Annotated in this window: 174 protein-coding genes, 1 tRNA gene and 3 pseudogenes (1 of these 178 cut by a window edge); 65 read left to right on the top strand and 113 right to left on the bottom strand. The window is 34.2% G+C overall.

The window, feature by feature from the left end; genetic code table 11:
- Positions 1-197: 197 nt before the first annotated feature.
- Together E0F91_RS18160 and E0F91_RS17935 are read right to left on the bottom strand one after the other, a co-directional pair.
- Positions 198-538, bottom strand: a pseudogene (locus E0F91_RS18160) (ISAon1 family transposase N-terminal region protein).
- A 613-nt stretch (positions 539-1,151) separates the two neighbouring features.
- A pseudogene (locus E0F91_RS17935) lies at positions 1,152-1,582 on the bottom strand (6-pyruvoyl trahydropterin synthase family protein).
- 442 nt (positions 1,583-2,024) lie between these two features.
- On the opposite strand from E0F91_RS17935, the gene E0F91_RS04435 reads away from it, so the two are divergent.
- The 5 genes from E0F91_RS04435 to pafA all read left to right on the top strand — a co-directional run bounded on the left by E0F91_RS04435 (position 2,025) and on the right by pafA (position 9,562).
- The gene (locus tag E0F91_RS04435; protein ID WP_132065141.1) at positions 2,025-4,847 is read left to right on the top strand and encodes a TonB-dependent receptor; all 2,823 of its coding nucleotides are present in this window, start codon (positions 2,025-2,027) and stop codon (positions 4,845-4,847) included.
- Positions 4,848-4,921: 74 nt separating this feature from the next.
- Entirely contained in the window at positions 4,922-5,908 is a 987-nt protein-coding gene (locus E0F91_RS04430; RefSeq protein WP_132065140.1) for a purple acid phosphatase family protein, read from the top strand.
- A 2-nt stretch (positions 5,909-5,910) separates the two neighbouring features.
- Positions 5,911-6,963 (top strand): phytase, encoded by a 1,053-nt coding sequence (locus tag E0F91_RS04425; RefSeq protein WP_132065139.1) that lies wholly within the window; start codon positions 5,911-5,913, stop codon positions 6,961-6,963.
- Positions 6,964-7,492: 529 nt separating this feature from the next.
- A tRNA-Leu gene (locus tag E0F91_RS04420) sits at positions 7,493-7,578 on the top strand.
- Positions 7,579-7,945: 367 nt separating this feature from the next.
- Positions 7,946-9,562, top strand: coding sequence for an alkaline phosphatase PafA (pafA, locus tag E0F91_RS04415; RefSeq protein WP_132065138.1), 1,617 nt, complete (start codon positions 7,946-7,948; stop codon positions 9,560-9,562).
- A 77-nt stretch (positions 9,563-9,639) separates the two neighbouring features.
- Here pafA and E0F91_RS04410 read toward each other — a convergent pair whose 3' ends face one another.
- The 4 genes from E0F91_RS04410 to gltB form a co-directional block, all read right to left on the bottom strand.
- Entirely contained in the window at positions 9,640-11,055 is a 1,416-nt protein-coding gene (locus E0F91_RS04410; RefSeq protein ID WP_132065137.1) for an alkaline phosphatase, read from the bottom strand.
- Positions 11,056-11,216: 161 nt separating this feature from the next.
- Positions 11,217-12,437, bottom strand: coding sequence for a diaminopimelate decarboxylase (lysA, locus tag E0F91_RS04405; RefSeq protein ID WP_132065136.1), 1,221 nt, complete (start codon positions 12,435-12,437; stop codon positions 11,217-11,219).
- A 172-nt stretch (positions 12,438-12,609) separates the two neighbouring features.
- Positions 12,610-14,064: a glutamate synthase subunit beta gene (locus E0F91_RS04400; protein ID WP_132065135.1), complete on the bottom strand. Its 1,455-nt coding sequence runs from the start codon at positions 14,062-14,064 to the stop codon at positions 12,610-12,612.
- A 2-nt stretch (positions 14,065-14,066) separates the two neighbouring features.
- On the bottom strand, positions 14,067-18,584 hold the full coding sequence (gene gltB / locus E0F91_RS04395; protein WP_132065134.1) for a glutamate synthase large subunit: 4,518 nt from the start codon (positions 18,582-18,584) through the stop codon (positions 14,067-14,069).
- 427 nt (positions 18,585-19,011) lie between these two features.
- Between gltB and sucC the strand changes: the two genes are divergently transcribed.
- Together sucC and E0F91_RS04385 are read left to right on the top strand one after the other, a co-directional pair.
- On the top strand, positions 19,012-20,205 hold the full coding sequence (gene sucC / locus E0F91_RS04390) for an ADP-forming succinate--CoA ligase subunit beta (protein WP_132065133.1): 1,194 nt from the start codon (positions 19,012-19,014) through the stop codon (positions 20,203-20,205).
- A 170-nt stretch (positions 20,206-20,375) separates the two neighbouring features.
- A complete protein-coding gene (locus E0F91_RS04385; protein WP_132065132.1) occupies positions 20,376-21,941 on the top strand; it encodes a protein adenylyltransferase SelO in 1,566 nt (521 codons plus the stop codon).
- 41 nt (positions 21,942-21,982) lie between these two features.
- Here the strand turns inward: E0F91_RS04385 and E0F91_RS04380 are convergent, their stop codons facing one another.
- From E0F91_RS04380 to E0F91_RS04355, 6 genes are all read right to left on the bottom strand, one after another.
- Positions 21,983-22,504, bottom strand: a complete 522-nt coding sequence (locus E0F91_RS04380) for a hypothetical protein (RefSeq protein WP_132065131.1) — start codon at positions 22,502-22,504, stop codon at positions 21,983-21,985.
- Positions 22,505-22,576: 72 nt separating this feature from the next.
- Positions 22,577-23,233, bottom strand: coding sequence for a Rossmann-fold NAD(P)-binding domain-containing protein (locus E0F91_RS04375; RefSeq protein ID WP_132065130.1), 657 nt, complete (start codon positions 23,231-23,233; stop codon positions 22,577-22,579).
- A gap of 2 nt (positions 23,234-23,235) precedes the next feature.
- Entirely contained in the window at positions 23,236-23,703 is a 468-nt protein-coding gene (locus E0F91_RS04370; protein ID WP_073207685.1) for a DUF1456 family protein, read from the bottom strand.
- A 58-nt stretch (positions 23,704-23,761) separates the two neighbouring features.
- Positions 23,762-24,793 carry an aminotransferase class I/II-fold pyridoxal phosphate-dependent enzyme gene (locus tag E0F91_RS04365; protein WP_132065129.1) on the bottom strand — a complete coding sequence of 344 codons (1,032 nt, stop codon included), beginning with the start codon at positions 24,791-24,793 and terminating at the stop codon, positions 23,762-23,764.
- Entirely contained in the window at positions 24,794-25,810 is a 1,017-nt protein-coding gene (locus E0F91_RS04360) for a dipeptide epimerase (protein WP_132065128.1), read from the bottom strand.
- Positions 25,811-25,858: 48 nt separating this feature from the next.
- A complete protein-coding gene (locus E0F91_RS04355) occupies positions 25,859-26,677 on the bottom strand; it encodes an alpha/beta hydrolase (RefSeq protein WP_132065127.1) in 819 nt (272 codons plus the stop codon).
- 56 nt (positions 26,678-26,733) lie between these two features.
- On the opposite strand from E0F91_RS04355, the gene E0F91_RS04350 reads away from it, so the two are divergent.
- Positions 26,734-27,135 (top strand): excinuclease ABC subunit B, encoded by a 402-nt coding sequence (locus E0F91_RS04350; RefSeq protein WP_132065126.1) that lies wholly within the window; start codon positions 26,734-26,736, stop codon positions 27,133-27,135.
- A 50-nt stretch (positions 27,136-27,185) separates the two neighbouring features.
- Here the strand turns inward: E0F91_RS04350 and E0F91_RS04345 are convergent, their stop codons facing one another.
- The 14 genes from E0F91_RS04345 to E0F91_RS04280 all read right to left on the bottom strand — a co-directional run bounded on the left by E0F91_RS04345 (position 27,186) and on the right by E0F91_RS04280 (position 49,268).
- Positions 27,186-28,334 carry a hypothetical protein gene (locus tag E0F91_RS04345; RefSeq protein ID WP_243698838.1) on the bottom strand — a complete coding sequence of 383 codons (1,149 nt, stop codon included), beginning with the start codon at positions 28,332-28,334 and terminating at the stop codon, positions 27,186-27,188.
- A 241-nt stretch (positions 28,335-28,575) separates the two neighbouring features.
- Entirely contained in the window at positions 28,576-30,567 is a 1,992-nt protein-coding gene (uvrB, locus tag E0F91_RS04340) for an excinuclease ABC subunit UvrB (protein ID WP_132065124.1), read from the bottom strand.
- 124 nt (positions 30,568-30,691) lie between these two features.
- Positions 30,692-33,727, bottom strand: coding sequence for a TonB-dependent receptor (locus E0F91_RS04335; protein ID WP_132065148.1), 3,036 nt, complete (start codon positions 33,725-33,727; stop codon positions 30,692-30,694).
- Positions 33,728-34,263: 536 nt separating this feature from the next.
- Positions 34,264-35,409: a FecR family protein gene (locus E0F91_RS04330; protein ID WP_243698836.1), complete on the bottom strand. Its 1,146-nt coding sequence runs from the start codon at positions 35,407-35,409 to the stop codon at positions 34,264-34,266.
- A 55-nt stretch (positions 35,410-35,464) separates the two neighbouring features.
- Complete coding sequence (locus tag E0F91_RS04325) at positions 35,465-36,076, bottom strand: RNA polymerase sigma factor (protein ID WP_132065123.1); 612 nt, start codon at positions 36,074-36,076, stop codon at positions 35,465-35,467.
- A gap of 404 nt (positions 36,077-36,480) precedes the next feature.
- Positions 36,481-37,470, bottom strand: coding sequence for a 23S rRNA (adenine(1618)-N(6))-methyltransferase RlmF (gene rlmF, locus E0F91_RS04320; RefSeq protein WP_132065122.1), 990 nt, complete (start codon positions 37,468-37,470; stop codon positions 36,481-36,483).
- Between the two features lie 97 nt (positions 37,471-37,567).
- On the bottom strand, positions 37,568-38,230 hold the full coding sequence (locus E0F91_RS04315; protein ID WP_132065121.1) for a thiamine diphosphokinase: 663 nt from the start codon (positions 38,228-38,230) through the stop codon (positions 37,568-37,570).
- A gap of 266 nt (positions 38,231-38,496) precedes the next feature.
- A complete protein-coding gene (locus tag E0F91_RS04310) occupies positions 38,497-39,318 on the bottom strand; it encodes a DUF4249 domain-containing protein (RefSeq protein ID WP_132065120.1) in 822 nt (273 codons plus the stop codon).
- A 41-nt stretch (positions 39,319-39,359) separates the two neighbouring features.
- The gene (locus tag E0F91_RS04305) at positions 39,360-41,741 is read right to left on the bottom strand and encodes a TonB-dependent receptor (RefSeq protein WP_132065119.1); all 2,382 of its coding nucleotides are present in this window, start codon (positions 41,739-41,741) and stop codon (positions 39,360-39,362) included.
- A 151-nt stretch (positions 41,742-41,892) separates the two neighbouring features.
- Positions 41,893-44,115: an NADP-dependent isocitrate dehydrogenase gene (locus tag E0F91_RS04300; RefSeq protein ID WP_132065118.1), complete on the bottom strand. Its 2,223-nt coding sequence runs from the start codon at positions 44,113-44,115 to the stop codon at positions 41,893-41,895.
- Between the two features lie 266 nt (positions 44,116-44,381).
- Positions 44,382-44,732 carry a 50S ribosomal protein L19 gene (rplS, locus tag E0F91_RS04295; protein WP_091257111.1) on the bottom strand — a complete coding sequence of 117 codons (351 nt, stop codon included), beginning with the start codon at positions 44,730-44,732 and terminating at the stop codon, positions 44,382-44,384.
- A gap of 170 nt (positions 44,733-44,902) precedes the next feature.
- Positions 44,903-45,271 carry a four helix bundle protein gene (locus E0F91_RS04290; protein WP_132065117.1) on the bottom strand — a complete coding sequence of 123 codons (369 nt, stop codon included), beginning with the start codon at positions 45,269-45,271 and terminating at the stop codon, positions 44,903-44,905.
- Between the two features lie 150 nt (positions 45,272-45,421).
- Positions 45,422-46,099, bottom strand: a complete 678-nt coding sequence (trmD, locus tag E0F91_RS04285) for a tRNA (guanosine(37)-N1)-methyltransferase TrmD (protein ID WP_074723946.1) — start codon at positions 46,097-46,099, stop codon at positions 45,422-45,424.
- A 649-nt stretch (positions 46,100-46,748) separates the two neighbouring features.
- Positions 46,749-49,268, bottom strand: a complete 2,520-nt coding sequence (locus E0F91_RS04280) for a M14 family zinc carboxypeptidase (RefSeq protein ID WP_132065116.1) — start codon at positions 49,266-49,268, stop codon at positions 46,749-46,751.
- A gap of 221 nt (positions 49,269-49,489) precedes the next feature.
- Between E0F91_RS04280 and E0F91_RS04275 the strand changes: the two genes are divergently transcribed.
- Positions 49,490-50,422, top strand: coding sequence for a peptidylprolyl isomerase (locus tag E0F91_RS04275; protein ID WP_132065115.1), 933 nt, complete (start codon positions 49,490-49,492; stop codon positions 50,420-50,422).
- Between the two features lie 108 nt (positions 50,423-50,530).
- Here the strand turns inward: E0F91_RS04275 and E0F91_RS04270 are convergent, their stop codons facing one another.
- A complete protein-coding gene (locus E0F91_RS04270) occupies positions 50,531-51,424 on the bottom strand; it encodes an alpha/beta fold hydrolase (RefSeq protein ID WP_132065114.1) in 894 nt (297 codons plus the stop codon).
- A gap of 142 nt (positions 51,425-51,566) precedes the next feature.
- Here E0F91_RS04270 and E0F91_RS04265 point away from each other — a divergent pair, with 142 nt between their 5' ends.
- Positions 51,567-51,905, top strand: coding sequence for a tRNA-binding protein (locus E0F91_RS04265; protein WP_132065113.1), 339 nt, complete (start codon positions 51,567-51,569; stop codon positions 51,903-51,905).
- Position 51,906: 1 nt separating this feature from the next.
- Here the strand turns inward: E0F91_RS04265 and E0F91_RS04260 are convergent, their stop codons facing one another.
- The 3 genes from E0F91_RS04260 to E0F91_RS04250 form a co-directional block, all read right to left on the bottom strand.
- Positions 51,907-52,827 carry a hypothetical protein gene (locus tag E0F91_RS04260; RefSeq protein ID WP_132065112.1) on the bottom strand — a complete coding sequence of 307 codons (921 nt, stop codon included), beginning with the start codon at positions 52,825-52,827 and terminating at the stop codon, positions 51,907-51,909.
- 91 nt (positions 52,828-52,918) lie between these two features.
- Positions 52,919-53,299 carry a PUR family DNA/RNA-binding protein gene (locus tag E0F91_RS04255; protein ID WP_073351593.1) on the bottom strand — a complete coding sequence of 127 codons (381 nt, stop codon included), beginning with the start codon at positions 53,297-53,299 and terminating at the stop codon, positions 52,919-52,921.
- A gap of 71 nt (positions 53,300-53,370) precedes the next feature.
- A complete protein-coding gene (locus tag E0F91_RS04250; protein WP_132065111.1) occupies positions 53,371-55,131 on the bottom strand; it encodes an ABC transporter ATP-binding protein in 1,761 nt (586 codons plus the stop codon).
- 200 nt (positions 55,132-55,331) lie between these two features.
- Between E0F91_RS04250 and E0F91_RS04245 the strand changes: the two genes are divergently transcribed.
- The 3 genes from E0F91_RS04245 to yajC all read left to right on the top strand — a co-directional run bounded on the left by E0F91_RS04245 (position 55,332) and on the right by yajC (position 57,838).
- Positions 55,332-56,438 carry a Glu/Leu/Phe/Val family dehydrogenase gene (locus E0F91_RS04245; RefSeq protein ID WP_132065110.1) on the top strand — a complete coding sequence of 369 codons (1,107 nt, stop codon included), beginning with the start codon at positions 55,332-55,334 and terminating at the stop codon, positions 56,436-56,438.
- A 185-nt stretch (positions 56,439-56,623) separates the two neighbouring features.
- Positions 56,624-57,535: a transcription antitermination factor NusB gene (gene nusB / locus E0F91_RS04240; RefSeq protein WP_132065146.1), complete on the top strand. Its 912-nt coding sequence runs from the start codon at positions 56,624-56,626 to the stop codon at positions 57,533-57,535.
- A gap of 30 nt (positions 57,536-57,565) precedes the next feature.
- Positions 57,566-57,838, top strand: coding sequence for a preprotein translocase subunit YajC (gene yajC, locus E0F91_RS04235; RefSeq protein ID WP_132065109.1), 273 nt, complete (start codon positions 57,566-57,568; stop codon positions 57,836-57,838).
- A gap of 77 nt (positions 57,839-57,915) precedes the next feature.
- Here yajC and E0F91_RS04230 read toward each other — a convergent pair whose 3' ends face one another.
- The 3 genes from E0F91_RS04230 to E0F91_RS04220 form a co-directional block, all read right to left on the bottom strand.
- Positions 57,916-58,359, bottom strand: a complete 444-nt coding sequence (locus E0F91_RS04230; RefSeq protein WP_132065108.1) for a hypothetical protein — start codon at positions 58,357-58,359, stop codon at positions 57,916-57,918.
- A 594-nt stretch (positions 58,360-58,953) separates the two neighbouring features.
- Positions 58,954-60,207, bottom strand: a complete 1,254-nt coding sequence (pepT, locus tag E0F91_RS04225) for a peptidase T (RefSeq protein WP_132065107.1) — start codon at positions 60,205-60,207, stop codon at positions 58,954-58,956.
- Between the two features lie 74 nt (positions 60,208-60,281).
- The gene (locus E0F91_RS04220) at positions 60,282-60,758 is read right to left on the bottom strand and encodes a hypothetical protein (protein ID WP_132065106.1); all 477 of its coding nucleotides are present in this window, start codon (positions 60,756-60,758) and stop codon (positions 60,282-60,284) included.
- A gap of 115 nt (positions 60,759-60,873) precedes the next feature.
- Here E0F91_RS04220 and E0F91_RS04215 point away from each other — a divergent pair, with 115 nt between their 5' ends.
- The 4 genes from E0F91_RS04215 (at position 60,874) to E0F91_RS04200 (ending at position 64,902) form a co-directional block, all read left to right on the top strand.
- Complete coding sequence (locus E0F91_RS04215; RefSeq protein WP_132065105.1) at positions 60,874-61,893, top strand: quinone-dependent dihydroorotate dehydrogenase; 1,020 nt, start codon at positions 60,874-60,876, stop codon at positions 61,891-61,893.
- Between the two features lie 97 nt (positions 61,894-61,990).
- Positions 61,991-62,854: a hydroxymethylglutaryl-CoA lyase gene (locus E0F91_RS04210; RefSeq protein ID WP_132065104.1), complete on the top strand. Its 864-nt coding sequence runs from the start codon at positions 61,991-61,993 to the stop codon at positions 62,852-62,854.
- A gap of 108 nt (positions 62,855-62,962) precedes the next feature.
- Complete coding sequence (locus tag E0F91_RS04205; protein ID WP_132065103.1) at positions 62,963-63,511, top strand: hypothetical protein; 549 nt, start codon at positions 62,963-62,965, stop codon at positions 63,509-63,511.
- Complete coding sequence (locus E0F91_RS04200; protein WP_132065102.1) at positions 63,508-64,902, top strand: DUF5723 family protein; 1,395 nt, start codon at positions 63,508-63,510, stop codon at positions 64,900-64,902. The genes E0F91_RS04205 and E0F91_RS04200 overlap by 4 nt, the downstream gene beginning before the upstream one ends.
- A gap of 3 nt (positions 64,903-64,905) precedes the next feature.
- Here the strand turns inward: E0F91_RS04200 and E0F91_RS04195 are convergent, their stop codons facing one another.
- Positions 64,906-67,407: a cation-translocating P-type ATPase gene (locus tag E0F91_RS04195; protein WP_132065101.1), complete on the bottom strand. Its 2,502-nt coding sequence runs from the start codon at positions 67,405-67,407 to the stop codon at positions 64,906-64,908.
- Positions 67,408-67,571: 164 nt separating this feature from the next.
- Here E0F91_RS04195 and guaB point away from each other — a divergent pair, with 164 nt between their 5' ends.
- A complete protein-coding gene (guaB, locus tag E0F91_RS04190; RefSeq protein WP_132065100.1) occupies positions 67,572-69,044 on the top strand; it encodes an IMP dehydrogenase in 1,473 nt (490 codons plus the stop codon).
- A gap of 474 nt (positions 69,045-69,518) precedes the next feature.
- On the opposite strand, the gene E0F91_RS04180 is transcribed toward guaB, so the two are convergent.
- The 3 genes from E0F91_RS04180 to E0F91_RS04170 form a co-directional block, all read right to left on the bottom strand.
- Complete coding sequence (locus E0F91_RS04180) at positions 69,519-70,286, bottom strand: carboxypeptidase-like regulatory domain-containing protein (protein ID WP_132065099.1); 768 nt, start codon at positions 70,284-70,286, stop codon at positions 69,519-69,521.
- An 88-nt stretch (positions 70,287-70,374) separates the two neighbouring features.
- Positions 70,375-72,318: a DEAD/DEAH box helicase gene (locus tag E0F91_RS04175; protein ID WP_132065098.1), complete on the bottom strand. Its 1,944-nt coding sequence runs from the start codon at positions 72,316-72,318 to the stop codon at positions 70,375-70,377.
- 202 nt (positions 72,319-72,520) lie between these two features.
- On the bottom strand, positions 72,521-73,099 hold the full coding sequence (locus E0F91_RS04170) for a non-canonical purine NTP diphosphatase (RefSeq protein WP_132065097.1): 579 nt from the start codon (positions 73,097-73,099) through the stop codon (positions 72,521-72,523).
- 2,071 nt (positions 73,100-75,170) lie between these two features.
- Here E0F91_RS04170 and E0F91_RS04165 point away from each other — a divergent pair.
- A complete protein-coding gene (locus E0F91_RS04165) occupies positions 75,171-77,552 on the top strand; it encodes a hybrid sensor histidine kinase/response regulator (protein ID WP_132065096.1) in 2,382 nt (793 codons plus the stop codon).
- On the opposite strand, the gene E0F91_RS04160 is transcribed toward E0F91_RS04165, so the two are convergent.
- Positions 77,549-78,346: an NYN domain-containing protein gene (locus tag E0F91_RS04160; protein ID WP_132065095.1), complete on the bottom strand. Its 798-nt coding sequence runs from the start codon at positions 78,344-78,346 to the stop codon at positions 77,549-77,551. The two genes, E0F91_RS04165 and E0F91_RS04160, sit on opposite strands and share 4 nt — an antisense overlap.
- Positions 78,347-79,310: 964 nt before the next feature.
- Between E0F91_RS04160 and capB the strand changes: the two genes are divergently transcribed.
- A complete protein-coding gene (gene capB, locus E0F91_RS04155; RefSeq protein ID WP_132065094.1) occupies positions 79,311-80,573 on the top strand; it encodes a cysteate-C-fatty acyltransferase in 1,263 nt (420 codons plus the stop codon).
- A gap of 639 nt (positions 80,574-81,212) precedes the next feature.
- On the opposite strand, the gene E0F91_RS04150 is transcribed toward capB, so the two are convergent.
- The gene (locus tag E0F91_RS04150) at positions 81,213-82,334 is read right to left on the bottom strand and encodes a GTP cyclohydrolase (protein WP_132065093.1); all 1,122 of its coding nucleotides are present in this window, start codon (positions 82,332-82,334) and stop codon (positions 81,213-81,215) included.
- A gap of 21 nt (positions 82,335-82,355) precedes the next feature.
- The gene (locus E0F91_RS04145; RefSeq protein ID WP_132065092.1) at positions 82,356-83,291 is read right to left on the bottom strand and encodes a transporter; all 936 of its coding nucleotides are present in this window, start codon (positions 83,289-83,291) and stop codon (positions 82,356-82,358) included.
- 122 nt (positions 83,292-83,413) lie between these two features.
- Here E0F91_RS04145 and E0F91_RS04140 point away from each other — a divergent pair, with 122 nt between their 5' ends.
- From E0F91_RS04140 to E0F91_RS04110, 8 genes are all read left to right on the top strand, one after another.
- Complete coding sequence (locus E0F91_RS04140) at positions 83,414-83,683, top strand: DUF4834 family protein (protein WP_132065091.1); 270 nt, start codon at positions 83,414-83,416, stop codon at positions 83,681-83,683.
- A gap of 47 nt (positions 83,684-83,730) precedes the next feature.
- Complete coding sequence (locus tag E0F91_RS04135) at positions 83,731-86,151, top strand: YfhO family protein (protein ID WP_132065090.1); 2,421 nt, start codon at positions 83,731-83,733, stop codon at positions 86,149-86,151.
- Positions 86,152-86,245: 94 nt separating this feature from the next.
- Positions 86,246-86,413: a hypothetical protein gene (locus E0F91_RS17665; protein ID WP_165930083.1), complete on the top strand. Its 168-nt coding sequence runs from the start codon at positions 86,246-86,248 to the stop codon at positions 86,411-86,413.
- Positions 86,413-86,880 carry a nucleotidyltransferase gene (locus E0F91_RS04130; protein WP_132065089.1) on the top strand — a complete coding sequence of 156 codons (468 nt, stop codon included), beginning with the start codon at positions 86,413-86,415 and terminating at the stop codon, positions 86,878-86,880. Before E0F91_RS17665 ends, E0F91_RS04130 begins: the two co-directional genes overlap by 1 nt.
- 3 nt (positions 86,881-86,883) lie before the next feature.
- Positions 86,884-87,105, top strand: a complete 222-nt coding sequence (locus E0F91_RS04125; RefSeq protein WP_132065088.1) for a hypothetical protein — start codon at positions 86,884-86,886, stop codon at positions 87,103-87,105.
- Positions 87,106-87,207: 102 nt separating this feature from the next.
- Positions 87,208-88,497, top strand: a complete 1,290-nt coding sequence (locus E0F91_RS04120; RefSeq protein ID WP_132065087.1) for a glycosyltransferase family 4 protein — start codon at positions 87,208-87,210, stop codon at positions 88,495-88,497.
- A gap of 42 nt (positions 88,498-88,539) precedes the next feature.
- Positions 88,540-90,000: a lipopolysaccharide biosynthesis protein gene (locus tag E0F91_RS04115; protein WP_132065086.1), complete on the top strand. Its 1,461-nt coding sequence runs from the start codon at positions 88,540-88,542 to the stop codon at positions 89,998-90,000.
- 153 nt (positions 90,001-90,153) lie between these two features.
- Positions 90,154-90,453, top strand: a complete 300-nt coding sequence (locus E0F91_RS04110) for a hypothetical protein (RefSeq protein WP_132065085.1) — start codon at positions 90,154-90,156, stop codon at positions 90,451-90,453.
- A gap of 5 nt (positions 90,454-90,458) precedes the next feature.
- Here the strand turns inward: E0F91_RS04110 and uvrA are convergent, their stop codons facing one another.
- A complete protein-coding gene (uvrA, locus tag E0F91_RS04105; RefSeq protein WP_132065084.1) occupies positions 90,459-93,242 on the bottom strand; it encodes an excinuclease ABC subunit UvrA in 2,784 nt (927 codons plus the stop codon).
- 187 nt (positions 93,243-93,429) lie between these two features.
- Between uvrA and E0F91_RS04100 the strand changes: the two genes are divergently transcribed.
- The 9 genes from E0F91_RS04100 (at position 93,430) to E0F91_RS17660 (ending at position 108,610) form a co-directional block, all read left to right on the top strand.
- Positions 93,430-96,231 (top strand): helix-turn-helix and ligand-binding sensor domain-containing protein, encoded by a 2,802-nt coding sequence (locus E0F91_RS04100; RefSeq protein WP_243698835.1) that lies wholly within the window; start codon positions 93,430-93,432, stop codon positions 96,229-96,231.
- 236 nt (positions 96,232-96,467) lie between these two features.
- Positions 96,468-99,515, top strand: coding sequence for a SusC/RagA family TonB-linked outer membrane protein (locus E0F91_RS04095; RefSeq protein WP_132065083.1), 3,048 nt, complete (start codon positions 96,468-96,470; stop codon positions 99,513-99,515).
- A gap of 11 nt (positions 99,516-99,526) precedes the next feature.
- On the top strand, positions 99,527-101,005 hold the full coding sequence (locus tag E0F91_RS04090) for a RagB/SusD family nutrient uptake outer membrane protein (protein WP_132065082.1): 1,479 nt from the start codon (positions 99,527-99,529) through the stop codon (positions 101,003-101,005).
- A 19-nt stretch (positions 101,006-101,024) separates the two neighbouring features.
- Positions 101,025-102,620 carry a PKD domain-containing protein gene (locus tag E0F91_RS04085; protein WP_132065081.1) on the top strand — a complete coding sequence of 532 codons (1,596 nt, stop codon included), beginning with the start codon at positions 101,025-101,027 and terminating at the stop codon, positions 102,618-102,620.
- A gap of 89 nt (positions 102,621-102,709) precedes the next feature.
- Complete coding sequence (locus tag E0F91_RS04080) at positions 102,710-104,353, top strand: family 16 glycosylhydrolase (protein ID WP_132065080.1); 1,644 nt, start codon at positions 102,710-102,712, stop codon at positions 104,351-104,353.
- A gap of 69 nt (positions 104,354-104,422) precedes the next feature.
- Positions 104,423-106,723 (top strand): beta-glucosidase BglX, encoded by a 2,301-nt coding sequence (bglX, locus tag E0F91_RS04075; RefSeq protein WP_132065079.1) that lies wholly within the window; start codon positions 104,423-104,425, stop codon positions 106,721-106,723.
- 6 nt (positions 106,724-106,729) lie between these two features.
- On the top strand, positions 106,730-107,485 hold the full coding sequence (locus E0F91_RS04070) for a glycoside hydrolase family 16 protein (RefSeq protein ID WP_132065078.1): 756 nt from the start codon (positions 106,730-106,732) through the stop codon (positions 107,483-107,485).
- A 344-nt stretch (positions 107,486-107,829) separates the two neighbouring features.
- A complete protein-coding gene (locus tag E0F91_RS04065) occupies positions 107,830-108,414 on the top strand; it encodes an RNA polymerase sigma factor (RefSeq protein ID WP_132065077.1) in 585 nt (194 codons plus the stop codon).
- A gap of 52 nt (positions 108,415-108,466) precedes the next feature.
- Positions 108,467-108,610, top strand: coding sequence for a hypothetical protein (locus E0F91_RS17660; protein WP_165930086.1), 144 nt, complete (start codon positions 108,467-108,469; stop codon positions 108,608-108,610).
- Positions 108,611-108,697: 87 nt separating this feature from the next.
- Here the strand turns inward: E0F91_RS17660 and E0F91_RS04060 are convergent, their stop codons facing one another.
- Entirely contained in the window at positions 108,698-109,363 is a 666-nt protein-coding gene (locus tag E0F91_RS04060) for an endonuclease III domain-containing protein (RefSeq protein ID WP_132065076.1), read from the bottom strand.
- Between the two features lie 326 nt (positions 109,364-109,689).
- Here E0F91_RS04060 and bcp point away from each other — a divergent pair, with 326 nt between their 5' ends.
- Positions 109,690-110,142, top strand: a complete 453-nt coding sequence (bcp, locus tag E0F91_RS04055) for a thioredoxin-dependent thiol peroxidase (RefSeq protein ID WP_132065075.1) — start codon at positions 109,690-109,692, stop codon at positions 110,140-110,142.
- Between the two features lie 185 nt (positions 110,143-110,327).
- On the opposite strand, the gene E0F91_RS04050 is transcribed toward bcp, so the two are convergent.
- Positions 110,328-111,788, bottom strand: a complete 1,461-nt coding sequence (locus E0F91_RS04050; protein WP_132065074.1) for a TonB-dependent receptor — start codon at positions 111,786-111,788, stop codon at positions 110,328-110,330.
- Between the two features lie 94 nt (positions 111,789-111,882).
- Between E0F91_RS04050 and E0F91_RS04045 the strand changes: the two genes are divergently transcribed.
- Together E0F91_RS04045 and E0F91_RS04040 are read left to right on the top strand one after the other, a co-directional pair.
- Entirely contained in the window at positions 111,883-112,647 is a 765-nt protein-coding gene (locus E0F91_RS04045) for an MBL fold metallo-hydrolase (protein ID WP_132065073.1), read from the top strand.
- An 11-nt stretch (positions 112,648-112,658) separates the two neighbouring features.
- Entirely contained in the window at positions 112,659-113,165 is a 507-nt protein-coding gene (locus E0F91_RS04040; RefSeq protein WP_132065072.1) for a hypothetical protein, read from the top strand.
- Between the two features lie 143 nt (positions 113,166-113,308).
- On the opposite strand, the gene E0F91_RS04035 is transcribed toward E0F91_RS04040, so the two are convergent.
- From E0F91_RS04035 to E0F91_RS04020, 4 genes are all read right to left on the bottom strand, one after another.
- Positions 113,309-113,959 carry an alpha/beta hydrolase gene (locus E0F91_RS04035; RefSeq protein WP_132065071.1) on the bottom strand — a complete coding sequence of 217 codons (651 nt, stop codon included), beginning with the start codon at positions 113,957-113,959 and terminating at the stop codon, positions 113,309-113,311.
- 74 nt (positions 113,960-114,033) lie between these two features.
- The gene (locus E0F91_RS04030) at positions 114,034-114,366 is read right to left on the bottom strand and encodes a hypothetical protein (protein ID WP_132065070.1); all 333 of its coding nucleotides are present in this window, start codon (positions 114,364-114,366) and stop codon (positions 114,034-114,036) included.
- A gap of 2 nt (positions 114,367-114,368) precedes the next feature.
- Complete coding sequence (locus E0F91_RS04025) at positions 114,369-115,622, bottom strand: dihydroorotase (RefSeq protein ID WP_132065069.1); 1,254 nt, start codon at positions 115,620-115,622, stop codon at positions 114,369-114,371.
- 31 nt (positions 115,623-115,653) lie between these two features.
- Positions 115,654-117,582, bottom strand: coding sequence for a BatA domain-containing protein (locus E0F91_RS04020; protein WP_132065068.1), 1,929 nt, complete (start codon positions 117,580-117,582; stop codon positions 115,654-115,656).
- A 182-nt stretch (positions 117,583-117,764) separates the two neighbouring features.
- Here E0F91_RS04020 and E0F91_RS04015 point away from each other — a divergent pair, with 182 nt between their 5' ends.
- A complete protein-coding gene (locus E0F91_RS04015; RefSeq protein ID WP_132065067.1) occupies positions 117,765-118,877 on the top strand; it encodes a lactonase family protein in 1,113 nt (370 codons plus the stop codon).
- A 132-nt stretch (positions 118,878-119,009) separates the two neighbouring features.
- Here E0F91_RS04015 and E0F91_RS04010 read toward each other — a convergent pair whose 3' ends face one another.
- The 14 genes and pseudogenes from E0F91_RS04010 to E0F91_RS03945 all read right to left on the bottom strand — a co-directional run bounded on the left by E0F91_RS04010 (position 119,010) and on the right by E0F91_RS03945 (position 139,324).
- Positions 119,010-120,362, bottom strand: a complete 1,353-nt coding sequence (locus E0F91_RS04010; RefSeq protein WP_132065066.1) for a DEAD/DEAH box helicase — start codon at positions 120,360-120,362, stop codon at positions 119,010-119,012.
- An 87-nt stretch (positions 120,363-120,449) separates the two neighbouring features.
- Entirely contained in the window at positions 120,450-120,821 is a 372-nt protein-coding gene (locus tag E0F91_RS04005; protein WP_132065065.1) for a response regulator transcription factor, read from the bottom strand.
- A gap of 10 nt (positions 120,822-120,831) precedes the next feature.
- Positions 120,832-123,003: a DUF4838 domain-containing protein gene (locus E0F91_RS04000; protein WP_132065064.1), complete on the bottom strand. Its 2,172-nt coding sequence runs from the start codon at positions 123,001-123,003 to the stop codon at positions 120,832-120,834.
- A 69-nt stretch (positions 123,004-123,072) separates the two neighbouring features.
- Positions 123,073-124,344 (bottom strand): YaiO family outer membrane beta-barrel protein, encoded by a 1,272-nt coding sequence (locus E0F91_RS03995; RefSeq protein ID WP_132065063.1) that lies wholly within the window; start codon positions 124,342-124,344, stop codon positions 123,073-123,075.
- Positions 124,341-125,783 carry a glycosyltransferase family 2 protein gene (locus E0F91_RS03990; protein WP_132065062.1) on the bottom strand — a complete coding sequence of 481 codons (1,443 nt, stop codon included), beginning with the start codon at positions 125,781-125,783 and terminating at the stop codon, positions 124,341-124,343. Before E0F91_RS03990 ends, E0F91_RS03995 begins: the two co-directional genes overlap by 4 nt.
- On the bottom strand, positions 125,783-126,856 hold the full coding sequence (locus tag E0F91_RS03985) for a HEAT repeat domain-containing protein (RefSeq protein ID WP_165930085.1): 1,074 nt from the start codon (positions 126,854-126,856) through the stop codon (positions 125,783-125,785). The genes E0F91_RS03990 and E0F91_RS03985 overlap by 1 nt, the downstream gene beginning before the upstream one ends.
- Positions 126,857-127,618: 762 nt before the next feature.
- A complete protein-coding gene (locus tag E0F91_RS03980; protein WP_132065060.1) occupies positions 127,619-130,171 on the bottom strand; it encodes a T9SS type A sorting domain-containing protein in 2,553 nt (850 codons plus the stop codon).
- Between the two features lie 420 nt (positions 130,172-130,591).
- Positions 130,592-132,022: a glycosyltransferase family 2 protein gene (locus tag E0F91_RS03975; RefSeq protein WP_132065059.1), complete on the bottom strand. Its 1,431-nt coding sequence runs from the start codon at positions 132,020-132,022 to the stop codon at positions 130,592-130,594.
- Positions 132,023-132,024: 2 nt separating this feature from the next.
- Positions 132,025-133,128, bottom strand: a complete 1,104-nt coding sequence (locus E0F91_RS03970) for a HEAT repeat domain-containing protein (RefSeq protein WP_132065058.1) — start codon at positions 133,126-133,128, stop codon at positions 132,025-132,027.
- 31 nt (positions 133,129-133,159) lie between these two features.
- Positions 133,160-133,528 (bottom strand): response regulator transcription factor, encoded by a 369-nt coding sequence (locus E0F91_RS03965; protein ID WP_132065057.1) that lies wholly within the window; start codon positions 133,526-133,528, stop codon positions 133,160-133,162.
- Between the two features lie 751 nt (positions 133,529-134,279).
- On the bottom strand, positions 134,280-135,044 hold the full coding sequence (locus E0F91_RS03960) for a TIGR02757 family protein (RefSeq protein ID WP_132065056.1): 765 nt from the start codon (positions 135,042-135,044) through the stop codon (positions 134,280-134,282).
- A gap of 257 nt (positions 135,045-135,301) precedes the next feature.
- Positions 135,302-137,854, bottom strand: a complete 2,553-nt coding sequence (locus E0F91_RS03955; protein WP_132065055.1) for a pectate lyase family protein — start codon at positions 137,852-137,854, stop codon at positions 135,302-135,304.
- 553 nt (positions 137,855-138,407) lie between these two features.
- Positions 138,408-138,593: pseudogene (locus tag E0F91_RS03950) on the bottom strand (DUF2400 family protein); the annotation flags it as partial.
- 68 nt (positions 138,594-138,661) lie between these two features.
- Positions 138,662-139,324, bottom strand: a complete 663-nt coding sequence (locus E0F91_RS03945) for an ABC transporter ATP-binding protein (protein ID WP_132065054.1) — start codon at positions 139,322-139,324, stop codon at positions 138,662-138,664.
- A gap of 245 nt (positions 139,325-139,569) precedes the next feature.
- On the opposite strand from E0F91_RS03945, the gene msrA reads away from it, so the two are divergent.
- On the top strand, positions 139,570-140,118 hold the full coding sequence (msrA, locus tag E0F91_RS03940) for a peptide-methionine (S)-S-oxide reductase MsrA (protein WP_132065144.1): 549 nt from the start codon (positions 139,570-139,572) through the stop codon (positions 140,116-140,118).
- 47 nt (positions 140,119-140,165) lie between these two features.
- Positions 140,166-140,465, top strand: a complete 300-nt coding sequence (locus E0F91_RS03935; protein WP_132065053.1) for a hypothetical protein — start codon at positions 140,166-140,168, stop codon at positions 140,463-140,465.
- A 16-nt stretch (positions 140,466-140,481) separates the two neighbouring features.
- On the opposite strand, the gene E0F91_RS03930 is transcribed toward E0F91_RS03935, so the two are convergent.
- The 5 genes from E0F91_RS03930 to E0F91_RS03910 all read right to left on the bottom strand — a co-directional run bounded on the left by E0F91_RS03930 (position 140,482) and on the right by E0F91_RS03910 (position 144,664).
- Complete coding sequence (locus tag E0F91_RS03930) at positions 140,482-140,784, bottom strand: DUF6787 family protein (RefSeq protein ID WP_132065052.1); 303 nt, start codon at positions 140,782-140,784, stop codon at positions 140,482-140,484.
- Positions 140,785-140,816: 32 nt separating this feature from the next.
- Positions 140,817-141,251, bottom strand: coding sequence for a DUF6146 family protein (locus E0F91_RS03925; RefSeq protein WP_132065051.1), 435 nt, complete (start codon positions 141,249-141,251; stop codon positions 140,817-140,819).
- 117 nt (positions 141,252-141,368) lie between these two features.
- Complete coding sequence (locus E0F91_RS03920; RefSeq protein WP_132065050.1) at positions 141,369-142,319, bottom strand: D-2-hydroxyacid dehydrogenase; 951 nt, start codon at positions 142,317-142,319, stop codon at positions 141,369-141,371.
- Between the two features lie 122 nt (positions 142,320-142,441).
- Positions 142,442-143,512 carry a 3-phosphoserine/phosphohydroxythreonine transaminase gene (gene serC, locus E0F91_RS03915; protein ID WP_132065049.1) on the bottom strand — a complete coding sequence of 357 codons (1,071 nt, stop codon included), beginning with the start codon at positions 143,510-143,512 and terminating at the stop codon, positions 142,442-142,444.
- Between the two features lie 93 nt (positions 143,513-143,605).
- A complete protein-coding gene (locus tag E0F91_RS03910) occupies positions 143,606-144,664 on the bottom strand; it encodes an acyl-CoA reductase (protein WP_132065048.1) in 1,059 nt (352 codons plus the stop codon).
- Positions 144,665-144,798: 134 nt separating this feature from the next.
- On the opposite strand from E0F91_RS03910, the gene E0F91_RS03905 reads away from it, so the two are divergent.
- A complete protein-coding gene (locus E0F91_RS03905; protein ID WP_132065047.1) occupies positions 144,799-145,149 on the top strand; it encodes a 4Fe-4S dicluster domain-containing protein in 351 nt (116 codons plus the stop codon).
- A gap of 57 nt (positions 145,150-145,206) precedes the next feature.
- On the opposite strand, the gene E0F91_RS03900 is transcribed toward E0F91_RS03905, so the two are convergent.
- Positions 145,207-145,947 carry a class I SAM-dependent DNA methyltransferase gene (locus tag E0F91_RS03900; RefSeq protein ID WP_132065046.1) on the bottom strand — a complete coding sequence of 247 codons (741 nt, stop codon included), beginning with the start codon at positions 145,945-145,947 and terminating at the stop codon, positions 145,207-145,209.
- Positions 145,948-146,046: 99 nt separating this feature from the next.
- Complete coding sequence (locus tag E0F91_RS03895) at positions 146,047-148,752, bottom strand: TonB-dependent receptor (protein ID WP_132065045.1); 2,706 nt, start codon at positions 148,750-148,752, stop codon at positions 146,047-146,049.
- A 304-nt stretch (positions 148,753-149,056) separates the two neighbouring features.
- Here E0F91_RS03895 and ychF point away from each other — a divergent pair, with 304 nt between their 5' ends.
- The 5 genes from ychF (at position 149,057) to E0F91_RS03870 (ending at position 156,017) form a co-directional block, all read left to right on the top strand.
- Positions 149,057-150,151: a redox-regulated ATPase YchF gene (gene ychF, locus E0F91_RS03890; protein WP_132065044.1), complete on the top strand. Its 1,095-nt coding sequence runs from the start codon at positions 149,057-149,059 to the stop codon at positions 150,149-150,151.
- A gap of 396 nt (positions 150,152-150,547) precedes the next feature.
- Positions 150,548-151,069, top strand: a complete 522-nt coding sequence (locus E0F91_RS03885) for an NADPH-dependent FMN reductase (RefSeq protein WP_132065043.1) — start codon at positions 150,548-150,550, stop codon at positions 151,067-151,069.
- A gap of 129 nt (positions 151,070-151,198) precedes the next feature.
- Positions 151,199-153,061, top strand: a complete 1,863-nt coding sequence (locus tag E0F91_RS03880; RefSeq protein WP_132065042.1) for a DNA topoisomerase IV subunit B — start codon at positions 151,199-151,201, stop codon at positions 153,059-153,061.
- 11 nt (positions 153,062-153,072) lie between these two features.
- On the top strand, positions 153,073-153,258 hold the full coding sequence (locus tag E0F91_RS03875) for a hypothetical protein (RefSeq protein ID WP_132065041.1): 186 nt from the start codon (positions 153,073-153,075) through the stop codon (positions 153,256-153,258).
- A gap of 47 nt (positions 153,259-153,305) precedes the next feature.
- A complete protein-coding gene (locus E0F91_RS03870) occupies positions 153,306-156,017 on the top strand; it encodes a DNA gyrase/topoisomerase IV subunit A (RefSeq protein ID WP_132065040.1) in 2,712 nt (903 codons plus the stop codon).
- Between the two features lie 37 nt (positions 156,018-156,054).
- Here the strand turns inward: E0F91_RS03870 and E0F91_RS03865 are convergent, their stop codons facing one another.
- The 7 genes from E0F91_RS03865 to E0F91_RS03835 form a co-directional block, all read right to left on the bottom strand.
- Positions 156,055-156,828: a TerC family protein gene (locus tag E0F91_RS03865; protein ID WP_132065039.1), complete on the bottom strand. Its 774-nt coding sequence runs from the start codon at positions 156,826-156,828 to the stop codon at positions 156,055-156,057.
- Positions 156,829-156,854: 26 nt separating this feature from the next.
- On the bottom strand, positions 156,855-157,229 hold the full coding sequence (locus tag E0F91_RS03860) for a DNA topoisomerase IV (protein ID WP_132065038.1): 375 nt from the start codon (positions 157,227-157,229) through the stop codon (positions 156,855-156,857).
- A gap of 168 nt (positions 157,230-157,397) precedes the next feature.
- Complete coding sequence (locus E0F91_RS03855; RefSeq protein WP_132065037.1) at positions 157,398-157,970, bottom strand: pentapeptide repeat-containing protein; 573 nt, start codon at positions 157,968-157,970, stop codon at positions 157,398-157,400.
- Positions 157,970-158,191 (bottom strand): DUF6095 family protein, encoded by a 222-nt coding sequence (locus tag E0F91_RS03850; protein WP_132065036.1) that lies wholly within the window; start codon positions 158,189-158,191, stop codon positions 157,970-157,972. The genes E0F91_RS03855 and E0F91_RS03850 overlap by 1 nt, the downstream gene beginning before the upstream one ends.
- A gap of 81 nt (positions 158,192-158,272) precedes the next feature.
- A complete protein-coding gene (gene murQ, locus E0F91_RS03845; RefSeq protein ID WP_132065035.1) occupies positions 158,273-159,088 on the bottom strand; it encodes an N-acetylmuramic acid 6-phosphate etherase in 816 nt (271 codons plus the stop codon).
- A gap of 158 nt (positions 159,089-159,246) precedes the next feature.
- Positions 159,247-159,918 (bottom strand): ZIP family metal transporter, encoded by a 672-nt coding sequence (locus E0F91_RS03840; protein WP_132065034.1) that lies wholly within the window; start codon positions 159,916-159,918, stop codon positions 159,247-159,249.
- Positions 159,919-160,683, bottom strand: coding sequence for a class I SAM-dependent methyltransferase (locus E0F91_RS03835; RefSeq protein ID WP_132065033.1), 765 nt, complete (start codon positions 160,681-160,683; stop codon positions 159,919-159,921). It abuts the gene before it with no gap.
- Positions 160,684-160,975: 292 nt separating this feature from the next.
- On the opposite strand from E0F91_RS03835, the gene E0F91_RS03830 reads away from it, so the two are divergent.
- Positions 160,976-162,151, top strand: coding sequence for a THUMP domain-containing class I SAM-dependent RNA methyltransferase (locus E0F91_RS03830; RefSeq protein ID WP_132065032.1), 1,176 nt, complete (start codon positions 160,976-160,978; stop codon positions 162,149-162,151).
- 56 nt (positions 162,152-162,207) lie between these two features.
- On the top strand, positions 162,208-162,444 hold the full coding sequence (locus E0F91_RS03825; RefSeq protein WP_132065031.1) for a hypothetical protein: 237 nt from the start codon (positions 162,208-162,210) through the stop codon (positions 162,442-162,444).
- Positions 162,445-162,531: 87 nt separating this feature from the next.
- Here the strand turns inward: E0F91_RS03825 and E0F91_RS03820 are convergent, their stop codons facing one another.
- The 5 genes from E0F91_RS03820 to E0F91_RS03800 form a co-directional block, all read right to left on the bottom strand.
- Positions 162,532-163,383 carry a DUF6048 family protein gene (locus E0F91_RS03820; RefSeq protein ID WP_132065030.1) on the bottom strand — a complete coding sequence of 284 codons (852 nt, stop codon included), beginning with the start codon at positions 163,381-163,383 and terminating at the stop codon, positions 162,532-162,534.
- On the bottom strand, positions 163,355-163,876 hold the full coding sequence (locus E0F91_RS03815) for a DUF6452 family protein (protein WP_132065029.1): 522 nt from the start codon (positions 163,874-163,876) through the stop codon (positions 163,355-163,357). Before E0F91_RS03815 ends, E0F91_RS03820 begins: the two co-directional genes overlap by 29 nt.
- Positions 163,877-163,998: 122 nt before the next feature.
- On the bottom strand, positions 163,999-165,411 hold the full coding sequence (gene rlmD, locus E0F91_RS03810; protein ID WP_132065028.1) for a 23S rRNA (uracil(1939)-C(5))-methyltransferase RlmD: 1,413 nt from the start codon (positions 165,409-165,411) through the stop codon (positions 163,999-164,001).
- Positions 165,412-165,814: 403 nt separating this feature from the next.
- A complete protein-coding gene (locus tag E0F91_RS03805; protein ID WP_243698833.1) occupies positions 165,815-167,152 on the bottom strand; it encodes a mechanosensitive ion channel family protein in 1,338 nt (445 codons plus the stop codon).
- Positions 167,153-167,517: 365 nt separating this feature from the next.
- On the bottom strand, positions 167,518-168,807 hold the full coding sequence (locus E0F91_RS03800; RefSeq protein WP_132065027.1) for a CPBP family glutamic-type intramembrane protease: 1,290 nt from the start codon (positions 168,805-168,807) through the stop codon (positions 167,518-167,520).
- Positions 168,808-169,129: 322 nt separating this feature from the next.
- Here E0F91_RS03800 and E0F91_RS03795 point away from each other — a divergent pair, with 322 nt between their 5' ends.
- Positions 169,130-169,540 (top strand): OsmC family protein, encoded by a 411-nt coding sequence (locus E0F91_RS03795; RefSeq protein WP_132065026.1) that lies wholly within the window; start codon positions 169,130-169,132, stop codon positions 169,538-169,540.
- A 67-nt stretch (positions 169,541-169,607) separates the two neighbouring features.
- Here the strand turns inward: E0F91_RS03795 and E0F91_RS03790 are convergent, their stop codons facing one another.
- On the bottom strand, positions 169,608-170,300 hold the full coding sequence (locus E0F91_RS03790; protein ID WP_243698832.1) for an SGNH/GDSL hydrolase family protein: 693 nt from the start codon (positions 170,298-170,300) through the stop codon (positions 169,608-169,610).
- A gap of 116 nt (positions 170,301-170,416) precedes the next feature.
- Positions 170,417-171,304, bottom strand: coding sequence for a cysteine synthase CysM (gene cysM, locus E0F91_RS03785; RefSeq protein ID WP_132065025.1), 888 nt, complete (start codon positions 171,302-171,304; stop codon positions 170,417-170,419).
- A gap of 360 nt (positions 171,305-171,664) precedes the next feature.
- Here cysM and E0F91_RS03780 point away from each other — a divergent pair, with 360 nt between their 5' ends.
- A complete protein-coding gene (locus E0F91_RS03780) occupies positions 171,665-172,363 on the top strand; it encodes a DUF1003 domain-containing protein (RefSeq protein WP_132065024.1) in 699 nt (232 codons plus the stop codon).
- Between the two features lie 18 nt (positions 172,364-172,381).
- Here E0F91_RS03780 and E0F91_RS03775 read toward each other — a convergent pair whose 3' ends face one another.
- On the bottom strand, positions 172,382-172,657 hold the full coding sequence (locus E0F91_RS03775; RefSeq protein ID WP_341825439.1) for a DUF2752 domain-containing protein: 276 nt from the start codon (positions 172,655-172,657) through the stop codon (positions 172,382-172,384).
- A 118-nt stretch (positions 172,658-172,775) separates the two neighbouring features.
- On the opposite strand from E0F91_RS03775, the gene E0F91_RS03770 reads away from it, so the two are divergent.
- Both E0F91_RS03770 and E0F91_RS03765 read left to right on the top strand, forming a co-directional pair.
- Complete coding sequence (locus E0F91_RS03770) at positions 172,776-172,958, top strand: hypothetical protein (RefSeq protein ID WP_132065022.1); 183 nt, start codon at positions 172,776-172,778, stop codon at positions 172,956-172,958.
- Positions 172,951-173,502 (top strand): Smr/MutS family protein, encoded by a 552-nt coding sequence (locus tag E0F91_RS03765; protein WP_132065021.1) that lies wholly within the window; start codon positions 172,951-172,953, stop codon positions 173,500-173,502. The genes E0F91_RS03770 and E0F91_RS03765 overlap by 8 nt, the downstream gene beginning before the upstream one ends.
- A gap of 139 nt (positions 173,503-173,641) precedes the next feature.
- Here the strand turns inward: E0F91_RS03765 and E0F91_RS03760 are convergent, their stop codons facing one another.
- Positions 173,642-174,586, bottom strand: a complete 945-nt coding sequence (locus tag E0F91_RS03760) for a hypothetical protein (protein ID WP_132065020.1) — start codon at positions 174,584-174,586, stop codon at positions 173,642-173,644.
- A 207-nt stretch (positions 174,587-174,793) separates the two neighbouring features.
- Here E0F91_RS03760 and E0F91_RS03755 point away from each other — a divergent pair, with 207 nt between their 5' ends.
- Positions 174,794-175,711, top strand: coding sequence for an EamA family transporter (locus tag E0F91_RS03755; protein ID WP_132065019.1), 918 nt, complete (start codon positions 174,794-174,796; stop codon positions 175,709-175,711).
- Between the two features lie 19 nt (positions 175,712-175,730).
- Positions 175,731-176,855, top strand: a complete 1,125-nt coding sequence (locus tag E0F91_RS03750) for a cysteine desulfurase family protein (RefSeq protein ID WP_132065018.1) — start codon at positions 175,731-175,733, stop codon at positions 176,853-176,855.
- A gap of 36 nt (positions 176,856-176,891) precedes the next feature.
- Here the strand turns inward: E0F91_RS03750 and E0F91_RS03745 are convergent, their stop codons facing one another.
- From E0F91_RS03745 to ppsA, 17 genes are all read right to left on the bottom strand, one after another.
- The gene (locus E0F91_RS03745; protein WP_132065017.1) at positions 176,892-179,159 is read right to left on the bottom strand and encodes a glycosyltransferase; all 2,268 of its coding nucleotides are present in this window, start codon (positions 179,157-179,159) and stop codon (positions 176,892-176,894) included.
- Positions 179,160-179,170: 11 nt separating this feature from the next.
- The gene (locus E0F91_RS03740; RefSeq protein ID WP_132065016.1) at positions 179,171-180,208 is read right to left on the bottom strand and encodes a glycoside hydrolase family 130 protein; all 1,038 of its coding nucleotides are present in this window, start codon (positions 180,206-180,208) and stop codon (positions 179,171-179,173) included.
- Between the two features lie 56 nt (positions 180,209-180,264).
- Complete coding sequence (locus tag E0F91_RS03735) at positions 180,265-181,248, bottom strand: MlaD family protein (protein WP_132065015.1); 984 nt, start codon at positions 181,246-181,248, stop codon at positions 180,265-180,267.
- Between the two features lie 7 nt (positions 181,249-181,255).
- The gene (locus E0F91_RS03730; RefSeq protein ID WP_132065014.1) at positions 181,256-182,008 is read right to left on the bottom strand and encodes an ABC transporter ATP-binding protein; all 753 of its coding nucleotides are present in this window, start codon (positions 182,006-182,008) and stop codon (positions 181,256-181,258) included.
- A 5-nt stretch (positions 182,009-182,013) separates the two neighbouring features.
- On the bottom strand, positions 182,014-182,796 hold the full coding sequence (locus E0F91_RS03725) for an MlaE family ABC transporter permease (RefSeq protein ID WP_132065013.1): 783 nt from the start codon (positions 182,794-182,796) through the stop codon (positions 182,014-182,016).
- Between the two features lie 430 nt (positions 182,797-183,226).
- Positions 183,227-185,800: a cation-translocating P-type ATPase gene (locus tag E0F91_RS03720; RefSeq protein WP_132065012.1), complete on the bottom strand. Its 2,574-nt coding sequence runs from the start codon at positions 185,798-185,800 to the stop codon at positions 183,227-183,229.
- An 11-nt stretch (positions 185,801-185,811) separates the two neighbouring features.
- Complete coding sequence (locus tag E0F91_RS03715) at positions 185,812-186,810, bottom strand: sodium:calcium antiporter (RefSeq protein WP_132065011.1); 999 nt, start codon at positions 186,808-186,810, stop codon at positions 185,812-185,814.
- Positions 186,811-186,960: 150 nt separating this feature from the next.
- The gene (locus E0F91_RS03710) at positions 186,961-187,794 is read right to left on the bottom strand and encodes a universal stress protein (RefSeq protein WP_132065010.1); all 834 of its coding nucleotides are present in this window, start codon (positions 187,792-187,794) and stop codon (positions 186,961-186,963) included.
- A gap of 186 nt (positions 187,795-187,980) precedes the next feature.
- Positions 187,981-188,268 carry a chaperone modulator CbpM gene (locus tag E0F91_RS03705; protein ID WP_243698831.1) on the bottom strand — a complete coding sequence of 96 codons (288 nt, stop codon included), beginning with the start codon at positions 188,266-188,268 and terminating at the stop codon, positions 187,981-187,983.
- 2 nt (positions 188,269-188,270) lie between these two features.
- Positions 188,271-189,176 carry a J domain-containing protein gene (locus E0F91_RS03700; RefSeq protein ID WP_132065008.1) on the bottom strand — a complete coding sequence of 302 codons (906 nt, stop codon included), beginning with the start codon at positions 189,174-189,176 and terminating at the stop codon, positions 188,271-188,273.
- Between the two features lie 172 nt (positions 189,177-189,348).
- A complete protein-coding gene (locus E0F91_RS03695; RefSeq protein WP_132065007.1) occupies positions 189,349-190,410 on the bottom strand; it encodes a reverse transcriptase domain-containing protein in 1,062 nt (353 codons plus the stop codon).
- Positions 190,411-190,894: 484 nt separating this feature from the next.
- Positions 190,895-192,049, bottom strand: coding sequence for a phospholipase D-like domain-containing protein (locus E0F91_RS03690; RefSeq protein ID WP_132065006.1), 1,155 nt, complete (start codon positions 192,047-192,049; stop codon positions 190,895-190,897).
- Positions 192,030-193,139: a site-2 protease family protein gene (locus E0F91_RS03685; RefSeq protein ID WP_132065005.1), complete on the bottom strand. Its 1,110-nt coding sequence runs from the start codon at positions 193,137-193,139 to the stop codon at positions 192,030-192,032. The genes E0F91_RS03690 and E0F91_RS03685 overlap by 20 nt, the downstream gene beginning before the upstream one ends.
- Positions 193,140-193,232: 93 nt before the next feature.
- Positions 193,233-194,222 carry an NAD(P)-dependent oxidoreductase gene (locus E0F91_RS03680; protein ID WP_132065004.1) on the bottom strand — a complete coding sequence of 330 codons (990 nt, stop codon included), beginning with the start codon at positions 194,220-194,222 and terminating at the stop codon, positions 193,233-193,235.
- A 70-nt stretch (positions 194,223-194,292) separates the two neighbouring features.
- The gene (locus tag E0F91_RS03675; protein ID WP_132065003.1) at positions 194,293-194,565 is read right to left on the bottom strand and encodes a zinc ribbon domain-containing protein; all 273 of its coding nucleotides are present in this window, start codon (positions 194,563-194,565) and stop codon (positions 194,293-194,295) included.
- A 294-nt stretch (positions 194,566-194,859) separates the two neighbouring features.
- Positions 194,860-195,615: an SDR family oxidoreductase gene (locus tag E0F91_RS03670; protein ID WP_132065002.1), complete on the bottom strand. Its 756-nt coding sequence runs from the start codon at positions 195,613-195,615 to the stop codon at positions 194,860-194,862.
- 11 nt (positions 195,616-195,626) lie between these two features.
- A complete protein-coding gene (gene ppsA / locus E0F91_RS03665) occupies positions 195,627-198,047 on the bottom strand; it encodes a phosphoenolpyruvate synthase (protein ID WP_132065001.1) in 2,421 nt (806 codons plus the stop codon).
- Positions 198,048-198,742: 695 nt separating this feature from the next.
- Here ppsA and E0F91_RS03660 point away from each other — a divergent pair.
- From E0F91_RS03660 to E0F91_RS03635, 6 genes are all read left to right on the top strand, one after another.
- Entirely contained in the window at positions 198,743-201,061 is a 2,319-nt protein-coding gene (locus E0F91_RS03660; protein WP_132065000.1) for a PAS domain-containing protein, read from the top strand.
- A gap of 6 nt (positions 201,062-201,067) precedes the next feature.
- Positions 201,068-201,796: a sensor histidine kinase gene (locus E0F91_RS03655; RefSeq protein WP_132064999.1), complete on the top strand. Its 729-nt coding sequence runs from the start codon at positions 201,068-201,070 to the stop codon at positions 201,794-201,796.
- A 4-nt stretch (positions 201,797-201,800) separates the two neighbouring features.
- Entirely contained in the window at positions 201,801-202,211 is a 411-nt protein-coding gene (locus E0F91_RS03650) for a response regulator (RefSeq protein WP_132064998.1), read from the top strand.
- A gap of 21 nt (positions 202,212-202,232) precedes the next feature.
- Positions 202,233-202,655, top strand: a complete 423-nt coding sequence (locus E0F91_RS03645) for a response regulator (RefSeq protein WP_132064997.1) — start codon at positions 202,233-202,235, stop codon at positions 202,653-202,655.
- A gap of 11 nt (positions 202,656-202,666) precedes the next feature.
- A complete protein-coding gene (locus tag E0F91_RS03640) occupies positions 202,667-205,018 on the top strand; it encodes a response regulator (RefSeq protein WP_132064996.1) in 2,352 nt (783 codons plus the stop codon).
- Positions 205,019-205,172: 154 nt separating this feature from the next.
- A complete protein-coding gene (locus tag E0F91_RS03635) occupies positions 205,173-205,538 on the top strand; it encodes a response regulator transcription factor (protein ID WP_066081531.1) in 366 nt (121 codons plus the stop codon).
- 264 nt (positions 205,539-205,802) lie between these two features.
- Here E0F91_RS03635 and E0F91_RS03630 read toward each other — a convergent pair whose 3' ends face one another.
- The 3 genes from E0F91_RS03630 to E0F91_RS03620 form a co-directional block, all read right to left on the bottom strand.
- Complete coding sequence (locus E0F91_RS03630) at positions 205,803-206,675, bottom strand: HAEPLYID family protein (RefSeq protein WP_132064995.1); 873 nt, start codon at positions 206,673-206,675, stop codon at positions 205,803-205,805.
- A gap of 195 nt (positions 206,676-206,870) precedes the next feature.
- A complete protein-coding gene (locus tag E0F91_RS03625) occupies positions 206,871-207,260 on the bottom strand; it encodes a hypothetical protein (RefSeq protein WP_132064994.1) in 390 nt (129 codons plus the stop codon).
- A gap of 88 nt (positions 207,261-207,348) precedes the next feature.
- Positions 207,349-207,798: an endo-arabinase gene (locus E0F91_RS03620; RefSeq protein ID WP_132064993.1), complete on the bottom strand. Its 450-nt coding sequence runs from the start codon at positions 207,796-207,798 to the stop codon at positions 207,349-207,351.
- Positions 207,799-208,978: 1,180 nt separating this feature from the next.
- Between E0F91_RS03620 and E0F91_RS03615 the strand changes: the two genes are divergently transcribed.
- Complete coding sequence (locus E0F91_RS03615; RefSeq protein ID WP_132064992.1) at positions 208,979-211,447, top strand: zinc-dependent metalloprotease; 2,469 nt, start codon at positions 208,979-208,981, stop codon at positions 211,445-211,447.
- Between the two features lie 1,445 nt (positions 211,448-212,892).
- On the opposite strand, the gene E0F91_RS03610 is transcribed toward E0F91_RS03615, so the two are convergent.
- Positions 212,893-213,420: a superoxide dismutase family protein gene (locus E0F91_RS03610; RefSeq protein WP_132064991.1), complete on the bottom strand. Its 528-nt coding sequence runs from the start codon at positions 213,418-213,420 to the stop codon at positions 212,893-212,895.
- Between the two features lie 224 nt (positions 213,421-213,644).
- On the opposite strand from E0F91_RS03610, the gene E0F91_RS03605 reads away from it, so the two are divergent.
- Positions 213,645-214,595, top strand: coding sequence for a YihY/virulence factor BrkB family protein (locus E0F91_RS03605; RefSeq protein ID WP_132064990.1), 951 nt, complete (start codon positions 213,645-213,647; stop codon positions 214,593-214,595).
- Positions 214,596-214,692: 97 nt separating this feature from the next.
- On the opposite strand, the gene E0F91_RS03600 is transcribed toward E0F91_RS03605, so the two are convergent.
- The 8 genes from E0F91_RS03600 to E0F91_RS03565 all read right to left on the bottom strand — a co-directional run.
- Complete coding sequence (locus tag E0F91_RS03600; protein WP_132064989.1) at positions 214,693-216,483, bottom strand: acyl-CoA dehydrogenase family protein; 1,791 nt, start codon at positions 216,481-216,483, stop codon at positions 214,693-214,695.
- A gap of 38 nt (positions 216,484-216,521) precedes the next feature.
- Positions 216,522-216,881, bottom strand: a complete 360-nt coding sequence (locus tag E0F91_RS03595) for a four helix bundle protein (protein ID WP_424955332.1) — start codon at positions 216,879-216,881, stop codon at positions 216,522-216,524.
- A gap of 14 nt (positions 216,882-216,895) precedes the next feature.
- Entirely contained in the window at positions 216,896-218,077 is a 1,182-nt protein-coding gene (locus tag E0F91_RS03590; RefSeq protein WP_132064987.1) for an acetyl-CoA C-acyltransferase, read from the bottom strand.
- Between the two features lie 56 nt (positions 218,078-218,133).
- Positions 218,134-218,490 carry a four helix bundle protein gene (locus E0F91_RS03585; RefSeq protein WP_132064986.1) on the bottom strand — a complete coding sequence of 119 codons (357 nt, stop codon included), beginning with the start codon at positions 218,488-218,490 and terminating at the stop codon, positions 218,134-218,136.
- A 63-nt stretch (positions 218,491-218,553) separates the two neighbouring features.
- A complete protein-coding gene (locus E0F91_RS03580; RefSeq protein ID WP_132064985.1) occupies positions 218,554-220,944 on the bottom strand; it encodes a 3-hydroxyacyl-CoA dehydrogenase/enoyl-CoA hydratase family protein in 2,391 nt (796 codons plus the stop codon).
- Positions 220,945-220,988: 44 nt separating this feature from the next.
- The gene (locus E0F91_RS03575) at positions 220,989-221,498 is read right to left on the bottom strand and encodes a MarR family winged helix-turn-helix transcriptional regulator (protein WP_132064984.1); all 510 of its coding nucleotides are present in this window, start codon (positions 221,496-221,498) and stop codon (positions 220,989-220,991) included.
- Between the two features lie 452 nt (positions 221,499-221,950).
- Entirely contained in the window at positions 221,951-223,006 is a 1,056-nt protein-coding gene (locus E0F91_RS03570; RefSeq protein WP_132064983.1) for a proline iminopeptidase-family hydrolase, read from the bottom strand.
- 21 nt (positions 223,007-223,027) lie between these two features.
- Positions 223,028-223,650: the 3' end of an AMP-dependent synthetase/ligase gene (locus E0F91_RS03565; protein WP_132064982.1), read on the bottom strand. 1,153 nt of this gene lie beyond the right edge of the window; the window shows 623 of its 1,776 coding nt (coding positions 1,154-1,776); its start codon lies beyond the right edge, outside the window — the gene reads right to left on this strand; it ends in the stop codon at positions 223,028-223,030.

Below are 223,650 nucleotides of genomic sequence, written 5' to 3'. Positions count from 1 at the left end.
TCACAATAGTATAGAGTTCGCCATTGGAGAGGGATGTCTCATCTATTGATAAACGTTTCCCAATGTTTTCAGGAAAAACAAGCCATTGTTTAGCATGCGACTTTTGTTTCCATGCTTTAAAATCACTTAAGTAATCTTTGTACTGATATTGCAAATTCCTTCCAGAAACCCCATAGAAAGAGGCGATAGCACTACAGTCATTTGGGCTGGAATCTATTGATCTCTTTTAAAAAAGACGCAAACTCCTGTGTTACACGAGTTCCGTCCGCTACTAAATTCCAATCTCTAAAAACCACTTTTCCTGTGTCTTCGTTTAGCCATCTTCTTCGAGTAATATGAAGATATACTTGATGTCCACCAATAGGAAAATCTTGAACGCTGTCTCATCAAAGAAGCCTTTTGAACTTAATTTAAACGCTCTGTATTCTTTAGGAATGGAATTAATCTCCTGCAAATACAAATGCAGTATCTCTTCTTCCTTTTTATAAGAAGTTAATTTAAAATAGTCAACAATGATTTCAGGTAATAATAACTTGATTAGTTCGCTGTAGGACTATTGTATTTGATAGAATTTGGAAAGACAAATATCTATTTTTTAATATTTCCCCACAATAATATGTATTGATCCGTTTTTTCTTCAAAAAATAGATGCATTTTTTCTTGCTCAATTTTAGTATTTACCAAATCAAAGTGCTCTACAAGTAATTCAGGAAGTATAAGTTTTACGAGTTTTATTTAATTGTCCAAAGCTTGTTATTTTGATAGCTAGATTAAGAAATCTTCGATATTTCCCCAATTTTTAGGAATGTTTCTTAATCTCCTTTAAATAAATATGAGGTATTTCTTGTGCTTTTTCAAAGGATGTTAATTCTTAATATTCAACAATAATCTTAGGTAATAAAACTTCAGTAAGTCGATATAGGAATCTTGCGTTTGTAGAGAATTTGGAAATAGAAGAGATTTTCTAATAGATTATAAGTTTGCAAGACTATAAACATTTCAAAAGCTAGGGTTCCACTTCCTAGGATCATTTAATCGACAAAATAAAACCTTTTTCTTTGTTTCCAAAAACTTAAATGTATGCGGAATGAATTTGGTTAAAAATAATAATTTTTAGGTTTAATGGGAAGTATTTAGTTATCGGAAGTAAATCATTCCGCAAATGAAGTTTCCCTTTCTTGTAGTTTTAACGAAAACAAATTAAATTTTTGTGGAAAACAAGCTTTGATTTTTTATCAAAATCCACTAGCATATTCTCGCTATTAGGTTGGGAATATTTTAAAAATAACGTTATGGTTTCTACTTTTAATTCATTTGCCAATTCGATTTTTGGGGTATTTTGATTTAATTGATAGCGTGATCAAATTGATCGAAAACTTCTTCTTTTATAATTTTTTCAAATCACCAAAATCAATCACCATTCTAAATTTTATACTTGTTTGTTATTCAATTGGAGTTCCAATGACGGTTACCGATAGTTTTTAACTACGACCATGTATATTTTGCACTTGCTACCGTATTCGTTAAAAACATGACCGGTTTCAAAGCTAAACTTTTTGTTAATTCTATTATTTTGAGTGATAAATATTTAAGCATATAGGTATCAATTGACACTAATTTTTACTTTTTTTGGGCTGCTTAAGATCTAATAAGTAATTCCCACAACTACCACAATAGGTAGAAAAGAACCGATGATTAAACCAATTTGATTGCCCTTATCCAGATCTTTTTATAGTTTTTCTTCAATTGCGAATTTTTGAAAGAGGAGGAATAAGCACATGAAACAATTTGTTTACAATTGGTTGCTAAAATGTTTATTTGTTAATACATTTCATTAACACATTCTTAACTTTTGGAGGTGTAAAATTAATGAATTTGAGTAATAATTTGATTTTAATTTTACTTTCAGCTAAGTACTATTGTAATAATTTAATATTTCTAATAGGTAAATTGACCTTGTAGTAACTTTTGTTTTTTTATTTCCAAATAGTTTTGCAAGAACTTTTTAAAACAGAAAACTAACTATGAAAAAATTAGTACTATTAACAATTATTTTACTTTTTTCGAGTGCCCTATATGCACAAGGATCGGGGATACTATCAGGAAAAGTCAAGGAAAGTGAGCAAGGATTCTCGCTTCCAGGAGCAACTCTAAAATTAAACGTTGGAAATATATACACTACTTCCGATCAAAATGGAGTATTTGAATTTTTAAACGTACCTACAGGAATCTATGAAATTGAGATTACTTACATAGGGTATCAAACACAAAAGCAGACCGTAACTGTTGAAAGCAACAAAAATGTCTCTGTAAAATTTATTTTGATTCCTGGGAATGATCAATTAAAGGAAGTGGTAGTTATTGGTGATCGTTTGAGAGGACAAGCCAAAGCTCTCAACCAACAAAAAACCAATAAAAACATTACTAATGTAATTTCTTCCGATCAAGTGGGTCGTTTTCCCGATGCGAATATTGGAGATGCGTTGAAAAGAGTGCCTGGTATTACGATGCAAAATGACCAAGGAGAAGCAAGAAATATTATTATAAGAGGTCTAGCACCGAATTTGAACTCAGTAACATTAAACGGAGATAGAATACCTTCAGCAGAAGGCGATAACAGAAATGTTCAAATGGACTTGATTCCAGCAGATATGATTTCTACTATTGAAGTGAACAAAACGCTTACTTCCGATATGGATGCAGATGCTATTGGGGGTTCTGTTAATTTAATTACTCGTGCAACACCAAACGGACAGCGAATTTCAGCAACTCTTGCGGGTGGATACAGTCCAATAAGAGATAAAGGAAATTACACCGCTGGTTTTGTATATGGAAACCGATTTTTAGAGAAAAAATTAGGGGTGGTTTTTAGTACCTCGTATAACAATAATAATTTTGGATCTGATAATGTAGAAGGCGTTTGGGTAGAGGGTGAAAAAAACCAGGCGTATATGGAAGAATACGATGTAAGAAAATATGATGTACAACGTATTCGTAATTCATTTGCACTTGCAACAGATTACAAGTTTAATGAAAGCAATTCCATTTATGTGAATGCGATGTACAATTTTAGGGATGATTTTGAAAATCGTTACCGCACAAGATTTAGAGGTATTGATCCAGTTTATGATGCAAATGATGACATCATTGGTTTTGAAGGTGATGTTAGAAGACAAACAAAAGGAGGTATTGAAGACAATAAAAATGCTCGTTTAGAACGACAAGTTGTACAAAACTATGCAATAGGAGGAGAACACCTTTTAAGTTCAAAACTAGATATGGATTGGGCAGTAAATTATGCACAAGCCAGCGAAGACAGACCAGGAGAGCGTTATATTGAATACCAGAATAGAGGTTTAGATATTAACCAAGATTTGTCTGACACCCGTTTTCCTTTGCTTACGTCTCCCGGTGCTGATGCAGCTGAAGATTTCAGGTTTAGAACGCTTTCAGAAAACGACAATTACACGGAAGAATCTGAATTAGGAGCAAAATTAAACTTCAGATTGCCTTTTTCACTAATAAATGAACAAAAAGGACGAATTCGATTTGGGGTACGTGCCAGAATTAAAGACAAAAAAAGAGACAACACTTTTTTTGAATATGCGCCTATCACAGCGTTCGGAAATTTGAATGAAATTCCAACTAGCTTTTATGGTGGAGAAGATTGGCAAGCAGGTTCACAGTATATACCTGGAACGTTTGCAAGCAATACTTCTCTAGGTGGTTTAAATTTAAATAATGCAGCACTATTTGATAAAGAAGATATTCCTAGTGAATATTTAGCATTGAATTACAAAGCAAAAGAAGATATTTATGCAACTTACATTCGGTGGGATCAAGATTTTAATGCAAACTTATCCATGATTGTTGGCGTACGTCTGGAAAATACAAACATTGACTATACGGCAAATTATGTGGAAGACGAAGAAGATTTAGTTGGCGAAGTAAACAACACGAATTCCTACACAAATGTATTGCCAAGTTTGGCATTCAAGTACAATGGCAAAAATGATTGGATATATAGAGCAGCTTTTACAACTTCGTTAGCAAGACCAAATTATTATGACTTATCACCATTTATTAGTGTTATTCCAGATGATGATTCTGAAATCGTTGCTGGAAATCCGAATTTAAAAGCAACTTATGCGTATAATTTTGATTTAATGATTGAAAAATATTATAAATCAGTAGGTTTATTATCTGGAGGCATTTTTCATAAAAACTTAAATGACTTCATTTATACGTATCGTGATAATCAATATACTAATGCTGAATTTGCACAAGATTTTCCAGGTCAACTAAATCCTATTCCTACAACAAATCCGGGTAATTGGGGATTAACACAACAAAGAAATGGTGAAAGTGTGGGAGTTTATGGCTTTGAGATAGCTTTACAAAGACAATTAGACTTTATTCCAGGCACGTTTTTCAAGGGGTTAGGAATATATTTAAATTATACATTTACCGAGTCAGATGCTAAAGGAATAACAAATTCTGATGGGGAGGAAAGAACCAACGTAACTTTGCCAGGCAGTGCTCCTCACATGTTTAACGGGTCATTATCTTGGGAAAATAAAAGATTCTCTGCACGTGTTTCTCTTAATTATACAGCAAATTATTTAGATGAATTGGGCGGTAATGCTTTTGAAGACCGATATTACGGCGAACAGTTGTTCTTAGATGCCAATGCTTCTTATAAAATAACTGACAAAATACGTATTTTCGCCGAAGCAAATAATTTAACCAACCAGCCATTACGTTACTATCAAGGCATAGCCTCACGAACCATGCAAATGGAATATTATCAAGCTAGATATAACTTCGGTTTAAAATTTGACTTGTAAAAAAATGTAGATTATCAATTTTAAATGTTTGACAGGGTTCCAAACTTGTCAAACATTTTTTAATTTTAATTTTTATGAAAAAGAAATTATCAATTGTACTTCTTTTTTTGTGCGCACAAGTAATTGTGGCACAAGATTATCTTAAGGAAGAAAAATCAGGTTATAAAGGGGGCTTTATCCCCGAATTAAAGGTAGTAGAAAAGAGCGTCAATTTTTTAGTGATTGGAGATTTTGGTAGAAATGGTGATTATCATCAAAAAGATGTTGCCGTTCAAATGTCAAAAGCTGCAGCCACTATTGATACTGATTTTGTAATTTCTGTAGGCGATAATTTTTATCCCAATGGCGTGCAAAGCACGCAAGATCCACAGTGGAAAGCTTCGTTTGAAGACATTTATTTCAATTATAATTTACAAACCGATTGGTTTGTTGCTTTAGGAAATCACGACTATAATGGCAATATTCAGGCTCAAATTGACTACTCAAAAATTAGTAGACGTTGGAACATGCCAAGTACTTATTTTAAGGAAATAGTTGAATTGGAAGATGGAACAAAAGCCTTGTTAATTTTTATTGACACCAATCCATTTGTGAAAAGCTACTACGCCAAAGGAGAAGAAATGAAAGAAAACGTTAAAATGCAAGATACAATTGCACAAAAAAAGTGGCTGATAGAGACTTTACAAACAAACGATGCTTTAATTAAATGGAAAATTATAGTGGGGCATCATCCCATGTATTCCGGTGGGAAACGAAAAAATAGTCAGGATACCAAAGATATTGAATCTGTTTTTGCACCTATTTTCGATCAATACAAAGTAGATGCCTATTTATGTGGACACGAACATGATTTGCAAGTAATCAAACCCAAAGGACGTTTTACCACCCAATTTTTATCAGGAGCCGGTTGCGAAGTTCGCCCAACAGGAACCAGAGAAGGCACATTGTTTGCCTTGTCGGAACCCGGATTTATGACCTTTTCTTTAACTTCAAAATTGCTACTTGTGCAATTGGTCAATGCACAAGGAAAAATTATTTATACACAAGAATTAAAAAAATAATCATGAAGAATCATATAATTGGCTTACTTGTTTTAGGAATTTTCACCATTTCCTGTAGCGACAAACTAGCACCGCTACAAAAAGATGCGTTGCCTGCAACGGTGGTTACGCAACCACTTCCGCATGATACCGATGATCCTGCGATTTGGATTCATCCCACAGATGCAACAAAAAGTGTGATTATCGGAACTGATAAAGATACCGATGGCGGACTCTACATGTACGATTTAGAAGGAACCATTTTAAAGAAATCAATTTCTTTGAAACGACCTAATAATGTAGATATTGCATATGGACTTAAAATTGGAAAGTCAACTATAGATGTTGCGGTAACTACAGAAAGAGAAACCAACAAAATTAGAATTTTTTCAATGCCCGATTTAGAGCCTATTGATATGGGTGGGATTGATGTTTTTGTGGGCGAAACTGAAAGAGACCCAATGGGAATTGCTTTGTATACACGTTCATCTGATGGAGCTATTTTTGCAATTGTAGGTAGAAAATTCGGTCCGTCGGGAACCTATTTATGGCAATACCAATTAAAAGGCACTGAAAATGGAACGGTTGGTGCTGAACTCGTTCGCAAATTTGGAAACTTTAGCGGTAAAAAAGAAATTGAAGCCATTGCCGTAGATAATGAGTTGGGTTTTATTTATTGTTCCGATGAAAATGTTGGAATACGAAAATATTACGCCGATCCGGCAAAAAATGACAACACTGAATTGGCACTTTTTGGACAAAAAGATTTCAAATCCGATCATGAAGGAATTGCAATTTATAAAAAGACTCCAACCACCGGCTATATTTTAGTCTCCAATCAGCAAGCCAATACATTTGTTGTTTTTGCACGTGAAGGAACTGCAGAAAATCCGAACTTACATTTGAAACTTGCGGAAGTTTCTACTTCTACTATTGAATGTGATGGCGCAGATGCTACGGCTGTAAATCTAGGACCACAATTTCCCAAAGGCATGTTTGTTGCCATGAGCAACGGTATGACTTTTCATTACTACAATTGGGAAGATATTCAAAAACGAATAGACAGCGGCAAGTAAGTTTTAAAATTAAAATATAAACAAATTTTTTTCTTTTGAAACTACCTTCATTTTTAGCAGGCTTGAATTTTGATTTTTGTAATTGATTTTCAAGCTTGAATTTTAAAATTGTAATTTATTTATTCTATATTTCCTGTATTTGGTGATGTAGTTAAGTTGAATAGAGCGTTTGGCTGTCAGCCAAAAGATCGTGGGTTTGAGCCCACTCTTCTCCACTTTAACAGTTATAATTATCAATAAATTAGATAAATATTTTTTTTATTATAGGTTTTAACCCACATTTAGTCAATGTTTTTTAAGTGTGTATTTTAAAATATTTACTAAAGAATAAAGACCTTACGAATTGATTTTAGCTTGTAAACTCCATTCTTGATTCGAAGGTGAAATTTCATAAAACACCGAATTATATATTTTAACTAAAAAGTTGCATTTATAACTTGAATCCAGCCTTTATAAAAAATAAGTGTTACAAATTCGGTGTGTTGAAATTGCTTTTTTGGGTGATAATGGTACTAGAGTTACCACTTTAGCTCGGATGGTGAAATTGGTTGACAAGCTGGACTTAAAATCCAGCGAACAGTAATTTTCGTGCGGGTTCAAGTCCCGCTCTGAGTACTAAAAACTTCAGTTGGCTAACCCTAGCGGAAGTTATTTCGTTTTTAAAATATAGAATGCTCGTCATCATGAATTTGATCAGGAAATCAATATTAGTAAATCAAGTTCAAAAGTTGGAGATTATCCTAAAGATGTTTAACAATCTGAACAATTAAAATTAATTTTGCGTATCCCTCTAAATTGAAATTTGTCCTTTTCAATCTGCTCTCTTTTTAAGTAGCTATACAGCTATCTAAACTTGGCTAACTAATTTTTCCATAACTATTTTAATGAAGTTAAGAATAGATTAATTTATCATCCATATGTGTTTCTTCGGAGTTTGATTAAACTTTAAGTTGTATTTTTGTTTTAACTATAAAAATGTAATATGAAAAGAATTATTTTGTTTTTGACATTCATAATGTCTTTAAACTCACAAGCGCAACAACGCCCCAAATTAGTGGTTGGTATAGTGGTAGATCAAATGAAAATGGAATATTTATATCGTTTTTCAGATGATTTTTCTAATAATGGATTTAAACGGTTGATGAATGATGGATATACGTTTCATAATATGCATTACAATTTTGTGCCAACCTACACAGCTCCAGGTCATGCGAGTATTTATACAGGAACAACTCCGTCAACACATGGAATAGTTGGAAATGATTGGTTCAATAAAGCTATTGGAAAAGATATGTATTGTACGGATGACGCTTCTGTAAAAACAGTAGGTGATGGGACTGAAAAAGAAGGAGCAATGTCTCCTAAAAATTTGTTAAGTACAACTGTTACTGATGAGTTGCGTATGGCAACAAACTTTAAAGGGAAAGTAATCGGTTTGAGTATTAAAGATCGTGGTGCAATTTTACCGGCGGGTCATTTTGCTAATTGGGCATTTTGGTATAGCAAAACTGGTGCTTTCATTTCAAGTACTTTTTATGGTTCAGCATTGCCTAATTGGGTAACGGAATTCAACCAAGAAAAACGGTACATGAATTACATTAATAAAGGTTGGGATTTATTGAAGCCAATTGCTACTTATAATGAAAGTCTTGCTGACGATAATCCGTACGAAGGGAAGTTAGATAAAGCCAATGCGCCAGTTTTTCCATATGATTTGAGTAAAATTTATAAAGAAAAAGGGGCAGATGTTTTAAGAACTACACCTTTTGGCAATGATATTTTAGCGGAATTAGCTATGAAAGCTATAGAAAAAGAAGAATTAGGGAAAGATGAAATCACAGATTTTTTGACTGTTAGTTTTTCTTCTACAGATTATGTAGGACATACTTTTGGACCTCGTTCTATGGAGTTACAAGACACTTATTTGCGTTTGGATCAAACGATTGCTCAGTTTTTAAACTATTTAGATAAAACCGTTGGAAAGGACAATTATTTACTTTTTCTAACTGCTGATCACGCTGGAGCTGAGAATCCAAATTATTTAAAAGACAACAAATACAATGTTAAAAATATTCCTTCTAAAGACATTGTTGCGGCATTAAAAAAGCATTCAAACGAAACCTTTGGTTCTGATTTGATATTGGATTATTCTAACTTTAATCTTTTCTTTAATAAGGAAACTATTAAACAAAAAGGTTTAGAATTGGCGAAAGTTAAACAGAGTTTTAAGGACTTTTTGATGACACAAGAACAAGTTAAACGAGTATATACTGAAGAAGAAATTTTAGCTTCGTCAGGAGATGATTATTTCTTAAGTTTTATTTCAAAAGGTTATGATCCTAAACAAAATGGCGATATTGTAATACTTGACAAAACGGGTTATTTGCAATATCAAGCTACAGGAACTACCCATGGTTCACCTAATAGTTATGATACACATGTGCCATTACTTTTTTATGGATGGCAAGTTCCAAAAGGAGAATTGCACACTAAAAAATACATTACTCAAATAGCGCCTACACTTTCACAAATGTTGAAAATTCCATTTCCCAATGGAACTGAATCTGAAGTTTTGGAAACGCTTTTGGAAAAAAAATAATTTATTTTAAGTTTTTTTGAAAATAGAAAACTCCCGTCTTTGAATAAGACAGGAGTTTTTTAATTTAAAGTTAGACTCTAAAATTTATTTTCTACTTCAGCAGCCTCTAGCATTAAATAATGTAGGTCGGTGTTTTTTATGAAAGGTTTCAGTAAATCACTTCCGGGTCCATACATTGCTAATTCACTATAATCAGCAGAATGATCCATACTGATCCAACCTACTGAATTGTGTTTCTTTTGAATGTCAGCCAGTACTTTGAAAGGTAAATGTTTTGGATTATAAAGTCCTTCCTCTAGTTTTATATTAGAATAAAAATTCAAAATTTCCTTGGCTTCATCTTCTTTTAAAACTGTTTTATTAGCATATTCAATTCTTTCAATTACTTGTGATACAGATGTTTCTTGACCAATTCCATTCAAAATCCAATCGTTGGTTTGTTTGTAATTTTGGATACTATCAAAATTAGCATCTGCATCTTTTCCGTAGATAATTCCCGGATTAGCATTCCCATGATCTGTGGTGATAATAACCAACGTATTTTTATCTTTTTCAGCAAAATCAATAGCAACTTTTACAGCTTCATCATGAGCTACTTGATCATAAAGTAATCCAGTAATGTCATTTCCATGTGCTGCCCAGTCTACTTTTCCTGCTTCAACTTGCAGTACAAAGCCGTTAGGATGGTTCTTCATTTTATCTATGGCACGTTCCGTCATTTCTGCTAAAGTTGGAATAGTTCCAGTTAGTTCTTTACTGCTTTCTCTGTCTTTTGAATATGGAAGCCCATCATTGTGAAAAACTCCAAGTATTGGTTTGGTGTTATCACAAGCTAACATTTCACTTTTATTTTTTACCACAGAAAATCCATTTTTTGAAAATTCTTGGTACAGATCACGTTTATCTTTGCGGCTTTCGAAGGAGAAATAGTTATTTCCGCCACCCATCATGATATCAAATTTTAAGTCAAGATACATTTCGGCAATACTTTCCTGACTGTTTCTACTTTTTGAGGCAATACAAAAACCCGCAGGTGTGGCATGTGTGATTGGAACAGTAGTGACACATCCCGCCATTTTTCCTGCTTTTTTGAATTTTTGCCATATTGGAAGGTATTCTTCTCCGCTTATGCCAACATTTACTGAGCCATTTTTGACACGAAAACCACTTCCCCAAGAAGAACTTGCTGCAGCAGAATCGGTGACAATTGATGATGCTGAAGCCATATCCATCAATGCTCGAGTTACTTTATTGTCTTTATATAGTTGAATCCAATTGCTGCCTTTTCCCGTTTTTCTATTCAGGTATAAGTCAGCCATGTTTAATGTACCAATACTCATTCCATCGCTAACAATCACGATGATATTTTTAGCTTTTGAATTCTTTTTTAAAGTGTCAAAATCAAGTTCGTTCGCATTTCCTTCAAATGGATTTAAGAATGTAGCACCAATTGCAAATAAAGAGCCATTCTTGAAAAATTTCCGTCTATTCATTGTTTGTGAATTTTTTTGTAAGTTTTCAAAAGTAAAGAAACTCCTGTATTGATTGTGTTAAGGATAGATTATTTTTTTGAATGAAAGAAGGTTTAAGAAAGCTATTGGTTTTGGAACAAATAAAATAATCCCATTCACGATGGTGAATGGGATCATTTACTTTATGAGGTTGTTACTGCAACGGGTAACGGAATTTGATTTTTAAGTAAGTCTTCAAAGGTTTCATGAGCTCTGATTAAATGTCCTTCGCCGTTCATCCACAAAACTTCGGCGGGCTTGTATCTCGAGTTATAATTGGAAGCCATGGAAAAACAATATGCTCCAGCGTTTCTAAAAGCTAAGATATCGCCTTCTTTAATTTCAGCAATTCTTCTGTTGTTTGCAAAAGTATCGGTTTCGCAAATATATCCTACTACGGAGTAGAAACGCTCTTTTCCTTTTGGGTGTGATATGTTTTCAATATGATGTTGTGAACCATAAAACATTGGTCTAATTAAATGATTAAAACCACTGTCTATTCCTGCGAAAACTGTCGAAGTAGTTTGTTTTACGACATTCACTTTCGCCAAAAAGTAACCAGCTTCACTTACTAAAAATTTCCCTGGTTCAAATATTAAGGTTAACTCTTTTCCGTATTCAGTACAAAAGGCATTGAATCTTTTAGATAATTTTTTACCTAATTCTTCGATGTCAGTTTCGATATCGTCTTTTTTATAAGGCACTTTAAATCCACTTCCGAAGTCCAAAAACTCAAGGTTTTTAAAGTTTTTTGCTGCATCGAATAATATTTCAGCTGCATACAAGAATACTTCGATGTCCAAAATATCAGAACCAGTATGCATGTGTATCCCTACAATGTTCATTTTTGTATTCTCAACAATACGAACTAAATGAGGCAATTGGTGAACCGAAATACCAAATTTACTGTCAATATGACCCACAGATATATTTGCATTTCCTCCGGCCATTACGTGCGGATTTATACGGATACATACTGGAACATTTGGGTATTTTGTTCCAAATTGCTCCAAAATGGATAAATTGTCTATATTTATTTGAACACCCATGGCATTGACTTCTTCAATCTCTTCTAAAGAAACACCATTTGGAGTATAAAATATTTTATCCGGCTCATATCCTGCATGAAGTCCTAGTAATACTTCTTGAATAGAAACAGTATCTAATCCTGATCCCATTTCTCTTAATAATTGAAGTATAGCTACATTTGATAAAGCCTTCATTGCATAATTGATACGCAACTTATTTACCTTTGAAAAAGCTTTTGATAATCTATTGTACTGAGATTGTATTTTTTCGGCATCATAAACGTATAATGGACTGCCAAATTGTTCTGCTAATTGTACTAAGTCTTTTGATTGCATGATTATTAATTTTGAGCAAATTTATTACTCTTTATTTAGTCCCACAAGCTAATAAATGAATTCTAACAAATTCTAACAAAAAGTTATAAATTAAACATTTGTTTGAAATTTTATAAAAAAAAATAACCCTTGACAATTTTTTTTATCAAGGGTTATAATATTTTATTTAGTACTACAAGTTTGGTAAATCACCATTTCCTTTGGTTGGTAAATTCGTATAACCCATTAAGTATTTGTCGACTTCTCTGGCAGCTTCACGACCTTCAGATATGGCCCATACAATTAATGATTGTCCTCTTCGCATGTCCCCTGCAGTAAAAACATGAGGAACATTCGTTTGATAATTCGTTGCTTTATAATTGCTTCTCATATCAATTTCTAATCCTAATTGATCACTTAGTGTTCTCTCTGGCCCTGTAAATCCAAGTGCCAATAAAGCTAAATCACAAGGCCATATTTTTTCTGAACCTTCTTTTTCTATCAATTCAGGTCTTTGTCCCGGTGTCATTTTCCAAGCCACTTCAACGGTTTTTAAACCTACAAGTTGGCCGCTTTCATTAGAAATGAATTCTTTGGTGTTGATTAACCAGTTTCTATTACAACCTTCTTCATGTGAAGAAGATGTTTTTAATTGCAATGGCCAAAATGGCCAAGGAGTAGTTTCACTTCTTCCAACGGGTGGTTTTGGTAAAATTTCAAAATTAGTAACCGATTTGGCTCCATGTCTGTTTGAAGTTCCCACACAATCAGAACCGGTATCACCACCACCAATAACGATGACATCTTTACCGGTCGCCATTATTTGGTCAGAAACTACCTCGCCATATAGTGATTTCGTTTGTTGTGTCAAGAAAGTCATTGCCTGAACCACACCTTTGCTTTCTATTCCTTTTGTTGGTAAACTTCTTCTTTCGGTTGCGCCACCACATAATATGATAGAATCAAAAGCGTTTAATTCTTCAATACTATAGTTTACGCCAACATTTACATTCGTTTTAAAGGTAATTCCTTCTGCTTCAAGTACTGTAACACGTCTGTCGATAATTCCTTTTTCTAATTTAAAATTGGGAATTCCGTAACGTAATAATCCACCAATGGCATTGTCTCTTTCAAAAACGGTAACGGTATGTCCAGCACGATTTAATTGTTGTGCAGCCGCTAAACCAGCTGGACCAGATCCTATTACAGCTACTGTTTTTCCTGTTCTAACTTCTGGTGGTTGTGGTTTTATCCAACCTTCAGCAAAGCCTCTTTCGATAATGTTTTTTTCAATATTTTCGATTGCTACTGGTTCGCTGATAATTCCTAATACACATGATTTTTCACATGGAGCGGGGCATAAACGACCAGTGAATTCAGGAAAATTATTGGTTGATTGCAATATTTTTAAAGCACTTTCCCATTCTTCCTGATGCACCATGTCATTAAAATCAGGAATCAAATTCCCTAATGGACAAGCACTGTGACAAAAAGGAATCCCACAATCCATGCATCTGGATCCTTGTTCTTTGATTTTATCTTTGGGTAATGTAATTGTGAATTCATTGTAATTTGAAACACGCTCTTCAATAACTATATTACTTTCGTCAGTTCTATTGTATTCTTTAAATCCTCCTATCTTTCCCATAACTATAGTGCTAGTAGTTCTTCAATTTGTTTTTCTTCGGCTAAACGTTGTAATGCTTTTTTGTAATCTGTTGGCATTACTTTGACAAAATGTCCATATTCGTTTTCCCAATCTTCTAGAATCCTTTTTGCCAAAGGGCTGTTGGTGTACATAGAATGATTTTTTATCAAACGTCTCAGTTTTGTAAAATCTTCTTCTTCCAATGTTTCAAAAGCGACCATTTCCATATTACATAATGTAGCGTCGAATTTTTTATTTGGATCAAAAACATAAGCAATACCACCGCTCATTCCAGCTGCAAAATTTCTTCCCGTTTTACCTAAAACTACGACAGTTCCTCCGGTCATATATTCGCATCCATGATCTCCAATTCCTTCTACAACGGCTGTTGCTCCAGAATTTCTAACACAAAAACGTTCTCCAGCCATACCATTTATATACGCTTCACCAGTAATTGCTCCATAAAGTGCTACGTTACCAATGATGATATTTTCTTCTGGTTTGAAAGTTGCAGTAGGAGGAACTTTGATGATCAATTTACCACCTGAAAGCCCTTTTCCTAAATAATCATTACAGTTTCCATGTATCTTAAAGGATAAACCATTTGTTGCAAAGGCACCAAAACTTTGTCCTGCGGATCCTGTAAAATCCACTAATATAGTGTCTTCCGGTAAACCTTGGGCACCATATATTTTTGAAATTTCATTACTCAATATAGCACCAACGGAACGATCCGTGTTTTTAATATCAAATGTAACTCTAGTTTTTTCTTTTCTATAAATAGAAGGAATAGCAGCTTTTATAATTTCAAAATCAAGTACATGTTCTAAGGCATGGTCTTGTGTAGTCGTGTTGTGATTTGGAACTTCTTTGGCTTTTTCTGGTTTGTATAAAATAGTAGACAAATCTAATCCACTTGCTTTATAATGCTTGATGGCTTTATTGACATTCAGTTTTTGAGATTGCCCAACCATTTCTTTTAATGTTCTAAACCCAAGTTGTGCCATGATCTCTCTCAACTCCTCAGCAATAAAATACATGAAGTTGATGATGTGTTCCGGTGTTCCTTTGAAATTTTTTCTCAATTCCGGATCTTGTGTTGCAATACCAACTGGACAAGTATTCAAATGACAGGCTCTCATCATAATACATCCTGATGCTACTAAAGGCGCTGTTGCAAAACCAAATTCTTCAGCTCCAAGTAATGCAGCAATAGCGACATCACGACCCGTTTTTAATTGTCCATCACATTCTAAAACTACGCGACTTCTCAAATCATTTAAGATTAAGGTTTGCTGGGCTTCGGCAAGTCCAAGTTCCCAAGGAATTCCGGTGTGTTGTAGTGAAGTTAATGGTGCTGCTCCGGTTCCTCCATCGTATCCTGAAATCAAAATCACATCGGCTTTTGCTTTAGCAACACCGGCAGCGATTGTTCCAACACCCACTTCAGAAACTAATTTCACATTGATTCTAGCTTCCCGATTGGCATTTTTTAAATCAAAAATTAGCTGTGATAAATCTTCAATAGAATAAATATCATGGTGTGGCGGCGGTGAAATTAATCCAACATAAGGCGTTGAATTTCTCACTTCGGCAATCCAAGGAACTACTTTTTCACCGGGTAATTGACCACCTTCTCCAGGTTTTGCTCCTTGAGCCATTTTTATCTGAATCTCTTTGGCATTGGTTAAATAGTTGATAGAAACCCCAAATCTTCCTGAAGCAACTTGCTTAATTGCACTATTTCTAGAATCTCCATTTAAGTCTTTTTGGAAACGTTTTGGATCTTCTCCACCTTCGCCAGAATTACTTTTTCCGCCAATTCTGTTCATTGCAATCGCCAGATTTTCATGGGCTTCTTGGCTGATAGATCCGTAAGACATGGCACCAGTTTTGAATTTTTTTACAATCTCAGTCCAAGGTTCCACTTCGTCAATAGAAATAGGATCTAAGTTGTTGAATTCAAATAAACCTCTAATAGTCATTAAATTTTCGCTTTGGTCATTAACCATTTTAGCGTATTCCTTATAACTCTCTGGGCTGTTTAAACGTACAGCTTGTTGTAATTTAGAAATCGTCGTTGGATTAAACATGTGTTTTTCACCTGATCTTCTCCATCTGTAAATTCCTCCAATTTCTAAAGGCAATAAATTGCTGACTTTTGAATTTGGAAATGCTTTTTGGTATCGTTTCTTGATTTCTTTTTCGACTTCCATAAGACCAATACCTTCAATTCTGGAAGGAGTGTAAGGGAAATATTTAGAAGTGAATGTTTTGTTTAATCCTAAAATTTCAAAAATTTGTGCCGCTCTGTACGAATGTAAAGTAGAGATGCCAATTTTATTCATGATTTTCAGAATCCCTTTTGCGATAGCTTTATTATAATTTTTAATAGCATAATCCGCTTTTACACCAGTGATAAAACCTTCGTTTACTTGGTTATGAATAATTTCATTCACCATGTAAGGATTAATTGCACTTGCTCCGTAACCAAATAATAAGGCAAAATGGTGTGGCTCACGAGGTTCTGCAGATTCTATAATGATTCCAAATTTAGAACGAGATTTTAAAATATTCATAGAGTGATGAATATAAGAACAGGCCAAAAGCATTGGTATTGGAGCCATTTTTTCACTCACGCCTCTATCAGAAATGATAACAATATTGCACCCTTCTGAAACTGCTTTAAAAGTGGCTTGAACTGCTCTTTCCAAAGCACGTTCTAATCCGTTTACTCCTTTTTCGATGTCATATAAAGTAGAGATCGTTACTGATTTGAAATCAGCATGATCAATGTTTTTTACTTTATCTAAATCCTCGTTTGATATTACCGGATTTTGAATTTTTAGTTTTTTACAATGCTTTGGAACAATATCAAAAATATTATAATCGCCACCAATCGCTAAACTAATATCAGTAATTATTTCTTCACGAATACCATCCAATGGTGGATTGGTCACCTGAGCAAACAGTTGTTTGAAATAGTTGTATAAAAGCTGTGGCTGATCTGACAAAACTGCCAACGGAGTATCATTTCCCATAGAACTTAATGCTTCTGCACCTTGAGTTCCCATTGGGTTTATGATTGTTTTTAAATCCTCTAATGTGTATCCAAAAAGTCTTTGTCTTGTTTCAAAATCAATATTTTCTACAGGAATTGGATTGTCAGTGTATGGTATTTGAGCCAATTGTACTAAATTTTCATCCAACCATTGTTGGTAAGGACGTTTGGTAACAATCGCATTTTTGATTTCGTCATCTTCAATAATTCGGCCTTCGTTCATGTCCACCAAAAACATTTTTCCTGGTTCTAAACGACCGTGCTGAATCACATCTTCTGGCTTGATGTCAAGAACACCAATCTCTGAAGACATAATTACGAAACCACTTTTAGTCAATGTATATCGTGAAGGACGCAATCCATTTCTATCTAATAACGCACCAATAACGTTTCCGTCAGTAAAAGGAATAGAAGCCGGGCCATCCCAAGGTTCCATGATGCAAGCGTTGTATTCATAAAAGGCCTTTTTGTCGGCAGACATCGTTTGGTGCTTTTCCCAAGCCTCAGGAACAACCATCATCATTGCTTCCGGAAGAGAACGACCGGTCATCAATAATAGTTCAATTACCATATCCATTGAAGCCGAATCTGATTTTCCTTCTAAAATAATTGGGAATAATTTTTTGATATCGTCCCCAAAAACATCACTTTTCATCAATTCCTCGCGAGCACGCATGCGACTAATATTACCACGAAGTGTATTGATTTCACCATTATGGCACATGTAACGGAACGGCTGTGCTAATTCCCAAGAGGGGAAGGTATTGGTAGAAAAACGTTGGTGTACCAAAGCTAATCGGGTCACTAAGTCATCATCTAATAGATCAGTATAATACCTGCTGATGTCTTCCGGCATCAACAAACCTTTGTATATTATAGTAGTAGTGGAGAAACTAGAAAAATAAAACATGTGGCTTTCTGAAATTCTTGAATTTCGAATCGCATGTTCTGCTATTTTTCTCGCGGCAAATAATTTAGCGTTAAACTGTTGTTCTGTAAGGTCTAAACCATTTTTACCAACAAATACTTGTTTTACTGTTGGTTCTTTCTCGCCGGCTATTCGTCCTAAATTTGATGCGTCAACCGGCACGTCTCTCCATCCTAGTATTTCAAGATTTTGATCGCGTATCGAAGTTTCAAAAGTAGTTTTACAAAAAACAACTTGGTTGGAACTTTTTGGCATAAAAACCATTCCTACAGCGTACTCTTTAGTTTCCGGAATATCAAATTCGCAAACTTTCTTAAAAAAATCATGTGGGATATCAAATAATATTCCTGCTCCATCTCCAGTTCTGCCATCTGAACTCACTGCGCCCCGGTGTTCTAATTTGATCAGGATATCTAGTGCTTTGTGGATAATATCATTTGACTTAATTCCATTTAAATTACAAATGAATCCTGCTCCGCAATTGTCGTGTTCAAATTCGGGCAAATAAAGGCCTTGTTCTTTAACTCTCATGCTTACTATTTTTTTTATACAAAAATAAAGATTTCGTTGAATATAATTCATTGTTTGCGGGTTAACGATTCTATTTTTACAATAAAATTAGAAAAACGTTTGGTAAATGATAATAAAGTAAATTAAATAGATTGTATACGACAAATCAATAATTTAAATTCTTTTTAATGTAACAAATAGTGTTATTACAATGAAATTAAAGGGCTAAGCAAGAATAATTCAATCGATGTAGTACCTTTTTACACTTAAAACGAAAACTATTTTCCTTTTTAAAAATGGATTAAAACTTAAAAATCAATTTTGAATTGTAACTTGATTTTTATTATCAGTTTTAAACATAAAAAGATTTCTGTATTAAGATGAATTTTGCTATTTTTGTCACACTTTTATTCTGAAAGAAATTCAGAAGCCAGACAAATTCTATATTATGAACATACACGAATATCAAGGAAAAGAGATTTTAGCTAGCTACGGAGTTCGCATTCAACGCGGAATCGTTGCTAATAGCCCTGTAGAAGCGGTTGCTGCTGCAAAACAATTAACTACCGAAACGGGTACAAGTTGGTATGTTGTAAAAGCCCAAGTTCATGCAGGTGGACGTGGAAAAGGCGGTGGAGTGAAACTTGCCAAAAATTTACAACAAGTTGAAGAGATTTCAGAGCAAATCATCGGAATGCAATTGATTACACCTCAAACTTCTGCTGAAGGTAAAAGAGTACACAAAGTTTTAATTGCTGAAGATGTTTATTATCCTGGCGAAAGTGAAACTTCTGAGTTTTATGTTTCTGTTTTATTGAATAGAGCTACAGGTCGTAACATGATTATGTATTCTACTGAAGGTGGAATGGATATTGAAGAAGTTGCTGAACATACTCCTCATTTAATTTTTACTGAAGAAGTAGATCCTTCTGTTGGATTACAAGGTTTTCAAGCAAGAAGAATTGCTTTTAACTTAGGTCTTTCTGGAAATGCTTTCAAAGAAATGGTGAAATTCATCGATTCTTTATATAATGCTTACATAGGATCTGATGCTTCGATGTTTGAAATCAACCCGGTTTTAAAAACATCTGACAATAAAATTATGGCTGTTGATGCTAAAGTAAATATCGATGATAATGCTTTATACAGACAAAAGAAATATGCTGACATGCGTGACATTCGTGAGGAGAACCCAATCGAAGTGGAAGCTAAAGAAGTAGGATTAAATTATGTAGATCTTGACGGTACTGTTGGATGTATGGTGAACGGAGCTGGTTTAGCGATGGCAACTATGGATTTAATCAAGTATGCTGGTTTTGAGCCTGCTAACTTCCTTGACGTAGGTGGAACTGCTGATGCAAAACGTGTTGAAACTGCTTTCCGTATTATCTTAAAAGATCCAAACGTAAAAGCTATTTTGATTAATATTTTTGGTGGAATCGTTCGTTGTGACCGTGTGGCACAAGGTGTTGTTGACGCTTACAAAAATATGGGTGATGCAATTAAAGTGCCAATCATTGTTCGTTTACAAGGTACAAATGCAGCTATTGCAAAAGAATTAATTGATAATTCAGGAATGCCAATTTTATCAGCAGTTGAATTTCAAGAAGCTGCGGATCAAGTAAAAGCAGCACTTTCTTAATTAGAAAATAACGTTATATATTTTTTGAAAATCCTGTTTGCTTCGGCGAACAGGATTTTTTTTTTGCTGAAAGTAATTTTTTTAGATAGAACAAATCATAATAATAATTGAAAGTGTTAAGTTTTCTGGTTTACAACAATTATCTTTGTTTTTAACGTTTTTTAGTACTTATGAAACTTCAGATACAAAATAATTTCACTACCGAACTGCCTGCTGATCGCAATCAAACCAATGTTCCAAGACAGGTTCATCAATCTGCATTTTCGTTTGTAGTACCCAAAAAGCCATCCAATCCTTCGCTGATTCATGCTTCAACTAACGTAGCAAATGCAATTGGTCTTTCTCAAGAAGATATCCTTTCTACTGATTTTTTGAATACTTTTTCTGGAAGTACCATTTATCCAGGTACGAAACCGTATGCTATGCCTTATGCAGGACATCAATTTGGAAATTGGGCCGGACAATTAGGAGATGGTCGTGCTATTAATTTAACTGAAGTTGTTCATGAAAATAAATCGTACACGTTGCAACTGAAAGGAGCAGGACCAACACCATATTCGCGAACAGCAGATGGGTTTGCCGTTTTACGTTCTTCCATACGAGAGCATTTATGTGCTGAAGCAATGCATTATCTGGGTGTTCCTACTACGCGTTCACTTTCGCTAATGCTTTCTGGCGATCAAGTATTGCGTGATGTTTTGTATAATGGAAATCCTGCCTATGAAAAAGGCGCCATTGTTTGTAGAGTCGCTCCTTCATTTATTCGTTTTGGTAGTTTCGAATTATTCGCCTCTCGAGAAGATCACGTTAATCTCAAATTACTGACAGATTTTACCATAAAACATCATTTTCCTCATATCCAAAAAGAAGGTGTCGAAAAATATTTGGCCTTTTTTCACGAAGTAACCCAAACGACACTCGACATGATTGTGCATTGGCAACGTGTTGGTTTTGTTCATGGCGTTATGAATACCGATAATATGTCCATTCACGGCATCACCATAGATTATGGACCCTACGGTTGGTTGGAAGACTATAATACTGGCTGGACACCAAATACAACCGATAACCAACATAAAAGATACCGTTTTGGCAATCAACCAGAAATTGCGCTGTGGAATTTGTACCAATTAGCAAATGCGTTGTATCCTTTGATAAACGATGCAAAGCCACTCGAAGCTATTTTAGAGGCGTATAGTACAAATTACGAAAAGGAGTATTTGAATATGATGCGAGATAAACTCGGGTTTCAAATCAAAAAAGAACAAGATGTAGTTTTGATTCAGAGTTTGACTCAATTGCTTGAAAAAGTAGAAACGGACATGACTATTTTCTTTAGAAATCTAAGTAATGTAACCAAAGATGATGCTGTAATAATTGCTTTCAACACCATAAAAGACGCTTTTTATAATGAAAAGGATTTAGATGAAACGATCTTGAAAGATTGGCACGTTTGGTTTGAGAAGTACAGCATTCGAATCAATGAAGAAACACTTTCGGATTCCGAAAGAAAAAACCAAATGAATACAGTAAATCCAAAATATGTATTGCGAAATTACATGGCGCAATTGTCTATCGATGATGCCGATAAAGGCGATTATTCTTTACTAAACGAATTATTCGAAATGCTAAAAAATCCGTATGACGAACAACCGAATTTTCAAAAATGGTTTGCCAAAAGACCGGATTGGGCCAGAGATAAAGTAGGATGTTCTATGTTAAGTTGTAGTTCTTAAAATAGGATTTGAAAAGTAATAAATAAGATGAAGAATAGGGTTTATTTTACACCAATTCCCTCTTGACCTCTTAGTAAAATCTTGTTTTTATTATCCAAATTCTCGTTAGTTTTTCCCAAGATGTTAATGATGTCAAATTTTGTATCACTTTTTCTAAAGTTGTAAAAAGCCTCTGAATTGGTAACTTCAACTTCTAAAATATAGTTTCGGTCTAATTTAAAAGTGTCAATATTGTCTTTTATAAATGCTCCATTTACCATATAAATGACATCGTTACTTTTGATTTTGGTAAATTGAGATTTAATTTGTTCCAAGCTTATGAAATCATATTTCTTAGGGTTTTTAGAAGTAATGTTAATCTGGCCACGATACAAAACACCATTTATAATTGAGTCTTTTTTGACAACATGTATAGATTCAATTTCATTTGGGTCGACGTATTCAATTGTATTGCTTGGAACTAAGTTTAAATCAATAAACACCGCGGGTTCTACAGTTTTATTGTTTTGTCCAAAAAATAGGGTTGTGAAAAGTAGTATGGAGCAGGTTAGAATAAATTTCATATTTGAAGGTGTAAATTTTTTTAGATAAACTAAATATACAAAAAATCCTGAGCTTTCACTCAGGATTTTGTATTAATTTCCAATTTCTTGAATCGCATCTGATTCGTATATTTTGAAACCTGTATCGTTTTTTTGCGCAATTTTCAAAAGTGCTTTGGCTACAGTTTCACCTTCAATTGGTTTGTATTTTTTTAAATTTCCAAGGAATAGAAAGGATAGTGTTTTCATGAAAAATGCACCTACTTTTTCGCCCAATCTAAATTCAGTTCGGTTTCCTAAAAGGAGTGAAGGTTGCAATACAGCAACGCTTTCAAAATTACAATCCTTAAGAAAATCTTGAATTTCTCCTTTTGTTTTCAAATAGAAGTTTCCAGATTTCGCATCGGCACTAAGAGATGAAATAATTAGGAATTGTTTGACTTTATGTAGCAATGCAAAAGCGGCAAACTGACGCGGATATTCAAAATCTACTTTTCTAAAAGCTTCTTTACTACCTGCTTTTTTGATTGTTGTGCCAATGGTACAAAAGAAATCATCACCTACAACTAATTCTTTATAGGTTTCTGGCTTGTCAAAATCAATAATGTGTTGTGTTAATTTAGGATGCTTTATTCCTGTATCTCTTTTTACGAAAGTGATTACTTTAGCGTAATGTGGACTTTCTAAAAGTAAATTCAATAATTCGGAACCTATTAAACCGGTACTGCCAATAATCAAAGCCGTTTTCACAGTTATGATTTTTTATTCTTACCGAAATTAAATTTCACTTTCTCCACTACTTGAACTTTTGAATTTCCTTTTGGATATTGTTTTTTAGAAGTGTTTTTTGTCGCAGGTCTTGATTTTGAGGGTGCTTCGTCACCTCTTGATTTTTCTTCGTCTCTTGGTTTTGCCTTAAACTCGGGTCTGTCTTTGGATCCTTCTTTTGCAGGAATTTGAGCTTTGTGTTTTGCTAAAACATCATTTGGGTTTTTTGGATTTTCTTTCGTTCCACGCAAATGAATTACCAATGCGTTTAGAAAGTTACGCAACACTTGGTCGCCACATTCCATGTAATTTTCGTGTTTTTCGTCACGGAAAAAAGCACCTAATTCTGATTTAGTAATTCTGAAATCTACTAATTCTAATATTTCAACTATTTGATCGTCACGTAACATTAAGGCTACACGAAGTTTTTTAAAGATATCGTTATTTGTCATCATATTCTAATTTTTTACAAAGGTACGGTTTAAAAGCAATTGGACCACAATTTTAGATTCAGAATTGGTTTTGGTTCAGAAGGTGAATTATAGTATCCAAATCTTCTTTTGTATGATTGGCAGTAATTACAATTCTGTTTAAATCCTTGGTGTCTGTTGGGTATTTAAAATTGGTTATAATAATTTTATTTTCAGTAAAAACATCATTTATTCCTTCGATCTCCGGATAAATGAGTGGATAATTAGCATCAAAAAGAATGGCTTCATTTTCACTTAAATGAGTATTAATATAGTTTAAATTGTCTTTTAATTTTTGGTGCTGTTGCAAATAAATATTCTCCGCATCTGCCATTGTCTGTACAAATGCAGCATTCATTCCGGCACTGCAAACAAAAGTATCGTGAGTTGCTATTAAATTAATAAATTCAGAATCACTAGCAATTACGCCTCCTGTCAATCCAAATGCTTTGCCCAAAGAGGACACCATGATTTTCCTTTTAACGTTGGGAAGATTAATGTTCGAATAAATCCCGCAACCATTCATACCTAAAATTCCAAGTGAATGTGATTCGTCAATAACTAAAGTGATTTCTTTATTGGACGGAATCAAATTCAGAATAGAAAGATCGATTGGTTGTACATGAAAGGAGGGAACCGAATCCGTCAAAACAGTAATTTTTTCAATTTCAGAATCGAGCAACCGAGGATTTGTCTTTTCTCCAATAAAAAAAGGAAGACTGTTTTGCGATTTGATGGCAGTGTGCGTATCCGGAAAATGAAAAAAGCAATCGGTTTCAGGAGTTAATGCTTCAATAACTAATTTTCCTGCTAACATTCCAGAGGAAAGGGTGAGAGCAGCTTCTGCTTTGATGAAATTGGCTAAAAACCGTTCCCCATTTTCGTAGGCGGTCAGTTGAATGTTTGCACTTCGAGAACTTCCATACGCCGTTCCCCATTGCATAATGTTTTTAATGAGCAGTTTCTTGAATTCAGGATGCGTTGGCAAACCCAAATAAGCCGTTCCTCCAAAATAAAGATATTCTTTATTTTCGATTTCAATTATTCGATCTGGAAATTGGTTGACTTTCATTTAAAACGACATTAAAGTTACACCAGTTCCGTTTAAGTTAGAATAGTTTATTTTTCCAAAATCGATTGTCACTCCTGTGGCAATATCTTCTGCCAAAAGTAATGCGCCATCCATATCTACATAATCCAATTGTGGCAATAAATGCGCAATCGCAGAAATTCCAACCGTCGATTCGGTCATACAACCAACCATCGTTTTTAATCCTAATTTCTTAGCTTCCTGAATCATTCGTCTTCCGGGAGTTAAACCTCCACATTTTACCAACTTCACATTCACACCATGAAAATGGTTATGACATTTTGCTACATCTTCTTCGATAATACAACTTTCGTCGGCTATAATCGGTAAAACGGAGTGTGTAAAAACTTCCTTGTGTCCTTCCCAATTATCTGCTTTCAAGGGTTGTTCTAAGAATTCCACACCCAATTTTTTTAGTGCAACAGCATTGTTTATGGTTTCGTCCACACTCCAACCACAATTGGCATCGATTCTGAAAATAGCATCGGTATGTTTCCGAAGTTCAGTAACAATGGCAATATCTTCTTTGGTTCCTAACTTGATTTTATAAATGGGCCAAGGCAGTTCTTTCATTTTAGCCACCATTTTTTCGATGGAAGCTATTCCAATTGTGTAATCTGTTAACGGATTTTTGTCAATGGTATAATTCCACAATTCGTACAGTTTCTTTCCTTTTTTGCGTGCAAATAAATCATTGTATGCCATATCCAAAGCGCATAAAGCAAACATATCGTGTTTTAGAAAAGGATGGATTTTTGCCCAAAATGTTTCGGGTGTTTCCTCTGTAGTATTTTCGATTATGGTTCTAATTTTATCTAAATCCTGCATCATCACCGGAACGGTTGTTTTATAATAGGGATTAGACGTCGCTTCGCCAAAACCAGAAAAACCATCACGTTGCAACTCCACAATCAAAGAGGGTTGAATATCAATCGATTCTCTTGAAATCGTGAACGTATGTTTTAATTTGAGTTCGTATTCTCTTAATATTAGTTCCATTTGGGATTTGATTTTACTATTTTTTGTGTTTATTTAAAGCAGAATTTTTTAGAAACCGAGCCATAAAATGGCATCGACAAAACCGTCGCGCCATAGTTTTTCATTGTGTTTTCCGTCTTTTACAATTGTTTTTTTATTTAAATTGAGGCAGTAACACCGATTAGAATTTAATAAATATTCCATTTTGTTCAAATCCGAAACCATGTCGTCACTTTCAGCATCGCCACACAGAAAATAAAATTTCGACTTAATTTTTTTTGATTTTTCAGTCAGCGTATAAATGTCTTTGGTAAACCAAAACGAAGGCGAGAAAACACCTGCTTTTCCAAAAATTTCAGGGTATTTTAAAACGGCATAATAGGAAGTCAAACCGCCAAGAGAACTTCCCATGATGATTGTATTTTTCTTTTTAGTTTTGGTTCGATACGTTTTGTCGATTTGTGGCTTCAATGTTTTCACGATAAATTCTAAATAGTTATCTGCTTTTCCACCACCGTATTTTTCGTTTTTAAAAGGCGTTAATTCCTCCATTCGTTTCTCATTTCCATGTTCGATTCCTATCACAATAACCGGAGCTTTTAGGCTGTCCAGTTTTTCATCTACATTCCATTCCCCGGAATAAGAAGTTTTAGCATCAAACAAGTTTTGAGCATCATGCATATAAATTACGGAGAAATTCTTTTTTGAGGTCGCATAATTTTCGGGTAAATACACCCAAATTTTCTTTGTGGTTTGAAGTTGTGGCGCTTCAATAGTAAAAGTAGAAACTTGTTTAGAAACCGTTGTTTTCTTTATTTCTTCGCCTTGAGCAGTAATTTTTGCTATCGTAAAAAAGAAAAGTAGGAGTAGGAACTTTAGTCGATTCATTATTAGTTTTTGTGTTTTGATTTAAAAACAATATTTTAGCTAAAAATAATAATTTGATGAATACATTCGAACAAAAGAGGAGTTTACTTTTAGAGATGATTGCTTTTTCTACTGTTGATGGGCATTTGCATAAAAAAGAATATGAATTTTTGGTAATTGTTGCCAAAGAATTGAGTTTTGATCTGGATGTTTTTAATGATTTTTTCCATCAGGAATTACCTTTATTGCCTATTAAATCTGAATTTCAGCGAGTGCAGCAATTTTACAGATTGGCGCTATTAATGTATTGTGACGGCATTTTGCATGAAAAAGAAGCTGTTGCAATTCAACAAATAGCAATTGAAATGGGACTTAATCCGATAGCTACAAAACGCATTCTTAAGTTGATGAATGAAGCGCCAAATGCAATTATTGATGCTGAAATTTTAGTAAACGTTTTTCAGGAACAACATAATTAATAGATTTTTTGAGGTATTTATTCTCTAATTTTTTACTTTTATTAGTGTTGCTATCTTTTAAAAGACATTTTTACGCCAAATGCGGTCTGTAAATCGGGCGCATTATCCAGTCTCAGATCTTCTCTTAATGATACAAAATAAGAAAATTGCTTAACAGAGTAGGTACAAATAAAATTCCATCCTTCTAGATTTTTATACAAATGTGAGAAGGTTTGTTGCCAATGGGTGTTAATGCGTTCGCCAGTCAAAATAATATGGTTAAAATCTTTCTTGTTGTTGTAGGACGTTTGAAAAGCATAATTGATTCCGTACGAAATCCAGTTGTTGTTTCGAAGTTTTCTTTTGTAATCAATAAGCCCTTCAAAACTGTACAGAAAAGTTTGATTGCTTATGTTTACTCTGTCTCCAAACTGAATCAATCGTTGTTGCAAAGCTCCTGCACTTAAACCAATACTTAAAATATTCTTGTCTTTCACAACGATTTTTTTAATTATCGAAGAAGAAATTCCGAGGTCGGCAACTGGATTATATCTCGAAATATTGATCCCGAAATGAGTTCCGAAATTCAAGTATATTTTATGCTTTTTATTCATTTCTAATAGCGGATAGTAAAAATAATTTATCTCAATTCCCGGTATTCTGAAGTCGCCGTTATTCATTGTGATGAAATTATTATTTTCATCTCGATAAGAAATTTTGGCTTGGTTAAATCCATAGTATCGTCTTGAAAAAGGATCTTCACCTCCGGCAATAGTGCTATGAAACCATTCTATAGATTCATCCGAAGTAAATACTGAAAAAGGATATTTTCCTTTATCTAAGGAGAATGCTCGCAAGCCGAAATTAAGTTCATGATGAGTTGATAACGGTAAGGAAAATGTGAATTTGTAAGATCGGATAACTCCATCTGCGATGAATTCTTTGGTTTGGGCAGGAACAGTAATCAGGTCAAATTTAAATTCTCGGTCATGCCAAGGAAAATTTGCAGCGAATTCCCGATCCGTTTGATTTGTTAACTCATAGGATTTTACATAAGGCAACATTACATTTCCACTTGAAACGTCTACTGAAAAGGAGTATTTTTCAGGAGAGCGAACTTTGAAATTATGGTTTATTCGCGAGATGTACATTCCCAATGGGTGATTGGAAAGTAAATTTGGTTTTATAATATCCGAAGTGTTTTCTATTTCAAAAGTCATGAGATCCACTTTTGTGGATTGTGCTGAAGCAAATGAAATTAGTCCGAATAATACAAAAATGAGTAAGCGATATTTCATTTGAATGCGTGAATTTTCAGGGAACAATCAGAAAACAATTACATTCAAATTTAAAGAACTTTACTGATTATAAAAGGTTTTAGATCAAATAAATGGAGTCTAAGGTGATTTAAAATCAAAAAATATTTAGTGTTGATTTGAAAACTTGTATTTGAAAAAAAAATTATGTCAGTTGTCCCTGTAATCTTTTAATATCATCACGTAATTTTGCCGCCTGCATAAAATCCAATTCTTTTGCTGCTTTCTCCATAGATTTTCTTTTCTCTCGAATAAGTTTCTCAATTTCTGGTTTTGGCAAATACAGATTTTCTGGTTCTGCAGCAGTATCTAAAGTTAAGCCTAACTCATAATCTACCAAAGGATTTTTGGTAAAGGCACTCTCAATCTTTTTATTCAAGGCTTGCGGTACCAAATTATTGGCAGTATTGTAATTAATTTGTTTGGTTCTGCGATAATTGGTTTCGTCGATGGTTTTTTGCATGCTTGCCGTAATTTTATCGGCATACATGATTGCTTTTCCATTCAGGTTTCTCGCTGCACGACCAATTGTTTGCGTAAGTGAACGATGGCTTCGTAAAAAACCTTCTTTGTCAGCATCTAAAATGGCCACCAAAGAAACTTCTGGTAAATCCAAACCTTCACGAAGTAGATTTACACCAATTAACACATCAAAAATTCCTTTTCGTAAATCTTGCATGATTTCGATTCGTTCCAAAGTATCTACTTCAGAGTGAATGTAACGGCAACGAATATTAACTTTTGTTAAATATTTAGCTAATTCTTCCGCCATTCTTTTGGTTAAAGTAGTCACCAAAACGCGTTCGTCAATTTCGGCCCGTACCTGAATTTCTTCAATTAAATCATCAATTTGGTTTAAACTTGGTCGGATTTCGATAATTGGATCTAGTAAACTTGTCGGACGAATTACCTGTTCCACAACAACGCCTTCCGTTTTTTGTAATTCGTAATCCGCTGGTGTTGCCGAAACATAAATTACTTGGTTTTGCATCGCTTCAAATTCTTCAAATTTCAAAGGACGGTTGTCCATCGCAGCGGGAAGTCTAAAACCGTATTCCACTAAATTTTCTTTTCGGCTTCTGTCTCCGCCATACATCGCGCTAACTTGTGAAAGCGTCACGTGACTTTCATCAACAACCATCAAGTAATCTTTTGGGAAATAATCCAATAAACAGAAGGGTCTTGTTCCCGGTAAACGACCATCAAGATAACGGGAGTAATTCTCGATTCCAGAGCAATACCCTAATTCGCGAATCATTTCCAAATCAAAATTGGTGCGTTCTTCCAATCGTTTTGCTTCTAAAGGTTTGCCAATTTCCTTGAAATAATCAACTTGTTTTACCAAATCTTGTTGTATTTCCCAAATGGCGCCTTGCAGCACATCTGGTGAAGTCACAAACATATTAGCCGGATAAATAGTCAGTTTGTCAAATTTTTCAAGAACCTGAGAATTCTTGGTGTCAAAACTTTCAATTTCCTCAATTTCATCCCCAAAAAAATGAACTCTGTAGGCTTCATCAGCATAACTTGGATAAACATCAACGGTGTCGCCTTTTATCCTGAAACTTCCGGGATTAAAATCGGCTTCGGTTCTGGAATATAGACTTTGCACCAATTGATGCAATAATTTGGTACGAGAAATGATTTGGCCTTTCTCTATTGGAATTAAATTTTTCTGAAATTCTATCGGATTTCCAATACCGTACAAACAAGAAACCGATGCCACTACCAAAATATCTCTTCGTCCGGAAAGTAATGAAGCAGTGGTTGACATTCGCATTTTTTCCAGTTCTTCATTGATGGATAAATCCTTTTCGATAAAAACGCCGGTTACGGGCATAAAAGCTTCAGGCTGGTAGTAATCGTAATAGGAAACAAAATATTCCACGGCATTATTCGGGAAGAATTGCTTGAATTCCGAATACAATTGTGCCGCCAACGTTTTGTTGTGTGCCAAAACCAAAGTGGGTCTTTGTACTTCCTGAATGACATTAGCTACCGTAAAGGTTTTTCCAGATCCGGTAACCCCTAAAAGTGTTTGAAATTTATCACCCTCAATAATTCCCTGAACTAATTTTTCAATTGCTTGGGGTTGGTCGCCTTTGGGCTGGTAATCGGATACTACTTGGAAATTCATTGAATTAAGGGGCAAAGTTTTAGAGTTGCAAAGATACAAAGTTTGGATTCTTTTATTACCTAAGATTAAGCCAAAAAAAAACCATTCGCACAAACGAATGGTTTTCAGTATAAAATAGGGTGTTCTAGAAACTCAAGCTTAACCTAGCAAAAAGGAATCTTCCGTTTTGACCAAATTGAGAGGTGTTTCTTGAATATGCAAATTGATTTGCATTTGATAAGTCAATTGTGGATGGTGCAGCGTTGTAATCAATAGCTCCAGATACTAATCTAGGTCTAATTGCAGTTTGTGTACCAAGATTTGCATCAGGATAGATATCAAAAATATTGTTAGCTCCAATTACAACTTTTGCAGTTTCTGTAATTTTGAAACCAACAGATAAGTCAGTTATTATTTTTGCGCCCCAGATTGGATGCTCAACTTCGACTGCTTGACCATTTATTATGGCTCCTTCCACTCTTCCATCTCCATTTACGTCAGCCGTATTTGGATCAGTTACCTGTCCGAAGTAAACATTTCTCAAAAAGAAATCGAATTTTTTATAAGTAAAAGAGTTGGTTAAATTTCCTTTAACTCTAGGGATTGCTTCTTCTAAATAGATTCTGCTCATTTCAGAAAAATAGCGGTTTATTTGACCATTAGCAACCAAGGTAGGCGATCCTTGTATAGCACCCACTTGTCTTGTTTGAGAAAAAGTAGTAGCTAAATCTGATTTAATCACTATTGCTCCTAAATTTAGTTTATGTGTTATAATGATATCAATACCTTTAGACTCGGTACTAATAGCATTGGCAAAAAAGGTAGCCGCATTTGCTCCAGCTAGATCAAATTGTAATTGAAGCTCTCTCTGTGGTGTTCCTGCAGCAAACGTTCCCGATGGACGAGAAAATTGATCCGTCAAAGTTACTCTGTCATCTATTCTAACAATATAAGCATCGGCAGTTAAAGTTAAATTTGCTGCTGGAATTTTAGCGGTAAAACCAATACTAGCACTTTTAGATTCTTCTTGTTTCAATTGTGGAATTCCAAGGGCTTTAGCTGCTGGAGAGTCATTACTAAATGTACTTACTTCAAATGGTACGCCACCAACAAATTGCGTAGCGGTAGCGTTAAAATTGATTTGGTGTAAAGAAGGAGCGCGGAAACCTGTGGAAACGGCACCACGCAAATTAATGTTGTCTGTTAGTTTATAACGACTGGCAACTTTAAAATTAGTAGTGTTTCCAAAATCAGAATAGTTTTCAAAACGAACGGCTCCGTTCAATAACCATTTTTCTGTAACATCGTATTCAAGATCTCCATAAATAGCGGTACTGTTACGTCCTTTTTCAACAGCATTTGCTGGTCTGAAACCTGGAAATACTTGGGAACCATTTCCTCTAATAGATCCAAAGAAATCAGTTACGATCAGATTAGCAGGGGTTACTCCTGGTAAAGCAACATCACCGTTTATATCATATAAATTATATGATTCAGGTTGTCCTGCACTAATACTATAGTTTTCATTGCGATATTCAGCTCCAAAAGCAACGTTCAAATCACCAAACTTTTGATTCATGTCAAAATTGGTTGTGTTTTGGCTAAATGCCAATCCACCTGCATCAAAAGTAGTTGGAGAATTTTCTCTCATGGAAGAATTGACGGTGTTTTCAACACCATAATCAAAACTGTTTCTACCAAAAGTATTACTCAAGTCAAAATTCCAATTACCAAAAATAATACCTCTCAATCCTGCTGCTGCTGAAATATCGTTAATTGTCGAATGGATTTCAGGTAAAAAACCATTTGGATACAAACCAGTATACGATCTAGATTGATTAGGTCTTCTGTAAAATCCAGCAGCTTCACCAGTTCTGTGGCTGTTCCCTCCAAAAGCATACAACTCTAATTTATCAGTTAAAGGATAGGCAGCATTTACAAAGAATTGTGAGCTTTGAAGTGATGATTGACCAACTTTCATATTAAAATCGTTTCGTACTAAGCCTCTAGCAGCAAGTTCGTCCGAAGTTACATCAGCTCCTAACAAAGTTCTCATCCCAGATAAATTTCCTGTCGATGCGGCAGTTTGAATAGCAGTTTTTGTTGTTGCATCAAAATAACTTACTTGTTGTGCATACGTATTAATTGTGTTCAACAAACCATTGTAAAAACCAGGGGTAGTGTTTAACGTATTCGCATATAAACTATTGATGTTAATACCTGCTATTCTAGCTCTTTCTTCAACAGCATTGTATCGGTTGAATAAACTTCCGGTAACTTCTTTAGCACGACTTGTTTGGCCTCTCAATTGAGCGCTTGCCGTAACATTAATGAAACTTTTTTCCTTTCCTAAATTTGTTCCGTAGTTCAAGTCAATTTGAATGTTGTTTCCATCATTTCCGCCGGTATGGTCGTTAGCATTTTTAGAAAAATGACTTCCACCAAAAAGGTTTACTTCTAATTTTTTAGTGTCTTTTTTCATGTTGATGTTGATTACACCAGCAATAGCATCTGAGCCATATTGAGCTGAAGCCCCATCTCTTAATACTTCAATTTTTTCGATAGCAAAAGCGGGAATGGAATTTAAGTCGGTACCTACAGCTCCTCTACCAGGTGATCCATTGATGTTTACTAAAGAGGACGTATGACGTCGTTTTCCATTTAATAAAACTAAAACTTGGTCTGGTCCTAAACCTCTTAATTGAGCAGGGTCAATGTGATCTGTTCCATCAGCTACAGTGGTTGTATTTGATGTAAATGATGGCGCAACCATATTTAAAATCTGATTCAAATTCGTTTGAGCCCCTTGTGAAGCGATCTCTTTCATAGAAATCACATCAATAGGTACTGCAGATTCAGTGACTGTTCTGGTTGGATTTCTGGATCCGATTACAACAACATCTTGAAGTGTTTCGCCACTTCCCATTAAAGTAACGTTTAATGTAGTTCCGGTTACCTTCAACGATTTAGTTTCTAATCCCACATAAGAAAATTGTAAAACGTCTCCAATTTCAGCGCTGATGGTATACGTTCCATCGATATCTGTTGTTGTTCCTTTTGTTGTTCCTTTTACGATAATTGTCACGCCAGGTAACGATTCTCCTTTTTCATCCACTACACGACCTTTGATAATCTCGGCAGTTGTATTTTGATTTAAAGAAGAGAAAAATTCACCATTCATTCCGGTGTTAGCAATACCTTCTTTTTGTAAAATAATTTGATTACTTACTTCGGTATAGTTCATTTTTAATGGTTTCAAAATGCGAGTCAATACACTAGATAAAGCTTCGTTGTTAGCATAAACACTCACTTTTTGATTCAATTGTGACATTCTCGAATTATACGAAAATTTTACATGTGCCAATTTTTCAAGTTTAGACAAAGCAGTATCTAAGTTCAAATCGGTCACGGTAATAGTTACTTTTGTGTCTAGTTTTTTTTGACCTCTGATATTATTCGCAAATGTTATACTTGAAAAGACAAGGGCTAAAACAAATTGAAATAAGGTTATTTTCATAATTCGAATTAGTAGTCGTTGTTTGAAGACGGTTTTTTTCATAATTTTGGTCTGTTTTTATTAATATTCGTTAGTTAGGTTATTGGTAGAACAAAGCAATTACTCTTTACAGAGAGTGAATTGATTTTAGTCAAGGCGTCGAGAATGTTACAGCATTTTCGGCGCTTTTTTATTGTAATTTTTAGTTCATAGGCAAGTTATTATTCGTTACATCCATTTGATATAATTATAATTTGGTTTCCATTCATTTCATAACTCGTATTGTTTCCAAGGCTTTTGCAAATAATTTTAAGCTTTTCAGGTAAAGGTTGATCGCTTAAAGAAGTGGTAAGGTAACAGTCTTTTAATTTGGATTGAGGAAAATCAATTTTTACCAAATACGCCTGTTCAATAGTTTTGAAAATTTGTGCCACAGGAATATCGGTGAATTCAAATCCTAATTGTTCTATATTACTTGTGGAACGACTCAAAGACTCATCTTGTGTGATATCAGTAATCTTTTTAAAACTTAAGTTTTTCCGAACGAATCGCAACGCTTGATTGGGTAATAAAACAATCAACTCGTCTTCTGAATTTGAGATTAATTCATTCGATCTTACTTTTACTTTTCCAGTCCGAACCACAACTTCTACATTTGGTTGATTAGCGTATGCTTTTATTTTGAAACTGGTTCCGACTACTTTTGTAACGATTTCATTCGCAAATACAAAAAATGGCTTTTTAGGGTCTTTGCTAATTTCGAAAAAGCCTTCGCCGGATAAGTACACTTTTCGTTCATTACCCGCAAATATTTTAGGATAACTTAATTTGCTGTTGGGTTGCAATAAAACTGAACTTCCGTCGGATAATGTTATGATTTGTGGTTTGTCTGAATTATTCGTTTGTTCCACCAAGCCTTCTTCGTTTTCATTGATAAGTTCACTATACGTTAGTGCGGAATCATTATCACTGTTGGTTTGATTGTACAACCATCCGGTTAAAAGGCTTAAAATCAAAACAGCCGCAACTCCGTTAAACCATCTTTTTCTCAAAAGCTTAAGAACTGGTTTTTCCTTTTTATCTTCTTCTACTCTTTCAATTTTTTTCCAAGTATTTTCCAATGCATTTTGCACTTCATCTGAAGATAGATCATCAGTAGGTGCTTTCATTGCTAACAACCATAATCTGGCTTCTTCAACTAATTTAGCACGATTGGAATTTTCTAAAGTCCATTCTTCCCATTGGTGTTGATCATCATTGAAATACACCCATAATCGGAATGATTCATCAGCTAAAAAGTGTTCTATTTCGGTATAATTAGTACGGTGTTGCATCAAAAAAAGGGTTACAATTATAGAGAGGACCATCTTTTTAATTGATACTCACTAAATAGTGTTTTTTTTTAAATTATTTTTCCGAAGATTAAAATGTGAGCGAAACAAGCATTAAAATGCAGCAGATGTTTCCTTTCCAATCTTTGCGTAAGCTCAACAAAGCACGGTGCAAAAGATTGTTTGCCGATTGATAATTAATGTCCAATGTATCGGCAATTTGGTCTACGGTAAGTTCTTGGGTGTAACGAAGATATAAGGCTTCTTTTTGTCGAGAAGGCAAACCATTTATCAAATGATTGAGATGTGACACTTTAGAAGCTGTCGTTTCCTCTGAGATACGATCATGTTCAATTGAAAAATCAAATAAAAATTCAACCGTATCTATAGAGCTGCTCAGGCGAAAAATACGATCCCGTTCTTGTGATCTAGTTATACGCTTGCGAACACAGGCTAATAAATAGGCTTTTACAACCACTTTATCACTCAATTTTTCTCTGTAAATCCAAATGTCAGTAAAAACATCTTGAACGCAGTCTTGCACTTTTTCAGGAAAAGGAAGAAATGAATTTCCATAACGGACTAAATGTGCATAATGTCTTTTGAAAAGTATAGAAAAAGCATTTTCATTCCCTTCTTTTAGACTGTTCCATAGTATGGAATCATCAAGTATTTCGGTGTGTGACAGTTGCTTTTTTACCATTTAGTTTAAATTAGAACATTGACTTTAAACACAAAAAATAATCTGAAAAAGAATAATTAATTTGGCTTTTTTAGTTTAAAAAGTTCAGTTTTCAGTTGCCTTTTTAATGCGTTATAAAAGAAATTTCTTTATAATTAATTAAAGATTTCTTTACCAAATCTACGTAAAATTATGTTAAAATGATCTTTTACTCTTGAAAGTAGCAAGAAATACAACTATTTATGAATAACAGTATTTTTTTTTCGGTAAAGTAAATTTAGAGAAGTTTAATTATGGATTTAATTATGGAAGTTTTTAAGGACTTTATTTTAAATGCATAATAGTAAGAAATATAGGTGCAGGTTGATTTTCCCGACTATCAAGAATGATTGTTGGGATTGATTGCTTAAACTAAATAGGAGTTTTTATTCGAACTTCCAGGCTTTTTGTTGTGCTTCACTCAGGAAAGTCCAAGCTATTATTCGGCTTGTTTTTTGGCCTTGAGCCATATCAATCGTTTTAATTTCGACTGCACTTACTTTGTTTAGTGTTTTGTAAAGACTGGAAAGATTTTCTTTTTTGGATACCAAAGTAGTAAACCATAAACACTGCATTGGATATTTAGCACTTTCGTAAATCATTTGGGTCACGAAACCTAGCTCACCGCCTTCACACCACAATTCAGCATTATGACCTCCAAAATTTAAAACGGGTTTAGCTTCGCTCCGTTCGGCTATGCGTCGGGTTGTTGCTTTGCTCTCGGAGCCTCGGGATTCTAAATTATTGATTTTTCGAACCGTGCTTTTCGTAGCTTCCTCTTGTGAGGCATGAAAAGGAGGATTGCAAATGGTAAACGTAAATCGGTCTTCGGGAGTGATTATGTTTTTAAAAATATAACGCGATTCCGTTTGCTGTTGTAAACTAATGGCATCAATCAGTTTTGGATTTTCTTCAATGATGGCGCTACAATTTTCAATAGCTTTCAAATCGATATCGGTTCCTACAAAACTCCATCCGTAGGCTGAATTACCAATTATTGGATAAATGCAATTGGCACCTACACCAATGTCTAAACCTTGAACAGTTTCTCCTTCAGGAATGATTCCGTTGTTGCTGGAAGCTAATAAATCTGCTATATAATGAATGTAATCCGCTCTTCCGGGAATCGGTGGACAAAGATAATTTGCTGGAATGTCCCAGTTTTGAATGTCGTAATGAGATAACAATAATGCTTTGTTAAGCGACTTTACTGCATCAGGATTACTAAAATCAATAGTTTCTATATTATGCTCATTTATTGAAACAAAATGCTGTAATTCAGGAGATTTTTCTATTAATTGCTCAAAATTATATCCAAATCTATCCAGATTTCTAGGATGTAAATTAGTTTTTTCGGTAATCGTTTTTGCTTTCATTTTCTATATTTCGGTGCAAAGATAGTCATTCTCTTTTTGGCAAAATATAGGATGTGTTTAATTGATTACAGGTGAGTGTATATTTGTATTTCTAGTATCAATCCATACATTCCATCATCAATAAATCACCTTCATTATGTTCTATTGTCACGATGCCGTCTTTGATTACATGATTGCTGCTTCCGGTTCTGTAACCAATGGTTAAACTGTCATCTTTTAAGGGATAATATAAATTATCCGAATGGATTCCAGTAACGTGACCGATAGGAATTAATGAAATAGGAGTGTTCGCCGTATACCATTTTTCGAATTTTTTAGGCAATAAAAAGACTTTTGAGTGATCGTCCAGAATGACAATTTTTATTAGATTTCTGTATCTCGTAATATTGGTCAGATTTGTAATCGTGTGATCTGCTCTTCGTCCGGTGGCCCAAACGACGTTTACGGCAGGTATTTTTCGTTCGATTAAATAGTCAAAAGCCTTCTCTAAATCGGTTTTGTTTTGATCTGGAGTATGAATAATTTCGATTGGATATTGAGTTGTCTTATAAATTTCAGGATCAAAACCTCTATCAAAATCGCCTAAAAGCACATCGACTTTAATGTCTAATTCCATTACGCGAACCATAGCCGAATCTAATACCACCACAAGCGGTGACCATTCCAGTAATTGACCCAATAGTTCCGGATTACAGGAAGCGCCGTTGGCAATGATTAAAGCGGGTTCTTGGTCGTCGCGAACGATATGGTGTGAAGACATGAGGATTGTAGATTTAAGAACTGTGAATTAAGATTTTAGATTTTGGCAATCGATAACAGAATGGATTGTAGGTTGTAAAGTTAGTTAAAATATGCAAACTGGAAAATGCAAATGTACTCTAGCCCAGATGGCAATGAAAACCTAAACAGGTTGTAAACTTTAGTTTTCTGGCTGTAGAAGAGCGACCGGAGGAAGCTCCTTATACGGACTGGAAAACTGTTTAGAACCTGTTTTTGGTTGTAATGAACAGCTGGATTAGCTCCTAATTATTCAATCGTAAAATTTCTTACGTCGACTTCACTAAGGGAGAAATAGCCCAGTGGATAGTTAGCCGAATCAGTGGTGTTGATAATGTTTCCTCTAACAGTTGCAGGTGGAGATTGAAAGGGTCCGCCACCATTATTTCCTGCTATACTTACCAAAACACTCATGTAATTGTAGTAGGCTTTTGAAATTCCAAAGTGGCTAACCTCAATTTTATCGTCTTTTTTTAATTCATCATTTTGCGAAATACTAAAGAATTCGTTTCCGTTGAAGAACTCATCCTGATCCACATAAAAATTTGATTTTACCTGATTGGAATATATATATTTGTAAAGATAATAATTAGGTTCGCCGGCTGGGTCTTGGTAAAATGTTTTAATTTCTTTTTCATTGCCTGTAAAACCACCTTGGTTGTTTTGAACAATTTTAGTGATGGCTGTAACAGGTTTCAACATTTCGGTTGCAGTGTACGTATTACCATTGCTGATAACCGTCAGCGTATAGGTTTCGTTGATTACTGGTATAAAAGTAGCGCACGTATATTCACCTGTATTTGCAATTTCTGAAAAAGGAAAAACTACATTAGTGCTATTTTTTATGGAAACTGTAGCTCCAGAAACTTTTGGAATTTCAGTGTTGTAAAATCCAGTTGTTGTGGTTAGTTTTATTTTTTGTTGATTTCCTACAGTTCCTTTTTTCCAATTAATAGCTGCTTCAATAACCAGTTTTGGTGGCGCATTGTCCAAATCTACTTCGATTACCTCTTCGCAACTGGTTGAAAAAACCGCTATTAAAAGTATGAGATATAGTGTTATTTTTTTCATGATTTCATGTTTTTATTTTGTTCTCTTTTGAAAGGCTATCCTTAGAATTTAAAGTTGTAACTCACTGCTGGAACTATACCAAAAATAGAAGTTTTTATGGCTTCATTGCTACCCGTATCAGCGTTTTGTCTGAAATTGATGGAAGCGGCATTTTTTCGATTGTACAAATTGTAAATGCTAAAAACCCATTCGCCTTTCCATTCTCTATTTTTATTTTTGGTTGGTGTTAAAGTGGCAGCAATGTCAAGGTGGTGGTACGCCGGAAGCCGATTTTCATTTCTTAGACCGTAACTAGGGACATTAATTCCTAGGTATTCATATTGTCCAATAGGATACGTTACCGGTTGTCCCGTTTGCAAAGCGAAATTAGCTCCAAAAGACCATTTTTCGTTTAAATTATACGATGTAGTTACCGCAACATTATGCAGTTTGTCATACACTGAATTGTACCATTGCCCGTTGTTGATTCCAGTTTCTATTGGGGTTCTTCCAGGAGTTTGTTGCTCGGATTTAGATAAGGTATAGGAAATCCAGCCATTAAATTTTCCTTCGTTTTTTCGGAACATGATTTCTAAACCATACGATCTTAATTGACCATTTAGGATTATTTGCTCAATCGCTTTGTTGGCAATTAAATTAGCACCATCAATGTAATCCAATCGGTTTTGAACTTCTTTATAATAGGTTTCTACTTCAAGGGAGTACATGTCGTTGTTGAAGTTTTTGAAATAACCCAAGGCGACTTGATCCGCAATTTGTGGTTTAATAAAACGATCACTTGGCGTCCAGACATCAAGCGGAGTAGGCGATGAGGTATTTGAAATTAGTTGTAAATATTGTACCATTCTATTGTAACTTGCTTTGATCGATTGGTCGTCATTGATTTGATACGCCAGTGAAAAACGAGGTTCCAGATAATTAAAGCTTTTCATCACTTTGTTACGGTCGTAGAATTTGGTGCCAATTGGAGTTGCTTTTTCATAAATCTGTAATTCCGAATTAAAGAGCACTGGATTGTCATTTTCATAAATATTCACGGTAGATTGTCCTAAACGGTAAAACATACTGTAACGTAATCCGTAAGATAATGCTATTCTATCGGAGATTTCGTGGTCCGCATTGATGTAAACTGCAGGTTCAAAAGCATATTTTTTATCCAATTGGTCAAAGTTAATTCCGGAGTCCGCATCTGATGGTCTGATGGTTCCGGGATTGAACTCGTAATAGATTCCGTTTAGCCCGTAATTCAATTTGAATTTATCCGAAATATAATTCTTAAAATCGTATTTGATATTATAGTTCTTGATTCCTGAATCCCATTTGAAACCAACAAAATCCAAATCTAAACCGTAATAATAATCGCTGTAAATAAGCGATAAATTCGAAAATAATTTTTCAGAAAACAAGTGGTTCCATCTCAGATTGACCGTTGTATTGCCATAAATGTTCGCAAAACTATCTTTTAAACTAAAAACATCTCTGCCAAAATAACCGGATAAAAACAAACTATTATTTGGGTCTAGTTTATAACTCAACTTGGTGTTTAAATCGTAAAAATAAGCTGAGTTGTCTTTTTGTTCTTCAGAAAGCTTCAGGAATAAATGCGCATAGGAACTACGGCCGCCAATAAGGAACGAACCTTTGTCTTTAACCAATGGTCCTTCGGCCAAAATACGACTAGAAATTAATCCGATTCCACCATTGACATGAAATTCTTTGCTATTACCGTCTTTTTGATAAATATCCAAAACAGAAGACGCTCTTCCGCCATAACGTGCTGGAATTCCGCCTTTGTATAACTTTAAATCTTTGATAGCATCTGGATTAAAAACAGAGAAAAAACCAAAAACATGTGATGAATTAAAGATGGTTGCTTCGTCTAATAAAATCAAATTTTGGTCGGCTCCACCACCACGAACATTGAAACCAGAGGCGCCTTCCCCTGCATTAGTAACTCCAGGAAGTAATAAAATTGATTTTAAAACATCGACTTCTCCCAAAACGACAGGCATTTTTTTAATAGCAGAAATAGAGAGTTTGTTGACACTCATTTCGGGTTTCTTGATGTCAATTTTTGTTTTATTGTCCGTAATGATTACTTCTTGTAAAGCCGTTTCATTGCTAAATAAATTGAAGTTGTTTTTTATATTTTGGTTCAAAGCGATTGATTCTTCAATGGTTTGATAGCCCAAATAGCTTATTTGAACGGTATAGTTTCCTTTTGGTATCGTAATGGAGAAAAATCCGTATTCGTTTGTTGTTACGCCAGTTTTTAGCGCTGGAATCACAACATTGACCCCTATTAAAGTTTCATTGCTACTGGCGTCAATAATAGTTCCGCTTAGCGTGAATTTTTCTTGAGCGAAACCCGAGAGTGCGGACAGTAATACAACTAAAAAGGTAATAATTTTCTTTGGAGTCATTGTTTAAATTTTATCGAAATGAAAAAGTGCAAATTACACTAAATTGAATAGCAATTGTTATATAACAACTGTTAAGGTATTGCTAATATAAAAAAAAAGACAACTGCAAACAGTTGTCTTTTCATTGTAATGTTCTATTTTAAGCAGTTCATTAAGCGATTTTTGCCAATATAGTATTGAAAGTTTCGCTTGGACGCATGGCGCTACTGATTGCTTCAGGATTTGGTTGGTAATGACCACCAATGTCTTGAGGTTTTCCTTGAGCTGCAATTAATTCGGCGTTAATTTTCACTTCGTTTGCTGCAAATTCGGCTGCAATAGGAGTAAAGATCGCTTTTAAAGCGGGTTCTTTATCTTGTGCTGCCAATGCTTCTGCCCAATACATTGCTAAGTAAAAATGAGAACCTCGGTTGTCAATTCCACCTAATTTACGTGCAGGAGATTTATCATTTGCTAAGAATTTCTCTGTTGCAACATCAAGAGTTTCGGCTAAAACAATTGCTTTTGAATTGTTTAAAGTTTGTCCTAAATGTTCTAATGAAGCACCTAATGCCAAGAATTCACCAAGAGAATCCCAACGTAAATATCCTTCTTCACTAAATTGTTCTACGTGTTTTGGAGCTGATCCACCAGCACCAGTTTCAAACAAACCACCACCATTCATTAATGGAACGATAGATAGCATTTTTGCTGATGTTCCCACTTCTAAAATTGGGAATAAGTCAGTTAAATAATCACGTAATACGTTTCCTGTTACAGAAATAGTATCTAGCCCTTTGATGATTCTTTCTAATGTGAAGTTTGTAGCATCTATTGGGTTCAAGATTTGGATATCTAAACCAGTTGTATCGTGATCTTTTAAATATTTAGTCACTTTTTCAATAAGTTCTCTATCGTGTGCTCTATTATTATCCAACCAGAAAATAGCGGGAGTATTAGATAGACGTGCTCTGTTTACGGCTAATTTGACCCAGTCTTGAATTGGAGCATCTTTTGCCTGACACATTCTGAAAATATCTTTGGCTTCAACGGCTTGTTCCATCAAAACGTTCCCGTTTGTATCTACTACACGAACTACTCCGTCAGCAGCTATTTGGAATGTTTTATCATGAGAACCATATTCTTCTGCCTTTTGAGCCATCAAACCTACGTTTGGAACACTTCCCATTGTAGTTGGGTCAAAAGCGCCATGTTTTTTACAAAAATCAATAGTAGCAGTGTAAACACCAGCATAACATCTGTCCGGAATCATGGCTACAGTATCTTGTAGTTTGCCTTCTTTATTGTACATCTGTCCTGAGGTACGAATCATAGCTGGCATAGAAGCATCTACAATAACATCTGAAGGAACGTGAAGATTTGTAATTCCTTTTTCAGAATTTACCATTGCCAATGCTGGACCGTTTTCGATAGCTTGGTTTAATGCCGCTTCGACTTCAGCTTGCATCGGATGTCCTGCGATTTTTGCATATACATCACCCAAACCATTTCTGGTATCAATGTTCAATTCATTAAATAAGGAAGCGTATTTTTCGAAAACAGAGGCGAAATATACTTCTACGATTGCTCCAAAAATAATTGGATCAGAAACTTTCATCATTGTCGCTTTCAAGTGAACTGAAAGTAATACGTTTAATTTTTTTGCCTCAGCAATTGTTTTGGCAACAAACGTTTTTAAGGCGTTCAAGTTCATTACTGAACTATCAATTATTTCACCAACTTTTAGTGGAGTACTTGCTTTCAAAACGGTAGTGGAACCATCCGCAGCAACGAATTCGATTTTTACATCGGTAGCGTCTGCAACAGTAATCGATTTTTCACTTCCGTAAAAGTCACCATTTTCCATAGAAGCTACCTGTGTTTTTGAGTCTGCGCTCCAATCTCCCATTGAATGAGGGTTTGCTTTAGCGTAGTTTTTTACTGCTTTTGGTGCTCTACGGTCAGAGTTTCCTTCACGTAAAACAGGATTTACTGCTGAACCTAATATTTTAGAGTATTTAGCTTTGATGGCTGTCTCCGCTTCGTTTTGTGGTTCTGCTGGGAAGTTTGGTAAATTATAGCCATGAGATTGCAATTCAGCAATAGCAGTTTTTAATTGAGGAACAGATGCCGAAACATTTGGTAATTTTATAATATTAGCTTCTGGAGTGGTTGCTAATTCTCCAAGTTCTAGTAATGCATCCCCTGTTTTTTGATCTTCCGACAAGAACTCTGGGAAATTTGCTAAAATTCTTCCAGCCAAAGAAATGTCTCTAGTTTCAATTTCAATGTCAGAAGTTGATGTAAATGCTTGTACAATAGGTAAAAATGAATACGTTGCCAATAAAGGCGCTTCATCAGTAAGAGTGTAAAAAATTTTTGATTTCTGTGTCATTTTTTTATTTTTATAATCCAATCACGTTAAATGTAGCTTATTTAAGGTATTTCACTTAAAATAAGGCGCACAAATATATGAAAATCAGCTGTAATAGAAGGTGGGTTTTATGTAGAAAAATACGAAAATTAAGATTACTAACTTGTTATTCCTATATTGTTAGTTTTAGAGGTTCAATAATACTAAATTAGGAATTTATAAGGAAAATAGAAACTAAAAAAAAGGTCCCAACAGTGTTGGGACCTTTATAGTAAAGAGATATTTGACTATCTTCTTTTGTCTTTAATCTTAGCTTTTTTACCAGTAAGTTCTCTGAAGTAGAAAATTCTAGCTCTACGAACTGCACCTTTTTTGTTGATTTCAATTTTCTGTAAAGCTGGCAAGTTTACTGGGAAGATACGCTCTACTCCAATTGCACCTGACATTTTACGAATTGTGAAAGTTTCTGTATTAGCAGAACCTCTTCTTTGGATTACAACTCCTTTAAAAAACTGTGTTCTAGTTTTTTCACCCTCTCTAATTTCGTAGAAAACTGTGATAGTATCTCCAGCTGCAAAAACTGGGAATTCTTTTCTTGTTACAAATTCGTCTTGAACGAATTTCATTAAATCTGCCATGATATTTTTTAATTATGGGTTGCATTAAATCAACATTCACGGATCTCGCCAGAGGTTAAACTAATGTGGGCGCAAAAGTACAACTTTTGTTTTAATTTACAACTTTTATTTTAAGTGTTCAGTCTCAGTCTCAGTTTTCAGTAACAATAGACTTCGATTAGAGTAATAGATTAGATTTTACATCCAAATTTATCAGGATTATTGATCATGAAATTTATTAATCGACCAATTTCAATAGTTTTGTTATTCAAATCATTATAAGTTTCAATATCTATATATTCACATTTCAGAGAAAATTCTAGCCAGACATTTGTTTCTGAATTTTCAGCATCACTATCGGTTAATTTACTGATGAAATGATTAATATAGCGTCTTTTCCTATATGCTTCCGCGATGTTAGCAGAAACGCTTCTTGAAGAACGTCGGATTTGATCTGTGAGAGAATACTTTTCTCCTTTTGGAAATGACTTCGATAATTTAAAGATATCCATTGCTAACTGAAACGACTTCTTTAATGCTAATAATTCTTTGAAATCCATTATTGACTTTATTTAGGTTTTTTAGTCTCCGTCTCAATTTTCAGTCTCCGTCTCGGTTTCCAGCCAAAGGTTCAGTCTCAGTTAATAGGGAATGCAGACTACAGTTTTTTATTCGATTTCAAACTGAAAACTGAAAACTGCGACTGAAAACTATTCCTCCAATAAATCGGGTCTTCTGTTCTTCGTGTGCTCGTAGGCCATATCCTCACGCCATTTGTCTATTTTAGCAAAATTCCCTGATGTTAAAACTTCTGGAACTTTCCAGCCGTTGTAATCTGCCGGACGGGTGTATATAGGTCCTGACAATAATCCGTCTTGAAAACTATCCGTCAAAGCTGAGGTTTCGTCACTCAAAACTCCTGGAATCAATCGGATTAATGCATCTGATAATACCAAAGCTCCTAATTCGCCGCCACTCAATACATAATCACCAATTGATATTTCTTTGGTGATAAAATGATCACGTACGCGTTGATCTACACCTTTGTAATGTCCGCAAAGGATAATAATATTTTCATACATCGACATGGTGTTGGCCATTTTTTGGTTCAAGGTTTCCCCATCTGGCGACATATAAATAATTTCATCGTAGGTTCTTTCGCTTTTCAAATGCGTAATGCAAGCGTCAATTGGTTGCACCGTCATCACCATTCCGGCACCACCGCCATAGGGATAATCATCTACACTTTTTTGTCTATTGGTAGTGTAATCGCGCAAGTTATGAAAATGAACTTCTACTAAACCTTTGTCAATAGCACGTTTCATAATCGAAGCTTCAAAAGGACTTCGCAATAATTCAGGGAGAACGGTAACAATATCGATGCGCATAATTTTTCTTAATAAGGTTCTAGGTCGCAAAGGTACAAAGATGCTGCCGTTTTCAAATAACCAAATACCCAATTCAACGATTAAACTTTTCTTTCAGAGCTTTTTGCTTCACACCTTTATTTGTAATCTTTTATGCATTTAAAAACCTAATATTTCCATATTTTCCAGATAAAGTCAACCGCATTGGGGTGATAGGTTTGGTTTTGTCAGACCCATGTAAATTAGTTGAGCACAATTACGATCAAAAATCTACAAAATAAAAAAAATATGGAAATAGTGAGTAAAATTTGAGATTGGCCAGTTGTAGTACAAGCTGTTGACGGTTGCTTTCTGTTTTGGTTAATATTTATAAATGGTTAAAAAATATTTCATAGATGAAAAAATTCAAATTTTTGAAAAGCATTTAGAAGCTAAAAATAGATAAGTAACTGCATACCCCAGCGATTTATAATAAGATTGATTTAAGATGGTTTTGTACTTGTAAAACAGTAATTAACCGAAAATTAAATCTTAATTTAGTCTCCTACCTCGCCAAGCCGTAGGGTATTAGATTAATATTAAAACCAAAGAAAGCGCAACGTATTTCTACGCTGGGCTTTCTTTTTTTAATATGCTGATATGCTATTTCACTTTAGGATTCTCGTTTTTTCTACATGAGCTTACTAAAGAAAACCGCATTCCAAAATAATTTTTCGGTTCCCAACCAGAAAGCTCTGAAATTTGTGTTGTCCGTAAAAATTAAGATATTCCCTTCTCCTTTTCGTATCGCTTGAAACGGTACGGTTTCTTTTAATAATTCCAGTTTTGGTTTCGAAATGTAACCGCTTAGTAATGGACTCTTAGTGTATTGTATCGGGTTACTAAAGCTATTTTTATTGGGTTCAATAAAGATCGATGTATTCCTGAAAATAGGCATTGTATTTCTTGGCATTCCATAATTAATAGGGTGTGACAAATCTAATTTAGTTTCAAATATGGCTCCACCAATCTCTTGTGCCCCTTTGAAATCGCTAGTTTGTTCATAGGTAATCGCTTTGGCTTCGCTTTTACTAGTTTTTAAATTCAACTCAATTAATTTGGCATCATTCAGCCATTTAATGGCATCCTGATAAGCAATTAAAGTTCCTCCATTTTGTATCCATTGTTCTATTTTAGTTAATGTGGCCGCTGAAAGTCCAGCATAATTTCCATTCACCATGATTAAAGTAGTGTAGGCGCTAAGATTTACTTTTTGCAGTTGTTCTACATCTATTTTAGTTAACGGAATCTCTACTTTTTGATCAAATAAATGCCATAATTCTCCTGCATCTGATGGATCAACATTACGTCCCACAACCATGGCTACTTTTGGCATAGTGAGATTGACTAAATTAGGATTTCCTAAATTGGCACCATCGGTAAAGCCTGTTTCTACTGCGGTAACAGCAATAGCATAGTTTGGAATAATTTGGTTGAGGTAAGCATAAATTTCATCCGAACTCAGCGTTTGATTTTGAATAGGCACTAATAAGCTTCCATAAGAAAAAGTTTTCCCGTTGTGTACAAATGGTTTTTTGGTTGTTTTTACGCGCAATCCTTTGGCAAGTAATTGGTATAAAAGTTTAGGAGAATTGTAATCGGTCCATTCAATTAAATAACCCACATCACTTTTTTGATTTACTATTCCGGATTTTAACGAGTTTTCGTAACGCGTTCCAGCCTGTGACAGGGAATTCATCCCTTCGAAATTTAAATTGAAAGCCAAATCAAAATTCCATGCTGAAATGTCATAAAACAAGCTGTCTTTAAACTTGGTTTGTCTATCGAAAATAGCGTGAATCAGCTTTGAATTTTTTTGTTCCATTGGAATAATAACACTCAAGTCTTTACTGAATTTCTTTTTGTTAATCGTGATGTCTTCTTTCAAATGAAGCATTTCAATCTTGTGTTGGCTAAGAATTTTAGTCAGTTCTTTTACTTTAGTGGCATCTTTTTCGTCTCCAAAAACGTAGCCTTTTATTTTATTATTTTTACTTTCGATACTGGAATTAGCAAAAAAATCCTTTTGGTATTTCAACAACTCTTTTCGCATTTCATACGCAGCCTGCAACGTTGATAGGCTGGTAGTAAATTGATTTCTGATGGTAAATGGAAAAGTGATTACTCCGTTTACGCTTTGTTGGGCATGGCCTCTTGAACTCGCTTGTTCGAATAAAATACCTATACCGCCATTAATGTCTGGATAAGTAGATCCTTTACCGTAATAAAAGTCATCAAAACCGTCTTCGACAAAATAAAAACTTCCAATTTTATCCAATGCTTTGGCATGGTAGCCAGCAATTTTTGAAGTAAGTTTTTGGTTTAATTCAGGAGTAAGTGGATTCGTGCGACTTTGAACTCCTGGTTGAAAAAAATAGGTCGAATTAGTCCCCATTTCGTGGAAATCACACAATACGTTAGGCATCCATTTTCTATAAGTTCTAATGCGTGCCTGACTTTCAGGAAGTTGAACAGGAAGCCAGTCTCTGTTCATGTCAAACCAATAATGGTTAAATCGACCACCCGGCCATGCTTCATTGAATTCTCTGTCATTTGGATCGGATACTAAATTTTTACTTTTATGGCTATTTACCCAAGTAGAAAAACGATGCAATCCATCTGGATTTAAACTAGGATCTAATAAAATGACCGTATTGTCTAGTATTTTTTCAAGTTCAGGACTTTCAGATGCTGCAAGATAATAGGCCAAAGCAATTGCAGCACCTGTTCCGCTCGATTCATTGCCATGTATGGAATATCCTAAATAAACTATAATCGGTAAGTCAGATACGTCCTGAACACCTGCATTTGAGTCCGTTAGTGCTAGATGTCTTTTATGTATTTCATCAATTTTTGCTAAATTTTCAGGGCTCGAAATAGTAAGTAACTGAAGCGGACGGTTTTCATAGGTGTAACCGGTTGTTTCTATTTGTACTCTATCTGAGGCTTTTGCAATTGCATTCATAAATTGAACCACTTGGTTGTGATCCGTGTGCATTTCTCCTAATTCAAAATTAAATATGCTTTTTGGAGTTGGAATTTTTTCATTGTATATAGAATTTTTTGGTAAAAAATACTCTAATGTCACCAGCTGCTGTTGCGCATTACAAATGAAGCTAATAAAGAATAAAATGTAATAGATAGATTTCATGAAAAATAAGTTTTTAATGGTGATGGTATTAAAAGTATTAATTGAATCCAAGTTGAATTATCATTTATTCAAAGGTTAAATTTTAAATTACTTTAAATAAGATTTTTTAAAGGCAATAAATGGGACAAAACATCATGGTAATTTATCAAATGTAACATTTTAGCGAATAGGTTCAAATAAATTAATTTCGTAAATTTGCCCTTCAATAAAAATTAAACACAATGGAAAACGGAATATACGCTAAATTCAACACTACAAAAGGTGCTATTTTAGTAAAACTAACACACGATTTGACTCCAGGAACTGTTGGAAACTTCGTAGGATTGGCTGAAGGAAAATTAGAAAATAAAGTTAAACCACAAGGGGTTAAATTTTATGATGGATTAAAATTTCACAGAGTAATTCCTAACTTTATGATTCAAGGAGGTTGTCCTCAAGGAACAGGGACTGGAGATCCAGGGTACAAATTTGATGATGAATTTCACCCAAGTTTAAAACACAACCGTCCGGGAGTTTTAGCAATGGCTAACTCAGGACCTGGAACAAACGGTTCTCAGTTCTACATCACGCACATTCCAACGGACTGGTTGGATAACAAGCATACTGTTTTTGGTCATGTGGTGGAAGGACAAGATATTGTGGATGCTGTTGAACAAGGAGATGTCTTAGAATCTTTAGAAATTATCAGAGAAGGTGAAGACGCTAAAAATTGGAATGCAATTGAAGCATTTATCACATTCAAAGGATCTCGTAACAAACGTGATGCCGCTCTAAAAGCAGAAGTGGAAGCAGCTATGGAAAAATTAGCAGCTGGTTTTGAGAAAACAGAAAGCGGTTTGCGTTACCAATTCATCCAAAGAGGTGAAGGTAAAAAAGCAGAAAGCGGAAAAACAGTGGCTGTTCATTATGAAGGTTCATTAGAGAATGGGAAAGTTTTTGATTCATCATATCCAAGAAAAAAACCAATTGAATTCAGATTGGGTCAAGGTCAGGTTATCGAAGGTTGGGATGAAGGAATTGCCTTGTTGCGAGTAGGCGATAAAGCCCGCTTTGTGATCCCATCTGATTTAGGATATGGATCTCGTGGTGCTGGAGGAGCAATTCCACCTAATGCTACTTTGATTTTTGATGTAGAATTAATGGAAGTAAAATAGTCTAAACTATTCACGGTCTTTATAAAATTAGGAAATCCCAAAACGTGAGTTTTGGGATTTTTTGTTGATTATAGTAAAGCTTTAGCCATTTGAAAGTTTAATACCTATTTATGAATTTAAAAATTCAATTAAATCTTTATTTAATTTGTCTTTTTCGGTGTAAAATAGTCCGTGTGGCGCTCCTTGATAAATAATGAATTTATTGTTCGGAATTAATTTTGCTGCTACTTCAGACGTAATTTCAATATTGACTGTTTTGTCTTCATCCCCATGAATAATCATGGTGGGGACATTTACAGAGGCCATTTCTGAGCGAAAATCAGTAGATGAAAATGACTTGGCACATTCTAAAGTCGCACGAGGCGAAGCAAAGGAACATAACATTCTATAGTAATCTAATAAAGGCGTGCTGATAGGTTTACTGATAGAACTTACCCCAAAAAATGTTTTTCCAAAACTGTCCAGAAAACCAATTCGGTCGGCTTTAATTTGTTCTGCCATTCCATCGTATTTCTCTTGTGGAACTCCGTTAGGATTGGAGTCCGTTTGCAATTGAAAAGGGGTTATTGATGCTATTAGTACTGCTTTTGAAACCCCTTTTCCAGCATGACGGCTGAAATAGCGCACAACTTCTCCACCACCCATTGAAAATCCAACAAGTGCAGCTTGCTCCAAGTCTAAATGTTTGATAATAGTTGCTAAATCATCAGCTAAGGTATCATAATCATAACCGTCCCAAGGTTGAGAAGATTTACCAAAGCCACGACGGTCATACGCAATAACTCTAAAGTTATTTTGAACTAAAGTATCAATTTGGTATTCCCACATTTCATTGGATAAAGGCCATCCATGTATAAGTATGACGGGCTTACCTTGTCCATAATCTTTCACATATAATTTTACATTTGGTGCTGTCTCAATATACATATCTATTCCAGTTCTTGTTTCGTCCTGAATATTTTTTTTATGCAATTGGTCTGTGTTCATCGTATTCGGTTCCATAATCGATAGTATTTACTAGAGTAAATTAATATTAGTTTTGTAAAAATAAACGGATATTATGAAAATAGTTTTATAGAATTAGTGTGAATAGTTGTAAAATTTATAGGTTTGTTATAATGTCCTAATATTTAATAAATTAATTATGGAAAACATCAGCTGGCCGGAATTTGAGAAAGTAGAAATGCGTGTAGGAACGATATTGGAAGTGCATGATTTTCCCGAGGCCAGAAATCCAGCTTATCAGCTTACTATCGATTTTGGTTCTGATCTTGGAATTAGAAAAACATCTGCGCAAATTACGAAAAGATATCAAAAAGAAGATCTACTAAATCGTCAAATCGTAGCCGTGGTTAATTTTCCTAAAAAGCAAATTGGGAAATTCATGAGTGAATGTCTTGTCCTTGGAGCTGTAGGTGTAAACGGAGATGTGATTTTGTTGGCACCTGATTTTAAAATCGAGAACGGATTGCAAATTGGGTAAGTTAAGGCACCAAAGCGCTTTCTTTTTTTACTTCCAATGTTTCATATTTATTATTAATTGCTAAAACAATAACACCAAATAATACGGCAGTTACAATAAGAATGGTGTTCATAATCCCTTCTGTTTCGAACGAAAGTTTGATTAAGATGGTTGAAATTATGAATCCTGAGTTTCGAATAACTCTATTGAATTTATCGGATAGAAAGAAAGAGAATAATAGTAAAAGTACTTCGGTTAGAATTAAAATTGTAAAAAACTTTTCGAAGAAAATCTTGTTGATATCCTTAATGTTGTAGACTATTTCCCGGAGCGAAAAAAAACTTTCATATATCCAGTGTCCTAAACTGTATATTGATAACACGAGAAATATTGGAATGAGTGCAATTGCAAAAATGTTTTTTAGATTGATGAATTTTGTTAATTCTATATTTTTTTGAGTAATGGCTTGATTTATTTCATTTTGTCTGTTGAGCTTATAAAAAAGATAAATAAGGTAAAATAAAATTACAGTTGCTATTATATCTAACGTAAAATTGATATTGGTTTTAACTTCAAACCAATTCGAGTTAATTTCTAATTTAGTTAAGTCTTTGAATATTCTACGAATAATAATTAATGTTATAATTTCATATTGTTTGCCTATGTAGATTGTTGTTGATTTAGGTAAATAATAGACTAAAAGATACACTTCGTATATCAATATAAAGGAAAAAGGAGTATAAATGGCAGAGATTGGATTACTCAACAATTTCGAATAATCATTGACCAAAATAATTTCAAGATCAACCAATGCTATAACAAGCAAATGAAGTAAATAGCTAATTATAGCTACAGATATAAAAAACTTTTCGGTTATTTTCTTTGTCTTTTCAGATAACAGTTTGTCGTAAACAATACCGGTTAATGATTTAGTTTCTGTCATTTGAGTTATATAGATAGTAAACGTAATAAAAAAAGCCTGAAACTCATTTGAATTTCAGGCTTTTAACTTTCGTTTAAGCGTCTTTTAGCTATTAAATATCATCAAAATCGATATCTGTAAAACTAGATGTTTGCGGTAGGATCTCATCATCTGATTTTTCAGAGGCATATTCTTTTTTGAAATCTTTTTGGTGTCTTTCTGATATTACCTCTTCGCCTTTATGGTTCAAAACATAAGAAGTCATATCTCCTAAGATCTCAGCAAAAGCAGCAAAATCCTCCTTGTATAAATAGATTTTATGTTTTTTGAAGTGGAATGAACCATCTTCTTCAGTAAATTTTTTGCTTTCGGTAATGGTAATGTAATAATCATCTGCTTTTGTAGCTCTCACATCAAAGAAATAGGTTCTTCGTCCAGCTCGTAAAACTTTAGAAAATATCTCTTCTTTTTCTAACATGTCATGTTCTCTCATAATCCTTTCTGTCAATTTATGGTTGTTAACTAGTTTCCAAAAATCTACAAAAAATATGTATTACACAACAATTAAAGCATTTCTTTTTCTGAAAGTTGTTTCAAGTATAAAGCGGCGTAATATCCTTCCTGATTTATCAATTGATTATGAGAACCTTGTTGTATAATTTGGCCTTTATCAATGATAATAATTCGGTCTGCGTTTTTAGCCGAAGAAACACGATGACTAACAATAATAGTTGTTTTGTCTTTGCATATTTCGTGTAAGTTGTTTAGTATCTCTTCTTCAGTTTGGGTGTCCACAGCGGATAAGCAATCGTCAAATAGCAAAATGGGAGGATTCTTAATGATAGCTCTCGCGATAGAAACTCTCTGCTTTTGACCACCTGAAAGGGTAATTCCTCTTTCGCCCAAAACTGTTTCATATTGTTTACTGAAGCCCATTATATTATCATGAACAACAGCACTTTTAGCAGCAGATTTTACTTCTTCTTCTGTAGCATTTTCTTTTCCGAACATAATATTGTTCTTGATACTGTCTGAAAATAAAAAGGCATCTTGCGGTACAATTCCAATACTGTTGCGTAAATCAAAAAGATTGATGGTGCTTATTTCATTTTTATCAATATTTATTTTTCCTTCTGAAACATCGTACATTCTTGAAATTAGGGATAAAATGGTAGATTTTCCAGACCCTGTTTTGCCTAGGATAGCTAAAGTTTCTCCCTTTTGTACGGTGAAAGATATGTTTTGAAGTGCTTTGATATTGGTGTCTTCATAGGTGTAACTTACATTTTCAAAAGAAATAGTTCCTTCAATCACCGATTTGTTTTCATTTTTATTTTTTATTTCTGGTTCTATTTTTAGAAATTCATTAAGCCTTTTCTGCGACGCTTCTGCTTCTTGAACCATAGACGAAACCCAACCTAAGGACGCTACTGGCCAAGTAAGCATATTGACATACAAGATAAATTCAGCAATGGTTCCAATGCTTTTAATGGTGCCATCGATATACATTAAACCACCAAAATAAATGACCACTAAGTTACTGATTCCTATTAGAGCCAACATTAATGGACCAAATAAAGACTGTACTTTGGCCAAATTCAAGCTTTTACTTTTGCTTTCATTCGCTAAATTAACCATGTTATTTTGATGTTGATCCTCCAAAGAATATGCTTTTATCACGCGGATTCCAGAGAATATTTCTTGTGAAAAACTGGATACTTTGGATAAATATTGTTGAAAAATGGTGCTTCTAACATTGATTTCTGAGCTTAGCTTGAAAATAGCATACGATAAAAGCGGTAAGGGCAAGAGTGTGTACAATGTTAATGTAGGCGATACATTATACATGTAAACAATAACAATAGCAAAACGGATAACCGTGTTTATGGTATACATTACTGCTGGACCAACGTACATTCTCACTTTTGAAACGTCTTCGCTGATTCGGTTCATTAAATCTCCTGTGCGGTTTTGCTTGTAGAAGTTCTGAGAAAGATTTTCATATTGGCGGAATACTTCATTTTTTAGGTCAAATTCAATATGGCGCGACATTACAATTAGAGTTTGTCGCATCAAAAAAGTAAGGAAACCCGCAATGATCGTTGTGGCAATAATTAGTAAAATATTCGAAATTAATTCTTCATGAATCACGGATTTGGCCACGGTTTTATCTTTGGCGAAAGCTTCAATAACCTTAAAAGACTTGCTGATCAATTTAGGAGTGAACAACATAAAGATTTGAGCTATAATCGTAAAAATAATTCCGAGTAAAAAACTGTATTTGTATTTGACAAAGTATTTATTTAAATAACGTAATTCTTTCATTTTTTAATATATTCTGTGTTGAAATGATTTTATTTTCCGGTTAAAATTTTATTTTTAATAATTTAAAGGCTTAACTTTTAGTTGTAAATCTTGCTAATTTGGTGATTTTTTGACAAAGCATTCGTATATGTTTATATTTTGTGTAAATTTGGATTGTCTTTTTGACAAATTCATAATTTATCACTATTAAAACTTACACTATGAATGCAGCTTTCACAACTGGCAAGGAACTTCAAAAAATGGATCCCGTTTTTGGCCAATTATCATTTGATGATCACGAACAAATTGTATTTTGCAACGACAAAGATACAGGTTTAAAAGCAATTATTGGTATTCATAATTCGGTTATGGGTCCTGCTTTAGGAGGAACACGAATGTATAATTACGCAAACGAATGGGAAGCATTAAATGATGTTTTGCGTCTGTCACGGGGAATGACTTTTAAGGCAGCAATCACAGGATTGAATATTGGTGGAGGTAAAGCAGTTATAATTGGTGATGCCAAAACACAGAAAACACCAGAGCTGATGCGTAAGTTTGGTGAATTTGTACATTCTTTAAGCGGAAGATATATTACTGCTGAAGATGTAGGAATGGAAACCGCAGATATGGATATCGTTAGAGATGTAACGCCGTATGTTACAGGAATTTCTGAATCTAGAGGTGGTTCTGGAAATCCATCTCCAATTACGGCTTATGGAGTGTATTTAGGAATGAAAGCAGCTGCTAAACAACAATTTGGTTCGGATGTTTTAAGCGGTAAGAAAGTATTGGTTCAAGGAATTGGTCACGTTGGTGAAACTTTAGTTGATTATTTAACCAAAGAAGGAGCAATCGTTACTATTGCGGATATCAATGAAGAAAAATTGAATGAAGTAGGAACGAAGTACAATGCAGCAATTTTCAGAGGAGAAGATTTATATACTGCAGACGTAGATATTTATGCGCCTTGTGCCATGGGAGCCACGTTAAATGACGCTACTGTTTATAAAATTAAAGCAAAAGTTATTGCTGGAGCCGCTAACAATCAGTTGGCAGATGAAAATGTGCATGGAGCAATCCTACAAGAAAGAGGCATTTTATATGCTCCTGATTTCTTAATTAATGCGGGTGGAATTATTAATGTTTATGCAGAATTAGCACATTATGACAAAGCTGAAATTATGCGTAAGACGGAAAATATTTATAACACAACTTTAGAGATATTTAATTTTGCTCTTGCTAATAAGCTCACACCGCACCACGCTGCTTTGACGATTGCTCAAAACCGAATCAATCAAAGAAAAGTGGAGAATAGCAAAAAGTAATTTTAACAGTTCCATAATCCGTATTCAGTGGTCATTTTGTCTTGATCGATGCATGCGGATTATGGAATACTTTTAAAATAAGCGATTATATATTTTATTTTAAAAAAGTAAAGACTTATTTTTGCAGGCTAATTAATAAAAGTTCTTACAAGGTGGTAAATAGAAGACACATTCGCGTTAAAGTCATGCAATCCATTTATGCGATGCATCAAAGCGGTTCAGATAATTTAGAAAAAGAAGAGAAATTTCTTTTTTACAGTATCGACAATATTCAAGATTTATACCTAATCATGCTTTCTTCGCTGATTGAGATTTGTAAAACAGAAACGATCTTTTTGCATAAATCAAGTCTGAAGCATCTTGCAACTGCTGAGGAACGTAAGCCCAACGAAAAATTCATCAAAAACAGGATTTTTCAAATTCTTTCCGAAAATAACTCATTAAGTATTGCACTGGAAAACCGTAAAATTAATAATTGGACTTTAAACGACGATTATATTTTATTGCTTTTGAATGCTATAAAAGCAAGTAGTTTGTATGCCGATTACATGAGTAATGCAGTAAATACCTTTGAAGAAGACCGACAATTTATTGTTGATTTGTTTATGGAGGTTATTGTTCCTAATGAAAAATTATACGACTATTTAGAAGATGATAAGTTGACTTGGGTTGATGATATTCCATTAGTAAATACGCACATCATCAAGCAATTGAAAGCGATTAAACCAGGTGAAGATGACAATTTCAGAGTTCCAAAATTGTATAAAGACAATGAAGACAAGGATTTTGTAAAAGACTTGTTCCGAAAAACGGTTTTAAATGAAACTGCATTGGCAAAGGAGTATCTGGATAAAACGCCCAACTGGGACAGCGATAGAATTGCTGAAATTGATACGATTATTCTTAAAATGGCTATTTGTGAATTCTTGAAATTCCCGTCAATTCCCGTCAAAGTTACACTTAATGAATATTTAGAAGTCGCTAAGGAATATTCTACACCAAAAAGTAGTATTTTTATCAATGGAATTTTAGATAATTTAGTAAAAGAGCTGCAAACCAACAAGAGAATCATCAAAGCTGGTCGTGGTTTAATGTAATAATTAACAAATAAAAAGAGAATTAAAATTATGGAACAATTAACTCAATTTGCACCGTTTATATTAATGTTTGTGGTGATCTACTTCTTTATGATCAGACCACAACAAAAAAGAGCTAAAAACGAAAAAGAATTTGAAAGTGCGTTAAAAGTAGGTGACAAAATCATTACTAAAAGCGGTCTTCACGGAAAAGTTTCGGAATTAGCGGATACAACTGTTGTTGTAGAAACGATGTCAGGAAAATTAAAAATGGAGCGCTCTGCAATCTCTATGGAAATGAGTGCTGCATTGAACAAAAAATAATTCACTCCTTCTTATCAGTATAAAAGTCCCAACCCGATTTTCGGTTTGGGACTTTTTTTATGTAAAAAACAATCCTATTATTTCTTATTCTTTTTATTCTTTTTCGCTTTTTTAGATTTTGCCTTGGCTTTTTTTGCTTTTATCTTGGCTTTAACTTTTGCTTTCTTCGCTTTGTCTTTTTTAGCTTTTTTTGCCTTTTTAGCTTTCGCTTTCGCTTTTTCTTTTGCATCGGCTTTTTTAGCCTTTTTCTTGTCTTTATCTTTCATTTTGACTGTCTTTTTAGTGGTTTTTTTCTTGTCTTTTTTTTCTGCTACAACAGGAGTACTAGTGTCGCTTTCAACCGCGATAGTTATCGTTTCTTCAATGATTTCTGTTGTGATGGTCTCGTCTGCAGGTTCCGTAATCGCTACAGGCTCGTCTTTAACTTTGATTACGGGTGTTCTTTTGGCTCTAACCGGCTTTTTAATCTCCGGTTTTGATTCAGATGGTTTTGTTTTTTCCTCTTCGTTTTGTTGTATCATAGTTTATATTGTTAGTTTAACACTTTGTTTAAGTATGTTAGATATTCTTAATAATGTTATTAAATTGTTGTGTTATTGTAAGTAAATATAGTGATTTAAAACATAATGCAATGTTAAGCTTTTCATAGAATAGCTTTTTTTGTTTAAGTAAATCAATTATTTTGGAAACCATGGCATCTGAATTAAAAGTGTAAAACAAGGTTTTAATTTTGTTTTTTTAAATAAAATTCAATGAAACTGATGCTTGCACGTTGGCTTATTAAAACAATAAAGCCCCACTCTGAATTTCAGAAATGGGGCTTTGTTTTACAGTAACAATCGTTTAAACTTATGTTTTAAAGTAATACAGGTACGGCATTAAAGTAATAATTTTATCCTATCAACAGGTTAACTAAGTACTAAGAATAAAACAATGACGTATTTTTTTTTACCATATAAGTCATTGAAGTTTCATTTGTGTAAGACTGATAGCTTAAGCAATAATAAGGTCATTTAAGGTTTAATGCTTACATGACTTTTTATGTTAAATAGTATTTCACTCCTTTTATAGTACAGCAATAAATAAGTCCAACTACTTAGTACTATTCCAATATTTTATTTTCTTGCACTATTTTCTATAGCGGTTAATTCAGCTATTTTAACGATTACTTCTACTGCTTTTTGCATGCTTTCTGCAGGAACATATTCGTATTTTCCGTGAAAATTATGGCCACCTGCAAAAATATTTGGGCAAGGCAATCCTTTGTAGGATAATTGAGAACCGTCTGTTCCACCACGAATAGGTTTAATTAATGGTTTTATTCCAATTTCTTTCATTGCTTTCTCAGCAATATCTACAATATGTTTCACAGGTAAAACCTTTTCTTTCATGTTGTAATATTGATCTTTTATTTCGGCTGTAACGATATCTTCACCAAACTGTTTAGCAAATTTCTTATTTATTTTTCTAGTTATTTTTTCTATTAGCTCTTTGCGTTTTTCAAATTTTTTCTTGTTGTGATCGCGAATGATTAATTCCAAAACGGTTTCTTCAATACTTCCTGTTAAGTGATGAACGTGAAAAAAACCTTCATATCCTTTTGTTTCTTGTGGAGTCTCTCCATGAGGAAGTTCATTGATGAAATCATTAGCGATCAGCATGGAATTGATCATTTTACCTTTGGCATAGCCAGGATGCACGCTTTTTCCTTTGAAAGTTACTTTGGCGCCAGCTGCATTAAAATTTTCGTATTCTAGTTCTCCTACTTGGCTACCATCCATAGTATAGGCCCAATCAGCTCCAAATTTAGCTACATCAAAATGATGGGCACCACGGCCAATTTCTTCATCTGGTGTAAAGCCAACTCTGATTTTTCCGTGTTTGATTTCTGGATTATTAATAAGAAATTCCATTGCCGTAACAATTTCTGTAATACCGGCTTTGTCATCGGCACCTAATAATGTAGTTCCGTCAGTGGTAATCAACGTTTGTCCTTTGTAAAGCAATAAATCTTTGAAATAACTAGGCGATAAAACAATATTTTTATCGGCATTTAATACGATGTCTTTACCATCGTAATTTGGTACAATTTGTGGTTTTATATTTGCTCCGCAAAAATCAGGTGACGTGTCAAAATGAGAAATAAATCCAATCGTTGGTACCTCGTGCTCCACATTACTTGGTAGTGTAGCCATGATATAAGATTTATCATCTATTGTAACATCCTGCATTCCAATATTCTTCAATTCCTCAACTAGTTTATGAGCTAAATCCCATTGTTTTGTGGTACTTGGAGTTGTTTCTGAATTCGCATCGGATTCCGTATCTATAATTACGTAACTGATGAAACGATCGATGATATGTTGCATGGATTTTTATATGTTTAATTCAAGCAAATATATAAAAATGGAAAGGATAAGAATGTTTATAAAAGTATAATTTATTAATTGTTTCCAAACATATTATAGGGATCGTAGGGAGAGGCGCTCACTTCTATAGTATCGATCGTGCCATTTTGATCGATGTCATTTTTAAAGGAAAAAGTAAAATTAGCGGCTGTTAATGCGATCACTTTGTAAGTCAAAACAACTTGATTTCCGATATAGAAATAGAGTGTATCCTTTTTTATTTTCCAGTCCAATGTAGCACTGTTGTTCGTGCAATAATCATTTGTAAAAGTGGTTTCAATAAATTGATAAGCTTGTCCAGGTCTATTTAGAAAACCAAAAAAATCATTATTACAATTTGGATTATGCTCGTAATTATAATAGGTTCCGTTTATTTTCAAAACGTCATACCGCCACCCTTTTAATAGTAAATTGACATTGAATGTAGGTTGGTCAATTGATCCTATTTCTTCATCGTCATTTGAGCAAGAAATAGTTAACAGAATTAGCGCAAGCACAATTATTTTTTTCAAGTGATTTATTTTTGTGGTGATTGTACAAAAATAGCTTTTATTGTAAGTAATTGTTAAAATGTATGTAGCAAAACAGCAACTATTTTCTATTTTTGCACCACACAACTAACTACTCATGTATAAATTACTGATTCGCCCCATACTTTTTAGCTTTGATCCTGAAAAAGTACACTATTTTACTTTTTCATTGATTCGCTTTGTATCAAAAATACCAGGTTTTCCGGCACTTTTTAAATCCCTTTATGAAGTAAAGGATTCTCGACTAGAGACGGAAGTTTTTGGATTAAAATTTAAAAATCCAGTAGGATTAGCGGCAGGTTTTGATAAAGATGCAAAATTGTATAAAGAACTATCGAATTTTGGTTTTGGTTTTATCGAAATAGGAACACTCACGCCAAAAGGGCAGGATGGAAATCCTAAGAAACGCTTGTTCCGCCTAAGGGAGGACAATGCAATAATCAATAGAATGGGCTTTAATAATGGAGGTGTTCATGAAGCGGTGGCACTTTTAAAGAAAAACACAAACGTTTTAATAGGGGGTAATATTGGAAAAAACAAACTGACGCCAAATGAGGAAGCCACGTCAGATTATGAAATCTGTTTTGAGGCGTTATATGATTATGTTGATTATTTTGTGGTTAATGTGAGTTCGCCTAATACACCTAATCTTCGTGCTTTGCAGGATAAAGAACCGCTGACACAGTTGCTGCAAACACTGCAAAATAAGAATTTGGCAAAGCCAAAACAAAAGCCAATTTTACTGAAAATCGCACCTGATTTAACGGATGAGCAGTTACTAGATATTATTGATATCGTAAACGAAACTAAAATAGCAGGCGTTATCGCTACCAATACTACTATTTCCAGAGAAGGTTTACAGTCCGAAAATAAAGTTGAAATGGGCGGATTGTCAGGGAAGCCGTTAGCAAAACGTTCTACTGAAGTGATTCGGTTTTTATCCCAAAAAAGCAATCGATCTTTTCCAATCATTGGAGTAGGAGGAATTCATTCTGCGGCTGATGCCCTAGAGAAATTAGATGCTGGAGCAAGTTTGGTACAATTGTACACTGGTTTTATTTACGAAGGACCTGCTTTGGTAAAAGCCATAAATAAAGAAATTTTAAAAAGATTGTAGTTTTTAAATCGTACTAAAATACAGCACAACATCAATTTTTCTGAAATTTGAAACCATAATTTTAAATTCCTAATTGTTTTTCTATCTTTGGCTGTCTATGGAAGCAATAAAAATTATAGAATGTCCACGTGATGCCATGCAAGGTATAAAACCATTTATTCCTACGAAAAAAAAAGTGGCTTATATTCAGTCTTTGTTGCGTGTAGGTTTTGACAGTATTGATTTTGGGAGTTTTGTTTCGCCTAAAGCGATTCCGCAAATGCAAGATACAGCCGAAGTTTTGGCACAACTTGATCTGTCTCAAACCCAAAGCAAATTACTAGCAATTATTGCTAATACACAAGGCGCGACTCTAGCCTCTGTTCATCCCGAAATACAATATCTAGGTTTTCCATTTTCGATTTCTGAAAATTTCCAAATGCGGAATACGCACAAAACTATAGCCGAATCCTTAATCACGCTTCAGGAGATCCTTGAAATTGCAGATAAAAGCAATAAAGAGGTAGTGGCTTATCTATCTATGGGGTTTGGTAATCCGTATGGAGATCCATGGAGCATGGAAATTGTTGGGGAGTGGACCCGGAAATTAGCAACGATGGGTGTTAAGATTCTGTCGCTCTCGGATACAGTGGGAAGTTCAACTCCTGAGGTAATTTCGTATTTGTTTTCCAATTTAATTCCCAAGTATCCTGAAATAGAATTTGGAGCTCATTTACATACCACTCCAGATAAATGGTTTGAGAAAATTGATGCAGCTTATAAAGCGGGATGCCGTCGTTTTGATGGCGCTATCCAGGGTTTTGGTGGCTGTCCAATGGCGACTGATAATCTCACAGGTAATATGCCTACGGAGAAATTGTTATCCTATTTTACTGCACAAAAGGAGTTTACTAATTTGAGTCCAATGAGTTTTGAAAGTGCTTACAATGAAGCTTCTAAATTGTTTGGAGAATATCATTAAAAATAACATCCTGTTATTTACAAACATCAATTACTTCAGAAATAATAAATTTAGGATTGGTTCGTTAGTAATACTGTTCTCTAAATTTCACCATTAAATTACCTTATTATGAAATTTCGGACTTTCAATAAAGTTTTAGGAATGCTACTGTTGTTTCTTTCATTTTCCTGCGCAAGTGATTTAGATTTTAATCAGGTGAATGATGTAAAAATAGAACCGGTAGTGGTGACTAATTTAGCTTATTTTAATGTACTTGCAAATCAATTTGTCACCAATGGAGTAGAGCAAAATGTAATTTTTGATGCGCCAACGGTTGATATATTCAACGGCTCTTTCTTTAGACAGCGATTAAAAAAAGTGGAACTTTTCTTTGAAATGGAAAACACAATAAATAGAGGGTATTCAGTAGATTTAGTATTTTTAGATAGAAACAATCAATCGGTTCACGCTATTAATTTGTTTATTCCGCCGTATTCAGGTGTAGAAAATAAAGTAACCAAAACAGAAGTGTTTGAAAATACCCAACTTGATCTATTAAAAAGAACTACACGAATTGCGTTCACAATGACCATGCTACCGGGTGCAGCATTAAGCGAAAGTAGTACCGGTAGTTTAAAATTGCGTTCAGGTGTAACCGCTTATTTAGTAATAGAATGAAAAAAATAGTGTGGGTTTTAGTTCTAATGCTAACGATAAATTGCTTTTCACAAAACAAACAAATATTATATAATTTCACTTCGGTTCCGCAGTCATTACTGACTAATCCTGGTGCTGATTTTAAATATAATTTTTATTTTGGGATTCCTCTCTTGTCTGGAATTTCTGCAAATGTAGGTTCCAGTGGGTTTTCAGCTTATGATTTATTTGCGGATAATGGTATCGATTTTAATGTAAAATTGCGAAATGTTGTGTTTTCTACTACAAGAAAAGACAGGTTGGCGATAAACGAGCAAATAGAAGTTTTTAACGGTGGTTTTAAAATTGCTGGGGAAGAAAGTGATTCCTTTATTTCGTTTGGTATGTATCAGGAATTTGATGCATTGAGTTATGTTCCTAAAGATTTAGCCATTTTAGCTTTAGACGGGAACAGAGACTATTTGGGTAAAGTTTTTGATTTAGGAGATTTAAATGTAAAAGCTGAAATGCTATCCGTTTTTCATGTAGGATTCCATAAGAACATTAATAAAAACTTTATTTTAGGTGTACGGGGAAAGATTTATTCAAGTATTTATAATGTTAATTCTACAAATAACTCTGGTTATATTTACACTAATCCATCCTCAACCGGAGTCTACGAACAGATGATTTATTCTCAATTGCAACTCAATACATCTGGCATTGCAAAATATGACGACGATAATTATGAACCTAATATAGTGAAAGACATCATCAAAAGGGCTTTTCTGGGTGGTAATTTAGGTTTGGGATTTGATGCTGGTTTTACCTATTATCCAAAGAAAAATGTACAGCTTACAGCAAGTATCATAGATGTTGGTTTTATTAAGCACAGCAAAGAAGTGGAAAGTTTAACTTATAAAGGAACGTATGAATACAAGGGTGTAATTCCGAAATTCGGTTCTGGTGAATCTGTTGAGAACGGTTTTCAAGATTTTAAAGACGCTATTCCTTTGGACACTTTATATGCAGATTATACCACTTGGCGCCCGGCCAAATTCAATTCTTCCGTTCAGTTTTCATTTGATGAAGAGAGACCAGAGGACTGTAATTGTTTGGATTATAATCCCGAAACGATATATAAAAGTGCGGTTGGAGCTCAGTTATTTGTGATGTCTACCCCAAGAACACCATTGGTTGCCTTTACTACTTTTTACCGAAGAAAGATTTTCAAGTCATTGCAAATGAAGGCAACATATACTTTAGATTCGTATTCCTACAAGAACATAGGTTTGGGATTATCTAGCAATTTTGGACCCGTAAATTTCTATGTTCTTGCTGACAATCTTTTGGAATACAGAGATGTTACCAAGGCGAACAGTCTTTCTTTTCAACTGGGACTAAATATCATCTTTAAGAATAGAAAAAAATAAACGTTATTCTAAATCGGAGGCTTTCCGTCGTTTAAATCCTTTGTAAATTTCTATCCAAAGTACGGACACAATCCCTACTAAAATACTCAATCCCATTTGGATTCCAGAAACCCTTTCAAACTGGAAAAAAGAAGCAAATAATGGGATAAACAGCAAGGAAGCCGTGACCAAAATGGTGGCACTTATAATCAATAAAACTAAATTGTTTTTATATTGTAATGTTGTAAAAATGGAGTAATAAAAGGAACGATTGGTGAGTGTTAGAAAAATATTGGACGAAATTAACGTTAGGAATACTAGGGTCCTTGTAGTACTTTCAGAACAATTTGTAGCTATGCAATACTGGTACATGAATAACAGTCCTATTGTAATGACTAGTCCCTGAATGATACTGATTGTTATTTCTTTAAGTTTAAAAAATGTACTCGTAAAAGGTCTGGGTTGTAATAGCATTAAGTTGCGTTCCATAGGTTCATTCTCATATATTATTGAGCAAGTTGGCCCCATTATTATTTCTAGAAAAATAACGTGAACTGGGGAGAAAATATTAGGATAAATCCATCCTAATGCCAAAGGGATAAAGACAATCAAGATGATAGGGATGTGTATTGAAATGATATATTGGATGGCTTTTTTTAGATTATTGTATATTTTCCTACCCATGGCAACCGCATCAATCATTTTGGAGAAATCATCCTCAATCAGGATCAGATTGGCAGCTTGTTTAGCAATTTCTGTTCCCTTTTTTCCCATCGCAATTCCTATGTGGGCTGATTTTAACGCGGGTCCATCGTTTACGCCATCACCAGTCATGGCTACAATTAGATTGTTGTCTTTTAGTGCTTTTATAATTTTGAGTTTTGCTTCGGGAAACATTCTTGTAAAAATGGCAGTTTCCATAACCTTTTCTCTAAGTGTTGCGTCGTCCATCGCCATTAATTCATCTCCATTTATTGTTTTATCGGCATTTTTAAAACCAATTTGTTTTGCGATTGTTGCTGTTGTTTCCGCATTGTCGCCTGTAACTATTTTTACTTGGATTCCAGCGTTGTATAGTGTTTCCAGTACTGCTTTGATATTTGCTTTTGGAGGATCGTAAAAGGCAACTAATCCTTTAAATTTAAAAGAAAAATCTTGCTGCTTTTCAGGATAGTCAGAGCCTGAAAATGCTGCAAGTCCAACACCTAAAACCCGGTAACCTTCTAAAGCCATTTTGCTCATTGCGGCTATAATTTTTTGTTTTTCATTATCGGATAAATTAGAGGTTGCTATCAATGCTTCCGTAGCACCTTTGGCAGCGATAATTCTGTTCCCATTTTGATTTTCGAAAACATGAGTCATCATGGGTGGTTTCCCCTCTAATGGATATTCATGTACGAGTTTAAAATTAGGCCGTTCATCTGCTATTTTTAATTTTGAATAGGCATCATGCAACGCGATTTCCATTGGGTCAAAAGGAATGGGTTCGCTGGCCCACATCGCTATAGTTAATAATTCAGTATTATTATCCGAACAAGGTTCGTTTATACTATCATTCGACAGCGTATAGCATTGCGCCAGACTCATCTTGTTTTCTGTAATCGTTCCTGTTTTATCTGTACAAATTACGTTTGCACTTCCTAAAGTTTCTACGGTTTTTGTTTGTTTAACGATAATCCCCATTTTCATCAAGCGCCAAGAACCAAGGGCCATAAAGGTGGTGAAAGCAACTGGAATCTCCTCTGGAATAATACTCATTGCCAAAGTAAGGGCTTTCAGTAGGCTGTCCAGAACCTGTTTAGAATTATAATAATTTATAAACCAGACAAAGCCAAAAATCACCAAACCAACAAGAGACATCTTTTTGACAAAGTTTCCGATTTGAATTTGCAAAGGTGTTTTTTCTTCCACAATAGATTCTAGACTTTTGCCTATTATTCCCAATTGAGTTTTGTTCCCTATCGCGGTTACTTCGCAAATTGCCAAACCACTAGTAACAATTGTTCCAAGAAATACAGTGTTATTTTTTGTCCTTTCCTTTTTAAAAACGGCCAGCGATTCTCCAGTAAGAATGGATTCATTAACAGAGAAATCATTGGATTGAAGGATGATGCCGTCCGCGGAAATAAAAGTACCTTCTTCCGCTTGGAGTAGATCACCTATGACGATTTCCTCGCTTGGGATTTCTATTATTTCATTGTTGCGAATGACTTTGCTTTTGGGTTGGGATAATTTTTTTAAAGCTTCAATTGCTGTTCTGCTTTTTGATTCCTGATAAAGTGAAATAGTAGAAACTAATAGTATTGCTGCGCTCATGAAAATTCCATTTCCAAAATCACCTGTAATGAAATAAATACTGGTTGCAGTGAGTAAAAGCAGGAACATGGGTTCTTTGACCATTTCAAATATCGAATTCAGAAAAAGATTTTTTTTCTGTTGAACTATAGCGTTTGATCCAAACTTTGTTCTCGAAAGTACTACTTCTTCATTTGAAAGTCCTTTCAGCGGTTGTTGGGTTTCTGTCATAACAAAATAAATTTATCGGATTTAATAGATTGGAAACCATAGCTTAAATGAGGAACAAAGAATTGACTTCGAAATGCAATTTAATTATTTATTGTATAAATAAGCTGTTTTTTTGCTTAAAATTGTCTATATTTGCACGCAATTAAACTCCAACTACAATTGCAATGATCGCACACAACTCTAAGATTATCGGTGAAGGATTAACTTACGATGATGTCCTATTAGTACCCAACTACTCAAATGTGCTTCCTCGCGAAGTGAGTATTCAATCTAAATTTTCAAGAAATATAACACTAAATGTTCCAATTGTATCCGCTGCAATGGATACTGTTACTGAAAGTGCAATGGCAATTGCTATGGCACAAGAGGGCGGAATTGGCGTTTTACATAAAAATATGACAATCGAGCAGCAAGCTGCCAAAGTACGAAAAGTGAAGCGTGCAGAGTCTGGGATGATTATCGATCCGGTTACTTTGCCTTTAACTTCTACTGTGGCTGATGCTAAAAATGCGATGAAAGAATATGGAATTGGAGGAATTCCAATTGTAGACGATAATCAAATTTTAAAAGGAATCGTCACTAACAGAGATTTGCGTTTTGAAAAAAATAGCGCCAGACCTATTATTGAGGTAATGACCAGCGAAAATTTAGTTACTGTTGCTGAAGGTACTTCACTAGAACAAGCAGAAGTAGTTTTACAGGGACACAAAATCGAAAAATTACCAGTTGTTAACAAAGACTACAAATTAGTAGGCTTGATTACCTTTAGAGATATCACTAAATTAACCCAAAAACCAATTGCTAACAAAGATGTTTATGGTCGTTTGCGTGTTGCTGCAGCGATTGGTGTTACTGGTGATGCGGTGCAAAGAGCTGAAGCATTAGTAAATGCTGGAGTTGATGCCATTATTATTGATACCGCTCATGGACACACACAAGGTGTGGTTAATGTTCTTAAAGAAGTAAAAAGGAAATTTCCTCAAATTGATGTTATTGTAGGTAACATTGCTACACCGGAAGCAGCTAAGTTCTTAGTTGAAAATGGAGCTGATGGTGTAAAAGTAGGAATTGGACCTGGTTCAATTTGTACCACGCGTATTGTTGCGGGTGTTGGTTTTCCTCAATTTTCTGCTGTTCTTGAAGTGGCTGCGGCTATCAAAGGAACTGGAGTTCCAGTTATTGCTGATGGTGGAATTCGGTATACAGGTGATATTCCTAAGGCTATTGCTGCAGGTGCTGACTGTGTGATGTTGGGTTCCTTATTGGCCGGTACCATGGAATCTCCTGGTGAAACTATTATTTTTGAAGGAAGAAAATTCAAATCGTACCGCGGAATGGGTTCTGTTGAAGCGATGCAGGAAGGTTCAAAAGACCGTTATTTTCAAGATGTTGAAGATGATGTAAAGAAATTAGTTCCAGAAGGAATTGTGGGGCGTGTACCTTACAAAGGAGAACTGAATGAAAGTATGCAACAGTTTATTGGTGGTCTTAGAGCAGGTATGGGATATTGCGGTTCAAAAGATATTCCTACGCTACAAGAAACTGGTCGTTTTGTTCGCATTACAGCTAGTGGAATCAATGAGAGTCATCCTCATAATGTAACTATTACAAAAGAAGCTCCAAATTATTCAAGATAAATTTTAAGCTTAAAGTATAAAAAAAAGGCTGCCTAGAGTTGAAAACTTTTGGCAGCCTTTTTAAGTACTTAATCTCTTTTTGGAGTGTTTTTCTTGTCTCTCTTTTCTTCTTTCTTTTCTTTAGCCGTTTTCAACGGCTCTTTTTTAGCTGTTTTCTTTGCGTCTTGACTTTTTGCCATGATATAGATTTTTAAAATTAGTTTTTTATGATGTAAGTAAATGTATATAATTTTTTTGATTTGGAATCAAAAAATATTTTAAAAACATTCCTTCGATGATTAATCACTATACTCTTTTAGCATAGAAAGAGTAGGACACAAGCCATATTAAAAATTAAGGAGTCTATTTTCTTAAATAAGAAGTTCTGTTCTCTATTAATTTTGTTTTAGGTGTATTTACTGCTAATTCCTTAATCGCTACTGAAATCTAGGAATTGTAGAATTAGAAATGAAACTAGCTGGATTTTCATTGTAATTATTTCTTCTTTAAAACCTTATATTCCTCATAACAACCACTTATAGCATCCATGATTTGTAAGTCATTTGCGGATTGTATAAAAGATTCGGAATAGTTGCAACGCTGGAGAATTTCAGCTATTTCATTTTTTTCAACGCCTAAGAGAACAGAAATCATTTCTCTGTCAAATTTAGATTCTAGTAGATTTCGAACCGTGTCATCTTTTTTCATCTCTTTTAGTTTCTTAAGCTCTTTCGGTTTTTTACCAAAAAAATTATAGAGCACATCTGCTGGATTAAAGATGGATCCAAGTACTCTTCCAAAGGCATTTGGAGAATAAGCGCCGGCTTCATATCCTTGGGTTAGTCCTGAAATGCTGTACCTGTAGTTTTCTTTTACGGGAATAATTTTCGTGTCTACTTCTAGGTATCCAGTTAAATTAAAGGGACGTATAACTATTTCTTCAAGTGCGATGGCTTTTTCAGTAAGTTGTATCTTTGTGCTTTTATTTTTGATCCAGTCATTAGTAACGCGCACGCGGAGCGATTGAAAACCTAAACTAGTAATGTGAAGTGTGTCGTTAAGCTGCACATCGATTTCAAAATATCCTCTTGAGTCAGTAGTTGCACCTCTTACTTTATTGATATTTATGATATTCACATTAGGTAAAGACTGTCTAGTTGTGTTACTGATGATGATACCATCAACTTTTTGGGAAGGTTCTTTAACTTGTGCAACAGCAATCGCAGAGAGGATTGTAAACAAAAAAACTACAAAATATTTCATACACTGATTTAAGACTTTAAAAGTAATAAATCAGGATTAAATATTTTGTAGTTCCAGTATATAATTACAAGAAAATTAACAATGAATGTTAGTCTCTTCTTGGTCTTCTTGGTCTTGGTGCATCACCAAAGCTTTCAGAGCGTCTAGGTGCTCTATCAGATGAACCTTCAGTTCTAGGTCTGTCAGATGAAAAACCACCTTCTCTTCTTGGAGCAGCACTTCTAGAATCACTTCTTCCGCCAAAACCACCTTCTCTTGGAGCTGAATTTCTATCGCTTCTAAAACCACCACCGCCTGAGCCTTCTCTTCTTGGTGCAAAACTACCTTCTCTTCTTGGAGCTGAACTTCTTCCGCCGCCAAAACTTCCACCAGAGCTTCTTCCGTTATGGTCACGTCTTCCGCCACCGTCGTTTTTAGAAATCTCAACATTGATTCTACGTCCTTCTAATTGTACGTTGTTCAATATTTCCATTACTTTATCTGTGTGTTCTGGATCAGTATTAAAGAAAGAGAAACCTTCTTTAACATCTACTTTGAAAACGTCATCACGACCTAAGTCTAATGTTTCTTTCAAGTAATCTTTCAATGACATCCAATCAAAGTTATCTCTAGAACCTATATTCACGAAATATCTTGTTGCACCGCCATTGTTATTTTCTCTTGGAGCACCATCTCTATCATCACGTTCACGTCTTTCAGAACCTGAAGCTTGATTAGAAAGATCTCTCGTTTTCTTGTAGTAATTGATAAAACGATTAAATTCAACTGATACCATTTTCTTGATTAATTCCTCTTTCGATAAACCTTCAAGAACGCTATTAATTGCAGGAAGATAGTTGTCAATTTCGTGATCAACTTCTGTATCTTTAATTTTAGTAGCTAAGTGTAACAATTGGATTTCGCAGATTTCGATTCCAGATGGAATAGTTTTTTCTTCGAATTTTTGTTTAATGATTCTTTCGATAGAAGAAATCTTACGCAATTCACTTTTAGTAACAATTACAATAGAAGTTCCTAATTTTCCAGCACGACCTGTACGTCCAGAACGGTGGTTGTAGGTTTCAATTTCGTCAGGTAATTGATAATTTACTACGTGAGTAATATTGTCAACATCAATTCCACGAGCAGCAACATCAGTAGCTACAAGCATTTGGATTTGGCGACCTCTAAAAGATTTCATAACACCATCACGTTGCGCTTGAGATAAATCTCCGTGCAATGCAGCAGCACTGTATCCATCTTCTACTAATTTTTCAGCAACAGCTTGCGTATCTCTTTTAGTACGACAAAAAACTACTGAGAAGATGTCTGGATTAGCATCAGCTAAACGTTTCAAAGCTTCGTAACGGTCACGTGCATTTACAAGATAAAATTCGTGAGAAACGGTAGCTGAGCCTGAGTTTTTAGCTCCAACCGTAATTTCGATTGGATCTTTCATGAATTGTTTTCCAATACGTGCTACTTCAGCAGGCATTGTTGCAGAGAATAACCATGTGTTTTTTTCGTCTGGCGTAGTAGAAAGGATGTTTACGATATCTTCGTAGAAACCCATGTTCAACATTTCGTCAGCTTCGTCAAGAATACAATAGTTGATTTGAGAGATGTTTACTAAACCTCTATTAATCATGTCTTGCATTCTTCCTGGAGTTGCCACAATGATTTGTGCGCCTCTCTTTATGTCTCTCGCTTGTTCTGTAATGCTAGCTCCACCGTAAACTGCTACCACATTAATACCTTTTTCGTATTTAGAGTAGTTTTTAATTTCGTTGGTAATCTGCAAACAAAGTTCGCGTGTTGGAGATAAAATTAATGCTTGTGTGTTTCTGTTGTCGGCATCAATTTTCTGAATAACTGGAAATCCAAATGCTGCCGTTTTCCCTGTCCCTGTCTGAGCCAACGCAACCATATCTGTGTCTTTTTCCAATAATAGGGGAATCGCTTTCTCCTGTACTTCGGTCGGATTCTCAAATCCTAGATCTAAAATCGCCTTCAGTAACGATTCACTCAATCCTAATTGTTCAAATTTATTCATATGTATTTTTAAAATAGGGTGCAAAATTACTGTTTATAATTCATATAAACTAATGCTATTTTAAGAATTAATGATTTATTATAATTTGATTATCAGAAAGTTATATTTTTATTTGCAAATTTCCCGTTTCACTTTAGGCAATTGAGTGTGAAATTATGACTTAATTTTTATTTTTTTGTTGTAAAAATGTTGTATTACCGAGTCATTTAGCCTCTGTCAAAAAACAGATCAATTGATGTGTTGCTTTTCCTCTATGACTAATCTTATTTTTTACATTTAATGATAGTTGAGCGAATGTTTCAGAAAATCCTTCTGGCTGAAAAATTGGATCATAGCCAAAACCTTCATTTCCAGTTTTTTCTAAAGTAATCTTACCTTTTGCAATTCCTGTAAAAAGGTGTTGTTCTCCGTTTATATTTAGTGCAATCACGGTTTTAAATTGTGCTGCTCTATTATTTTTATCGGATAGATTTACCAATAATTTATTCATATTATCTTCTGAATTGCGTTGTTCGCCTGCATAACGTGCGGAGAAAACTCCTGGTTCGCCACTCAAAGCGTCCACTTCGAGTCCGGTGTCATCGGCAAAACAATCAAATCCGTATTTTTCAGTGACATAATTGGCTTTTTGAATCGCATTACCTTCAATAGTTTCCGCTGTTTCAGGGATATCCTCTAGACAACCAATACTCTCTAAACTCACAATGGTTATAGATTTTGGAAGCATGCTTTGTAATTCGTAGATTTTATTCTTGTTGTTAGAAGCGAAAACGAGTTGCATTTTTTTAGTTTTAGAGCCAAATATACATTTTATAGCAATTAGGTTTAGTGCAAAACAGTTTTTTGTTTATTTGCCTTTAAATCTGGATCCTGTCACAGGAATAATTTTTTCAAAGTATAAGGAATAATTTCATCAATGTTATGTATTAAATATTAGTTAAAGTATTGATTTAAAGCAATTTAAATATATTTAATTGTATATTTGAGTGTGATTTTGATTGATCACTTGAGTAATTTACCAGTCATGGTGATACTATTCGAATAGTCAATTGTACTGAACGGTAGAGTTGATAATGGTAAATCGAAATTAACAATTGGAGGTCTTTCACGAGACCTCCTTTTTGTTTATAAAATCTTGTTGAGCTTCTAAAAAATTTAATTCAGTGAGTGAAGTTTTAAATTAAAACAGAAACAGGTTAAATATTAGTTAAACAATTGATAGTTAGTTGTTTGTTTTTTAAATAGCCTTATCTTTGAATATGGTTTTGGTTTATTGTTGAATATATCCATCTGGGAGGAGAAGAGTATTTAATAGTTTAGCAGTGTCGAAAGATATTAGCAGATAACAACAAACCAAAGTCCATATTAGGAAGCCCCTTAAAAAGGCTTCCTTTTTTTATGTGTTAACTATTAAATTTCAGTTTTCGATATTCTTCAAGTAGTTTTACTATAATTTTCGGTTTTATAAATCAAATGATACACCTACCGGTATTTATGGGTAGTAATCAACTTATAGTATACAAGCTAAATGTTTATTTAAGGTTTTTTTGAGTTTGGTGTAATTAGTCTTATTCTTTATATATGATTTTGCTTTGATCTTGAGTGTGGTTGTTTGTAAAGGGCAGCTTATCTGATAGTTAGTTGTATCGAAAGGTTAAAGCTGATAATAACGAACCTACATATACATTTGGAGTTCCTCACAAAGACCTTTTTTTCGCGGTATATCTTAAAATCTTAATGCGAGATTTTAGGAGCTTGCTGCATCAATTTTGAAAAACAAATCAACTACTGCAGTAAGGAAATGTCAATTTCTTTTTAAAATTAAAATTTCATGACTATAAACAAATCAACTTAGTTATAGAAATCTGATTTTTAGATTTTTTTATTGTGGTGCACACCTTCGATTTTAACAATTTGTTCTGTATCTCTTGTAGCAGGTAAAATACCTTAATTTATGGGTTTTGTTCCTTGTCATGGTTTTATTTCAATCATTTCCACTAATAGTAAATTTGCTTGTTGAGCAAATCCTTTTATACCAAAATCACCTCTAGCCAAGCGAAATCCTATAATAACCCTTACCTATTCTCAACTAACATCACCTACTTGTATAGGAAAATGAGTCGCTCTGTCTTCGCCTGTTTTGTGATAAAAGCTTCTTTTATTACTCCGTTGAAGAACCATAATAGCGTCCTTGCTTAAAGAACTGAAACGCCATGCAAAAATATTTAGCGATGAAGTGGAATATACTTGTTTGCAGTCAGCTCCGTGAATTGTTACCCAAATATTTTTTTATTGATTATCGTCAGTAATATAGAAGGCGTAATACTTTCCTAATCAAAGTAGCTAAGATTCAGTTGGGTTCCAAATGGGATCGTCAAATCGATATATTTAGATCTTTGATATAGGTGGCAACGGTCATTTCTTGAAAAAGATAGTAGATCAGTGGAGCGCTCTATAAAATATTGTTGCACTACTGGCATAATTATTTTGAACAAATATTTTACTTAATCCAAAAACGGAAAACTTTTCAGAAGACATATTCGTGTAAGATGCTTTTAGTCAAATCAATTAAAAATAGCATTGCCAAGCGTAAATAAAGGATAGGCCTAAAACGAAATTTAAATAAGTAACAGCGGTGCTACTCCCTTTTGATGGTAATAAAACGAAATGTTTTTGTCTTATTCTTAAAGTAGTTTATTTCCGTTCAATATCAGACTAGTGAAATTTTTGTACTTTTAATGCTTTCATTTAAATGAATCATTTTAATTGATATTTCTTATTAAGGACATCGTTTGAAAACTATAAGATTCTTTTTAACGTATCTATTTTTAATTATTAATAATTCACAAACTATGAGTCTAAAAATAGGCAAACGGTTTTTTGCTGTTTCAAGATTTTTATTTTTCGTCTTGTTTTTTTCAAATGCGTATTCACAGTATGTCTTTAAAAGCGATGCAATTCCTCAAAAAATTTCTTTACACAAATACACTACGATTACTGATGTAGGACAAAGAGATTTAGATATCAAATTTGTTATTGCTAATTATATTGCCCTGAAACCGGTACAACTTCAAACAGAAAATGATGATTTAGGTTTTACCCAAAATAATTTCTGGTCAAGAACAGTATTAAAAAACCCAACTAATTCTACTCTGAATTACTATTTAGAAACTGCCAGACCCATTACCGATTTGGTCGAATTGTATATTGTTGAAGGTGTTACTGGGGAAATCACGAAAAAAATAAGTGGTGATGCTATTCCGTACTCGGAACGAAGTTTTGAAAATCGTAAAACTATTTTCAAAATTGAAATTCCACCAGGGTCTACTCAGCAGTTGTATTTACATTTAAAGAGTGATGGTGAAGCTATTAAAATCCCAATCATTTTGTATTCAGCAGAAAGTTTTATGACAATGATATCAAATGAACAATTGTTCTTTGGTATGTTTTACGGAATTTTAGTAATTGCTGCAATTATCTATTTCTTCTTCTTTTTTGCTTTAAGCGATAAAATATTTTTATACTATAGTTTGTATGTTTTTTTTGTGGGTTTGTTACAATTTGCTTTAGATGGATTTTTCTTTAAATTTGTTACTCCAAATGCAGGTTGGTTTTCTAATCATGCCCTATTGTTTATAGCGATTATTGCTGTTTTTTTATCGGGTAAATACAGTGAGTTATTTTTGAAAATTAAAAAGAATAGTCGGAAAATCTATATTCTATTCAATATAGCCTATGCCTTATTGTTTTCCTTATTGTTCTGCGTTATTTTTATTCCGTCCATTTTGTTGTTTTCATACATTTTAGTAAATGTGCTTACACTCGTATTTTTAATCTTAATTGTTTATTCCATAGCCTATCTTTATTATAAAAGAAAGCCCGTAGATTCTTTTTTTACTGCTGGTATTTTATTTTTAATAACGGGTTTTGGAATCTTTATTTTGTACAATTTTGGTTTATTACCCAATACCTTTTTTACTCAAAACAGTTCTAAAATAGGAACAGGTTTAGAGGTTATTTTCCTTTCCCTTTCGATGTCCAAGTTAATTAGAAATTTGAAAAACGAAAAAAATGAACTCAATCGGATAGCCTTGGTTCGTTCTGAAGAAATGAACGATTTGAAATCCTATTTCTTGTCAAACATCAGTCATGAATTACGAACGCCACTAAATGCTATCGTAAACTTAATTGATTCCATTTCCAGCGAAGTTCAGGACGATAAAATTAGACAAAACTGTCAGGTCATAAAATATTCATCTCATAGTTTATTGAGTTCTGTTAATGATATTTTAGATTTTTCCAAAATTGAAAAAGGGGAATTGAAGTTAGAAATGATTCCATTTGATCCCTTACAGGTTTTGCAGCATTTAAAAGACAATGCCAATAGAATTGCGACAGAGAAAGGACTTAAGTTTGAGTTTTCTGCCTCAAAAATCATTCCTGATTTATTATTTGGGGATGCAACACGTTTACAGCAAATTGTTCATAATGTGCTGAATAATGCCATAAAATTTACAGCCACAGGTTTTATCAAGTTTACTATTGATAGTGAACTAAAAGCGAACAATAGAGCCCGTTTAATTTTGACTATTTCTGACTCGGGTGTAGGATTTCCAAAAGAAAAAATGGATAGAATTTTTGATTCCTTCTCTCAAAATAACAGTAATAATACGCGAAAATTTGGGGGGCTTGGATTGGGACTTTATATTGTGAAAACATTGGTCAATATGCAAAATGGAACTATTGAAATGAATAGTAAAGTCAACGAAGGAACTACGTGCAAAATAGAATTGGATTTTGATATACTGATACAGGAAAAAAAGGAAGTAATTAGTTTTGAGCCTTTGGTTTGCGATTTAGAAGGGAAAACTATTTTGGTAGTGGAAGACAACCCCATCAATCAAATGGTAATTAAAATGATTACTAAAAAATGGTTGAACACCAGCGTTATTTATGCTAGTAATGGACAAGAAGCACTAGAGGCATTCAAAACAAATCAATTTGATATTGTCTTAATGGATCTTCAAATGCCAGTCATGGATGGATATGAAGCCACAATTGCAATTAGAAACGGGGAAGCAGGAGCAGAGAATGTAAATATACCGATTATTGCTATAACCGCTGATGTGATGGAAACTACAAAGCAGCGGGTTAAGGACATTGGGATGAATCATTATTTATCTAAACCTATAAAGAAAGAAACCTTATATGAAACAGTAAAAAAATTAGTTTAGCTGAAGCGCAATCGAACATAAACATGTTTGATTCCTTTTTTTTCAGATTCTCGTTCGTCTATTTCTAAGATATCAGTTAATGATTTTAGCATTGGAGTTAATTTTATAAAACCATAATTTCTAGGATCAAATTCGGGTTTTCTCTTAACGATGAGGTTTCCGACATCACCAAGAAATGCCCATCCATCATCATCGCAAATATCTTCTATGGTGGTTTCAATCAATTCAATGGTTTCAGTATCTATTTTACTCAATGATTTTTCTATCGGTTTTTCAACTGTTTTCCCAGCCGGTTTTCCAGCGGGTTTTATAGTGTCTGCAGAACGTTTTTTTGCTTTTTTCTGAATAGCGCCGTCTAAAACTTCGATGTAAATAAATCGGTCACAAGCAACTATAAAAGAATTAGGTGTTTTTTTCTCTCCAATTCCAATAACTTTCATTCCTGATTCTCTCAAACGAATGGCTAGTCGCGTAAAATCAGAATCACTAGAAACAATACAAAAACCGTCTACTTTATCTGAATATAACAAGTCCATAGCGTCAATAATCATCGCTGAATCCGACGAGTTTTTACCCACGGTATAGCTGTATTGTTGAATAGGTGTAATGGCGTGTTCTAATAATACACTTTTCCAGCCACCTGCATTTGGTTTGGTCCAATCGGCATAGATGCGCTTAGTGGTTGGTGTTCCAAATTTAGCAATTTCTTCCATCATTCCTTTTACATTGCTGTACGGAACATTATCAGCATCAATGAGAACGGCTAATTTTAATTCTTTTGTATCTTGTGACATGAGTTCAAGTATTGAAATAGAAGTCAAAGATAATAGAATATTTTTAAAGCTTATTTGTTTTTTATGTTGCTATATTGTCGATTATATCGTTACTACAAGAAGCTCACCGTGAATGCGAGTCAATAAGCTGTTAATCCTGATACAGGCTAACTTTTAAAAGTGCTGTAAAGGTTTTGTGAGCTATTTTGTTTTTTAAAATCACTTGCTAAATGTAAAGCTTGTTTGAAATTCTGAAACTTTTAAAAAATTGGATTAAGCTTTATCTTTTTTTTAAATCATCTAGAAAATGGTTCATCACAGAGCTGTAAATGTTAATAGAAGTTTTTATCGGATATTATTAACTCCAAATTTGCTTTTCAGAAGTCTTGAGTAGAATTTGGTTTGATTCTTTTTGGGAGGTGCAACTTGTAACTAATACTCCGTTCAACTAATTAACTTCTGTTATAAACTCTGAACCGTGTATGCATGCGAATCTAATTAAAGGAAAGAAATTAATTTGATGTCGATGAGGTCAAAGAGATCTTTGCAGTTTATAATTTTCAAAACACCAGTGCTGATTCGTAAATATATTTAATTTTTGTCTAAAAAATAGTTTTATAAGATGTTCTGTAATTGTTGCCACAATTGTATGCATGAGAAAACTTAAAATTTGATGATCCGCGGTAAAGAAAGGATTATAGTCGACTTTTTAGTACAAACAATTTGTAAATTCTACTCAAGACCGAAAATCGATTATTTTCAATTAGATAGAAATTTCTTATTGATTTTTAATTCTTCCTAAGATGCAATTTTTTTTATTTTTGTAGTGTTTTTTTTGTTCATTTGACGATTAGAGTGCAACAAGGTTTATTGTGAATTAGAGATTCGTAAACAGCTGAAAAATAAATTTACTTTCAAGTCCTTTATAAAATTTAAATAATTATTTTTGCAACTTCTTAAAATTAAAATTATTACTTGATATATTATGGTAAAAGATTTATTCGAAAGGATTCAAAACAATAAAGGACCATTAGGAAAATGGGCTTCACAAGCTGAAGGTTATTTTGTTTTTCCTAAATTAGAAGGTGAGTTGGGTCCAAGAATGCAGTTTGGTGGAAAAGATATTTTAAATTGGAGTTTGAATGACTATTTAGGGCTTGCTAATCACCCTGAAGTACGTAAAGCAGATACGGAAGCAGCAGCACAATACGGCGCAGCTTACCCAATGGGAGCCCGTATGATGAGTGGTCACACTAAATACCATGAGCAATTAGAAAATGAATTGGCGGCTTTTGTAATGAAAGAATCAGCCTATTTGTTGAATTTTGGATACCAAGGAATTATGTCTACAATTGATGCTTTGGCAACAAAAAATGATGTAATTGTATACGATGTTGATGCGCATGCTTGTATTATTGACGGAGTTCGTTTGCACATGGGTAAACGTTTTACATACCGACACAATGACCTTGCTAGTATGGAAAAAAACTTGCAACGTGCTACAAAATTAGCTGAAGTAACTGGAGGAGGAATTCTTTTTATTACAGAAGGTGTTTTTGGAATGCGCGGACAACAAGGGAAATTGAAAGAAATTGTTGCCATGAAGGAAAAATATAATTTCCGTTTATTGGTTGATGATGCACACGGTTTTGGGACACTTGGAAAAACGGGAGCTGGAGCAGGTGAGGAGCAAGGTTGTCAAGATGGAATAGATGTTTATTTCTCTACTTTTGCAAAATCGATGGCTAACATTGGTGCTTTTATTGCTGCTGATAAAGACATTATTGACTATTTGAAATACAATTTGCGTTCCCAAATGTTTGCTAAGGCATTACCAATGATTCAAACAATTGGTTCGTTGAAGCGTTTAGAATTGTTGCGCAATCACCCAGAATTAAAAGATAAATTGTGGGAAAATGTGAATGCATTGCAAAACGGATTGAGAGAACGTAACTTTAATATTGGAGATACAAATACGTGTGTGACTCCTGTATATCTTGAGGGAAGTGTGCCAGAAGCAATGATTATGGTAAACGATTTGAGAGAGAATTATGGTATTTTCTTATCTATTGTAATCTATCCAGTGATTCCAAAAGGAATTATCTTGTTGAGAATGATTCCTACCACCTCTCATACGTTATCAGATGTAGAGGAAACTCTTACTGCCTTTGAAGCGATTCGTGAAAAATTAGAAAATGGTACTTACAAAGAAATTGCATCTCGAACTACAGTTGATTTAGACGCATAGTCCAACAAATACTCTTTTCGTCCTAGGAATACGGGGCATTAATAGGAAGAATTATAATTCAAAAAAATCTCATTCGTCACGGCGACTGAGATTTTTTTTGGTTTTAATCTAATGGAAACAATCTATTTTTATTAGAATTTTAAATACTAACATTAGAAAAGTAATTTTTTTTTCAGTTTTCGCTTTGGTGAGTGTTCCCATTTCTTAGACTTAAGAAAAAGGAACTGAAATAACTCCAGAAAAAATAGATATTGAAGAGCCTGTTGCTGAGCAATTTTATAGTAGTAACTAAAAAGATACCATTTTGATGAATCTGACGATTGAGGGAAATCAGGTAGTATCTGGAAAATTAAAAGCCCGTACGCTTCTTGCCGACTACGCCTTTATGTTTGAAGTTATTTCATCCGTTTGACAGGTTTTTTTCTTGAAAGACGGGAATACGTATTTAGAGGGTAATGGATACATTATTGAAGAGGCTATGGGAAATGGAATTTTCAAAGACACAAACAATTAAAATTCGATGTAAAAAGTATTTTGTCAAGAGTGAATTTTCACTCGAAACCTTTTTAGGCTAGAGCAAGCCAAAATAGAAAATAGAATCAAAAAATCCCATCGGCAAATGGGATTTTATCTCTAGTTCTACAATAATTCTTTCCGAAAAGTACATCTTCGTTTGTGAATCACTGGAGCAAAATGCTTCCATAAGTTGATACTAGCTGCATTGTCAGCTAGTTCAGGCGTTCTGAAACAGTTTATAATTCCCTTTTCAGTGAAGGTTTCGTAATATTCATTGAAAATGATTGCGGTAACCGCCTTGTTTTGATAGTCAGGATGAACACCAATTAAATAAAAAATCACACTTTTACTTTGCTTTTTAGCCCTTAGCAAATGCAAAAATCCAAAAGGAAATAATTTTCCTTTCGATTTTTTTAAAGCTTCCGCAAAATCAGGCATTACGATACTGAAAGCTACAATATTATGGTCTTTGTCCTCTACGAATTTGACATATTCGGGGTTGATAAAGCTGATGTAGTTTTTCTTGAAATATTCTTTTTGGGTATCTGATATGGCTACAAAAGAGGATAACGAAGCATAAGATTCATTGAATAAATCAAACATTTTATCCACATGCGGCATTATTTCTTTAGTGGTTTTAAAATTTAATGGCGCTAATTGATATCTTTTCTTCACTAGATCATTGGCTTTCTTGAAGAATTCCGGTTTTACATTGGCAAAAGGAAATTTACTTTCAATATATTCTTTCTCTTTGATGTAACCCAGTTTTTCAAAATGATCTGCATAATACGAATGATTATACCAAGTGATCATGGTTCCAATTTCTTCAAAACCTTCAGTTAGCACACCAACTTTGTCTAAGTTTGAAAACCCCATTGGGCCTTCAACATATTCTAATTTGTTTTTTCGTCCCAATTCGTACACTTTTTCAAGTAATGCTTTTGTTACCTCAATATCGTCAATGGTATCAAACCAACCAAAACGAACTTTCATTTTTTGTTGATTTTTAACTTCTTTCCAATTTATTATTGCTGCAATTCGCCCTACAATTAAATTGTCTTTGTAGGCTAGGAAAAAATAAGCTTCGGCATCTTCAAAAGCAGGATTTTTTGTTTTATCAAAGGTTTCTAATTCGTCAGCAATAATAGGTGGAACCCAATATTTGTTGTCTTTATATAATGAAAAAGGAAATTTTATGTACGCTGTTAATTCACTTTTCGTAATCGCTTCTTTTATTGTAATCATGGTATTTCTTGAAATTCTATATTATCCTTTTTTTGTCTTTTTGGCTCTTTTCTCAGCTTTTTCTCCTGAATCACCTGAGTCAATATTTACGCGGACTTCTTTATAATTAGCATCATAGCGCCAAGAAAAACCAATTCCTCCATAAACGATAGAGGGTGTGTCCTTCAGGCTTGTGCTTATAGACGCATCAATTTGCAGATCTTTGTTTATTAAATAAGCAGCGCCTCCACGAACGATGGCATCGCTATAAAAATCACTTTTAAATCCTTGGTTTTCCACAAATCCAGACCATTTGTCATTAAATCCTCGTGTTAATGTTACTACGTAGCCATAACTTGGAAAATCGGTCGTTACATAGTCTGCAATGATGTTAGTCACAAAAACCCATTTGCCATCGCCAAAGTGATTTTGGGTGATCAACATGATTTTTGGCGATATGCTGGCTTCTGGAGAAAACGCGTAAGGGTTATCTGCCATTGTAAAATTAGCTCCAGCAAATAAAGAAACTGCAGGAAGTAATTGGCGCCAATTGAATTTTCTATTGGCTTTCCAGCTATAAATATTGACTTTTTTCTCATAGTTTTTAAAAGGGTCGTAAAGTAAAAACTTGGCTCCTAAAACAGTCTGTTTGAAGTCCGCAATATTCGAGTTGTTAAATAACGCATTGTATTTCTCGTTTTGGTATTGTATGTCTGCTATCAATTCGAGCCTTTCCATGAATAATCCCCAGCGTAGTGTAGCATCAATTCCAAAACCATTAGCATCATAATTTAGTAGACTATGTTTTTGTTTGATTGCATAAAGGCCTGTTTCTATTTGAATGACTGACTTTCCAACGGAATAAGCAGACATAGTTTCGCCGGGTCTATTAGAGTTGATTTGATCAGTATGTTGTCCATAATGAATGCTTGGAATTGTTAATAGAATTGTGGCAAGTACCATTTTTATTTTTTGCATAGTAGTATTTTAATTAAAAAGTGACAACGCTTTTCAAATGTACTATATTTTATTATTTATTTAAGAATGATATTTTAATTTTGAGCGTTGGATTTATTAATTTTGAAAAAAATTATACATTTATGCAAACAGCTTCCTTTACTGGTTTTATAAAAGCACTATTTTATATGATCGCTTTCTATTATATTTTTAGGTTTTTGGCAAAATTATTTCTGCCATTAATCGTAAAAAAAGTTGTAGAAAAAGCAGGGCAAAAGATGCAACAGCAACAACAAAATACATGGAATAATTCCCAAAGTAAAGATGAAATAATATACAATTCGGAGAATGTCAAAAAACCGCGCGAAACCAAAAAAGTGGGAGATTACGTTGATTATGAAGAAATAGATTAAATTTGTCGTTATTTGCAGGTTTTTATTCTAATCCAAACTTTTTTAAATTGAAAATAATAAATAAGTTCTATCCGCACGCCCTTGCCATACTTGGTTTTGTACTCGTTTCTGTTATTTATTTTTATCCTGTTTTGCAGGGCAAACAAATTTTCCAATCGGATATTGTGCAATATACTGGAATGGCCAAAGAGCAAAATGACTTTAGAGCCACGGATCACATAGAACCTTATTGGACTAATTCAGCTTTTGGTGGAATGCCAACCTACCAATTGGGCGCAAAATACCCACATGATTATATTGGAGCTTTAGATGATGCATTGCGATTTTTACCGCGTCCTGCAGATTACTTATTTTTGTATTTTCTTGGATTTTATGGATTGATGCTCGTTTTAAAAGTGGATCCTTTGAAAGCCTTCTTCGGTGCATTAGCCTTTGGACTATCAACTTATTTAATTATCATTCTCGGGGTTGGTCATAATGCCAAAGCGCATGCTATTGCTTATATGCCGCTTGTTATTGCTGGATTTATTCTGGTTTTTCAAAAAAAATATATTTTAGGAGGTTTGATTACACTTTTTGCAACAGCATTAGAAATCAATGCGAATCACTTCCAAATGACGTATTACCTACTGATTTTCTTGCTGATACTTTCTGCTTATTTTATTTATAAACAAGTTAAAGAAAAGGAGTATAAATCGTTGTTGTATTCTTTTGTGACTTTAGCGGTTGGAGGAATTTTTGCGCTGGGTGCAAATGCAACGAACTTATTGGCTACAGCGGAATATGCAGATTTTAGTACTCGTGGAAAAAGCGAATTGAGTTTTAATCCTGATGGTTCAAAGAATACGAATAGCAGTGCGCTGACACATGATTATATCACAGAGTACAGTTATGGAATCGCCGAAAGTTTCAATTTGATTGCGCCACGACTTTTTGGTGGTTCTAATAATGAAGCTGTAGGGAGAAATAGCAATATGTTCGAATTTATGATTGGTAAGGGTGTTCCAGAAGACCAAGCTGTTGACTTTGTTTCAGGAATGCCAACCTATTGGGGCGACCAGCCTATTGTTGCAGCTCCGGCATATATTGGAGTGGTGGTTTTCTTTTTAGGAATCTTGGCTTTATTTATCGATAAGCGCAAAATTAAATATGTATTTCTTTCGGGAGCTGTCGTTGCATTACTACTTTCCTGGGGAAAGAACTTCCCTTTATTGACAGACTTTTTCATCGATTATGTTCCTATGTACAATAAGTTCAGAGCGGTATCTTCGATCCAAGTTATTCTTGAATTGTGTTTTCCAGTTTTGGCCATTATGGGATTGCAATCGTTCTTTCTACTAGATAAAAAATTACAATGGAAAGCCTTGTATGAAACAGCTATTTTAGGTTTTGGAATTATTGTAATCTTGTTCTTTAGCAAAAGCTTATTTAGTTTTTCAGGCGGAAATGATGCTTATTTTCAAGAAAGTTATGGTCCTGAGTTTGTAAATGCACTTAAGCTAGACCGAATGAGTTTATACAGTGCTGATTTATTGCGTTCTGCTTTCTTTATCTTACTAACTGCGGGAGTTTTGTGGTTGTCTATTAAGGACAGATTTGCTCAAAGGACTGCTATTATAATCGTAGGATTATTGATGGTTTCTGACTTGTTTTTTGTTGACAAGAACTATGTTTCAGGTAAAGATTTTGTTAGCGGAAGTCAAGTTGAAGTGCCTTTTCAGGAATCTCCTTCAGATGTTGAGATTCTAAAAGACACTTCCCATTATCGCGTTTTTGAGGTTTCAGGGAATTTATCTAGTGCTAGAGCTTCCTATTTTCATAAATCTATTGGTGGTTATAGCGCCGTAAAACCAAGAAGAATGCAGCAATTGTTCGATTACCAAATTGCTAATAACAATATGGAAATCCTCAATATGCTGGATGTTAAATATGTGATTCAAACCAATAAAGAAGGAAAAGAATTCCCAACGTCAAATCCAAATGCCAATGGAAATGCTTGGTTTGTAAGTCAAGTAATATTGGTTAACTCTGCTGATGAAGAGATGAAAGCGTTAGATAGTTTGGATTCTAAAAATGTGGCGGTTGTAAATAGTAAGGATTTTGAGCTTAAAAATACGGCCTTCGCCAAAGACAGTGCAGCGTCCATAATTTTAGAAAATTACAAACCTAATTATTTGAAATATGCATCGGAAAATGCAAAGGAAGGTTTAGCCGTTTTCTCTGAAATGTATTACGGAAAAGGTTGGAATGCTTATATCGATGGTAAAAAATTAGATCATATAAGAGTGAATTACGTTTTAAGAGGCTTACAAATTCCTGCAGGAAAACACACGATTGAATTTAAGTTTGAACCAGAAGTCGTAAAAACTGGAAGTACAATTACGTTAATTAGCTCCATAGTAATGTTGATACTTTTGATTGGTGGGATTTATTTTGAAAGGAAGAATAGATTTAAGATTGTTGATTAATGATCTAAGAACTTTACAAGTAGTCGTCATGATTTATTCATCTTATTAGTTCAATATTCATTTAGTATCTTTGTTGTTATATAAAAAAAAAGCAATGATGAAAAAGGTATTTCTTAATTGTGGAGCTCCAGAGGAGTTAGAAGCGAAAAGAATTGTCGAAATCAAATCGCTTTCTTATCTAGAAAGATTAGAAAGATTAATGGCGATTTTAGAGGTTTCTTATTTGATTAAAACAGCCAAAAAAATACAATCTAAAAAATAATGAATGAGCAAATAGTTGCCATTTGGAATAGTTTTTTTCAAAACAAAGTTAGATATATAACTATTGGTGGTTTTGCCGTAAATATTTATGGTTATAATCGTAATACAGGAGATATTGACATTTATTTAGAAGACACTCTTGAGAATCGAATTAATTTAAGAAAAGCATTAAAGTCTGTTGATTTAGGAGATTTTGAAACCATAGAAACCATGCAATTTATTCCTGGTTGGACAGATTTTACATTGAGTTATGGTTTGCGATTGGATATTATGACCGCCGTTAAAGGTTTGGAAGATAAATCATTTGATTTGCTTTTAAATGACGCTACTGTTGTAATGATAAATGAAACTCCTGTTTATTTTATTGATTATGAAAGTTTGATTATTGCCAAAAAAGCAGCTAACAGACTTAAAGATCAACTAGATATTGAAGAGTTGGAGAAAATAAATAACAAAAATATGTATTAAATTATGAAAGAATTATTCGGTTTAGAATCCTTTCGTCGAATGTTATTGAACCTCTTTTTTTTAGGGTTGTCTTTTGGAGTTATCTTTGGTATTTATCTGTTTAGTCCTGAGAATTTTAGGTTTTATTTTTTAATACCAATTATTCCAGCTTTGTTTTTAATTTCAAGAGGTTTATATAGTAATGTCCCTTTATTTATGGTAGATTTAAAATCCATTACGAAATAGAAATTCCTCAAAAATTAAGTCATTCTTGCAAAGGGACAATCCCAAATACTATTTATGGTGATTCTTCCTTCGTCAGAATGACAAAATAATAAACAACTTATTTTGTCTCAAAAAAAAATCCTTATAATCACCTATTATTGGCCGCCAGCTGGAGGGCCAGGCGTGCAACGATGGCTTAAATTTGTTAAGTACTTGCCAGACTTTGGCGTTCAGCCTATTGTCTATATCCCCGAGAATCCTACGTATCCCATTGTTGATGAAAATTTGGTCAAAGAAGTTTCGGACAAAGCGATTATTCTGAAACAGACCATTTTTGAACCCTATCAACTAGCATCTTTTCTTTCAAAGAATAAAACTAAAAAGATGAATTCTGGAATTATTCCAAATCAGAAAAAGCAATCTTTTCTAGATAAAACGTTTCTTTGGATTCGAGGCAATCTTTTTATTCCAGATGCGCGTGTTTTTTGGGTGAAACCCTCGGTTGATTATCTGGAGAAATACATTAAAGAGAATAATATTGACACCATAATAACATCTGGACCGCCGCACAGTTTGCATCTTATTGGATTAGAATTAAAACAAAAATTAAATCTGAAATGGTTTGCTGATTTCAGAGATCCGTGGACCACTATTGGCTATCACAAATCCTTGCGATTGTCTAGATTTGCAGCCAAAAAACACAAAGCACTGGAACATCAGGTTTTGAATACAGCCGATACCATTATCGTAACGAGTAAAACGACCAAAACTGAATTTGAGACGATTACCAGTATGCCAATTGCGGTAATAACGAATGGTTATGATACGGAGCAAGTCGAAAAACAAACTTTAGATACTAAATTTAGCTTAGCACATATTGGTTCCTTTCTATCTGAGAGAAATCCTCTGATTTTATGGGAAAGTTTGGTTGAATTGACACAAGAGATTCCAGATTTTAAATCACATTTAGAAATAAAACTAATCGGAGCAGTTAGTCAGGAAGTTTTAGAAACCATTTCTCTATTCGGATTAAAACCCTATTTGAATAATTTGGGGTATGTTTCGCATACAGAAGCGATTGCGCATCAGAGGAAATCTCAGGTTTTACTACTCATCGAAATTAATTCTGAAGACACAAAGAGTATTATTCCAGGAAAATTATTTGAATATATGGTTTCAAATCGACCCATTATTGCTATTGGACCAAAGGAATCTGACTTTGCAGAAATTATTACGAATACTAACACAGGCGTATTTTTTGATTATTCAGAGAAAATGAAACTTAAAAGTGTAATTTTGGACTTTTATAATCAGTTTTTAGAAGGGAAATTACAATCGAATGGAGTTGGATTACAAAATTATTCCAGAAGAAATCTAACTAAAGAATTGGTGGAATTGCTTAATAAAGTTTAAATTTAAAAGTGAGGTTTCTTAGTGCCTTGTAAGGATAAAATAATGGGAATAGTATTAAATCAATCTTTAAAGAATACGATAATTACCTATTTGGGTTTTGGAATTGGCGCAATAAATACACTTTATTTATACCCTATTTTTTTAGGTGCTACGTATTATGCTTTAACAAATTACATACTTTCTGTTGCTAATGTAATCATGCCTTTGTTTGCAATAGGAATGCAAAATACATTAGTTAAATTCTATTCTCAGTATAACACTGACGAAGAACGATCTCAGTTTTTGTCTTTTACTGTTTTGTTTCCTTTACTGCTATCCATTCCATTAATTTTTATAGGATTTGTTTTTTTTGATGATATTTTAATTTTTGTATCCAAGAAAAATCCAGTCGTCAAGGATTTTATTTGGCTCATTCCATTTATAGGACTGTGCATGGCCTATTTCGAAATTTTTTACGCTTGGGCCAGAGTTCACATGCACTCGGTTTTTGGTAATTTTATCAAAGAAGTAGGTTTGAGATTGTTTTCCTTAGTTGCGTTGATTGGGGTGTACTATAATTGGATTACTGTAGTAGATTTTGTCTACATCACCGCTGGGATTTATTTTTTGGCGCTGTTGATCACCATGGCTTATGCATTTTATATTAAAAAACCCAGTTTTCAGATCGCTGTTCCAAAAAATGCGAAAGGTTTATTAGAATATACCTTCTATATTATTTTATCAGGGAGTGTGGCTAATTTGCTTTTGGATGGTGACAAAATTATGCTGAATCAATATATGGTCATTGAAAACATTGCCTATTATTCGATAGCAACTTTTATTGCTTTAGTAATATCAGTTCCAAGTCGCGCGATGCATCAAATTGTATATCCAATTACCGCTAAACTGATGCACGACGATAAATTTAGCGAATTGAATGTGTTATATAAAAAGACATCAATCAATTTACAAGTGGTAGGTGGTTTTGTAATGCTAGGAATTTTTGTTAATATTAATCAGCTCTATGAAATTGTACCAAAAGAATACAGCGGTGGAATATTAGTTGTTTTTATGATTGGATTATCAAAATATTTTGATTTGATTTTAGGAAATAATAATGCAATCATTTTTAATACAAAGTATTACCGTGCTGTTTTATTTCTAGGCGTTTTTCTAGTAGTTGTAGCGATTGGTTTGAATGCAATATTTATTCCTCTGTACGGTATTATGGGGTCCGCATTTGCTACTTTAGTATCAATTACTCTTTACAGTATAGCTAAATTACTTTTTGTGGTCAAAAGATTGCATTTGTATCCATTTACAAACCAAACACTATATTCTCTTGGAATCACATTTATACTATTTCTTTTATTCTATTTTTGGGAATTTCCTTTTAATCCGATAATATCTATAGCCTTAAAGTCAGTTTTAGTTACCGTTACTTACATTTATATTAATTACAAATTTGTAATTTCTTTGGAAATCAATCAAGCGATTGATGTTGTTATAAAAAAAATGAGATAACGGATTAGTAGTTTGATTTTGTTGCTTTTGTATTATAAAAATTAAAATATCACTAAAAGTGGGTATTGTAAGATTCTAAATTTGCTATTATTTTTGTCCTTGTTGTTTTTAGAAATAACAATTTAAAAATGCGGATTAATTATCTTAAGGAATATGAAAACAAACAATACTATCTTTGACGAGAATCTAATAAAATTTTCTTCCGTTCTTGCCAGTAAAACTAGTAACGGATTTGTAGTTTTGGAACGAAATGATAAGTTGCCATATGCCGTTTTATTAAAAAAGAAAAAAAAAGTAGACCATTTTTTTAATTTTGTAATTTTTTGTGTGACTCTTGGCCTTTGGTCCATTGCTTGGATTTACATCACACAAGTTTCTTCAAAAGCTAAAAAAATCCTAATCGCAATTGATGAAGACGGCAATCCTTTTGAAGAAAAATGTTATATGGGGTAATGCTCTTATAATTTATCTATCAAATAGTGTCCCGTAACTGATGTTTTGATTTTCGCTACCTGTTCTGGAGTTCCCACTGCTAATAGTTTTCCACCGTTTTCTCCGCCTTCTGGGCCTAAATCAATAATCCAATCCGCACATTTTATCAGATCCAGATTGTGTTCTATCACAATTATCGAATGTCCTTTTTCTATTAAGGCATCAAAGGAAGTTAATAGTTTTTTGATGTCGTGAAAATGCAATCCTGTTGTAGGTTCGTCAAAGACAAAAAGTGCTTTGTCCTTTGTAGCTCCTTTTACTAAGAAGGAGGCTAACTTGATCCGTTGCGCCTCGCCACCTGAAAGCGTAGACGACGATTGTCCTAATTGTACATATCCTAATCCAACATCTTGTAGCGGTTGTAATTTTTGGATGATTTTAGCCTGTTTGTTTGCTGTAAAGAAAGCAATAGCATCGTCAACAGTCATAGTGAGAATATCATGGATATTTTTGCCTTCAACGGCTACTTCCAGAACTTCTTTCTTAAATCTTTTTCCATTGCAGGTTTCGCAAGGCAATTGCACATCGGCCATGAAGACCATTTCCACATTTATAGAACCTTCTCCTTTGCAGGTTTCACATCTTCCACCATCAACATTAAAAGAAAAATGTTTGGCCTGATATCCTCTTATTTTTGATAATTTTTCTTTAGCGTATAATTCTCTAATGTCATCATACGCTTTGATGTAAGTAACTGGATTAGAACGAGAACTTCGGCCTATTGGATTCTGATCGACATATTCAATGTGTTTTATTTGTGAAAATGATCCAGACATTTCACTGAATTGTCCCGCTTTTTCGCCCACATTTTTCAGTTTTTTCTGCATCGCTGGGAACAATATTTTCTTGACAAGCGTACTTTTTCCACTACCTGAAACTCCTGTGATCACAGTTAAAACATCTAGAGGAAAAGTGACATCTATATTTTGAAGATTATTTTCTCTGGCGCCTTTTATTTCGATATAATTCTTAAATGGTCTTCGTTTTTTAGGAACTGAAATCTCTAAATCACCGTTCAAATATTTAGCAGTAAGCGATGTTGATTTAAGGATTTCATCAAATGTTCCTTGCGCTACTAAATGACCGCCTAATGTACCCGCTTCTGGACCAATATCGATGATCATGTCCGCTGCCTTCATGATATCCTCATCATGTTCCACTACAATAACTGTGTTCCCTAAATCTCGAAGTGAAAGCAATACTTTTATTAAACGTTCTGTGTCTTTTGGGTGTAAACCAATACTCGGTTCATCCAGAATATACATCGATCCCACCAAGCTGCTCCCTAACGAAGTCGCTAAGTTGATGCGTTGCGATTCTCCACCAGAAAGGGTTGATGAATTTCTGTTTAATGTAAGATAATCCAAACCAACTTCAGTTAAAAATGCCAGTCGATTGTTGATTTCAAGTAATAAACGTTTGGCGATTTGCTTTTCATAAACATCTAACTCAATGCTATCAAAGAAACGAACTAAATGTTTAATTGGTAAATCAACTAAATCAGAGACTGTCTTAGAATTAATTTTCACATAAGAGGCCTCGATTCGCAAGCGTTTTCCTTTACAGGAATAACATTTGGTTTTCCCGCGATAGCGAGAAAGCATCACCCGATTTTGTATTTTATAATTCTTTTCTTCTAATTCTTTGAAAAAAGTATTCAGACCTTGAAAATATTCATTTCCGTTCCAAATCAATTCTTTTTGCTCTTCGGATAATTGAAAGAACGGTTTGTGAATGGGAAAATCAAACTTGTAAGCGTTATTTACCAATTCATCTCGAAACCAACTCATACTATCACCACGCCAAGGGAAAATAGCGTTTTCAAAAACGGATAAAGTAGTATTGGGGACTACTAATTCGGCATCAATTCCTATAATATTTCCGTAGCCTTCACATACAGGACAGGCGCCATATGGATTGTTAAAACTGAACAAATGAACATTTGGTTCCAAGAAAGTAATACCGTCTAATTCAAAATTATTAGAATAAGAAAACTTTTTATCGGAGTTTAATTCTTGTAAATGGCAAATTCCTTTTCCTTCAAAAAAAGCGGTTTGCACTGCATCGGCTAATCTATTGTAGAACTCTTCTTCTTCTTTGACTACAATTCGATCGATAATTAGAAAAATATTTTTTTTGGTGAGTGAATCTGGTAAATCATCCAAACGAACCATTTCATTATTAACTAAAATTCGAGCAAAACCTTGTTGCAAAAGCACTTTTAATTTGTCTTCCAGTTTTCTTCCTTCTTCTAAATGAATGGGAGCGAGGAGAAGCCATTTACTTTCTAAATCAAAAGTTTTTACATCAGTAACCACGTCAGATACTGTATTTTTTTTGACTTCTCGTCCTGAAACCGGGGAATAGGTTCGTCCTATCCTAGCAAACAATAATTTTATATAATCATAGATTTCTGTTGAAGTTCCTACAGTCGATCTGGCATTAGTCGTGTTTACCTTTTGTTCGATAGCAATTGCGGGGGCGATTCCCTTAATGTATTCTACTTTTGGTTTATCTAATCTTCCAAGAAATTGTCGGGCGTAAGAAGACAAACTTTCTACATAACGTCTCTGTCCTTCGGCATACAGTGTATCAAATGCCAAACTTGATTTTCCAGAACCTGAAAGTCCGGTAATAACCACTAACTTATTTCGGGGAATGGCGACATCTACATTCTTTAAGTTATGTACTTGCGCACCTTTTATAATGATATTTTTCTTTGGATCTAATTTTGAAAGGTCAACTTGCATAAAAACGATAATTTTTACAAAAGTAATCAATTTTGAACGGACTAAAAGAATTGAACAACTCACAAATAATCATTAAAAGTGAGGCAGGAATAAACTTTTTCCTTGTTGTATAGTTTTTATGTTTTCTATCCAATAAATAAATACTATTTTTAAGATTATTTTTGAAATAATTAACATCGATATACCATTGAAAACAAAACTTTACATTTTTATTTTTTTTCTGTCTTTTACTGCTTTTTCTCAAGAATTGCCACCAATTATTAAATACTCCTCTTCTACGTATGGAGCGGGAAACCAAAATTGGATGATTTCTCAGGATCAAAGCCATTATGTTTTCTTTGCTAATAATGAAGGACTTTTAGAATTTAATGGCGCGGTGTGGGAGTTATATCCATCGCCAAACGAAACCATTATCCGTTCAGTGAAAGTGATTGGTAACAAGGTTTTCACGGGTTGTTATATGGAATTTGGTTTCTGGACACGAAAGGCAAATGGCAAGCTCAAATACGTTTCACTCAGCAAAACAATAAAAAATAAAATTCTTGACGATGAACAATTTTGGAACATCTTAAATTATGATCAATGGGTGATTTTTCAATCCTTGAATCGCATTTATATTTATGATTCTAAAACGGGTGGGTTTCAAATTATTGCTCCTAAAAACAATATAATTAAATCGTTTCGAACAAAAAATGCGCTCTTTTTTCAAACAATTAATGAAGGACTTTTTGAAATTGAAAGTGGAAAAGGACGATTGGTTTCTGACAATGCAATTTTGAAAACCAATAAAATTGTCAATATTTTTGCAATCGATGAAGGCCTTTTAATCCAAACCCAGAGCAACGGATTTTACAAACTCATAGGGACTGTATTGACTAAATTTTCTACAGAGGTTGACTCAGAGTTGGCGGCAAGCAGCGTGTACAGTAGTCAGTTACTGTCAGACGGAAGCTTTGCTTTAGGAACGGTTTCAAATGGGATTTTTATCCTAAAAAATGATGGAAAAATCAAATACCACATCACTCAAAATAAAGGTTTGAGTAATAATACGGTACTTTCTTTATTTGAAGATGCCGATAAAAATCTTTGGGCAGGTTTAGACAATGGAATCAATTGTATTAATCTGCAATCTCCAATACAAAGTTTTGTGGATGATACAGGAATTTTAGGAACTGTATACACGTCCAAGTTGCACAATGGCAAACTGTATGTAGGAACCAATCAAGGTTTGTTTTATAAAAACTATCAGACAAATGATGAATTCAAGTTTGTAAATGGTACCAAAGGGCAGGTTTGGTCTTTGTTTGAATACGACGGAACACTTTTTTGTGGTCATGATTCGGGAACCTTTGTAATTGAAAATACGATTGCAAAAAACATATTTTCAGCATCAGGAACTTGGAAGTTTGAAACAGTCCCTAATCAAAAAGGTATTTTACTTCAAGGAAATTATTACGGAATATCAGTCCTTACTAAAATTAATAATCAGTGGAGTTTTAGAAATAAAGTAGCTGGATTTGATTATTCCTCTAAATATTTTGAAGTCACTAATACTTTGGAAGTTTTTGTTAGTCATGAATACAAAGGAGTCTTTAGGTTACAGTTGGATCCTAAACTACTGAAAACAAATCCTTTTAAAACTTATAAAACACCTACAAAAGGGAAAAATGCCAGTTTGACTAAATTCAATAACACCATTTATTATGCAAATAAGGAAGGGATCTTCAAATTGAATGACAAGACAAAACAGTTCAATAAAGACAACTTGTTGAGTTCTATTTTTGAAAAGGAGGAATACACATCAGGAAAATTAATTGTGGATAATTCCAATAAAATATGGCTTTTCTCGAAAAATTACATTCATTATTTTTCATTAAGTAAATTAAGTAACCAGCTGAAACAAAATGTAATTCCTATTCCGGCTTCATTGACTAATTCCATGTTAGGTTATGAAAATATTACCCAAATTTCGAATTCTAACTATTTGATTGGAACTACTGATGGGTATTATATTCTAAATCTTAATGAATTAAGTTTTAAAAACCATACGGTTTTAATAACTGATGTTATAACAAATCGGCAAAATGAAATTTTTAAAAATCAATCTATCTTAAATGAAGGTCTTTTTACCTACGATGAAAATAACATCACTATTAATTATACTGTTCCAGAGTACAATAAGTACATAAATGCTGAATTTCAGTATTTATTAGATGGTTTTCAAGCAGATTGGAGTGAGTGGAATGCAAAAACATCCGTAAGTTTTAAAAATTTGCCACCAGGTGATTATACTTTTAAAGTGCGTGCAAAATTTGCTAATTCTAGTTTGAATGATGCCGTTGTATATTCTTTTAAAGTAGAAAAACCTTGGTATTTATCCAATCTTGCACTCTTTGTCTATTTTATTTTCTTTTTGATAATGGCTCGACTTATTCACAAAACTTACAAAAACTACTATCAAAAACAAAAAGAAAAACTGATAGAAGAGAACAATCTTTTATTAGAAATTAAGGAGCTTGAAAACGAGCAGGAAGTAATGCGAGTTAGAAACGAACAGCTTTCTCAAGATGTAGATACTAAAAACAGAGAGTTAGCTGTTTCTACGATGAGTTTGAATAGTAAAAATGAATTGCTAGCTTTTATCAAAGATGACTTAAAGAAAACAACAGATGATGGAAATAGAAGTATCAAATCGGTTATTTCTACTATTAATAAGAATATTTCAGAAGGAGATAGCTGGAGTGTTTTTAAGGAAGCTTTTGATAATGCGGATAAAGATTTTTTGAAAAAAGTAAAGCTAGCTCATCCTTCCTTAACTCCAAACGATCTGCGATTGTGTGCCTACTTAAGATTAAATCTTTCATCTAAAGAAGTGGCTCCTTTGTTAAACATTTCAGTTCGAAGTGTTGAAATAAAAAGATATCGTTTGCGTAAAAAAATGGAATTATCGCATGAACAGGGGCTTGTTGAGTACATTTTAGCTGTATAGTTTTCTTCAATTCATAAAAATTCAACTATACATTACCACAACATTAACGTTATTGTTGTGTTTTTTTTATTTTATATGAAAAGCAACTATCATAATTTCTTCTTAATATTCAATACTTTTTTCAGTATTATAAATTAAATACCAAAATTTTTGCATTGTATGTTTTTTGTTGAGGTTCTTTTTGATTTATTATTAATGGTTCCGATTAATTTTATGATTCACAAAAAACATAAATTATGAAGTCAAACTATCTACTAATCCTTTTTCTATTTCTATCCTCTTTTGGTTTCGCCCAAGGATATGATGTTGGAGGAGTTGTTAAGGAAGCAGGTTCTGGTTTACCTATTCCAGGAGTAAATATTCAAGTTAAAAATTCAACAATTGGTACATCGACAGATATGGATGGTCGTTTCTCTCTAAAAGGAGTTGCCGCAGACGCCACACTTGTCTTTACTTATATAGGATTTAAAAATAGGGAATATAAAGTTGTAGCTAGCAATAGTGCGCTTTCAATTTCGTTGGAAGAAGATTCGAAAGTACTAGATGAAGTAGTGGTGATTGGATACGGAACTCAGAAAAGAAGAGAAGTAACAGGAGCAGTATCTGTAGTTGACAGTAAAACTTTAGAGGATTTAAAACCTGTAAGAATTGAACAAGCTTTACAAGGAACTGTCTCTGGGGTGAACGTGACTACTACCTCAGGTGCACCTGGTGCCGCTTTGGATATTCGTATTAGAGGTATTGCCACCAATGGGGAGAACAGGCCTACCACTATAATTGATGGATATGTGGGAGAGTTGGGATTGTTAAATCCAAATGATGTAGAATCTATCACGGTTTTAAAAGATGCTCAAGCAGCTATTTATGGTACTATTGGCGCTAATGGGATCATTCTTATTACCACTAAGTCGGGTAAAAAAAATTCAAAAGCTAGAATTAACTATAATACCTATACCGGTTTTCAGGAAACGTCACGAACATTACCGACATTGAATGCTACCGAATATGCATTATTATTAAACGAAAGCTATGCTAATGGAGGCAACCCGGTTCCTTTTCCTAATGTTTCTGGTCTAGGTAAAGGGACAAACTGGCAAAAAGAGGTTTTTAGTACGAGTGTTCCTATCATCAACCATGACATTTCCTTTTCTGGAGGTTCTGATAAAATTACGTACGCCGTAAGTGGTTCTCATCTGGATCAAGAAGGTATTATTGGCGAAAGTAAATCTGGGTTTTTAAGAAATACTGCCAGAGTCTCTTTGGGAGCAGATGTTACTGACAAATTGAAATTGAAAACGAACGTAATCTATACTTATTTTAATAGAAAATCATTAAATGAAAGTGGTTTAGGTTCTGTTTTGTTTAATGCTTTGAACACACCTTCTACATTTTCACCTTTTGATGCCAATGGGGATTTTACTTTAGTGCCCAGCAATACTGGTTTAGGAATCGAAATTATAAATCCATTGGCTCAAATAGCGAATACCTATAACGACTACAACTTCAAAAAATTGAATGGTAATTTTGGGTTGGATTACAAGGTTTTCAAGGATTTTACGATTTCGAGTTCCATTGGTTTTAATACGTCTAATAGTGAGTCTAAATCTTTTGCTCAGCAAATTAGTTATGGTGGAAAAGTTTTTGATGTGCCAAGAAGTTCTGTTTCTCAAAGTGCCATCAATGATAATGATTATTCTTTTGATTTATTTGGAACGTACACTAAGAAAGTTGCTGAGGATCACAATATAACGGCTACAATAGGAAATACTATTTTTAAGCAGTTTGGAAACGGATTGTTTGCAACTGGGTTTGATGTACCTTATAATTCTTGGGAATTTGCTGATATAGCTTTGACTAGAGGAATCCCTGAAGTACTGTCTAATAGTTCATATGTTTTTGACGAGCGTAGACTTTCTTATTTTGCAAGAGGGCAATACGATTATAAAGGGAAATACCTTTTCTCAGCAATGATCCGTCGTGATGCCTCTACTAAATTTGGTCCCGGAAATAAAGTAGGTTATTTCCCGTCATTTACCGCAGGTTGGGTAATTTCAGATGAAGGATTTTTTGGAGAAGACAAAATAGTCAACTTCATGAAGTTGAGAGGGAGTTATGGTACTTTAGGAAATGATCAAATTCCAAATAACGGCTATATTTCGCAGTTAAATGGAGAAGCTACTTATGTTTTTGATGATGTTTTAGTAAATGGTTTAGCAACGGGCCAAACTCCAAATGCAAATTTGAAATGGGAAGAGGCTAGAAAATTTGATGTTGGTTTAGATTTTAAACTACTACAAAATAAAGTATCTGTCGTTGCAGATTATTTTATTGATACACGAGCTGATTTATTAATCCCTTTTATTCCTGTTTCTGGAATTAATGGAACTGCAGCTCCAGGGGCAGGTTCACCAACAATCAATGCGGGAACGGTGCGAAATTCAGGTTTGGAGTTCTCCGTCGATTACAAAAATAAATTCTCGGATAATTTTTCGATGAGTGTTGGGTACAATGTTACTTTCCTTAAAAATGAAGTCTTAGAAGTAAACAACGGAATAGGTTTTATTGAAGGTGGAGCATTTGGCGTAGGACAGCAAGCACCTTCAAGAATGGAAGTGGGCAAGCCAATAGGATATTTCTATGGATATCAAACGGATGGTATTTTTCAAAACCAAGCCGAAGTTGCTGCCCATCCCTCTCAACTCTCTTTAGGTGCAGAGGCTAGTCCTGGGGATCTTCGTTTTGTGGATGTCAACGGCGATGGAATCATTGATCCTAACGATAGAACTAACATTGGCGATCCAATTCCAAATGCTACAATGGGATTCAATTTGCAAATGAATTATAAGAACTTTGACTTTGCAGTCTATACTTTTGCCTCTGTGGGGAATGATATGGTTAGAAATTACGAAAGAAATCTTACGGATGTCAATCGTCTTAATTATGTTTTGGACAGATGGACTGGCGAAGGAAGTACTAATTCTAATCCAAGAGTCACTACAAGTGCTTCAGGAAATTCTACTTTCTCCAGTTATTTTGTTGAAGATGCCTCTTATCTAAGAATCCAAAACATGCAGTTAGGCTATTCTTTAGATCCTACATTTTCTGAAAAAGTTGGAATCACTAAATTAAGGTTGTATGCAGGTGTAAATAATTTGTACACGTTTACAAAATATAGAGGTTTTGACCCTAGTGCGTCAAATGGATCTCCTATTGGCGGTGGAATTGACTATGGTTTTTATCCAATTCCAAGAACCTATTTGTTAGGTTTAAACATTAATTTTTAATTCGTATAAAAATGAAAAAGTATCTATTTATTACCCTCATAACAACAATTGTACTCTCCACTGTAACCATTTCTTGTAGTGATGATTTTGTTGACCGACCTGTTGAATATTCGATTGATTCTGAGAATTATTTTAACTCAAAATCCGATTATGACAATGCTTTAATTGCTTCTTATGATTTGTTGCAATCTACTTATCTTAATGCTTTATTAGGTGAAATCGCTTCAGACAATACCTTGGCCGGTGGCGAAAGTCAATCTGATACGCCCGGTTTTCAGCAGATTGACAAAATGATTCATACTCCCGTGAACAGTAATCTTAAAAATTTATGGGATTGGATGTTTGCTGGTGTTCAAAGAACGAATTTTATTTTAGAATTTAAAGATAAAACTGATTTTGAAGGCAAAAATCAAGTACTCGCAGAAACACGTTTTCTTAGGGCTTATTATCATTTTGAATTAGTAAAATGGTTTGGTGGAATTCCTATGAAAGGGGATGCACGCTTCAATCCTGGTGACGAAAAAGTAATTCCTCGCTCTTCTATTTCAGAGGTATATGCTTCAATTGAAGCCGATTTAATTTTTGCTTCTAATAATTTATCTGCAACAGCAGCACAAAAAGGAAGAGCAACTAAAGGCGCTGCTTTAGCATTACTAGGGAAAGCTTATTTATATCAAAATAAATATCCCCAAGCAGCAACCACTCTTGAAAGTTTAATTACGGCATCACCTTATTCTCTAGTTTCAGACTACAATACTATATTTGAAAACGCAGGAGAGAATGGTTTAGAATCGGTTTTTGAAGTGCAGTATACTGATGTGGAAGGTGCTGGTTTTGGTTGTCTCCAATGCAGTGAAGGAAATGTAGCAGTAGGTTTTAGTGGACCAAGAAATTATTCAGGGGATTTATTTACGTCTGGTTTTAGTTTTAATGTACCAACTCAGAAAGTGGTAAACGCTTTTGAAGCTGGAGACAGAAGAAAAGCAGTGGCAATTTTAGACATCGAAGCTTGGGCTACTGCAACAGGCGCTACTTTTGGAAAAGGATACGAACATACTGGTTTTTTTAATAGAAAATACATTCCAAGAAAAAGACGTTCTGATGCCCAAGGGGATTTAAATCTAACCAATCCAAATAATTACAGAGCGATTCGATACGCAGATGTTCTTTTGATGGCTGCGGAGGCCTTCAATCGTGGTGGAATTGATGATGCAAAAGCAAGAGGGTATTTGAACCAAGTTCGAAGACGTGCTTTTGGAGATTTAAATCATGATATCTCCTCTTCTGGAGCTGCGTTGACTGACTTTATTTTAGCTGAAAGAAGAGTGGAATTGGTAGGTGAAGGACACCGTTTCTTCGATTTAGTTCGTACAGGAAAAGCAGCACAGGAAATTACTGGATTTACCGCTAACAAAAATGAATTGTTTCCTATTCCTATCGAGGAGATTCAATTTGCAAATGGAAATTGGACACAAAATCCAGGATATTAAAAACTAATATTATCTAAATATGAAAAAGTTAAAATTAATACTAAGTGTTTTTGCTGTAACCTTCTTTCTAGGATGTTCAGACGAAAATAATGATGTGGATTTGGATGGAGTTAACGCTCCTTCCAATATCTCTGCACTTACGACAATTACGCAGGATAATTCTGGAAATGTTACTTTTTTACCAAGAGGCGAAGGAGTTACTCAATTCGAAATTTATTTTGGTGATGCAACTACAACACCTGTCTATGTAAATCCGGGTGGGGCTATTACGCACAAATATACTGAGGGTAAATTTCAGGCTAAAATTGTTGGTGTAACTATTAACGGAAAAAAAACAGAAGCGATTCAAGAAGTAACGGTTTCTTTTTTAGCACCAACCAATTTTGAACCTACCATAACTTTAGGCAGTAACCTTTCGATTAATGTAACTGCTAAAGCAGAATTAGAAACTTTCTTTCAGGTGTATTTTGGTGATGTTGCAAATGAAGTTCCGGTTGATTTTATGGAAGATGAAGTGATTACACACACCTACTTAAATCCAGGAACGTATCAAGTAAGAGTGGTTGCCTTAAGTGGCGGACTTGCAACAACAGAAAAAACACAGGCAATTACCGTAACTAATTTATTTGCAGCACCTATTCCTACGATTCCTGCGGCAAATGTAATTTCTATGTTTAGCGATAGTTATACAAATGTTGCTGTTGATACTTGGAGAACTTCATGGTCTCAGGCAAATTTGGAGGATATTGATATCAGTGGCAATAAAACTAAAAAATATAGTGCCTTGAATTTTGTAGGTATTGAAGCGACTACAACTCCTATAAATGCATCAGCAATGACTTTCTTCCATACCGATATTTGGTCATCAGAATTGACTGAATTTAAAGTTAAATTGGTTGATTTTGGTGCCAATGGAGTTTTTGGTGGAGGTGATGATAAAGAACATGAAATCACAATCTCAAATCCCGAAAAGGAAAAATGGGTTAGTTTAGATATACCTTTGAGTGACTTCACGGGATTGACTACTCGTTCTCATATAGCACAATTAATTTTTGTAGCAGCGCCTTCAGGAAATACTACGGTTTATGTAGATAATGTTTTCTTTTACAATCAAGCAGGTTCAATAACAGCAGCGCCAACGCCAACTTTAGCAGCTTCTAAAGTGATTTCTATGTTCAGTGATGCTTATACAAATGTAGCCGTAGACACGTGGAGAACTTCTTGGTCAAGTGCCACATTAACTGATTTAAGTATCAATGGAAATGCAACTAAAAAATACAGTGCTTTGGATTTTGTTGGTATAGAAGCAACAACGACTCCTATAAATGCAACAGCTATGACCCATTTTCATACTGACGTTTGGTCTTCAGATTTCACACAAATCAAAATAAAATTAGTTGATTTTGGTGCGAATGGAGCTTTTGGTGGTGGTGATGACAAAGAGCATGAAATAACAATTAATGCACCTGCAAAAGGAACTTGGGTGAGTTTAGATATTCCCTTAAGTGATTTTACAGGATTGACTACTCGTGCTCATATCGCTCAGTTAATCTATGTTGGAGCGCCATCTGGAAACAACACTGTTTATATCGACAATGTTTATTTTCATAATTAATAATAAAGAGATAGTAGCAACTAATTATGAATGTAAAATAAATTGATATACGACAAGTATCACAATTATATTTTTAAAAATAGTAAAAAATGAAAAAAATAATAACAAACTTAGTATCCGTTTTTGTCCTTCTTTTGATGGTCAATTGTCAGGAAGATAATTTAGGTTTTGGAGCGTTAGATACACCAACCAATCTTCAGGTAACGGCAGAAGTAATAGGTAAAACAGCAGCTTTTCCAAACGGAGATGGTTCTGGAAAAGTTAAATTTACCAGTACGGCAGAAAATGCAATTTCGTATAAATATATTTTCAGCGATGGCACTACTCAGAATTCACCTAGTGGGATTTTGGAAAACACTTTTGCTACACCAGGTACAAATACATACACAGTTACTGTAATCGCTTCTGGAGCCGGAGGAGTAGCAACTAATATGACTATGGAAGTAACTGTTTTTAGTGATTTTAAAGATGAACAAGCGGTACAATTTTTAACAGCTGGAACGTCCAGAAAATGGTATTGGGCGCAAACTGAGCCAGGACATTTAGGAGTAGGTCCAAATGTTGCTTGGTCAGATCCAACTTTTGGTACACAGAATTATTATCCTTCATTTTACAGTGCTGTGGCAAATGAAAAATCAGCTACCTGTTTATACAATAGTGTAATGACTTTTTCTATAGTTGGTCAACAAATGAAATTTGAATTGGATAACAAAGGACAAACGTATTATAACGGTGCTTTCAAAGGCGGTGGTGAGGATGCTTGTTATGACTTAAACACTAGCGGGTTAAAAACAGTCACGTTGAGCAAATCCGAATCTTTCGTAACTAAGAATCCAGATAGTGCAACGCAAACCAGAGGAACTGTAATTAATATCGCAGATGGTGGTTTTATGGGGTACTTTGTTGGAACTAGTTCTTACGAAATCTTATCAATTACTGATAATAGAATGGTAGTACGCGTGATTCAATCTGGAAATCCATTTTTAGTTTGGTATCATACTTTTACCACTTCGCCTCCAGGTGCAGCTGTAACACCAACTCCTACAGTTGATTATACTGTTTTGAAATTTTCTGATGAATTCAATACTGACGGTGCTCCAGATCCTACAAAATGGGGTTATGATCTTGGTGCTGGCGGTTGGGGGAATGGTGAAGCACAAACGTATACTAGTGCTGCTGATAATGTAATTGTTCAAGGCGGAAGTTTAAAAATTACTGCTAAAAAGGTAGGAACAGGTTACACTTCTACAAGATTAAAGACAGAGGATAAATATGAATTTACCTATGGTAAAATTGAAGTAAGAGCTAAATTGCCAGTAGGTGGAGGAACTTGGCCTGCAATTTGGTCTTTGGGACAAGATTACAAAACAAATGCCTGGCCAAATTGTGGTGAAATTGATTTCATGGAGCACAGAGGAAATGATCAAAATGTAATACATGGTTCACTACATTATCCGGGGAATTTTGGTGGAAATGCAAACACGGCAAAAACTACAATAGCAAATGCATCTTCAGAATTTCATGTTTATAAAACAATTTGGAGCCCTACGTCGATTCAGTTTTTTGTAGATGATAAGTTATTCCATTCGTTTACCAACAGTAGTTCAGTACCTTTTAATAGTGATTTTTTCATGATTTTGAATGTGGCAATGGGAGGAACTTTTGGTGGAGCTATTGATCCTGCTTTCACACAATCTTCAATGGAGATTGATTATGTAAGGATTTATCAATAAAACAAGGAATTAATATAAAAAAGGGTCGGAATTTATTTCGGCCTTTTAAATATAACAAAATGGATAAAGATGAAAAATAAATCCCTGTTAGCATCATTTGCTATAGCAGCTCTACTAGTTGCAGGTTGCAGTAATAAAATCTTGAAATCGCCTGTTGCTTTTTCCAAAGAAAATGTTTTAGAGACTAAAGTGGATTCTGTGCTTCAACTGATGACTTTGGAAGAAAAAGTGGGGCAACTCAATCAGTACAATGGTTTTTGGGATATCACAGGTCCGACACCAAAAGAAGGTCAAGCAGCAAAAAAATACGAGGACTTAAAAAAAGGTTTGGTTGGATCGATGCTGAATGTTAAAGGAGTTAAAGATGTAAAAGCGTTGCAAAAAATAGCGGTAGAACAAACCCGCTTAGGGATTCCACTGATTTTTGGATTTGATGTGATTCACGGATACAAAACAATCAGCCCAATTCCGCTAGCCGAGGCGGCAAGTTGGGATTTAGAAGCGATGAAAATGTCCGCTGCAATAGCTGCTGAAGAAGCAGCTGCAGTGGGATTAAACTGGACTTTTGCTCCTATGATTGATATAGCAAGAGATGCCCGCTGGGGACGCGTTATGGAAGGCGCCGGCGAGGATCCTTTCCTAGGAAGTAAAATTGCCGTAGCTCGTGTACAAGGTTTTCAAGGCGAAGATTTAGCAGCGACGAATACTATTTTGGCTTGTGCCAAACATTTTGCAGGTTATGCTTTTGCAGAATCCGGGAAAGATTATAATACCGTTGATATAAGTGAAACTGTATTGCAAAATACTATTTTTCCTCCCTTCAAAGCAGCGGTTGATGCTGGTGTTCGAACATTTATGAATTCTTTTAATGAGTTAAATGGTATTCCTGCTACAGGAAATGCCTACTTGCAAAGAGAAGTTTTAAAAAGAGATTGGAAATTTGATGGTTTTGTAGTTTCGGATTGGGGTTCTATCAACGAAATGATTCCACATGGTTATGCGAAAGACAGTAAGCAGGCAGCTGAAATAGCGATTAATGCGGGTTCCGACATGGATATGGAATCCAGTGCGTATGTGGAACATTTAGTAGCATTGGTTAAAGAAGGCAAAGTCAAAGAAAGTGTTATTGATGATGCGGCAAGACGTATTTTGAAAGTAAAATTCGAATTGGGTTTATTTGACGATCCTTATAAATACTGTGATGAAAATCGCGAATTGGCAACCGTTGGAAAAGCAGATTTTCAAGAAGGAGTTCTGGATATGGCCAAAAAGTCAATTGTACTCTTGAAAAATGAGAACGAATTATTGCCTCTTAAAAAATCAGGTCAAAAAATTGCATTAATTGGTGCTTTGGCAAATGATAAAACGAGTCCGCTGGGAAGTTGGAGAATCGCAGCTGATGATAATTCGGCGGTTTCTGTTCTGGAAGGATTACAAAAGTACACAGGAAATCAACTCAAGTATGTAAAAGGAGCTGATGTAACCGAGGGAAGAACGCAATTCATTTGGGAAACTAAAATCAATACGACGGATAAGAGTGGATTTGCAGAAGCTATTTCAGCTGCAAAACAAGCGGATGTAGTAGTTATGGTTTTGGGAGAACACGGTTTGCAGTCCGGCGAGGGTAGAAGCAGAACCGATATTGGTTTGCCAGGTGTGCAACAAGAATTATTAGAAGCAATTTACAAAGTCAATCCTAATGTGATTTTGGTTTTAAATAATGGTCGTCCATTAGCAATTCCTTGGGCTGATGAAAATATTCCTGCTATTGTTGAAGGTTGGCATTTAGGGACACAAAGTGGAAATGCCATAGCACAAGTTTTATACGGGGATTACAATCCAAGCGGAAAATTACCAATGACTTTCCCAAGAAATGTAGGTCAGATTCCTATTTATTACAATTATAAAAACACAGGAAGACCAGTAATGAATGAGCCAGAAAGTGTATTTTGGTCACATTATATTGATGAAAAGAACACGCCTTTGTACCCTTTTGGACATGGATTAAGTTATTCGAAATTTGAATATTCGGATTTACAATTATCATCTAATAAATTTGCTAAAAATGGTAAAATTGAAGTTTCAGTAAATTTGAAAAATACGGGAAAAGTTGCCGGAAAAGAGGTCGTTCAATTATATATTAGGGATTTGATAGGAAGTATCACGCGTCCAGTAAAAGAGTTGAAAGGATTTGAGATGATTGAATTACAGCCTAATGAAACTAAAAAAGTAGTATTTACAATCGATGAAAAAACAATTGAATATTTCACTGCCAACAGGAAATGGGAAGCAGAAGTTGGAGATTTTAAAGTATTCATCGGAGGTAGTTCTGTAACTAAATTGGAAGGCGATTTCCAATATTCTAATTAAACTAAAATGAAAAAAATAATAGTATTATTATTTGTGGTCAATTTTTCCTATGCACAGCAAACCAATAGCAAACTGGTTTGGGAAGAAAATTTCAGTGGTAAAGCCTTAAACGAAAAGAATTGGAATTTTGAACTTGGTGATGGGTGCCCTAACTGTGGTTGGGGAAATAACGAGAGACAGTTGTACACGAATCAAAACCACAAGATTACTAAAGATCAGTTAGTCATTACCGCCAAAAAAGAAGGAGAGAAATATACATCGACACGCATCACTACCAAAGGCAAAAAAGAGTTTCAATACGGTCGTTTTGAAGCCAGAGCAAAGTTGCCTGTCGGTCAAGGGGTGTGGCCTGCTTTGTGGATGTTAGGTTCCAATATCAGTGAAGTCGGTTGGCCAAAATGCGGTGAAATAGATATTTTAGAATATGTTGGAAAAGAACCCAACATGGTTTTTACTTCTTTGCATACACAAGACAGCCACGGAAATACCATTAATACTAAGAAAACAAGATTTGATGATATTGAGGAAGGTTTTCATGTCTATGCGATGGAATGGACCAAAGACAAGATTGATTTTTTTGTTGATGAGACTTTAGTTTACACGTTTGCGCCTGAAAATAAGACAGAGGCAGTGTGGCCTTTCAATCAGCCGTTCTACATTATTGTGAATATGGCCATCGGAGGGAATTTTGGTGGTCCTGAAGTGGACGATACAATTCTTCCGCAGGATTTCACAGTGGATTATATTAGAGTCTATCAATAACTGATAAAAATCATCTAAAAAGAGTATAACTAAAATGAGGTTTGATTCTAATCAGTTAACAATCAGGTCTTATTTTAGTTCTTTTATTTTTAAGAATTCCTTGACATAAAATTTACTGTTTTAAGTAAAGGCATACTATTTGTACTGTTAATGTGAAAAAAAGAAGAAAAATTTTAACAAATTTTATTTTTGATATGTTAATTTTTATTAATTTTACTTGCATGTTAAAATAATAATTGGTTAAATTTGAAAACTTAACAACCTAAACACTTTTTAGCCTATAATAGAAAACTACTTTTTAGAGAAAAATCTCCAATTTTAATTAACAACTAAAAAGTATTATTATGGTTAATATACAACTCCCAGACGCGTCGTTAATTAAGGAATATGTCGCCGGTAACGAGGATGCCTTAGCTAAACTAATAAAAAGGCACGAATCAAAAATCTACGGATTTATTTATTCTAAAATCCCAGATAGAGATATAACTAATGATATTTTTCAAGATACCTTTATCAAGGTTATAAAAACGTTGAAATCAAATTCTTATAATGAAGAGGGTAAATTCTTACCGTGGGTAATGCGCATTTCTCATAATCTAGTAGTGGATCATTATAGAAAAACGAAAAAAATGCCGATGTTTAGAGAAACAGAGGAATTTTCTATTTTTTCAATCATGTCTGATGATTCGTTGACTATAGAAAATAAAATTATAGCGGATCAAGTCCAAATGGATTTACAAAAACTAATAGAAGAACTTCCAGCGGATCAAAAAGAAGTATTGGTCATGCGTATGTATCAAGATATGAGTTTTAAGGAAATATCAGAGTCTACTGGAGTGAGCATTAATACTGCCTTAGGGAGAATGCGGTACGCTTTAATGAATTTGAGAAAAGTAATTGATAAACACCAAATTGTTTTAACCAATTAACAATATCTTGAAAGTTGCTGCGTTGTAATAGAAAACAAATAGGTATTACTTTATGGCAAAAACTTACTCAAAAAAATCATTAGTTTCCCAAACGATGAAACCAAGTAAAGAAACAATTTCTTTTTTATTAGGCTATTCAAAAGCATTAAGCATAATAAAAATAGACAATAAAAGTTTCGAAATTATATCGAATTAGGACTCACTTGATTGAAAAAAAATCATTTTTCAATTGTAACTAACTTATAAATCCCACCGTATTCCAAATGGAACCTGTGGGATTTTTTTATTTTTTGCTACTTTGCTTTTTGAGATAAGTATCAAGGACGGTTTTGCGACCAATAGTTTTGGTAATCACATCTTTTTCCATATCCCAGCCACGAGCTGGAGAATATTCTCTCCCGTACCAAATAATCTGTAGGTGCAGGTCATTCCATATTTCTTTAGGAAAAATACGTTTCGCATCTTTCTCCGTTTGCATAACATTTTTTCCATTGGTTAAATTCCAGCGGTACATCAATCTATGAATGTGTGTGTCAACAGGAAATGCAGGAACTCCAAACGCCTGAGACATTACCACACTCGCTGTTTTATGTCCCACAGCCGGCAATTCTTCCAAAAATTCAAAACTTTGAGGCACTTCACCACCATGTTTGTCAATTAGAATATGAGATAAACCATGAATTCCTTTCGATTTCATTGGCGATAGACCACAAGGCCGAATGATTGCTTTAATTTCCTCCACTGACATTTTTATCATATCGTATGGATTATCTGCCTTGGCAAAAAGCAAAGGGGTAACTTGGTTTACTCGCACATCCGTGCACTGTGCCGATAGCAAAACGGCAATTAATAAGGTATAAGGATCTTTGTGATCCAGCGGAATAGGGATCGTTGGATATAATTCTTTTAACGTATTTATAACAAAAGTTACACGTTCTTGCTTATTCATTTTTGTATTTTTATACGTGTAAAAATAGTATAATTTTTAGTATGTGCCTAATCCAGCTGTACATTGCAAGTCCTCCTTCAAAAAACCTTTTTTCTAAGGTCATAAAGGAGCTTCCTACCGGTCGCTCTTTATTACCAAGAAAAAATAGTTTTTTTAGTCCGGGCTTTTCATTCCCATCTGGGGCAGTAAATAGTGTATAGAGGTGGAATTCGATACATTTGAGAGTGTTACTTTCAATGAATAGAAATAGCATTAGTAAAAATAGCTAAGTCTTAAAAAAGCAATAGCAACGTTGCGAACGTTGCGTTTAAAAAATAAATAAAATTATGACAACATTAAAAAAAGGAGATAAAGCTCCTCATTTCTCTGCCTTGGATCAAGACGGACAAGCACATCAATTAGCTGATTACGCTGGAAAAAAACTAGTAGTTTTCTTTTACCCGAAAGCAAGTACTCCCGGATGTACTGCAGAAGCTTGTGATTTAAGAGATAATTTTGAGCGTTTTGAAGCTAATAATTATGCTTTGTTAGGCGTAAGCGCTGATTCAGCCAAAGCACAAGCCAAGTTTAAGGACAAGTATGAATTTCCTTTTCCCTTACTTGCGGATGAAGATAAATCCGTAATTCAGGCTTTTGGGGTTTGGGGTCCCAAAAAATTTATGGGTAAGGAATACGATGGCATCCATAGAACCACTTTTGTAATAGACGAAAACGGAATTATTGATGAGGTTATCGAAAAAGTAAAAACCAAAGAACACGCCGCACAAATATTAAAGTAAATCTATAGTAGTATAAGTATACAATCTGTTTTAAAATCTAATTCTTAAATATTTCAAGATTTAGATCGACAGTAACAAGCATAAATCTTTGTTACTGTTGATCTAAGTTAGCAAATACATTTAAATACAAAATCCTTGACTGTTTGCACAATCAAGGATTTTGTATTTAAATTATAATAGAAGTATTAATTACTTTCTTTCAAAACTTTATTTGGATCATAGCCAAAGAGTTGGTGTTCTTTTATTATTTCGGCAATACCAGACGGCAACATTGTTTCCCAGCCTATTTTTCCCTGGTTTATCATGTTCAAAACTTCACGGGAAAAGACTTCTAAAATAGAGGGGTCAAAATCATTTATATCAACTACTTTTCCATTGAATTTAAAGAATTTATATAGTTCTTTCATTCTTGGATGTACCTTCAAGTTTTCGGACGTAATTATTTCACCGTTTTCGCCAATCATTGGATACAAGAATACTTTCATATCGCGGTAAAATAATTTACCAAAAGCTTCAAGTATTCCACCACTTAAATGGCGGTAATATTTTTCGTCAAAGATATCTATTAAATTATTCACACCCATGGCTAATCCCATTCTGGCCTTAGTATAATTAGCAAAATATTCAACCACTTTATAGTATTCTTGGAAGTTCGAAATCATTACTGTTTGTCCAAGTGAACAAAGTAACTCCGCTCGATCCATAAAATCTCTTTCGTCGATTTCTCCATCGGAACGCAGGTTTGAAAGCGTAATTTCAAAAATTACAAGTGTATTTTCTTTGTTTACCTTATTTTCATTCAAGAACATTTTCAATGATTTCTCATACATGTCCATGTTCACTTTTGTAACTGGACGAAAACTACCTCTGAAAGCAAGAATATTTTTTTTGTACAAGATAGCTGCAGGAAGAATGTTCTTTCCATCTGGATTAAACATTACGGCATCAGTCATGCCATTTTTAACAAGTTGTAAACTCATCAAGCGATTATCAACATCGGCAAATCGAGGCCCTGAGAAGTTGATCGTATCTATTTCTAGTTGATCTTTGTCTAAATGATCGTATAAATAACGCAACAAACGTTTTGGATCATTGTATTTGTAATACGCTCCATAAATTAAGTTTACACCAAGAATTCCAAGTGTTTCTTGTTGTAAACGGACATCGGTTTCTTTAAAGCGAATGTGAAGAATAATTTCGTTATAGTCTTCGTCCGGCTCAATTTGATAACTTATACCTACCCAACCATGTCCTTTGAATTGTTTAGCAAAGTCGATTGTGGCAACAGTATTGGCATAACTAAAAAACATTTTATTAGGATGTTTTTCTCGACTCAATCGTTTTTCTATTAAATTGACTTCATGCGATAGCATTTTTTTGAGTCGGCTTTCAGTAACATAACGCCCATCTTCCTCAATTCCATAAACGGCATCACTAAAGTCTTTGTCATAAGCTGACATTGCTTTTGCAATTGTTCCAGACGATCCACCAGATCTAAAAAAATGTCTTACAGTTTCCTGTCCAGCTCCAATCTCTGCAAAAGTACCGTAGATATTTTCATTTAAATTGATACGTAGTGCTTTATCTTTTATTGAAGGGATTTGTTCGATGATTCGATCACCTTTTAATTTTATTTCTGTATCCATTTTCTTTTAATATGGCTAATAATTTGCAAAGTTAATGAAATAGGTTTCTAATGAAAGATAATTAACCCTATTTTTGTAAATAAAATCAAGAAAGTTGAAGGTATATTTTTTAGGAACTGGTACATCACAAGGGATTCCTGTTATTGGGAGTAACCATCCCGTATGCAAAAGTACTGATAGTAAAGACAAAAGACTCCGTGTTTCTGTTTGGATTTCCTGGGATAATTATTCCTATGTAATCGATTGCGGACCTGATTTTAGACAACAAATGCTTTCCTCTAATTGCCAGAAGCTCGATGGAATTCTTTTTACCCATGAACATTCAGATCACACGGCAGGAATTGATGATATTCGCCCATTTAATTTTAAACAAGGGGAAATGCCAATTTATGCACATCAAAGAGTCATTGATAATCTAAAAAAACGCTTTGAATATGTTTTTGAAACTGTCAATAAGTATCCTGGAGCTCCGTCTATAAAAACTATCGAAGTGATCAATGGTAATACTTTTTCAATTGGAAATAAAACCGCAATTCCCGTGAATGTAATGCATGGAAATCTTCAAGTTTTTGGTTTCAGAATTGACGATTTTGCTTATTTGACGGATGTAAAAACGATTGAAAAGAGTGAAATTCTTAAGCTAAAAAACATAAAAGTATTGGTTATAAATGCTTTACGAGAAGAGCCGCATGATATGCATTTCAATTTGAAAGAAGCATTAGATTTTATAACTTTGGTACAGCCAGAAAAGGCCTATCTCACACACATTAGTCATATTATGGGATTTCATGAAGAAGTGCAAAAAAATCTGCCGAAAAATGTTTTCCTAGCCTATGATAATTTAGAAATCACATTATAATACTATTACAAATGAAAAAATCATTGTTTCTCTATCTATCTATTCTTGCAGTACTTTTTGCTGTTTTTACTTATTCTTTCTTAGGTAGCGAGGTCAAATTTGAACAAGAAAGGTACAAAAAAACAACTACCAAGTTACGGGACAGTATTAATTTACTGACCACTAAATTGGCAGATGCCAACTATTTTTCTTTAGAAAAAAATGAAAATGCTCAAAATTATTTTGATTCGGGAAGCTCAGAAAAGAGGATTCAATACGAGAAATTAATTCCTGTTGTTACTGAAAAATTATTGGATTTAAACGCTAACCCAAAAGGAAATCCTTTTACAGGACAAGATCAGATTGGTGCGAATAAATTTATCATCAATAAAGTAAAAGTCTTGAATCACCGATGGATTATTGCGGACTTTAGTGATGGGGATATTTGGGGTGAAGTTTTATTGAAATACTTTGTCAATGAGGATGAAAGTATTTCTTTTGAAGTGAACCAGTCTTTATTATATCAGAAACAAAAATAGTCCATAGATTAAACGAGAAAAAATCTTTTATTTTAAGCTTTGATACAATTTTTTCTTTGACGCGGAATCTAAGCAGGTTTTATTTACTCTTTTGATTTTCAATCGCAGTTAGTTCACTGAGTGAAACTGCGATTGAAAATTATCTACTTCTGATTGATAAGCCAATTTTTAAAATCATAAAAATTTTGTGGCGCCACTCCATGACCTATTGGATACTCCTTGTACGTAATGTCAATTCCTAAATTTTCTAATATTGCGGGTGTTTTTCTGGCCCATGCTATAGGGATAACTTGGTCTGAAGTTCCGTGTGAAGCAAATATTTTTAAATTATTAAATGTGTTTTTAAGGTAATCATCGCTAACAATTTCTAAATTCAAATAGCCGCTCATAGCCACTACTTTCTGTACCTTTTCTGGATAGGAGAGCGCCACAGCATAACTTAAAATCGATCCTTGGCTAAAGCCAATTAAAGTTACTTTTTCAGGGTCAATTGGATAGGTTTGAATCAATTCATCAATAAATACCGCAATTAAATCTCTCGAAACTTTAGCTTGATCATGATCGGAAAATTTGTTTTGGTCTGCATCAAAATTGATTGCATACCACGCATAGCTACCATATTGCATGTCGTATGGTGCACGGGCAGAAATAATATAATATTCATCAGGAAGCTCAGTTGCAAATGAAAACAAATCAGCTTCATTGCTACCGTATCCATGAAGTAAAAGCAAAAGGGGGTTTTTCTCTAATTTTACTTTGGGTTCACGTATTTTATATTCTAAAGATAAATTCATTTTTATTTATTGTTTTAAGAATCTTTATCACAGTTTGAAATAGTGATAAAGGTAAAGATCTTTGAAATTAAAATTTAGGATATGTTTGACAACCATTTTTGAAAATAAGCCCCTAACAAAGGAACAGGTTTTGTTTCGCCTTTAATGGCGCTTGTAATCCCGTAAGACCATAAAACAAATACGAAAATCCACATGGGTGCTGAAATCATTAAGCTGTCAAAATTGCTGATGATTAATCCTAGTGATATGAATGTTAATGTGAGTCCGAGTCCTTGTCTAATGTGGAAGGAAGCAAACGTATTTTTGTCCTCGGAATTCATAGACATGGCTATAAACACGCCAATTCCTAAAATATAGCTGGTTATAGCAGCTGTTTTTCCTGAGTCTGAATTTTTATTATTGTCCATTTTTATGCTAAAATTAATTTTGCCTGATTCACAATTCCATATACTTTTCCTTTCATTTCTGTTCCTAGAAAAGCGGAGTTTTTAGATTTAGATAAAATAGATGATTTTGTAAAAATGCTTTTAGGTTCAGGATTGAATAAAGTGATATTTGCTTTCGAACCTTCATTAATTGATTCTATTTCAATACCAAAAGTTGTTTTTCCAGACGTCAATTTTTCAATTACAATTTCTAATGGCAATACAGTCATCAAAGCGCCAAAAGCACTTTCCATTCCAATGGTTCCATTTTTAGCACCATCAAATTCCATTTTTTTATGCTCAATGTCCATTGGGTTATGATCGGAGGTAATCACGTCAATCGTTCCATCTTTTATCCCCTTTAACAATGCTTTTCTATCCGTCTCCGTTCTAAGCGGCGGTGAAACTTTATATCTGGTATCAAAACCTTCTAATTTTTCATCGGTTAAAACTAAATGATGTACAGCAACGCTGCAGGTTACATTTAGTCCATTAGCTTTAGCTTCTTTGATTAATTGAACTGATTTTTTAGTCGAAATTGTAGGAATGTGAAGTTTTCCTCCAGTATATTCTAACAGAAATAAATTTCTAGCAATTTGTAATTCTTCGGCGAGATTTGGAATCCCTTTCAAGCCTAATCGGGTAGAAACAATACCTTCATTTGCCACTCCGTTTCCTTTTATATTTTCGTCTTGAGAAAAAGCCAGAATCAATCCATCAAAATCCTGAACGTATTGTAAGGCTATTTTTAGCAAATTAGCATTATCCAAACTTTTATTATAATCTCCAAAAGCTACTGCTCCCGCTTTTTTCATGTCATACAATTCAGCCATGTCTTTACCAGCACTTTCTTTGCTCAATGCGCCAATAGGATAGAGTTGGGTTGCACATCCTAAAGCTTTATTTAACACAAAATTTACTTGGGACTGATTGTCAATAATCGGGAAGGAGTTGGGTTGTAATGCGATTGCCGTAAAACCACTTTTGGCAGCTACAGTAAGTCCATTTGCTATGGTTTCTCGGTCTTCAAAACCAGGTTCCCCCAGAGAAACGCTACTGTCAAACCAGCCTTGTGAAACATGTAAATTATCAAGTTGTATCTCTTCTGCTTTATCTGGATTTGGAAGTGATGTTCCAATTTTTTTTATAAAACCATCAACAATTAAAATATCTACAGTCTTATTGTGAAAAGGACTTTTCGAATCGATAATTTTGGCGCTTCGTAGGATTAAGTTCATATTGATTTTTTAAGTATTGGATCCTCGTTATTTACTTTACGAATCGTATAATTGCCATTTCGGTTAAAATAAATAACAGTGCAAAGATAACAAACCATTTCCAAATTTGATTATCACTTCTGTCAGTTTGTAGTGTATCAAAAAACGATTGTATGGATTCAATTTTTTTATAGTCTGAAAAAATACTTTGGTTGGCTTTAGCCAAATCACTCTCGGTTCTATTGTAATTGAAACTTATGTTTTCGATCCATTTTTTTTTATTGTAAATACTAAAATTTCCGGCTTGTTCCGGATAATCATCGAAAGTCATTTTGACTTTATTATTCAGGATTTGTTGGATAGGAATAAATTCTTGATTTAATCCTTTTACCGTTAAAATAGCGTCTTTATTTAGCGAGGCTTCCGTCAAATGCGGAGTGTTATTTCCAATTATTAGAGCATTCACGCCGTTATTTTGATAGTTCATCGCCATTTTGTAAAAGGTAGGTACTATTAATGGAGATTGCTGAAAATTTGAATTTTCGATGTTTATAGGAGCTGCAAAAATGGCAACTGCTGAAACTGAATTGGCGATAGAAGTCAAGAAAACACTTTGATCTTCATACGATAAAGCAGCAGGACTGGAACTGGTTAAAGTAAAAGAACTTTTTGTTTTTGGATATTGAAAATTAGTCACTTTATTTTCAAAAACGTTATTGAATATAGGATGATTGAAGTTGATTTTCGTAATCATCTTTTCTCTATTTTCTAAAGAATTGAATCTCAGGTTTCCAAAAATTGACACAAATGAATTCATATTGGTACTGGAACTTATTGCCGAAGGAATCAGAATTACATTGCCGCCTTTTTCTACAAAAGATTTCAAAGTGGTTGCCAAAGCCTGCGGAATTTCATCTAATTCATTGAGAACAATTGCATCTTGTTCTTCCAGTTTATTGTAATCTAATGCGCTTAAAGTATAATTGTTAAAATTAAATTCTTTACTGGTGTAAATTCTTGAAAGGAAGTTGCTTTTTGCCGGTTCTCCAATACTGATGATATTAGTTTTCTTGGTTTTTGAAATACTAAAATACAACGTGTTATCATAAGCTAAACCATTGTCAACTATCGAAAAATAGCCATGAAAAGCTTGTTTTGGAATGGTGAAATTGAGCGTTTTTTTCTTACTGTCTAAAGTTACTATTGTTTTGGCAATAAGCTTATTTTCATTGTATAAAGAAATTGGAATCGGGTTGAAGTCATCTCCATAACCGGATATTTGGACACTAATTTCATAGAAATTTTCTACTGTTTTACTGATAAAAACGCTGTCAATAGAAACATTGTTTTTCTGTTCTGCTTTTGGAATTATAAATAAAGGAGAATCAGTTGCGTCACTATTTTTTAATTGTTTTTGATCAAGACCTACGGCATCGGTAATGACAACGATATCTTTTTTAAAAGCTGATTTATGTGCTTTTATTTTGGCCATTATATTGTCTAATTGGAACGGAGTGGCGCTGTATTTTAGATTTTGTAATGTAGAGCGAATCGTCTTTATATCAGTATTCCAATAGTTTTCAGAATTGGTAATCAACGAAAAATTTACATTCTCAGGAGTTTCTTCAAGTAATTCTTGAATAGCTCTCTTTAGCAATTCCCCTTTTTTACCTTTGGCTTGCATACTAAAAGAATTATCTAAAATAATATACAATTCATTGTTGGCATTTTTGCTGTCTTTTGACTCAAAAAAAGGTTGCGCAAATGCTAAAATAATACAAGTTAATAGCAATAAACGACAGCCGAGTAGCAACCATTTCTTGATTTTGGAGCTTTTTCTGGTTTGGATTGAAAGTGCTTTTAAGAAACGAACATTGGTAAAATATTCTTTTTTGAAACGGCGTAATTGAAATAAATGAACCAAAACTGGAACAATCAACAAGAACAGAAAGTATAAAATTTCGGGATGTTTAAAATGCATTCTGAGGTTGAGTTTACTTCACTAGATTTTATTTTCAACGGGATTCATTGAATTTTCTGATTCAAAAATACAAATTTGTTGACAGTTTTAGATGAAGTTGTCCTAATTTTTCAAAGGAATAAACAATTGACATTCATTATGAATATAATATGTATTTTAGCTTTTAAATAAAATCTAAAAATATGAAAAATCCGTTTGCTGTAGTTCTTTTAATTTTTATTTTTTCGAGTGCTCAAGCACAAAAAAATAAATTTAATTTGCTGATAGGAACTTACACTCAAAGTTGCGACAGTAAAGGAATTTATGTGTATGATTTTGATTCAAACACAGGAAATTTCAGTTTTAAAAGTACTACTGAAAAGGTTATAAATCCAAGTTATTTGTCGGTTTCAAAAGATAATAATTTTGTGTATTCCGTAAATGAATTTGGAAATGAAAGTACAGTAAGCGCTTTTAGTTTTAATCCATCAAGCGGAAAATTAGACTTTATCAACAAGCAAAGCTCTAAGGGTGCTGATCCTTGTTATATTATAAATGATAATAAAAATGTAATTGTTGCCAATTATTCTGGCGGAAATATTTCTGTTTTTAGTAAAAATAATGATGGAAGTCTTGGGGCAGCCAAGCAAGTAATTCAGCATTATGGAAAAGGAAGTAATTCGCAAAGACAAGAAGGTCCTCATGTGCATATGGTACATTTTTCCCCGGATAAAAAGTTTGTTTTGTCCAATGATTTAGGGAATGACAAAGTCTATTCCTATGCCTATAATCCTAATGATGAACAAACTGTTTTAGAATTAAAAGATAGTGTTTCAGTACAATCGGGTAGTGGACCCAGGCATTTGACATTCAGTAAAGACGGTAAATTTGTCTATTTATTGCAAGAACTCGATGGTGCCTTAACGGTATTTAGTTACTCCAATGGAATATTAACAAAGATTGATGAAACCACTATTTTAGCTAAAGATTTTAAAGGAACATTTAGTTCTGCGGATATTCATATTTCGCCTGACGGGAAGTTTTTATATGCTTCTAATCGTGGTGAAGCCAATAGCATTACAATTTTTAAAATTCTAAAAAACGGAAAGTTACTATTGAAAGGACAAACCAGTACTTTAGGAATAGGACCTAGAAATTTTGCAATAGATCCAACCGGGAATTTTCTTCTGGTAGCACATCAATATACCAATGATGTAGTAATTTTTAAAAGAAATAAAACGACGGGAGCACTAACAGATACTGGTAAAAAGATTGCTTTATGTTCGCCGGTTTGCTTGGTTTTTACTAAAAGTTAAGCTTATAATTCAAGAAAAAAGGGTTGAAAAATAATTTCTATTTTTCAACCCTTTTATACTATTTATTCTTCTTTTTATTTTTGTTTCCAATGGTCACAAAGAATGCAGCATGAAGAAACGGAATACCAATCTCTATTTATTCTTGTCTTTTCTCTTTTTATCTCTTGTTTTCAGCATGTTTCTATTTACAGAACCGTGCGTTTTTTTCTTGGTTACACCAGGTCCACCCAAATTGACTTTTTTATTCTTTTTACTTTTTTCCTGAAAAGCGCCATCTCCGTCTAGTTTCTGTTTTTTCATCATAAATTTAATCGGCTGTCTGTCTTTTTCAGGTTCGATTAATTTTGAAGAAATTTCAACTGTTTCTGGAAAGGATTCGATGGCTAATTCCATATTCATTAGCACTTCGATTTCTACTTTATATTCCTCCTCGCGAGGAGCAATCATGTTTATTGCGGTTCCTTTTGCATCGGCACGACCCGTTCTACCTATTCGGTGCATATACAATTCAGGTAATTCGGGCATTTCAAAGTTAACAACATGAGTAATATTGGAAATGTCCAAACCTCTTGCCATAATATCCGTTGTAATTAGACCACGCAAGTTTCCTTCTTGGAACGAAGCCATGGTACTCAAACGATAATTTTGAGATTTATTGGAGTGGATTACTCCAAATTGATCCTCGAAATCTTCCTCGATGCGTTCATGAACCATATCTGAAATCTTCTTATTATTCACAAATACTAAAACACGACTCATGTCCTCGTTGTTTTGCAATAGGTGTTTTAGAAGATTTATTTTGGTATTAAAATTAGGAACTTGATAGGCTGTTTGTTTGATATTCTCTAATGGTGTACCTGAGGCAGAAAGTGTAACTTCTTGAGGGTAATCAAAATAGTCGTTCAAAATAGCATCTACTTCATCTGTCATCGTTGCCGAAAACAGAATGTTTTGACGTTTTTTCGGCATCATGGCTAAAATTGATGTAAGCTGAGTACGGAAACCTAAATTTAGCATTTCATCAAACTCATCGATTACCAGCTTTTGCATTTCTTCAAAACGAATCACATTATCCAATGTTAAATCCATTATTCTTCCTGGAGTACCTACAAGAATATCGCAACCTTTGTAAACGGCTGTCTTTTGGGTGTTGATATTAACACCTCCAAAAATTCCAATCGTTCGAACCGACATGTATTTTGTCAATTTCTCTACTTCTTCTGCGACTTGAACTACGAGCTCCCGTGTAGGAACCAGAATCACTATTTTGGGAGTATGTCCCGGAGTAAATTTATATAGTTTTAGCAAAGGCAATAGGTAAGCAAATGTTTTACCGGTACCCGTTTGAGCGATTCCCATCATATCTCTTCCTGACATTATCACAGAAAAAGTTTTTTCCTGAATAGGAGTAGGTGTTGTAAATCCTAGATCGTCTATCGCTTTTTGTACGGATTTAGGAAGATTGAATTGCTCAAAAGTAGTCATTTGCTTAAATTTTTTGCAAAGATAGTCTTTTTGAAAGTAATGCTCAAAATCAAAATTGCTCAGGGGTTTTATAGTATTTCATTTCAATTAGTGCGGTAATAATCGCTTTACTCGTAATACTAATTCGTTAGGATTAAAAGGCTTTGCAATGAAATCATCAGCACCAAGCTTAAATGCTTCGCTCACAGAATGTTCTTCTTCGCCCAACGCCGATAAAACAATTATTGGTATTGCTTCAAAATTTTCTTTAACATGACTAATTACTTCAAGTCCAGACTTGTAGGGCAGAAGTAGGTCAGTGATTACCATGTTGGGATGAATCGTACCTAATTGTTCGGTAGCACTAAGACCATCTCTAATAACGATCAACTGATATCCTTCCTTATTTAAGATGAATGTGAGGATTTTAATCATTAACTCATCATCTTCAATAATTAGAATTTTTTTATCACTGTTCATTGGAGCTATTTTATTTGTTGTAAAGTTCTATTTCATCAATCATTACCATTGGTTTTTTATTTTTTCGTTTTCGCCAACTCGGTAAGTTTTCTTGATTTTGTATTATTAATTTTATTTTTTCAAACCTTCTAAAACTATCATCTGTGATAGTAATTTCATTGCTTTGTACTTCGGAAATATCAGCTAAAGCTACTAATTTTTTTTCAGTTATCAAGTTCCATTGTTTATTTTTATATCCTAGTAGTGTAATTTTTTGGGGGAGAAAAATCCAATTTCTTTGATTATCTAAAAAATGAATTTTTATTTGATTAAAATCTAAATTATTTGTAATTATTTCAATTTCAGGATCGTTTCCGTACCAACCAATCCAATTAATATTGTAATCTCTATGGCCATTTATTCCATCAACTAGTCCAGCACTTCCTTTCCCTGAATATTCTGTTGATGGTGGTGTAAGTAAATTAACTGCAAGATTTTCTCCAATATGTGTAGCGGTGTTTTTCGTGATTTCGAGCCAGTTTTTATAATATTGGTCGGGAGTTAATCCTTCTTCGCTCAGTTCATAAATTCCGAATTCATTACATGCTTCAGCAAAATTAGATACTCTTTCATTGAGTCTAGGTTTGACTTCTTTATCGCCATTTTCATTGACGTTAAACATACCGTGTTGTTCTTTGCCGTAAAATTTAGATTGCTCAAAAAATGCATATTCTAATGTAAGGCGTAATTTTTTTATTCGGGAATATAAAATGGGATCTTCGTTTACTGCCATTGAAGCCTCATCTAATAGTTGGTCGTAACGATCCATCGCTTCTGGAGTTAGAAAAGTATTCCTACTTTGGATTGGTCCGGAGTAAATCTCTAATGCGCGATTTGAATTTTCTTGGTTTGTGGACAATAGATTTAAATATTCTTTAATAGAAGTAGCTGCATTTCCATAAAAGCCTCTTAAAAAATCATCGGTATTAGCTTCAATATCTAGTTCAGTATTCCATAATAATTTGGCTAAAAGATATTGCCTTAATTCCGAAAAATCTCCAGGCACATCTGCATAACCTTGTGCAAATAATCCTTTGACATTGTTTTTTTTGAATAGTTTGTAATTATCAGAAAAAGTATGAATGTTTGGAAATGGGGATAAGTAATTCGAAAATTGAACGGTATAATCCCATAAATACAAATGAGAAGCCGTTTTGCTCCAGTCTTGCATTATTTTGACAAAGGATTTGCTGGTTGGATCTTTTACGATTGACTTTCCTCGATTCAATTCTATCGGGCAAAATAAAGTGTAAATGTTAGGCTCTATTTTTAAATTTATCGGTGCTTTGTAAGTGTGCTGGTATGCTAATGTTACAATTTTAGTTTTAGGAAAATGTTTTGCAATTTTATTCATAAAGAAATAGAGCGAGCCTTGTGGTCCTCCATGATTTTCATTGAGTGATTTGCATTTGCTACATTCACAATAAACCGCATCGTCATTTTGACTGACTGAAATGAATGATGCTTTGGGATTATCCAAAATAATTTGGTTTATTTTTTTTATGACATTTTTTACTGCAGTTTCATTAGTCATACATATTGATTCGGGTCTTCTTATCCCTTCATATAAAGCAAAAAATTCAGGATTTGTTTTAAAATATTCTTTTGGTGGCAAAATGGTATGAAAGGAATGTCCCCATGTGCTGAAATCGTCCAAATGCCAGTCTAATTTATGCCAATCGCGAAAATCTTCATCAAAAGCATCTGGATAGAGTATCACTCGATATTCAAATGAAGGAGTATGTAGTTGGGTTGTGTTTTTTGGAAAAACTATTCTTTTTAATTTGGGGATATACAGGTCTGTTGCAGTGAATTTTCTAAAACCCCAATTTTCAAGTAAAGTATAAACGGCATAACGAAGTAGTTTTTCATTGGTTGCAGCCAAAAAGATAGTGTTGTTATCGCTTTTTATGCTAAAACTATTTTCATCTTTTATATTTTTTGAATTTGTAACTTCTAGATGTATTTGCGCAATTTTTTTGGCTGAATGATCTGCATAACTTTGAATGACAAAAGGATTAGAAAAGCTTTTATCTAAATATTTTTTTAAAATTATAGCAGCTGGTTTTGCGTTGTCATTAAAGAATTGGATCGTATTTACTACCTCCGAGTTATTATCGATGATGATTTCAGACTGAGCCATAGTTTTATAGTTACCAAGAACCAAAAAAAACAAAATGTAAATTAAGGTCAAGCGCTGATTGGACATATTTTAAAATTTATATTGGAACATTAATGATAATTCCAATTCATTTTGTGTCAAGTTAGGGACATATTCTTGATCATTGTAGTTGACCTGAAGTCCCATGAGATAATGGTTGTTAAACATTCTGAAATAGCCGGCACCTAGTCGATAGGAATCTAATGAAACTCTTTCTTTGAACTGTCCTAAAGTTGTTCGGTCTTCTGGGGAAGATCCATATCCTGAAGTCAAACTTATGTAATCAAATCGTGTTTCAAAATAATACCGCATGGTCAAGGTTATTGCCGGGTAAAAATTCTCTTTATCTGCTTGAATGAAAGTTCGTAAATTTATCCAAGAGGATCCAATGTATTTGCCTATTCCAACAACAATTGTATTAAATTCTGTCCCATCCTGTGTCTTTAAATAGCGCAACCCTAAGTCTCCTTCCCAGCCCTTTTTAAAATTTTGATAAAATGAATAGCCCAATCTTATTTTTGGAAAAACAAGATCATTACTGAATGCAGCACTTACTAACGAATAATTGTTTTTTCCGGTGAAAAAATAGGATTCGGCTTCATATTGAATCCCATCAGCAATGCTTTGTCCAGATGATAATCGATCCGCATAATTAATACTTCCAATCAATGAACCCCATTGTCGCTCCCTTATATACTGAAAACCCATTAAATGCCATGGTCCATAACCTTTTCGGTCAAATGTAGTGTAGCTATAATTGAGCCCCAATCGATCTGATTTACGTTTTGATTCTAGTTGCAGAATGAGTTGCGTATTGGCATTATCATTTGGGTATTTTGCTTGTAATATTTTTAAATATTCATATTCTTTTTTGCTATCCTTCTGTAATTGGTACAAAGAGAGTTTCTTTTGTTCAAAGTTTTTATTATTGGGGTAAGCTGTAAGGGCTTTGTCTATTATATTTTCGGCATCGTTAAATTTTTTATCCTCTAGTTCAAGATTAATTAAGTAGTTGAATGTATCCTCGTTATCTGGATTTTTTTGGATGTAGTAGTTGTAGTAATACCGGGCACTATCTTTTTTTTGCAAAAAATCATAGTTTCTTCCAAGGATTAAATAATAATCCAAATAATTAGGAGCAATTTTCTTTCCTAACAAAGCTCTTTCAATATTTTTTTGATAGTTTTTATTGGTTTGCATGTCTTTTATTATGACCGTGAGGAGACTATCAGTATTAATTTTTTGAGCTGTTGCGTCAGCATTGCATAGAAATAATAGATAGATGAAAATACTACCGATTTTTATAATTTTGTTTAGAATCATGATGTTACTTTTTCAGTTGTTGCAAATCCTTTTCGAATCATTACGCCCCATTTTTGTTCTGTTTGTCTAATAAAAAACCAATATCCCTTTAAAGACGCATATACGTTTAGAGGATGATATACAAATGGTTCAATGATGGCCATAAAAATTAATATTAATAGTTCTTTGTAATTAGCGTAGCTTTTGTACAATAAATCGTCTATTAAAATAGATATTAGCGTAATTAAAAAATAAAATAAATACACAAACAAAGCTACAGTTAGTAAAAATTCAACATTGATGGAATGATTAAAAAAACCTATAGTTAGTATTACAACTCCAATTAATTCTATTATTGGTACTAGGAATTCAAACACAAAGAAAAAGGGTAGAATCAAAAATGCTGTTTTACCATATTTTGGGTTTAAAAACATCTTTCGATGTAAGAAAAGCGTTTGTACTAGTCCACGTGCCCATCTAGTTCTTTGTCTGATTAATATTTCTCTAGTATCAGGTACTTCTGTCCAGCAAAGAGATTCAGGAATATATTTAATTAAAAATTTCTGTTTATTTTCATGCATGTATTTTCGCATTCGGGTAATCAGTTCCATATCTTCACCTAACGATTTATGCCAATATCCACCTACTTTGATGGCGATTTCTGTATCAAACATACCCAAACCTCCAGAAACTAATAGCAAACCATTGATTTGGCTCCAGGCCATTCTGCCAAAAAGGAAAGAACGTACATATTCTAATTCCTGAAATCTAGGATACCAGTCTTCGGGGAAGTGGACTTTGTGTAAAAAACCATCTTTAACTTCGCAGGAATTTGAAATTCGGATGCCAGCGCCTGTTGCAATTACACGCTTTTCATTTTCCATGAAAGGTTTCGCTAATTTTAATATTGTGTCCCTTTTCAGAATGCAATCGACATCTGTGCACAAAAACAAAGGATATTGAGATGAGTTGATTCCTGCATTCGATCCATCCGCTTTACTTTTTCCATTTTCTTTATCCACAACCATTAGTTTTGAATAAATGGGATTAGTCGATTTGTAATGTCCACGAATTGGTTTGGTCACAATCTTTTCCTGATAATAAAAATCAACTTTAACCAACTCAAATTCAGTAATTAACTTCATTAGAGTATCATCTGTGCTACCATCATTGACGATAATGACTTCATATTTGGGATATGTTAATGACAATAATGATTTTACATTATAAACAATACTTACACCCTCATTAAAGGCTGGAGCAATTACAGAAACACCTAGCAAATGATTTGATCGGATAAGAATATCCTCCGAAATATATTTTTGATACCTTAGATGTTTTAATATGGCATAATAGGAAAGAATGGATAGAAAAATGTAAAATAAAATATAGGTAAGTGAGAAAGTTGAAATAAATATTTCAAAAACGTAATAGAATTGATGTGCAATCTGATTTCTCATTATAGGTATATTTCTCTGGCGTGTTGCATCATTTTATTGATATCAAAATCTTTTGTAGCTAAAATCTCTAATTGAGTGTTGCTTATTTCGTTTAGGCATTTTACGGCTCTTAATTTAAGATCCTTATTGGTTGTTTTCTGAATTATATTTTCTAAAAATGGAATTAAATTTACATCACCTATTACCATTAATGTTTCTAGAATTTCTAACTGAACTTGCAAAGCTACGTTATCAAACAGCAGTGTCAATTCATCTTTTGCTTCAAATAAAAATAGTTCTTTGATTGTTTTAATCGCCTCTATTTTTACACTGTTGTCTTCCCTTTTAGTCAAAGCTATAATTTCTTTAACTCTATTTCTATAATTGAAGAAAACCATTATTTTTAAACCTAATTTAACAACTGAATTGTTATCGGCTTGGATCCACTTATCAATATTTTTAGGTAATGGTATTTTTTTTTCATGTAGAATATCCATAATTTTGATCAAGTTCAGATGTGAAATAATAGCAGATTGATTTATTAAACCTTTCATGTAATTTTCGGTTAAAGAGATGTAAGCCATATAAGCATTAGACCGAATTACAATATTAGAGTTTTTTAGATAAGGCTTTATCAATATACTTCCTTTTTTATAATCTAAAGCTTGAAAATGATAAAAGCCTGCACATTTATAAAAGCTTCTATAATTACTTATCAAGCTTTCCGAATATTTGTCTAGTTCTAAGAACTGATAAAATGTATTTATCTGCTCAGTTGCTCTTCCTTTTAAATTTCTTTTAAATTGGATCATTGCATTAATAATCATTTCTTTACACCAAGATTTATGAAATGGAACTTCTTTTTTGAATTGCAATAATTCTTTTTTTAATTTTTCATCGTTGTGATTTGATAGAATCATTTCAGTCAAAAAAATCTCTACTTTGTCACTTAGGGCCGCTCGAATTGGCATGGTATATTCAAAGTGAATTCGTTTCAACAACAGGAAAATTATCAAAAGTACAGTTAATAATAAAAGAAATGGTATAATATAATTTTTTAGTAGTAAAAAGAACAAGTCGATGATTGGTTGCATTTGATGATCTGGTATTATAAATTTATTACTATTAACATAGAAATTATAAAGTTTTTAGTTTTCATGGGCGGAATGTGCGCGTTTTTATAACTGTTGATGATTATGATAATAATTAATTTTTTCTTGATTTTAAAGTTTAGAAATGGACAAAGAAAATGTATAAACAAGGACGAAATTAAAACGTTAAATCATTAAATGATTTTTAAGACATGTTTTACTTTATTTGCTTACAAAGTTATGGATTATTGATAGCTAAAAAAAAACTTTCCGATGTAAAGCAATTAAATCCCGTAAAGCACGTAATCTCACCAAACAAAAGATATGTTTTAAATCCTATCAATATTTCTCAATTTATTGCGCCAAAAGTGTTGCAATCTTAAAATGTATAGTTAAAGTGCATTAGTAAGATTAAAAATAGACAGGGTGTCAAATTGGTAACGATTTTATATCCTTTTTATTAGTTCTTTTGAGCTTGTATGTTTATTTCTTATGATAAAAAGATCTTCTATTTAGGGTAGACAATAAGCAAGTCAAAATTTCCATTTTAACATGTTGTTTTAAAGATATTTCAACTTAAGATGTTGATGGTTTCAATTCGAGTCTATTTGAGGAAGAATGAATTAAATTGGATTTAACAACAATGAGCTCGATATTATATCGAGCTCATTGTTGTTAACTTTTTTTCGAGGCAAGAAACAGTCTAAAAAAGCTTCCGAAATTTATGTACAAGGTGTGTGCCCCTTTTTTTTGCTAAATAAAAACTTACTTCTTGATGATTTTAGCTGTAGCTGTTTTTCCGTCTATGATGCCTACAAGATAATAGATACCAGTGGGTAGATTGCCTAAATTTATGTTTGCAGTTCTATCGAAATTAGGATATGAATTTATTTTTTTTCCAGTGGCATCAAAAATCATCAACTCATCAAATTTTGTAGGTACTTCCACAGTTAAAATTTCAGCTACTGGATTTGGATATATATTAATTTGTGTTTGAACAGCGTTATTATTTAGGTTAGGTTCTGTTACATTTAGTACCACTGTAGTAGGTGTAGATAAACTATAACCGTCGTAAATTGCATATTGAAAAGTATCTGTGCCTACGAAATTAACAATAGGAGAATATTCAAATGAGCCATCGGTTTGTAGATTTAAAATTCCACTTTTAGGATTTTTAAAAACAACCGTCATTTTTTCTGTTCCGTCTAAGTCAAAGTCGTTCTTGAGCAAGCCGAAAGGAGCATTGACAAAGGCAGGATACTTACCATCATCAAAAGTGTACTCATCAATTACACTGATGGCACTTGTGTTAAATTTCTGTAAATTGTCCTGCATCACGTAAAAAGATATTTTTCTTGTCTCTGAAATATTTTTTAAATCATTCGCATTCCAATCATTCCAAATAAATCTACTGTCGTGCTGAAACCAATTTTGCTTATAGTAAGCATTTATTTTGATTCCGTCAGTAATTGCTTCTTCTTTCGACGGGGTTTCTTTGATGTCATTCAATACGGTTTTAGTATTAGGAGCTACAAAATTGATATAGTTCCAAGGCAAACGAATATGAATTGATTTATCGTCAATAGTTACTCCGTCGTTAGAAGAATAGGGTTGAAAATCATAATTTACTTGTAAATTTCCTATGTATTGGATATCCGCATTCGAGTTAGTTCCATTGTTTTTAACTCTAACTATATTCCAAGGTTTACCATTAGTGGCTGTTGAACGATACAATTGGTTTGCTGTTGAAACATTATGCCAAATACCAAAAGTATCATAAGCTTCGGTAACGTATAATTCGGCAGAATGATTGGTTATTTTCAAAGCAAATTCACTTCTGTTGGGTATGGTAGCTCCATTTGGAAGCAAAGATTCTCCCAGAGTTGTGTCATAAGTATCTAAGGCTACCCAAATTTCATCAATGGTTTTAAAAGGTTCTTTTAAATCGAGCTTGATCTCCAAAAATTTGAGGTTCGCATCTGCGCTTATTTTGGTTACGGCATCTGCACTGTTGTCTTTCAAAGTTTTAAATTGAGAGGCTTTTTCGAAGCCCAACAAACCAAAGTTTTGTTCAGCAGAATTAAGGTTTTGCCATAACACTCTACTTTCAGGAGTATAATCCAAAGCATCTGCAATCCAAGTTCTTTTGAACCATTCGTCCATAAGTGAAAATTGGATACCACCACCACATTGAGTATCGAAAATTGATTGCAAAATTCTCATATTTGCATGTCCCTGGTTGTATTCGTCAAATCCACCGTGATTCATACCAGATGAGGTGTAATGTGCCGTTGTCCAACTACTAGGAACTCCATATTCGGCAATAATTAAAGGGAATTTGGTATAATGAGATTTAAGTTCTTTTAAATAGGCTTTATAACTGTTTGGGCCAAAATTATCAGAAGTACTTTGATAAGAGGCTTGATCACCAATAAAATCAGGATAATACGGATAGGCATGATAGCTCAAGAAAATCCCCGCTGGAGCATTTACAATTTCAATTTTAGATAAATCAATTTGCTCACTATCTTCGGGGTCATTTACTACGCCAGTATGCTTCAATGGGTCTAACGTGGGCCAACTTGAAAAACTAACAGGTCTTTGTGTGTCAAAAGTATTTTGTTCAAATTCAAGGACGAAATTCATCATTCTAGTTTCCCACTCTTCAGCAGGTGTAGCATTCGTTATTTTAAGATGTTTACCAGTAAATTGGGTGTTGCTAGGATTCAAAAGATTAGTTGTTGCTACCTCTTGCGGGAAAACTTCTCTCCCAATAATGTATGCCAGACACCATTTTGAAACGTCAGTTGTATATTCACCAGAAGCTTTTCCGAATCGCTCTGGAATTGTGTTGTTCCCATGCAAACATTTTATATTGTCTTGGATTTCTAGCTGGAAAGTATTAGTCAAAAAATTCAAGTCATTATTATAATTATGGGCTTCCTCGTCAAGCCAAACTCCCTGCATAAAAAGTAAAGGGTTGTCAGGATGTAAGTTATTATAATCACTCAAAGCTTTATAGAAACGAGGATAATGCAAAGTGTAAATTCTAAATGAATTGAAACCCGCTTCTTTTATTTCTCCAAACCAATGCATATATTGTTCGTATGTAGGAGCCAATTCTCCGGGAAATGTGCCAGGAATACTAACGCCTAAATTAGTTCCCTTTATAAAAAAAGGTACGTAAGATTCTCCATTCCAAATGGTTAAAAAGTCCTTGTTTGTAGCAAAAGGATATTTATTAGTATTTTGTCCAAACGAAGTTGTACATATTAAGATAAGATTTATCAATAGTACTTTTGCGTAGTTTTTTTTCATAAATATTTTTTATTGAAATATACTTTATTATTTGTAGTTTCTTTCTTGGCTTTTCCAAGGCTAAAATATAATTTTTTTACTTGTTACGGTTGATTTATAGTCCAAATTTCGTGTCACAAGCAAATTTATCTTAAACACACATACTAGGTCAGGGCCACTAAATAAACCCAATAATAATCACCAGTATTAAATAGTTCTTCCTAATGCGTGATACCTAATTGAGTGTACTAACTGTTTCGTTGCTAGTTGTACGCTAAAACACATGCAGTCTTGAGGGCGCTGTATGGATCTCTGTTAAATTCTTTTTCTTGTACAAACATTGGAAAGGCGGATAAAAAAATCAGTAGAACAATTAATTTTAAAATAATTATAGAAATCAATTTTCTAATTTCCACTTTTTTAGATCTATATTATTAATGTTTAAACTTTGGTCATTCCTTTTCGGGTCATCTCTCCCCATTTCTTTTTTTTGTTAAAATAGTAATCTAAATTTCCTCTAATTGCGGCATATAAAATGAAAGGGTGATTAACAAAAGGTTCTAAGAAAGCAATTTGTAATAAACGAATACCAGTTCCTTTCTTTTTGTATTGATGATAGGTTAACTCCTCTGTAATTAATGCTATCAAAGAAAAGAAAACCGTAAATATATAGGCTAAAATAATCAAAGCAAATGCATAATCCCATCTGATTTTATCGAATATAATGAGAATCCCAAAGTAGAGTATACCTACAAATTCTATTACTGGAGCCATTCTTTCGAAAAAAAACCAATAGGGATAACTCAGTAATCCCAAGATCTTATATTTTGGATTGAATCCAATTTTGCGATGTTTTCTTAAGGTTTCGATGGTTCCTCGAGTCCATCTGTTTCTTTGAGAAATAAATATTTTATAGTTGTCAGGCGCTTCTGTCCAACAAAGCGGATCTGGAATATAAGCTACTTTATATCTTTTGTTCTGTTCTTCCATATAGGCTCTCATCCTAACCACAAGTTCCATATCTTCACCTACAGTATTTTTATCATAACCGCCAACCTTGATCGCAATTCTTTTATCAAATAAACCAAAAGCGCCTGAAATAACTAACAAGCCATTCAGTCTGCTCCATGCCATTCTTCCTAATAAAAAAGCACGAATGTATTCTAGAATTTGCCCTTGCTCAATTAGTTTTTTGGGAAAGTTCACATCGTGTAATTTACCATCTTTTACTACACAGGAATTCGCAATTCTAATTACTCCTCCAGCAGCAATAACTTTTCTATCCGTTATTTCAAGAAATGGTTTAATCATTTTTTGAAGGGAGTCTTCTAATAGGAGACAATCTACATCTATACAAGCTACATATTCACTGTTGCTAATATTAAGTCCCATGTTTAAAGCGTCGGCTTTTCCTCCATTTTCTTTATCGACAATAATTAGTTTTTCAAATGCAGGATTAGTTGATTTGTAAATTCCGTTTCTAAGAGGTTGGGTTGGGATTTGTTCATTGATTAGGTAGTCTATCTTAACTAGATTATACACTTCAATTAATTTCTCTAAGCTATCGTCTTTACTACCGTCATTTATTATAATTACGTCATAGTTTACATAGTGGTTAGACAATAAAGAACGTACGTTTTCAACAATATTTAAACTTTCATTGTATGCGGGAGCTATAATTGAAATGGAAGGAGCGCTATTTGAAGACATTATTTCTTTGTAATTAACATAACTGTTTTTACGCTTGTACTCAATAGTCTCTATTGCGGAAATTGCCGCAAGTAAAAGGTAAGATGCTATAGCACTCACACTATAAATTAAAAATAGATAGTGAAATAATTCAATTGTAGTTTGGATTATAGAATCTCCCATGCTTAATTTTTTTCTATAAAATTAACGATTTTCAGAAATGAACCTTCAGAGGATTCGCTTTTTAAAGTACTAAATTTTTCTCTATTGACTATTTTTAAAATTTTCAAGGCTACAACCTTAATTTCAAAAACGTCATCATGGATATATTTCATTATAAAGGATTCGTCATTACTTTCGTATAAATTTTCCATCATTTTAAAAAAAGCGATCTGCTCTTCTTCACTGCGTTTTTGTAAATCCAATTTTAAAATTTCTTTGGCTTCTAATACGTTTAAATAGCTCAATACATCAATGGCCTCTAGCCTTACTTCTTTATTGATATGGTGCAACAACTGCATGATCTCGTTTTTTCCTTCTAATTGATTGTAAATTTTGGCTAATTTTAGCGCAAAAAGAATCACTGAGTCATTAGAAGATTGCAGCCAAGAGGTGCTGCAAGAAATATTTTGATTTTCTAATTTTTGCAGTACTTCTAATAGTTGAATCTGATCCCATTCTGAAAGTGGTGTTTCTAATAAATCTAAAAAAGTAAGTCCTTCAAAATCAAATAAATTGACCATATACAATTGCATCTCCTTTCGGACTTCTGGTCTAGGATGATTTAGGTGAATTATTACTTGATCATAAGCTTCCTTTATCTGAAATTGTTTTAATTCTCGGATTCCTTTGGCAATCACAAACCATTTTTTATGACTTAATCGAGATAAAGCATAATCTACAAGTTCCGTTTGATAATAAAGATATTGGATAGACTCAGCAACTTCACCTGAGATTTCATTTTTCAACTTGACCAAAACTGCAATTAAAATTTTTCTTTTAAAAGGATCTTTTGCATAATTTTTTAATAAATCAATAATCGCTTGTTGTTCTAAGCTGATTGCTTCTTCTTCATTTCCAGCATAAAGATAAGTGATAAGAGCATATTCGTATTCTTGCTCATACGCAGCAGTGATTTTTTCTTTTTTTCTTAGATAGCTTCTTAAATATTTCAAATAAAGAATTAGGCCACTAATTAATATGAAAAACAGACCACTTATTATCCAAGCTGCTTGAATGATAGGTGGTGAATCATTAAAATAGTCAATCAAAAAAATGGAGGTATTCATAGTTAAACTCAGGGGTAATTCATCCGTACTATTAAGGCAATAAGCGTTTTACCCTGAGTACTAGTTCGTTTGGACTCAAAGGTTTACTCATGAAATCAGTAGCGCCTAGATCAAATGCTTTAAGAACAATTTTCTCTTGTCCTGCGGCTGAAAAAACAACAATAGGAGTAAGTAGATTTAATTTATTTCTTACATGACTGATTACTTCTAATCCGCTTACAAAAGGCATCATAATGTCTGTTAATATTAATTCCGGATTATGTTCTTCAATTAATTCAATTGTTTTCTTGCCATTCTCCGCTATAAAAAGGGAATATCCTTCTTTTTCTAACTTGAATTTAAGCAACATCGAAAGCATCGAGTTATCTTCAGCGAGAACTATTTTTTTAGCACTATTCATATTAGATTAGCTTTGTTTTTTTGCGAAAGCAAAAATATTAATTTTAAGTAGGTTGTTGGTAAATGTTTAAGGCTTTCTGCCATTTTTCTTATGATTTTTAATCAAAATAAATTTTTACCATAGCTTTAATTTTACTATTTTTTATTTTATGCTCATGAACTCTAATTACACTATACGAAACATTGTACTTACGCAAAATTACCTCTGTTGGTTTTGGCGAGTTGATTTCAGTGATTTAACACCAAAGTTCATATTAATCCAACGTGCATCAAAACACGAACTATTTCTTGTTTTGTAAATAGGGATACACTATTCATTATACCGTTATTGTTCTCTTAGTAAAGAATTTAAAGGATTTTACATAGAATAAATAATATTCAGAATAGTGAGATGACTATTTGTTTACACAAATAGGATTCATAAATAACGGTAGATTATTAGCATGTACGAGTGAAAAAAGAAAAAGAAGTTTTATGAAATTTATCCTCAGATCATCGGGAAGATTAAACCAGAAAATTGAATCTTTTAATCCGGTCTGAGAGTGATTTGATTGGGGACGAAAAAGACTATTGAACGTAATACTATTTCGTAGCAAAAGACATAAGTAGGTTTTCATGTTTTTGTTAAATTTAAGTTAAATTTTGTAAATACATATGTCACAATTACAGTAGTGGGGACTATTGTACAGCAACTATATGGTATAAAGATAGATATAATAGTGATATAAAAACTAAAAAGTCCCTTTAGTGTACTAAAAACCCTCAAATACTCCTAAGCCAAACAAAGCAAAGTCATATTTAACAGGATCTATACTATCTAATTTTCGAAGTTGCAAGTCTAATTCTGCGACTGCTTTTCCATCATTTTGCTTTCTAGTCAGTAGTCCTAATTTTCGTGCCACATTTCCTGAATGTACATCTAATGGGCAGGACAGGGAAGCGGGAGAAATACTTTTCCAAATTCCTAAATCAACCCCTTTATTGTCTTGTCGAATCATCCACCGTAGGTACATGTTGATTCGTTTTGCTGCGGAATTATTCAGCGGATCCGATATGTGTTTTTGGGTTCTGTACTGATGTGGAATTTCGAAAAATATTTTCTTGAATTCATAGATGCTTTTTTGCATCGAATGGGTTTCCTGATGTTTGCTAAAAACCGTTTCTAAACCGCCATGATTCGTGTAAATGTGTTGTAAACTTTTAATAAAAGTGGTAAAATCTATTCCGTTAAAAGTGCGGTGAACAAAAGTTTCCATTCGTTCCAAATCAGTTGAAGTATGTGACATGACAAAATCATACGGCGCATTTCCCATTAAATCCATCATACGATGTGAATTTTTAATGATCATTGTTCGGTTTCCCCAAGCGATTGTCGCGCTCAAAAATCCCGCTATTTCGATATCTTCTTTTTGCGAAAACAAATGCGGAATTTGGACTGGATCACTTTCTATGAAGTCGAGTGTGTTGTATTGCAGGACTTTTTCGTCAAGGAAAGATTTGAGTTCTAGGGTTGTCATAATTTTGGAACAGATAATGCAAATTTGTTAAATTACCCGAAAAAATCAATTCGTTTAAAAATCGCAAAGAGATTCTTGTTGTAGTTTATTGGAAGTAAATATAGGAGTTTTGAACTTCTTTGAAGAGGAATTTTGTAAAAACGTTTTTAGACATAAGTACATATTTTGGTAAATTTCAACAGAACCAATAAATGTTTATAAAAAAAACCTCGTTTAAATTGCATTAAACGAGGTTGGTATTTAGAATTTATTCAGATTTATTTTTTAATAATTCTTTTGGTGGATGTACCTTGATCTGTACTCACTTTAACCAAATAACTGCCAATGTTTAGATTGCTCACATCGATAGCATCTACATCTTTTTCTATACTTTTAACTAAAGCCCCTGTTATACTATAAATTTCTACTTTTTCTATTTTCTGGTTGAGTGAATTTAAGAATAGAGTATTTGTTACGGGGTTAGGATACAAGGTCAATTTTAATAATTCTGCATTTTGTGCTAATCCTAATGTATTATTAAATATAGTTTTAATATAAAAAAGATTTGCAGTATCTGTTTTTAGGATAGTGTTTAATCCCGAAGGAACTGATGGAATGGTAACTATTCCAGCATTCGCAGCATAAGATACTCCGTTAAGTTTAACTTTTCCTGTAAAAGTAGCATCGAATACTAAAGTCAGGGTTGACACTGCTGTCGTAGTATATGTAATTGATGTTGAAGACTCTATTTTCAAACGTGCAGTTAATGTTAAACCATCATATGTAACCATTCCGGCCGTGGAATTCATATTTCCTGCAATAGTGTAAAAATTACTAACTTTTCCGGATGTTGTAAAATTATGAATTTCGTCACTTGGAATAGTTCCGGCAATTAAAATACTTCCTGAAGCTGATGCTGGTGTACCTGCTGTACCACTCGTAATAATGGAGAAAGAAACATTAGCAGTAGGAGTTCCAGATATAGTAATTGTCTTGGTTGGAATATCTTTAATAAAACTAATTCCTGATGAAGGTAGCCCGCTCACAGTTGCATCGGTTGCATCTCCGCCCCAATTAAAAATCATTGACTCAATGGCTGTATTTGAGGCCACGGTTTGGTTATTGTCTGTGCCAGAAGCTAGGGTTTGACTACTAACAGCAACTACTGTTTCGCCTTGTATGGCCACCATATTTGATGAATAGTTAGTAAGGGCATTTTTTAGTCCCAAAATAACAGCATATGACTTATCATCAACAGTATTGTTAAATATCCATTTTAAATCTCCACCCGAAACCCGTCCTGAATATTGCATTACTTTTGTTTTGGCTACTGCAGGTTCATCAATGACTAAATTTTTAACGTATAAATTTGGATCAGTATCAAAGTTGTTGTGTGTATTTGCTCCTAAAAACGATTTAACAGTAGCGGGTACCTGGTCACCACGATTAGTTGGTACAAAAGCATCAAAATCGATGGTTGAACTAATTTTGCCTGCAATATTATAGAGTGGATTAGGGTCGCCATAAGCAACAAAACGCATATTATTAGTGGCGATATCTGCATCAAAAGTATTGTTGAAAGCCTTGATAGTTCCGCCGGCTTCACCAGAGAAAGTTCCCATTGTGCCAGCATTATTCTTTTGATTTGCTTCATCCCATATATCAGTACCTTGCATAGAGGTCAACATTGGGTATTTACTATTACGAAAATAGTTACCTTCTACAAACAAAGACGATCCATTAGTAGAACCTGATCCGTATTTAGAAATCCCATCAAAATAATTGTTATAAATATGTGCTGAGTAGTAACGAACACGAGGGTGGCGAGAATCTGAGTGATCGAACCAGTTATGATGATAAGTCACATACAACCCAACCGTTGTTCCTTCGCTTAAACCTAAAAGACTCGCTTTTCCGCTGTCCCAAAAGTGATTGTAGGAGAACGTACAATAAGTTGAAGTTTTATTGTCTAATGCGCCATCTCCTTTAATTTGATCTGCATCACTACCTGCGTTACCGTAAAAAATATCGTTATTATGAATCCAAATATGGTCATTATTTTGTTGCATTCCAATGTTGTCACCTGCAGTGCTGTTGCAGTTCATTAATCCAAGATTTCTAACCTCAATATTTGATGCTGATTTAAGACGTACTCCCCATCCATTACCAACAGCGTCATCACCAACTCCTTCTAAAGTTAGATAACTGTTGACATTGTTAGCGTTTTCAATAGTTACATCACCACCTTCCATTACAGTCATATCAGTAATATTACCTATCAAACGGATTATAAATGGTCGAGTATCTTTGCCTTTTTTAATTGCATACAAAATATTTTGCAAGCCAACACAAGGATTTACACTAGCACCGGTAATGTTCATTGAAATTGTATTTTTTGTGTTTTGTGTAATATAAAGAATTACAGCTCCAGTTTTAGGAGAACCGTCTGCTTTGTAACCACCAGGAACTCGACCGCCTTCAAAAGCAAAACCGGTACGGTCATGAGTTGAAACGATTATGGTACCAGTTGTAGTCCCTGTACCTTCAACATTTGCCGTTACAGGTTTGACTGTGATGGTATAATTTCCTGGAACTAGTCCTAATACATCGGCACGAAAATAACTGCCATAACTGCGAATAAGCTGTGTTTCGATTTTCTTATCGATTTGACCAACACCTGTATAATAAACATTGTAACTGTCAGCTCCTGAAACGGGAGCCCATTTCACAAAAGCAGACTCTAACCATCCTCCAGTTTCATTAATTGTAACATTTGACCAAGAGTTTAATGAGGCCAATAAGATGGTAATAAAAAGTAATAATTTTTTCATAATTAGAATTTTATGTAATCGATTGCGCTAATGTATAATAAAATTATTATTTTGCAAATATTTATAAAAAAAATAATGATTTCTCTTTTTTTTATGTTGGATAAAATATAGATTTAATTTTTTTATTTCTAATAAAATTTTTAATTTGTTTACTTGATTATTTTAATTTAAGTCAATAATAAAAAGGGTTAAGAAAGAATTATTTTTAATTATTGTATATTTATATGATTTACGACAGACTGAAGTTTGTTCTTTTTTTTTTGGATTAATAATTGTCTATTTTAATATTGCATTATTTACTTACAACATTAAAATTAAAATGTAATCGATTGTAATTGTTTTAAAATTAATTAAAAAAGGAGGGAAAAAAGATAATTAGGGTATAATGTTTATTTCAATTTATATTTCCTTTGCTATATGAAATAATAGTAATAAAAGGAAATTAAACCGACTGAACAACTAGTTTCAGTACTGTTATCGGAATCAAATATTATTTTTTCGTACTTCAGGAATTATTACTACATAGTCGATTGCCCAAATAATAGTCATCTTGTGAATTTTTAATGATCATTGTTCGGTTTCCCCAAGCGATTGTCGCGCTCAAAAATCCCGCTATTTCGATATCTTCTTTTTGCGAAAACAAATGCGGAATTTGGACTGGATCACTTTCTATGAAATCAAGTGTGTTGTATTGCAGGACTTTTTCGTCAAGGAAATCTTTAAGCTCCGATGGATTCATTATTTAAAGTTTAATGTTTAAAGTGGTTCTCGTTTCAAATGAATTTTAAACCTGAAACTTTAAACTTTTTAAGTGCTAATTAAACCATCTACCATTACCAGTTTTCTGTCGGCCATATTGGCTAACTCTTCATTGTGTGTCACAATCACAAAAGTTTGACCTAACTCATCTCGTAATTTAAAAAACAATTGATGTAAATTTTCAGCAGAAGCCGTGTCGAGATTTCCTGAAGGTTCATCAGCAAAAATAATAGCGGGTTTATTTATCAGCGCCCTGGCCACTGCCACCCGTTGTTGCTCTCCACCAGAAAGCTCATTGGGTTTATGGTTAATGCGATGCGAGAGCCCTAAATAAGCTAATAATTTTTTAGCTTCGGTCTCTGTTTCCTGTTTGGGTTTATTGGCAATGAAAGCGGGAATACACACATTTTCCAAGGCGGTAAATTCCGGTAGTAACTGGTGAAACTGGAATATAAATCCTAAATTCAAGTTTCTGAATTTTGATAAGGTTTTGTCATTCATCGTCAGAATATCTTCATTGTTGATGCGCAATTCAATTCCATTTCCGACTGTTGGTTGGTCCAAGGTACCAAGAATTTGCAAAAGCGTCGTTTTTCCAGCACCGGAAGCGCCAACTATAGAGACTATTTCACCTTGCTTAATATGTAAATCAACCCCTTTTAAAACATGCAGTTGATCGTAATATTTATGTAGATTTTTGGCTTGTATCATTTTGAAACTATTTTCACAAAGAAACAAAGATTTTAATGATTATTAAATGCAACGCCCATTATTTTGCCTTGACAAAGTATAAACTTTAGTTAATAGGCTCTATTCCCTGCTCTTTTTTAAATAAATTTGATTCAAATTGACATATTATGAGAAAAGTAATTGGAGTTTTTTTGGCACTATTGCCTTTTTCATTTTGTGCAAAAGAAAAAGATATAATGGTGCCAAAAAGTATAGAGACAAAAAATATGGAAATACAAAACGGACAAGAAATAGCCACCTTCGCAGGAGGCTGTTTCTGGTGTACAGAAGCAGTTTTTTTAGAATTGAATGGAGTAAGTAAAGTGGTTTCAGGATATATAGGAGGAAACACAGTGAATCCTACTTATCAGGAAATTGGAACGGGTGATACAGGCCATGCTGAAGCGATTGAGATTACTTTTGATCCCAATAAAATTAGTTTTGGTGAGCTGCTAGAAATATTTTTTGCTACGCACGATCCCACAACGTTGAACCGTCAAGGGAATGATATTGGGACGCAATATAGAAGTGAGATATTTTATCACAATGCAGCCCAGAAACAATTATCCGAGGATTATATCGCTTTGATGACGACTGAGAATACATTTGGAAAACCAATTGTTACTAAAATTTCATCAGCAACGAAGTTTTATGTTGCCGAAGATTACCATCAAAACTATTATAACCAGAACAAAACTCAAGGATATTGCAGTTATGTAATCACACCCAAAATTGATAAATTGAAAAAAATATACCAAGATAAACTCAAAAAATAATTGGCATTAGATTTGTACGTATTCTGGAAAATAATAATCTAAATACTATGACAGAACAAGTGTCCGTTAGCGCAGTAAATAATAAAACCAGAAATCTGGTGTTAGGAATCCTGTTTGATGCCATTGGAATGCTTTCGTTTACCGTTCCTTTTATCGGAGAATTTTCAGATGTGATTTGGGCTCCTTTAGCCGGTTTTTTGATGACTTGGATGTATAAAGGAACAATAGGAAGAGTAGGAGGAGTAGTGACTTTTCTGGAAGAAATTTTACCATTTTCAGATTTTATTCCAACCTTTACCTTAACCTGGATTTATAATTATTTAATTAAAAACAAAGATGCCTCGTAATTCGAGGCATTTTTTGTTAGTCGTTAAATAGAAATCCTAGTCCCATGCGTTTCAGCATTTTTTTTTCGAAAGCCCAAAAGAATTTGAACTGTCCAAACAGAAATCCTATTAAGACCAATAAGACTTGATAGATAGGAAAAATTAGAATTAACCGAACAGGAGTAAACCAATAGCCTAAATCTTCTTTTGTAATTCCAAGCCAAAAACAAAACGGTTTTGAAAGCCATGCGGATGCAGATCCAGTTATTGCAAAAACAATAAATATAATGGTAAGTTGAAAATTGCTATCAATTCCCCAACGTTGTTTGAGTTTATTCATCTTTATTTATAATGATTACAAATATAGTAACATTATCTGATGGGGACAAAACCAAAAAGTTTTTGTTTGTAGGTATTTTGGAAATAAATCATGTAATTGTATATTAAATAATTTACTTCATAACCATAATCTATTTGAGGGTCATAATTTATTATCATTTCGTATAAATTGGGATCGAAACGTAGCGGTTGCCTTACCCGACTGTTCCATTCCGTAATATAAAGCTGATTTTTGTTTTCTAAAAAAGATTGTGAGTGATAGTTGCGAGGAAAAGCTCTTGAAATAAGCCAGCTATTAAATCCGGGATCAATAATAATTACCTCGTACTCCAGTTCATCATTAGCAATTCGGATGGTATCGCCTTGAGCAGCAACAGATTTTTCAGTACTTGGAAATGTAGTTTTTGAAGTGTTACAACTCAAAAACACACAAAAAAGGACCATTATGATGTAGAAACTGTTTTTCATGATGAAAAAATTGAACTATAAAGTTACAAAACAAATCATTGATTGGTAGGTTTTTAAACAAAAAAAGAGACTGTTTTTATCAAACAGCCTCTCATTAAAATATTTATGAAGGAAAAACTAGCTTAACAAACTAATAATTTGTGAAGCTAATTCAGTTCCGATTCTGTCTTGTGCTTCTCCTGTTGCCGCTCCAATATGTGGAGTCAACGAAATTTTATGGTTCATCAAAATAGCCATTTCAGGAGTTGGTTCGTTTTCAAAAACGTCTAATCCTGCAAATAATACTTTTCCTCTGTCTAATGCTTTTACTAACGCCACTTCGTCAATAACACCGCCACGGGCACAGTTTACGATCCCTACACCATCTTTCATAATGGCAAGTTCTTTTTCGCTAATGATGTAACCATCTTGAGCGGGAACGTGTAATGTAATGAAATCAGCTTCTTTAAAAACCGATTCCAATGATTGTGAAACGATGGTAGTCGTGATAGATTGTCCGTCAAAAAATTCAACTTTAACATCCACTTGTGGGATAAAACTATCGGCAGCGATAACTTTCATTCCCAATCCTAACGCCATTTTAGCGGTTGCCTGACCAATGCGGCCAATTCCAACAATTCCAAGTGTTTTTCCTCTTAATTCGATTCCGTTTGCGTACGCTTTCTTCAAGCCGTCAAAGTTGGTATCGCCTTCAAGAGGCATATTTCTGTTTGAATCGTGCAAGAAACGAACACCAGAAAATAAGTGTGCAAAAACTAATTCTGCCACTGATTCTGAGGAAGAAGCCGGAGTATTGATTACGTGAATTCCTTTGCTTTTAGCATAATCCACATCAATATTGTCCATTCCTACACCACCACGTCCTATAATTTTCAATCCAGGACAAGCGTCAATAATGTCTTTACGAACTTTAGTCGCACTACGCACCAAAACTACACTCACATTATTTTCATTAACAAAATTAGCCACTTGCTCTTGCGCTACTTTTGTCGTTATCACTTCAAATCCACCTTTTTCTAAAGCTAGAATTCCACTTTTTGAAATTCCGTCATTGGCTAATACTTTCATTTGTGTTTTATATTTTAAGATTGTAAAATTTAAATATTTAAAGATTCAATCTGGGTTGTTTAATGTAGTGATTGATTAAAAATTGATTTTTCAAATCTTTAAATCATTCAATATTTTAATTTTTAAATTGCTTTTTCCAAAGCCTGCATTACATCAACTAATACTTGAACACTTTCTAACGGAAGCGCATTGTACATAGAAGCTCTGTAACCACCTACGGAACGGTGTCCAGGCAAACCTGAAATTCCCGCTGCTTTCCACATTGCATCAAACGTGGCAGCATGTGCTTCATCATTTAATAAGAAAGTAGCATTCATGTTTGAACGGTCTTCAACAGCTGCAGCACCTTTAAATAAAGGGTTTCTGTCTATTTCTCCATAAAGTAATGCCGCTTTAGCATTGTTAATTTTTTCAATAGCAGCAATTCCACCAAGGTTTTTCAACCATTGTAAGGTCAATAAAGAAGCGTAAACAGGGAAAACAGGCGGCGTATTGTACATACTTTCTGCTTTGATATGGTTGGCGTAATCCAACATACTTGGGATTATTCTACCATTTTTACCTAAAATTTCATCTTTTACAACAATCAGTGTAGTTCCTGCTGGACCCATATTTTTTTGTGCTCCAGCATAAATAATATCAAATTTAGAAAAGTCTAATTCTCTAGAAAATATATCCGAACTCATGTCGCACACTACTGGCATATCAACTGACGGAAATTCCTTCATTTGAGTCCCAAAAATAGTGTTATTACTCGTGCAGTGGAAATAATCAGCATCCGCTGGTACAGTATATCCTTTTGGAATATGATTGTAGTTTTGTTCTTTCGAAGAAGCCACGGTAACAGTTTCTCCAAAAAGTTTTGCTTCTTTTATCGCTCCTGCAGCCCACGTTCCCGTATCCAGATAAGCTGCTTTTCCGCCCTCTTTCATTAAGTTGTAGGGAACCATTAAGAATTCTAAACTCGCTCCTCCAGCAAGAAATAAGGCGCTGTAGCCTTTTCCTTCTAGACCTAAAAGTTCAAGAGCAAGTGCTCTGGCTTCATCCATAACGGCAACAAAATCTTTACTTCTGTGCGAAATTTCTAAAAGCGATAACCCGGAATCATTAAAATTTAAAATTGCTTGTGCTGATTTTTCAAAAACTTCTTGCGGTAAAATACAAGGTCCTGCGCTGTAGTTGTGTTTTTTCATGGTGTAGTTTATGTCCAAAAAATTAAAGTGCAAATTTCGACAATAGGAGTTTAAAAAGCGTTAATTAATTCGGAATAATTGCACTTTTTTCAGCTATATTGTTAACAAAAACGAAATAGTATCGGTGTTATCTGCGTAATTCCATAATCGGGGATTTTGGGTTTGTCCAAATGCCACGCTGTTTTCTATAGTCTCATCAGCAACGATACATTGCAATAGCTCATTTTCAGACTTTAATCTTGTTTTTAATTCATTTATATCCTCGTAAAACTCGTAAAAAACACTCGAAATAGGCGAGGCATGACTTTGATCTTCTTTCAACGTAAGAAATCCGTTATCCAATAATTTGAAATTACTCATCAGAAAAACGGCTTTGTTATAATCGTAATTGTTGGCGTATTTTTCATAATGAATGACGTCTTGGTAAGCAAATATCGCTTCAAAAAACGGAACAAAGGAATATCCTTTTGGCACAAAAAGTTTAGAAACATTGCGGCAACCCAATCCAAAATAGCGAAAAATATCTTCCCCCAAAGCGGTAAGTTGTTCTTTGGTTTCATTTCCAATTAAAACTGCCACTGAATTTCTGCTTTTTCGAATAATAGAAGGTTTGTCTTTAAAATAATATTCAAAATATCGGGCTGTATTATTGCTTCCTGTAGCAATAACGGCATCAAAATTCTCTAATTTCCCCTTTACAAAAGTAATATTCTGAGCTAATTCTGGCTGAACTGCAATAATGTATTTCGCCAAAAAAGGTAACAAATGCTGATCATTTGAGGATGTTTTTACCAAAACAGTATTTCCTGTAATCAAAACCGAAAGGAAATCGTGAAAACCCACTAGTGGAATATTTCCAGCCAAAATTAAAGCGATGTTTTTGGATTTTCTATTTTGTAAATCATATTCGGAAAGCCATTTTGTCAAATTTTCGTCCGTTAGGGCTTCTGCCCAGGATTGTATGGAGAAATAAACGTTGTCCGTAGTATACCAGCCATTGTGTGACTGAGACAGATTTATCAATGCGATAAAAGCATCAAAAAATGTCTCGTTATGCAAAACAGCTGGGTTTTTGACCGTGTTGTCCTTAGAAAACTGACCTAGAAATTTTCCTAATTCAACAAAAACACTTTTTTTTGTTTCTAATGTCATTATGTTTGCTTATGAATAGTTTAGATTGTAATTTTGCACAAAAATAAGGATAAAGTATTTAGGCATTGTTAAAAAAACGGAAGTTTTAAAAACAAACTACATTCCTAAAAACGGATCCTTTTAAACAAAGAACAATGGCAATTATTATAACAGACGAATGTATCAATTGTGGTGCTTGTGAACCCGAGTGCCCAAATACAGCAATATATGAAGGAGCAGACGATTGGAGATTTAAGGATGGAACTAAACTTAAAGGGAAGGTAATTTTACCTGATGGTACTGAAATTGACTCTGATGAAGCTCAAACTCCAATTTCTGATGAAGTATACTATATTGTACCAGGTAAATGTACCGAATGTAAAGGTTTTCACGATGAGCCTCAATGTGCAGCAGTATGTCCTGTAGATTGTTGTATCCCAGATGATAATCACGTGGAAAGCGAAGAGACTTTATTGAACAGACAAGCTTTCTTACATAACGAATAACACTATTCTGATAGAAATAAAACAAAAAATCCTGAGTAAAACTCAGGATTTTTTGTTTTATTTTTTTCGTGCGACAATTACGAAAGTATCATAGGCATAAGTTTTTCGATCGATTGTTTGTATAACTTCAAATCCATTTAGATACAGAAATAATTGTATTTCATTTAAAGTAAAAACGCGAACGGTAGAAAAATCATCTGCAATTATTTCCTTTTTATTGTTTTGAAAAGTATAGTATTGCGCACTCCATTCCAGTAAAAAATTTTCTGACGAAGTTGTTCTCCAGTTGCTGGATCGATAGTAAATCAAATCTTCAAATGGAGCTTCATGAAGTATAGCTTCATTATCCTTGGTAAATGGAATAAACCTATTGGCATCTATAAAATCAAAAATAAGGGTTCCTTCTTCGTTTAGGTTTTTATATATGGATTGAAAGGTGTTATTTAGATCTTCATTTGTGATTAAATAACTAGTTGAGCGTCCTGTAATTAAAATAGAATCTACTGGTTGCTCTAATTTAAAATTCCTCATGTCACCATGCAAGAAAATCCCTTTTTTGTTTCGCTCTTGTGCAATTGCTATCATGCTTTCGCTATAATCTAGACCAATGTAAGTAGTGTTATGAGCTAAAAATCGCTTCGAGAGATTGCCTGTTCCGCTACCAATTTCTAAAACAGTTTTACCATGACAATCCTGAATTAAATTGTTGTAGAAGTTAAACTCCTCATCGTAATCTATAAAAGTTTGGTACATAGCATCATAGATTGCTGCCATTTTTCCGTTGTAAAGATTTGCCATGCTGCTTGTTGTTTTACGTAAAGTTTTGAAGAAATATACCAAATGAAAAAGGGCTGTCTAATTGTGACAGCCCTTTTCTTAATTATTTTAGGATAAAATTTAGAATTTATAGTTTAAAGATAAATTAAACATCGTTCCTAATTGGCTAAAGTGATATCCATCATACGTCATTTGAGAATAACGACCATTGAAAGTAACTAAATTAAATTGAGCTCTAGTTTGAGCTGGATCGTTTAAAATAGCTGTACCAGCTGCGTTTTCAGCTTTAAATTTCCATTCAGGTAATACATTTAATAGGTTGTTTACATTTAAGGCTATTGTTAGTTTGTCACTAGCAGCGTAATTAACACCTAAATCAGTAACCATTTTTGTTAAAAATTCTACTTTTAAATCATTTGACATACCAGCATTCTTAAATTTTGTAGGTCCAAATACAGTATTGTTCAAAGTAAATCCAAATTTTCCAAGTTCATATTCTGCACCACCAATAATTTTAAATTGTGGTCTTGAAGTAAACAATAGTGCTTCTTGTGTTTGATCAATTACTGATTGGTTAACTGCTACTACACTTGCTGGATTTTTTACAGGTCCATCAATTTCGTTTTGTAAAGTATAGTTACCAGATATATTAAAGCCCATTTTTCCAGACCCTACAATTAGATTTTTGTATCCTGCAACAAGATCAATACCTGATGTTCTAGAATCAATACCATTCACAAAAAATGCTGATGTGTTAGTAGGAGAAAATGTAATAGGGTTTCCTAAAACAATTCTATCTTCCACTTTAATATTGTAATAATCTATTGTAAGATTAAAATTCTTATTTGGTTTCAAACCTATTCCAGCAGTAAAATTAGTAGACTTTTCTGAGTCTAATTTTGGAACACCACTTGCTCTAGCAGCTGATGATACATTATTTATTAAACCTTGCACAACAATACCTTGTCCTGGAACAAATGAGGATTGTGATTTTTGAGTGTAAATCTGGTGTAAAGATGGAGCTCTAAAACCTGTTGATAAAGAAGCTCTTAATGTAATTTTATCGTCAGAAAATTTATATCTTGTACTGGCTTTCCATACAGTTGCACTACCAAAATCACTGTAGTCTTCATATCTAACAGTACCATTAACTAAGAAATCTTCTGTTATGTCTAATGCAACATCTAAATAAAGACCTAGGTTGTATCTGTTGAATTTACCAGAATTTTCTGGAGTATTACCTTGAAATGAATCGGCTCCACTTCTGTTTCCAATATAGGAAGCTAGATCTCCTGCGAAAATTTCAAAATTTTCAGTTCTAAATTCAGATCCAAAACCTAAGCTTAATTGATCACTTAAATTTTTGGAAATATCGATATTCCCTACATAATGATTGAATGAAGTTCCACCTGGTTTAAAAGTAATTGGAGTAGATATACCATATAAAAAGTCCTCTCCTGGATCTTTACTATCATTACCATTAGCATCATTAAATGATCTGTTTTGAGAATTTGAAACGGTGTATATTTGCGTATTTCCTCCAGTAGTTAAACTTACATCTGTATTCCAACCATTTTTTGTTGATTTGTAGCCGATTGTTGCATTGTAATCATTAAGATCACCTTCGAATGTTGGCACATAACCTTGGTATGATGCAGCAGTACCGTCGCCAAATAATGTTGCTAAATAAGGCATGTCAGCTACTGATCTCCAGTATGGAGTTCTGTAATTAGCAAACGAATTTACTTTTTTGTAAACGTATGCTGCATTATAATACATTTGATTGTTTTCATTGTAATCAACCCCACCATTTACTAAAAATTTAGCGGCTGCTGTTTCTGGAGATCCGTTTACGTTTCCAGCATCAGGTTTTAAAGCTAAGAAAGCATTCACATCTGCAGGATTAGCACCAAAATCAGCGATTTCGCCATCTGCATTTACTCTTCCAGGTCTATTCGCTAATGCTACTTTTGAAAAGTCAACAGTATAATTGATAAATCCTTTTTCACCAATAGTAGAACCATTGTTTAAACTTACACCATACATTTCTCCATCGCCTTCACTAGTTATTCCTGTTCTCAATGTTACAGATCCTAGAGAAGCGTTCTTTTTTAAGATGATGTTCATTACACCCGCAATGGCATCAGATCCATATTGAGCAGATGCTCCATCACGAAGAATTTCAACTCTTTCAATAGCATCGGTAGGAATCGCTGAGATATCCGAACCTGTTTCTCCACGTCCTGGAGAAGTTTGTGTATACACAAGTGAACTCATGTTTTTTCTCTTTCCATTAATCAAAATTAACGTTCTACTAGGTCCCATATTTCTAATTTCATACGGATCCAATAATGAAGTCGCATCATTTACAGGTGTTTGAACCGTGTTGAATGATGGAATTTTGTATTGTAATGCTTTATCAAATGAAGCTTGTCCAGTTGATGTCAAGTCTTTTGAAGATAAAACATCTATTGGTAGTGCTGATGTCGTATTACTTCTTGGCGCCGTTCTGGTTCCAGTAACTACAACTTCATCTAAGTTTTGTCCACCTTCTTCTGATAAAATCACGTTCAGGGTTGCATCTGTGACTACTTTTTCCAATTTAGAAAAGCCTACATAGCTAAAAACTAAAGTAGCTCCTTCTTTTACTTTAATCTTGTATGCTCCATCCATGTCAGTAGAAACTCCGTTTTGCGTACCTTTTTCTACAATATTAACACCTGGTAATGCATTGCCGGTGTTGTCTTTTACTACTCCCGAAACTTGTTGCTGCGCAAAAGCAAACGAGACGTTTAGCAGGATTAATAATAATGCAAATTTTTTCATAATAAGTTGTATTAGGTTTTTGTTTTGGTTTGAAATCAGCCGCAATATAATTTTTTTTTAACACAATTATAACATATTTTTCAAATTTCAGTAAAAAAAATATTAGCCTTTTTTAATGCCTAATTTTTAATTATTTAAAACATTTTTAAAATGGTATATTTGCAAACTTTTAGCGCTTATTCCGTATTTTAATTTTAATATCGTATGAGTTATAAAAGCAGCATGTATTCGTACGGAATTCTATCCTTAGAATAGAAAAGGGGCGATGCAATATTCCATTAAAAAAACAAAATAGTATCTACCGATGAAAGCAGGAATTGTAGGATTACCGAATGTTGGAAAATCAACATTATTCAATTGTTTATCAAATGCAAAAGCGCAAAGTGCTAACTTTCCTTTTTGTACAATCGAACCTAATATAGGTGTTGTAAATGTTCCGGATTCCAGAATAGAGAAATTGGAAGAATTAGTAAAACCAGAGCGTGTGCAAATGGCTACTGTTGATATTGTTGATATTGCAGGATTGGTAAAAGGAGCTAGTAAAGGGGAAGGTCTAGGAAATCAGTTTCTTGGTAACATTAGAGAATGTAATGCAATTATTCACGTATTGCGTTGTTTTGACAATGATAATATTGTTCACGTTGATGGTAATGTAAATCCCATTCGTGACAAAGAAACCATCGATATTGAGCTGCAGTTGAAAGATTTAGAGAATGTTGAAAAACGTTTGGAGAAAGTAAATCGTGCAGCCAAAACAGGCAACAAAGAAGCACAAACCGAAAAAGCACTTTTAGACCGAATTAGAGAGACGTTACTGCAAGCAAAATCAGCTAGAACGGTGACTCCGCAAAACAACGATGAGGAAGTTTTAATGGAATCTTTTCAACTGATTACTGCAAAACCTGTTTTGTACGTTTGTAATGTAGATGAGAATTCAGCGGTAAACGGAAATGCCTACGTAGATCAGATTCGGGAATTAGTAAAGGATGAAGATGCCGAAGTGATCATTCTTTCTGTAGGAGCTGAGGCTGATATTACCGAATTAGAAAGCTATGAAGAGCGTCAAGTTTTTCTTGAAGATATGGGATTAACTGAGCCAGGCGCATCAGTTTTGATTCGTGCAGCGTATAAATTATTGAAGCAACAAACTTATTTTACCGCCGGTGTCAAAGAAGTTCGTGCTTGGACTATCAATGTTGGTTCTACTGCGCCACAAGCTGCAGGAGTTATTCATACTGATTTTGAAAAAGGGTTCATTCGCGCTGAAGTTATTGCATACGAAGATTTCGTTCATTATAGATCAGAAGCCAAATGTAAAGAAGCTGGAAAATTCAAAGTAGAAGGAAAAGAATATATTGTTAAAGATGGTGATGTAATGCATTTCCGTTTTAACGTCTAGTCCTTGCGAGGAACGAAGCAATCTCATTACGAAAACACCAAACCTGCAGAAGAAATTTTGCAGGTTTTTTTATGTCTAACATTTTTTGGACCTAATCCAGCTTTGCTCTTCAAACGAAGTTCACTGAACACCAATGAAAATAAAACTTTGGTGAAGTAATATTTCCCCATCCATCTCTTTTTTCTAAGTCATAAAAGAACTTCCGTTGGTCGCTCTTTTATGTCAAGAAAAAATGACATGGATTTGAAAAATGCTTTCCGTTTCAATCTGGGGTAAAAGTGATGCAGAGAAAAAAATGAAGATTCGTTTTTCTTTTTTGTTTTGTAATCTGCGAATCAGCGGCGAATTATTTTATTACTGTTTTATTTTCACTACTTTTAACAAAAACGAACAATCATGAAAATAATTGCCTTTGGCGCAAGCCCTAGTAAGAATTCCATCAATAAGAAATTAGCGACCTACGCAGCTCATTTATTTGAAAATGGAGAAGTTGAAGTTTTAGATTTAAATGACTTCCAAATGCCAATATATAGCGTGGATATCGAGAAAGAAACAGGACACCACGCATTGGCGCAAGCGTTTTTAGATAAAATTGCTACTGCTGATATTTTGGTGGTTTCCATGGCAGAAAATAATGGAAACTATTCCGTGGCATTCAAAAATGTTTTTGATTGGTGTACTAGAATAAATGCAAAAGTTTTTCAGGAAAAACCCATGTTGCTGATGGCCACATCTACCGGAGCAAAAGGAGCAGCAAGCGTATTGGGAATTGCTAAAAATGCATTTCCATTTTATGGTGGAAATATAAAAGAAACATTTTCTTTACCTAGTTTCGATGCTAATTTTGATATTGTAAACGGTAAGATTTCCAACTCTGAATTGGATAACCAGTTGAAAGAACTTGTTAAGAATTTTTAATCTTTTAATTTTTTAATGTTTAAATCTTGAAATAGAAAATGTCAATATCATTTTTGATAACTTTGATGGTTTCCTATTTTAATTTTTATCGAATTACACTACATTAGCACCAAATCCACAAAACCTACAATGTCCGATCAAAATCAATATACCGAAGATAACATTCGGTCACTCGACTGGAAAGAACATATTCGCATGCGTCCCGGAATGTACATCGGGAAATTGGGAGACGGTTCCTCGCCAGATGATGGTATTTATATTCTTTTAAAAGAAGTTCTCGACAACTGTATCGATGAATTTGTCATGGGAGCGGGTAAAACTATTGAGGTAACCATCAAGGATAAAACCGTTACCGTTAGGGATTACGGTCGGGGGATTCCATTGGGAAAAGTGATTGATGTAGTTTCTAAGATGAATACTGGAGGAAAATACGATTCTTTGGCATTTAAAAAATCCGTTGGTTTGAATGGAGTTGGTACAAAAGCAGTAAATGCTTTGTCTAATTATTTCCGTGTAGAATCCGTTCGGGATGAAAAACAAAAAGCAGCAGAATTTTCAGCAGGAAACTTAGTTCTCGAAGAAGCTATTATTGAAACTACGAAACGCAAAGGAACTAAAGTTACTTTTATTCCAGATGAAGCGATTTTCAAAAACTACAAATTCCGTTACGAATATATTATTAAAATGCTTAAAAACTATTGTTATCTAAACAATGGTTTAACTATTTTATTCAATGGAGAAAAATATTTTTCTGAAAATGGTCTGAAAGATTTATTAGAAGAAACCATTAATGTTGAGGATCTTGAATACCCAATTATTCATCTGAAAGGCGATGATATAGAGATTGCTTTGACCCACAGCAAAACACAATACAGTGAAGAATACCATTCCTTCGTAAATGGTCAAAATACAACGCAAGGAGGAACGCATCTCGCCGCTTATCGCGAAGCAATCGTAAAAACGATTCGGGAGTTTTATAATAAAAGTTTTGAAGCTTCAGATGTTCGAAAATCTATTGTAACAGCAGTTAGTATCAAAGTAATGGAGCCGGTTTTTGAGTCACAAACCAAAACCAAATTAGGATCAACTGATATGGGTTCTGAGCCAGGAATGCCTTCGGTACGTACTTTTGTAAATGATTTTGTGAAAACAAAGTTAGATAATTATCTACACAAGAATCCTGCAACTTCAGACGCATTATTACGCAAAATTCTCCAAGCCGAAAGGGAACGAAAAGAGCTTTCTGGTATTCGAAAATTAGCAACTGATCGTGCTAAAAAAGCGAATTTACACAACAAGAAATTAAGAGATTGTCGCGCCCATCTTCCGGATACAAAAAACCCTAGGAATTTAGAAAGTACGCTTTTTATTACTGAGGGAGATTCAGCTTCTGGGTCTATTACAAAGTCTCGCGATGTCAATACACAAGCAGTTTTTAGTTTGCGTGGTAAGCCTTTGAACTCCTACGGAATGAGTAAGAAAATTGTTTACGAAAATGAAGAATTCAATTTACTACAGGCGGCATTGGATATTGAAGATGGATTAGAAAAATTGCGGTACAACAACATTGTAATCGCAACCGATGCCGATGTCGATGGAATGCACATTCGATTGTTATTGATTACATTTTTTCTCCAGTTTTTTCCTGAATTGATCAAAGAAGGGCATTTGTATATCTTGCAAACGCCACTTTTTAGGGTTCGGAACAAGAAAGAAACCATTTATTGCTATTCTGAAGAAGAACGTAAAGAAGCCATCGAAAAACTAAAACCAAAACCGGAAATCACAAGATTTAAGGGATTGGGAGAAATTTCCCCAGATGAGTTCAAGAATTTCATTGGAGAAACCATTCGTTTAGATCCTATTATGATGGACAAGAACACCTCAATTGAGCAGTTATTGTCTTTCTATATGGGTAAAAATACGCCAGACAGACAGGAATTTATCATCAAGAATTTGAAGGTGGAATTGGATGTAATTGACAAAGTTTAAAAAGTTATAAGATGCCTACAAAAAACACATTAATTTTTACCGCTTTATTATTTGTGATTAGTTTTTCTACTACTTTTTTTATCATAATGAGCAATGATCATGAAGAATGTGAAACACTTGTGAAAAAAGAGGTGGATCAAAATGGAATTGAAGTTAAAAAGGAAGAGCATATTTGTAAAGAAAAATATTCTTTTTAGCATTTTAGAAAAAATCCAATCAACTACTATTCAAGAGAATATATTTAATGAAAGACGAAGACGAAGATAACATCATCCCAAATGAAGACGAATCGCAAGACGAAACAAATGATTCAAACGAATCAAATGACGAAGGTTTTGAAGATATAATCTCTTCTGGAGGGCAACATTTTTACGATAATCAAGAAGACGGAAACGATACCATTACCAAAGTTACGGGAATGTACAAAGACTGGTTTCTAGATTATGCATCGTATGTAATTCTGGAGCGTGCCGTTCCTGCTATTGAGGATGGATTTAAACCGGTACAACGCCGAATCATGCACTCGCTAAAAGAGCTAGATGACGGCCGTTATAATAAAGTTGCCAATGTTGTTGGGCACACTATGCAGTATCATCCCCACGGTGATCAAAGTATTGGTGATGCGATGGTGCAAATTGGTCAAAAAGAATTATTGATAGACTGTCAGGGAAACTGGGGGAATATTCTAACAGGTGATGGTGCTGCGGCTTCGCGTTACATTGAAGCACGTTTGTCTAAATTTGCTTTGGAGGTTATTTATAGTCCAAAAATTACGGACTGGGGTGTTTCTTATGATGGACGAAGAGCGGAACCGAACAATCTTCCGGTGAAGTTTCCGCTGCTTTTAGCACAAGGAGCTGAAGGTATTGCAGTCGGTCTTTCGACAAAAGTGTTGCCTCATAATTTCAATGAATTAATTGATTCTTCGATAAAAATATTAAAGGGAAAACCTTTTACACTGTATCCGGATTTTATGACACAAGGTATTGCTGATGTGTCTAATTACAATGATGGATTGCGTGGCGGACGGGTTCGGGTGCGGGCTAAAATTGGTCAACTCGATAAGAATACGCTCGTAATAACCCAAATTCCGTTTTCTACAAATACAACAACTTTGATTGATAGTATTTTGAAGGCGAACGAAAAAGGTAAAATCAAAATCAAAAAAATTGAAGACAATACCGCTGCTGAGGTAGAGATATTAATTCATCTTTTTCCGGGTGTTTCTCCAGATAAGACTATCGATGCTTTGTTCGCATTTACGGCTTGCGAAACTTCGGTGGCGCCATTGGGTTGTGTGATTGAAGATAACAAACCGCTGTTTATAGGCGTTTCTGAAATGTTGAAAATATCAACGCACAGAACTGTTCAATTGCTTAAAAGCGAATTGGAAATCCAATTGAGTGAATTGGAAGAACAATGGCATTTTCTTTCTTTGGAACGAATTTTTATTGAAAATAAAATCTATCGTGACATTGAAGAAATGACGACGCGGGAAACGGTAATAAAAGCGGTTGATGATGGTTTAAAACCACATACGAAACATTTAAAGCGAGCGGTTACCGAAGACGATATTCTGCGTTTATTGGATATCCGAATCATGCGTATTTCTAAATTCGATAGCAATAAGGCACAAGATAAAATAGAATCACTTGAAGGCGATATCGAACAAGTAAAGCACAATTTAGAACACCTTATTGATTTTGCGATTGCTTACTTTACCAAATTAAAAGAGAAATACGGAAAAGGACGCGAACGCCAAACGGAACTTCGAATTTTTGATGATATTGAAGCTACAAAAGTGGTTTTAAGAAACACTAAATTATACGTCAATAAAGAAGAAGGTTTTGTGGGTACAAGCTTGAAAAAAGACGAATATGTTACGGATTGTTCGGATATTGATGATGTAATTGTTTTTCTTCGTGATGGAAAAATGATGATTACCAAAGTAGATGCAAAAACCTTTGTGGGTAAGGATATTATTCACATTGCTATTTTTGACAAAAGTGATAAGCGTACCATTTACAACATGATTTACCGTGATGGAAAATCAGGTCCATCGTATATCAAACGATTCAATGTTTCGGGAGTTACGCGTGACAAAGCGTATGATTTAACCAATGAAACTGCGGGTTCTCAAGTGGTATATTTTTCTTGTAATCCAAACGGTGAAGCAGAAGTGATTACCATTTTATTGCGCCAGGTGGGAAGTGTCAAAAAACTTAAATTCGATATTGATTTTGCGAGTTTAGCGATAAAGGGACGTGCTTCCAAAGGGAATTTGGTAACCAAGTATCCCATCAAAAAAATCGAATTGAAAGAGAAAGGAATTTCTACTTTATTGCCAAGAAAAGTCTGGTTTGATGACACGGTACAAAGGCTAAATGTGGATGGGCGAGGAGAGTTACTTGGCGAATTCAGACCAAGTGATAAAATTTTAATTGTTACGCAAAACGGAAAAATTAAAGTAATTACGCCCGAGTTATCCACTCATTTTGATCAAGATATGATCGTTCTTGAAAAATGGATTCCAAAGAAACCAATTTCAGCCATTTATTATGATGGAGAAAAAGAACGTTATTACATCAAACGCTTTTTGGTAGAAACGGAAAATAAAGAAGAGAGCTTTATTACAGAACATACAAACTCACATCTTGAAATTGTATCGACCGATTACCGCCCTGTTGCCGAATTGGTTTTTACAAAAGTAAAAGGCGTTCAGAAAGAAAACATGACCGTAGACATAGAATCCTATATTGCCATAAAAGGATTTAAGGCGTTAGGGAATCAATTAACAGCAGATAAATTGAAGCAAGTAAACCTTTTAGAGTCGTTGCCTTATGACATTCCAGTCGCCGTAATTCCCGAAGAGTTGGAAGTTTTAGGAAATACTAGTGCCGATGATTCCGATGTTCAATTAGACGATGATGGTCAAATAACTTTAAGTTTAGAATAAAAGAAAAGCGCTCATGGAGCGCTTTTTTTGTGAAATATTATTTCTTTTTCTTTCGCATTTTCATGTTCAGGAATTCTACCCCTAATGAGAAAGCAATAGCAAAGTATAGATAGGCTTTTGGCACTGCTCCTACAGTCTGTCCTACTAATACGGCTTCTGATAAGTGCATGCTCTCCGTGATTAGCATGAAACCAATCAAAATCAAGAAGGCTAAACCTAAGATCTGGATGGAGGGATTATTGTTTACAAATGTTCCTACTGGAACGGCAAACAGCATCATCACACAAACCGAAATTACAACGGCTGTGACCATGATATACAATGCACCTTCTAGTCCATTAGTCATCCCAACAGCAGTAAGAATACTATCAACAGAGAAAATAAGGTCAATCAATAAAATCTGAAAGATTACATTGCCAAATGATTTGGCTGCTGTCGATTTTAAATCCTTTTCTTCTTCGCCTTTGTAATCTACTTTTTCGTGAATTTCTTTGGTACTTTTGTAAATCAGAAACATACCTCCACCCAATAGAATCATTGCTTGTCCATTAAAATGGGCAGAGAACCAACCCCAGTCTATACTAAACCAGGGTTCTTTCATTGCAATAAGAAGTGTGATTCCAAATAATAAGGCAATTCGCATAAACATTGCTAAGAATAAACCAATTTGTGTCGCCTTTTTTCGTTTTTCAGGGGGTAATTTCCCCGTTACAATCGATATGAAAATAATATTGTCAATTCCTAAAATGATTTCAAGAAAAGTCAATGTTAACAGCGCCACCCAAGCGTCAGGATTTAAAAATACTTCCATTTTATTTTAGTTATAAATTATACTACTTAATCCGCAATCTTAGTTACAGTTCCTCTTTGTTTGGCATCTGAACCTACCATTCCAAACTCAAAGGTATAAGAATTTTTTGAGGTTGTCAAAATTTTCATACCAATGGCTTTTTCCTCAGCCATATTTTTAGGATGAATTTTTTGTAAAACATATTCACAATCGTTTACCCATCGGATCGAAGCGGTATCAGTTTTGCCTTCAAAAGTTTCGATTTCAATACTGTCGTTGCGTTTAAAAACAGTAGTTTTTTTGACACCGTTTACTTCATATTCAAACTTGAATTTACCAGTTTTAAAGTCTTTGCAGCTGCGTTCGGCATCATAACAAGATAGTAGTGACAGAAACGGAAGTAGTAATAATATCTTTTTCATTTTTAGTTTATTTTATTTTTTTTGGACCTAATCTAGCTGTACGTTGCAACTCACAAGTCTAAAATCTTTTTTCTATTGACAAAGAAGGAGCTTCCTCTGGTCGCTCTTTTTTGTCAAGAAAAATAGCTTTAAGCCTTGCGTGTTTTTACTTCCATCTGGGGTAAGGTTTTATTGTATTTTAATATCGTATTTGTCCAAGAGTCCAATAATTCCTTGTGTCGAAAATTTAGCTTTTTTCATAGGATTGAATTCGGGATCAATTTTATAATTGTAGGCTGTTGTAAAATCAACTCCTGCCAATTGTGTATCATTGAAGACAGCATTATCTAAATTACAATTCTCAAAAACCGAATTCGTCAGATTGGTCCCAACAAAATTCACTTCTTTCATCGAGCAGGTATTGAATTTTGTCTTGGGCATTTTTTTATTAGCAAAGGAGGAATAATCCAAAACGCAGTCCTGAAAATTGACGTTAAACAAGAAGTCAGTACACATGCTGAAATGGATTCCTAGTAATTTACACTCTTTGAAAAGAACTGTTTTTAAACTCGTTCCTGTTAAATCTGTCATAGCCAAATTGCAATCGATGAACTCGCAATCCATAAAAGTAGTGTTTGAAAAATTACTATTGGAGAAATCGCAATTCTTAAATATACAATCTTCAAATTCTCGATTGTTACTTCTTTTGCCGACCCAGATGACTTTATCAAATGTTTTTTGAATGTGAATTAAGTCTTCCATTAGTCGTTAAATAAGCTTTTCATAATTATTTTTAAACCTGCGTACATGAAATACATTGCGGCACCACAAGCAATAATTCCGATGGCCAATACGAAATAATGCCAGCTATTAGCTTTATTCATAAAAGCATTATAAATCAATGCTGGCCCTAAAAAAAGCAGCGGTAAAGCGCCTGCTAAATATTTAACTCCTTTGGATAATAATTCTTTGTTAGTTGCCATTTTAATTTGGGATTTATGATTTATGATTTGGGATTCACCCTTCCAGCACGTTCTGTATTTAATACTGAAAACCACTACTGTTTACTGACCAGTGTAAGTATCAACTGCTTTCCTTACGTTACCGTATTTTTTTAATAGTTCACTCGCTTCTTCATAGGAAATTGGGATTTCGCCCATAATCATTTTTACACCGCGATCCACGAGTTTGCTGTTACTCAATTGCATATCGACCATTTTGTTTCCTTTTACTTTTCCCAGTTGAATCATGGTAGCTGTCGAAATCATATTCAGTACTAGTTTTTGTGCTGTTCCTGCTTTCATGCGAGAACTTCCGGTGACAAATTCGGGTCCTACAATCACTTCAATAGGGAATTGCGCTGTTTGCGAAAGCGGACTTTCTGCATTACAAGAAATGCTTCCTGTGGTGATATTATTTTCATTGCAAGATTGTAATCCTCCAATAACATAGGGCGTTGTTCCTGAAGCGGCAATCCCAACAACTACATCATTTTTATTTATATCGAATGCCTGCAGATCAATCCAGGCTTGTGTGGTATTGTCTTCGGCATTTTCTACGGCTCTGCGAATGGCGGTATCGCCACCGGCAATAATCCCAATTACCAAATCGAAAGGAACGCCAAACGTTGGAGGACATTCCGAAGCATCTAGTATTCCAATTCGGCCCGAAGTTCCAGCACCAATGTAGAATAAGCGTCCGCCCAGTTTCATTTTAGCAACAATTTCGGTCACTAAAGTTTCTATTTGTGGCAATGCTTTTTCTACGGCAAACGGAACAGTTTTGTCTTCCTGATTGATATTAGAAAGCAATTCTTGAACCGACATTTTTTCTAAATGTTCGTATTTTGAGGATTGTTCGGTGGTTTTAGTAAAGGTCATTTTTATGTTTTTTTAATGGACAATTCGCGAGTTGTCCGTACATATATTTTATTGCGTGAGGGATAATAGCGAAAATCCTTTTTGTCATGTAGCGTTAGCGAAATGAAAAAAGATTGTAGCGAATAGCCCGACCCTTGTGGTCACGCCCAAATTGTAATTTATAAAAAATACGCCAAAGCAATTCCTATTACAATCATGGAAACTTTAGCAATATTGAATTTATGTCCTTCGCTGCTTTCAAAAATGATAGTCGAAGAAATATGAAATAAAATCCCGATGACTACCGCTGTAATTTCGCTGCGATACTGGTTTAATCCTGTAAAATAAGCTGAAGCGAATGTTCCTAATGGTGTCATCAAAGCAAATGTAAGCATAAAGATGAATATCGCTTTTTTATTCAAATGAGAATTGATAAAAAAAGTAGTTAAAATAATAGCGATAGGCAAGTGATGAATGGCAATTCCCAGGGCTAATTTTCCGTGATTATGTCCTACAGGAAATCCTTCTAAAAAGGCATGAATACATAGACTGATGAAGAGCAACCACGGAATATGCGACATGTTTGAATGTCCATGTACGTGACCGTGCTCAGCTCCCTTGGAAAAAAATTCTAATATGATTTGGAATAAGATTCCCACCATTATAAAAAGTCCGATGGAGGGTTTAGTGCTTTCATAAATTCCCGGTAATAAATGCATTACCGTTAACGAAAGCAAGAAGGAACCACTAAAAGCCAATAGTAGTTTTAAGTTGGTTTTGTTCTTTGGGCGGATAATCATTGCGACGATATACCCTATAAGCACCGAAAGTAATGGTAAAAGGTAATTCATTTATTTAAAAATCATGATTAAGCGTTCGCTATCGGTTTTATGGAATTTTTTTAATTTGTAATCGCCAAAAATATCCAATAGATAAATTCCGGCTTCTTCCATTAATTCCTCAAAATCTTTTAGGGTTAATGCTTTTACTTTTTCCGTGAAGTGAAATTTTTGCCCTTTGTCTTCAAAGTCAATTTCTTTGTAAATATGACCGTCTTTTAGATAGCGTTTGATTTGAAAATCGATTCCTTCGACGGTTTTTGTTTCTTTCGGAACCAGTGTTTCAAGGACTTGGGCGACGTTCATAAAGTCAATCACGGCAAAACCATATTCAGATAGACTTTCTTTGATGGCTTTTAATGTTGTGAGATTGTCTTCGTCATTTTCGAAATAACCAAAGCTGGTAAATAGATTGAAAATGGCATCGAATTTTTCTTCAAACGGTTCACGCATGTCGTGTACTTTGAAATGAAGGGTTTCATTCGTGTTTTTTGAAGCTTCAAGAATACTATTCTCGGATAAATCAGCTCCAAGAACCGTAAAACCTAATTGATTTAAATAAATAGAATGGCGGCCTTTGCCACAGGCTAGATCTAATACTGTTGCCTTTTCAGGAAGGTTAAGATAATGGGTAAGATTGTCCATGAATACCTGTGCTTCTCTATAGTTTCTATCCTTGTATAGGATGTGATAATAGGGAGTATCAAACCAGGAAGTATACCAGTTTTCAGTTGCTTTCAGTTGGTTTTCAGTTGGTGGATTTTGTGCTGCAGACATTTATTCTTTTTCAATTAATTCGATTGATGCAAATTTAGTGTATTTTTGCAGAAAATAACTATTTCACAGCGATTCAAATGGGGTAACAGTAGGATATATATTTTACCACATAGAAAAATAGAAATCGTAATAAGAGGAGGATTTTTTTATTTTTTTTGACTTACCGATGTTTAATCCTAAAAATAAAATAATTTTTTGTTTAAAAGTAGAGCATCTATTGCGAAAAGTGGGAAGCTTTGATTGTTAGAATAGCGGTTTAATTAGAATTTACTTGTTGGAATTTATATAAAAGATGGAAAATAATTTTAAAATGGTTGCCAAAACCTTTTTTGGTTTTGAAGAAATATTAGCAAAAGAGTTGCAAAACCTAGGCGCACAAAACGTAGAGCAAGGGGTTAGAATGGTTAGTTTTAAAGGAGATAAAGGCTTCATGTACAAAGCAAATTTGTCTTTGCGTACGGCTTTGAAAATCTTAAAGCCTATTTATTTTTTCAAGGCAAATAACGAACAGGCTTTATACAAAGGGATTTCGAGCATGAATTGGTCAAAATTACTAAATGCTAATCAGACATTTGTGATTGATACCACGGTACATTCGGAATATTTTAATCACTCGGAATTTGTTTCCCAAAAATGTAAAGATGCTATTGTAGATCAGTTCAGAGAACGAACGGGGCAACGACCAAGCATTGACAAAGTACATCCTGATTTAAGAATCAACATCCATATCGATAAAGACCAAGTTTCAGTTGCACTAGATACATCTGGAAATGCGTTGAATCAACGTGGGTATAGAACGGCTACTAATATTGCTCCTATAAACGAGGTTTTGGCAGCAGGAATTCTATTGCTTTCGGGTTGGGACGGTCAAACAGATTTCTTGGATCCTATGTGTGGTTCAGGAACATTCTTAGCCGAAGCTGCTATGATAGCCTGTAATATTCCAGCAAATATTAACCGTAAGGAATTTGCTTTCGAAAAATGGAACGATTGGGATAATGACTTATTTGACAGTATTTCTGATAGTTTATTGAAACGAGTTAGAGAGTTTCATTACACGATAAAAGGCTATGATAAAGCACCTAGTGCGGTTCAAAAAGCCAAAGACAATATCAAAAATGCCAATCTTGATGAGTATATTTCTATTGAAGAAAAAAACTTTTTTGATACTGAAAAATCCTCGGAAGGGAAATTACATGTTGTTTTCAATCCACCGTATGATGAGCGTTTGGACATTCACATGGAAGAATTCTACAAAAATATTGGTGATACTTTGAAGAAAAATTATCCTGGAACTAATGCTTGGATGATTACAGCGAACTTGGAAGCACTGAAATATGTTGGACTAAAACCTTCTAGAAAAATCAAGCTTTTTAATGCTGGTTTAGAAGCACGTTTGGTAAAATATGAAATGTACGAAGGAAGTAAAAGAACAAAGTTTCAAGTAACAACGGATGATGCTGAATAAGCAGGATTCAATTTTTTACTTTCCATCTTTGATTTTAATAACTTAAGACTTAAAAAATGACCAAATTACAAATACGAGCATTCCTATACCAACTGGGATGTTTTGCCATATTATTTATTTCTGCCCGATACGTAGTAGAACATTATACTAATTTAACCGGATTTTGGATTCCGTTAACCGCTTTTGTCATTGGAACGCTTTTGTCGCCAAAATTCCATGCGATAAAAACTAAAGACGGAGAGAAATTGTTCATGAAGTGGATTTTCATGAAAGGAATTAAGGAAATAGGATAGTTTAGAAATCTTAAGTTATTCTATTTTTAAAATATTGACCGCTAATTCGCTAATTTTTATTTTTTGTAAAAATTAGCGAATTGGCGGTTATTTTTCTTCTACTTTTTTCGCAACGATTTTCTTCTTATAAATAGGAACGAAATAAGTAACTGTATAATTGAATCCTACTCCAAAACTACCGTCGTAGGTTCTATTAAATCCAGGAATGTATAAGTTAGAGAAATTATCTGGTTCCTTGTTGGTTACCAATCGGTTCAATCGAAGGCTGAAACCTACAAATACATTGTCAAATACTTTGGCTTTTATTCCAGCCACCACTTCAATCCAACTCGCGGATAATCCATCAAACTTTTTACCAGATGGAATTATTGGAGTTTCTGCAAAATATGGGTTTGCATTATAAATTCTGTAACTGTTTAATTGCTGATTAAAAGTACTAAAACCGTAGCGCATCCCAATAGAAATAATATTTTCCATATCGAGCCAGTTTTCGTAGGCATTGTAATCAAAACCAACTTTTAAATACGAACCTTTGGTTGTGAAATTAACGCGGTCATCATCAGTTGTTTTGTTTTCGTTACCTAGCTCGGCGGCCAAAAAGTATTTTTTTGTCAATCTATAATCCCCTACGAACTCAATTCCTTTGTAGTTACTATCATATAAACCACGTGTTACTTTATAGAGATCTAGTCCCACACGTACGCCATAGCGATCTGTTTTTAAGGGAATCGAATCACTCTTTATAATTTTAGGACTAATTTCGACTAACGGCAATTGTGCTTCAGGAATAATCTGGTTCGTTTTGGCGGTTTTTGAATCACTATTGACAGGCTTTGTTTGCTTTGCCTGTTCGCCTTTTGGCGTCGTTTCCTGCGCTTGTGCAAAAGTCAACAACAATAGGAGACAAATACTAAAAAAAGATCTTAATGTGTGTTTCATTTTCGTTTTCGATGTTATTTTTTTCAACCGATATAAATTTGATCCATTTTACATTAGCCGCTGTTGCATCGGTGTGCGTATAGGGATTGGTTGGGTCTAATGTAAAAATAGTTTTGTAGCCACAAGCTCTGGACACAAAGAGTTCCTGAGTACTATAGTCAAATCGAATAATGTCCTCATCAACTAAAGCTGGATTTGAATTGCCAGAATTCAGCGTGAAACTATAAGTGGTAGTCGTTCCAACTGTTTTTAACGGAATAGAAATCATACTTCCACTAGTTGTTTCAGCTCCGTTAAAAAGAATTCCAGTAGTCATTCCTTCGCCTACCACTTTTAGATTGGATACGTTTTTTAAAACCGAAGGATTCAAAAAATCATAGAAACCAATCACCAATCGTGGTGTTGTGGGTGTATTTGCATCGCAAATATCGTCTTTCTCACAACTGGAGAAGGATAGTGCTACTGCAAGTACTAATAAAATTATTTTTTTCATTTACAATTTTTTTGTGGAAACCTGTATATAATTAGTATGCCTAAGAGGCATTTTGAATGTCAATATGATGTCAATTTTTAAAGTCTACAATTAAAAATCGTTAATCAGCAATCAAAAATCAATTATCTTCTTTCTAAAAGCACCACATTTTCTACGTGATGTGTTTGCGGAAACATATCTACAGGGCGCACGCGTGTTACTTTGTATTTTTCGTCCATTAAAGCCAAATCACGGGCTTGTGTAGCCGAATTACAACTTACATAAACTACTTTTTCAGGAGCAATTTTCATAATCTGTTCGATTACATCTTTATGCATTCCGTCTCTTGGTGGATCTGTGATAATCACATCAGGATGACCGTGTTGTGCGATGAAATCATCGTTGAACACCACTTTCATATCTCCTACAAAAAATTCACAATTCGTGATTTCATTGCGTACCGCATTAGTTTTGGCATCCTTAATCGCATCAGGAACACTTTCTACACCTATAACTTTTTTTGCTTTTTTTGAAACAAATTGAGCTATCGTTCCTGTTCCAGTGTATAGATCATACACAATTTCATTACCGGTTAATCCAGCAAAATCACGTGTTATTTTATATAATTCATACGCTTGATCCGAGTTGGTTTGGTAAAAAGATTTTGCATTAATGCTAAATTTTAACCCTTCCATTTCTTCAAGGATGTAATCTCTTCCTTTGTATAATTTAATATCGGTGTCGTATAGCGTATCGTTTGCCTTATTATTTACAACATATTGCAATGACGTAATTTGAGGGAATTTCTCGTAGAGGTGATCCAAGATTAGTTCTCTATTGGCTTTGTCATTTTCAAAAAACTGAATCAAAACCATGATTTCACCAGTCGAAGCCGTACGCAACATCAAGGTTCTCAATAAACCTTCATGCGCTCTTGGGTTAAAGAAGGTCAGTCCATTTGCATTAGCAAAATCCCTTACTTCATTGCGAATGGTGTTTGATGGATCTTCCTGTAAATGGCATTTATTAATGTCCAAGATTTTATCCCACATTTTTGGAATGTGAAATCCTAATGCGTTTCTGTTTCCTAAATCTTCGGTGCTGTCAATTTCTTTTTCAGTCAACCAACGGCTGTTCGAAAATGAAAATTCCATTTTATTTCTATAAAAGAACTGTTTTTCAGAACCCAAGATTGGTTCAAATTCTGGAAGTTCTATTTTTCCGATGCGTTGCAAATGATTTTTTACCTCATTTTGCTTGTAATACAACTGTTGGCTGTATTTCATATTTTGCCATTTACAACCACCACAAACACCAAAATGCTCGCAAATAGGTTCTATACGATGCTCTGAATATTCGTGAAAGTGAATCGCTTTTCCTTCGTAATACGCCTTGCGTTTCTTGAACGTTTGCACGTCGACTACATCGCCGGGTACTACATTAGGGATAAAAACTACTTTACCGTCGGGAGCTTTTGCCACCGATACGCCTTTTGCACCAGCATCAAGGACTTTTATTTGATGAAAGACAACTTTGTCTGTATTTTTCTTAGCCATAGCGCAAAAATAAGCGATTGAATGGTTTTATAAATTCAATTTTGTAAATATTTTCAAAAAGTCTCCTTTTATTTTGTGCCTCATCTTGCTTTTCGCTGTAAATCCGCTTCCCTTCATCTTAAAATCGGCAACAAAAAGAGCTTGATAGCGCTCCCATGCTAGGGCAATTTTATTTTTAGGGCCTTGTCAGTACCTCTTTTTCTATTGCATTAGTGGTACACATGCCGTTTATAGGCTTGGCCAAGCATTTCAAGCGCAACAACTGGAAAATAAAGGATTGAAGCGATAACAAGACCTCAGTCTGCTCTAGAGTTTTGTCTCTACATGGAAACAGTTTTGGTATCGAATTATAGCGATAGAAAAAGTTAAAAAAGGAGTGCGTACCTACCTGTTTCAGCATGCGTTAGGATTGGGAATGTAAATTAGCAACACTTGCTTTTTGAGTGGGAACATTTCCTATATTTCTAAAATCTCTTCCCGTAGGTTCTTCAAAAACTTCTAGTTGAAATTGAGAGGTTATAGTGAGTAAATGATCAAAAATATCGGATTTAATGACCTCATGTTTTTCCCATTCTTTTTCATAAGTAAAACAATAAATTTCTAAAGGCATCCCTTGAGAGGTTGGATCTAATTGCCGAACCATAGTCGTCATCTCCGTATTGATTTTCGGATTTGAAAGAAGATAATTTTCTGCGTAAACTCTAAAAACACCAATATTAGTTAGGCTTTTGATATTGACTGGATTGGACTCATTATCAATTAGTGAAGAATTGGATTTCTTGATCTCAATTTCTTTTTGAAGGATATAATCTCTTATAAGTGTGTATTGCTTAAATTGTTCTAGCATTTGATTATCACAAAAACAAAAGCTACTTACCTTGAGATAGATGGCTCTTTTGATTCTTCGTCCTCCTGAATTACTCATTCCACGCCAGTTTTTAAAAGAATCAGTGATGAAAGCATAGGTTGGAATTGTAGTAATTGTTTTGTCCCAGTTTTGAACCTTGACGGTGCTTAAGTTGATGGACATGACGTCTCCATCAGCATCATATTTTGGCATAGCAATCCAATCGCCCACGCGTACCATATCATAAACAGACATTTGAATACTTGCTACAAAACCTAAAATAGTGTCTTTGAAAATTAATAACAATATAGCGGTCATGGCTCCCATAGCACCTAAAAAGTAAAATGGACTCTTTCCTAAAAGTAACGACAAAATAAGAATTCCACCTACGAAATAAACGACGATATTTAGTACTTGAATGTAACTCGTAATAGGTTTGTCCTTGAAAATAGGAGATTTGGACAGAATAACATCAAATACCGCCAGTAAGGCAATGATGGTCCAAATGATGACCAAAAGAATTACAATCATCGCCAAAGTAACAATATAACTAGACAGTTTTGGATATTCGACTAAAATGGAAGGCACGGTGAAAATGACAAGAACTGCTGGAATAATATAAGCCAGTTTGTCAAATATTTTTTTCTCAATTAAGAGGTCATCCCACGTCATCTTAGTTTTTAAAAATAGCTTATGTATTGCGTTAACAATTAATTTTTTGGTAATCAACCAAGACACAATACCTATAAGGAACAAACAAAAAAGAAGTATCGGGAGATTGATGTAATAAGCGATTCGGGGATCTATGTTAAAAAAATCAGTCAACCAGGAAGAATCTATATTTATGGAAGGGTATTTTTTGGCTAATACAATCATTATTTTACTTTGTTTCATACAAAGGTAACATTCGCAAGTGAAGACAAGGCCAGATGCTTAGGATTGGCTTTTTCTTAACACTACACAATGGATTAATAGTAATCGAAAATTTTTACCAACGGGTATTTTTATCTAATTACAGTACTTGTTTCGGCTAGTACAATTCAAATTTAGGTTATTTCGATTTAACTCCCGTTCTGATTATTTTGAAGTTGAGAAATAGGCTTTGATTCCAAATGCAATAAAGAACGGTTTGATAAAGGACAAGTAACAGTCTAGTATGAGATGATACTAAAGCTTAAGCGGTAATTCGATAGTATTTAAAAAAAAATGAAGAGAAATACAATGAGAATCTATTGTTAAAAAGTGAAGGCTTCAATCTATTATTGTTTTAGAAATAGGATTGTGCTTTGTTCTAAGTCCATTTTTCGTTTTACTAAAGAAATTCCATATTTTTCTTCTAATTGTTTGCTCATACTTTCAAAATTGGTCGTTTGAAGGGTGAAATTATAAGTGTCTTTGAGCCCAGTTTTGTCGAAAGTCATTCGCTTGTTCACTTTAGTCAAAGCATTTGCAAGTGACTTAATGTTAGATTTTTTGACGATAATTTCCCTCGGGTTTATAGTCACCAAGTTTCCATATGAGTCATTGGTAGATTTGTATTTAGATAACAGAGATGAGTTTGAAACTTTTAAATCCCAAACTTCAATTTGTTTACTAGTTCTATTAATTTGGAAATTATAGGTTTTTGCAAGTTGATTCAAAGCAATGCTTTTTGTTTGAGAGCTGTCTTTCGACTTGTTTTTGAAATATACGTTCAAAGTTTGTTCAAGTTGATCTTCATTATTAGTTTGTAACAAAATTTCATTTGTATTCAGTAATTGGGATAGAATCGTTTTTAGACTTACATTTTTGTAAGCTAGGCTATCCGGATAGTTTTGTTGCGTACTTTGAAGGCGTATATTATCAGTTTCTTCAATCTTGATAGAATAATCAAGGGTTTCAAAGTTTAGTTTTTCAGAATGGTTTGCGATGGATAGTATTCCAATACCAATAAATAAAGCATTATGAAGCCCGTGCATTAAAAACCCTGAAATAAATCCATCACGAACCCTTAGGTAGCCAATAATGAGGCCTAATATTATTTGTGGCGCTACTAAAAGTGGCGATAGAAGTAAAATGGTATAGGAAAACTCAAAATTAGTAATATGAACCATTCCAAAGAGCACAGCAGAAAAATAAAATATGAATTTGTATCTTTTAGTCCAGACTGAGCTTAGGAATGTTGCTGCTTTTTGTTGATTTCGTTTTCCTGTGAGTGAAGCTACTGCAACGATAAAATGCAATGCGTAATTGTCTTTGTAACGCAAATACAGGCGAAAGAGTAGCTCTTCGAAAAAAGGTATTATGATGACTACTATAAGCAAGAGTACTGGAATTGATACTGACTTGATCAAATTTTCCATTGCGTGGTTTTCAGGATCCACTAATCCTAGTTGTTCAAGACCACTAATCAAAAGAATCAAAACTACCATAACAGGAATTTCAATTAGCAGTAAGGAAAAAAGCGTTTTGACTTTTTGAACTACGGTTCGTTTTGGTCCTGCCTCGTCTTTAGGATTTTTTAAAAAGACCATTAAATTGAAGTAGTTTTCTTTGATCGCTTCCAGCATAGGAGTATTTTATAATTTAATATTTAGTGTTGTAGAAAAAAATCTAATGGACTGTTTAGGGAAGTGGTTTCATTTGAATAATGTTCATTTCTCCTGTCACAAACATAATCAAATCAATACGAAAAATAGCACATTCAGAAATATATTCACAAGAATTTTAAGTTGGTATTATGGAAGTTTTCATCATTGACACACTAGTAGTTCATTAGTATAGATACACTTTTAGTTTAATGTGAATTTTAAACTTTCGTTAAAAAACGGCTTGGTTTAGACTATTTTTTGAGAAATGAACTAAATTTGAGAAAACAGAAAATCTATAATTATGAAAAGAAATGCAACCGCAGTCTGGAATGGTTCACTCAAAGAAGGAACCGGAAAATTGACGACACAAAGTACTACATTAAGCGATACACAATATTCATTCAAATCCCGTTTTGAAGAAGGAGTAGGGACAAATCCTGAGGAACTGATTGCTGCTGCACATTCAGGTTGCTTTACGATGCAACTTTCAGCTTACATTACGGAAGCTGGTTTTGAAATTGAAAGTATTGAAACCAAATGCGATATTGATTTGGTAGATGGAACCATTTTGACTTCACAACTAACGGTTACAGCAAAGGTTAGCGGAATAGCAGAAGATGATTTTCAACAATTAGTGACTAAGGCAGAAAAAAATTGTCCTATTTCTAAGGTATTGAATGCCGCAATTTCTACTACCGCTACTTTAGCATAAACCAACAAAAAATCTTCAAACAAAAAGGCTCGGTTTAAATCGAGCCTTTTTGCTTTTGTATATCCCATTATTTCTTTACTAAAACTTCTTTGATTGCTTTTTCAGTAAGCGGAGCCATAATCTGATAACCCAATTGGTTGGGATGTACGCCATCTCCGGAATAAGCAGTTTTCAATCCGTTACGGTCATCTTTCATAGCTGAAAAGTAATCAAGATAAACAATTCCATTAGCGTTAGCATAATTTTTTATTATTTGATTTAAAGCTACCACTTTTTCCGCTGGATTTTGATTGGGTTTCCAAGAGAAGTCATAAGCAGGTAGCACGGAGCATAAAATGACTTTTATCTGGTTTGCTTGCGCCAATTCGGTCATCGAGAAGATATTATTTGCAATCATATCTAATGTTGCTGGACCCGTATTTCCGGCAATGTCATTTATTCCTGCTAAAATAAGTACAGCGGTAGGTTTTAAATCAATCACATCAGCTCTAAAACGGATGAGCATTTGCGGTGTGGTTTGACCGCTGATACCGCGATTGATGTATGATTTTCCAGTAAAATATTCGGAATCTATTGCACTCCAAAATTCAGTTATAGAATCGCCCATCAATACAATTCTCTTTTCTCCGGGCGCTAATGGTTTCAGCTGTGCATTCTCCTCTTGATATTTGCTTAAATTCGGCCAGTCCTGAGCTTGTGCTTTTCCTCCCATAATGATTGATAAAAATAAGATGCTATAAAAGAATTGAATTTTCTTCATCTGTCCTTGGATTTAAAATTTTTAAAGAAAATTAGTACGCGCCTAATACAACCAATTCAAACTATATTTGCTTCTTTGAAAGCTACACCAAAGAAGGTTGATTTTAAAAAGTTAAATTAATCAAACAAATCAGAGGATAAATAACGATCGCCACGATCACAAATAATGGCTACAATCACACCAGATTCGATGGTGTTGGCTATTTTTACTGCTGCAGCAACAGAACCGCCACTGCTCATTCCTGCAAAAACACCTTCTTCAAGTGCCAAACGTTTGGTCATTGCCCGAGCTTCAGTTTCTGAAACTTCAATGATTGTATCTACCTTTGAGGCATCAAATATTTTTGGTAAATATTCTTGCGGCCATTTTCTGATTCCTGGAATTTGCGAGCCATCGCTGGGTTGTGCTCCTACAATTTGAATCGCTGGATTTTTTTCTTTTAAATAGGTAGAGGTTCCTATAATGGTTCCTGTAGTTCCCATTGCGGAGACAAAATGGGTCACGGTTCCTTCCGTATCGGTCCATATTTCTGGACCTGTTGTTTTGTAATGTGCTTTCCAGTTGTCATCATTGGCAAACTGATTGAGCATAATATAGCCGCCTTCGGCTACTTTTTTGTCAGCATAATCTCTAGAACCAATAATTCCTGTAGCAGCGGGCGTTAAAATCACTGTAGCGCCATAAGCGCGCATGGTTTGGGTGCGTTCCTTAGTAGAGTCTTCTGGAAGTACCAATTCGATTTCGATATTGAATAGTTTAGCTATCATCGCTAATGCAATACCCGTGTTCCCGCTTGTAGCCTCAATAAGCTTATCTCCTTTTTTTATATCTCCCCTTTCTAGTGCCGATTTGATCATGTTGTACGCCGCTCGGTCTTTCAAACTGCCACCCGGATTATTTCCTTCTAGTTTCAGTAAAAGTTTTACGTTTTTATTTTGTACTAAATTAGTAGATTCCACTAAAGGTGTATTTCCAATGAGGTCTAATATTTTGAATGATTTCATGCTATTTTGTATCTTAATTTTAATTAGAATGCCTGTTTCTTGCTAATGAATGCTTTTATAGCGTCCGTTTTTAAATACAACAACAACAAGAATAATAGAAAGGGATATGGTTGTAATGCAATGACATTCGAATTTGTTTTGTAGTGAAATGCAAAGATATTGAACTATTTTGAATTATTTCTTTCAAAAACAAAAAGTGATCCTTCATATCGAGGTACTTTTGTTAAATAAAATAATGAAAGTTGTTTGATTTGCGAGAATAGAAAATGGAGTCGTATTTTTATTATTTAATAATCTACTGCAGCTATTTACTAGTTTTGATGAAAGTATTTTTTTTAATTAGCCAATAAATAACAAGCCATGAAAAGTAATTTAACTTTTGTTAGTGACATTTCTAAGAAAGAATTTCCACTTGCTGATAAAGTTTCGGCAAAAACAATACGAAACCCCATATTAGCGCTTATAGAAAGTGATTTTCCTGATTTTGATTCGAATAAATTTTTAGCTATTGAGGAGCTTAATATGTACCGGGAGAAATACATATCTAATTACTTGCTGGTTGAAATAGGAGAGTTGTCCAATTTAGAAGCTAAGGTTATTGATTCTTTAAGCGAAGATAAATCATTGGTGAGTGGTGTTGAAGATGAATTAGGCGCTCGTACAGTTGGTCAGAAAGTGGCAGATCAAGTGGCAGGTTTTGGCGGAAGCTGGAAATTTATTATTCTTTTTGGAGTATTTATTATGCTTTGGATTTTAGCAAATATTTATATTCTACTGAATAAAGGGTTTGACCCTTATCCTTTTATTTTATTGAATTTAATTTTATCTTGTTTGGCTGCACTTCAAGCTCCAGTAATTATGATGAGTCAGAATCGTCAGGAGGAAAAGGATAGGGAAAGAGCTAAAAAAGATTATATGATTAATCTCAAATCAGAACTTGAAATCCGAATGCTTCATGAAAAAATGGATCATTTGATTATGCATCAACAAGAGGAATTAATAGAAATTCAAAAAGTCCAAATCGAAATGATGAATGATATTCTGTCAAGAATTAAATAATTTTTTGAACGGGAAAAGTTAGAAATAAAGTGAAGAATAGTGTTTGAAAAAATAACCAACAATCATAAAAACACCATTTAAGATAGCGGAAGAAATAATCCATTTTTTATAATTTCTATTGTTGTCAATCAAATTCAAACTTACAATTCCAAGAAATAATAAGGTCGTGAAAAGGGCTGGATACATCTTGAAAGCGCCGTAAAAATCGCCTTGTACTAACAGTAAAAAACCCCTCTGAAAACCGCATCCCAAACACTCCATCCCAAAGAGGGTTTTGCTTAAACACGGAAACATATATTTTTCTAAATCCAATGGTTTTATTTTTTACAATTTTACAAAAAAATAAGTAACGATTGAAAAATTAAGGAGGTAATTTTAAATTCATTACTTTTGGAATCTGATATTTTTAAAGATGAAAAAGTTTATAATCCCCATAATGATTGTTGCCATCATTGTTGCTTTGTTCGAGCAAGTCAGTGCAGAAAAAAATGTGTACATCATGGTCGTTGCTATTGTGATTTTCATGATAGGAATGATGCAGTTGAGTGCCAAAACACCCAGTAAAAATCAAGATAAAGAAAACGAAAATGTTTAACAAAGGAGATAAGGTTTCAGTTCTGGATGAAGCTATAAACGGAATAGTATTATCCGTAAAAGAGCAGCAGGTAACTATCGAAACAGAGGATGGATTTATGATGACATTTTTTGTCAAGGAATTGATTAAAATAAACGATTCCAGTAACTTACTTGATTCTATCAGAAGAATTAATATAAGTGAAGTTGCTAAGGAAAAAGAAATTCCAAAAGCACGAAGTTTTGTAAAAGAGAAAAAATCTAAACACGAAATTCCGGCTCCCGAATTTGATTTGCACATTGAGAAACTAGTGCCTAATAAACGGGGAATGACAAATTATGATATTCTTACCTTACAAACAGAAACGGCAAAACGACACATAGAATTTGCTATAAGAAATCGGATTCCTAAAATTGTTTTCATCCATGGAGTTGGTGAAGGAGTCTTAAAAGCAGAACTGGATTTCTTACTAGGTCGTTATGATAATATTGCTTTTGCAGAGGGTAATTATCAAAAATACGGACAAGGCGCAACAGAAGTTTTTATCAAACAAAGTGCGATGTAATTCTCTTTTTAAGTGATTTAAATCGAAAAAATAATCCCGATTTCAAGTCTATTTTCTATTTGAAAGTGACTTGAAATCGGGATTTTTGTTGGGGTAAAAAACGATTGATTTTGAGATTGAATTTATATAAAATTCAAGATTAATTGGTAGTCAATAATTCACCGTAAATATAATTGTCACCTAAAAGAAAATCACTGTTTCCCTTCTTCATTTTTACATTTTTAAGAATCACGGTATGTTTAAAACCGTTTCCAAAACTAGTGGTTGTTACTTCAATCCTGCCACTGATATTAGCAACTCCAGCTACGGCAATCCATTCCTCAAGAACTACAGGAGTAGATGGAAAAGTGGTATTACAAAAGTAATCATCAGTCAACAAACCAGAGAATAATCGATACGTAAGTTTGTTTTTGGTATCGCTAATTAGGCCACTTCTTGGTGTGTTTATTGGAGTAGCTTGATTAGTAATCAAAGTGGGATCTATATCTAGAATCAGTGCTTCGCTACTATTTTTATCATAAAGCTGTTTAGAATTTGAGCATTGCTTTAACACTTTAGTAAAAGCAAAAGGCAAACCGGTGGTGTTCAGAATATAGTCCCCAAACGTAAATGTTTCATAAACTTGTGTACCGTTTCCTTTATCAAAAGTGATGTTTTTAAAGGTAATATTGTGGTTATAACCTGTGATTTTAGAACTGTTCTCTGCTTCATTCCTAGTTTTAATGGCAGTAGTATTTATGACTATTCTTCCACCTGTAGCCGTCCATTGATCTGTTACAACTGGCGTTGCTGGGGGGATTGTTTCGCATAATGTAGAAGCAGTTACGGTACCATTATAAAACCGATAAATTACTCGATTGGTACTATTAATCTCTAGTTCCTGAGTAGAAGTTTCAGCAGGGAAATTGATTCCTAAGGCATCAAAAATAAGAGCTTCACTATCTTTTACTTTATAAATAATAGTGTTTGAGGTACATTTTTGTGCGGCAACATCCTCAAAATTGATGTCTTCTTGAATTAAATCTCCATCATCACAACCATTTAAGAACAGGGCAAAAACCAACAAGCTAAGGACTCTTTTCATTTTTATAAAATTTCTAACAAAAATAGAATTTTTAATTTATACCAAATACAATACCGAATAAAAATACCGTATTTAACAACATATTGTGCTTTTTTGTTTTTTAGGGTTGGAGAATAAATTTACTATTTCTACTTAAATTTTTGAATCGAATTGTACGGTTTGAAAGCCAATAGAATTCGTTATCTTTGTACCAATTTAATAAGGGTCATGAGGCTTAACAAATATTATTCAGCTGCTTTTTTAGCTTTTTTTGTCTGGGGTTTTTTTAGTTTTGCTTTGAAACCGTTGCATAATTATCCTTCTCTTGATATTTTGTTTTATCGCGTCTTTTTTAGTGCGATTACAATGGTACTCATAAATGTAGTTTTTCGAAGAAGAGTAATAAGAGAAAATTGGAATCACTTTAAAAATAGCTCATCAAAACAACAAAAAAAGGTTGTGTTACTGACACTTGGTGGTGGCGTATTCCTCTCTTCAAACTGGTTTGTTTACATCTATGTAATGAATCATGTTAGCGTTAATGCAGCATCATTAGCCTATTTGATTTGTCCTATTGTAACGACAGTTTTTGCCTTTTATATATTGAAAGAAACATTGAGTAAATGGCAATGGATTGCTGTGAGCATCAGTTTTTTCAGTTGTATTTTGTTGTCATTCAACCATTTTCAGGATATTTTTTACAGCCTTATCACTGCGGCAACATACGCAATGTATTTAGTGAGTCAACGAAAAAATAATGGTTTGGATAAATTTCTGGGGCTTACGATTCAATTGATTTTTACAGCGCTTGTTTTACTTCCTTTTTATCCAAAATACAGCGGAGCAATCCCTACGGAACCTTTATTTTATACCTGTATGTTCATGATTGTGGTGTTTTTTACCATTATCCCGTTGTTTTTAAATCTCTATGCGCTCAAAGGAATTAACTCTTCTGCGGTAGGAATTATGATTTATATTAACCCGATTATTAATTTTTTACTGGCCCTATTTTATTACAATGAGCAAGTAAGTTTCCTTCAATTGTTTTCTTATTTTTTAATTTTTGTTTCGATAGTGGTATTTAATGAAAGAATACTCTTTTCTAAAAAACCGAAAGCGATGCCAGCAGAAATTAAAGGGCTTTAATAATTTTATATTTTAAAAAATGAAAAAAGTATATCTCGATAATGCCTCAACCACGGCTCTGCGTCCAGAGGTGATTCAGGAAATGACTCAAGTTTTAACGGAAGAGTACGGAAATCCATCTTCAACACATAGTTTAGGACGTTCCGCCAAAAACATTTTGGAACTTTCCAGAAAATCAATCGCCAAAAATTTGAATGCTACCGCTCAGGAAATTATTTTCACGTCTTGTGGAACTGAGGCTAATAATTGGATTCTCCGTTCAGCCGTAAAAGATTTGAAAGTGAAGAGAATTATTACTAGTAAAATTGAGCATCATGCTGTTTTGTACACGGCTTTAGTATTAGAAAAAGAGTACGGTATTCAAGTAGATTATGTGGCAATCAAGCCAAACGGTGAAATTGACATAACTGATTTAGTAGAATTACTCTCGCAAGAAAAGAAAACATTAGTCAGTTTGATGCATGTGAACAATGAAACAGGAACCGTTTTAGACTTGGAACGAATAGGCCGTATTTGTCAAGAACATAATGTTTTATTTCATTCGGATACGGTGCAGTCCATTGGAAAAACAACAATTGATTTACAAAATTTACCAATTGATTTCATTGTGGCTAGTGCGCATAAATTTCACGGACCAAAAGGAGTTGGTTTTGCTTTTATTCGAAAAAATTCCGGGTTACAACCACTATTCTTTGGCGGAGAACAGGAAAAAGGATTGCGAGCCGGTACTGAGGCTTTACATCAAATTGCCGGAATGGCAAAAGCATTAGAACTTTCATACCGCAATTTAGAAACGGAACGAAGCCATATTACTGAATTACGAAGTTATCTTATTACTCAACTTGAAATTGAATTTCCAGCTTTTGCAATCAATGGAACTGTCGATGGATTTTATACGGTTTTGAATGTATTGATGCCTTTCTCAGCGGATAAAACAGCAATGATTTTATTTCATTTAGATATGAAAGGAATTGCAGTTTCCCGCGGAAGCGCCTGTCAATCTGGAAGCGTAAAACCTTCACATGTTTTAGCCGAAATGCTTTCAAATGAAGATTTGAAAAAACCTAGTTTGCGTATTTCGTTTAGTCATTTCAATACAAAGGAAGATATTGATGTACTTGTAGGCGCATTGAAAACGATATAAAAAAAATCTGCTTTTCAGCAGATTTTTTAGTGGAATTTAAGTAATTAAGGACTTCGTTTTGGATGTTTTTATTGGATACGAGGGTTTTTCGTTATATTTTTCCATGATTAAGCGCGCTTTAAAAAAACACAAAGTAGATTCAGCTCCCTGATTAATGTTGATGTGTTTGTCTTCTAATCCGTCATACGAAGCACCATTTTCTGGATTGTACATGATCTGTTTTAGATGATTGTTCCCCAAAAACCAGATGAAAGCGAGTTTTAATTGGTCTTTGTATTTTGTATTTTGCGTTACATCATAAAACAAATCGAGTGCAATTATGGTTGTAGCGACTTCAATAGGTTGTTCGCCATAGAAAACCCTTTCATTTTGTTTTTTGAACCAACCTCGGTTTGATATTACTTTCAACTGTCCTTTCATAAAATAGTGAGAAAGTAAAAAGTCAAAAGTAATAACTGCAATTTTTTTATATTTAGGATTTTTTGTGACTAAATAACTGTACATCATAGCTTCGGGCAGCACATTATTGGCATAGGTCATGTAATCTTCGTACCAGCACCAATTCTCGACTGAATTGATTTTATAATGGCGTAGCAGTTCATTAGCCAATTTCTCGATATGATTTTTTATATCTTTATCTTCATACGTTTCATGGTACAGATAAAGACCTTTGAGAGCATAGGCTATGGCTCTTGGTGATTTGAAGTTGTCTATCTTGTTTATTGCTTTATCCCAGCATTTTACGGCCTGGCAAATCATGTCCAGCGGTAAGTTTTGTCTGTGGGAAATCACCGTTCCAAGACTCCACAACGCTCTGCCATTTGCATCTTCCAAATTTACTTCTTCGTTTTGTTTGGTTAGTTTCTTGTTATAATCTTTGTAATTGTCAAACCAGCCATCCTGTTGTTGTATGCCTTCGATAAAATTTAAGTAGGTATTTGCCAGTTTCAAATTCTCTTCATTGGGAAACGCTTTATTGTATAGGACCATGTTGATTAATGCTCTGGCATTATCGTCCAGCGTATAGCCTGATTCAGGATCAGGCTGACTGAATTTTGAAAACTGAAGAATTCCAAAATCGGTAGTCAGTTTTTTGATATGATCTAATTTTATAGGAGGAAAATTGAATCGTAAATCATCTTCTCTATTCGTTAATTGGTCAAATAAAAGACGGTATTGGATGGCGATATTCTCCCAGTTTGTCGCACGAGCCATAGAAAAGGCATTTTTCCCCATTGCTATCCTCTGCTCTTTATTTTCAATGAGATAGAGGATTGCTTCCTTAAATTCATCGGGTTTATCGAAACTTTTCATTAGGATTCCATTGCCGTTTCCTAACGATTCGACAGCATGAGGTATGGGAGTAGAAATTACAGCGCACCCGCTGCTCATTGCATAAGCAAAGGTTCCACTTACTGCTTGATTTGGATCTTTGGAAGAGAATAAATAAATTTCTGATAAGGTTAAAAATTCCAATAATTGTTCCAATTGCAGGTACTCATTGATAAAAATTACATTGCTTTCTAAACCAAGTTCTTTTACTAAAGTAGCAAGTAGATTGCGGTATTTCTCTCCTTCTCTTTTTATAACTTCGGGATGTGTCTTTCCTATTACAAGGTAAACTACTTCAGGATGTCGCGCTACAATTTCCGGTAATGCCTGTAAGACGGTTTCAATTCCTTTATTTTCACTAATTAATCCAAAAGTAGATAGTACAATTTTGTCTTTAAAACCATATTTGTTTTTCAGTATTTTTTTTTGTTCCCATAGTACAGTGTGATTTCCATGAGGAATTACTATGGTCTTTGTCGGAGGACAATTATAGTAGTCGATCAGAATTTCTTTTGATTTTTTGGTTAGAACCACCACTTTGTCCGATAAATCAGTGAGCGCATAAACCACTTTTATTCTTTTTTCGTCGGGATTAGGCAGCACTGTATGAAAAACGGTTACAATGGGTTTGTTAAGCGCCAATATAAAGGAAAGGATATGATCGCCATATTCTCCTCTAAAAAGACCAAATTCATGTTGAATACAAACCAATCCAATATCATTGCGTTCATTTATTTTCTCGGCGACCAACCTGTAATGAACCAAAGAATCTACCGGCAGAACATAGCTCACTTCTTCAGGATATTTAAAATCTTGCTCTCTGGTTTGCAATGCGCATACTTCAACGGGAAGCGTGTCTCCAAATACAACATCCAAGGCATTGACAATATCATTAGTAAAAGTTGCTATTCCGCATTCTCTAGGTGGGTAGGAGCTTACAATCAGCATTTTTATTCCTTTCTCGATTTTCATAGCGTCATTTTTTAAGGTTGTTTTCTCAATTCGAGAAGCAATTCATTTAAGTCTAATTTTGCAACAGCAATGTGTTTATCGGCCACGCCGTAGTATAGGTATAGGTCTTTGCCAAATAATGCATGTCCTGATGGAAAGACAACATTGCTTACTACTCCCTCTATTTCCCATTGCTTTGTGGGTGAAAACAACGGAAATGGTAATCTGGCAATCTCAATTTTCGGATTGTCCAATTGTAATAATGCGGCTTTTGCATGATATATTTTTCCCTTTATCGTCTCTTGTACGCCATGGTAAATTAGCAACCAGCCATATTCAGTTTCTATAGGCGGACCGCCAGCACCAATGTAATTCACTTCGTATACATCTTTGGGATCCAGTACAATATGATCCACTAACTTAATGAGATATTCTTTCCAAAAATCTTCTGTTAAATCCTTGAAATCATTGAATTCCACAATCTGAATTCCCGGCCAAATCCGGTGCAAAAGCATAAATTTTCCGTTTATTTTCCTTGGAAATAAGACCACATCTTTATCTCGAAGCAACCGGAATTCATCGGCAACTAATCCTATTTGGGCAAAAAGATTATAGTACTGATGGTATTTTGGATTGAGTTTACTGCTATCACAGCAGTTCATAAAATTTTCATATTCTTGATAATTAACATGTGGCGTTATGATTCCGTGCTTTTCAAAATGAATTAAATCCTTTGAAGTGGCAAGGGCTCCCATCGCATTGACTCCATCATAAGCGGTATAAGTTATATAATAGGTATCCTCAATTTTCACAACTCTTGCATCTTCCACACCGTGTTTTTCATAATCAAAATCTCTCGAAATCAATGGCTTTTCATAGCGTTCTGTTACTTTCATGGGACCATCCAACTTGGCGTATCCTATTGTAGAATAATTGCCGTGTTCTACCGCTCGATATAAAACATGAATCGTATTTCCGTCCTGATAAATCCCAGGATTGAACACGCCGTTATTTTCAAATTGGTGGTTGGTAGGACTTAGAATTATTCCTAATTTTTCTATTGTAACCATGTTGCAATCGTCTTTTACGTAGTTCTAAAATCAAATAAAGGCAATAATCTATTTTACTATTCATCCTTTTTTTGTTCTTTTAATTTTGCTTTTTCTTGTTTTCTAAAATATCCCCGCAACAAAAAATTATGTTTCAAAGCTTCGAGATTTTCATTCAAACGCAAGCTGGCTTCGTTAACATTAGTCATCGTTGAATCTATTTTCCGAACTAGTTCTGGGTCATTTGAAAGATAATTTACAGCTCCTTTTCCGTTTTTTATATTTACAATTGTGGTATCTAGGTTGTTTACAACATTATCTATTTGGGTACTAGTTTGTTTTAAATTCAGGACTATTTTTTTAAGATTATTGGCAACCGCGGTATCTTTCAAAACACCAATTACATTGTCTTTATTTTCTAAGGAAGAAATGAGTCGGTTTATTTTCGTGATTGATTCTGAACTTCCTTGTCCCGTAATTTTCAAATAATGAACGGTTTGTTTTAAATCATTTGCCAAGTTAGCATCCTTAATTAATAAGCCCACAGTTCCAGTTCCCTGATTGATTTCATTCGTAATTTTAAGTAAATCGGATGTCAGTAGTGCCGCATTTTTATTGGTTTTACCAAGGATATTCAACATATCATCCATGCGAATGCGGCTTAACGTAAGAATTTCATCTCCTGGTAATATTGAGCTTGCTTTTTCCTTACCCGGAATAATATTAATAATCATGTTTCCCACTAAACCATCTGAACCGATTGTGGCTGTGGCATTTTTCCTGATGTGTGGAAAAATGGTTTTATCAATCAGCATATCGACTTTTATTGCCGTATCATTTATCATTGTTATGCCACTAACCGTACCCACATTTATCCCGGAATAGCGTACATTATTTCCCAGTTGCAGACCGCTTACATTATTAAAAACCGCGGATAATTGATTGGTTTTTCCAAACATTTGTTGCTTATCGCCAATAAAATATACCGCGAGTATAAAAAGTAATAACCCGATAATAACAAAAAGTCCAAGTCGCAATTTTTGTGATGTCGTTTTTTCCATTTTATTCTTATTTAAAGAAAGCTTGCACTTTCGGATCAGTTGAGATAGACAATTCCTCAAAAGTGCCTTCGATATAATTGATACCGTCAACCAATAAAATCATTCGGTTCGAAATTACTCTCGCACAATCCACATCGTGGGTGATAATTATTGCAGAGGTGTTGTATTTTTGTTGAATAGACATCATCAACAGCAAAATTTCTTTTGCAGTAATGGGATCTAATCCAGTTGTAGGTTCGTCATACAGAATTATTTTTGGTTGCAGAATCAATGTTCTGGCCAAAGCGATTCGGCGTTTCATTCCACCCGATAATTCTTCGGGCATTAAATTAATGGTTTGAGCCAATCCCACATTTTCTAATGCTTCCATCACTAAGGGCGTGGTGTCTTTAATGACTCCAAACTTTTTTTTGTGACGACGCAATGGAAATTCTAGATTCTCGCGAACCGTCATCGAATCGTATAATGCGCTTCCTTGAAAAAGAAATCCAACTTCTGTCCGTAAATCGTCCAGTTCCTCCCGATTGAGTTCGCTGATATCTTCTCCCATCACAACGATAGAACCACTGTCTGGCTGCTCTAATCCAATTAAGCATTTGATCATCACTGATTTTCCGGAACCTGATTTCCCCATAATCACCAGATTTTCTCCTTCATTCAGCACCATATTAAAACCATCCAAAACATGATTATCACCATAACTTTTTCGCAAGTCTTTGATTTCTATAATTCGGTTTTGATTGGGTGTCGGGATACTCATAATCGTTATAAATCATAAAATATATCAGTAACAAATACAGCAATAAAGTCAATAATGAATAACAGCATCGACGTGAAAACCACTGCCGAATTAGCAGCTAAACCCACACCTGCGGTTCCTTTCTTGCAATAATATCCTTTGAAGCAACCTACTAATCCGATGGCAAAACCAAAAAAGAATGTTTTAATAGTTGCGGGTATTAAATCACCAAATTCCAAGGCATCAAACACCTTATTGTAATACAATAAAAAGGAAACGTTTCCTTTGATGTTTTCGACTAGAAAAGAACCAAATATTGCAATAGCGTCTCCAAAGAAAACCAAAACGGGTAGCATAAAAGTGGTAGCCAAAACTCGGGTCACCACTAAATATTTAAACGGATTAGTACCGGAAACTTCCATGGCATCAATTTGTTCTGTCACCCGCATCGAACCTAATTCAGCACCGATACCAGAACCAATTCGGCCTGCACATATCAAAGCGGTTATAATAGGACCAATTTCTCGAATCAACGAAATACTTACCATTGATGGCATCCAAGAAACGGCGCCAAATTCCTGCAACGTGGGACGCGATTGCAAGGTGAATACCAATCCAATAATAAATCCCGTAACTGCCACCAGGAGCAGGGAACGATTTCCCATATTAAAACATTGTCGTAAAAACTCTTTGAACTCCATTGGGCGTTTGAACGTTTCTTGAAAAAAACGACCAGCAAAGTAGGAGAGTTCGCCAATTTCAAGTAAAAAAGCCTTGAATAATTCCCTTATTTTTGAAAATGTATTCATAACCAAATGAATTAGTTTTTAACAGAAAACAGCTACTCAAATATATAGTTATTTATCTGATTATCAGTGCTATGAAAAGTGTTGTTTGCCTATTATATTGACGGTTTTGTCGAGAATATATTAATTTTAAAAAATAACAGCATTTATGTAGCCGTTATTTTTATTCGGGCGAATAATTTCAATTGTAAAATGGAATATGTAGAAGTGATTTTTGTTAAGAATTATGGGCAATACAATTTTTTGGAAATAATGCTGAGTTTTTCTCTAAAAAAGTGAATCACTTTCTAACATTTTAATATCGATGCTCTATTTGTTTAAAAAAGTGTCTAGATGGAATTACAGTAATTGGTTCAACATTATTAAAGAAGTATTAAAGATTGAATTTCCTTAGAAATAATATAATTGGAAGAGAATAAAAACTCTTATTAAACTATCTTTTTCTGTTTTTAATCCATTTTTCTATTTCCACAGCCCAAAAAACAATACTTGATACTGCCAATGTGACTAGCAACTCATTTAATGTGAGTGGTTGCGTTTTGAAAATTTCATTAAAAAAAGGCGTGTAAATTATCATCAGTTGAAGCGCAACAGTTAAAACTAAAGAACCTAACAAAGGTTTATTTGTAAACACTCCTATTTTAAAAATTGATTCTCTATCAGATCGGATTGCCATTACATGTCCTAATTGGCTAAAGCAAAGAACGGTGAACGCCATCGTTTGCCAGTGTGTATTTTCCTGATGTATTGCCCAAGCTTGCATACCAAGAGTTACCAAGCCCATTAAAAACCCTACCCATAAAATATGTCCTGCCATTCCACCAGCAAAAATATTTTGCTTCGGATCTCTTGGGGGACGATTCATAATGTTTGCTTCTGACGGTTCTGACGCCAAAGCTAAACCTGGCAAACCATCAGTCACTAAATTGATCCAAAGGATATGAACTGCCATTAGAGGTACTGGTAACGACAAGAACGGAGCCAAGAAAATAGCCCAAATCTCTCCGCTGTTACTCGTCATGGTATATTTAATAAATTTCAAAATGTTATCAAATATTCTTCGACCGTGTCGCACAGCTATGACAATAGTAGCAAAATTATCATCGAGCAAAATCATGTGGGATGCTTCTTTTGAAACTTCTGTCCCATTGATTCCCATGGCGATTCCAATATCGGCATTTTTAAGAGCTGGTGCATCGTTTACGCCGTCGCCTGTCATTGCCACAAATTGATTTTTGCTCTGTAAAGCACTTATAATTTCTAATTTTTGTTCAGGATTTACACGAGCATATACTTTGACTTTTTCAACAATATCTTCAAATTGCGATATCGTCAGTGCCGATAGCTCCGTACCGGTCACTATTAAATCTTCATCTGAAGTGACAATACCCAGATGCTTTGCAATAGCTTTTGCAGTTAGTTTGTGATCTCCAGTAATCATGACAGGAATTATGCCAGCTTGTTTACATTCTGCTACTGCTTGTTTTGCCTCTTCCCTTGGGGGGTCAATCATTCCGGCAAATCCAATAAATGTGAGGGAGTTTTCTATTTCGGCAGCAATTAATTTTTCAGGCAAGAATTGAAATGATTTCATTGCATATCCCAAAACGCGATACCCTTTTTCAGCCATGTTGTTTACTTCGTGCTCTAATTGAGGGATGAGTGATTTTTGATTATCCACAAGTTTATGCAGTAATACATCTACAGCTCCCTTTGTTATAGCGACAATTCCATCTTCTGTTTTATGCAAAGTTGTCATGCATTTTCGCGTTGAATCGAAAGGTAATTCTGCAATTCGTGGGAAGTTTAATTCCAAAGAAGTTCGTTCCAAATTTTTATCGTAAGCATATTGTACTAGGGCAACTTCTGTAGAGTCACCAAGCCATAGCCCATCTTTATCTTTAGAAACATCATTGTTTAAAGCCATTGCATTAAGTAATCCACTAGTTCCGGTAAAAACAGAATTAAATTTTTGGTCTTTTATTTCATAAACCTCTTGTACGGTCATTTTGTTCAACGTCAAGGTTCCCGTTTTGTCTGAACAGATGTAGGTAACGGATCCTAATGTTTCTACAGCTGGTAATTTCCGGATTAGAGCATTACTTTTTACTAATCGCTTAGCGCCAAATGCAAGTGCAATAGTAACGAGCGCAGGCATAGCCTCTGGTATAGCGGCTACAGCGAGAGAAATAGAGGTAATCAACATCACTAAAATGGGTTCGCCACGCAGCCATCCTAAAAGAAAGATAACCGTACAAATAAGGAGTATGCCTACTGATAATCGTTTTCCAAAAGCGGCTAATCTTTTCTGTAAAGGTGTATCGGTTTCGCTTGTCTGAATCATTTTAGCAATATGGCCTAGTTCAGTTTGCATTCCCGTTGCTACAACATAAGCTAGCGCCCGTCCATTGGTGATGTAGGTTCCTTTAAATCCCATATTAGTTTGATCACCTAACGCATAATTTCCCTTAGAAAGTTCCTCTATGTTTTTTTCTACATTATTGGATTCGCCGGTAAGGGCAGATTCGTCGACTTTTATTTGATAAGTTTCAAAAAAACGGATGTCTGCCGGAATAATATTACCAGCTTCAAGCACGACAACGTCCCCTGGAACCAAATCTGAAGCTGGTACGTCCATCATTTTTCCTTCCCGCAAAATACGCGCAAGATTTGCTGCCATTTTTTTTAAAGCTTCCATCGCTTTTTCAGCCCGAAATTCTTGGATGAATCCAACGACAGCATTAATAATAATGATAGCAAGAATAATAATAGTATCTGTAAGATCTCCTACAATTCCCGAAATAATTGCTGCCGCGATCAGAATCAGAATCATAAAATCGGATAACTGAGAAAGAATCATCTTGAAAATACTCTTCTTTTTCGAATCTTCAATTTGGTTTTGGCCATACTCCTTCAAGCGCTCTGAGGCTATAATTGAATTGAGGCCACTTGGAGTTGTATTCAACAACAAGATTATTTCGGAAAGTGGGAGTAGGTGCCAGTTCATCGCTTTAGTTTTTATCTTTTATAGTATAATAGACCCATCATAAGTACATAAACTAATGCAATCAAGGCTGTGTCAATGGCGAGTTTCCATTTTTTTTCTTCCTTAAAGACAATTCCTATAATTCCTATTGCCGTAATAATAATAGTGCCAAGGACGGGTATAATGTGATTGGGACTTGTAAATTGTAAAATAGGACCTTTGGTGTACAGCATATCGTTAAAGGCGAGTATGGCGATATTAAAAATGTTGCTTCCAAAAACATTTCCAATCGCCAAATCGATAGTTCCCATCCGTATAGCAGCAATTGATACGACTACTTCTGGTAATGAAGTGGAAGCGGCAATGAATAATGTTCCAAAGAAACTTTGTCCCAAGCCACTGGCCTCTGCAAGGTGTTCGCCAAAATAAGGCAGTGCCATCGCGGCAGCCATCAGAATAATAGCATTGAATGTATATCTCAACACTACTTGTTTTAAAGTAAGGGAATAGGAATGCTCCTCCGTTTCTCTTTTTTTTCTATCTTTTTTATCGTATAAAAACACTACTCTTATGGCAATTAAATAGAAGACAAGAAACAAAAGACTGAATTCTCCAATCCAAAAGATAGTCCCAAAAGTATTGGGCATCAAGATCGCAAAAGCCAGTAAAGTCAACAGTATTATTCCAAACGAAGCGGCAATGACATGTCCTGTTTGTGCTGCAGCTGTGATGGGTTTCTTATGATCATAAAATAGATCCATAATCGAGATTATTAGGATGTTAAATGCACAACTTCCTACAATATCTCCAACGGCTAAATCCGGAGCATCCAAAAATACTACTGAACTTATTCCGTTCATCAATTCTGGCATCGATGTTACGGATGACAAAAGAATTATTCCCATAAACATTTTCCCCCAACCCATGATATCTGCCATCATATCGCCGTACTTAGAAAGCCTAGAACCTGTTGCTACAATCACTGCGGTTGCTATCAAGAAACCTATACTATCAAAATATAAAGAATTCATCTCAAAATAATTATTTCGTTATTTTCTCTTATTTCACCTGCAATATTACTTTTGTAGATAATAATGTAGGGAGATCTTATGTCAGGAATTGTAATTATTTTTTTTCTCTTTTTAGGGAAAATTTTAGTTTCTTAAAAGTGCCCAGCGATATTATTTTGTTGGAATTGTTAGCAACGGAAAAGGAATATGATTAGCCATTTTCTTAGTTACACTTTTCTCAAATAATCGGTCCCACATTCCTTTTCGTTTTAACGGATTCATTACTATCATTTCAGTGTTATCTATTAAGGTTTCCTCTAAAATGGTTTTTGTAATATCCTTTCCTGCACTGTGATTGAACGAAAATTCGAAGTCTTTAAAATAATTTTGAATTGATTTTTTATATTTTGTAAAGTCATCATCTGCTGTAAAAAATGTTAGACCCCAATCAATATGTAAAACGTTAATGGAAGCATTGAATACCTCGTTAAACTTTAATAATGTCTCGAGAACCTTTTTATCTTTTTTACTATAATTAGTGGCGTATGTGATTTTTTTTGGAATTCTGAATTTATATTTATTTGGTATGGCTAAAACAGGACACGTTGCTTTAGTCATGACTTCAGCGGTAAAACTACCTATTAATTGTTCTTTCAAACCACTGGCGCCATTAGTACCCATTATTATCAAATCTACCTTTTTTTTCTTGCAAAATTCAATAATTTTTATACCTTCAGGACCTTGATCAACGTGAATTGATATGGAGAGAGACGGTTTTTTTTTCAAGATATTATTTTGAATGGTAGCTAGCCTATCCATTAATTTTTTTTCATTCTCGAGATTTTCTTTTTGGCTCACTGAAAGCAAATAAAAACCACTCTCAAAAGGAATAAAGCTATGGTACAAAATTAATGAAGCATCCCAAAGTACTGCTAAGTGCATTGCATAATTTATAGCGGAATCAGCTGGAATGGAGAAGTCTGTAGGTACAAGTAGTGTTTTCATAAAGGTTCAAATTTTTTAAAATAGTTATTTATTGTTTATATTTCGAGATTTTAGATGTTGGTTTTGTCTATATTTTGCCATATCATCATTAAATATAGGTCATTTCTTTGACAACCACAATCTAACTTTAGTTTTAAAAATAGCTTGACGGTATCATTTTACTAGCGTATTAAATTTCGGGCTTATTTAACTTTCATACAATCGCAGTCTGTTTCTCAGCGTATTTAATTCATTGTGTAAACCATCAATCTTTTGTAACAAATTAAGAACTACATCAATTCCTGCTATGTTTACGTCTAATTCCTTATGAATACGTATTATTTTTTCGATTTCATAAATTGCATCCGAATCAATATATTCCTTAGATTCAATCGTTTTAATTTCGAGTAAACCCATTTCGCTGAGGTTGGTGAAAAAAGACAGTTCCACAGTATAAAGAATGCACAATTCAGGTATCGGGATCAGGTTTTCCATTTTCATAATTTTCTTAGCGTAGCGAGTTCCGTGAATAATTCTTTTTCTTTTTCAGAAAGATTAGTTGGGATTTGTATTTGATAAGTCAAGTACAAATCACCAAATTCTCCTTCTTTTTTATACACAGGAAATCCTTTTCCTTTCAGTTTAACTTTTGTTCCGTTCTGGGTTCCGGGTTTTACGGTCAGTTTTACTTTTCCGTCAAAAGTGTCAGCGGTAATCTCGCCACCCAATAGCGCAGAATACAAATCTAAATCGACTGTTGAATAAAGGTTGTGCTTATCCAATTTAAAATTAGTGTGATTCGCTACTGTAAACGTAAGGTACAAATCACCTTTGGGACCGCCACTAGAGCCTTCACCACCCATGCCGCTAATTTTTATTTGTTGCCCGTTTTCGACACCAGCAGGAATGGTAATGCGAATGTTTTTGCCATTAATAGTCAATGTGCGTTTGTGCGTCGTGAACACGTCTTTAAGTTCCAGATGCAGTTCAGCATTAAAATCCTGTCCTTTGAACTGCCCACTCCTACGGCCACCGCCACCAGAGGCTCTACCACCAAACATCGATTCAAAAAAATCAGAGAAATCACCACCGCCACTGAATCCTCCTCCGCTAAAACCGCCTTGTTGTCCATTTTCATGGTATTGTCGTTGCTGTTTGGATTTTTCAAATTCTTCCGCATGTTGCCAGTTTTCGCCGTAATCATCATATTTCTTACGATTCTCCGCATGGCTCAAAACTTCATTTGCTTCATTGATTTCCTTGAATTTTTTTTCGGCTTCCTTGTCGTTAGGATTTAAATCGGGATGGTATTTACGCGCAAGTTTGCGATAGGCCTTTTTAATCTCGGCTTCGGTTGCTTTTTTGTCCACTTCAAGGATTTTATAATAGTCTATGAATGCCATTGCGCTTGTGTTTTTCTTTTTGATTTCTTGTGTATTTCAATTCTATTCTTGTGATTTTTCAATTCAAATTCACTTAATTTTTAAAGTTATTGTACTTTACTGGGGTTACAATTAGATGAATTAGAAATAAGCTATCAAAAATCAATTATAAGTTGTAAATGTATTTTCCGTTTTATATTGGAAAAAATTCATTGTCTATGGTTTTTATACCTTTTTTGTGTTTTAAATCAAAAAGTACGGCTTTGTACTTTATGAATTCAGCATCTTTTGGATTAATTTGGAGCACAAAATTTATTTTCCCTAATAAATGTTCTAAGTAATTCTTTTGGTCAATCTCCTTATATTCGCGGTGTTCCTCAAAACCAAATTTCTGGATGTAATAGAGGGCTTGTCTCAATTCATTGCGTTTTTTGAAAATAACTTGTGGTTTCTGATTTACCACTATACCAGTAACCGTTTGTCGCATATTTGGCGTCATCAGGTTGGTTTTTTTTGCATTGATTCGAAGCCCCATTTTTTCAACGGTTTCTGTCACTTTTTGAAGCAATTCATTCTCATCGAAATCGCCAGAAAAACTCATGTCGTCGGCATAACGGGTATAGCGAATTTTATAATCTTTGCAATACGAAGCAATTTCGGCATCAGCTTGTTTGAAAATGAGATTTGAAAGATAGGGACTCGTGGGAGAACCTTGTGGCAAAGTTCCGTCTCGAGTGCACAATCTGGTCAGGAATTTTGATATTATTTTGGAATATCCCAATTTTAGGAATACATTTTGTACAGTTTCCATGCGAATTGAGGGAAAGAAATTTTCTAAATCCAGCGTAAAAACTTTAGGTTGTTTTTTGTGGAATCTCAAGTTTTCCATCAATGTTACTTTTGGTTTGTATGCTTTAGCAAAAGGGCTGATAGGCACTTTATATAGTATGCTTCTGAGTATCCAAATTTGTATTTCCTTCAAACTGGGAAGCGGCTCAGAAATGAGTCGTTTAGTACCATTTTTTTTAGCAACTTCGAAATCACGATAAAAATAGTTAGGAAACAACGATGCTTTTTTCAGGTATTCTTTTTTATATCCCACAAGCGATGATAAATGAGAAGGATTATAAATCACTGGTACTTCATGTAAAAATAAAGCCTCGGCATAATCCAGACAACGTTGAATATTGGTCAGGGAATAACCTGTTTTATGGGCTTCCTTAATAAACGCATCTTTATAATGTGTAAAATCCATAGAAATAAATTTTTAATGGGATAGAGACTTTTATATCTCTATCCCAATTAAGAAAACCGGTTTAAAAGTTCGGAGCTCTGCGGAGAATCTTTTAAACCTGGTGCTTGAAAGAACATTCAATTACAGAACAGTGACTCACGGCTCCATCGCTAACCTGGGCTAACAAATTTCTTTTAAAAATGAATTAAAAAAATAATTCATCCTGATTAGGCACAAATATTTTTTTACAGTCTAATTTCGGAACTTGTCTCTCAAAATCTTTTTGGATCCAATCCTCTTTCTTATCGGTTTTTTTTCGGTGTGGCTTCATTTTTTTTAAATCATAAATCAATAAAAAATAGATTTAAAAGCTTAATTGTTAAGTTGTTATATATATAAATTTACAAAAAAAAATGAAGTAAGTACATAAAATTTTTAAAAATTTTAACTTTAATTTAAATCCTGTTAGCTTTAGAATTTAGAATTTGAATCAATTAATTGTTTTTTAATTATAGAATCGTTTGTAAGGGGTGTAAGTGACTATTAATTCTACTATTCTGGTGATACCATACGAAACTAGATAGATGAATTTCATTAATACTGTAGTTTTGGTTTTCAGAGATTCGGGAGTTATGTTTTGGCATTGTTCAATAACTTCATTGAGGTGTGTTTGAAATCGTGCTGAAAAGGAAATCGATTGTATTTCGACATTCATTTCCAGACTTCCGTAGGAACTCAAATTATTCAGGTTAAAAGAACCGATTGTAGACCATTTGCCATCAATCACAGCTGCTTTTCCGTGTAAAATGGATTGATTCCATTCGTATAATTCAATGTTATAGTGGAGAAGTTTTCCATACAAAAAGCAAGTGGCCCGTCTTGTCATTGGAAGATCTGATTTACCGGATAAAATCAATTTGATGGTTACTTTGTTTTTTGACGCTTTTTTCAAAGCTCTAATAATCCGGATTCCTGGAAGAAAATAACTGCCCACAATGATGATCTCCTTTTTGGCGTGCCTTATGGATTTTATATAGCTGTCACAAATTTCATTTTTTCCTTTTAACCAGTCATTCTGAAGGATGCGAACAGAAGTATCTTGCTGGTATTGAAATGCTGATTTTATTTTTTTATTTTGAAAGTGTCTTTTCTTAAAATAAATGTCGTGACAAAGTTGTTGAAGCGGTTTTGCAATTTCTCCGTTTATTTGAACGGCGTAGTCCAGCCAAGGTTTTTTGGTGACGGACCCACGGTATTTGTCTGCAATATTTATGCCGCCCACCAGCGCAACTTTTGCGTCAGCGACAAGAACTTTACGATGCAATCTCCGTCCAAGATAAAAAGTGTAGGTTGAAAATAAAGGGGCAAAAAAACGAATATGTATTCCGCTATATTTGAGTTCTTTTATCACCTCAGCCGGAAAGGACAAAGAACCCAAGCCATCCAGAAGTACATAAATTTCAACTTTGCGAAGCGCGGCTTCTTTCAATGCAGTAAGAATTCTTTTTCCTGTGGTATCATTTTCAAAAAGATACATTTGTAGGTGGATTTCAAATTTTGCCTGTTGTATAATAGCTTCTAAACGGGAAAAGTAATCTTCGCCACTGTGAACCAACTCTAATTTTTTTGGGACTGTAGAACTATCGATAGTTTTTATCATGCGCTTTATTTATAGTAACTTCGTTAATCAAAATAAATTCCATTAAATTTTCGAGGTCCAAAGTTCCAGCAACTTCATTATTTTCCATAACGAGTATTAATCTTGATTTATGCAGTTGTATGAGTTCAAAAACATTTTCCAGAAGTGAATGCGCATCAAGAAAAATCAAATTCCTGTCCATAACATTGGATATAAATTCTTCTTCCCCTTTATTGGAAAGGGCCATTATAATTTGATCTCGATTGAGTGTTCCAACGGGAATACCTGATTCCGTGATTAAAAAATTCTTATTTTGACTATTCAAAACTAATGCAACGGCAGTTTTTACAGTGTCAGTAGCCTCAATTTTGGGATAGTCTTTCATGATTACGTCATGGACTTTAAATCCTTTCAGCATAAATTTAGATTCAGTGTAATCCGCTTCAACTTGAGCGCCTATAATGACAAAAATACCAATAATAACTAAAAAAGGGGAGGTGAAAAAGCCTAAAAGTATAAATCCCAAAGCAAGAAATTGACCTATACGCGCCGAAATTCGGGTTGCAATATGCCGCTGTAATCTGAAGGATAATATAGCACGTAAAATGCGGCCGCCATCCATAGGAAACGCTGGGATTAAATTAAAAACAGCCAGCCAGAAATTCACAAAAAAGAAATTCAGAAAGAAATTATTGGCATTGACCCCACTGGATAATTCAGCCATCAGTTGTTCTGAAGTATTAGGTATGGTGATGAAAATTCCGGTTATCAGTGCCAAAGTGATGTTTACCAAAGGGCCCGCAATAGCCACAATTAATTCTTCGATGGGTTTTTCAGGAATTTTTTCGAGTCGGGCTAAACCGCCTATGGGCAAGAGGGTGATGTCTTTTGTATTTATGTGGTATTTTTTTGCTGCCAAAGCATGGCCTAATTCATGCATTACTACAGTTATGAAAATACTCAAAATAAACACAACTGACCACAGTATTTGAGTCGCATTTTGTCCTAAACGATAATTAATGAAAATGATAAACAAAATCAGTAATGAGAATGTCCAATGAACAAAAATGCCTATGTCTGCTATTTTTCCGAGTTTAAAGGAACCTTTCATTGGGTGATTTTTTAGGAGTTTGTTTTGATAAATAATCAAGTTCTAAGGATAAATATGCTGTTTTTATTTTTAAAAATAAACAGAAGTTTTCCATCAACTTATTTCATTTTCCGAAATACCATTATACGCCCAAGCATTTAAATTGGCAATCGTTGTATGGGCAATTCCTGCCAGCGTTTCATTCGTCAATAAACCTTGATTTCCCGTAATCAAGACATTAGGGTAGGAGCGGAGTTTCAAAAACAAAAGGTCTGTAATGGGAGCTTCGGTATGTTCTATAAAGAATAGGGATTCTTCTTTTTCATATACGTCTAGACCAACAGCAGCAAGGGTTTTGTTCTCTACTGCTTCTATTAAATCTTCGGTATTTACGAACTTCCAATGTGCTGTGTTAATAAAAATAATTCCTTTTTTGCAAAACGAAAATTGAGTTTTGTCAAACAAAATTTTAGATGAACTATTCCAAAAAGAATGTATGGACAGCACATCAGCGGCAGCACAAACTTCCTCGAATGTCAAATAGGATATTGGGATTTCAGCTAGCAGCTCTTTGTTTTCTTGGCTATCAAAGGCGACAATTTTACAACCAAATCCATGCATAATTCGTGCAAAAGTTGCACCTATTTTTCCGGTTCCAATAATACCAACTGTTTTTCCGTGCAAATCAAAACCCACTAAATGATTCATTCGATAATCTCCAAGGTCCATTAATCGTTGTCCCAAGATCAATTTCCTGTTTAGTGCCAATACCAAACCAACCGCATGCTCAGCAACGGAATAAGGGGGATTACTGGGTACATTTGCGACCTTCATCGCCAGAGATTTTGCCCTTGGAACATCAATAAAATCAGAACTTACTCCCCGCAACGCAATGTATTTAACACCACAGTTGTAGAGTTTTTGCAAAACTGCTTCTGAAGCCACATCAGAATTAGACAGCGAAACGGCATCAAATCCTTGAGCTAAATACGCCGTGCTTTCATCCAAATGCTGCTCCGTAAAAACCAACTCGTGGTTTCCATGAGCTGCTTTTTCAATAAATGGTTTTTCAAAGCCAAAGATGCTGTATACTAATACTTTCATTTTATTTTTTTTAATATCATTTGTGATGCTAAAATATTTTTTAAACACTTAAAGGGATGAAATAAAAGGATTAAATAACAAATTGTTTGTTTTTCCAACGTTTCAATACGGGTAAAATATTCAATGCTTTTTGAACCATATAACTAGGAAGTTTTTTTTTCTCCATGTGCATTTTTACGGTTTTTTTCATTTCTTCCAAGTTCATTTCCGGGTTTTTAAAGTGGCTGTCCTCATAACAATACCGGCAATATTCACTCGTTTTTAGGCCATTATTTTCTGTTCCTTTCGCTTCTTCTGTAGTCAGTGGCATTCCGCAACTTTGACAAAAAGGTGTGTTTTCCATGTGGGTTGATTTAAATAGTTAGCTTTCTTTCTTTATGTTGTTTCTAATTTATTTTTCTGGGTAAACAATTTTGTCAATTCGTTATCCTTTTTTAGATTTTCGCTTTCGCAAAAAGTACTGCGTAATCGATTTAATTTAAAAACGACGAGCGCTTTTAGGTATTGATTTTCAGATTATTGAGTAGTTAATGGCGCTTTGAATCGTCTATTTAAAAATTCTAATTTAATTCACAAATACAGGCAGATAAGTGTTTAAATGTGTTTCTGCTGGATACAGTTTGAAATGTTTTAGTTGTCATTGTGCGACAAACCCACCGTCTACCGCCATAACATGTCCGGTTACAAAGGAGGCTTCATCTGAGCACAGCCAAATAACAGCACTAGCTATTTCTTCTGGAAGACCAAAACGGCCAATGGGTTCTAAACCAGTAAATTGTTCTATCGCTTCTTTTGTTTTCCCGGTCAGTCGGTCAATCATTGGGGTTTGAATAACACCGGGACAAACTACATTTACTCGGATTCCTTGTTTGGCACATTCTAATGCTGTGGTTTTGGTGAGTCCCACAATTCCATGTTTAGAAGCTACATAGGCCGGCAATCCGGCAAAACCAATCAATCCAGCCACTGATGCACAGTTGACGATGGCTCCTTTGCCTTCTTTGAGCATTTCCGGAATTTCATATTTCATACAAAGCCAAATTCCTTTTAGATTTACACTGATGGTTTTATCCCAATTTTCCTCTGTACATTCTTGGGTTGTAGCAGTATTTCCTTCGATTCCGGCATTGTTGAACGCATAATCCAATCGACCAAAGGCGGCAATTGTTTGCACCACCATCGCTTTTACATCTTCGGTTTTTGAGACATCACATTTGATGAAAATAGCTTCACTGCCCAGTTCTTTGATGAGGTCTACCATTTCATCATTTTCTTTCCAGTCAGCTATGGCTACTTTTGCTCCTTTTTTGGCAAAAGCTAGTGCTGCTGCTTTACCGATTCCTGATGCGCCTCCGGTTACTAATGCTACTTTATTCTTGAATGTTGTTTCCATGATTTGTTTTTTTAAATGATAATTTTTATTTTGGATTGCCGTTCTGCTTCTAAAATATTTTCAATTCCTTTTATCAATGCATCTGGGTTAAATGAGATACTATCTATTCCTTCGTTCACTAAAAATTTGGCAAATTCAGGAAGGTCACTGGGTGCTTGTCCGCAGAGTCCCACTTTTATTTCGTAGTGCTTGGCGACCCGAATGGTTTCTTTTATCAACGCTTTGACTGCTGGATTTTCCTCATTAAACAAATAACTGACTAAGGCTGAATCACGATCCAGTCCCAAGGTGAGTTGGGTTAAATCATTAGAACCAATTGAAAATCCATCAAAGAGTTTTGCAAATTCAGCAGCCATCAATACATTGCTTGGAATTTCAATCATCACGTATACTTCTAATCCGTTGACGCCTTGTACTAAACCATTTTTTGTCATTTCCGCTAATACATTTTCACCTTCTTCTACTGTTCTACAAAATGGAATCATCAATTTTACATTGAGAAGTCCCATTTCGTTGCGCACTTTTTTCATGGCTTCACATTCTAAAGCAAACCCTTTTCGATAAAAATCACTGTAATAACGGGAAGCGCCACGAAAACCAATCATGGGGTTTTCCTCGTTAGGTTCATAAAATTTTCCTCCGATGAGGTTGGCGTATTCATTGCTTTTAAAATCACTCATGCGCACAATTACTTCTTTTGGATAGAAAGCGGCTGCAACAATCGCTACCGCTTCGGCGAGTTTATCGATGAAATATTTTTTTGGATCTTCGTATCCTTTTGTTAATGCTGCTATTTCAGATTTGATTTTTTCATCGGTTATTTTTTCAGGTTCGCATAATGCCAAAGGATGGATTTTGATTGTATTCGAAATCGCAAATTCCATTCGCATTAAACCCACACCTTGATTGGGATAATGGCTTAACTCAAACGCTCTTTCGGGATCAGACAGAATGAGCATGGGATGCGTCTCTGGCATTTTTAGGGCACTAAAATCCCGCTCTGTAATGTCCCATTTCAGCAGTCCATCATAGATGTTTCCTGTTGTACCTTCGGCGCAGGATACGGTAATTTCCTGACCATTTTTTAGCACTGAAGTGGCATCTCCGCAACCCACCACAGCAACGGTTCCTAGTTCTCGAGCCACAATAGCAGCATGACTGGTACGGCCTCCTTTATTAGTGATAATTGCTGCGGCTCGTTTCATGATGGGATCCCAATCTGGGTTTGTCAAATCCGTTACGATTATTTCCCCATTTTGTAATAAATAGCCCTCTTGCGGATTGTTTAGAATTCGCGCTTTACCAGAAGCAATTTTATCACCTAATGCGATTCCTTGAACTAGGAGAGTGCTTTTTTCTTTGAGCTTATAAATTTCTCGCAGTTGCTTATTTGCTTTTCCATGAACGGTTTCTGGACGTGCCTGCACAATGTACAATTGATTGTTTAAACCGTCTTTGGCCCACTCAATGTCCATTGCTTTTTTATAATGTTTTTCAATTTTTGAACACCATTGTGCCAGTTGAATGACTTCTTTGTCGTTTAGCGAAAATTGTTTTTGTTTTTCCAATGAAGTATCTTTATTAACAATGGTATTTTCAGCAGCTGAACCTGCGACTCTATCTTTATAGATCATCGTAAATTCTTTTTGGCCGCACTGTCTTTTTAAAATGGGAATCACGTTCGGATTTGCTAATGTAGGTTTGAATACTATCCATTCGTCAGGTGTAACAGTGCCTTGAACAATATTTTCTCCCAGTCCCCAAATACTATTGATGATGATGGTATTTTCGAATCCGCTATCGGGATCAATTGTAAAAGCGACGCCAGAAGCCGCTTTGTCACTTCGAACCATTTGTTGAACACCCACAGAAATAGCAATGTCTAATTTAGTAAAATCCATGTCGTGACGGTATTTTATGGCACGATCTGTAAACAGCGAAGCGTAACAACGGTGAATAGTGGACAGTAATTCTTGTTCTCCATTAATATGAAGAAAAGACTCCATTCGTCCTGCGAAACTTGCTGTGGGTAAATCTTCAGATGTGGCACTACTTCGTACTGCGACATCTAGATTTGAGGTGCCACATTGCTTACTCAGCGATTCGTAAGCGAGTTTTATTTCATCCCGTATTTCTTCGGGAATAGCTGCAGATAGAATGAGATTTCTAGCTTTTTCTCCAATAAGCGAAAGATTTGAATATTCTTTGGTATCTAAAGACAACAATAAATCTTGCAGTAGTTTTTCTAAACCATTGGTTTTTCGAAATAGCCGATACCCTTCGGCAGTAACGGCAAATCCGTTTGGAATAGTAATACCAATTGGATTGAGTTGATTGTACATTTCCCCAAGCGATGCATTTTTGCCACCTACTTTGTCAATTGCATCAATATTTATTTCGTTGAAAAACAGAATGTACTTGTATGTTTTCATGGCGTCTTTTTTTAATGGTAAAGGGTATTAAATTGGGTACGTCAAATAGTAATAGTCAAAAAAACAGGAGCTTGTTTTTTAATCACAACCATAAATTTTTTAATTCAAAGCTATGCTCGGAATTTAGGAATCATTTTAAGCTTTTAGCGGGAAGTAGTAGGAGCTTCATCTAGCTAAACGAATAGCGTAAATTTAGACAAATATTTTTTATAATTTAAAATAAAACGACATTTTTATTTTATAAATTGCTGTTTATCAGTATAATATGTATTTTATCGAGAGGCTTATTGTAATTTTTATTTTGAATATCTAATAATCGGTACTACTGGTCTTTATTTTAGGAGAAAAGGATTAAAAAGGAACACAAATAAAATAAAGTTACTAATCGAAATACTGTACTTATGACTTTCACAAAAAGTTTTTAATTGCAGAAAAAAGTGTTCTTGAGTAGATGTGTTTATTTTTCCTAATTTTGTTTTTTTGTTTTTTGAAAATAATCTGAAAAAGGAGTATTTTTTTATGGATTACTATAAATTTAAGCAGTTACGATTCTGTTAATTCGAAATTAATTTTATTTTTGTAGCCAGACCAATTGTTTTTCCAATTAGAAGTAGTGCACAATGAACTTAAACCTAAATAATTAATCAGTACCGATTAATTATTGATCAGTAATAGTAAAGAAAATACCCATTTTAATGAATGTAGATCCAAAACCGGAAAATGAAATTGAAAGACTCCAAGAACTGAAAGACTTTGCTATTCTGGATTCATTGTCTGAAAAAGAATATGATTCTATCGCGCAGTTAGCCTCTTTTATTTGCGGAACTCCTATAGCTTTAGTCAGTTTAATAGATGAAGACCGACAATGGTTTAAATCAAAAGTAGGGATAGATGTGTCAGAAACAGCTAGAGAAATATCTTTTTGCCAATACACTATTTTAGGTGATGACGTTTTTGAAGTTCAGAATGCTACTGAAAACAAACTGTTTTCGGAAAATCCATTGGTCACGGGTAGTCCCAATATCCGATTTTATGCCGGAGCACCACTTCGAACTAAAAGCGGACTTAATATGGGGTCACTTTGTGTTATCGATACGGAACCTAGGGCTCTTAACGATAAACAAAAAAACGCTCTGAAATTGCTAGCTGATCAAGTTGTTGCCTTATTAGATTCACGCAAAAAACATTTAGACTTCCTAGAATCTCAAAAGGAAATGCAAAATTTTATTGATCTGTCTAAAGATTTGGTTTGCATCGCTAATGTGAATGGATTATTCTATAAAGTCAATCCTGCATTTACTAAGGTTTTAGGCTATTCTAAACAAGAATTGGAAGGAACTCCTTTTGTTGATTTTGTGCACCCTGATGATTTGGCTCAAACCTACAAAGAAGTAGAGAAATTATCAAAGGGGGAGTTAACGATTAGTTTTGAGAACCGTTTTCGTTGCAAAAATGGAGATTATATTATACTGAGCTGGAATACCTCACCAGATCCTACAACTGGAAATTTATACTGTATTGCTCGAAATGTGACTAAGGAAAAAGAAGCCGAGCAACATTTAATCGATGGGAATAAGTTATTAGAGGAGTCGCAACATATTGCTAAAATTGGGAGCTGGAAATTTAATTTAGTTACTAATAATCTTGTTTGGTCTGAAGGTCATTATCGTATTTTTGAATTGGAACAATTGTCTTCGGATCAGTTGTATAAAGAATATAGAAACAGAATTCACAAGGATGATTTAGTAAAGTTGGACCAAGTAAGTGAGAATGTTATACAAACAGGAAAAGACTTTAAAATCAAATATAGAATCGTATTTCCAGACCAAAGAGTCAAACATATTCTAGAAATTGGACAACCTTTTAAAAACGAAAAAGGGGAGGTGATTGAGTTAAAAGGAATTATTCAGGATGTTACGGAGATCACCTTAGCAGAGCAGAAAATCATTCAAAAATCAAAAGAAATAAGAGACATACGATCTGCTTTAGATGAATCAGCAATTGTATCTATTTCAGATCAACAAGGATTGCTCACGTTTGTAAATGATAACTTCTGTAGCATTTCTAAGTATACTAAAGATGAGCTAATAGGCAAAGATCAACGCACTATTACGGGGCATTTTCCCAAAGAATTTTCTAAACAAATTTTGAAAACAATTGTTAACGGGGATGTTTGGAAAGGCGAAACGAGAAATTTAGCTAAAGACGGTTCTTATTATTGGGAAAAAGCAACCATTGTTCCCTTTTTGGACGAAAAAAATAAGCCGTATCAATACATTTCAATAAGCACCGATATCACGGATCAAAAAAATGCGGAAGCAAACTTAAATAATGCACTACTAAATTTGAGTAAAAAAAACAACGAACTCGATCAGTTTGCTTACGTAGTTTCACATGATTTGAAGGCGCCACTTCGAGCCATTAATAATTTGTCAGAATGGATTGTCGAAGATATGCCAGGTATGCCGGAGACCGTTAGCGCTAATTTTGACCTACTTCGTGGACGCGTGTTGCGTATGGAAAACTTAATCAATGGAGTTCTAGAATATTCGCGCATAGGTCGTACTGAAATCGAAAAGGAAAAGATTGATTTAAAATTGATGTTAAGTCAAATTATAGATTCTATTGTTCCAAAACAAGGCTTTGAAATCACGATTGGTAAAAACTTTCCAGAGATTGAATCCGAACGAATACTTTTGCAGCAAGTATTTAGTAACTTGATTAGTAATGCTGTTAAGTACAGTAATAAGGCGGTAGGTAAAATAGACTGCCAGTATAAATCCCTGCCCGGTTTTCATCAGTTTAGTATAAAAGATAATGGTCCTGGGATTGCAATAGAATACCATAAAAAAGTATTTAAAGTTTTTCAAACTATTGAGGCACGCGATGTAAAAGAGAGTACAGGTATAGGTTTGTCTATTGTGAAAAAAATTATTGAAGAAAAAGGAGGAAATATACATATTGAATCTAAAGAAAATGAAGGATGTAGTTTCGTTTTTACATTCCCTAAATAAATAAAGATGAAGGAAGAAGAAGATAAATGTAAACAGGAATTAGTAGCCCTAAAGAAAGAGTTTGAAGAATTTGTTTACATCGTCTCACATGATATAAAATCGCCTATGCGGGCAATTTCAAATATTACCACGTGGATTGAAGAGGATTTGGGTGCAGTTGAAAATCAAGAGGTGATTGCCAACTTAAGCTTGTTGAAAAACAGGGTCAATCGAATGGAAAATATGATGAATGGACTGTTGGAACTTTCTCGAGTTGATAGATTCGAATTAGAATTTTATGAAGTGAACATTTCAAAAATGATTGCAAATAGCATTGCGTTATTTGATACTAATTCTACTATTGAATTTACATTAAACTCTACACTGGTTAATGAAAATTGCGTAACTTTAGGTGCTAAATTACAGAAAGTGTTGATGAACTTACTCGATAATGCTGTCCGATTTCACGATAAGGAAAATAGAAAAGTAGGCGTTGAGGTTCTAGAAACCGAAACCGATTATGAAATAAAAGTTAGCGATAATGGACCCGGAATACCAGAACAAGCAGTGTCTAAAATCTTCTCTATTTTTTATACTGTTAATTCTAAAGATGTGGTGGATACAACAGGAGCAGGATTAGCCATTAGTTGTAAAATCATGAAATTAGTGGGAGGAAAAATTAAATATACTGCTGGTATAAACAATGGCTCAATTTTTACATTAATTTGGCCTAAAATAATAATATTAAAAAATTAAAATTATGAACCAAAAATTGGTAAATATTTTATTGGTCGAAGACGATGAAGTAGATGTGATGAATGTAAAAAGAGCATTCTCTAAAAATAATATCATGAACCCACTATTTGTTGCAGGAAATGGGGTGGAAGCACTCGAAATGCTAGAAAATCAAATTATTCCGCTGCCAAAAATTATCATTCTTGATATTAATATGCCTAAAATGAATGGGATTGAGTTTTTGAAGATAATGAGAGAAAACGAGAAACTTAAAAACATATCTGTTTTTGTTATGACCACTTCAAATGAAGATAGCGACAAGATAAATGCTTACAATTTGAATGTTGCAGGATATATTCTTAAGCCACTTTCTTTTGAAAAGTTTTTGACTTCAGTAGCTACTCTCAAGAATTTCTGGCAATTATGTGAACTTTAATATATCCAACTCATTTTTGTTATGGGAAATGCAAGTATTCTGCTGATTGATAATAGAAAGTCTCTAATCCAAAACATCAGAAAATCTTTTTCAGAAATAGACGTAAAATATACTTTATTTTCCGCTGCCAATGAAAAGGAGGCTTGGTCTATGTTGGATGGCTCTGAAAAAATAATTCCTATACCTAAAATAATTTTAATCGATATCAATAGTACAAATAATAAAGGATTACAGTTCTTGAATGCGATACGAAATCATACCGATTTAAAATCAATTTTAGTTTTTGTAATTACAGATTCAAAAACTGATAAAAATAAAGTAGCAGCTTTGAATTTGAATATTGCAGGCTATATTCCCATGTCATTCGAAAGCCAAACTCTAAACTCATTTATGACAGTCCTCAATGATTATTGGAATATTATCGAATTTTCTAGTCAAAAATAACAGCATACTATATGGCCCAAGTTTTAAAAATATTAATAATTGACGATGATAAAATCGACGCGATCACTATCACTCGTTCCATTTCGCAATCTGGTATAATTGCAGAAGTAGATAGCGTTTTTTCAGCAAAAGGAGGTATCGAAAAAATTACAAAATTGGAGTATGACTTAATATTTTTAGATTACATGATGCCCGATACCGATGGAATTTCTTTTTTGAAAAAAATTAGAGATTTAGATATTGAGACACCTGTAATTTTTGTAACCTCACAGGGAGACGAAAAAATCGCTAGTCAAGCAATATTAAGTGGTGCCTCAGATTATATTCCAAAAACGTTACTGACTCCAGATGGAGTGTCTCAAAGCATCAGGAATGCCATTAAATTGCATGAGAGTTTAAAACTCAGAAAAGTTACTGAACTAGCGCTGAAAGTCAATTCAAATCGACTTCTTGAAGCTCAAAAATTAGCAAAAATAGGAAGTTGGGAAGTCAATTTAAGCAACAATGAGGTCTATTTTTCAGATGAGTTTTTTACTATTTTTGAAGTTGAAAATGAGAAGACTGTGTCAGTAGATTTTTTTAAATCCTGTTTTACAGATGACAAAGACTTAGCCCTTTTTGAAACGAATCTAAAGCATGTTAAAGAAACAAAAACGGAAGTGCAATTCCATCATAGTATCACTAGTAAAAAAGGAACTGTAAAATACATCAAGCAATTTATTAAATGTTTGAATGATGAAAAAGATAAACCTTGCAAAATACTAGGTACCATTCAAGATATTACTGAACAAAAACGAACAGAAGCAGAGCTAATAAAAGCTAAGGAATTAGCTGAAAAAGCAGTAGTTATAAAAGAACAGTTTCTAACCAATATGAGTCACGAGATCCGGACTCCTATGAACGGGATTATTGGGTTTGCCAAAATTTTAGAAAGTACAAAATTAGATAATAACCAAAAGCAGAGTGTAGAGGCCATTAAAAAAGCCAGTCAAAACTTGATGTTTATTATTAATGACATTCTTGACTTCTCTAAAATTGAAGCAGATAAAATGACTTTCGAAGAGGTGAACTTTTCATTATCAAAAACAATTTATTCTGTAATTGAGTTATTGGCTCAAAATGCAAAAGAGAAGAAAATTAAATTATTATACGATATTGATGCTAAAATAAGTGATAATCTAATTGGTGATCCTACGAAGTTATCTCAAATATTAGTAAACTTATTGGGGAACGCACTGAAATTTACTGAAAAAGGTTTTGTCGAATTAGTAGTTACCGAAGTGCAGGAAACAGTATCAGAATGTAAATTGAAATTTTCAATTATCGATACTGGAATTGGTATCCCAAGTGATAAAGTAGATTCCATATTTGAAAGTTTCAATCAGGCATCAAATGAAACAACAAGAAAATATGGCGGAACAGGACTTGGTCTTGCAATTACACGCAAACTTGTGGAGTTGCAGGGAGGAAAAATTAGTGTTGACAGTGCAGTTGCTAAGGGAAGTGAATTCTCCTTTTCCTTAGTGTATAAAAAAGCGGAAAAAGGAATTACTATTTCGCCTCAATTGACAAATAAAACCACATCTCCAGATTTCTTAAAGGAGGTAAAAATACTCTTAGTGGAGGACAACGAACTCAACCAGCTTCTAGCAATCAAAGTGTTTGAAAAATGGGGAAAAGAAATTGATGTTGCTGATAACGGAAACACAGCCATTAAAAAAATAGAAAAAACAGCTTATGATATTATTTTATTAGACATTCAAATGCCTGAAATGGATGGTATTGAACTCACTAAATACATTAGGTCCAATATGGGAGAAAAATCTATGATTCCAATTATAGCATTAACAGCGCACGCCACGGTAGAGGAAGAACGAAAATGTATTGAAAATGGAATGAATGATTATTTGTCTAAGCCCTATGATTTTGATGTGTTATTGAATAAATTATATCTAAATTTAGATATAAGTAAAAGGGATACGATGCACTCTTTAGGCACAAAAAAAGAAGAACTAACAACAGAAAAAGTAGTTGATCTTAAATATTTGAAAGATTTTTCAGAAGGTGATGAGAATTTTATCAAAGAGATGATTTCGCTTTTTTTAGAAAATACACCTGAAACAATGGAAATAATTCTGAAATCTAATGATAATAATGACATCAAGATTTTGAAAGAAGAAATTCATAAGCTTAAGTCTTCTCTCAGTTTGTTGGGGATGATCAAAGCATCTCAATGTGTTGACATTATTGAAAAAGAAATTGAAACAAATCCTCTGGGATCAACAAGAATAAATGAAGTTATTAATTTAAACGAGATTTGCCAGTTGGCTATTAACGAATTACAGGAAGTGGTTGCGCTTTAATAGTGAATGGGAGATTTAAGTGTTGTCATTTGATGAAAATGCGTTTAAGGCACTGTGAATAATCTTATTTTAGTAAATTAATTCTCCTGAAAAATTAAGTCATAGGAGAATGAAATTGTTTTGCTTTTAGTTTGAATCTATAAAACCAGTTAGTATGAAAACAATTTTAGTTGCTGAGGATGACGAAATGATGTCAAAAGCTATGGAATTTAAATTGGTTAGAGAAGGATATAAAGTCCTTTTATGTCCAAATGGTCAGATTGCTTTAGAAAAAATTGTTTCTGAAAATCCAGATTTAATAATTTCAGATATTATGATGCCATTTGTAACCGGTTTAGATATTGTCAAAAAAGTAAAAATCGAGTTAAAATTAAACATCCCAATAATAATGCTGTCCGCAGTGGGACTGGAGAAAACAGTTTTGGAAGCTTTTGAGCTTGGAGCAGATGACTTTATAACAAAGCCATTCAGTCCGAATGAATTATCTGTTAGAGTAAAACGCTTGCTGCTCAAGAAATAAAAAGTAGGACAATTTGTTTTAGTAGGTTACCAATACATTTTCTTGTAATTATGTAGTGCAGCACCTCTATGTGAGTCAGTTCTTTTACTTAATTTCGAAAATAAAAAGTATTCCTATCTTGAAATAAACCCTAGTTTTTGATAAGAATACATATCCTATTAATTTTTGCAAAAAATATAAATCATAAAATAGATACCTCGATTATTTAAATTATAAGCGAGGTTTCTATTTTATGCTAAACAGGAAATATTTTGTACTATTTATTTAATGTGAAGGTTCATAGATCAATCGTAAAAAACTACTAAATCTTTGATTCTCCCTATTGATGGGAATACCTGTTACAATTCCAACAAGCAAATTATCAGTAATTACCACTCGCATTTGAGGTCTGATAGTCATGTCAAAATCATTCTTTTTTAGCTCTTTATTGAACTCAATACCAATAAAATTTCTTGTTCCTGGTATCATATAATGAAAATTGGAATTTATTTGCCAATTGGTGCTTGTTGCATTGTCTGAAAAATGGTGTATAAATTGAGGTCCTGTATAGAGTAAGGTATGAAAATTTTGGCCCCATCTTTTGGCTGCTACAAAAAACGGATTGTATCCATTTCCTGTATAAAAAGTGTCATTTCCATAATTCTTAAAATCTGCCAATCCAAATTCTTGAATGTAACCGACAGCCATTGAAGTTTTCCTTTTTTCAGAAACGAAAAAAGTATATTGTGCTGCTAATTTTATACTATTGAGTTTACTTCCGGGTGTATCTGCGTTGCCATTTGTAGGATAGTAAATTGAGAAGGGTAATTCTACTTCAAGTCCTAATCTATTTATTGGAGCCCATTCATATTCTACTAATGCCGTGTATTCATCATGCGTAATATTATCAGTCATTCCAATACCTATATTCCATTCTTTTTCTCCTTTTAGTGCTCCCAAATCTCTAATCAGGTCAATGTATAATGGCTCTGCATGTAAAACCTTAATTGGTTTTCTTGGATTTTCTACTTCTTGTATGTAAAGGCTATCTGCCAGGCTTTTTTTTTGTGCTTCATTCTCTTGTGCTTTAGAGCTACCCATTGTTAGCACCGTTAAAACTAAGACGAATTTGTATGTTTTTAAAAATTTAGGAACCATTTTAATCTGTTTTTACGATCCAAAACGAAGTATCCTTATCTTCTAAAGAAGACAGTTACTTGCGATTTGATACCAATTGTATGTATAATTTAGTTTTCCTGAATGCTTTCAGGACGTGTACAGTACCGATATAATGTTAAATTAATCCAATTTTCATTGGACTACATGGAATAGATAATCGGTGTCAATAACAAACTAAACCTCAGGTGGAGGAGTGTGAATTTCAAAATAGGGTATACCAATAGAACGGTTTAACTCAACTAAGTTGTCTTGTTTGAAATAGGTGTATTTTTTATTCAAGTGTAAACCAGTACTTGGTAGGACAAAAAAATCTAGTAAAATAGTGGTTTTGTGCGCTATTCTTTTATCAATATCATTGTCTTCGTTCTCAGCGATTGCATCTTCGAATCCTAATATTTTTTCAACAAAAATTTCTATAATACTTTCCTGATCGTTATACGTTAAATCCTCCTTACCATAATAAGAATTAACATTAGGACAATCTACGGTACAGTTCAGAACATACAAGGACATAAATCCCCAAAAATAGCGTATGAATGTAGTATTTTGAAAGTCTATTGTCATGGTGCATAATTACATTAAATTATGCAATTCTATAGATAAATGTTCGTTAATATAAAGTGAAACTTATCTTAGCTTATTGGGAATGCTGCTATCGTTCTGATTTATAGACATGAATGGATTGCCCAACTAATTTCCATTGCCCTTTTATTTTTTCTACCAATCTAATTTCATGGGAGTAACTTCTTTTACCATCTTTAGCGGTAGAAACTTCGTCATGACTTACCCAAGCATTATTTTCTTTGATACTCATTTTGTAGTTTGTATTGACTGAATAGCCACCATTTCCCATAGATTTTGGATCGGTATTGGTCATGGCAATAGCAGGAATATCTAAAGTTTTTCCATCTGCTGTTGAAACTAATATCCTACTGTAGGGCTGGATGTGCCAGCATTCGGCATGTGCTTTTCCATCTCTGGCTCTCCATGTTGCTGATTCTGTCTCTAATAGTTTTTTGATCTTTTCTGATTCGTCACTCTTTTGCTTACAAGCAATTAGTGATGCTATTACCAGTAGATAAATTAATGATTTACAATTCATTATGTTGTTTTTTAGGTATTATTAAAAATCTGTTTCAACTTGCCAGAATAAAAACGATATTTTATTTTGCAAAAAGCATCCAAAAAGAAATTAGCAACTATCAATGTGTCATTCTAAAGCTTAGTTCTTTTGTAATTCTAGGTAGAGCAAAGTAAAAATACACTATTATAATCCTTTGGATGTAATTATTAATAACGTCTATTCGAGAGTTTTTTTGTACAGTTAAACGGAAAAAACTTATCGATACGCTCCATTACTCGAAGTGACGTATATCGAGAACCGTTTTTGGTAATATTTTTTATTGTTCTAGATTCGATTTTCTTCTAAAATCAGTAGCACTTACCAAAAACTAATTTTATCAAATCCAATCGTTTATTCTGTGCGCTGATTGTCAGTACTGCGCCTAACTTCTATTTTTATTTTTGGAATTTTATTTTCCAACAGATTGTAATTAAGACAAAACAATTTGCCTTAATTGGACCTTTAATTTCATTTTTTTTGGTTTTGCTAAATCTGTTAGCTTTTGTATTTTGATGATAGTTAAGGTTTTTTTGCTCCAGCTGAAAATTTCCCCAACCTTCATTCCCATTGTATTCAACCCCATACTGAGATGCTGAACCAATTAACCTATTAGACGCGAGTTTCTCCAGTTCCTCCTCTAACCATTTCCAATGCGTAGCTCCTAAATAGCTTGAGTCAGGTTCCTATTGGGGATAAAGTGCTCTACTATAGAAATACTTTTTATCAGTAGGAACTTTGCCATTAATTTTGAAAAGTGGGCTGTGTGGCTACCTGATCGTATTAAGATTTAAGGATACGCTTTTTATCAATGCCTCCATAGATTTGTTGCCAAGGAAAAATAAATAAATCAGGTTGGTGTTGAACTACAACATCAAAAATGGATAAAGTATTGCTTTGATACAAACAAGAACCAAAAGTAATTTTTGAAATATTCTTTTGACAATACCCATTATTGCAGAGCAGTAAGAACTTGTAATCACTTTAAAATATATTTATCAAATGCAATTGGAATTAGCGGCTAAAAAGCAGAGAATTACAGTAGGAAAAAAATATTTGACACAAAACAGTTGTTAATTAAAAGTTAAAACATTGATTAACATGCAGTTTAAAGGCACTAAAAATTATTTTTGATATTGAATAACCATTAAATAACCACTAAATGAAGAAATTTTTCATTTTAACTGCAATTGCAGCCCTATTGTTAGTACCCACCACCCAATTTGCCCAATCCAAGAGGAAAAAAGATAAAAACGCGGTTACGCTTCCCGCTCCGGAAAAGAAGCCAGAACCTACCATCAAGGAATACAGCAAAGTAATTACTAAAGGGGCTATTTCAGACGAAGGCTTGTTTACAGTTCACAAAGTAGATAAAAAATATTTTTTCGAAATCCCGAATAAATACTTAGATAAAGACATGCTTTTAGTAAGTCGGTTGTCTAAACTGCCCTCTAATCTTGGAGGTGGCTATGTAAATGCAGGATCCGAAACGAACGAGCAGTTAATTGTTTGGCAACGTTTTCAAGATAAAATCTTAATTAAATTGAAATCATTTAGCGCAGTAGCCAATGACAGTTTGCCAATCAGTATATCAGTTAAATCTAACAATTATGAACCCACTTTATTCGCTTTTGATATTGTAGCATTTAGTAAAGATTCTGCAAATACGGTTATTGATGTAACTAAATTTTACGGTACAGATGTAAAATCGATCAGCGGATTATCAGCTGAAATGAGAGAAACCTATAAAGTAAAAGGACTGGATGAATCCCGTAGTTTTATCAATACGATGAAAAGTTTCCCATTAAATATTGAAGTAATTCAAGATTTTAGTTATAATGCTTCTAAGCCGCCAAGTCAAGAAGACGCAGAAACGATCAGTATTCAAATGAATCAATCGATGATTTTATTGCCTGAAAAATTGATGCAACCGCGCCTAGCAGATCCGCGCGTTGGGTGGTTTACTATGAGCCAAATCGATTATGGAAGTGAGGAATTAAAATCAGATAGTAAAACGTACATTCGCCGCTGGAAATTAGAACCTAAAGATCCTGTCGCTTACGCAAAAGGGGAGTTGGTAGAACCCATCAAACCCATCGTGTACTACTTAGATCCTGCTACTCCTGAAAAACTGCGCAAGTACATCAAGCAAGGTATTGAAGATTGGCAAAAGCCTTTTGAAACAGCTGGTTTTAAAAATGCTATTATTGCCAAAGATGCACCAACAAAGGAGCAAGATCCTGATTTCAGCCCAGAGGATATTCGCTATTCCGTTATTCGGTATGTGGCGAGTACGACGCGTAATGCGGTTGGACCAAGTGTATCTGATCCAAGAACAGGAGAAATTATCGAGAGCGACGTGATTTGGTACCACAACCACTTGCGCTCCTACAGAAACCGGTATTTATTAGAAACGGGAGCTGCAAATCCAACAGCACGAACATTAAATACAAGTGATGAAGAAATGGGTGAAATGATGCGTATGGTTATCGCTCACGAAGTGGGACATGCGCTTGGATTTCCTCACAATATGGGGGCAAGTTGTGCTTATGATACCGAAAGCTACCGAGATGGTGACTTTACACAAAAAAGCGGAATCGCAGCCAGTTTGATGGATTATGCACGTTTTAATTACATTGCTCAACCTGGAGATAAAAATATTCGTTTTATCCGTAAAATGGGGCCATACGATCATTATGCCACTAATTGGGGATACAGAGTAATTCCTAATGTGACATCACCTGAGAATGAAGTTCCTATATTAGACCAATGGATCATGGAAAAATCTAACAATATTATTTATAAATATGGGAAACAAAGCAGCAGTTTCGATCCTACTTCACAAACTGAAGATATAGGGAATAATGCCATGAAAGCAAGTACTTATGGACTCAAAAACTTGCAGTATGTAGCCTCACATTTATCAGAATGGACTAGTGATGTTACTAATGATTATGAAGATTTAGACGAATTATACAAAGAGATGTTGGATGTTTGGAGCAGGTACGTAGGTCATGTAGTTACAAATGTTGGAGGGGTGTATGAAACTACTAAAAAGCCAAATCAAAACGGAACTATTTATGATGTTGTTTCAAAAGCGAAACAACAAGAAGCCATGCAATGGTTACAAACAAATGCTTTTGCTTCTCCTACCTGGTTGGTCAATGTGAATACCTTGAAAAATATTGATTATTCTGGATACACAGAGCGGTTCAGAAACTTACAAGCCCGACATGTAAATAGTGTGATGAGCTTTGAGCGTATTGGGAGATTAATGGATGCAGAAATATTGGGAACGGCTAATTATAAAGCACTCGATTTACTAGGGGATATGCGCAAAGGAATCTGGAAAGAAGCTGATTTGCCAACCAATGTAACAATTTATAGACGAAACTTACAACGTGCTTACATCGAGAGAATGGGGTATCTGATGAAAGAGGAAATCAAATCAGGTCGCTCTTCTGACTTTTACAATGTGGCACAATCTGATGTGAGAGGATTGGTCAGAGGTGAGTTGAACACGTTAAAAAGTACTTTGTCAGTTGCAAAAACGAGAGCCGTAAATACAGAAACAAAATACCATTATGAGGATATTATCAAAAGAATCGAATTAATTCTAAATCCAAAATAATTGCAATTCACGTGATTGTGTTTTAAAAAATCCGAAACTACCCTCAAAAAGCTATACTATTTGGGGGTATTTTTTTGGGAAGAAAAGTCAAATAGGATTACGCATTTCAACTTGAATGGCAAAATCAGTATTATAAAATCATTTATTCTTATCAATATATTTCTAATTAAAAAGGGGTTGAATACCCTAGTGTACCTAAGTAGGTTAATTCTACAATTAATATGGAGAAAGTGGTTTAATGCCGAGAAAGTATCAAAGGAATAGGGTCTCTTTCAAATATAAATCAAAAAGAGTCTTTGTCATTGCGCAATTATTATGTGAAATTTGATATTCCTGATGGAACAAGTGTTGCAAAATGGAAAAGCGGTTTCATTAATTTTGGTGCTAAAGGATTAAAATAATAAGCAAGAGGTTGACTTACAAAAAAGAGTGATTTTAATCGAAAAAATAAAGTCTGTTAAACCGTTATTTGAAGAAGTTAGCTATTACAAGAAGTAGAAATTTTTCGCTGTAAGAATATCAAACTAAAAAGTTTCAGGCCTTAAGTCAAGCCGAAGAGGAAGTTAAAAACGTAAGTCGTAATAAAATTTAGGCTTGAGTATGATTTAAGGTTACTTTTAAAGCGTACAAGTATGGTAAGAAGTAGTTTTTAAGATGAAAAATGAAGTAGGTTTACTGATAGATACCATAAAATAAAGGAGTTAATCAAGGTATTCACCACAAACATAAAGTTCGTTACGGTTAAAGTAGGATTTCTGGTGAACTCAACTATCAATAAGTACTAATAAATCATTAAAACTATTTTAAGTCTAATGAAATTTGTAGGATTCAAAGTATTACTGCAATAGTAAAAATACAAGTCATGCAAAAGAGAATAAGGTAAAACACTACTAATTTATTTTAAATAAATTTTAAAGTGCCGGAACCGAATCAGGAGTAAGCGATCGATAATATAGAATTAAATGTATCAGGTAAAAGGTCTATTTATCATAGCGAATTGGTTTATTTAACCAAGAAATAATTAGCTTCAAATTATACGAACGGTTTTTTGTTTAATCTGGGAAATGATTTAAGATGAGGTGCTTAAAATCATCCCTAACAATACGTATTTACCCATACAGCCCGCCAAAAAAGAATATGAAATGTGACAATATCGGCAGTGATAAGCTAAAAAAAGAATCACTTAAAGTATGTCAAGAAAAGGTAATTGTTTAGGCAATGTAATTATTGAAAACTTATATGAAATATTTAAATCTTAGCTGTTCTGTTTTAAAAAATTTAATTTAATCCAAATTACACGGAATCTAGAGTATCACATTAATGACAGCTTCAAATCAAATGGAAACAAGCGGAGCCCGAAAGAATATCGAGCTCCGCTTGTTTCAAAATTAATTACAAATTTTGGGAGTAGTTTAATGAGACGGATTCTATTAATATTTTAAATGTTATTTGATAATAGCGGAGCAGGCAACCCTTGCTCCAGCATTTCCGGCCGGTTGTGACACATAATCATCAGCACCTTGATGCACAATTAAACCTTTTCCTATTATGTTTTTAGTTTCATCTGCAGAGCCAATGCCCCATTCACTAGTCCTAAAAGTGATGGTGCCATTTCCTTTTTCATCAGCAGTAAAATTACCGATATCTCCTTTATGCGCTTCGCCTTCTCCTAATTTTCCGTGTTTTTTAAACGTTGGATTCCAGTGTCCACCCGCGGAACTTCCGTCAGCAGCTGTACAATCTGACTTCTCATGAATATGTATTGCATGAATTCCAGGTGTTAATCCCGTTAATTTAGCGATCATCGTCACTGTTCCTTTATTTTCTACAAATGTGGCTGTTCCGGTTACATTACTTTCGCTTTTTGATTCGAAAGCAATCACTAATGTTTTATCATTATTTAAGGAAGTATTGGTTTTGCAACCAATTAAAACGGCTAACCCAATTCCAAATAGTAAAACTAACTTTTTCATAATATGTTTTATTTCAAAGATAAGAAATTTTGGAGTGCTGAGCAGGAGATTCCCTTGCTAATAATTTGGTAATAGCATCTAATTGGTGAACAATATCGTTGTAATTTTGTAAGGAATGTTTATAATACGAACAAAAGTCCTAGTTTTGCTGTTGTATTAATAATAGTAAACGATATAATTGTAATTTTTCTTTTTAGAAAATAGTAAAAAAGAATTAAAAATAAATGAAACACAGAGAAATAGCCACCATTAGCTGGAGTTTACTCAAGCGCACGTATCAGGAATTTGACGATGACAATGCCATAAAATTAAGTGCTTCATTATCGTATTATACCATATTTTCATTGCCGCCTTTATTGATTATTATTTTGTCTATTTTTAGTTTCTTCTTTGGAAGGGAAGCGGTTACAGGGCGTTTTTTTGGTCAAATCAATGGCATGGTGGGTAACGAAGCTGCAATTCAAATACAAGAAACGATTAAAAATATTGAATTGTCCGAGAGTAATACTTTTGCGGCTATTTTCGGAGGTATAATGTTACTTGTAGGTGCGTCAGGTGTGTTTGCTGAAATACAAAGTTCCATTAATTATATTTGGGGTTTAAAAGCAAAACCCAATAAAGGAATCATGAAATTTATTAAAAACAGATTGATGTCATTTTCTATGATTGCATCTGTTGGTTTTTTATTAATGGTCAGTTTGATGGTTAACACAGCAATGGATATTGTCAACACACGATTACTTATTTATTTTCCGGACACCACGGTTTATATATTTTATATTTTCAATGTTCTGATATTATTTGCAACGACAACCATTTTGTTTGCTATTATTTTTAAAACTTTACCAGATGGAAATATCGCTTGGAAAGACGCTTTGATTGGTTCCAGTTTTACATCGTTCTTCTTCATGTTCGGTAAATTTGCAATTGGTTTTTATTTAGGAAGCTCCACCGTTGCTACTGTTTACGGTGCAGCTGGATCCGTTATAATTATTCTAATTTGGGTGTATTATTCGGCTATAATCTTATATTTTGGAGCCGAATTTACTAAAGTTTATGCAAATTCACATGGAAAAAAAATTATTCCAAATGATTATGCCGTTGGTATTAAGGTTGAAGTGATTGAGATTAAAAAGAAAAAATCGGATGTAATTCCAGATGAAGAGAAGGAATAGAATTATAAATTTTCCCAAGCACACTATAAAAGCATAAAAAAACCGCCTTGTTTTCAGGAACAAGACGGTTTAAAAAAAAACTAAAAACTAATTTTTATTAGAAACAATATTCATTTTCAGCTACTAATTTTGCTGTAATTGTTTCTCTTAATGCCACTACATTCGGCATGTTTGTGTATTTTGTAAAACGACGTAATCCCATAAGCATCATACGTTGTTCATCGCCTTCGGCAAAAGAAATAATGCTTTCTTTTCCTTTTTGATTTACAATATCTACCGCTTTGTATAAGTATAATTTTGCCATTGCAATTTGCTCTTGTACCTTTGCCTCACCTTCTTTTTTAACTAGTTTTTCAGTACGTAAGATGGTGCTTTCTGCCATATAGACTTCAATCAACATATCTGAAGCAGCCATCAATAACTGCTGATGAGCGTCTAAATCTGCACCAAATTTTTGAACAGCACTTCCTGCAACCATTAAGAATGATTTTTTCAAATTTCTAACGATTTCTTTTTCTTCTGCAAATAATTCAGAATAATCAGGAGTTTCAAAAGATGGAATTCCCATTAATTCTTCAGAAACTTTCATTGCAGGTCCTAATAAATCAACATGCCCTTTCATTGCTTTTTTAATCAACATTCCTACTGAAAGCATTCTGTTGATTTCGTTTGTTCCTTCATAAATACGTGCAATTCTGGCATCTCTCCAAGCACTTTCCATCGGAGTATCCTCAGAGAATCCCATTCCACCAAAGATTTGAATTCCTTCATCGGCACAGTTTTGTACATCTTCAGAAACAGCTACTTTTAAGATAGAACATTCGATTGCATATTCTTCAACACCTTTTAATTCTGCTTCTTGATGTGAAACTCCTTCGGCTTCACGAGATATGATTCTATCTTCAATATCTTTAGCAGCACGGTAAGAAGCGCTTTCTCCAGCATAACAACTTGTAGCCATTTCTGCTAGTTTTGCACGAATAGCACCAAACTGAGAAATTGCTGTATTGAATTGGATTCTTTCATTAGCATATTTTACTGAACCTGAGATTACTCTGCGCTGAGCGTCCAAACAAGCAGCTGCTAATTTGATACGACCTACGTTCAAAGCATTCATCGCAATTTTGAAACCGTTTCCTCTTTCTGACAGCATGTTTTCAACAGGAACTTTCGTTTCACTAAAGAAAACTTGACGTGTTGAAGAGGCACGAATTCCTAATTTGTGCTCTTCTTCACCCATAGAAATTCCATTGTCAGGAGTGTTTTCTAGGATAAAACCAGTAATATTTTTGTCATCGCCAATACGGGCGAAAACGATAAACAAAGAACAAAATCCTGCATTTGAAATCCACATTTTTTGTCCTGTGATTTTGTAATGTGTTCCATCCTCAGATAAAACGGCTTTTGTTTTTCCAGAATTAGCATCCGATCCAGCGCCTGGTTCTGTCAAGCAGTAGGCTCCAAACCATTCGCCTGAAGCTAATTTAGGAACGTATTTTTGTTTTTGTTCTTCTGTTCCGTACAAAGTGATCGGCATTGTTCCAATTCCGGTATGCGCTCCAAAAGCAGTTGAGAAAGATCCCGTTGCTCCCGAAATATAATCACAAACCAACATTGTGGAAACAAATCCCATTCCTAATCCTCCATAAGCTTCCGGTACAGCAACTCCTAAAAGTCCTAAATCCCCTGCTTTTCTCATGGTTTCTTCTGTATAGGCGTAATCTTTTTTCTCAAAACGATCTTTGTGTGCCCATAATTCTTTGTCTACAAACTCTTTTACAGAGTCACGCATCATTAATTGCTCTTCTGAAAAATCTTCTGGTGTGAAGATATCTTCGCATTTTGTTTCTTTAACGAGGAATTGTCCACCTCTTGTTTTGTCGCTCATGACTTTATTATTTTAAATTTTGAATTATAAATTTTAAATTATTTTGTATTGTCTTCCTGAGAAGTTTTAATAATTTTTGTTATTATATTTATTATGTGTTCAATTTCAATTAAATAATTTGACATCGAAATTGATGTTAGGTTTGATTTTTCTAATAAACGCAACCAATATTTAGTTTCTCTTGCTTCTTTAGAAGCTATTGCCATTTTATGAATGAAATCTTTTCTTGATTGCGCTGCTATTGCTTCTTCAACATTAGCTCCAATACTTGTTGCAGATCTTAGTATTTGTTTCGAAATAATGAATTCATTTTCTTTTTTAAGCTGAATGAAAAGATTTACAATTGACAAAGCAAAATCAAAAGTTTTTGTAGCAATTATATTCTCTTTAATATTCATCATTTAAAATAAATTTAAAGCAATTCGTAAATCCCTGCTGAACCTTGCCCAGTTCCTACACACATACTCACAATTCCGTATTTACTTCCTCTGCGTTTCATTTCGTCAAATAATTGAACCGAAAGTTTAGCACCTGTACATCCCAGTGGATGACCTAATGCAATCGCTCCACCATTGACATTGATGATATCAGGATTTAGGTTTAATTCTCTCGTTACTGCTAATGCTTGTGATGCAAATGCTTCGTTCAATTCAATTAAATCTATATCATTCAACGTTAATCCAGCTTGTTTTAATGCTTTTGGAATTGCTTTTACCGGTCCAATTCCCATGATTCTTGGTTCAACTCCTGCAGATGCAAAGTTTACCAATCGGGCGATAGGAGTAAGGTTCAATTCTTTTACCATTTCTTCGCTCATGATTAGAACAAATGCTGCTCCATCACTCATCTGAGAAGAGTTTCCTGCAGTTACGCTTCCGTTCGCTTCAAAAACTGGTCTTAAACCTGCCAAAGCTTCTACAGAAGTTCCCGCTCTAGGACCTTCATCTTTATTTACGATATACGATTTAGTTTCTTTTTTACCGTTCTCGTTGATAAACGTTTGTTCTACTGTAATAGGAACAATTTGTTTGTCAAATTTACCTTCGGCTTGTGCTTTCAAGGCTTTCATGTGTGAGTTATAAGCAAACTCATCTTGGTCCGCACGAGATACATTGAATTGTTTGGCAACCGCTTCAGCAGTTAGTCCCATTCCCCAATAGTAATCTTCGTTACCCGCTTTTGCAACAGCATAATCCGGAGTAGGTTTATAGCCTCCCATTGGAATAAAACTCATGCTTTCGGCACCACCGGCTATAATACAATCTGCCATTCCCGATTGTATTTTGGCTGTAGCCATACCAATTGTTTCTAATCCAGACGCGCAATAACGATTTACGGTTACACCCGGAACGTCTTCAATTTTCAATCCCATTAAGGAAATCAATCGTCCCACGTTTAAACCTTGTTCGGCTTCTGGCATTGCATTTCCTACCATTACGTCATCAATACGTTTTTTGTCGAAATCTGGCAACTCATTCATCATGAACTCGATGGTTTCTGCTGCCAATTCATCAGGACGTTTGAATCTGAACACACCTTTTGGAGCTTTCCCCACGGCTGTTCTGTATGCTTTAACTATATAGGCTGTTTTCATTTATAAAAAGTATTAAGATTGGAGTATTAAGTATTAAGACTTCCCAATCGTTATAATTATTGGTTTTTTAGTGTTTTTTGAAGTGCAAAATTCATATTACTCACCTCGACTAATTCATTTATTATTGGTGTAATTTTTAATTCATCTATTAATCCAAGACGTTTAGAAATCATTAATTGAGTTATCAATTCAAAAGTTGAGCCATTAGCTATTCCTAAAAAATGTGCAAATTCATTTTTAGAATTTCTTCCAGAGCCTTCTGCAATATTTGAAGGTATTGAAACTGAACATCTTTTCATTTGACTAGTAAGATTGAATTTTTCTTCTTGAGGTAGAGTAGTGCAAGCCCGATAAACATTTTCAGTAATGTCCATTGCTTTTTGCCAGATTTTTAATTTTTCAAATTGGTGCATAATTGTCGTTACTTAAATTATTAACTCTTGATACTTAATACTCAAACCTTAATACTCAAATTTCTAGTTTCGTAGCGGTTTCCCTTTGGTTAACATAAATTGAATTCTTTCTAATGTTTTTCTTTCTGTACAAAGAGATAAGAAAGCTTCTCTTTCAATGTCCAATAAATACTGCTCGCTCACTAAAGTTGGTTCTGATAAATCTCCACCAGCCATTACATACGCCAGTTTATTAGCAATTTTCTTGTCGTGTTCCGAGATGTATTTTCCGGCTTCCATTTGGTCTGTTCCTACTAAGAACATTCCAAGAGCTTGTTTACCCAAAACTTTTACATCCGTTCTTCGAATTGGTTGTGTGTAACCGGCTTCTGCCATTAATAAAGCGTGTTTTTTTGCTTCAGCAATTTGACGGTCTTTATTCACTACAATAATATCTTTCCCTTTTTGTAAAAGTCCAGTATCAAAAGCTTCGTAACCTGAAGTAGACACTTTTGCCATCGCAATGGTCAAGAAATACTCTTGTAGAACATTCAACTCTACGTCATTTTTATGAAATAAATCCGATGCTCTCAACGCCATTTCTTTCGATCCACCACCACCTGGAAGTACACCGACACCAAATTCTACTAATCCCATATAGGTTTCTGCTGCAGCAACTACTTTATCCGCATGCAAGCTCATTTCGCAACCACCGCCAAAAGTCATTCCGTGTGGCGCAACCACAACAGGAATTCCAGAATAACGAACGCGCATCATCGTGTCTTGGAACATTTTGATGGCCATATTCAACTCATCATATTCTTGTTCCACTGCCATCATGAAAATCATTCCGATATTGGCTCCAACAGAGAAATTCGCTGCTTGATTTCCAATAACCAATCCTTGATATTCTTTTTCAGATAAATCAATCGCTTTATTGATAGCTTGTAAAACATCGCCACCAATCGTATTCATTTTAGATTGGAATTCTAAATTCAAAATTCCGTCTCCTAAATCTTGTATAATTGCACCGCTATTGCTCCACACTTTTTTGCTTTCGCGAATGTTGTTCAGGATAATAAAGGAATCCTGTCCCGGAACTTTAGTTTGTGATTTTGTTGGAATATTGTAGAAAAAAGTTGCTCCTTCTTTTACAGAATAAAAGCTTGTACTTCCAGAAGCCAACATATCATTTACCCAAGCAGCTGGTTCAAGACCTTCCGCTTTCATGATTTCGATTCCTTTTGCAACACCAATGGCATCCCAAATTTCGAAAGGACCATTTTCCCATCCAAAACCGGCTTTCATCGCATCGTCAATTTTGTATAATTCATCTGAGATTTCAGGAATTCTGTTCGAAACGTAAGCAAACATTCCTGCAAAACTTTTACGGTAGAATTCGCCTGCTTTGTCTTTTCCTTTTACCAAAACTTTAAAACGGTCAATTGGTTTATCAATCGTTTTTGTCAGTTCCAAAGTAGCAAATGAAGCTCTTTTAGCCGGACGGTATTCTAAAGTATCTAAATCCAAAGACAAAATATCTTTGTCTACTTTTTTATAAAAACCTTGACCTGTTTTGCTTCCCAACCATTTGTTTTCCATCATTTTGTTGACGAAATCCGGAAGTTTGAATAACTCGTGTTGTTCGTCATTTGGGCAGTTTTCATAAATTCCGTTGGCAACGTGTACCAAAGTATCTAATCCAACTACATCAACCGTTCTAAAAGTAGCTGATTTTGGTCGACCAATAACTGGACCAGTCAATTTATCGACTTCTTCAATCGTTAATCCCATTTCTTTTACCAAATGAAACAAACTTTGAATTCCGTAAATCCCGATTCGGTTTCCAATAAATGCCGGAGTATCTTTGGCCACGACCGAAGTTTTTCCTAAAAATCGAGAACCATAATCTGTAAGGAAATCCAAAACTTCAGTTGAAGTTTGTGGGCCAGGAATGATTTCGAATAATTTTAAATAACGCGCAGGGTTAAAAAAGTGGGTCCCACAGAAGTGTTTTTGGAAATCATCGCTTCGTCCTTCACTCATAAAGTGAATTGGAATTCCGGATGTGTTTGAAGTAACTAAAGTTCCCGGTTTTCTGAATTTTTCAATTTGTTCAAAAACCATTTTCTTGATGTCCAAACGTTCCACTACAACCTCAATAATCCAATCCACAGTAGCGATTTTCGCCATGTCATCCGTGGTATTTCCAGTTGTGATTCTGCTGGCAAATTTCTGACTGTAAATAGGAGAGGGTTTCGATTTCAGGGAATTGGCCAAATGCTCGTTCACTAATCTGTTTCTTACTATTTTGCTTTCTAAGGTAAGACCTTTTTTAGCTTCCGCTTCGGTCAGTTCTCTTGGAACAATGTCTAATAATAGGACTTCAACTCCAATGTTAGCAAAATGGCAGGCAATTCCTGAACCCATAATTCCGGATCCAATTACTGCAACTTTTTTAATTGTGCGTTTCATATAAAATAATATTTGATTTTCATTAGAAAATGACAGCGCTATTGTTATTGATGAATATCAATTACAGCAGTATCATTTTCTGTTTTTTCAGTTTGTTTCGCCAGTTCGATGACGCTCGTGTGCGTAAATATATTTTTGTCTTGAATTAATTCATTGATTGTTTCCGCAACTTCTATAAAGTGCTGCAGTTTCTCTGCCGAAATAGTTTGTTTCACCGTTTCATTAAACTTCAATACGGTATTCTTTGATAATTCTCTTTTTTCTTTACCAAAATCAGTCAGGTAAATCAAAACGCCACGGCCATCTACAGGGTTTTTCTTCCGAATGATTAATCCTTTTTCTTCCATCGATTTTAGGGTTCTGGTCAGGCTGGTAGCTTCCATTCCCATTTTTGGACCTAAAGAAGTCGATGGCGTTCCACCTTCCTTATCAATACTCAATAAAGCGAAACCAGTAGCCATGCTCGCATCGTATTTAGAAGCTTCTTCATTATACATTCTGGCCACTGCTTGCCAAGTGGCACGTAAAATATAATCTATTGTTTTATCTTTCATAAGGAACTATATCGTTTTCAAATATAATAAAAAATACTATGCATGCATAATATATTCAATTATTTTTTTGTTAAAAAGTATTAAATATAAAAAAACTCTACTGAAATAGAGGAAATTATGCTGTTTTTTTAGGAGTAATTAATTTTTTTGGCGTTTCCCTGCGGGTCGGGCTGTTCGTTGTATCTTTTATAAATCCCAATCCCGAGGCTTCGGGATGGGGATTTATAAAAGGATGCCACTTCCATCCCTTACGCAAATTGTGCAAAGGAGATTGATTGGGGATTGTAGTTAAATTGGCGGGATTAATTATAGAATCTGTTGATGAGATACTTCCTTTGTCAGTATGACAAAGGAGGAACTATAATAATGATTAGAGGATTATTATAGTCATGAATTAAAAACAAAAAACCACGAACAGCAATTCGTGGTTTTTTTTATGATAAATATTTTTACTATTTACTTTTCCTAAACTCCCCATGATCCACATCTTTCAAGAATTGAATCACACCCGGGAAATAGGTTTTAGGATCATCGTATTGTGAAAGGTGGCTTCCGTTAGGGCAAAACAAGAAACGCCCATTTTGAACTTCATTAGCAATCCATTTCATGTGCTCTGGATCCATCGTGTCGTATTTAGAACCAATACTCAATGTAGGTACGGTAAGTGTTTTTAATCTTGCTTTGACATCCCAATTTTTTAGAGTGGCATTTCCAGTCATTCCAAATTCGCTTTGGCCTTGCATAAACACATATACATTTGGATTAATGTGCTTGAAACATCTGTTGATGGATTCCGGCCATTCTTCAAGAGGCATTCTTAAAATGTGTTCCGTGTAGTAATATTTAAAAAGTAATTCGCTGTATTTTGGATTGTCAAAATCATTATTCTTTTCTATATCCTGTAATTGTTTTAGGATTTTAGGATCCATTTGAGGTGCCAGAACGTCTTTTGCGTAAGCATTGTATTCAGGAGCACTCGCCATCATATTCGAGATAATCAAGCCTTTTAGGTTTTTTTGGTATTTCAACGCATATTCCATTGCTAGAATTCCGCCCCAAGATTGCCCCATTAGGTAAAAATTAGAACTGTCTAATCCTAATGCGATGCGCACTTGCTCGACTTCTTCCACAAAGCGTTCATTGGTCCATAAGCTGTTGTCGTTAGGTTGGTCGCTGTAATACGAACCCAACTGGTCATAATATATGTATTCGATGCTTTCGTTGGGGAAATAGCCGTCAAAGGCTTCGTATAATTCATGTGTCAAACCGGGACCGCCGTGCAGCAACAACACTTTTATTTTAGGATTGTTGCCCACTCGTTTGGTCCAGACTTTAAACGTGCCTTTTGGTGTTTGAATCGGAATCATTTTGATACCTCCCGTGAGTTGGTCGTCCCGTTTGGAGAAATCTAAATAACTTGCTTTGATAGAATCTTCCTTTGGTTTTTCCTGACAATTAGAAAATAAGAACACACCTATGATGGAGCAGATAAAGAATTTTAGTTTCATAACAGAACGATTTTGTATCGACTAGTTGTAGATTTTATGGAACAAATCAATGTATTTCTCCATTACTATTTTTCGTTTCAGTTTTAGTGTTGGGGTCAATTGTCCACCTTCAATAGACCATAAATCTGGGGTCAATTCAAAACGTTTTATTTTTTCCCAATTTCCAAACTTTTCATTCAATTTATCCACTTCAAGTTGGATGCGCTCGATAACTTTTTCGTTGGCAATTATTTCTTCATTGCTTTTTCCAATATTGATTCCGTGTATAACAGCCCATTCTTTGATAAAATCAAAACTAGGTTGAATAAAGGCTGCGGGCATTTTTTGTCCATCACCAATTACCATGATTTGTTCAATAAAACGAGATTGTTTCATCGTATTTTCGATTAATTGCGGCGCTATGTATTTTCCACCTGAGGTTTTGAACATTTCTTTTTTACGATCGGTAATTTTCAAGAATCCGTCTTTGTCAAAAATCCCAATATCTCCGGTGTGGAAATATCCGTCTGTGATTACTTCGTTCGTCAGTTTTTCATCTTTGTAATAGCCCATCATTACGTTTGGTCCTTTGCACAGGATTTCGCCATCTTCAGCAATGAGTACTTCTACATTATCAATCACTTTTCCCACCGTTCCTACTCTGA

Origin of the sequence: Flavobacterium sandaracinum (genome assembly GCF_004349135.1) — a bacterium.
In the GTDB taxonomy this organism is placed as follows: domain Bacteria; phylum Bacteroidota; class Bacteroidia; order Flavobacteriales; family Flavobacteriaceae; genus Flavobacterium; species Flavobacterium sandaracinum.
This window is presented reverse-complemented; position numbering and strand designations above follow the sequence as displayed.

What these genes read in the sequence shown, in the direction of transcription:
- E0F91_RS03710 (WP_132065010.1), bottom strand. Translation starts at nt 187,794, where the DNA reads ATGAAAACACTACTTGTACCTACAGACTTCTCCATTCCAGCTGATTCC.
- E0F91_RS04335 (WP_132065148.1), bottom strand. Translation starts at nt 33,727, where the DNA reads ATGAATGGTGAATTTTTCTCTTCTTTAAATCAAAATACAACTGCCGAG.
- bcp (WP_132065075.1), top strand. Translation starts at nt 109,690, where the DNA reads ATGACAACATTAAAAAAAGGAGATAAAGCTCCTCATTTCTCTGCCTTG.
- E0F91_RS04110 (WP_132065085.1), top strand. Translation starts at nt 90,154, where the DNA reads ATGAAAACAAACAATACTATCTTTGACGAGAATCTAATAAAATTTTCT.
- E0F91_RS03595 (WP_424955332.1), bottom strand. Translation starts at nt 216,881, where the DNA reads ATGAATATTAAAGAGAATATAATTGCTACAAAAACTTTTGATTTTGCT.
- E0F91_RS03575 (WP_132064984.1), bottom strand. Translation starts at nt 221,498, where the DNA reads ATGAAAGATAAAACAATAGATTATATTTTACGTGCCACTTGGCAAGCA.
- E0F91_RS04030 (WP_132065070.1), bottom strand. Translation starts at nt 114,366, where the DNA reads ATGGACAATAATAAAAATTCAGACTCAGGAAAAACAGCTGCTATAACC.
- E0F91_RS03775 (WP_341825439.1), bottom strand. Translation starts at nt 172,657, where the DNA reads ATGTTTCCGTGTTTAAGCAAAACCCTCTTTGGGATGGAGTGTTTGGGA.
- E0F91_RS04020 (WP_132065068.1), bottom strand. Translation starts at nt 117,582, where the DNA reads ATGCATTTTAAACATCCCGAAATTTTATACTTTCTGTTCTTGTTGATT.
- E0F91_RS03895 (WP_132065045.1), bottom strand. Translation starts at nt 148,752, where the DNA reads ATGAAAAAATTTGCATTATTATTAATCCTGCTAAACGTCTCGTTTGCT.
- E0F91_RS04370 (WP_073207685.1), bottom strand. Translation starts at nt 23,703, where the DNA reads ATGACAAATAACGATATCTTTAAAAAACTTCGTGTAGCCTTAATGTTA.
- E0F91_RS03640 (WP_132064996.1), top strand. Translation starts at nt 202,667, where the DNA reads ATGGCCCAAGTTTTAAAAATATTAATAATTGACGATGATAAAATCGAC.
- E0F91_RS03800 (WP_132065027.1), bottom strand. Translation starts at nt 168,807, where the DNA reads ATGCTGGAAGCGATCAAAGAAAACTACTTCAATTTAATGGTCTTTTTA.
- E0F91_RS04425 (WP_132065139.1), top strand. Translation starts at nt 5,911, where the DNA reads ATGAAGAATCATATAATTGGCTTACTTGTTTTAGGAATTTTCACCATT.
- E0F91_RS04400 (WP_132065135.1), bottom strand. Translation starts at nt 14,064, where the DNA reads ATGGGAAAGATAGGAGGATTTAAAGAATACAATAGAACTGACGAAAGT.
- E0F91_RS03965 (WP_132065057.1), bottom strand. Translation starts at nt 133,528, where the DNA reads ATGAATAGTGCTAAAAAAATAGTTCTCGCTGAAGATAACTCGATGCTT.
- uvrA (WP_132065084.1), bottom strand. Translation starts at nt 93,242, where the DNA reads ATGCAAGTTGACCTTTCAAAATTAGATCCAAAGAAAAATATCATTATA.
- E0F91_RS03610 (WP_132064991.1), bottom strand. Translation starts at nt 213,420, where the DNA reads ATGAAAAAGTTAGTTTTACTATTTGGAATTGGGTTAGCCGTTTTAATT.
- E0F91_RS03885 (WP_132065043.1), top strand. Translation starts at nt 150,548, where the DNA reads ATGAAAATAATTGCCTTTGGCGCAAGCCCTAGTAAGAATTCCATCAAT.
- E0F91_RS03980 (WP_132065060.1), bottom strand. Translation starts at nt 130,171, where the DNA reads ATGAAAAAAAACTACGCAAAAGTACTATTGATAAATCTTATCTTAATA.
- E0F91_RS04355 (WP_132065127.1), bottom strand. Translation starts at nt 26,677, where the DNA reads ATGAATCGACTAAAGTTCCTACTCCTACTTTTCTTTTTTACGATAGCA.
- E0F91_RS03635 (WP_066081531.1), top strand. Translation starts at nt 205,173, where the DNA reads ATGAAAACAATTTTAGTTGCTGAGGATGACGAAATGATGTCAAAAGCT.
- E0F91_RS04290 (WP_132065117.1), bottom strand. Translation starts at nt 45,271, where the DNA reads ATGGATTTCAAAGAATTATTAGCATTAAAGAAGTCGTTTCAGTTAGCA.
- E0F91_RS04080 (WP_132065080.1), top strand. Translation starts at nt 102,710, where the DNA reads ATGAAAAAAATAATAACAAACTTAGTATCCGTTTTTGTCCTTCTTTTG.
- E0F91_RS03880 (WP_132065042.1), top strand. Translation starts at nt 151,199, where the DNA reads ATGTCCGATCAAAATCAATATACCGAAGATAACATTCGGTCACTCGAC.
- E0F91_RS04180 (WP_132065099.1), bottom strand. Translation starts at nt 70,286, where the DNA reads ATGAAATATTTTGTAGTTTTTTTGTTTACAATCCTCTCTGCGATTGCT.
- sucC (WP_132065133.1), top strand. Translation starts at nt 19,012, where the DNA reads ATGAACATACACGAATATCAAGGAAAAGAGATTTTAGCTAGCTACGGA.
- E0F91_RS04435 (WP_132065141.1), top strand. Translation starts at nt 2,025, where the DNA reads ATGAAAAAATTAGTACTATTAACAATTATTTTACTTTTTTCGAGTGCC.
- E0F91_RS04265 (WP_132065113.1), top strand. Translation starts at nt 51,567, where the DNA reads ATGGAAAACATCAGCTGGCCGGAATTTGAGAAAGTAGAAATGCGTGTA.
- E0F91_RS04205 (WP_132065103.1), top strand. Translation starts at nt 62,963, where the DNA reads ATGAAATTTCGGACTTTCAATAAAGTTTTAGGAATGCTACTGTTGTTT.
- rlmF (WP_132065122.1), bottom strand. Translation starts at nt 37,470, where the DNA reads ATGAAAGCAAAAACGATTACCGAAAAAACTAATTTACATCCTAGAAAT.
- E0F91_RS04210 (WP_132065104.1), top strand. Translation starts at nt 61,991, where the DNA reads ATGGAAGCAATAAAAATTATAGAATGTCCACGTGATGCCATGCAAGGT.
- E0F91_RS04010 (WP_132065066.1), bottom strand. Translation starts at nt 120,362, where the DNA reads ATGACTACTTTTGAGCAATTCAATCTTCCTAAATCCGTACAAAAAGCG.
- nusB (WP_132065146.1), top strand. Translation starts at nt 56,624, where the DNA reads ATGCAATCCATTTATGCGATGCATCAAAGCGGTTCAGATAATTTAGAA.
- E0F91_RS03770 (WP_132065022.1), top strand. Translation starts at nt 172,776, where the DNA reads ATGAAAAAGTTTATAATCCCCATAATGATTGTTGCCATCATTGTTGCT.
- E0F91_RS03935 (WP_132065053.1), top strand. Translation starts at nt 140,166, where the DNA reads ATGACAGAACAAGTGTCCGTTAGCGCAGTAAATAATAAAACCAGAAAT.
- E0F91_RS03920 (WP_132065050.1), bottom strand. Translation starts at nt 142,319, where the DNA reads ATGAAAGTATTAGCCAATGACGGAATTTCAAAAAGTGGAATTCTAGCT.
- E0F91_RS03780 (WP_132065024.1), top strand. Translation starts at nt 171,665, where the DNA reads ATGAAAAGTAATTTAACTTTTGTTAGTGACATTTCTAAGAAAGAATTT.
- E0F91_RS04050 (WP_132065074.1), bottom strand. Translation starts at nt 111,788, where the DNA reads ATGGATACAGAAATAAAATTAAAAGGTGATCGAATCATCGAACAAATC.
- E0F91_RS03615 (WP_132064992.1), top strand. Translation starts at nt 208,979, where the DNA reads ATGAAGAAATTTTTCATTTTAACTGCAATTGCAGCCCTATTGTTAGTA.
- E0F91_RS03870 (WP_132065040.1), top strand. Translation starts at nt 153,306, where the DNA reads ATGAAAGACGAAGACGAAGATAACATCATCCCAAATGAAGACGAATCG.
- E0F91_RS03580 (WP_132064985.1), bottom strand. Translation starts at nt 220,944, where the DNA reads ATGAAACGCACAATTAAAAAAGTTGCAGTAATTGGATCCGGAATTATG.
- E0F91_RS04115 (WP_132065086.1), top strand. Translation starts at nt 88,540, where the DNA reads ATGGGAATAGTATTAAATCAATCTTTAAAGAATACGATAATTACCTAT.
- E0F91_RS04345 (WP_243698838.1), bottom strand. Translation starts at nt 28,334, where the DNA reads ATGACTTTTGAAATAGAAAACACTTCGGATATTATAAAACCAAATTTA.
- uvrB (WP_132065124.1), bottom strand. Translation starts at nt 30,567, where the DNA reads ATGAATTTCCAAGTAGTATCCGATTACCAGCCCAAAGGCGACCAACCC.
- E0F91_RS04165 (WP_132065096.1), top strand. Translation starts at nt 75,171, where the DNA reads ATGAGTCTAAAAATAGGCAAACGGTTTTTTGCTGTTTCAAGATTTTTA.
- E0F91_RS03680 (WP_132065004.1), bottom strand. Translation starts at nt 194,222, where the DNA reads ATGAAAGTATTAGTATACAGCATCTTTGGCTTTGAAAAACCATTTATT.
- E0F91_RS03570 (WP_132064983.1), bottom strand. Translation starts at nt 223,006, where the DNA reads ATGAAACTAAAATTCTTTATCTGCTCCATCATAGGTGTGTTCTTATTT.
- E0F91_RS03760 (WP_132065020.1), bottom strand. Translation starts at nt 174,586, where the DNA reads ATGAAAAGAGTCCTTAGCTTGTTGGTTTTTGCCCTGTTCTTAAATGGT.
- E0F91_RS03720 (WP_132065012.1), bottom strand. Translation starts at nt 185,800, where the DNA reads ATGAACTGGCACCTACTCCCACTTTCCGAAATAATCTTGTTGTTGAAT.
- E0F91_RS04085 (WP_132065081.1), top strand. Translation starts at nt 101,025, where the DNA reads ATGAAAAAGTTAAAATTAATACTAAGTGTTTTTGCTGTAACCTTCTTT.
- yajC (WP_132065109.1), top strand. Translation starts at nt 57,566, where the DNA reads ATGGAACAATTAACTCAATTTGCACCGTTTATATTAATGTTTGTGGTG.
- E0F91_RS04275 (WP_132065115.1), top strand. Translation starts at nt 49,490, where the DNA reads ATGGAAAACGGAATATACGCTAAATTCAACACTACAAAAGGTGCTATT.
- E0F91_RS03905 (WP_132065047.1), top strand. Translation starts at nt 144,799, where the DNA reads ATGGCAATTATTATAACAGACGAATGTATCAATTGTGGTGCTTGTGAA.
- cysM (WP_132065025.1), bottom strand. Translation starts at nt 171,304, where the DNA reads ATGAAATCATTCAAAATATTAGACCTCATTGGAAATACACCTTTAGTG.
- E0F91_RS03750 (WP_132065018.1), top strand. Translation starts at nt 175,731, where the DNA reads ATGAAAAAAGTATATCTCGATAATGCCTCAACCACGGCTCTGCGTCCA.
- E0F91_RS04380 (WP_132065131.1), bottom strand. Translation starts at nt 22,504, where the DNA reads ATGAAATTTATTCTAACCTGCTCCATACTACTTTTCACAACCCTATTT.
- bglX (WP_132065079.1), top strand. Translation starts at nt 104,423, where the DNA reads ATGAAAAATAAATCCCTGTTAGCATCATTTGCTATAGCAGCTCTACTA.
- ppsA (WP_132065001.1), bottom strand. Translation starts at nt 198,047, where the DNA reads ATGAAAACATACAAGTACATTCTGTTTTTCAACGAAATAAATATTGAT.
- rplS (WP_091257111.1), bottom strand. Translation starts at nt 44,732, where the DNA reads ATGGCAGATTTAATGAAATTCGTTCAAGACGAATTTGTAACAAGAAAA.
- E0F91_RS04245 (WP_132065110.1), top strand. Translation starts at nt 55,332, where the DNA reads ATGAATGCAGCTTTCACAACTGGCAAGGAACTTCAAAAAATGGATCCC.
- E0F91_RS04260 (WP_132065112.1), bottom strand. Translation starts at nt 52,827, where the DNA reads ATGACAGAAACTAAATCATTAACCGGTATTGTTTACGACAAACTGTTA.
- E0F91_RS03655 (WP_132064999.1), top strand. Translation starts at nt 201,068, where the DNA reads ATGAAGGAAGAAGAAGATAAATGTAAACAGGAATTAGTAGCCCTAAAG.
- E0F91_RS04230 (WP_132065108.1), bottom strand. Translation starts at nt 58,359, where the DNA reads ATGATACAACAAAACGAAGAGGAAAAAACAAAACCATCTGAATCAAAA.
- E0F91_RS04130 (WP_132065089.1), top strand. Translation starts at nt 86,413, where the DNA reads ATGAATGAGCAAATAGTTGCCATTTGGAATAGTTTTTTTCAAAACAAA.
- guaB (WP_132065100.1), top strand. Translation starts at nt 67,572, where the DNA reads ATGATCGCACACAACTCTAAGATTATCGGTGAAGGATTAACTTACGAT.
- E0F91_RS04250 (WP_132065111.1), bottom strand. Translation starts at nt 55,131, where the DNA reads ATGAAAGAATTACGTTATTTAAATAAATACTTTGTCAAATACAAATAC.
- E0F91_RS04195 (WP_132065101.1), bottom strand. Translation starts at nt 67,407, where the DNA reads ATGACAGAAACCCAACAACCGCTGAAAGGACTTTCAAATGAAGAAGTA.
- E0F91_RS04270 (WP_132065114.1), bottom strand. Translation starts at nt 51,424, where the DNA reads ATGGAACCGAATACGATGAACACAGACCAATTGCATAAAAAAAATATT.
- E0F91_RS03840 (WP_132065034.1), bottom strand. Translation starts at nt 159,918, where the DNA reads ATGAATTACCTTTTACCATTACTTTCGGTGCTTATAGGGTATATCGTC.
- E0F91_RS04090 (WP_132065082.1), top strand. Translation starts at nt 99,527, where the DNA reads ATGAAAAAGTATCTATTTATTACCCTCATAACAACAATTGTACTCTCC.
- E0F91_RS04410 (WP_132065137.1), bottom strand. Translation starts at nt 11,055, where the DNA reads ATGAATAGACGGAAATTTTTCAAGAATGGCTCTTTATTTGCAATTGGT.
- E0F91_RS03625 (WP_132064994.1), bottom strand. Translation starts at nt 207,260, where the DNA reads ATGACAATAGACTTTCAAAATACTACATTCATACGCTATTTTTGGGGA.
- ychF (WP_132065044.1), top strand. Translation starts at nt 149,057, where the DNA reads ATGAAAGCAGGAATTGTAGGATTACCGAATGTTGGAAAATCAACATTA.
- E0F91_RS03715 (WP_132065011.1), bottom strand. Translation starts at nt 186,810, where the DNA reads ATGAATTCTTTATATTTTGATAGTATAGGTTTCTTGATAGCAACCGCA.
- E0F91_RS03955 (WP_132065055.1), bottom strand. Translation starts at nt 137,854, where the DNA reads ATGAAAAAATTATTACTTTTTATTACCATCTTATTGGCCTCATTAAAC.
- E0F91_RS04350 (WP_132065126.1), top strand. Translation starts at nt 26,734, where the DNA reads ATGAATACATTCGAACAAAAGAGGAGTTTACTTTTAGAGATGATTGCT.
- E0F91_RS03765 (WP_132065021.1), top strand. Translation starts at nt 172,951, where the DNA reads ATGTTTAACAAAGGAGATAAGGTTTCAGTTCTGGATGAAGCTATAAAC.
- E0F91_RS04315 (WP_132065121.1), bottom strand. Translation starts at nt 38,230, where the DNA reads ATGTCTTCACACCATATCGTTCGCGACGACCAAGAACCCGCTTTAATC.
- E0F91_RS03995 (WP_132065063.1), bottom strand. Translation starts at nt 124,344, where the DNA reads ATGATTCTAAACAAAATTATAAAAATCGGTAGTATTTTCATCTATCTA.
- E0F91_RS04000 (WP_132065064.1), bottom strand. Translation starts at nt 123,003, where the DNA reads ATGGCTCAGTCTGAAATCATCATCGATAATAACTCGGAGGTAGTAAAT.
- E0F91_RS04365 (WP_132065129.1), bottom strand. Translation starts at nt 24,793, where the DNA reads ATGAAAGTCAACCAATTTCCAGATCGAATAATTGAAATCGAAAATAAA.
- E0F91_RS04150 (WP_132065093.1), bottom strand. Translation starts at nt 82,334, where the DNA reads ATGATTACAATAAAAGAAGCGATTACGAAAAGTGAATTAACAGCGTAC.
- E0F91_RS03850 (WP_132065036.1), bottom strand. Translation starts at nt 158,191, where the DNA reads ATGGCAACTAACAAAGAATTATTATCCAAAGGAGTTAAATATTTAGCA.
- E0F91_RS04035 (WP_132065071.1), bottom strand. Translation starts at nt 113,959, where the DNA reads ATGAATTTATCTTTAGAATATAAAATACGTGAACCCAAAGTAAAATTA.
- E0F91_RS03590 (WP_132064987.1), bottom strand. Translation starts at nt 218,077, where the DNA reads ATGAAAACAGCCTATATAGTTAAAGCATACAGAACAGCCGTGGGGAAA.
- E0F91_RS17665 (WP_165930083.1), top strand. Translation starts at nt 86,246, where the DNA reads ATGATGAAAAAGGTATTTCTTAATTGTGGAGCTCCAGAGGAGTTAGAA.
- E0F91_RS04040 (WP_132065072.1), top strand. Translation starts at nt 112,659, where the DNA reads ATGAAAAAATCATTGTTTCTCTATCTATCTATTCTTGCAGTACTTTTT.
- E0F91_RS03585 (WP_132064986.1), bottom strand. Translation starts at nt 218,490, where the DNA reads ATGCACCAATTTGAAAAATTAAAAATCTGGCAAAAAGCAATGGACATT.
- E0F91_RS03755 (WP_132065019.1), top strand. Translation starts at nt 174,794, where the DNA reads ATGAGGCTTAACAAATATTATTCAGCTGCTTTTTTAGCTTTTTTTGTC.
- E0F91_RS03815 (WP_132065029.1), bottom strand. Translation starts at nt 163,876, where the DNA reads ATGAAAAAAATAATTTTATTAGTACTTGCAGTAGCACTATCCTTCTCC.
- E0F91_RS03945 (WP_132065054.1), bottom strand. Translation starts at nt 139,324, where the DNA reads ATGATACAAGCCAAAAATCTACATAAATATTACGATCAACTGCATGTT.
- E0F91_RS03725 (WP_132065013.1), bottom strand. Translation starts at nt 182,796, where the DNA reads ATGAATACATTTTCAAAAATAAGGGAATTATTCAAGGCTTTTTTACTT.
- E0F91_RS03835 (WP_132065033.1), bottom strand. Translation starts at nt 160,683, where the DNA reads ATGTCTGCAGCACAAAATCCACCAACTGAAAACCAACTGAAAGCAACT.
- E0F91_RS03670 (WP_132065002.1), bottom strand. Translation starts at nt 195,615, where the DNA reads ATGGAAACAACATTCAAGAATAAAGTAGCATTAGTAACCGGAGGCGCA.
- E0F91_RS03605 (WP_132064990.1), top strand. Translation starts at nt 213,645, where the DNA reads ATGAAACACAGAGAAATAGCCACCATTAGCTGGAGTTTACTCAAGCGC.
- E0F91_RS04070 (WP_132065078.1), top strand. Translation starts at nt 106,730, where the DNA reads ATGAAAAAAATAATAGTATTATTATTTGTGGTCAATTTTTCCTATGCA.
- E0F91_RS03730 (WP_132065014.1), bottom strand. Translation starts at nt 182,008, where the DNA reads ATGAGTATCCCGACACCCAATCAAAACCGAATTATAGAAATCAAAGAC.
- E0F91_RS04065 (WP_132065077.1), top strand. Translation starts at nt 107,830, where the DNA reads ATGGTTAATATACAACTCCCAGACGCGTCGTTAATTAAGGAATATGTC.
- E0F91_RS04280 (WP_132065116.1), bottom strand. Translation starts at nt 49,268, where the DNA reads ATGAAATCTATCTATTACATTTTATTCTTTATTAGCTTCATTTGTAAT.
- E0F91_RS03855 (WP_132065037.1), bottom strand. Translation starts at nt 157,970, where the DNA reads ATGGAAGACTTAATTCACATTCAAAAAACATTTGATAAAGTCATCTGG.
- E0F91_RS03695 (WP_132065007.1), bottom strand. Translation starts at nt 190,410, where the DNA reads ATGGATTTTACACATTATAAAGATGCGTTTATTAAGGAAGCCCATAAA.
- E0F91_RS03830 (WP_132065032.1), top strand. Translation starts at nt 160,976, where the DNA reads ATGGAAAATAATTTTAAAATGGTTGCCAAAACCTTTTTTGGTTTTGAA.
- E0F91_RS03925 (WP_132065051.1), bottom strand. Translation starts at nt 141,251, where the DNA reads ATGAAAAACAGTTTCTACATCATAATGGTCCTTTTTTGTGTGTTTTTG.
- E0F91_RS03795 (WP_132065026.1), top strand. Translation starts at nt 169,130, where the DNA reads ATGAAAAGAAATGCAACCGCAGTCTGGAATGGTTCACTCAAAGAAGGA.
- E0F91_RS03960 (WP_132065056.1), bottom strand. Translation starts at nt 135,044, where the DNA reads ATGACAACCCTAGAACTCAAATCTTTCCTTGACGAAAAAGTCCTGCAA.
- E0F91_RS03825 (WP_132065031.1), top strand. Translation starts at nt 162,208, where the DNA reads ATGACCAAATTACAAATACGAGCATTCCTATACCAACTGGGATGTTTT.
- E0F91_RS03990 (WP_132065062.1), bottom strand. Translation starts at nt 125,783, where the DNA reads ATGAGAAATCAGATTGCACATCAATTCTATTACGTTTTTGAAATATTT.
- lysA (WP_132065136.1), bottom strand. Translation starts at nt 12,437, where the DNA reads ATGCAATCAAAAGACTTAGTACAATTAGCAGAACAATTTGGCAGTCCA.
- E0F91_RS17660 (WP_165930086.1), top strand. Translation starts at nt 108,467, where the DNA reads ATGGCAAAAACTTACTCAAAAAAATCATTAGTTTCCCAAACGATGAAA.
- E0F91_RS03630 (WP_132064995.1), bottom strand. Translation starts at nt 206,675, where the DNA reads ATGGTTCCTAAATTTTTAAAAACATACAAATTCGTCTTAGTTTTAACG.
- capB (WP_132065094.1), top strand. Translation starts at nt 79,311, where the DNA reads ATGGTAAAAGATTTATTCGAAAGGATTCAAAACAATAAAGGACCATTA.
- E0F91_RS04360 (WP_132065128.1), bottom strand. Translation starts at nt 25,810, where the DNA reads ATGGAACTAATATTAAGAGAATACGAACTCAAATTAAAACATACGTTC.
- msrA (WP_132065144.1), top strand. Translation starts at nt 139,570, where the DNA reads ATGGAAATACAAAACGGACAAGAAATAGCCACCTTCGCAGGAGGCTGT.
- E0F91_RS04300 (WP_132065118.1), bottom strand. Translation starts at nt 44,115, where the DNA reads ATGACACAGAAATCAAAAATTTTTTACACTCTTACTGATGAAGCGCCT.
- E0F91_RS04005 (WP_132065065.1), bottom strand. Translation starts at nt 120,821, where the DNA reads ATGAACAGTGATAAAAAAATTCTAATTATTGAAGATGATGAGTTAATG.
- E0F91_RS03700 (WP_132065008.1), bottom strand. Translation starts at nt 189,176, where the DNA reads ATGGCATTCATAGACTATTATAAAATCCTTGAAGTGGACAAAAAAGCA.
- pepT (WP_132065107.1), bottom strand. Translation starts at nt 60,207, where the DNA reads ATGCAACATATCATCGATCGTTTCATCAGTTACGTAATTATAGATACG.
- E0F91_RS04385 (WP_132065132.1), top strand. Translation starts at nt 20,376, where the DNA reads ATGAAACTTCAGATACAAAATAATTTCACTACCGAACTGCCTGCTGAT.
- E0F91_RS04430 (WP_132065140.1), top strand. Translation starts at nt 4,922, where the DNA reads ATGAAAAAGAAATTATCAATTGTACTTCTTTTTTTGTGCGCACAAGTA.
- pafA (WP_132065138.1), top strand. Translation starts at nt 7,946, where the DNA reads ATGAAAAGAATTATTTTGTTTTTGACATTCATAATGTCTTTAAACTCA.
- E0F91_RS04170 (WP_132065097.1), bottom strand. Translation starts at nt 73,099, where the DNA reads ATGCAACTCGTTTTCGCTTCTAACAACAAGAATAAAATCTACGAATTA.
- gltB (WP_132065134.1), bottom strand. Translation starts at nt 18,584, where the DNA reads ATGAGAGTTAAAGAACAAGGCCTTTATTTGCCCGAATTTGAACACGAC.
- murQ (WP_132065035.1), bottom strand. Translation starts at nt 159,088, where the DNA reads ATGACCTTTACTAAAACCACCGAACAATCCTCAAAATACGAACATTTA.
- E0F91_RS03740 (WP_132065016.1), bottom strand. Translation starts at nt 180,208, where the DNA reads ATGGTTACAATAGAAAAATTAGGAATAATTCTAAGTCCTACCAACCAC.
- E0F91_RS03620 (WP_132064993.1), bottom strand. Translation starts at nt 207,798, where the DNA reads ATGAATTGTAAATCATTAATTTATCTACTGGTAATAGCATCACTAATT.
- E0F91_RS04175 (WP_132065098.1), bottom strand. Translation starts at nt 72,318, where the DNA reads ATGAATAAATTTGAACAATTAGGATTGAGTGAATCGTTACTGAAGGCG.
- E0F91_RS04200 (WP_132065102.1), top strand. Translation starts at nt 63,508, where the DNA reads ATGAAAAAAATAGTGTGGGTTTTAGTTCTAATGCTAACGATAAATTGC.
- E0F91_RS03675 (WP_132065003.1), bottom strand. Translation starts at nt 194,565, where the DNA reads ATGGAAAACACACCTTTTTGTCAAAGTTGCGGAATGCCACTGACTACA.
- E0F91_RS03860 (WP_132065038.1), bottom strand. Translation starts at nt 157,229, where the DNA reads ATGAAAAAGATATTATTACTACTTCCGTTTCTGTCACTACTATCTTGT.
- E0F91_RS04215 (WP_132065105.1), top strand. Translation starts at nt 60,874, where the DNA reads ATGTATAAATTACTGATTCGCCCCATACTTTTTAGCTTTGATCCTGAA.
- E0F91_RS03705 (WP_243698831.1), bottom strand. Translation starts at nt 188,268, where the DNA reads ATGGAAAACCTGATCCCGATACCTGAATTGTGCATTCTTTATACTGTG.
- E0F91_RS03745 (WP_132065017.1), bottom strand. Translation starts at nt 179,159, where the DNA reads ATGAAAATCGAGAAAGGAATAAAAATGCTGATTGTAAGCTCCTACCCA.
- E0F91_RS04025 (WP_132065069.1), bottom strand. Translation starts at nt 115,622, where the DNA reads ATGAACTTAATCCTACGAAGCGCCAAAATTATCGATTCGAAAAGTCCT.
- E0F91_RS03820 (WP_132065030.1), bottom strand. Translation starts at nt 163,383, where the DNA reads ATGAAACACACATTAAGATCTTTTTTTAGTATTTGTCTCCTATTGTTG.
- E0F91_RS04160 (WP_132065095.1), bottom strand. Translation starts at nt 78,346, where the DNA reads ATGTCACAAGATACAAAAGAATTAAAATTAGCCGTTCTCATTGATGCT.
- E0F91_RS03930 (WP_132065052.1), bottom strand. Translation starts at nt 140,784, where the DNA reads ATGAATAAACTCAAACAACGTTGGGGAATTGATAGCAATTTTCAACTT.
- E0F91_RS03865 (WP_132065039.1), bottom strand. Translation starts at nt 156,828, where the DNA reads ATGGAAGTATTTTTAAATCCTGACGCTTGGGTGGCGCTGTTAACATTG.
- trmD (WP_074723946.1), bottom strand. Translation starts at nt 46,099, where the DNA reads ATGCGCATCGATATTGTTACCGTTCTCCCTGAATTATTGCGAAGTCCT.
- serC (WP_132065049.1), bottom strand. Translation starts at nt 143,512, where the DNA reads ATGAAAAAACACAACTACAGCGCAGGACCTTGTATTTTACCGCAAGAA.
- E0F91_RS04125 (WP_132065088.1), top strand. Translation starts at nt 86,884, where the DNA reads ATGAAAGAATTATTCGGTTTAGAATCCTTTCGTCGAATGTTATTGAAC.
- E0F91_RS03790 (WP_243698832.1), bottom strand. Translation starts at nt 170,300, where the DNA reads ATGAAGAAAATTCAATTCTTTTATAGCATCTTATTTTTATCAATCATT.
- E0F91_RS04330 (WP_243698836.1), bottom strand. Translation starts at nt 35,409, where the DNA reads ATGGTCCTCTCTATAATTGTAACCCTTTTTTTGATGCAACACCGTACT.
- E0F91_RS04145 (WP_132065092.1), bottom strand. Translation starts at nt 83,291, where the DNA reads ATGCAAAAAATAAAAATGGTACTTGCCACAATTCTATTAACAATTCCA.
- E0F91_RS03660 (WP_132065000.1), top strand. Translation starts at nt 198,743, where the DNA reads ATGAATGTAGATCCAAAACCGGAAAATGAAATTGAAAGACTCCAAGAA.
- E0F91_RS04305 (WP_132065119.1), bottom strand. Translation starts at nt 41,741, where the DNA reads ATGACTCCAAAGAAAATTATTACCTTTTTAGTTGTATTACTGTCCGCA.
- E0F91_RS03985 (WP_165930085.1), bottom strand. Translation starts at nt 126,856, where the DNA reads ATGCAACCAATCATCGACTTGTTCTTTTTACTACTAAAAAATTATATT.
- E0F91_RS04140 (WP_132065091.1), top strand. Translation starts at nt 83,414, where the DNA reads ATGCAAACAGCTTCCTTTACTGGTTTTATAAAAGCACTATTTTATATG.
- E0F91_RS04015 (WP_132065067.1), top strand. Translation starts at nt 117,765, where the DNA reads ATGAAAAATCCGTTTGCTGTAGTTCTTTTAATTTTTATTTTTTCGAGT.
- E0F91_RS04310 (WP_132065120.1), bottom strand. Translation starts at nt 39,318, where the DNA reads ATGAAAAAAATAACACTATATCTCATACTTTTAATAGCGGTTTTTTCA.
- E0F91_RS03900 (WP_132065046.1), bottom strand. Translation starts at nt 145,947, where the DNA reads ATGGCAAATCTTTACAACGGAAAAATGGCAGCAATCTATGATGCTATG.
- E0F91_RS03910 (WP_132065048.1), bottom strand. Translation starts at nt 144,664, where the DNA reads ATGACATTAGAAACAAAAAAAAGTGTTTTTGTTGAATTAGGAAAATTT.
- E0F91_RS04255 (WP_073351593.1), bottom strand. Translation starts at nt 53,299, where the DNA reads ATGAGAGAACATGACATGTTAGAAAAAGAAGAGATATTTTCTAAAGTT.
- E0F91_RS04325 (WP_132065123.1), bottom strand. Translation starts at nt 36,076, where the DNA reads ATGGTAAAAAAGCAACTGTCACACACCGAAATACTTGATGATTCCATA.
- E0F91_RS03690 (WP_132065006.1), bottom strand. Translation starts at nt 192,049, where the DNA reads ATGATAAAAACTATCGATAGTTCTACAGTCCCAAAAAAATTAGAGTTG.
- E0F91_RS03600 (WP_132064989.1), bottom strand. Translation starts at nt 216,483, where the DNA reads ATGAGCGACAAAACAAGAGGTGGACAATTCCTCGTTAAAGAAACAAAA.
- E0F91_RS03805 (WP_243698833.1), bottom strand. Translation starts at nt 167,152, where the DNA reads ATGAAACAAAGTAAAATAATGATTGTATTAGCCAAAAAATACCCTTCC.
- E0F91_RS03650 (WP_132064998.1), top strand. Translation starts at nt 201,801, where the DNA reads ATGAACCAAAAATTGGTAAATATTTTATTGGTCGAAGACGATGAAGTA.
- E0F91_RS03645 (WP_132064997.1), top strand. Translation starts at nt 202,233, where the DNA reads ATGGGAAATGCAAGTATTCTGCTGATTGATAATAGAAAGTCTCTAATC.
- E0F91_RS03975 (WP_132065059.1), bottom strand. Translation starts at nt 132,022, where the DNA reads ATGGGAGATTCTATAATCCAAACTACAATTGAATTATTTCACTATCTA.
- E0F91_RS03970 (WP_132065058.1), bottom strand. Translation starts at nt 133,128, where the DNA reads ATGAATACCTCCATTTTTTTGATTGACTATTTTAATGATTCACCACCT.
- E0F91_RS03685 (WP_132065005.1), bottom strand. Translation starts at nt 193,139, where the DNA reads ATGAAAGGTTCCTTTAAACTCGGAAAAATAGCAGACATAGGCATTTTT.
- E0F91_RS04060 (WP_132065076.1), bottom strand. Translation starts at nt 109,363, where the DNA reads ATGAATAAGCAAGAACGTGTAACTTTTGTTATAAATACGTTAAAAGAA.
- E0F91_RS03735 (WP_132065015.1), bottom strand. Translation starts at nt 181,248, where the DNA reads ATGGAAAAAACGACATCACAAAAATTGCGACTTGGACTTTTTGTTATT.
- rlmD (WP_132065028.1), bottom strand. Translation starts at nt 165,411, where the DNA reads ATGGCTAAGAAAAATACAGACAAAGTTGTCTTTCATCAAATAAAAGTC.
- E0F91_RS04095 (WP_132065083.1), top strand. Translation starts at nt 96,468, where the DNA reads ATGAAGTCAAACTATCTACTAATCCTTTTTCTATTTCTATCCTCTTTT.
- E0F91_RS03875 (WP_132065041.1), top strand. Translation starts at nt 153,073, where the DNA reads ATGCCTACAAAAAACACATTAATTTTTACCGCTTTATTATTTGTGATT.